Source organism: Pseudoalteromonas sp. 2CM37A, from assembly GCF_023161885.1.
Taxonomy (GTDB): Bacteria; Pseudomonadota; Gammaproteobacteria; order Enterobacterales; family Alteromonadaceae; genus Pseudoalteromonas; species Pseudoalteromonas atlantica.
Genome location: NZ_JALNTJ010000001.1, coordinates 44,078 through 274,763, shown reverse-complemented (window position 1 = coordinate 274,763; position 230,686 = coordinate 44,078). Strand labels below are relative to the sequence as shown.

Annotated in this window: 194 protein-coding genes and 2 tRNA genes (1 of these 196 only partly in view); 72 read left to right on the top strand and 124 right to left on the bottom strand. The window is 40.2% G+C overall.

What is annotated here, in order from left to right:
- Positions 1-736: the 3' portion of an S-formylglutathione hydrolase gene (gene fghA, locus MTF68_RS01180; RefSeq protein WP_248461410.1), read on the top strand. Its footprint begins 107 nt before the window's first position; only the last 736 of its 843 coding nucleotides appear in the window; its start codon lies off the left edge, out of view; its stop codon occupies positions 734-736.
- On the opposite strand, the gene MTF68_RS01175 is transcribed toward fghA, so the two are convergent.
- A complete protein-coding gene (locus tag MTF68_RS01175; RefSeq protein ID WP_029774425.1) occupies positions 690-1,064 on the bottom strand; it encodes a hypothetical protein in 375 nt (124 codons plus the stop codon). The two genes, fghA and MTF68_RS01175, sit on opposite strands and share 47 nt — an antisense overlap.
- A 158-nt stretch (positions 1,065-1,222) precedes the next feature.
- Positions 1,223-2,716, bottom strand: coding sequence for a BCCT family transporter (locus MTF68_RS01170; protein ID WP_248461409.1), 1,494 nt, complete (start codon positions 2,714-2,716; stop codon positions 1,223-1,225).
- 228 nt (positions 2,717-2,944) lie between these two features.
- On the opposite strand from MTF68_RS01170, the gene MTF68_RS01165 reads away from it, so the two are divergent.
- Both MTF68_RS01165 and MTF68_RS01160 read left to right on the top strand, forming a co-directional pair.
- The gene (locus MTF68_RS01165; RefSeq protein ID WP_004587826.1) at positions 2,945-3,361 is read left to right on the top strand and encodes an MgtC/SapB family protein; all 417 of its coding nucleotides are present in this window, start codon (positions 2,945-2,947) and stop codon (positions 3,359-3,361) included.
- 169 nt (positions 3,362-3,530) lie between these two features.
- Positions 3,531-4,715: an acyltransferase family protein gene (locus MTF68_RS01160; RefSeq protein WP_248461695.1), complete on the top strand. Its 1,185-nt coding sequence runs from the start codon at positions 3,531-3,533 to the stop codon at positions 4,713-4,715.
- Between the two features lie 59 nt (positions 4,716-4,774).
- Here the strand turns inward: MTF68_RS01160 and MTF68_RS01155 are convergent, their stop codons facing one another.
- The 3 genes from MTF68_RS01155 to MTF68_RS01145 form a co-directional block, all read right to left on the bottom strand.
- Positions 4,775-5,800 carry an energy transducer TonB gene (locus MTF68_RS01155; RefSeq protein WP_248461408.1) on the bottom strand — a complete coding sequence of 342 codons (1,026 nt, stop codon included), beginning with the start codon at positions 5,798-5,800 and terminating at the stop codon, positions 4,775-4,777.
- A gap of 395 nt (positions 5,801-6,195) precedes the next feature.
- Complete coding sequence (locus MTF68_RS01150; protein ID WP_248461407.1) at positions 6,196-7,944, bottom strand: DNRLRE domain-containing protein; 1,749 nt, start codon at positions 7,942-7,944, stop codon at positions 6,196-6,198.
- Positions 7,945-8,592: 648 nt separating this feature from the next.
- A complete protein-coding gene (locus tag MTF68_RS01145; protein WP_248461406.1) occupies positions 8,593-10,500 on the bottom strand; it encodes a beta-ketoacyl synthase in 1,908 nt (635 codons plus the stop codon).
- 124 nt (positions 10,501-10,624) lie between these two features.
- Between MTF68_RS01145 and MTF68_RS01140 the strand changes: the two genes are divergently transcribed.
- Positions 10,625-11,635 carry a helix-turn-helix domain-containing protein gene (locus tag MTF68_RS01140; protein ID WP_248461405.1) on the top strand — a complete coding sequence of 337 codons (1,011 nt, stop codon included), beginning with the start codon at positions 10,625-10,627 and terminating at the stop codon, positions 11,633-11,635.
- A gap of 36 nt (positions 11,636-11,671) precedes the next feature.
- Here MTF68_RS01140 and MTF68_RS01135 read toward each other — a convergent pair whose 3' ends face one another.
- The 3 genes from MTF68_RS01135 to MTF68_RS01125 are packed head-to-tail and all read right to left on the bottom strand — an operon-like array spanning position 11,672 to position 14,710.
- Positions 11,672-12,184, bottom strand: a complete 513-nt coding sequence (locus tag MTF68_RS01135; protein ID WP_029774420.1) for an MgtC/SapB family protein — start codon at positions 12,182-12,184, stop codon at positions 11,672-11,674.
- Positions 12,185-12,201: 17 nt separating this feature from the next.
- Positions 12,202-13,311: a GNAT family N-acetyltransferase/peptidase C39 family protein gene (locus MTF68_RS01130; protein WP_248461404.1), complete on the bottom strand. Its 1,110-nt coding sequence runs from the start codon at positions 13,309-13,311 to the stop codon at positions 12,202-12,204.
- 4 nt (positions 13,312-13,315) lie between these two features.
- Positions 13,316-14,710, bottom strand: coding sequence for a RimK family protein (locus MTF68_RS01125; protein WP_055253303.1), 1,395 nt, complete (start codon positions 14,708-14,710; stop codon positions 13,316-13,318).
- A 305-nt stretch (positions 14,711-15,015) separates the two neighbouring features.
- Between MTF68_RS01125 and MTF68_RS01120 the strand changes: the two genes are divergently transcribed.
- A complete protein-coding gene (locus MTF68_RS01120) occupies positions 15,016-15,357 on the top strand; it encodes a zinc ribbon domain-containing protein YjdM (RefSeq protein ID WP_248461403.1) in 342 nt (113 codons plus the stop codon).
- A 156-nt stretch (positions 15,358-15,513) separates the two neighbouring features.
- On the opposite strand, the gene MTF68_RS01115 is transcribed toward MTF68_RS01120, so the two are convergent.
- The 5 genes from MTF68_RS01115 to MTF68_RS01095 form a co-directional block, all read right to left on the bottom strand.
- Positions 15,514-16,008: a transposase gene (locus MTF68_RS01115; protein WP_004587815.1), complete on the bottom strand. Its 495-nt coding sequence runs from the start codon at positions 16,006-16,008 to the stop codon at positions 15,514-15,516.
- 198 nt (positions 16,009-16,206) lie between these two features.
- Complete coding sequence (locus MTF68_RS01110) at positions 16,207-16,683, bottom strand: GreA/GreB family elongation factor (protein WP_248461402.1); 477 nt, start codon at positions 16,681-16,683, stop codon at positions 16,207-16,209.
- Between the two features lie 116 nt (positions 16,684-16,799).
- On the bottom strand, positions 16,800-17,732 hold the full coding sequence (secF, locus tag MTF68_RS01105) for a protein translocase subunit SecF (RefSeq protein WP_248461400.1): 933 nt from the start codon (positions 17,730-17,732) through the stop codon (positions 16,800-16,802).
- Positions 17,725-19,563 carry a protein translocase subunit SecD gene (secD, locus tag MTF68_RS01100; protein WP_248461399.1) on the bottom strand — a complete coding sequence of 613 codons (1,839 nt, stop codon included), beginning with the start codon at positions 19,561-19,563 and terminating at the stop codon, positions 17,725-17,727. Before secD ends, secF begins: the two co-directional genes overlap by 8 nt.
- A 105-nt stretch (positions 19,564-19,668) precedes the next feature.
- Positions 19,669-20,130 (bottom strand): hypothetical protein, encoded by a 462-nt coding sequence (locus MTF68_RS01095; RefSeq protein ID WP_248461398.1) that lies wholly within the window; start codon positions 20,128-20,130, stop codon positions 19,669-19,671.
- A 98-nt stretch (positions 20,131-20,228) separates the two neighbouring features.
- Here MTF68_RS01095 and MTF68_RS01090 point away from each other — a divergent pair, with 98 nt between their 5' ends.
- From MTF68_RS01090 to MTF68_RS01080, 3 genes are all read left to right on the top strand, one after another.
- Complete coding sequence (locus MTF68_RS01090; protein ID WP_248461397.1) at positions 20,229-22,010, top strand: ABC transporter ATP-binding protein/permease; 1,782 nt, start codon at positions 20,229-20,231, stop codon at positions 22,008-22,010.
- Between the two features lie 94 nt (positions 22,011-22,104).
- A complete protein-coding gene (locus MTF68_RS01085) occupies positions 22,105-22,818 on the top strand; it encodes a YebC/PmpR family DNA-binding transcriptional regulator (RefSeq protein ID WP_004587809.1) in 714 nt (237 codons plus the stop codon).
- Positions 22,819-22,891: 73 nt separating this feature from the next.
- Complete coding sequence (locus MTF68_RS01080; RefSeq protein ID WP_248461396.1) at positions 22,892-24,205, top strand: leucine-rich repeat-containing protein kinase family protein; 1,314 nt, start codon at positions 22,892-22,894, stop codon at positions 24,203-24,205.
- Positions 24,206-24,274: 69 nt separating this feature from the next.
- Here MTF68_RS01080 and gap read toward each other — a convergent pair whose 3' ends face one another.
- The 5 genes from gap to glk form a co-directional block, all read right to left on the bottom strand.
- Positions 24,275-25,279 carry a type I glyceraldehyde-3-phosphate dehydrogenase gene (gene gap, locus MTF68_RS01075; protein WP_029773117.1) on the bottom strand — a complete coding sequence of 335 codons (1,005 nt, stop codon included), beginning with the start codon at positions 25,277-25,279 and terminating at the stop codon, positions 24,275-24,277.
- 10 nt (positions 25,280-25,289) lie between these two features.
- The gene (gene eda, locus MTF68_RS01070) at positions 25,290-25,910 is read right to left on the bottom strand and encodes a bifunctional 4-hydroxy-2-oxoglutarate aldolase/2-dehydro-3-deoxy-phosphogluconate aldolase (protein WP_004587806.1); all 621 of its coding nucleotides are present in this window, start codon (positions 25,908-25,910) and stop codon (positions 25,290-25,292) included.
- Positions 25,911-25,944: 34 nt separating this feature from the next.
- A complete protein-coding gene (gene edd, locus MTF68_RS01065; RefSeq protein WP_029773525.1) occupies positions 25,945-27,795 on the bottom strand; it encodes a phosphogluconate dehydratase in 1,851 nt (616 codons plus the stop codon).
- 325 nt (positions 27,796-28,120) lie between these two features.
- Positions 28,121-29,134: a LacI family DNA-binding transcriptional regulator gene (locus MTF68_RS01060; RefSeq protein WP_024034047.1), complete on the bottom strand. Its 1,014-nt coding sequence runs from the start codon at positions 29,132-29,134 to the stop codon at positions 28,121-28,123.
- A 34-nt stretch (positions 29,135-29,168) separates the two neighbouring features.
- Positions 29,169-30,161, bottom strand: a complete 993-nt coding sequence (glk, locus tag MTF68_RS01055) for a glucokinase (RefSeq protein WP_024034046.1) — start codon at positions 30,159-30,161, stop codon at positions 29,169-29,171.
- Between the two features lie 279 nt (positions 30,162-30,440).
- On the opposite strand from glk, the gene MTF68_RS01050 reads away from it, so the two are divergent.
- Positions 30,441-31,457, top strand: a complete 1,017-nt coding sequence (locus MTF68_RS01050; RefSeq protein ID WP_248461395.1) for a LacI family DNA-binding transcriptional regulator — start codon at positions 30,441-30,443, stop codon at positions 31,455-31,457.
- A gap of 108 nt (positions 31,458-31,565) precedes the next feature.
- On the opposite strand, the gene MTF68_RS01045 is transcribed toward MTF68_RS01050, so the two are convergent.
- From MTF68_RS01045 to MTF68_RS01020, 6 genes are all read right to left on the bottom strand, one after another.
- Positions 31,566-33,977 carry a glycoside hydrolase family 15 protein gene (locus MTF68_RS01045; RefSeq protein ID WP_248461394.1) on the bottom strand — a complete coding sequence of 804 codons (2,412 nt, stop codon included), beginning with the start codon at positions 33,975-33,977 and terminating at the stop codon, positions 31,566-31,568.
- Between the two features lie 9 nt (positions 33,978-33,986).
- A complete protein-coding gene (locus MTF68_RS01040; RefSeq protein WP_248461393.1) occupies positions 33,987-35,486 on the bottom strand; it encodes an MFS transporter in 1,500 nt (499 codons plus the stop codon).
- Positions 35,479-37,338, bottom strand: coding sequence for an alpha-amylase family glycosyl hydrolase (locus tag MTF68_RS01035; protein ID WP_248461392.1), 1,860 nt, complete (start codon positions 37,336-37,338; stop codon positions 35,479-35,481). The genes MTF68_RS01040 and MTF68_RS01035 overlap by 8 nt, the downstream gene beginning before the upstream one ends.
- Before the next feature lie 88 nt (positions 37,339-37,426).
- Entirely contained in the window at positions 37,427-39,283 is a 1,857-nt protein-coding gene (locus MTF68_RS01030; protein WP_248461391.1) for a glycoside hydrolase family 13 protein, read from the bottom strand.
- Entirely contained in the window at positions 39,283-40,776 is a 1,494-nt protein-coding gene (locus tag MTF68_RS01025; RefSeq protein ID WP_138578200.1) for a tryptophan halogenase family protein, read from the bottom strand. Before MTF68_RS01025 ends, MTF68_RS01030 begins: the two co-directional genes overlap by 1 nt.
- Before the next feature lie 115 nt (positions 40,777-40,891).
- A complete protein-coding gene (locus MTF68_RS01020) occupies positions 40,892-43,678 on the bottom strand; it encodes a TonB-dependent receptor (RefSeq protein ID WP_248461389.1) in 2,787 nt (928 codons plus the stop codon).
- Positions 43,679-44,331: 653 nt separating this feature from the next.
- On the opposite strand from MTF68_RS01020, the gene MTF68_RS01015 reads away from it, so the two are divergent.
- A complete protein-coding gene (locus MTF68_RS01015) occupies positions 44,332-45,957 on the top strand; it encodes an alpha-glucosidase family protein (protein ID WP_248461388.1) in 1,626 nt (541 codons plus the stop codon).
- A gap of 126 nt (positions 45,958-46,083) precedes the next feature.
- On the opposite strand, the gene MTF68_RS01010 is transcribed toward MTF68_RS01015, so the two are convergent.
- On the bottom strand, positions 46,084-46,635 hold the full coding sequence (locus MTF68_RS01010) for a TIGR00645 family protein (protein WP_055253277.1): 552 nt from the start codon (positions 46,633-46,635) through the stop codon (positions 46,084-46,086).
- Positions 46,636-46,870: 235 nt separating this feature from the next.
- On the opposite strand from MTF68_RS01010, the gene MTF68_RS01005 reads away from it, so the two are divergent.
- Complete coding sequence (locus MTF68_RS01005) at positions 46,871-47,113, top strand: hypothetical protein (RefSeq protein WP_004587793.1); 243 nt, start codon at positions 46,871-46,873, stop codon at positions 47,111-47,113.
- A 119-nt stretch (positions 47,114-47,232) separates the two neighbouring features.
- On the opposite strand, the gene topA is transcribed toward MTF68_RS01005, so the two are convergent.
- Entirely contained in the window at positions 47,233-49,929 is a 2,697-nt protein-coding gene (gene topA / locus MTF68_RS01000) for a type I DNA topoisomerase (protein WP_055253275.1), read from the bottom strand.
- Positions 49,930-50,188: 259 nt separating this feature from the next.
- Positions 50,189-53,614, bottom strand: coding sequence for a hypothetical protein (locus MTF68_RS00995; protein ID WP_248461387.1), 3,426 nt, complete (start codon positions 53,612-53,614; stop codon positions 50,189-50,191).
- A gap of 189 nt (positions 53,615-53,803) precedes the next feature.
- On the opposite strand from MTF68_RS00995, the gene MTF68_RS00990 reads away from it, so the two are divergent.
- Positions 53,804-55,135 carry a dicarboxylate/amino acid:cation symporter gene (locus MTF68_RS00990; protein ID WP_004587790.1) on the top strand — a complete coding sequence of 444 codons (1,332 nt, stop codon included), beginning with the start codon at positions 53,804-53,806 and terminating at the stop codon, positions 55,133-55,135.
- 62 nt (positions 55,136-55,197) lie between these two features.
- On the opposite strand, the gene sohB is transcribed toward MTF68_RS00990, so the two are convergent.
- Both sohB and MTF68_RS00980 read right to left on the bottom strand, forming a co-directional pair.
- Positions 55,198-56,214: a protease SohB gene (sohB, locus tag MTF68_RS00985; protein WP_004587789.1), complete on the bottom strand. Its 1,017-nt coding sequence runs from the start codon at positions 56,212-56,214 to the stop codon at positions 55,198-55,200.
- 100 nt (positions 56,215-56,314) lie between these two features.
- Entirely contained in the window at positions 56,315-58,744 is a 2,430-nt protein-coding gene (locus tag MTF68_RS00980) for a VolA/Pla-1 family phospholipase (protein ID WP_024034033.1), read from the bottom strand.
- Between the two features lie 227 nt (positions 58,745-58,971).
- Here MTF68_RS00980 and MTF68_RS00975 point away from each other — a divergent pair, with 227 nt between their 5' ends.
- The gene (locus MTF68_RS00975) at positions 58,972-59,718 is read left to right on the top strand and encodes a YciK family oxidoreductase (protein ID WP_004587787.1); all 747 of its coding nucleotides are present in this window, start codon (positions 58,972-58,974) and stop codon (positions 59,716-59,718) included.
- Positions 59,719-59,946: 228 nt separating this feature from the next.
- Here the strand turns inward: MTF68_RS00975 and rluB are convergent, their stop codons facing one another.
- The 4 genes from rluB to MTF68_RS00955 all read right to left on the bottom strand — a co-directional run bounded on the left by rluB (position 59,947) and on the right by MTF68_RS00955 (position 62,729).
- Entirely contained in the window at positions 59,947-60,816 is an 870-nt protein-coding gene (gene rluB, locus MTF68_RS00970) for a 23S rRNA pseudouridine(2605) synthase RluB (protein ID WP_004587786.1), read from the bottom strand.
- Positions 60,813-61,403 (bottom strand): SMC-Scp complex subunit ScpB, encoded by a 591-nt coding sequence (gene scpB, locus MTF68_RS00965; RefSeq protein ID WP_024034031.1) that lies wholly within the window; start codon positions 61,401-61,403, stop codon positions 60,813-60,815. The genes rluB and scpB overlap by 4 nt, the downstream gene beginning before the upstream one ends.
- A gap of 151 nt (positions 61,404-61,554) precedes the next feature.
- Positions 61,555-62,076: an EF-hand domain-containing protein gene (locus MTF68_RS00960; protein WP_248461386.1), complete on the bottom strand. Its 522-nt coding sequence runs from the start codon at positions 62,074-62,076 to the stop codon at positions 61,555-61,557.
- A gap of 221 nt (positions 62,077-62,297) precedes the next feature.
- The gene (locus MTF68_RS00955; protein WP_004587783.1) at positions 62,298-62,729 is read right to left on the bottom strand and encodes a hypothetical protein; all 432 of its coding nucleotides are present in this window, start codon (positions 62,727-62,729) and stop codon (positions 62,298-62,300) included.
- Positions 62,730-62,970: 241 nt separating this feature from the next.
- Here MTF68_RS00955 and xthA point away from each other — a divergent pair, with 241 nt between their 5' ends.
- The 3 genes from xthA to MTF68_RS00940 are packed head-to-tail and all read left to right on the top strand — an operon-like array spanning position 62,971 to position 65,227.
- Positions 62,971-63,777 (top strand): exodeoxyribonuclease III, encoded by an 807-nt coding sequence (gene xthA / locus MTF68_RS00950; RefSeq protein ID WP_248461385.1) that lies wholly within the window; start codon positions 62,971-62,973, stop codon positions 63,775-63,777.
- 5 nt (positions 63,778-63,782) lie between these two features.
- Positions 63,783-64,430, top strand: a complete 648-nt coding sequence (locus tag MTF68_RS00945; RefSeq protein ID WP_024034028.1) for an energy-coupling factor ABC transporter permease — start codon at positions 63,783-63,785, stop codon at positions 64,428-64,430.
- Entirely contained in the window at positions 64,427-65,227 is an 801-nt protein-coding gene (locus MTF68_RS00940) for a putative RNA methyltransferase (protein WP_248461384.1), read from the top strand. The genes MTF68_RS00945 and MTF68_RS00940 overlap by 4 nt, the downstream gene beginning before the upstream one ends.
- Before the next feature lie 132 nt (positions 65,228-65,359).
- Here MTF68_RS00940 and yfbV read toward each other — a convergent pair whose 3' ends face one another.
- Positions 65,360-65,806, bottom strand: a complete 447-nt coding sequence (yfbV, locus tag MTF68_RS00935) for a terminus macrodomain insulation protein YfbV (protein WP_024034026.1) — start codon at positions 65,804-65,806, stop codon at positions 65,360-65,362.
- 300 nt (positions 65,807-66,106) lie between these two features.
- Here yfbV and MTF68_RS00930 point away from each other — a divergent pair, with 300 nt between their 5' ends.
- From MTF68_RS00930 to MTF68_RS00900, 7 genes are all read left to right on the top strand, one after another.
- A complete protein-coding gene (locus MTF68_RS00930) occupies positions 66,107-67,321 on the top strand; it encodes an acetate kinase (RefSeq protein ID WP_248461694.1) in 1,215 nt (404 codons plus the stop codon).
- A 2-nt stretch (positions 67,322-67,323) separates the two neighbouring features.
- Positions 67,324-69,483 (top strand): phosphate acetyltransferase, encoded by a 2,160-nt coding sequence (gene pta, locus MTF68_RS00925; protein ID WP_004587777.1) that lies wholly within the window; start codon positions 67,324-67,326, stop codon positions 69,481-69,483.
- A gap of 226 nt (positions 69,484-69,709) precedes the next feature.
- Positions 69,710-70,099, top strand: a complete 390-nt coding sequence (locus MTF68_RS00920) for an ACT domain-containing protein (RefSeq protein WP_029772079.1) — start codon at positions 69,710-69,712, stop codon at positions 70,097-70,099.
- Positions 70,100-70,597: a PTS glucose transporter subunit IIA gene (locus MTF68_RS00915; RefSeq protein ID WP_121637383.1), complete on the top strand. Its 498-nt coding sequence runs from the start codon at positions 70,100-70,102 to the stop codon at positions 70,595-70,597.
- Positions 70,598-70,601: 4 nt separating this feature from the next.
- Positions 70,602-70,946, top strand: coding sequence for an ArsC family reductase (locus tag MTF68_RS00910; protein ID WP_096739706.1), 345 nt, complete (start codon positions 70,602-70,604; stop codon positions 70,944-70,946).
- On the top strand, positions 70,946-72,076 hold the full coding sequence (gene dapE, locus MTF68_RS00905) for a succinyl-diaminopimelate desuccinylase (RefSeq protein WP_248461383.1): 1,131 nt from the start codon (positions 70,946-70,948) through the stop codon (positions 72,074-72,076). Before MTF68_RS00910 ends, dapE begins: the two co-directional genes overlap by 1 nt.
- Positions 72,076-72,762 carry a M15 family metallopeptidase gene (locus tag MTF68_RS00900; protein ID WP_248461382.1) on the top strand — a complete coding sequence of 229 codons (687 nt, stop codon included), beginning with the start codon at positions 72,076-72,078 and terminating at the stop codon, positions 72,760-72,762. Before dapE ends, MTF68_RS00900 begins: the two co-directional genes overlap by 1 nt.
- 19 nt (positions 72,763-72,781) lie before the next feature.
- On the opposite strand, the gene MTF68_RS00895 is transcribed toward MTF68_RS00900, so the two are convergent.
- Complete coding sequence (locus tag MTF68_RS00895; protein WP_248461381.1) at positions 72,782-73,654, bottom strand: DMT family transporter; 873 nt, start codon at positions 73,652-73,654, stop codon at positions 72,782-72,784.
- Between the two features lie 383 nt (positions 73,655-74,037).
- Between MTF68_RS00895 and MTF68_RS00890 the strand changes: the two genes are divergently transcribed.
- From MTF68_RS00890 to MTF68_RS00875, 4 genes are all read left to right on the top strand, one after another.
- On the top strand, positions 74,038-75,402 hold the full coding sequence (locus tag MTF68_RS00890) for an adenine DNA methylase (RefSeq protein WP_248461380.1): 1,365 nt from the start codon (positions 74,038-74,040) through the stop codon (positions 75,400-75,402).
- A gap of 8 nt (positions 75,403-75,410) precedes the next feature.
- Positions 75,411-75,836, top strand: a complete 426-nt coding sequence (locus tag MTF68_RS00885) for a YcfL family protein (RefSeq protein ID WP_024032667.1) — start codon at positions 75,411-75,413, stop codon at positions 75,834-75,836.
- A gap of 11 nt (positions 75,837-75,847) precedes the next feature.
- Complete coding sequence (gene lpoB / locus MTF68_RS00880; protein WP_024032666.1) at positions 75,848-76,465, top strand: penicillin-binding protein activator LpoB; 618 nt, start codon at positions 75,848-75,850, stop codon at positions 76,463-76,465.
- A 214-nt stretch (positions 76,466-76,679) separates the two neighbouring features.
- Positions 76,680-77,147 carry a glycine zipper 2TM domain-containing protein gene (locus MTF68_RS00875; RefSeq protein ID WP_248461378.1) on the top strand — a complete coding sequence of 156 codons (468 nt, stop codon included), beginning with the start codon at positions 76,680-76,682 and terminating at the stop codon, positions 77,145-77,147.
- Positions 77,148-77,231: 84 nt separating this feature from the next.
- Here the strand turns inward: MTF68_RS00875 and MTF68_RS00870 are convergent, their stop codons facing one another.
- Positions 77,232-78,449 carry a pyridoxal phosphate-dependent aminotransferase gene (locus tag MTF68_RS00870; RefSeq protein ID WP_004587766.1) on the bottom strand — a complete coding sequence of 406 codons (1,218 nt, stop codon included), beginning with the start codon at positions 78,447-78,449 and terminating at the stop codon, positions 77,232-77,234.
- A gap of 263 nt (positions 78,450-78,712) precedes the next feature.
- Positions 78,713-79,057 (bottom strand): Hpt domain-containing protein, encoded by a 345-nt coding sequence (locus MTF68_RS00865; protein ID WP_004587765.1) that lies wholly within the window; start codon positions 79,055-79,057, stop codon positions 78,713-78,715.
- 137 nt (positions 79,058-79,194) lie between these two features.
- On the opposite strand from MTF68_RS00865, the gene MTF68_RS00860 reads away from it, so the two are divergent.
- The 3 genes from MTF68_RS00860 (at position 79,195) to MTF68_RS00850 (ending at position 81,347) form a co-directional block, all read left to right on the top strand.
- On the top strand, positions 79,195-79,791 hold the full coding sequence (locus MTF68_RS00860) for a tRNA-uridine aminocarboxypropyltransferase (RefSeq protein WP_248461377.1): 597 nt from the start codon (positions 79,195-79,197) through the stop codon (positions 79,789-79,791).
- Positions 79,792-79,807: 16 nt separating this feature from the next.
- On the top strand, positions 79,808-80,590 hold the full coding sequence (locus tag MTF68_RS00855; RefSeq protein WP_248461376.1) for a CLCA_X family protein: 783 nt from the start codon (positions 79,808-79,810) through the stop codon (positions 80,588-80,590).
- 97 nt (positions 80,591-80,687) lie between these two features.
- On the top strand, positions 80,688-81,347 hold the full coding sequence (locus MTF68_RS00850) for a type IV pili methyl-accepting chemotaxis transducer N-terminal domain-containing protein (protein ID WP_248461375.1): 660 nt from the start codon (positions 80,688-80,690) through the stop codon (positions 81,345-81,347).
- A gap of 93 nt (positions 81,348-81,440) precedes the next feature.
- On the opposite strand, the gene dcd is transcribed toward MTF68_RS00850, so the two are convergent.
- Together dcd and apbC are read right to left on the bottom strand one after the other, a co-directional pair.
- Complete coding sequence (gene dcd / locus MTF68_RS00845) at positions 81,441-82,028, bottom strand: dCTP deaminase (RefSeq protein ID WP_004587761.1); 588 nt, start codon at positions 82,026-82,028, stop codon at positions 81,441-81,443.
- 7 nt (positions 82,029-82,035) lie between these two features.
- Positions 82,036-83,112, bottom strand: coding sequence for an iron-sulfur cluster carrier protein ApbC (apbC, locus tag MTF68_RS00840; RefSeq protein WP_248461374.1), 1,077 nt, complete (start codon positions 83,110-83,112; stop codon positions 82,036-82,038).
- A gap of 187 nt (positions 83,113-83,299) precedes the next feature.
- Here apbC and metG point away from each other — a divergent pair, with 187 nt between their 5' ends.
- Both metG and MTF68_RS00830 read left to right on the top strand, forming a co-directional pair.
- The gene (gene metG, locus MTF68_RS00835) at positions 83,300-85,321 is read left to right on the top strand and encodes a methionine--tRNA ligase (RefSeq protein ID WP_064385641.1); all 2,022 of its coding nucleotides are present in this window, start codon (positions 83,300-83,302) and stop codon (positions 85,319-85,321) included.
- 256 nt (positions 85,322-85,577) lie between these two features.
- On the top strand, positions 85,578-86,234 hold the full coding sequence (locus MTF68_RS00830) for a bifunctional 4-hydroxy-2-oxoglutarate aldolase/2-dehydro-3-deoxy-phosphogluconate aldolase (RefSeq protein ID WP_248461373.1): 657 nt from the start codon (positions 85,578-85,580) through the stop codon (positions 86,232-86,234).
- Positions 86,235-86,291: 57 nt separating this feature from the next.
- Here MTF68_RS00830 and MTF68_RS00825 read toward each other — a convergent pair whose 3' ends face one another.
- The 13 genes from MTF68_RS00825 to MTF68_RS00765 form a co-directional block, all read right to left on the bottom strand.
- Positions 86,292-86,936, bottom strand: a complete 645-nt coding sequence (locus tag MTF68_RS00825; protein ID WP_248461372.1) for an MOSC domain-containing protein — start codon at positions 86,934-86,936, stop codon at positions 86,292-86,294.
- Positions 86,937-87,012: 76 nt separating this feature from the next.
- Positions 87,013-87,378: a hypothetical protein gene (locus tag MTF68_RS00820; RefSeq protein ID WP_248461371.1), complete on the bottom strand. Its 366-nt coding sequence runs from the start codon at positions 87,376-87,378 to the stop codon at positions 87,013-87,015.
- A gap of 39 nt (positions 87,379-87,417) precedes the next feature.
- A complete protein-coding gene (moaE, locus tag MTF68_RS00815) occupies positions 87,418-87,876 on the bottom strand; it encodes a molybdopterin synthase catalytic subunit MoaE (protein ID WP_096041863.1) in 459 nt (152 codons plus the stop codon).
- Positions 87,876-88,169 carry a MoaD/ThiS family protein gene (locus MTF68_RS00810; protein WP_248461370.1) on the bottom strand — a complete coding sequence of 98 codons (294 nt, stop codon included), beginning with the start codon at positions 88,167-88,169 and terminating at the stop codon, positions 87,876-87,878. The genes moaE and MTF68_RS00810 overlap by 1 nt, the downstream gene beginning before the upstream one ends.
- Positions 88,147-88,617, bottom strand: a complete 471-nt coding sequence (gene moaC / locus MTF68_RS00805) for a cyclic pyranopterin monophosphate synthase MoaC (RefSeq protein ID WP_004587754.1) — start codon at positions 88,615-88,617, stop codon at positions 88,147-88,149. Before moaC ends, MTF68_RS00810 begins: the two co-directional genes overlap by 23 nt.
- 1 nt (position 88,618) lies before the next feature.
- Positions 88,619-89,158 carry a molybdenum cofactor biosynthesis protein B gene (moaB, locus tag MTF68_RS00800; RefSeq protein ID WP_004587753.1) on the bottom strand — a complete coding sequence of 180 codons (540 nt, stop codon included), beginning with the start codon at positions 89,156-89,158 and terminating at the stop codon, positions 88,619-88,621.
- Entirely contained in the window at positions 89,155-89,781 is a 627-nt protein-coding gene (locus MTF68_RS00795) for a molybdenum cofactor guanylyltransferase (protein WP_248461368.1), read from the bottom strand. Before MTF68_RS00795 ends, moaB begins: the two co-directional genes overlap by 4 nt.
- A 1-nt stretch (position 89,782) precedes the next feature.
- Positions 89,783-90,754, bottom strand: coding sequence for a GTP 3',8-cyclase MoaA (gene moaA, locus MTF68_RS00790; RefSeq protein WP_248461367.1), 972 nt, complete (start codon positions 90,752-90,754; stop codon positions 89,783-89,785).
- Positions 90,755-90,770: 16 nt separating this feature from the next.
- Positions 90,771-93,461 carry a nitrate reductase gene (locus MTF68_RS00785; RefSeq protein ID WP_248461366.1) on the bottom strand — a complete coding sequence of 897 codons (2,691 nt, stop codon included), beginning with the start codon at positions 93,459-93,461 and terminating at the stop codon, positions 90,771-90,773.
- Positions 93,462-93,482: 21 nt separating this feature from the next.
- Positions 93,483-95,009, bottom strand: a complete 1,527-nt coding sequence (locus MTF68_RS00780) for an FAD-dependent oxidoreductase (RefSeq protein ID WP_248461365.1) — start codon at positions 95,007-95,009, stop codon at positions 93,483-93,485.
- A 228-nt stretch (positions 95,010-95,237) separates the two neighbouring features.
- On the bottom strand, positions 95,238-96,431 hold the full coding sequence (locus MTF68_RS00775; RefSeq protein WP_248461364.1) for an alginate export family protein: 1,194 nt from the start codon (positions 96,429-96,431) through the stop codon (positions 95,238-95,240).
- A 9-nt stretch (positions 96,432-96,440) separates the two neighbouring features.
- Positions 96,441-98,180, bottom strand: coding sequence for a bifunctional protein-serine/threonine kinase/phosphatase (locus MTF68_RS00770; protein WP_248461363.1), 1,740 nt, complete (start codon positions 98,178-98,180; stop codon positions 96,441-96,443).
- 13 nt (positions 98,181-98,193) lie between these two features.
- Positions 98,194-99,663: a NarK family nitrate/nitrite MFS transporter gene (locus MTF68_RS00765; protein WP_096041872.1), complete on the bottom strand. Its 1,470-nt coding sequence runs from the start codon at positions 99,661-99,663 to the stop codon at positions 98,194-98,196.
- A gap of 286 nt (positions 99,664-99,949) precedes the next feature.
- Between MTF68_RS00765 and moeB the strand changes: the two genes are divergently transcribed.
- The gene (moeB, locus tag MTF68_RS00760; RefSeq protein ID WP_248461362.1) at positions 99,950-100,708 is read left to right on the top strand and encodes a molybdopterin-synthase adenylyltransferase MoeB; all 759 of its coding nucleotides are present in this window, start codon (positions 99,950-99,952) and stop codon (positions 100,706-100,708) included.
- Positions 100,709-100,745: 37 nt separating this feature from the next.
- Here moeB and MTF68_RS00755 read toward each other — a convergent pair whose 3' ends face one another.
- The 3 genes from MTF68_RS00755 to modA are packed head-to-tail and all read right to left on the bottom strand — an operon-like array spanning position 100,746 to position 103,201.
- Positions 100,746-101,783, bottom strand: a complete 1,038-nt coding sequence (locus MTF68_RS00755; protein ID WP_248461361.1) for an ATP-binding cassette domain-containing protein — start codon at positions 101,781-101,783, stop codon at positions 100,746-100,748.
- The gene (modB, locus tag MTF68_RS00750; protein WP_004587743.1) at positions 101,776-102,462 is read right to left on the bottom strand and encodes a molybdate ABC transporter permease subunit; all 687 of its coding nucleotides are present in this window, start codon (positions 102,460-102,462) and stop codon (positions 101,776-101,778) included. Before modB ends, MTF68_RS00755 begins: the two co-directional genes overlap by 8 nt.
- Positions 102,449-103,201: a molybdate ABC transporter substrate-binding protein gene (gene modA, locus MTF68_RS00745; protein ID WP_248461360.1), complete on the bottom strand. Its 753-nt coding sequence runs from the start codon at positions 103,199-103,201 to the stop codon at positions 102,449-102,451. The genes modB and modA overlap by 14 nt, the downstream gene beginning before the upstream one ends.
- Positions 103,202-103,248: 47 nt before the next feature.
- Here modA and glp point away from each other — a divergent pair, with 47 nt between their 5' ends.
- Positions 103,249-104,463, top strand: coding sequence for a gephyrin-like molybdotransferase Glp (gene glp / locus MTF68_RS00740; RefSeq protein WP_248461359.1), 1,215 nt, complete (start codon positions 103,249-103,251; stop codon positions 104,461-104,463).
- Positions 104,464-104,517: 54 nt separating this feature from the next.
- On the opposite strand, the gene MTF68_RS00735 is transcribed toward glp, so the two are convergent.
- The 6 genes from MTF68_RS00735 to MTF68_RS00710 form a co-directional block, all read right to left on the bottom strand.
- A complete protein-coding gene (locus MTF68_RS00735; protein WP_248461357.1) occupies positions 104,518-104,970 on the bottom strand; it encodes a hypothetical protein in 453 nt (150 codons plus the stop codon).
- A gap of 278 nt (positions 104,971-105,248) precedes the next feature.
- On the bottom strand, positions 105,249-106,415 hold the full coding sequence (gene prpF, locus MTF68_RS00730) for a 2-methylaconitate cis-trans isomerase PrpF (RefSeq protein WP_248461356.1): 1,167 nt from the start codon (positions 106,413-106,415) through the stop codon (positions 105,249-105,251).
- Positions 106,416-106,427: 12 nt separating this feature from the next.
- Positions 106,428-109,037: a Fe/S-dependent 2-methylisocitrate dehydratase AcnD gene (gene acnD / locus MTF68_RS00725; protein ID WP_248461355.1), complete on the bottom strand. Its 2,610-nt coding sequence runs from the start codon at positions 109,035-109,037 to the stop codon at positions 106,428-106,430.
- A gap of 116 nt (positions 109,038-109,153) precedes the next feature.
- Positions 109,154-110,281: a 2-methylcitrate synthase gene (prpC, locus tag MTF68_RS00720; protein WP_248461354.1), complete on the bottom strand. Its 1,128-nt coding sequence runs from the start codon at positions 110,279-110,281 to the stop codon at positions 109,154-109,156.
- A 47-nt stretch (positions 110,282-110,328) separates the two neighbouring features.
- A complete protein-coding gene (gene prpB / locus MTF68_RS00715; RefSeq protein WP_248461353.1) occupies positions 110,329-111,207 on the bottom strand; it encodes a methylisocitrate lyase in 879 nt (292 codons plus the stop codon).
- A gap of 269 nt (positions 111,208-111,476) precedes the next feature.
- Positions 111,477-112,163, bottom strand: a complete 687-nt coding sequence (locus tag MTF68_RS00710; protein ID WP_024032638.1) for a GntR family transcriptional regulator — start codon at positions 112,161-112,163, stop codon at positions 111,477-111,479.
- A 264-nt stretch (positions 112,164-112,427) separates the two neighbouring features.
- Between MTF68_RS00710 and rsmF the strand changes: the two genes are divergently transcribed.
- Complete coding sequence (gene rsmF / locus MTF68_RS00705) at positions 112,428-113,879, top strand: 16S rRNA (cytosine(1407)-C(5))-methyltransferase RsmF (protein WP_248461352.1); 1,452 nt, start codon at positions 112,428-112,430, stop codon at positions 113,877-113,879.
- Positions 113,880-114,351: 472 nt separating this feature from the next.
- Positions 114,352-115,440, top strand: a complete 1,089-nt coding sequence (locus MTF68_RS00700) for an acyltransferase (RefSeq protein ID WP_248461351.1) — start codon at positions 114,352-114,354, stop codon at positions 115,438-115,440.
- 102 nt (positions 115,441-115,542) lie between these two features.
- On the opposite strand, the gene MTF68_RS00695 is transcribed toward MTF68_RS00700, so the two are convergent.
- From MTF68_RS00695 to galU, 18 genes are all read right to left on the bottom strand, one after another.
- Positions 115,543-116,238, bottom strand: coding sequence for a VpsP family polysaccharide biosynthesis protein (locus MTF68_RS00695; RefSeq protein WP_248461350.1), 696 nt, complete (start codon positions 116,236-116,238; stop codon positions 115,543-115,545).
- Positions 116,231-116,959, bottom strand: a complete 729-nt coding sequence (locus tag MTF68_RS00690; protein WP_248461349.1) for a CpsB/CapC family capsule biosynthesis tyrosine phosphatase — start codon at positions 116,957-116,959, stop codon at positions 116,231-116,233. The genes MTF68_RS00695 and MTF68_RS00690 overlap by 8 nt, the downstream gene beginning before the upstream one ends.
- Before the next feature lie 13 nt (positions 116,960-116,972).
- Complete coding sequence (locus tag MTF68_RS00685; RefSeq protein WP_248461348.1) at positions 116,973-119,195, bottom strand: polysaccharide biosynthesis tyrosine autokinase; 2,223 nt, start codon at positions 119,193-119,195, stop codon at positions 116,973-116,975.
- A gap of 23 nt (positions 119,196-119,218) precedes the next feature.
- A complete protein-coding gene (locus MTF68_RS00680) occupies positions 119,219-119,737 on the bottom strand; it encodes a polysaccharide biosynthesis/export family protein (protein WP_096739743.1) in 519 nt (172 codons plus the stop codon).
- On the bottom strand, positions 119,734-120,951 hold the full coding sequence (locus MTF68_RS00675) for an outer membrane beta-barrel protein (protein ID WP_248461347.1): 1,218 nt from the start codon (positions 120,949-120,951) through the stop codon (positions 119,734-119,736). The genes MTF68_RS00680 and MTF68_RS00675 overlap by 4 nt, the downstream gene beginning before the upstream one ends.
- Positions 120,935-122,338: an undecaprenyl-phosphate glucose phosphotransferase gene (locus tag MTF68_RS00670; RefSeq protein WP_248461346.1), complete on the bottom strand. Its 1,404-nt coding sequence runs from the start codon at positions 122,336-122,338 to the stop codon at positions 120,935-120,937. The genes MTF68_RS00675 and MTF68_RS00670 overlap by 17 nt, the downstream gene beginning before the upstream one ends.
- Positions 122,339-122,641: 303 nt before the next feature.
- A complete protein-coding gene (locus MTF68_RS00665) occupies positions 122,642-123,634 on the bottom strand; it encodes a glycosyltransferase family A protein (RefSeq protein ID WP_248461345.1) in 993 nt (330 codons plus the stop codon).
- Positions 123,635-123,685: 51 nt separating this feature from the next.
- Complete coding sequence (locus tag MTF68_RS00660) at positions 123,686-124,567, bottom strand: polysaccharide pyruvyl transferase family protein (protein WP_248461343.1); 882 nt, start codon at positions 124,565-124,567, stop codon at positions 123,686-123,688.
- A 1-nt stretch (position 124,568) separates the two neighbouring features.
- Positions 124,569-126,044, bottom strand: a complete 1,476-nt coding sequence (locus tag MTF68_RS00655; RefSeq protein ID WP_248461342.1) for an oligosaccharide flippase family protein — start codon at positions 126,042-126,044, stop codon at positions 124,569-124,571.
- Positions 126,041-126,997, bottom strand: coding sequence for a glycosyltransferase family 2 protein (locus MTF68_RS00650; RefSeq protein WP_248451178.1), 957 nt, complete (start codon positions 126,995-126,997; stop codon positions 126,041-126,043). The genes MTF68_RS00655 and MTF68_RS00650 overlap by 4 nt, the downstream gene beginning before the upstream one ends.
- Positions 126,998-127,047: 50 nt before the next feature.
- Positions 127,048-128,217, bottom strand: a complete 1,170-nt coding sequence (locus MTF68_RS00645; protein WP_248451177.1) for a glycosyltransferase — start codon at positions 128,215-128,217, stop codon at positions 127,048-127,050.
- A 69-nt stretch (positions 128,218-128,286) separates the two neighbouring features.
- The gene (locus MTF68_RS00640; RefSeq protein WP_248461341.1) at positions 128,287-129,099 is read right to left on the bottom strand and encodes a glycoside hydrolase family 16 protein; all 813 of its coding nucleotides are present in this window, start codon (positions 129,097-129,099) and stop codon (positions 128,287-128,289) included.
- Positions 129,096-130,007 (bottom strand): glycosyltransferase family A protein, encoded by a 912-nt coding sequence (locus MTF68_RS00635; RefSeq protein WP_248461340.1) that lies wholly within the window; start codon positions 130,005-130,007, stop codon positions 129,096-129,098. The genes MTF68_RS00640 and MTF68_RS00635 overlap by 4 nt, the downstream gene beginning before the upstream one ends.
- 18 nt (positions 130,008-130,025) lie before the next feature.
- Positions 130,026-130,940, bottom strand: a complete 915-nt coding sequence (locus MTF68_RS00630; RefSeq protein WP_004587718.1) for a glycosyltransferase — start codon at positions 130,938-130,940, stop codon at positions 130,026-130,028.
- Between the two features lie 51 nt (positions 130,941-130,991).
- Complete coding sequence (locus MTF68_RS00625) at positions 130,992-131,885, bottom strand: glycosyltransferase family 2 protein (RefSeq protein ID WP_248461339.1); 894 nt, start codon at positions 131,883-131,885, stop codon at positions 130,992-130,994.
- Positions 131,886-131,897: 12 nt separating this feature from the next.
- Entirely contained in the window at positions 131,898-132,875 is a 978-nt protein-coding gene (locus MTF68_RS00620) for an NAD(P)-dependent oxidoreductase (protein ID WP_248461338.1), read from the bottom strand.
- Entirely contained in the window at positions 132,868-134,073 is a 1,206-nt protein-coding gene (locus MTF68_RS00615) for an O-antigen ligase family protein (protein ID WP_248461337.1), read from the bottom strand. The genes MTF68_RS00620 and MTF68_RS00615 overlap by 8 nt, the downstream gene beginning before the upstream one ends.
- A 47-nt stretch (positions 134,074-134,120) precedes the next feature.
- The gene (gene galU / locus MTF68_RS00610; RefSeq protein WP_248461336.1) at positions 134,121-135,008 is read right to left on the bottom strand and encodes a UTP--glucose-1-phosphate uridylyltransferase GalU; all 888 of its coding nucleotides are present in this window, start codon (positions 135,006-135,008) and stop codon (positions 134,121-134,123) included.
- Between the two features lie 283 nt (positions 135,009-135,291).
- Here galU and MTF68_RS00605 point away from each other — a divergent pair, with 283 nt between their 5' ends.
- From MTF68_RS00605 to MTF68_RS00590, 4 genes are all read left to right on the top strand, one after another.
- Positions 135,292-135,948, top strand: coding sequence for a transglutaminase-like cysteine peptidase (locus MTF68_RS00605; protein ID WP_096739758.1), 657 nt, complete (start codon positions 135,292-135,294; stop codon positions 135,946-135,948).
- Positions 135,949-135,973: 25 nt separating this feature from the next.
- The gene (locus tag MTF68_RS00600; protein WP_248461335.1) at positions 135,974-137,977 is read left to right on the top strand and encodes an EAL domain-containing protein; all 2,004 of its coding nucleotides are present in this window, start codon (positions 135,974-135,976) and stop codon (positions 137,975-137,977) included.
- Positions 137,978-137,999: 22 nt separating this feature from the next.
- Complete coding sequence (locus MTF68_RS00595; protein WP_248461333.1) at positions 138,000-138,551, top strand: hypothetical protein; 552 nt, start codon at positions 138,000-138,002, stop codon at positions 138,549-138,551.
- Positions 138,552-138,647: 96 nt separating this feature from the next.
- Positions 138,648-139,955: an O-antigen ligase family protein gene (locus MTF68_RS00590; protein WP_248461332.1), complete on the top strand. Its 1,308-nt coding sequence runs from the start codon at positions 138,648-138,650 to the stop codon at positions 139,953-139,955.
- 130 nt (positions 139,956-140,085) lie between these two features.
- Here the strand turns inward: MTF68_RS00590 and MTF68_RS00585 are convergent, their stop codons facing one another.
- The 14 genes from MTF68_RS00585 to yceD form a co-directional block, all read right to left on the bottom strand.
- Positions 140,086-141,945 carry an alkaline phosphatase D family protein gene (locus MTF68_RS00585; protein WP_248461331.1) on the bottom strand — a complete coding sequence of 620 codons (1,860 nt, stop codon included), beginning with the start codon at positions 141,943-141,945 and terminating at the stop codon, positions 140,086-140,088.
- 3 nt (positions 141,946-141,948) lie between these two features.
- A complete protein-coding gene (locus MTF68_RS00580) occupies positions 141,949-142,728 on the bottom strand; it encodes a YchF/TatD family DNA exonuclease (protein ID WP_248461330.1) in 780 nt (259 codons plus the stop codon).
- 363 nt (positions 142,729-143,091) lie between these two features.
- A complete protein-coding gene (locus MTF68_RS00575) occupies positions 143,092-143,418 on the bottom strand; it encodes a PilZ domain-containing protein (RefSeq protein ID WP_004587696.1) in 327 nt (108 codons plus the stop codon).
- 8 nt (positions 143,419-143,426) lie between these two features.
- Positions 143,427-144,344 carry a DNA polymerase III subunit gene (locus MTF68_RS00570; protein ID WP_248451166.1) on the bottom strand — a complete coding sequence of 306 codons (918 nt, stop codon included), beginning with the start codon at positions 144,342-144,344 and terminating at the stop codon, positions 143,427-143,429.
- 1 nt (position 144,345) lies between these two features.
- On the bottom strand, positions 144,346-144,972 hold the full coding sequence (tmk, locus tag MTF68_RS00565; RefSeq protein WP_004587694.1) for a dTMP kinase: 627 nt from the start codon (positions 144,970-144,972) through the stop codon (positions 144,346-144,348).
- Positions 144,973-144,979: 7 nt separating this feature from the next.
- The gene (gene mltG, locus MTF68_RS00560) at positions 144,980-145,966 is read right to left on the bottom strand and encodes an endolytic transglycosylase MltG (protein ID WP_248461329.1); all 987 of its coding nucleotides are present in this window, start codon (positions 145,964-145,966) and stop codon (positions 144,980-144,982) included.
- Positions 145,960-146,763, bottom strand: coding sequence for an aminodeoxychorismate lyase (pabC, locus tag MTF68_RS00555; protein WP_248461328.1), 804 nt, complete (start codon positions 146,761-146,763; stop codon positions 145,960-145,962). The genes mltG and pabC overlap by 7 nt, the downstream gene beginning before the upstream one ends.
- 73 nt (positions 146,764-146,836) lie before the next feature.
- Positions 146,837-148,075, bottom strand: coding sequence for a beta-ketoacyl-ACP synthase II (gene fabF / locus MTF68_RS00550; RefSeq protein ID WP_248461327.1), 1,239 nt, complete (start codon positions 148,073-148,075; stop codon positions 146,837-146,839).
- 272 nt (positions 148,076-148,347) lie between these two features.
- Positions 148,348-148,584, bottom strand: a complete 237-nt coding sequence (gene acpP / locus MTF68_RS00545) for an acyl carrier protein (protein ID WP_004587690.1) — start codon at positions 148,582-148,584, stop codon at positions 148,348-148,350.
- A 250-nt stretch (positions 148,585-148,834) separates the two neighbouring features.
- Positions 148,835-149,581: a 3-oxoacyl-ACP reductase FabG gene (gene fabG / locus MTF68_RS00540; protein ID WP_004587689.1), complete on the bottom strand. Its 747-nt coding sequence runs from the start codon at positions 149,579-149,581 to the stop codon at positions 148,835-148,837.
- A gap of 11 nt (positions 149,582-149,592) precedes the next feature.
- The gene (fabD, locus tag MTF68_RS00535) at positions 149,593-150,519 is read right to left on the bottom strand and encodes an ACP S-malonyltransferase (protein WP_004587688.1); all 927 of its coding nucleotides are present in this window, start codon (positions 150,517-150,519) and stop codon (positions 149,593-149,595) included.
- A gap of 53 nt (positions 150,520-150,572) precedes the next feature.
- Positions 150,573-151,610, bottom strand: coding sequence for a phosphate acyltransferase PlsX (gene plsX / locus MTF68_RS00530; RefSeq protein ID WP_248461326.1), 1,038 nt, complete (start codon positions 151,608-151,610; stop codon positions 150,573-150,575).
- An 11-nt stretch (positions 151,611-151,621) separates the two neighbouring features.
- The gene (rpmF, locus tag MTF68_RS00525) at positions 151,622-151,792 is read right to left on the bottom strand and encodes a 50S ribosomal protein L32 (protein WP_004587686.1); all 171 of its coding nucleotides are present in this window, start codon (positions 151,790-151,792) and stop codon (positions 151,622-151,624) included.
- A gap of 10 nt (positions 151,793-151,802) precedes the next feature.
- The gene (yceD, locus tag MTF68_RS00520; protein WP_004587685.1) at positions 151,803-152,327 is read right to left on the bottom strand and encodes a 23S rRNA accumulation protein YceD; all 525 of its coding nucleotides are present in this window, start codon (positions 152,325-152,327) and stop codon (positions 151,803-151,805) included.
- A gap of 131 nt (positions 152,328-152,458) precedes the next feature.
- Between yceD and MTF68_RS00515 the strand changes: the two genes are divergently transcribed.
- Entirely contained in the window at positions 152,459-153,052 is a 594-nt protein-coding gene (locus MTF68_RS00515) for a Maf family protein (protein WP_121637324.1), read from the top strand.
- Here the strand turns inward: MTF68_RS00515 and MTF68_RS00510 are convergent.
- Both MTF68_RS00510 and rluC read right to left on the bottom strand, forming a co-directional pair.
- Positions 153,049-153,708 carry an HAD-IA family hydrolase gene (locus MTF68_RS00510; protein ID WP_248461324.1) on the bottom strand — a complete coding sequence of 220 codons (660 nt, stop codon included), beginning with the start codon at positions 153,706-153,708 and terminating at the stop codon, positions 153,049-153,051. The two genes, MTF68_RS00515 and MTF68_RS00510, sit on opposite strands and share 4 nt — an antisense overlap.
- Positions 153,708-154,667 (bottom strand): 23S rRNA pseudouridine(955/2504/2580) synthase RluC, encoded by a 960-nt coding sequence (rluC, locus tag MTF68_RS00505; RefSeq protein ID WP_004587682.1) that lies wholly within the window; start codon positions 154,665-154,667, stop codon positions 153,708-153,710. The genes MTF68_RS00510 and rluC overlap by 1 nt, the downstream gene beginning before the upstream one ends.
- Positions 154,668-155,423: 756 nt before the next feature.
- On the opposite strand from rluC, the gene rne reads away from it, so the two are divergent.
- On the top strand, positions 155,424-158,609 hold the full coding sequence (gene rne, locus MTF68_RS00500; RefSeq protein ID WP_248461323.1) for a ribonuclease E: 3,186 nt from the start codon (positions 155,424-155,426) through the stop codon (positions 158,607-158,609).
- Between the two features lie 505 nt (positions 158,610-159,114).
- Here rne and yejK read toward each other — a convergent pair.
- Positions 159,115-160,131 carry a nucleoid-associated protein YejK gene (yejK, locus tag MTF68_RS00495; RefSeq protein WP_248461321.1) on the bottom strand — a complete coding sequence of 339 codons (1,017 nt, stop codon included), beginning with the start codon at positions 160,129-160,131 and terminating at the stop codon, positions 159,115-159,117.
- A gap of 62 nt (positions 160,132-160,193) precedes the next feature.
- On the opposite strand from yejK, the gene MTF68_RS00490 reads away from it, so the two are divergent.
- The 6 genes from MTF68_RS00490 to MTF68_RS00465 all read left to right on the top strand — a co-directional run bounded on the left by MTF68_RS00490 (position 160,194) and on the right by MTF68_RS00465 (position 165,962).
- On the top strand, positions 160,194-160,406 hold the full coding sequence (locus tag MTF68_RS00490; RefSeq protein WP_004588923.1) for a DUF1414 domain-containing protein: 213 nt from the start codon (positions 160,194-160,196) through the stop codon (positions 160,404-160,406).
- A gap of 5 nt (positions 160,407-160,411) precedes the next feature.
- A complete protein-coding gene (locus MTF68_RS00485) occupies positions 160,412-161,908 on the top strand; it encodes a DUF3413 domain-containing protein (protein WP_121637321.1) in 1,497 nt (498 codons plus the stop codon).
- 82 nt (positions 161,909-161,990) lie between these two features.
- A complete protein-coding gene (locus MTF68_RS00480) occupies positions 161,991-162,470 on the top strand; it encodes a DUF4124 domain-containing protein (protein WP_121638203.1) in 480 nt (159 codons plus the stop codon).
- Between the two features lie 200 nt (positions 162,471-162,670).
- The gene (aceK, locus tag MTF68_RS00475) at positions 162,671-164,389 is read left to right on the top strand and encodes a bifunctional isocitrate dehydrogenase kinase/phosphatase (protein ID WP_248461320.1); all 1,719 of its coding nucleotides are present in this window, start codon (positions 162,671-162,673) and stop codon (positions 164,387-164,389) included.
- Between the two features lie 17 nt (positions 164,390-164,406).
- A complete protein-coding gene (locus MTF68_RS00470; RefSeq protein WP_024032602.1) occupies positions 164,407-165,345 on the top strand; it encodes a LysR family transcriptional regulator in 939 nt (312 codons plus the stop codon).
- 173 nt (positions 165,346-165,518) lie between these two features.
- Positions 165,519-165,962, top strand: coding sequence for a PA2169 family four-helix-bundle protein (locus tag MTF68_RS00465; RefSeq protein ID WP_004588918.1), 444 nt, complete (start codon positions 165,519-165,521; stop codon positions 165,960-165,962).
- Positions 165,963-166,291: 329 nt separating this feature from the next.
- Here the strand turns inward: MTF68_RS00465 and MTF68_RS00460 are convergent, their stop codons facing one another.
- The 3 genes from MTF68_RS00460 to MTF68_RS00450 are packed head-to-tail and all read right to left on the bottom strand — an operon-like array spanning position 166,292 to position 170,987.
- Positions 166,292-169,327 carry a TonB-dependent receptor gene (locus MTF68_RS00460; RefSeq protein ID WP_248461319.1) on the bottom strand — a complete coding sequence of 1,012 codons (3,036 nt, stop codon included), beginning with the start codon at positions 169,325-169,327 and terminating at the stop codon, positions 166,292-166,294.
- Positions 169,328-169,335: 8 nt separating this feature from the next.
- Complete coding sequence (locus tag MTF68_RS00455; RefSeq protein WP_004588916.1) at positions 169,336-170,415, bottom strand: FecR domain-containing protein; 1,080 nt, start codon at positions 170,413-170,415, stop codon at positions 169,336-169,338.
- Entirely contained in the window at positions 170,412-170,987 is a 576-nt protein-coding gene (locus tag MTF68_RS00450; RefSeq protein ID WP_004588915.1) for an RNA polymerase sigma factor, read from the bottom strand. The genes MTF68_RS00455 and MTF68_RS00450 overlap by 4 nt, the downstream gene beginning before the upstream one ends.
- 119 nt (positions 170,988-171,106) lie before the next feature.
- Between MTF68_RS00450 and MTF68_RS00445 the strand changes: the two genes are divergently transcribed.
- On the top strand, positions 171,107-171,622 hold the full coding sequence (locus MTF68_RS00445) for a DUF2937 family protein (RefSeq protein ID WP_054982352.1): 516 nt from the start codon (positions 171,107-171,109) through the stop codon (positions 171,620-171,622).
- Here MTF68_RS00445 and MTF68_RS00440 read toward each other — a convergent pair.
- On the bottom strand, positions 171,602-172,489 hold the full coding sequence (locus tag MTF68_RS00440; protein WP_024032599.1) for a LysR family transcriptional regulator: 888 nt from the start codon (positions 172,487-172,489) through the stop codon (positions 171,602-171,604). The two genes, MTF68_RS00445 and MTF68_RS00440, sit on opposite strands and share 21 nt — an antisense overlap.
- Before the next feature lie 120 nt (positions 172,490-172,609).
- Here MTF68_RS00440 and MTF68_RS00435 point away from each other — a divergent pair, with 120 nt between their 5' ends.
- The 8 genes from MTF68_RS00435 (at position 172,610) to MTF68_RS00400 (ending at position 181,650) form a co-directional block, all read left to right on the top strand.
- Positions 172,610-173,260 carry a peroxiredoxin-like family protein gene (locus tag MTF68_RS00435; RefSeq protein ID WP_248461317.1) on the top strand — a complete coding sequence of 217 codons (651 nt, stop codon included), beginning with the start codon at positions 172,610-172,612 and terminating at the stop codon, positions 173,258-173,260.
- Positions 173,260-174,027 carry a haloacid dehalogenase type II gene (locus MTF68_RS00430; RefSeq protein WP_248461316.1) on the top strand — a complete coding sequence of 256 codons (768 nt, stop codon included), beginning with the start codon at positions 173,260-173,262 and terminating at the stop codon, positions 174,025-174,027. The genes MTF68_RS00435 and MTF68_RS00430 overlap by 1 nt, the downstream gene beginning before the upstream one ends.
- Positions 174,028-174,408: 381 nt before the next feature.
- Positions 174,409-175,017: a PilZ domain-containing protein gene (locus tag MTF68_RS00425; protein WP_248461315.1), complete on the top strand. Its 609-nt coding sequence runs from the start codon at positions 174,409-174,411 to the stop codon at positions 175,015-175,017.
- A gap of 57 nt (positions 175,018-175,074) precedes the next feature.
- Complete coding sequence (locus MTF68_RS00420) at positions 175,075-176,130, top strand: agmatine deiminase family protein (protein ID WP_248451151.1); 1,056 nt, start codon at positions 175,075-175,077, stop codon at positions 176,128-176,130.
- Positions 176,127-177,020 carry a carbon-nitrogen hydrolase gene (locus tag MTF68_RS00415; RefSeq protein ID WP_248461314.1) on the top strand — a complete coding sequence of 298 codons (894 nt, stop codon included), beginning with the start codon at positions 176,127-176,129 and terminating at the stop codon, positions 177,018-177,020. The genes MTF68_RS00420 and MTF68_RS00415 overlap by 4 nt, the downstream gene beginning before the upstream one ends.
- A 51-nt stretch (positions 177,021-177,071) precedes the next feature.
- Positions 177,072-180,545: a transcription-repair coupling factor gene (gene mfd / locus MTF68_RS00410; protein WP_054982347.1), complete on the top strand. Its 3,474-nt coding sequence runs from the start codon at positions 177,072-177,074 to the stop codon at positions 180,543-180,545.
- Positions 180,545-181,381, top strand: coding sequence for a peptidoglycan binding protein CsiV (locus MTF68_RS00405; RefSeq protein WP_248461313.1), 837 nt, complete (start codon positions 180,545-180,547; stop codon positions 181,379-181,381). Before mfd ends, MTF68_RS00405 begins: the two co-directional genes overlap by 1 nt.
- Before the next feature lie 17 nt (positions 181,382-181,398).
- A complete protein-coding gene (locus MTF68_RS00400) occupies positions 181,399-181,650 on the top strand; it encodes a hypothetical protein (RefSeq protein WP_004588905.1) in 252 nt (83 codons plus the stop codon).
- A gap of 67 nt (positions 181,651-181,717) precedes the next feature.
- Here the strand turns inward: MTF68_RS00400 and MTF68_RS00395 are convergent, their stop codons facing one another.
- From MTF68_RS00395 to MTF68_RS00385, 3 genes are all read right to left on the bottom strand, one after another.
- Complete coding sequence (locus tag MTF68_RS00395) at positions 181,718-183,070, bottom strand: hypothetical protein (RefSeq protein ID WP_024032591.1); 1,353 nt, start codon at positions 183,068-183,070, stop codon at positions 181,718-181,720.
- Positions 183,071-183,173: 103 nt separating this feature from the next.
- On the bottom strand, positions 183,174-185,876 hold the full coding sequence (locus tag MTF68_RS00390) for a TonB-dependent receptor (RefSeq protein WP_248461312.1): 2,703 nt from the start codon (positions 185,874-185,876) through the stop codon (positions 183,174-183,176).
- 895 nt (positions 185,877-186,771) lie between these two features.
- The gene (locus MTF68_RS00385; protein ID WP_054982344.1) at positions 186,772-187,197 is read right to left on the bottom strand and encodes a hypothetical protein; all 426 of its coding nucleotides are present in this window, start codon (positions 187,195-187,197) and stop codon (positions 186,772-186,774) included.
- Between the two features lie 339 nt (positions 187,198-187,536).
- Here MTF68_RS00385 and ccoN point away from each other — a divergent pair, with 339 nt between their 5' ends.
- The 11 genes from ccoN to ttcA all read left to right on the top strand — a co-directional run bounded on the left by ccoN (position 187,537) and on the right by ttcA (position 197,584).
- Positions 187,537-188,970 (top strand): cytochrome-c oxidase, cbb3-type subunit I, encoded by a 1,434-nt coding sequence (gene ccoN, locus MTF68_RS00380; RefSeq protein WP_004588826.1) that lies wholly within the window; start codon positions 187,537-187,539, stop codon positions 188,968-188,970.
- A gap of 12 nt (positions 188,971-188,982) precedes the next feature.
- Positions 188,983-189,657 carry a cytochrome-c oxidase, cbb3-type subunit II gene (gene ccoO / locus MTF68_RS00375; RefSeq protein ID WP_004588825.1) on the top strand — a complete coding sequence of 225 codons (675 nt, stop codon included), beginning with the start codon at positions 188,983-188,985 and terminating at the stop codon, positions 189,655-189,657.
- Between the two features lie 5 nt (positions 189,658-189,662).
- Positions 189,663-189,848 (top strand): CcoQ/FixQ family Cbb3-type cytochrome c oxidase assembly chaperone, encoded by a 186-nt coding sequence (locus tag MTF68_RS00370; protein ID WP_004588824.1) that lies wholly within the window; start codon positions 189,663-189,665, stop codon positions 189,846-189,848.
- Positions 189,845-190,879, top strand: coding sequence for a cytochrome-c oxidase, cbb3-type subunit III (ccoP, locus tag MTF68_RS00365; protein ID WP_054982343.1), 1,035 nt, complete (start codon positions 189,845-189,847; stop codon positions 190,877-190,879). Before MTF68_RS00370 ends, ccoP begins: the two co-directional genes overlap by 4 nt.
- A gap of 141 nt (positions 190,880-191,020) precedes the next feature.
- Positions 191,021-191,512, top strand: coding sequence for a FixH family protein (locus MTF68_RS00360; RefSeq protein ID WP_138579714.1), 492 nt, complete (start codon positions 191,021-191,023; stop codon positions 191,510-191,512).
- A gap of 8 nt (positions 191,513-191,520) precedes the next feature.
- The gene (locus tag MTF68_RS00355) at positions 191,521-193,896 is read left to right on the top strand and encodes a heavy metal translocating P-type ATPase (RefSeq protein ID WP_248461310.1); all 2,376 of its coding nucleotides are present in this window, start codon (positions 191,521-191,523) and stop codon (positions 193,894-193,896) included.
- Positions 193,893-194,060, top strand: coding sequence for a cbb3-type cytochrome oxidase assembly protein CcoS (gene ccoS / locus MTF68_RS00350; RefSeq protein ID WP_002963071.1), 168 nt, complete (start codon positions 193,893-193,895; stop codon positions 194,058-194,060). The genes MTF68_RS00355 and ccoS overlap by 4 nt, the downstream gene beginning before the upstream one ends.
- Positions 194,053-194,724, top strand: a complete 672-nt coding sequence (locus MTF68_RS00345) for a sulfite exporter TauE/SafE family protein (protein ID WP_024032586.1) — start codon at positions 194,053-194,055, stop codon at positions 194,722-194,724. Before ccoS ends, MTF68_RS00345 begins: the two co-directional genes overlap by 8 nt.
- Positions 194,725-194,792: 68 nt before the next feature.
- Entirely contained in the window at positions 194,793-195,530 is a 738-nt protein-coding gene (locus MTF68_RS00340) for an FNR family transcription factor (protein WP_096041903.1), read from the top strand.
- A gap of 106 nt (positions 195,531-195,636) precedes the next feature.
- On the top strand, positions 195,637-196,563 hold the full coding sequence (gene uspE, locus MTF68_RS00335) for a universal stress protein UspE (RefSeq protein WP_024032584.1): 927 nt from the start codon (positions 195,637-195,639) through the stop codon (positions 196,561-196,563).
- A gap of 103 nt (positions 196,564-196,666) precedes the next feature.
- Positions 196,667-197,584, top strand: a complete 918-nt coding sequence (ttcA, locus tag MTF68_RS00330) for a tRNA 2-thiocytidine(32) synthetase TtcA (RefSeq protein WP_029774533.1) — start codon at positions 196,667-196,669, stop codon at positions 197,582-197,584.
- 64 nt (positions 197,585-197,648) lie between these two features.
- Here the strand turns inward: ttcA and MTF68_RS00325 are convergent, their stop codons facing one another.
- The 10 genes from MTF68_RS00325 to MTF68_RS00280 form a co-directional block, all read right to left on the bottom strand.
- Entirely contained in the window at positions 197,649-198,716 is a 1,068-nt protein-coding gene (locus tag MTF68_RS00325) for a hypothetical protein (protein WP_248461309.1), read from the bottom strand.
- Between the two features lie 87 nt (positions 198,717-198,803).
- Complete coding sequence (locus MTF68_RS00320; protein WP_248461308.1) at positions 198,804-199,865, bottom strand: hypothetical protein; 1,062 nt, start codon at positions 199,863-199,865, stop codon at positions 198,804-198,806.
- A gap of 466 nt (positions 199,866-200,331) precedes the next feature.
- Entirely contained in the window at positions 200,332-200,730 is a 399-nt protein-coding gene (locus MTF68_RS00315; RefSeq protein WP_096042570.1) for a hypothetical protein, read from the bottom strand.
- Between the two features lie 695 nt (positions 200,731-201,425).
- Positions 201,426-203,384: an exodeoxyribonuclease V subunit alpha gene (gene recD / locus MTF68_RS00310; protein WP_248461306.1), complete on the bottom strand. Its 1,959-nt coding sequence runs from the start codon at positions 203,382-203,384 to the stop codon at positions 201,426-201,428.
- Positions 203,381-206,944 carry an exodeoxyribonuclease V subunit beta gene (gene recB, locus MTF68_RS00305; RefSeq protein ID WP_248461304.1) on the bottom strand — a complete coding sequence of 1,188 codons (3,564 nt, stop codon included), beginning with the start codon at positions 206,942-206,944 and terminating at the stop codon, positions 203,381-203,383. The genes recD and recB overlap by 4 nt, the downstream gene beginning before the upstream one ends.
- Positions 206,931-210,233, bottom strand: a complete 3,303-nt coding sequence (recC, locus tag MTF68_RS00300; RefSeq protein ID WP_248461303.1) for an exodeoxyribonuclease V subunit gamma — start codon at positions 210,231-210,233, stop codon at positions 206,931-206,933. The genes recB and recC overlap by 14 nt, the downstream gene beginning before the upstream one ends.
- Positions 210,234-210,393: 160 nt before the next feature.
- Positions 210,394-211,455 (bottom strand): alkaline phosphatase D family protein, encoded by a 1,062-nt coding sequence (locus MTF68_RS00295; protein WP_248461301.1) that lies wholly within the window; start codon positions 211,453-211,455, stop codon positions 210,394-210,396.
- A complete protein-coding gene (locus tag MTF68_RS00290) occupies positions 211,452-212,579 on the bottom strand; it encodes an alkaline phosphatase family protein (RefSeq protein ID WP_248461300.1) in 1,128 nt (375 codons plus the stop codon). The genes MTF68_RS00295 and MTF68_RS00290 overlap by 4 nt, the downstream gene beginning before the upstream one ends.
- 86 nt (positions 212,580-212,665) lie before the next feature.
- The gene (locus tag MTF68_RS00285) at positions 212,666-214,939 is read right to left on the bottom strand and encodes a TonB-dependent receptor (RefSeq protein ID WP_248461299.1); all 2,274 of its coding nucleotides are present in this window, start codon (positions 214,937-214,939) and stop codon (positions 212,666-212,668) included.
- Between the two features lie 462 nt (positions 214,940-215,401).
- Positions 215,402-216,445, bottom strand: coding sequence for an alkene reductase (locus MTF68_RS00280; RefSeq protein ID WP_248461298.1), 1,044 nt, complete (start codon positions 216,443-216,445; stop codon positions 215,402-215,404).
- A 370-nt stretch (positions 216,446-216,815) separates the two neighbouring features.
- On the opposite strand from MTF68_RS00280, the gene MTF68_RS00275 reads away from it, so the two are divergent.
- Entirely contained in the window at positions 216,816-217,208 is a 393-nt protein-coding gene (locus MTF68_RS00275; protein ID WP_004588808.1) for a DUF2750 domain-containing protein, read from the top strand.
- Between the two features lie 55 nt (positions 217,209-217,263).
- Here MTF68_RS00275 and MTF68_RS00270 read toward each other — a convergent pair whose 3' ends face one another.
- The 8 genes from MTF68_RS00270 to MTF68_RS00235 form a co-directional block, all read right to left on the bottom strand.
- Entirely contained in the window at positions 217,264-218,133 is an 870-nt protein-coding gene (locus tag MTF68_RS00270; RefSeq protein ID WP_248461297.1) for an alpha/beta hydrolase, read from the bottom strand.
- 125 nt (positions 218,134-218,258) lie between these two features.
- Positions 218,259-218,783 (bottom strand): universal stress protein, encoded by a 525-nt coding sequence (locus MTF68_RS19745; protein WP_248461296.1) that lies wholly within the window; start codon positions 218,781-218,783, stop codon positions 218,259-218,261.
- Between the two features lie 96 nt (positions 218,784-218,879).
- The gene (locus MTF68_RS00260) at positions 218,880-219,122 is read right to left on the bottom strand and encodes a hypothetical protein (RefSeq protein WP_248461295.1); all 243 of its coding nucleotides are present in this window, start codon (positions 219,120-219,122) and stop codon (positions 218,880-218,882) included.
- A gap of 84 nt (positions 219,123-219,206) precedes the next feature.
- Positions 219,207-221,195 carry a tripartite tricarboxylate transporter permease gene (locus MTF68_RS00255; protein WP_248461294.1) on the bottom strand — a complete coding sequence of 663 codons (1,989 nt, stop codon included), beginning with the start codon at positions 221,193-221,195 and terminating at the stop codon, positions 219,207-219,209.
- 74 nt (positions 221,196-221,269) lie between these two features.
- Complete coding sequence (locus MTF68_RS00250; RefSeq protein WP_248461292.1) at positions 221,270-222,382, bottom strand: tripartite tricarboxylate transporter substrate-binding protein; 1,113 nt, start codon at positions 222,380-222,382, stop codon at positions 221,270-221,272.
- A gap of 332 nt (positions 222,383-222,714) precedes the next feature.
- On the bottom strand, positions 222,715-223,818 hold the full coding sequence (locus MTF68_RS00245; RefSeq protein WP_248461291.1) for a 4-oxalomesaconate tautomerase: 1,104 nt from the start codon (positions 223,816-223,818) through the stop codon (positions 222,715-222,717).
- 42 nt (positions 223,819-223,860) lie between these two features.
- A complete protein-coding gene (locus MTF68_RS00240) occupies positions 223,861-224,043 on the bottom strand; it encodes a hypothetical protein (protein WP_054983681.1) in 183 nt (60 codons plus the stop codon).
- A gap of 189 nt (positions 224,044-224,232) precedes the next feature.
- Complete coding sequence (locus MTF68_RS00235) at positions 224,233-225,558, bottom strand: OprD family outer membrane porin (RefSeq protein ID WP_248461290.1); 1,326 nt, start codon at positions 225,556-225,558, stop codon at positions 224,233-224,235.
- 272 nt (positions 225,559-225,830) lie between these two features.
- Here MTF68_RS00235 and MTF68_RS00230 point away from each other — a divergent pair, with 272 nt between their 5' ends.
- Genes MTF68_RS00230 through MTF68_RS00220 form a run of 3 tightly spaced genes read left to right on the top strand, consistent with a single transcriptional unit; the run spans position 225,831 to position 229,004 of the window.
- Positions 225,831-226,502 carry a response regulator transcription factor gene (locus tag MTF68_RS00230; RefSeq protein WP_029774040.1) on the top strand — a complete coding sequence of 224 codons (672 nt, stop codon included), beginning with the start codon at positions 225,831-225,833 and terminating at the stop codon, positions 226,500-226,502.
- A complete protein-coding gene (locus tag MTF68_RS00225) occupies positions 226,495-227,940 on the top strand; it encodes a sensor histidine kinase (protein WP_029774041.1) in 1,446 nt (481 codons plus the stop codon). Before MTF68_RS00230 ends, MTF68_RS00225 begins: the two co-directional genes overlap by 8 nt.
- Entirely contained in the window at positions 227,937-229,004 is a 1,068-nt protein-coding gene (locus MTF68_RS00220) for an ABC transporter substrate-binding protein (protein ID WP_121637294.1), read from the top strand. The genes MTF68_RS00225 and MTF68_RS00220 overlap by 4 nt, the downstream gene beginning before the upstream one ends.
- 158 nt (positions 229,005-229,162) lie before the next feature.
- On the opposite strand, the gene MTF68_RS00215 is transcribed toward MTF68_RS00220, so the two are convergent.
- From MTF68_RS00215 to MTF68_RS00205, 3 genes are all read right to left on the bottom strand, one after another.
- A tRNA-Ser gene (locus MTF68_RS00215) sits at positions 229,163-229,252 on the bottom strand.
- Between the two features lie 166 nt (positions 229,253-229,418).
- Complete coding sequence (gene nadA, locus MTF68_RS00210) at positions 229,419-230,459, bottom strand: quinolinate synthase NadA (protein ID WP_004589501.1); 1,041 nt, start codon at positions 230,457-230,459, stop codon at positions 229,419-229,421.
- A gap of 150 nt (positions 230,460-230,609) precedes the next feature.
- A tRNA-Lys gene (locus MTF68_RS00205) sits at positions 230,610-230,685 on the bottom strand.
- Position 230,686 lies beyond the last annotated feature (1 nt).

Genomic DNA, 230,686 nt, shown 5'->3' with positions numbered 1-230,686 from the left:
CCCAGGCGCAAGCGAAACAAATAAAGTGCCAGTGCTTTATTGGCTATCGGGTTTAACCTGTACAGACGAAAACTTTATGCAAAAAGCCGGCGCATTTAAAAAAGCGGCTGAGCTGGGTATTGCAATTGTAGCGCCTGATACAAGCCCGCGTGGTGATAATGTCCCTGATGATGACAGCTACGACTTTGGCCAAGGCGCAGGCTTTTACGTAAACGCAACACAAGCACCGTTCAATACACATTTTAATATGTATGACTATGTAGTTGATGAACTACCTATGCTTATTGAACAACACTTCCCAGTAACCAGTACTAAAGCAATTAGTGGTCACTCTATGGGCGGGCACGGCGCTTTAATGGTGGCACTTAAAAACCCTAAAGCGTTTGTTAGCGCTTCGGCCTTTAGCCCTATTGTTAATCCAATTGACTGCCCATGGGGCGTGAAAGCATTTACGGGTTACTTAGGCACTGACAAAGAGCTCTGGGCTCAATACGATTCGTGCGAATTGATGAAAAAAGCGCAGCAGGCTGATTTTATCCCTATGCTTGTTACACAGGGCGAAGCCGATGGGTTTTTAGAGGAGCAACTTAAGCCACAAAATTTAGCGGCTGTTGCTAAAAATAAAGGTTACCCGCTTAGCATTGAAATGCAAGCTGGCTACGATCATAGTTACTTTTTTATAAGCAGCTTTATTGACCAACACTTATCATTTCATAGTCAGTTTTTAACTGCGTAATCTCATTAGTGTGTAGATCAGATTTATCTACTTCTACACACTCTTTCAATACTTTACTCACTTGCCTACACACTTGTACCGTATTGCCCTCACCTTTTACTAAATTGATCAGCAATGAATCTATTTTTAACCCTATATCGGTAAAACTAAACCCGTTTTTGTCTTTCGGTACAGGTTCGAGTGGATTTTTATAAGGCTCAGAGCGAGCTGGGCTATTACTATATTTATTGGCGCGTGCATTTGACTGTGCCTGCCCATCAATTATAACACCAGCGACTGTGCAGCCACTTAGGTAAATAACACATAAACATAAAGTTAGCGCTCTCATAACTCATCCTGATCAAAAATATTACCTAAATTATAAACATCTTTAAAAATAGTATTGTAAAAATATGTATACCTGTTCTATATACTTAATTTTGAACGGCCTAAGCGTACAATTTAATACAGTGCATCATCATTTTATTAATAAAATGGGTTTAAGCCCTAATACTTAAATTCACTTATACACTCTTTTATAAAGCCCACCAGCTGCAAAATAAAAATAACTAAAAACGGTAAAGCGCCAATAATAGCAATGGTTCTGTTTACTGGCTCATTATTTTGTACCAGTAATATAAAGGCACAAAGCCCAAGCGCGAGTGACCAACCATAAATACTCCATGCTTTTGCCTTTTTGCTATTTGTTAGATCACGTATTACTAATATGGCCGAATCGGCTGAGGTAACCACAAAAATAAGTAACAATAACAAGCTTGACCAAATAAGTACGGCGCCTTGCCAGCCTAACTGCTGAAAAAATATAAATAGCCCTTGGGTATAGTCGGCTTTAATAGCATCTAAAATACCGGCATTGTAAGTTTTATCCCATGCGATAGCTGAGCCCGAAAACACACTAAACCACACAATAGTCACAAGCGTAGGTAGCAAAACTACGCCCAATATATATTGCCACACTGGCCGGCCTTGGCTAATTTTAGCTAAAAACACGCCAACAAAAGGTCCCCACGCTAACCACCAAAAATAATAATTGTAGGTCCAGCCATTTGCCCACTCGGGGTTATTAAGTTGGCTTTGTAATTGCCATGCCCCTGTAAAAATAAGCCGTAGGTAATCCCTTGTGCCCTCAATGGCAATAGCCATTATAGGCTGTATGGGCATTAACAAAAGCAGCCACAATAAAAGTAAAAAAGCTAGCCAAACATTAAACTTACTCAGCGTTTGAATACCTTTTTTAAGCCCAAGCTTGGCCGATATTGTATATAGCAATACAATTAAGCTGATTATGATAAAACCAGATACAAGCGCGGACTCTATCCCTAAGTTTATTTCAATTCCCTTGCGTAGCAATAACGTAGAGTTTGCAATTGTCCCAACCACACCAAAAAAAATGGCGAGCACGGCCACTAATTTAACAATAAAGGTAAGCCTGTTTTGGTATTTTATATTTATTGCGCCTTTTAATGCACTGATTACCGGTGCGCTAATATCACCACTGCAATGACTGTTTTTTGTTAAGCCACCTAACACAAGCCCAAATACAGCATAAAGAGCCCACGCATGCGCCCCCCAGTTAACCAACGTCAGCGCTAAAGCACTACTTACTTTGTCAGGGTAAAGTGTATGTTTTAAAGGAGAGTTGACTACATTCAACGCAGGCTCTGCAACTCCCCAAAAAATTAAACCCGACCCCATCCCTGCGGCAAAAAGCATAGAAAGCCAGCCAAATAAGCCAAATTCAATACGGGCATTGTCACCGCCTACTTTTCGCCTCCCAAGCGGGCTTATGGCAATAACGATAACTGCAAGTAATAAAAAATTTACTAACAAAAAAAACGGCGCCCCTAAAAAACTTAAAGCGTTATTTATAAGCGGTTGCAAATGATTAGTAAGTAATTGAGGGGCCAAAAAAGCAATAGCACAAAGAGTAAGGCAAAGTAATAACGCTGTTTTTTCAAGCTTGGTTGTATGTAAAGGCAAGTGAAATACTGTTTATTAATGTTTAATAATAAAATAATACGCACTTTGCATAATTAATTAAACGCATAGGCAGCGTTTATCTGTAAAAGCGTAAATTAACTATGTAAATGTTACCAATTAATCAATTAACGCCTCTCATATTTAAATTTAACACATTGAATTTATATAATAAAATAAGCTGGCCTATAGGTTGCTATTAGTTTACACCCTTAACCAATAGAGACCATTATGGAAATTGATTTACAGTGGAACGAAATCATCGATAATTTAGTACATCTTGGCATTGCCTACATACTCGCACTGCCTATGGCTTACGACAGGGAGCGAAGCCACCATGGCGCAGGGTTAAGGACTTTTCCACTTGTGGCAGTTGCCTCATGTGGCTATGCGGTAATTGCTATGTCAGTGCTAGAAGGTGCAGAAGCGCAATCTAAAATGTTACAAGGGATTATTACCGGCATAGGCTTTATTGGCGGTGGTGCAATTTTAAAAAATAATAAATCTACATCGGGTACCGCAACAGCAGCAAGCATATGGAATATGGGTTTAATTGGTATAGCGGTTGCCTACAGCCGTTACGAAATTGCTATTTTATTAGCTATCATTAATTTTATAACACTGAGGTACATTAAAAAGTTTAAGTAATGCTAAGGTGTACCATTATGAAATTACTAAAAAGAAGATAAATTGTGAGTAACTACTGCAACCTAAATTAATGTAATAAATCAAGGCGCTTAAAAGCGCTCAAGCTCGCATGACGATACTATATAACATATAATATCGGCAAATTTATACAACGTATTTGAGCTTAATGATGTCGTCTCACTCTACAGCCCCTCGGTTACATCATATTGATTTATTGCGTGGCATTATCATTATATTTATGGTGATTGACCATGGTATGTATTATTGTCTTAATTACTCAGTAACCGATCCTATGGCGGTTCCGGGTACCAGCCCTGTTACTTTTTTCACCCGCTTTATTTCGCACTTTTGCGCCCCTTTATTTGTTTTTTTAGCAGGCCTTTCAGCAGCTGTTACCGAGCATAAATACGCTTCAACTAAGGCATTTTCTTACAATTTAATTGTCCGTGGGTTGGTGCTAATCATTTTTGAATTTACCATTGTTTCGTGGTCATGGAGCTTTAACCCCGCTTTTCCAATGTTATACGCACAGGTCATTTGGGCGATAGGCTGGGGATTTGTCATATTAGGCTTATTACGTTTATTAGGCATTTATGCAGTGCTAATAAGTGCTTTATTGTTGGTGTTTGGCCATAATCTATTTGATGGCGTAAGCTTTGAGCCAAATACGTTTGCACATACTCTTTGGTCTATTGCACATCAAAAAAATGTACTTGAACTACCTTTGGGCATAAAAATGAGAACAACTTACCCAGTTGCGCCCATTGTAGGTTTAATGGCTTTAGCTTACTGCGCGGGGGTATATTATAAAAAACACCAGTACAAAGCCCAGGTGATGAATTATGCAGCTATATTAGGTGCAAGCTGCCTTGCTTTATATACTGTGCTGCGCGGTTTTAATTTATACGGCGACACTTCAGTATTTACTATTCATACCAATACTATTAATACTGTTATGTCGTTTTTAAACCCGACTAAATACCCACTCTCATTACAATTTATGTTGCTAACCGTGGGCCTTGGGCTAATTGCGCTTAAACTTTTAAGCCATGTTAAAGCCGACTTTTCTCGCAACTTTTTACAAGTGCTTGGTAAAACCAGTATGTTCTCATACCTTGCACATTTGTATTTATTGCACGCTGTCGCTTGGTTGCTTATCCCTGTTTTAGGGCTTAGTTTTAGAGATATGACTTACGGCGACACATTAGTAGGCCTTCCACCGGGTTACGGTATGAGTTATGGCGCAACTTTGTTATTTATAGCTGTGGTTATAGGCTTAACCACTTTACTTGCAAAACGCTATTTAGGCTGGAAGCGCAATAATAAGCACACTCTAATTGCTAAATATATATAACAAAAACCCCACATAATAACGTGGGGTTTTATTTAAGTGTTTATTACCAATAAAATACTTTATAAAAAGCTTTCACCAGTTTGTTTTAAAGTAACCGTTTGCGCCTGTGCACTTTTAATTAATAGCCCACAACGAATATCATTTTTTGAAATTAATATTTTATCAATCTCGTTGGTATTATAATCAACGACTTTGTTTTCACAGCGAAGTTGTACTTTAGATAACGGTTTACTCGCACTAAGTTCAACCGTACCTTTAGAAAGTAAAGGTAAAACCGCTTTTTCAGACTCAAGCGTTATTTGTTGATTTATAGCGCCAGAGTTTTTATAAATGTCATTCACTTGTGCAAGTAATTGCGCTCTATTTTCCTCGCTAAACGTTATTGATTCAATATCGCCTAATGCATCAATTGCATCGTAAGCACGTACGTAGTCTTGTTTTGAAATAAACCACTGTAAGGCATTTTTAATAACACGTTTTTTTATTTGATCCGGTAAGTTATCTCTAAACAAAAAGGCTTCATAAATAGACTTATCAAAGCTTTTCCAATCTTGCACAAAGTAGCTATGTTGGCTTTTAAGCCAAGCCAGTAAAACTATTTCGACTGTGTTTTTAGTGTGTTCGTTTTCAAGCTCAGTAATATACGTTTTAGCTTCATCGTACTTTTTATCATCAATAAGCTGGCTGGCTTTCTCATAATCGTCAAAAAACGCCGGGGATGCCTGATCGTTCGAAAAACTAGCATGTATATTTTGCGAGCTTACCGTAATAGTTTTCGCCGTAGGCACGGCACTGCCATTTATCTGTGCACTTTTATAATTAAGCTTAGAAACATAATCGAGAACTTCTCGTTGATATTTTTTTTGACCAAGCGAAGCCACAATTTCGATATCACTCACTTGGCCGTTTTCATCAACCACGTAGCTACTTAAATTAATCCCTTCTAACCTCGATGCACGCGGCGAGGTATTAGTGAGCTGGTCGTAATTTTTATTAATAATTTCAGCAGCTACAAAATCATCTGCTGATACTGATAGGTGAGTAAAGGTTGAAGCGAGAGAAAGTGCTAGTAAAAGTTTTTTCATCGATATATCCATCCTAGATTATGTTTCTATTATAAAAACAAAGGTACTCCATAAATGCAAGTTAATCCATAAAAAAACACGTCATTTTTTAATCAACTTTGTACCAATCCGCTTCATTAAGTGAGCTATTATGAGGCTGGAAAACGTGTTTGTAGCTAGGAAAAAAGTTGGCTATTTAATTATTCTAATTGAGAATTTTAACGCTTGTAGCGACATGTTTAGCCGCGCAAATTGATTGAGTATTACGGATTGGTATTATCATGGCTTTTATAATAAAAAATCATAGGCATAAAAAAGGCGCTTTAAACAGCGCCTTTGCTACACGTTGCTAAGTAAATAGTTTAAATCAGTATTCCTTCTTATGTAGCCAGTTACCCTAAATTTTAATACTAATTTTACTCTTGGTTTTTCCATACTTTGACATAATCAACAAGCATTGTGGCCACAAAATCATCATCAATATTACGAGTATTACCGTCCCACCCACCGACTTGTAATGATAAGATCACATATGAGGGTAAGCTGCCAATCCGCTCGCTTTCATGTTCCCATACTTTTTCACCATCGATATACATTCCAACGTAATTAGGGGCCCAATGCATACCAAATAGATGAAAGTCATCATCTGTTTCATTAAGGTAAAGTTTATCTGACTCTACTGATGCATGTTTACTACCGTATCCATCCCAATGTAGAGCAGCCCAACTGACACCGCCGCCCCACACGCCTAAATACTCCATAATATCGAACTCCATACCCCTACCAAAAGTGGTTGATGTATCGCCCCACACATCTTTAACCAATAAAATAGGCTTCTCGCCATAGTTTTCTTTAGCATACTCACCACCACGAACTGTTGCATCATCAGTTATTCCTATATTTGTGTCATTAACAACAAGTACAGGCCTATCAGCTGAGTTTTCTGCTTCATTACTGAATATTTCTAAAAGCTGTTTTCTCATATAGTTATCGACTAAGGCAAAGCTGGCATCACTTCCCGCATTTTTCTGCTTTTGAATATAATCAGTAACATCAACCTCAATAATATCACCAGATGAAGCACCATAACGGTGAGTAAACCAAATGGGGTCAATCTTCGGCTTTGTATCCCACGTTACTGTACTCTGAGACCAATCACTCGAAAGTGTTTTATGTACTGCAACACTGCTTTTATTTGTTGCTTTAGAGACCTTGAGCTTTAGAAGTGCTGAGTCAACCGTATCTGATATATCATCAAGACTAAATTTTAATAAAGCTTGGCGTCTATAAGTATCACTCCCATAAATTCCTTTATCAGCTAACAGCCAAAAAGCAGGCCACGTACCATGTATTGAGTCATACTTTATCTTGGCTTCGAAGTATCCATATTGCTGTCTAAACTGGCCAAAAGTACTGATCTCAGCCCCTTTATAATGATGCGTTTTATCTCCTTGACTAAAGAGTTCTCGTTCGGCTTTGAACATCAGCATACCGTTTTCAACACTAATATTTTCACTTCCTGCATTAGCAGCAATGCCACTCATACCTAAGTATTGCTTGCCAACTTTCCACTTATCAGGGTTGAGGGTGTTTTGGTTAAAGTCATCTTCAAAAGTAAGTACCCAATTCCCTGGCGCCGGAGGGTTAGTAGTTACAATCGATTTATTCTCTTTAAAGTAGACTGAATCCATATAAAATATACCTGTACCGTAAGGGCCCTGAATACCTACTGCGAGTACCTTCTCTCCTTCGTTTAAGTTAAAGTGTTTAAGGTGTATTTGAATTGTATGCCAAGTGTCATCTGAGTAGTCATTATGTCCTGGCTCGCCATTAATGGTCCAAAACTCGCTATTAGAATCATCTAGATTTATCTTTAAAGGGTTTTCCCCCCTACGAAACATAAGGGTCCCTTTACTACCTGACTTTCGGTATATTTTTGCTTCGAGGATAGTATCTTCGTATGGCGGTACTTGTGCAATGCGCAAACCCGATTGGGTCCAATGATGGGCTGACATTACGATTGCTTTATCGCCATCAGCTACTGGTTCATCTATCTGCGTTAAGCTTGATTCACTAGATGAAGTAGACCACAAAGAGGTGCCATTTTGGGGGTAATCATCAAATAAAACGGTTTCAGCAATACTAATATGCGGTAGAACCAACAAAATATAAAAGCTAAGTAAAAACTTACCTTTTATCCGACGAATTTTTAAGGTTAATTTCATTGCTATTCCTAAACTAATTAATAATTTGAATATTTACCTAAGCAGAAATTAATCATTAACTGTTCAGGCGTACGTTAAATTTACAAAGGGTTGTAAATAAAGTTCATAGCCAAATTAGTAATTATTTAATTGTAGGAGTAGTTTTGATATGGCTTATCTATTAAAAATAGTATGGAACATCGCTAGTGTTTTTCAATTATTTTTATTGTTTAATACTAATTATAACTTGTTAGTTTTATCTTTTTTAAACTTGATATCATAGAGTTAAAAATATAATTAAATTTTTATTAAAGTGTGTTTTTACCGCAAGAAAATACTTACTATTTATTCATCAATCGAATCGTTGCTTTAACGGTTATGAGCTATAAAGCACTTCTTAAGCTCATATAAATGATCACATCTGTTAGTAAGTAGAAAAAACTAAACCAGCGTGATTCGCTATTATTTACAATAAACATTGTCAACATCTAGGTAAAAATTCACAGCAGTATATTTTAATTGCAAAACAGAACACGCCGTAGGTTTAGCTGATTGAAAAGATGAAAAAAAGGCGCTTTAAACAGCGCCTTTGGATTCAAGTATGTGTGCTTAAAACATATCTTGATAGGAGTTGGTTGTATTAAACGAAATTGCTTTATCAAAACCAGGAAGCTCTATTCCGTCTTCGCCAATTACAATATTGTTATCGTCAATGGCGCCATCACCAAAACGATATACTAATTCGTACTTACCAAGGTCAGCTTGCGCTTTATAGGTGTTTTGCGCAGCAACAACGGATGTGTTTTTATCAGCGTAATCACTCATCGCTTTTTCACCATGACGCTTAGCAAGCATTTGAAGTGTTACTTTAGCGCTTAGTACAGTAGCAGTGGCGTTATTACCGCCAAAACCTTTTGAGTTTATAAAGGCTATGTCCATGTCGCCACAATCGTAGTGGCTGTTACGTATATCTAAGTGTTCAGCATAAACATCGTCGGCAACTTTATCTATGGTAGTAATACCCGGCATAATATTATGGCTAAATACACCCAGCGAAATAGCGAGCTGATCGCCACTGGCGGGGGCAATTGTATGCCCTACATAAGCTTTTGGCGCCGTCACTTTCCAGCTATCAATGGCAAACGTTTGTGCCACTTTATGGTAAATAAGTGACTCTGTTACTCTATTTTGCGGCGTGCTAGAACCATGCGCTAAAATAAAGCTGCGCTTTTGTAACGCCTCTTTACCTAATAAGCTTGTTGCAAGCGCTGCAGATTTAGCCATCGTAATGTAGTTACCTGGGCCCGGTGAAGTGATTGATTTTTTAATACCATCGGCATTTACAAATACATCCGGTACTGAGCCCATAATGTCTGCACCTAGTTCAAGTGCTAACGCATCGTCCATTAAAATGGCCACTTGTGCACCTTCACCTAATGTAAAGCCACAGTTTTCACCGAATGGGCGGCTGCTCTTACGGTAATTAGGCTCTTGTTCACTGCTTAAATTATCTAAACGGCGCAGACCTTCAACATTGGCAAGGGCGCTCATATTACCAAAGCCTTCTACTACTTCAGGCGTAATAGCGCATTCAACACTAGCTACCACCGCAACACGGGTGCGCCCTGCTTGAATATCGTTTACTGCAGCGCGTAAGTTATATAAAAATGTGGCACATGCACCCGAGGTAGAAAACGTAGTACCTACATTACCTGTAACGTATGCGTTTATAAAATCAGTCGACATCGTGTTTAGGCCAAGTGCTAATTGCTTTGTACTAACACGATCGCCCTGCTGGCGTGCTTTAACTAAACCGCCTAATCCTTTGTCGTCCATTTGGCCAATAACCGAGGCTGAATAAGTACCAATTTTATCTGGCTCTACGCTATTCATTATGCGCTGCCAATCAAGGCCAGTTGACTTAATAGCATCGTTTGCTGCAAATATAGTGGCTTGTAAACCGCGAGGCTGGTAACGGCTGTTATACATTATTGACGGATCAAACCCGGTAGGAAACTGCCCTGCCGATTTAATTGGGTTATCACGTGTAGAATCTAATTTTACATCTAGCTCTGCCGCTATAGTCACTTTTACTTTTTTGCCTTCAAGCTCTTGTACTTTCCAACTGGCAGGCACTGGGGTTGGTAAATCGCGTGCGCGCGTTTCAAACACAATTGCGTTTTCATCAGAGGACTTTAACGTCATCTTTTGCTGCCAAGGCGTGGCATCTGCGTCAAAATGTTCTTTTTCAATTTTACGAATAAGTGTGCCAGCAATAATTTGCTCACCAAAGCGTGCTTCTATGTCGCTTTGCTCAACATTATTACCGTTTGTGTCTTGTAATTGACCATCAACAACGCGTACTAAGTTCATTAATGTGGCGAGGCCTAAAAATGTTTCACTACGAGCTTGTGCGTTTAATGCGTCTAACACGATACGGCGGTAACCTTGATGAAAAGAAGTACGGCCAGCGGCGTTAATACCACCCATGCCTACTATTACGGGTAATGCTGTCATAATTAACCTTTAAAACGTGTTATAGGAGAAGCAAACAGTTTAATTGGATTAACCACAACACTTTGTGCTTTAATAGCCAAATATTCAGCATTAAAGGCCAAAAAGTACTGGTCGGAGCATTCACATGCATAAAAAATCAGTAAACCCAGCGTTAAATATTGCCATAGCAGTGTACCCGCATTTACTTATTACCAGTTTAACACTGCCTATTGAAATGCTAAGAGCCGGTGAGGCTTATGCAAAAGGCCATTTAAGCAACACGGACTTTAGACCCCTTAGTATAAATTTGATTGCTAAAAATAATGAGCCAATACAAAACCGTACTGGGCTTGCCATAGTCCCCGACTGCACCACACATAACGCGCCCTACAACGACTTAATTATTGTGCCTGGGATTTGGCGAAACCCTCGTCCGGTCGTACGTACTAATAAAGAAGTGGTGGAATGGCTACAAGAAAGCTTTGAAACAGGCAGTCATATAATTGGTGTAGGCACGGGTAATTGTCTAGTTGCAGAGGCAGGCTTACTTGATGGGCACCCTGCAACAACCCATTGGCATTACGCCAAACAATTTAGCCACGACTACCCATTAGTGCGCTTAAAGCCCGACTTTTTTATCACCCAGTCAGAGCGCATGTATACGGTGGCAAGTTTAAATGCCCTTGCCGATGTGATCGTTCATATTATTAGCCAATACTATGGCAAAGCAGCAGCTCAACATGTAGAGCGTAACTTTTCGCACGAAGTACGTAAACCATACGAAGATCAGCGCTATCTTGAAGGCGCAGTTGACCGCCATCCAGATGAACTCATAGCGCAAATTCAGTTTTGGCTTAAAACTAATTTAGCCAGCGAGTTAAACTTACAAGAAGTAGCTGCCCAATTTAGTTTGAGCTACCGTACATTTACCCGCCGCTTTAAGCTTGCAACTAATCAAAGCCCTATAGAGTATTGGCAACAATTACGGGTAGAAGGCGCTAAAGAGTTATTAGCTTCATCTAATTTAACGATTCAAGAAGTAGCACTTGAGGTCGGCTATAATGACCAAGGACATTTAACCCGCGTGTTTAAAAAAGTGCTTAGCCAAACGCCAAGCGAGTACAGAAAAGTAGTACGAAGAAAACTATTTGGCTAATGCAAATAATAACGCCACTAAATTAGTGGCGTTAAATCAGTGGCTTTCTGGGTCGTTAAAGTCTTTTCGGTAGTAACGTTTTTGATAATTTTTTACTTTAGTGTGTACGCCTTTGCTTAGGCTTTTAAATTTTGCCTCCAGTACATCTACACCGTATAAAATACCAACCACCAGCACCGAAAGTTTAATGGCTGCACCTAAATTGTCGGTGGCTATCATTACGCCAATTGAGGCAAGCACCCAAATGGTTGCAGCAGAGGTTACCCCTACTACAGCGCCGTCTTTTGCAAGCATGACCCCTGCACCTAAAAAGCCAATGCCTGTAATTATTTGCCCCACTACACGCGAATGATCAATCACATCGCCTTGTAAGTTAAACGCGGTCGATAAAAACAAATACGTGCCCAGCGTTATTAAAGCTGAGGTACGAATACCCACAGGCTTACCGCGCAATTGCCGTTCTAACCCAATTATTGCACCGCAAAAAGCGGCGGTGCCAATGGCTGCCCACGAATAAGGGGCTACATCAATTAAATCTAAAAAAGTCACTCTTTACTTAAAACCTATTAATTATTAGCAATGGCCACCGCGGTTCTTAAACGTTGGCTACCAAATGCTGACATTTTACTAAAATCACTGCGCGCTATAGGCACGTACTGGCAATCTATTGCGAGTTGTTTATCGCTTCCTGGCTCACAAAATGGGTCGTGAACATACACGCAGTGCTCATCAAGGTGGGTAACACACACCCAATGGGGGGATTTTTTACCATCAAAACTGTATGTGCTAATTAGTAGCAGCACACTAAAGCCTTGGCTTAACCACTGTTCAATATGCTCAAGCTCTACATCTTTATAGCTAAGTGGTATATTTGCCTGCGCTATACCCTCTACAAATTGTTGGTGTACTGTTGAAAGCACCACTTTTTTGTTTTCACTGCGTACACCATCCAAAAACAAAGGCTCTGTGGTATTTACCATTACCTCGCTTTTAAAGCCGCGTTTATTAGCCGCCAACGCTAAACCAAACGGATGGCAACCACCGTGGCCCGATGTCATAAAAATGGTGGTGCCTTCGCGCCAAAGTGCCAGCTCATGTGATTGGCTAAGCTTAGTTGTTGGCTTAAGTGCCCCCATTGCCATTAATAGCGCAGCAGGCCCACAGGTAAACTCGGTAGTTTGTTGGTACCACGGCGTTAACCGCGCTACTTTTAGCTCACTCGTTTGGCGAATATTTTTTTGCATTCGCAGTGCATCACTATGATCGTCATAATAATCGCTATATTGGCCAAACACTCTGTAACCCAAACTTTTATAAAGCCCTATCGCACTTTCGTTATTTACGGCCACTTCTAAACGTAAGTAAAGCCGGCCACGCTCACTGGTTTGTTTTTCAAGCGCAGCTAATAACATTTTAGCAATGCCTTTACCTTGCATTGTGGGTATTACAGCAAGCGAATATAAACGCGCTAAACGCGTGCCTTTATGGCACCACACCAGCCCATAGCCGCATACTTGCTCGCCGTTATCTGCAACGAGCAAAATACCGTGCTTAGCATTTAACCAGCGCTTTAAGCTACGCGGGCTCAATTTATCGTTATTAAAGCAAGTATTTTCAACGTCAATCAATGCGTTTAAATCACTGCTAAGTGCCTGTCGAATAACAAGGTTACGCATGTTATTACCCACGGCCTCGTGCTTCTAAACGTTGTTTAAATTCGTCCATAATGATCATGTATAGCTCGTCGCCTAAATAGCCGTCTTCTACTTTGTGATCAATACTTGGATTGTCATTTACTTCAAGCACATATGCTTTGCCTTGATGTTCTTTAACATCTACGCCATATAAGCCTTTGCCCACAGTTTTACATGCTTTTAAAGCGGCATCTAAAACAACTTTTGGTAACTCAAAGGTAGGTAGCGTTTCAAAGCCTCCAGAGAAAAACCGTTTAGCATCGTGATTATAAATTTGCCAATGATTACGCGCCATTAAGTAGCGGCACGCATAAATAGCGCGGCCATTTAATACCCCTACTCGCCAATCGTATTCTGTGTACATGTATTCTTGTGCAAGTACCAATGCGCTATATTCAAACAGCTCGGTTAGTTTAGCTTCAAGCTCACTGCGGTTTGCAACTTTAAACACCCCTTTAGAAAACGACCCTTCAGGCATTTTTAAAACCAGCGGATAGGTAAACGCCTCTTCTAATTGCTCAAGCGTTTGCGCTGATTGATCAGCCACTACCACCGTTTTTAAGCTCGGCACCTTTTGATAATTAAACGCATCGTGTAAATACACTTTATTACAACAGCGTAAAATAGACTCTGCATCGTCAATAACCACTAAACCTAGGCTTTGCGCTTTGCTTGCAAGGCGGTACGTTGGGTGGTCAATCGCTGTAGTTTGGCGAATAAATAACGCATCAAACTGGGCTATGTTGTCTATTTCTTCAAAGCTTAATGCTTGAGCATTAATACCATGTTTAGCCGCTGCTTTTATAAAACGGGCAATGGCGTCTTTATCACTCGGTGGTACTTTTTCGTTATGATCAACAAGGATTGCCATATCCCATCTAAAACGGCGCTGCACAGTACCAATGCGCCATTGGGTTTGAGTAAACGTATTTAGTTTTGCTACAAAATTGCTGTATTGCTCATCGTTTAAAGTGCTAAGCGAACCTTGCTGTAACAAGCCTTGTTCATCTACATATAAAATAGGCGCTGGGTATTGCTTAAATACCGATTTAGCCGCTTTGCTTTGTAGCTCGTTTAAGGCATTACCAAAGTAAATTTCGCCATCAATCGAGCCAATATTTAACATAGGAGCTTGACCGCTTCGAAGCGCGTTTATTGTTTTAACACTGGGTAACACCTGGTGTTTGCGGGCCTCTGCAAGCAAAGAGCAATAGTAACCCTTACTCAAGTATTGGCTTGAGTCGCATAAATTAATAATGCGGGTTTTAGGTTCATTATGTTTTGGGTAATCACGTAAGTAACTATTAAACGAAATCACATTGTCGAACGATTGAGCAAGTGTTTGCTCGTTGTTATCAACCACTATTAAGGTTTTAAACACGACTTTTCCTAGTTAAGTCAGAAATATAAAAAGCATGCCTAATAAAATACTCAGCACTATAAATAGAAACACCCATCGTACTAAGTGGGCATTGCGCGTATCACTTAATACGATGGGTGCTTTAACAAATACCTACTGTAAGTGTTAGCGCTTAAATTGCTTAAGCGACATCTGCTTTATATGCTCTTTTTAAAAACCACACAAACGAGATATTTTTAGCGTGAAGATAAAAAATATTGATTAACTATATTTTCCTATTAATGCAGATTAAAATACGCAAAATTACTATTTTATGAGCGTTATAAATGTCACATCCTGCCTGCCCACAGTGCAAATCTGAATATGTTTACGAAGACCAGCAACTGCTTATATGCCCTGAATGCGCCTACGAATGGAACCCAAAGAGTACAAACGATGAAGACGCAATTTTAGTTAAAGATGCCAATGGCACTATGCTAAGTGATGGCGATAAAGTAACCGTAGCCAAAGATTTAAAAATTAAAGGCAGCTCACAAGTTATTAAAATTGGCACAAAAGCGATTGTTAGGCATGTGCTTGATAAAAAAGATCACGAGCTAGATTGTAAAGTAGATGGCATTGGCGAAATGATGGTAACAGCAAAGTTTGTGAAAAAGGCTAATTCGTAGATCGGATAAAGGGCGAAGCCATGCCATCCGACGCGTAATAAAGGCCGAAATTATTTCATTTAACAAAAACTTTTGTACAAAACTAAAGTGTATTATGAAGCTATAGCTTTGTCGGATGGCGCTTCGCTTATCCGACCTACGAAATATTTATATTTTTTATCCGCACCAATTATTTGCATAAATACCTTGTTTCACGGCTCTATGAAAACTTGAATAAGGCCAATCAGCTACTTGACTAACTAGGCCATGTTTTAACGGATTAAAATGAACATAGTTAACATGATGCCAATAATCATTATCATCCCTAATAGTATGTTCCCAAAAACGGCGCTGCCAAATTCCACGTTCATTTTTACGTTTCCGTGTTTGAGTTAAAAACTCTGTCTTTGGGAGTGATTTTGAAAATCGCTTTTTAATTTCTCGCCAGCGACTCGAATAATCCACATCATCATCTGGTAAAGTTAAAACTGCATGAAGGTGATCGGGCAGCACAACCCATGCATCTATATAAAATGGCCTTTGAGATTTAACAAAACGGATAGACTCTCTTAATAAATCGATATGCTCAACCAACAACGATTTATTCCTATCGAGCAAATTAACTGTAAAAAAGTACGTCCCACCTTTTACATAATTACGACGATATTGCATTGCATATCCATTGTATTATTTGTTACGCATTAGACAAATAAAGCGCAAATTTAGGATATATACAACATTGACGTAGGTCGGATAAATGGCGAAGCCATGCCATCCGACAATTAATTTATAAGTATAAGCGTTTATTGTATTGATATGGTTTTGTCGGATGGCGCTTCGCTTATCCGACCTACATATAAAACTAATGCTTTATAAAATTTCTACCACATCATATTCGTGGTTTTTGCCTGCAATGGTTAAGATTACTTCATCATCAAGCTGTTTGCCTAAAAGTTGTTTACCTAGTGGTGCTTCGGGTGTAACAACTTGAATATTTAGCCCTTTAACTTCAACCGTTAAGCCGCCTGCGGCTGGGCCTAAATAAAACCATTTTTGTAAGGCGCTTTCATCTTCTAAGCAAACGAGTGAGCTTATAATCACTTTTTTGTGAGTGGGCTCTTTAAAAATGGCTTCAAACTGTTTAATGCTTTTGTAGCAATCGTTTACACGCTCGGCTTGGCCTTGTGCTAAATAAGCGGCTTCGAGCCCTAGGGTATCGTACTGCGTTTCTGCAACGCTTTCTTCGTGAGTGGCGGCGTCGTGCGCGGCTTTTGCTGCTTGTTTTGCACTGTTTAATTGTGCTTCGAGTGCAAATTTAAGGTGTTCTATTACGTGGGATTTATTCATGAAAGGCGCTAATAACCAATACGGTAAACTATGTGATTAATTTTAACGTTATAAGGCGCTTAAAACCATTATTTTAAGCGCCTGTATTTTAATGCTGATTTTAAAAGTATTTATTGCTAGGGCATATCGAGCAACGCTTGCGTTTCTGCATCTTGTTTTTCTTCGTAATTTTTAGCACTTAACCCTAAAAGCTCAGGTAAAGTAGCCGCAATACAAATAGATGAGAACGTACCTACTACGATGCCAGTAAATAGCGCGATGGCAAAGCCTTGTAATGGCGCACCAGCGAGGAGCCAAACACTTGCAACTGTAGCAAGCGTGGTACCCGATGTAATAAGTGTGCGCGTTAAGGTACTTTTTATGGCGTTGTTAATAATACTTGCGGGGCTAAGCGTGTTATTAGATTTAACACGTAAAAGCTCGCGTACTCTATCGCCTACTATTATAGAGTCGTTAAGTGAGTAGCCTATAATCGCCAGCAAACTGGCAAGTACGGTTAAATTAAACTCAATACTTAATAGCGAAAATAGCCCCAGTACCAGTAATAAATCATGCACTAGCGCAACCACAGAGCCAACAGCTAAACGCCATTCAAACCGTACAGCTAAATAAAGCATTACTGCAACCATGGCTGAAAATAGCGCTAAACAACCTTGTTCAAACAGTTCATCACCCACTTGCGAGCCAATATACGCTGATGATAAAACCTCGGCGTTAATATCTGCATTTTGTGTAATGGCGCTTTGCCAATCACTACTATTTGCTGTTGAACCGCTGGGCGCTTCGCGTAGTTGAAAGTGATTATTCCCTTGTGCGGTTAGTTCAAACTCGCCATTGTGATTTTTAGTAATAAATTGCTCAAGTTGTTTTAGCTCAACACCTTGGCTGGTGGTAAATTCTGTTAGGTAACCACCGGTAAAGTCGAGCCCAAAATTAAGCCCTTTTTGACTAAGCGTAAATACCGATAGCAGTACAAGTATGGCGCTCAAAAGCATGCCCGAAAAACGCAGACGTGTACCCGCCTCGCCCTTTAAAAAAGTGTTAAGCATGTGCATTTACTCCTGCTTTTTTAGCCATTTTTAAATATACCGTTTGGCTTAGTACTTTTGATACGTACACGCCAGTAAATACCGAGGTTATTAAGCCAAGTGCCAATGTTATAGCAAAGCCTTTAACTGGGCCGTAACCTATTCCATATAAAATAAGTGCGGTGATCATGGTGGTTATATTGGCATCAAATATGGTGTTAGCGGCTTGCTTGTAACCTTCTTGAATAGCTTGATAAGCAGAGCGGCCTTTTCTACGCTCTTCTTTTATTCGCTCAAATATAATAACGTTGGTATCTACCGCCATACCAATGGTGAGTACCAGCCCGGCAATACCCGGAAGTGTTAACACAACCCCTGGTAATAACGACATTAGCCCCACAAGCGACGTTAAGTTTAATAATAGCGCTACGTTTGCAATAAGCCCTAAGCGGCGATACCACATTGCCATAAAGGCAAGTGTAATACCCACTCCCAGCATCAATGCGGCCAAGCCGTTAGTTATATTTTCTTGACCTAGGCTTGGGCCAATTGTTTGCTCGTGCACAATAGTAACCGGTGCAGTTAGCGAGCCTGCGCGTAATAATAGCGCTAGGTCGGCCGCTGCTTGTTGGCTTTTCATATTGGTAATACTAAAACGTGAACTTAAATGCTGCGCAATATTCGCCACATTTATAACTTCGCTTTTTTTAACCGTTTCACCTTTAGCATTTTGAGAGTACTCAGAGTAAACCGTGGCCATAGGCTTACCAATATTCGCTTTTGAAAACGACGACATGGCATCGCCGCCTTGCCCATCAAGGCTAAGTTGCACAAGGGGTTTACCCCAATCGTCGCGCCCTATGGTGGCATTATTAATATGCTCACCGGTAAAAATTGGCACAGGATCAAGTTTGATGGTCCCGCCAGATTGCATATCAAATGTTTGCCCGCCGATTTCTTTTAACTGATAAAAGCCAAGTGATGCAGTTGCACCAATAATGCGCTTTGCCTCTGTTGGGTCTTGCACGCCAGGTAGCTCTATGCGTATACGGTTTTTACCTTGGCGCTGAGTGACGGCTTCGGTAATGCCTAATTCTTCTATACGTGAGCGAAGCGTTGTGAGCGTTTGACTCATTACTTCTTTATCAAAGTTGCTTCGCCCTTGCTCTGAATAGGTGAATTTTGCATTTTTAATATCACCATTACTGGTTGTTGAAACTGCTAAATTAGCAAAGCGACTTTGTAGCTCATTGATTACCGGGGTAAGCTTTTTCGCTCCATTTGGGTGTGCATTTATTTCAAAGCCGTGCCCTGTTTGCAGTACTTTAAGGCCATGCGCTTTTTGCTTAATAATAATTGATTTTGCTTGCTGGTACGCACTGACTAATTGCTCATCAATTGCTTTATCTAAATCTACGTCGAGTACAAATAACACACCGCCGTTTAAATCTAGTCCCAATTTGATTGGCGATAAACCAAACTCTTGCAGCCAAAGTGGGCTCGTTGCATGTTCTACAATTTTAACTTGCGTGTTTGGATACTGCGCCTTTATAGCCGCTTGCGCTTGTGCGCTTTTAGTTGGCTCGTTTAACAAAATATTTATAGATGTTTGATTATTTAGCCCTTGCTCAACTTTTAAACCTTGGTTATTTAAAAAAGTTACTAATGCATTAGTGCTTGGCACAGCTTGTGTTTCGCTATGAGGTGCATTGCTTACATGTAACCACGATTTATTAGGGTATAAGTTGGGTAATGCGCTAATGGCTAATAAAACCAGCACAATAAGCATGGCTATATAGCTTAATTTAAATTTAGCCATAAACGGCTTGTGATCTTTTTTTACACTTAACATGGTGTTTCCTTATTACCAGAACCGGTAACGTACTTTTTAAAAGCACAATTAATCTCAAGGCCTAAACGTAAAACGTTAAAACCTAATAAAAATTAAATAAGAAAATTAAGCGTGATAGGTGCTTGCAGCGGTATAGAGCAAATTAGCGTCTTTCCAGCCGCTGAGTCGCGACTTTTTGCTATGCGTTACAAGTGTATACCATGGCCGTTGGGCAATAAACGCGTTGGGGCTTAGGTATATTTCTCTAAAAAGGGTGTGTGCAAAAAATTCAAATACAACGTCGTATTCAGGCTCACTTTGCGCGACATGTAAAAATAACGAAGAATTACTAGCCGTTAACCTAGGTTGATGAGCGTCAAACCCTGTTTGATGAGTTTTTTTGTGCTCATTTCCCTTTACCGATTTTGATATAGGCAGCGTTTTAGCTAACTCAACGCTATCAGCAAACACACTCAATGAGGTGGTTACAGTGTTTAATTTATGTGTCGCGCACTGCGCACTACTTTGAACACTAAAAAGCGCACAAAACAGTAAAAAAGCAGATATAAACACACGAACGTTAAACATGGTTGCGTCAAACTAAAATAAGGGATGCGTAGTATATATGGGCAAGTATTTAAAATACAATGCATATTAATTAAGTATTTATTTGACTGAGATCCGTAATGCGCTCTAAACACAGTACTATAAAACGCGCCGATGCAATGACCTTAAAACATAGCATTAAAACGCTGTGGCCATACATTACTAAATTTAAAGGGCGCGTACTTTTAGCCCTTTTAGCGCTTATAGGAGCTAAAGGCGCGACTCTTTTAATGCCTTGGGCATTAAAAGAAATTATCGACTCGGTTGATAAATCAATCAATCCAGTTTTAGTTATCCCTGCATTACTATTGCTTTTGTATGGTGGGCTTAGGTTTGCCAGCGTGTTTTTAGGCGAAGTAAGAGATGCGGTGTTCTCTCGTGTGACAGAGCACGCGATGCGCGATATTGGGTTAAAAGTATTTAAACATTTACACTCGCTAGAGCTTGCTTTTCATCTCGATAGGCAAACCGGTGGAATAAGCCGTGATATAGAGCGTGGTACTAGTGGGCTGAGCTTTTTAATGCGTTTTTTAATGTTTAATATTGTCCCCACCCTTTTTGAAATACTGACCGTTGCTATTATTTTTGGCTCACTATTTTCTATTTGGTTTGCGTTAATAACCTTATTAGCGGTTGCTATTTATATTACCTTTACTGTAACAGTAACGCAGTGGCGAAACCGTTTTATACGCGAGGCAAACGCCGCCGATAACCTTAGTAATACACGCGCCATAGACAGCCTGCTTAACTACGAAACTGTAAAATATTTTAATAACGAAGAATTTGAAGCCAAAACATACGACTCTTTTTTAGCAAATTGGGAAACCGCCCGTTTAAAAAATAGAATGTCGTTGCTTGCGCTTAATTCAGGCCAAGCGTTAATAATTGCAAGCGCTATTACAGCGCTAATGTGGTTAGGTGCCAAAGAAGTGGTAACGGGCGCTCTAACAATTGGCGAACTTGTAATGATAAACGCCTACATGATCCAATTATTTTTGCCACTTAACTTTTTAGGATTTGTTTATCGAGAAATAAGGCGCGCCCTAACCGATTTAGAAAACATGCTGGGCTTACTTAATAAAAAACCACAGGTAACGCAGCGCCCCCATGCTCAACACCTTTGTATTAGTAAAGGTAATATAGCCTTTAATAATGTGAGTTTTAGTTACGATGCCAACCGCCCTATTCTTAGTAATATTAGCTTTAAAGTTAAAGCTGGCAGTAAGGTTGCCGTTGTAGGTGCAAGTGGTGCAGGTAAAAGCTCGTTGGCGCGGTTACTTTATCGCTTTTACGATATTAGCGCGGGCAGTATAACCATAGATAACCAAGCTATAGACTCCGTCACCCTCGATAGCCTGCGTAAAGCCATTGCTATAGTGCCACAAGACACCGTGCTATTTAACACCAGCATACGCGAGAACATTGCCTATGGCAGACCCACAGCAAGCGATAGTGAAATAGATAAAGCAATAGAAATGGCCCATTTAAAGGACTTTATTTCAACTTTAGCGCAAGGCGGTAAAACGTTAGTGGGCGAGCGCGGTTTAAAAGTATCTGGCGGCGAAAAACAGCGTATTGCAATTGCACGTGCAATTTTAAAGCAATCTCCTATTTTAATTTTTGATGAGGCAACCTCGGCGCTCGACTCGCACGCAGAGCAAGCCATTTTAAAAGCAATGCGCGATGTAACTCAAAACCACACCAGTATTGTGATTGCACACCGGCTATCAACTATAGTTGATGCCGATAACATATTAGTATTTAAAAAGGGCGAACTGGTTGAGCAAGGCACACATTCAGCGCTTTTATTACAAAATGGTCAATACGCTCAAATGTGGCAATTACAACAGCAGGAAGATTAATTAACGCCATTTACTGGCGATACTGCGGCTTTACCTTTAGAATACGGCCTTGCAATTTTATTCAATAATTTACATATATTAAGGCGAAACGCAGATGGGAAGAGCTTACCAAAACAAAAAAGATTCAATGGCTAAAACTGCGGGTGCTAAAACTAAAGTTTATTCTAAGTACGGTAAAGAAATTTACATATGCGCTAAAAATGGTGGCGTAGATCCAGATGGTAACCTTGCGCTGCGCCGTTTAATCGAGCGCGCTAAAAAAGACCAGGTACCCGCACACGTTATTGAGCGCGCAATAGACAAAGCCAAAGGCGGCGGCGGTGAAGATTACGCAGCCACACGTTATGAGGGATACGGGCCTGGTAACTGTATGATTATTGTTGACTGTTTAACCGACAACAACAAACGTACGTTTGCTGATGTGCGTATTTGTTTTACCAAAGCAAACGCTAAAATAGGCGCACAAAATTCGGTATCACATTTATTCGATCACCTCGCTATTTTTGTTTTTGATGGCGATGACGATGAAGCTGTACTAGAAGCCCTTATGATGGCTGATGTTGATGTAACAGATGTAGAAGTAGAAAACGGTAAAGTGACGGTTTTTGCACCACATACAGAATACAACAACACCCGTACAGCGCTTGAAGAAATGGGTATTACAGATTTTGACGTAGATTTAATTTCGTTTGTACCACAAGTTGAAGCCCCTATTGAAGGTGAAGACGTAGAAGTAATGGAGCGCTTTTTAGCCATGCTTGAAGATTGTGACGACGTGCAAAACGTTTACCATAACGCGCAATTTTAAACTTTACTAAACGTATTTATTTTAAGCCAACAGCAATGTTGGCTTTTTTATTTTAAAAGGCTTGTGAAAATTTATGAATACCCTTGCAGAGCTTAAGTCTGGTAGGTTGAATGGTGTTACTCGCTTACAACTCGTTGAAGGCTTAACTGAGTTTCCTTTAGAAATTTTAACCCTTGCAGATACCTTAGAAGTACTCGATTTATCAAACAATAATCTCACTACACTGCCAGATGAGTTTGCGTGCTTAACAAAGCTTAAGCGGGTGTTTTTATCGTTTAACCAATTTAAACATATACCTGAAGTACTCGCTAAGTGCCCTGCTTTAATTATGGTGGCATTTAAAGGCAATCAAATAACAGAGTTTGCACTAAACAGCTTACCTAAAAATATTGAATGGTTAATACTGACCGATAACAAATTAAGCGCATTGCCAAGTGACTTTGGTAATTACACACAGCTTAAAAAGCTCGCCCTTGCAGGAAATAACCTAAAACAACTACCCGCGAGTATGGCCTCTTGTACTAATTTAGAGCTAGTTAGGCTCTCTGCTAATAACCTAACAAAACTTGATAATTGGCTATTAGAACTCCCCAAACTTGCTTGGCTTGCCTTTGCGGGTAATGCATTTAATAAAGCTCAATGCTTAACTAACAGTCGTTTGCAAAACACCCCACTTGAAAATTTTCAGCTTAAAAAAGTAATTGGCCAAGGTGCATCGGGCGTTATTCATTTAGCTAAAACAGCACAGCACAATGTGGCGGTAAAATTATTTAAAGGGGCAATAACAAGCGATGGCTACCCACTTGATGAAGTAAACTGCTGTTTACAAGCAGGCTATCATAAAAACTTAATTAACGTATTAAGCTACATAGAGCAAAGCACACAGCTTGGTTTAGTTATGGAGCTAATAGATACACGCTTTACTAATTTAGGTTTGCCGCCAAGTTTAGAAACCTGTACGCGCGATACATTTAATGACGGTTGTAATTACCCTATTGAAGCTGTTTATAAAATAGCAAAACAGATGGCAAATACGCTAACTCACCTACATGATAATTACGTAAGCCATGGCGATATTTACGCACACAACACCATGATAAATGAACAATATGACGTTTTATTTGGTGATTTTGGTGCAGCTACAAATTTAGCCATGCTTAGTGAATTTCAGCAACAGCAAATACTGTTAGTAGAAGTACGTGCTTTTGGTTGCTTAATTGAGGACTTATTAAGCACTGTTAGCACTGTTAGCACTGTTAGCACTGCAGATAAGCAAAACGAACTGTTTAATAAAATGTCCGATATAGCAGCGCGTGCTATAAATACGGATATTGCATCGCGGCCTAGTTTTAAAGAGCTAAGCGCTTTATTAAACGAGCGGGTATAAATTAATCAAAATAAAAAAGCCTGCATAATGCAGGCTTGGTTGGATAAAGCTAAACTTTTACAGGGTCAATTATAAGTACTGACCTAATGCTTTAACTTGGTCTAACATGCGGTTTGAGAAACCCCACTCGTTGTCGTACCAAGCCATTACTTTAACTAGTTTGCCATCAGCTTTAGTTTGCGTTGCATCAAAAATTGATGACGCAGGGTTGTGATTAAAATCAATAGATACAAGCGGAAGCTCGTTGTACTCTAAAATTTCTTTCATTGAACCTGTTGCTGCGGCTTTCATTACTTCGTTGATTTCTTCAGCAGTTGTTTCGCGCTTAGTGATAAACGTAAAATCAACTAAAGAAACATTGATAGTAGGTACACGTACCGACATACCGTCTAATTTACCCGCAAGCTCAGGAAGTACTAAGCCAACAGCTGCAGCAGCACCTGTTTTAGTTGGGATCATAGACTGTGTTGCACTACGTGCACGGTATAGATCTGGGTGATAAACGTCAGATAAGTTTTGATCGTTTGTATAAGCATGAATTGTAGTCATGCTACCTTGCTCAATACCTACTGTGTCGTTAATTGCTTTTGCAATTGGCGCTAAACAGTTAGTCGTACATGATGCGTTAGAGATAATGTTGCTATCAGCGTTAATTACATCGCTGTTAACGCCGTGTACTACCGTTGCATCTAAATCTTTACCAGGAGCAGACACAATTACTTTTTTAGCACCTGCTGTAATGTGCTTAGCTGCGTCTTCACGCTTAGTGAAAAAACCAGTACATTCTAAAACGATATCTACGTTTAACTCTTTCCACGGTAAGTTTGCAGGGTCACGCTCTTGAGTCAAAGTAATTACGTCATCACCAATCAGCATAGTGTTATCTGATAACGTTACTTTTTGAGAAAATTGACCGTGAACTGAGTCAAATTGTGTTAAATGCGCATTTACGTTAGCCGGTGCTAAATCGTTAATTGCTACAATTTTAATTTCACTGTTTTGTGCTGACTCGTAAAGTGCACGTAATACGTTGCGACCGATACGGCCATAGCCATTAATTGCTACATTAATCATTTTTAGACTCCTATTTAACTTCACTTGCTTGTCGAGCAAGCGCTTCAATGGCTTGCCAGTCTTTGTTTTCAATTAGTTGCTTATCTAGCATCCACGTACCACCAACACAAATAACGTTATTAAGCGCTAAGTAATTAGGGGCTGTTGCTAGGCTAATACCACCGGTTGGGCAAAAAGTAATGTGCGGCAATGGCCCGCCAATCGACTTAAGCATTGCCGTTCCACCTGCAGCCTCTGCAGGGAAGAATTTTAAGTACTTAAAGCCATGGCTTGCTAACTGCATTACTTCGCTTGCAGTTGCTGCACCCGGTAAAAAAGGGATGTCTGAATCTTTAGCTAATGCTAATAATTCATCACTTACACCTGGGCTTACCATAAAATCAGCGCCTGCTTCTACTGAAGCGTCAAAGCTTGCTTTATCAACCACTGTACCTGTACCAACGTAAGCTTCTGGAACTTCTGCTTTCATTAGTTTTACAGCTTCCACTGCAACAGGCGTGCGTAGCGTAATTTCAAGGGCTTTTAAGCCACCGTTGTATAACGCTCTAGCGAGTGGTGCTGCATCTTCTAGTTTTTCGATTACAACCACTGGCACCACAGGTGCCGACGCTAAGATTTTTTCAATACTCATTACTTGTTCCTCATTACCCAGTGTGTGGCAATTATTATTCAAGTCCAAAAGCACTCGCACCTAAATCGGCGCTGCTTACAATATTTCTAAATCCAGTAAATAACTCTCGGCCGGTACCAAAGGTTAAGCTTGGTTGGCTAAGTTGTAGTTCACGCTTAGCAAGCTCTTCGTCGCTAACATGTACTTTTAATATTCCGTTTGGCGCATCCAGTGTTACTAAATCGCCCTCAAGAATTTTTGCAATAATGCCACCTTCAACAGCTTCTGGCGCTAAGTGAATAGCAGCAGGCACTTTACCTGATGCGCCCGACATACGGCCATCAGTCACAATAGCTACTTTAAAGCCTTCGTCTTGAAGTGTTGCCATTACAGGCGTTAATTTATGCAGCTCTGGCATACCTTTCGCTTTAGGGCCTTGCTCTTTAAGCACGGCAATAAAGTCTTGGTTTAACTCGCCACGGCTGTATGCCTCTTGCAGTTCGCCTTGTGAGCTAAATACTTTAGCTGGGGCTGTTACTACTTGGTGCTCAGTGGCTACAGCAGAGACTTTAATGACTGCTTTACCTAGGTTACCCGTAAGTAGTTGTAGGCCGCCTTGCTTGCTAAATGGATTGCTAATTGGACGCAGTACTTCTTCATCGAGTGAGTTTTCTGGGCAATCTACCCATTTAACTTTTGAAGGGCCTGTTGAGTTGCTCATAATTAAGCTGTCGTCTTTATCTAAACGCGGCTCCATCATGTAAGGCGCTAAACCTTCACCAAGCATTGTTTTAACATCAGTATGCAAGTAACCTGCGCCGGCTAATTCACGCATTAAGAAGCCCATACCGCCTGCGGCTTGGAAATGGTTTACATCGGCTGAGCCGTTAGGGTAAATACGCGTAAGTAGTGGCACAACTTCTGATAAATCAGACATGTCTTTCCACGTAACTTGAATACCCGCCGCTTTTGCGATAGCAACAATATGAATAGCGTGGTTAGTTGAGCCACCTGTAGATAGCAAGCCAACTAAACCATTAATAATAGTTTTTTCGCTGATTACATCTGCTAAACACGGGCTTTCTTTATCATCTGTAAGCTGCTTAAGCATGGTTTCTACAGCATTACCTGTTAGACCATCGCGAAGCTCAGTGTATGGGTTAATAAACGAGCTACCTGGAAGGTGTAAGCCCATTATTTCCATTAACATTTGGTTTGAGTTAGCAGTACCGTAAAACGTACACGTACCTGCACTGTGGTACGAGGCACTTTCAGCTTCAAGCAAGTCTTCACGGCTTACTAAACCTTGTGCAAATTTTTGGCGAATACGTGCTTTTTCTTTGTTAGGAATACCAGATTGCATTGGCCCAGCAGGTAAAAAGAATACCGGTAAGTGACCAAAAGATAAGGCACCAATTAATAAACCTGGGACAATTTTGTCACATACGCCTAAACAAAAAACGCCGTCAAATACGTCATGCGATAGTGATACCGCAGTAGACATAGCAATTACGTCGCGAGAAAAAAGCGATAATTCCATGCCGTCACGCCCTTGCGTAACGCCATCACACATTGCTGGCACACCGCCTGCAACTTGGGCAGTTGCGTCGTACTTAGTAGCAAGGTCTTTAATTAAATCTGGGAAATCTTTGTATGGCACATGGGCCGAAAGCATATCGTTATATGAATTGATAATAGCAAGATTTGGCTGCTCATCAGCCTTTAAGCGCGCTTTGTCGTCGCTGCTACACGCAGCCATAACGTGAGCGATGTTTCCGCAGCCTAGTCCGGCACGGACTCTTGTTTGTTTTTTTGCGTGCGAAATACGATCTAAATAATCTTGACGGGTTTGTTTACTGCGTTCAATAACGCGTTGGGTGACTTCTTCAATGCGAGGGTGCAACATAATTTAGCTCATCTCTATTAGTTAGAGGAAAAAGGCTCAGTAGCAATTACAGACTCCACGTAAATAACTGCACTGAGCATCTTTGATTTACCCGTTCAAAGGTACGCTACCAGGGAGCCTCTCACAACAACCCTGACACCGGTGTCACTGTATTAACGCATAGCATTGACACCGGTGTCAACCCTGAGTAACAAAAATAGTGTAAAATTTTAACGTGACCAATTAATGACCATGCTAATTTTAGTTTATTTGCTAAAATCCGCACAAAAAAAACCCGAATAAGCGTCACTCAAATTCGGGTTACTGTGAAAAACAAAAAAGGGGGTTATTTTATTGCAGCAGTAGACTCGCGGGTAATTAATCGTGATTCTAGCGTTACCTGATACGGCTGCTCTTGTGGCTGCGAAATATGCGATATAAGCTGCGTAACAGCTTGTTTAGTCATTTCTTCTACAGGTTGTGCAATAGTCGTTAAGCCCGGCCATATATGGCGAGCAATTGGTGCGTTATCAAACCCTGCAATAGAAATATCATCGGGTACGCGTAATTGGCGCTGTGTGGCAAGCTTTAATACCGCCGCCGCCATGTAATCGTTTGATGCAAATACCGCGGTAGGGCGTGGCGATAAATCTAAAATGCTGCGCGCACTGTCTACACCTGAGTGATAACTAAAGTTACCCTCTTCTACTAGGCGCTCGTCAAATTCTATACCGTGGCTTGCCAACGCTCGTCTGTAACCTTTAAAGCGCTGTTGCGTAGCACTGTGATCAGGGTGGCCTTTAATAAAAGCAATCGACTTATGACCAAGCGAAATTAAGTGCTCGGTTATTTCATAAGCGCCCTGCTCGTCATTACTGCGCACTGAAATTGAATCATCTTCTAGCAGTGCCGATGCAACCCGTGCGTAGGGTATTTTTTTAGCTTTTAAAAAATTAGCAAGTTTTTCAAAATCACCAAATGGCGGGGTCAGTACTACGCCGTCTAAACGCGAGGTTTGTAATAACTGCTCTATATCGTTAATTAAATCATCGCCACGTAATTCGCACGGGTGTATTAGTAAGTTGTAGTTATTTTCTTTACAGGCAGCAAGCGCACCCGTTTGTACGCGAGTTATATAACTTTTACTGGGGTTGTCATATAAGCAGCCAATAATAAAGCTGCGATTTTGCGCAAGTCCGCGTGCTATTGGGTTAGGCGTGTAATCAAGCTCTTTAAATACTTTAAGTACTTTTTCGCGCGTAGCTGCACTCACGTTAGGCTCATTATTTAAAACCCGCGACACGGTTTTTTTAGAAACGCCTGCATGGCTTGCTACGCTATTTATGGTTACTTTTTTCATTTGTTCATTATCCAAATACAACCATTAAGCAAATTTACTTGCTGTTATATAAACACGCACCCGCCCCAATTAGCGGTATGTTATCTTGTGTTACTAAAGTGACTGGAATTTGCCCTGCATATTGCGACATAACACCTTTTTGCGAAAAACGCTCTACAAAACGGCTTTCAAGTAATCGCGTTTGCATACGCGGTAAAATACCGCCGCCTATAAATAGGCCACCTAATGCGCCGTATACTACCGCTAAATCGCCTGCCACACTGCCTATCCAGTCACAAAACTGATTAAGCGTTGCATCGCACACTTCACACTCGCCACTGTTTGCAAGGCTACTAATTTGGGCTGCATCTAAATTTTTAGCTGTAACCCCTTTCACGGCTGCCATTGCTTTGTATAAATGGGCAATACCTGGGCCTGAAAAAACAGTCTCTATAGATACATGAGGGTGCTCTTTTCGAAGCTCGTTAATTAATAAAGCGTCTAGCTCGTTTACAGGAGCAAGCGACATATGCCCGCCCTCAGAGCTTAATACTGCAGTTGACTGCGCTGTACGCACTAAACACGCAGCACCAAAGCCAGTACCTGGTCCCATAACACCAATATTTGCATTTGCATCGGCTTGACCAGGCTTAATAGTAATATTTTGCGTTGAGTCTAAATAAGGCGCTGCATAAGCAAATGCAGCAAAGTCATTAATTACTTCTAATTGTGTTAAATTAAAATGTGCTTTAAATTCACTAACACTAAAGTGCCAACCTAAATTGGTTAAATGCACTTGGCCTGCTTTTATAGGGCCTGCAACAGCTAAACATGCCTGAGTTGGCGTAACATGAGGAATCGTTGTTAGGTATTGTTCAAGTGCGCTTTCTAAAGAGCCAAAATTAGCACTGGGAAATATGTTAATATGCTCAATAACAAATTGGTTAGTTTGCTCATTAAAGTCGGTAATTAATGCAAAGCGCGCATTAGTGCCACCAATATCGGCAACTAAGATAGGGTTAAACTGGGCAGAAGAATTTTGGCTCATGGTATTATCTCTTTTGTGTAAGCGGCTTATGCTTATTATTTTACAACGACTATGCGTTGTTATTTATACACTTTGAGCTATCACCTCAAAGTAGCTATCACAGTAAAAAAGGCTGCTATATAAAATAGCAGCTAATACGTTTTGACAACAAAATGATAAAACATTGGCATTATGACACCGGTGTCAGGATTAGATCAATAATAAATCGCAAAAAGCTTGAAATAATTCACTAATAGTCGAAAATGACACAATTATTTAGCATTTAATTAAGTTGTAACAATGAAAGGTAAAGCCACCTCATTTGACATCGCCCATTATGCAGGGGTTTCACAATCAACTGTATCTCGCGCTTTACGTAACAGCCCCCTTGTTAATGAAGAAACACGCAAACGCGTCCACGACATAGCAAAACAACTTAACTATAAAGTTGATAAAAATGCCAGCAACTTGCGTACTCAGCAAAGTAGTACCCTTGCGCTATTGTTGTTTGAAGACCCAACATCAGATGAATCACAAATAAACCCATTCTTTTTATCAATGCTGGGCAGTATTACCCGTGCGTGTGCAAAAGAAGGTTACGACTTATTAGTGTCGTTTCAATCAGCTAGCGCCGATTGGCAAGCCGACTACGAAGACAGCCACAGAGCCGATGGCATTATTTTGCTCGGCTATGGTGATTACATAGACTTTCAACCAAAATTTAAAACCTTGCTTGACCAAAACACTAAGTTTGTATGCTGGGGCGCCACAGTAGATAACCGCCCAGATCTTACTGTATGCTGCGACAACTACGGCGGGGGCAAACTAGCCGCTGGCCATTTAATTGCCCATAACCGCACCGATTGCGCGTTTATCGGTGATGCATCTGATCACAGCCCAGAATTTTTTGCCCGCTTTCAGGGGTTTAAAGATGAGCTACTTACTAATGGTATAACCATTAATGAGCGAAAAATGGCCAATGCTATTTCAACTGAAGAGTCTGGTTATCATGCTACACGCTCACTTATTGCTAATAACATAAAATTTAACGCCTTATTTGCCGCCAGTGATTTAATTGCTATTGGTGCAATTCGCGCTTTAAAAGAAGCCAATATTAATGTTCCTAACGAAGTGGCCGTGATCGGTTTTGATAACATAGCCATTGCAAGCTACATAAACCCACCGCTTACAACCATAGCGCAAGACACCACCGTTGCAGGGCAAATGTTAGTAGAGAACTTACTTAAATTAATACGTGAAGAAGAAGTGCAAAGCACCCTTTTACCGCCGGTATTAATTGCCAGAGGGTCTAGTTAAGAATTTATAACTCAACGTCATTGTGCTTATTAAACATTAAACCCCCACTTAGATACAAAAAAGCCACGGCTGTTAACCGTGGCTTTAATTTTACATTTTGAACTAGCCTTATTTTAAAGCTTTCTCAACAACTGGGTAATGATCCCAAACTTTTTTGTCGCTCAGTGAACGAACTAATTTAATATACTCGGCATGAGTCCATGCCAATGGTGTTGCTGAATTAGTCCCCTCGCCTAGCTCATAACCTGCTTTATTAACCCCTACACCATCCCATACTTGCTCTGGTAACATAAGGCCGTTATTAGCAAATTGCTCTAAGCCTTTTACATAGCTGTTTTTAATTTGCGCCTGTTTAGCATCATCCAGAGCGTTGTTTGCATTAGCTGCTGCGATTTCGTAATGCCCGCGTTCACCGGTGAAAAATGGCCATACACGCCCACGTTGGCCTGGTGTATTACTACCACCCTCAGCATAGTTTGTGCCTTTAACTTCATCTTCACCGTAGCCATCATTGCCATAGCGGCGGTAGCCTGCAAAAGTGCCGCTGCCATCGTCAAAGCTAAAGCTGTATTTTACTTGTAGGTTATCTTCAAGTGTTTCATCGTCATACTCAGGTAGTGTCTTAACGATGCTTTCATCATTTGCACCGCGTACGCCATAGCGTACTAACTCTAAAAAGCCGCCATCTAAAATTTGCTTTTTATTAAACCCTTCGCGGCCATTATTAGCGTTAATTTTAGTGTTTGAGTTTGCATCGGTATCTTGGCCTATACGAATAAAGTATTCGCCATCGCTATTCTCGCCTTTTAAGTTACCTTCGGTAGTAAACATTTGCGATTCAATATCGCTGCTGTATTTTTTAGCCGTGGCAAGGTAGCGCTGCGCGTTTTTATCATCGCCACTAAGCGTTGCGATATCGCTTGCGGTAATAAGGCCTGCTACTATTGCCGCAGTTGTAGATGGCGAATAACCACTTTGCTCTTCCCAGCGCTCTTGTTGTGTTGCCGGTGGTGTAATTTGTGTGTCGTTCCACAAAATTTTAGCAAGTCCCCCCTCGACTAAAAAATCGGCCGCTGGTTTTAACATTTTGCCGTACCAGCTTTTTAGCTCTTCATCGCTAAGTACGTTGGCTTTATGTAACTTCCATGCCAGCATGATAGGCATAGCAGTTTGATCAAGCTGTACGCCTACCCATTCTAATTCACCATCGACGTGTGTTTTTTGTAAAAACCAGCCGGTATCGCCTTTATTACCTGGTGTTTTGCTGTTTACTTGCACTTTTTCAAGGTATTCGAACGCTGTTTTTGCTGTGGCAGTATCGCCAAGCGCCATAAATGCCATGGCTACTTGATAAAAATCGCGCACCCATACCGCTTTATAACCCGTAGAACCTTCTTTGGCTGAAACAGTTTCGCCCCATGGGTTAGATAAAGAAGCAATTAATGCCCCTGCGTGTGTTTTATCTTCTTGTGCTTTTAATACCATGGCGCTGGTGTATAAAAGCTTACCGTTATCGGCTGTTTGTTCAACCATGGCATTAAGCGGTTTTAGGCTTTGTAGGTAATCTTCCCAGCCTAGCGCTTCATCCTTGCCGTTGTAGTGATCGAGCACCGCTTGGTACCCTTTAGCTAAACTTTGTTCACCTTGCTGAATACTTTGCTGCTGCGTTTTACCAAAGCTCAGTGCTAAATCAAAAGTGGTATTTGCAGTTATCCCGCCAAGCTCTGCAAGCATGCTTACATTACCAGCAGTTTCGCCGGTATTTGTGTATTGGGTATTTATAGATTGCGTAGTTTTAAGTGCATTAATGCCGTCACTTTCTCCTGTAAACCCTACCGTTTTTGCTTTAAATGGTGATGCGGATTGAAGTGATAGATAGTTATCATCTTCCCATGCTACAAGCCCTTTCTCTGTTGTTTTAGCAAAGTCACCTAAGCCGTTATTATTAATGTACGGATTAACAGACACATACGCTTTTAGCCCTTCAAGCTCAGTATTAAATACGCTGCGTACAAACAGGGTTTGCCCATCTGGGTCAGTAAATATGTGTTTTTCTAGGCTAAAGCGGCCTTGTTTATCAGTGCTTGTTACTTTATAAGCCAGCGATAACGGGCGACCTTGTTCATCTTTATGTAAGTAATCAATGGTGACATTTAAATCATCCGCTTCACTAACGGTAAAATCTTTACCTGTTACTATAAATTGCATGTCTTTTATTTGTGCTTGGTGAATAAGCCCAAACATGGTTTCGGTGATCATACCTTTAGCTATTGAAAACCATACTTTAGACACATGCCCCGTTGCAGCTGCATTAGTGTATTGGCCGTTTTGGTATTGCTCGTATGATGTACCAATACCTGTTTTACCCGCATAAGCCCAAAAAGGCTCTGCACCTGGAGCGCCTGGTGCCGATGTAACTTGTGCTGTGGTACTTTCGTTAGTTGTACTTGTGTTTTGAGCGCCGCAAGCCGTTAAACCTAACGTTAAAAGAGAGGCGGTTATAAGGTTATATTTTTTCATTGTGTGTCCTTAATGAGAATTTTTAACGCGCATTACTGCAACAGCAGCAACAACAAACGAAGCTGCACCAATTAATAATGCGTAAATAGGCTGATTAGAAAATACGTGGCGTAAAATAAGCCCTAAAACACTGGCGGCAAGTAACTGAGGTATAACTATAAAAAAGTTAAAAATCCCCATATAAACGCCCATTTTGTTACTCGGTAGTGCGTTACTTAACATGGCATACGGGAGTGATAAAATAGATGCCCAAGCAAACCCTACGCCTATCATAGGTATAAGTAGCATTTTAGGGTCTTGAATAAACATAAAGCTTGCAAGACCTAACGCGCCAAGCAATAAATTAAAGCAATGCGCGCCTTTTAACCCCAATTTTTTAACTAAAAATGGAATACACATAGCGGCAATTGCGGCAAATCCATTGTAAGCGGCAAATAAAATACCCACCCAGTCAGCGCCATCGTTAAATGCTTTAGAGGTTGCATCGCTACTACCATAATGAAAGCTTGTTACTGCAGCGGTGGTATAAATCCACATAGCAAATAAAGTAAACCAGCTAAAAAACTGCACCCAGGCAAGCTGCTTCATGGCCTCTGGCATAGTAAATACATCTTGTACTACTTGGTAAAAACCACCTTGGGTTTTATTCGCACTTTTAAGCGCCGCTGCAATCCACTGCACAATACCAAAGGCTAATAAACCACCAGCAAGTAGGTATAATTCTTTTTCAAGGGATAAGCCCATGACTAATGCAAGAGTTGCTAAACCCAGTACCACAAAAATAATGGCACCTTTATTAAAGTTAATATCAACCACTTTGCTTGTTGTAGGTTGAGCACTTTGCTTTTCAAAAGCCGCTAATTGCTCAGGGCTGTATTCTTTAGTACGTGCCACGGTCCAAAGCACCGCAACAAGTAACACCACCCCGCCCCAATAAAATGAGTATTTAACAGATTCAGGAATTTGCCCTGGGGCTGCGGTATTACTTACATCAAACCAGTTGGTCATCATCCATGGTAGCGCCGAGGCTAACACCGCCCCAATACCAATAAAAAAACTTTGTAAACCGTAGCCTGTCGCGCGTTGCTTTTCTGGCAAGTTATCACCAACAAGTGCTCTAAACGGTTCCATGGTTACGTTGATTGACGCATCCATGATCCATAACATACCCGCGGCAATCCAAAGCGTTGGTGAATGCGGCATAATAAATAGTGAAAGCGTTGTTAACACTGCACCTATAAAAAAGAACGGACGACGACGGCCAAAGCGCCCCCACGTTTTATCACTCCAATAGCCTATAATAGGCTGAACAATTAAGCCTGTAAGCGGGGCTGCAACCCATAAAATGGGAATATCATCAACTTGTGCGCCTAATGTTTGAAATATTCGGCTCACATTGCCGTTTTGCAGGGCAAAACCAAATTGTATGCCTAAAAAGCCAAAGCACATGTTCCATATTTGCCAAAAACTTAAATTTGGCTTATCGGTATTATTATTTTGATTATTCATTATTAGCCTTATTTGTTAATACTGCGCTGCTAAATGCATCAAGTGTGAGGTTAAATGTAGCGCCTTGCGGGTGAGCTTTAAGCTCGGTGGTGTGATTTTCAAGTAAATCATTTAATAGCGTATTTTCACTCATTGCACCTAATTGTGCCTTTGATAAATTAACCGTAACTGTTTGTGGCTGCTCACTAAAGTTACTTAACACATACACACTTTGCTGGCCTAAAGAGCGGGTAAAACCAACTACACGTTCACTTCCTACAAGGTTAAGTGCCGACATTTCTCCGCCTACTACAGCAGGTAAACTATTCAGTGACATAACCGCTTTGTAGTAATCACGAAGTGCTACTTGCTCTGCGGTTAAATTAGCGCCATCAAATTTTCCGTTATTCATCCATGCTTGGTGCGCTGGAACGCCAATGTAGTCAAAAATACTGGTACGTGTCGGCGCTCCAAACCCCGCGTTTTCAGAGCCATCTTCTCCCACATCTTGAGCAAAATATAAAAGTGTTGGCGCGCGGCTAATTAAATTAGAAACAACTAAAGCAGGTTTACCCCACTGGGCATTACCTGCAAAGTCTGGGCTTGCAATTCGTTGCTCGTCGTGATTTTCTAAAAAATGCAGCATATGTTGCTCTATATCGAGCACACTTTGATGCGCATCAAAAATACTATTGGCAGGTTGTTTAAGTTGCATTATCGCTTTTAAGGTATCGTAAAAGCCGACTTTATCGTAAAGGTAATCCATTTTACCTTGCTGAATATAGGCACGGTACATTAACGGGTTATATACTTCGGCCAATAAAAACGCATCGCTTTTTTGCATTTTTATTGACGAATTTAAAAAGCTCCAAAATTCAACCGGTACCATTTCGGCCATGTCGTATCTAAAGCCATCAACGCCTTTGTCTAACCAAAAAAGTGCAATGTCTCTAAATTTGTACCAGCTATCTGGTAGCTCTTTATCTTGCCAAAACGCATAATGAGCACGGTAATCTTTGTCTTTATAGTCGTTTGGCAGCTGAGCAAAATCGTAGCTACCATCAGGCTTTACGCCATAATTTACTTTTACTGTTTCGTACCAATCGTTAATGTCGGGTTTTGGTGCACGGGCACCGTTTCCTGTCCATTTAGCAGGTGTTTCATCAAAAAAGCCATCCGCAAGTGGGTGAGCCTTTCCCCCTAACACGATATAAGTTGTAGAGGTAGGCACTTGAAATGACTGCCCAGGCACATAGTAAAAGTTGTTATTTTTATCGTACGTTTTACTGGTGTCGTCTTGTGCGCCGAAATCCTCTACGCCTTTAGGCTTTCCAAGTGATTGATAATTACGGGCAACATGGTTAGGCACTATATCAATAATGACTTTCATACCGTGGCTATGTGTACGTTCAATAAGCTGGCTAAACTCTCCCATGCGGTTTGTTACATTAACGGCTAAATCGGGATTAACATCGTAGTAATCTTTAATTGCGTACGGTGACCCTGCGCGGCCTTTTACTACATCGGGGTCATCTTGTGAAATGCCGTAGTCGGTATAATCGCCCACTAACGCGTGGTGTAATACACCGGTATACCAAACGTGCGTGGTACCTAGCTCTTTAATGCCTTTGAGGGCTGCATCGTTAAAGTCGGCAAATTTACCTACGCCGTTTTGCTCTTTAGTGCCCCATGGCACATTGGCTGTTTCGGTATTACCAAACAAACGCGTAAATACTTGATATACAACCGGCTTGGTAAGCTCATTTTGCGTGTGGGCAGGTGCTTGCTGTTGTACAGGTTTGTTATTTTCTGAACACCCTGTAGCAATAAGTGCACTACACAGTACTGCGGGTACATAAACTGATTTTTTCATTGTGTGTCTTTTTTGTCAGTATTGTTATTAACTTTATACTAAAGATTACTGCAGCAACCATACAGTTGCTGCATACGTATTCAGGTCACTATTGTGGCGTATTTATAACGAGTACCGTTGCGCTCATCGCTGGTAATTCAATGGTTTTGCCAAGCTTTTGTGTTTTTTGAGTAAATAAATTAAATGCTGTTGTGCTGTTAGGCATTACCTCTTGCATATACTCAATATTTTTTTGTAGCGTTTGTGTGTTTTTATTCATAAATACCAACACTGTTTGCTCATCGCTAATACGCGCATAACTATAAACCCCTTGTTGAGGCGTAAAATGTACAAGCTTTCCTTTATCTAATGCTGAGCTGTTTTTTCTAAAGTTAAGCAGCGTACTGATGGTGTTATGCATCTCTTTTTGCTGTTTTGTTAAGCCCTCTTTGGTAAAGGCATTACGAGTTTGGCCTTCAAACCCGCCGGGGAAGTCGATTCTAATATCACCATGGTCTTTACTTGGGGTGTTATCTAATAGTACTTCCGTACCGTAATACATTTGCGCTATGCCACGTGTGGTTAAAAACAAGGTCATCGCCATTTTTGTTTTGGCTACATCTTGACCAAGCTCAGTGTAAACACGGCTCATATCGTGGTTATCGGCAAATACCATAATGTTATTTGTATCAGGGTATAAAAAGTCATTAGCTAACGATTCATATACTTTAACCCAACCCGTGTTCCAGCTTTCATCTTCATTTAGCGCTTGAATTACCGACTCTTGCAACGAAAAGTCCATCACGCTTGGTAAGCTTGATATATAGCCATCTTGGTTATGCTTGCCACGTTGCCAGTAAGAGGCAATAGCAGGGTTAGACGTCCACTCTTCTCCAACAATATTAAAGTCTGGGTACTCTTGCATTATGGCTTTTGTCCAATCACTCAAAAATGCTTTATCTGAGTAAGAGTAGGTATCAACACGTATGCCGCTTAAATCGGCGTATTCTATCCACCAAATCGCATTTTGAATTAAGTATTCACTTAACAGTGGTTGGCGCTGATTTAAATCAGGCATGGTTTCTACAAACCAACCATCGTTAAACTGGCGCTTATCGTATTCACTGGCGTGTGGGTCTTGTATGGTTTGGCGCGCATGGCTGGTGGCATTTTTGCCTTTATTAAACTCACCATTAAAGTTAATCCAATCTTTAGTTGGCTTATCGTTAACCCAAGTATGCTCAGAGCCAAAATGGTTAAGGACCATATCCATTACAAGGCCTATACCCTGCTCTTTTGCTTTTACTGATAACGTTTTGTATAGCTGGTTTGAGCCCATTCGTGGGTCAACCTTATAAAAGTCTGTAATTGCATAACCATGATAAGAATAGTTAGGCATGTTGTTTTCAAGCACTGGGGTTAACCAAAGCTGTGTTACGCCTAAATCGTTTAAATAGGGAAGCGCGTTTATAACGCCCTGAATATCACCACCATGGCGCCCACCTTTTATACTCGGGTTTGCCGCTTCTAACATGCTTGGGACGGTATCGTTTTGTTTATCACCATTAGCAAAGCGATCAGGGTTAATTAAATAAAGCGTATCAGCTGATGTAAACCCTTGACGCTGAGCGCTGTTTTTATCTCGCTCAAGAAGTGGAAACTCAAAGTTAATGCTCGTTTCGCTGCTATTAAATTCAAGCGTTCCGGCTTTAGCGGCGTCGGTAATGGTAATATTTAAAAATACATAATTTGGATTGTCGGTACGGGTTACTTTATTTAACTTAACGCCGTTGTATTTAGCTAATTTAATTTGCTCGTTTGCAATGTTTTGCTCATGAACCATGATGGTAATCGTGTTTTTGTTCATGCCAACCCACCAATTAGCTGGCTCAACGTCAAGTGCGAAGCTAATGGTTGGTAAAGTACAGGCACTTACAAGTAAAAGTTTTTTTAAAAGTTGCATCATCAGGCCTTTTTAATTTTTGCTAAAAAATCTTTATGAGTGGGTAATTGATCTACCGTTGAGGTAATAAGCGTTTTTAGTGTTGAGAATAAATCGTTTAGTTGTTCACTACTGAGTGAGTCAACAATGCTGTTGTAATCTTCGGGGATAAGTCCTTGGCCAATAAATACCTGTTGCCAGGCAACTTCGGCAAATAATTCGTCGTTTTCGCGCACTACTTTGCCGGTTTGCTTAAATAATTTGAGCTTATGGGCCAATGAGTCAGGAATGTCCATTTGCTTACATTGTCGCCAAAATGGGGAGTCTTCTCGCGCTGTTAGTGTGTAATGCAATATTATAAAATCACGAATGTGCTCTATTTCTATCACGCTTTGCTTATTAAATTCAGTAACTAAAGCTTCGCTTATGCCATTGTGTGGAAACAGCTTTATTAAACGGGTTACGGCACTTTGTATTAAATGAATACTGGTAGACTCTAACGGCTCTAAAAAGCCACTGGCAAGGCCAACCGATACCACATTTTTATGCCATTGCTTTAACCGCCGCCCTGTTTTAAATTTAATCACCCGCGGCTCAGTCATTGGCTCAGCGGGTAAATTATCTATTAATAACTGCGTTGCCGCATCGTCAGATAAATAACGACTACAATACACCAAGCCATTACCTATTCGGCTTTGCAGCGGTATTTGCCACTGCCAGCCTGCGCTGTGTGCAATTGAACGCGTATAAGGTTTTAGCTCGCTAGTACCTTGAGACTGCACCGCCACGGCACTATCACACGGTAAATAATGAGACCAATCGACAAAGCCGGTGTTAAGGGTTTGCTCTATGAGTAAGGCACGCTGCCCTGTAGCGTCTATAAAAAGGTCGCCATTTATCTGCTGTGTGTTACCAAGGGTTAATGATTTTATATTCCCTGATAGAGGGCATTGTTCAACCTGCTCTATTTTGGCATCAATATGCTCAACACCGCGTGATGTTGCGAGTTTTTTTAAAAACTCAGCATATAACGTTGCGTCAAAGTGATACGCATAACTCAAACCAGGCAATTGTGTATTAGGTAGGGTATTTAAGGGTGCAAATTTATGCTGTTTAGCCGCTTGGTAGTTAAGAGAAAAGTCCCATAAGCTTTCTTCTGCACCGCTAATATGTCCTTTTACCCAAAAATTGTAAAAATCGCAAAAGGGGAAGTCTTTTCCAAATGAGCCAAAAGCATGCATGTAGCTATGAGAGGGGGTTTTCCAATTTTCGAATTCAATTCCTAATTTTATAGATGCATTTGTAGCGTTTATAAAATCTTGCTCGTTTATACCCAGTGCATTGTTAAGTTGAATAATAGGCGGAATTGTTGCTTCACCCACGCCTATAGTGCCAATAGTACTTGACTCAATAAGGGTTATTTTAATTACTTTACCTAACACTTTGTTAAGCAAGGCGGCTGTTATCCACCCTGCCGTGCCCCCGCCTGCGATTACGACGTGTTTTATTGGTTTCATATTATTGTCCACGTTTACAGTTTAAAGCTTTGTTAAGTTTGATAAAATTTAGATAAAGTAGCTATAAAAAAGCCCTTGTAAAACAAATTACAAGGGCTCCTACACACAACCTTTATTATAGCTTGTAGCTAAAGCCTAACAAGTAAGTACGACCGTAATCTTGGTAGTCACGAACTTGTAGCGCGTTATCACCAGAAAGCGATGTAAACGGCTCTTCTGTTAAGTTTTGTACTTGGAACTGAATTGATAACCCTTCAAGGCTTTCAATACCAGCTTCAGAAAAGTCATAACCCGCTTGAACATCCCAAATTGTTTCACCTAGGATATCTACTTGCTCGGTGTTAAAACCTAAACCGTATACATCACCTTTAAAGGCACTACGTTTACGCATGCTGGTACGTAGTTGAATACCATTCATTTCGTAGTAAACCGTTAAGCTCTGAATTTTGTCAGACAGACCCGGTAACTCGTACTCATTACCGTTTTGATCTTCTATGTCAGACTCAATACCGGTATGGCTTGCAATTAAACCAAAACCTTCAAGTGACGGGTGGAAAATTTTAAATGGCAATGCAAGAGATAGCTCGTAACCGTATAGGTCGCCGCCACCGCCATTTACTTTACCACTGCCAGTACCTTCAGAAGTAGCTGGGATTTCACCTGTTGAAGGGTCAGCAACGCCCGACATATCAATTTCGTAAGTACCGTCAAAAATCCACTGGGTTAAGTCTTTATAGAAAAACGCAGCAGAGAAGTAACCTTCATCGCTAAAGTAGTTTTCGTACGTTAAATCGTAACCAGTTGCTTCTTTAGGCTCTAGGTTAGGGTTACCACCCGATACAGACCAAAAGTTACCATTTTCATCAGGCGTTGTGTTGTATGATGCATCAATAGATGAGTTCATTTCATCCAAGCGGGCGCGTGAGATTGTTTTAGCTGCACCAAAACGCACTGTTTGCTGCTCATCAATCGCAAGTGATAAGTTCAAACTTGGTAAAACGTGTGAATAATCGTGGCTAATATTGGTAGGTGATGCCACAACAATGCCATCTACAGTACTAAATGCATTACCTTGCGATGACTGATCAGTGTGAACGTAACGTACACCTATATTACCTGTTAACGCTAAGCCGCTTACTTCTGCATTAATATTAGCTTGTGCAAACGCTGAGGTAATTTCTTCTTTTACGGTCCACGATTTAGTTAAGTGGCTCGTATTTGTTAAGCTTTCATCTAGTAAGTCGTAGTAGCCGTCATTAACAAGACCATTTACATCGTAGGCAATCATATCGCCCATGCCAATAAAGTCTAAATCAACGCTGCCCATTCGATACTGCTCTGGCACGGTAACTAAACCCGGGTTATCAAGTGAAAATCCAGATAACGTCATAAAGAAGCCCTGCGAATCTTTGGTTTTTTCGCGCTCTTTATAAGACATACCAAATTCAATTGAGCTGAAGTATTCGTTTTCTAATACTTTAGATGCCGCTAGTTTTAACGTAGATAACTCATCTTCAATTGTAGGTGCATTAATGAAACCATCTTGCGCTTGGTTTTCATACTCGGTGCCGGTTAAGCCATATTTATCATTTAAAGCAGAGCTTGCACCCCATGATAAAGGGCCACCTAATTGCATTAAGCTGTAATCGCTGTAATCTAAATCGTGAGTAAACGTAGCACCTGTATTACCACCGTTAAATGTGTAACCTAGGTTATCTGCAACACCGCGAGCATCGCCTCGGCCTGTTCCAGAGTAACTCTCAAGGCTCCAAATTTTACGGTCTACTTGAGAGTAACTTGCGTCAAACTCTACTGACCACGAGTCATCAATATCGTATTTAGTGTTAAAGCCAAACGCGGTTAGTTCTGCTTCACGCTCTTCGTAGTCGTTACGAACAACCACACGTTGGCCATTTGTTACCGCACTGGTAATAAAGCCACTTGCGTCATCTACAGCTACGCTTGCAGGGTCAATCGAACCTTGACCCCATGCGAATGGGATTTCGATACCACGTAAGATTTTTTCATCTGTAAAATCAACATATAACGCATCAAACGTCATGTTTAATTTGTCTGTAGGCGCGGCCTCTAGTACGAGCATCGCTGAGTCACGTTCAAGGGTTGATGAACGTACAAATGGTTTTGCACCCCCTAATATAGAGTACGTTTGACTATCATCAGCAGTAAATTCAGGGTAACCCCAAGAGTTCCAACGTTTTTCTTGATTTGGAGAGCTCATGGTATTTAGTGCAAACGCAACACCTATGGTGTCATCTGCAAATTGATCAATGTATGAAATAGTACCGCGGTAACCATCGTCGTTACCGTCTGGGTTTAGTTTATCAAAGCTAGTTTGCTCGTACTGGCCATTAACTTGAAATACACGCTCGCCTTTACTTAAAGGACGTACGGTTTGCATGTTAATAACACCGGCAATACCTTCTGCTTCAATACTTGCATTAGGTGTTTTATAAACGGTAACGCCGCTCATAATTTCTGATGGGTAAAGGTCAAACTCTACGCCGCGGTTATCGCCAATAGATACTTGCTCGCGGCCATTAAATGTAGTGCCACTTTCGTTTTCACCAAAACCACGAATTGATACTCTACTTGCGCGACCATCTAGGCGCTGCGCCGTTAAACCTGGTAAGCGTGCAATAGACTCAGCAATAGATGAATCAGGAAGTTTACCTATATCTTCAGCTGAAATTGACTCAACGACTTGAGTAGAAAAACGCTTTGTGTTGATTGATTCTACAACACTGCCACGAAAGCCTTTTACTTCGATAACCTCAACGTCATCATTTTTAACTGTATCTTCTTGTGCTGCTACAGAGGCAAAGCTTGCTAATCCTGCAGTAGCCATTGCCAACGTTAATATACTTGGTTTGAACATAGACATGATGTTTTTCCCGTTACCCATATTGTGATACTCGCTTCTTTATTTGAGTGATAGTCAAACAGGCGAGCTAATTTTGTTGTCAGCATCAATATTAACGCTCGAATTATTTTATTAACAACTTTATGCATACGTATTCAGTACTATGCAAAAGGCTAAAAGTTAACAATGAGTTCACAAATAAAAACTTTAACCCACTGTTTTAAATAGTTTTATATTGGTGCAACCTAGTGATTTATTATCATTATAAAATACATCAATTATTTAACTGAAATCCCTTTGTCATCGTTTGTAAATAGCGTTAATTAAAGGTTTTTTATAAATTTACACGCATATCTTTTGTAAATATTACCAGGTTAAATTGGTCTGACCATTAAGTGAAATCACCAAAGCTGTGCAGCCCTTTAAAAATAAGCACCAAAATAGCCAGTTGTTTTAGTTACACATAAATAAACATGATTGGTAAAAGTGCTGCAGCGGTTTTTATGGGTAACTTTCCGCTTAGCTAAAACCGCTTTTATGTAAGTAAATTAGCTGCATACGTATGCAGACTTTTTACAGAGCAGCACCCTTCACGTATGCTTTTTGAAAATTTAGTGATTGTTTCAATCAAACTAATAACAATATAAATACTGTGTGGAACGACGGAGAAAAGCATGACCCAACAGCAGTGGTATAAAGGTGCGGTTATTTATCAGGTTTACCCGCGAAGCTTTCAAGACAGCAATAACGATGGTATTGGTGATCTTAAAGGGATAATTAATCGCATTGATTACATTAAAAGCTTAGGCGTTGACGCTATTTGGATTTCTCCTTTTTTCAAATCTCCAATGAAAGATTTTGGCTACGACATAAGTGACTATCGCGATATAGACCCCATATTTGGTGACCTAAACGACTTTGATGAGTTAATAGATCAAGCACATAAACGCGACATTAAAATTATTATTGACCAAGTGTTAAGCCATACATCAGATCAACATCAATGGTTTTTAGATAGCCGCGAAAACCAAAACAATGATAAAGCTGACTGGTACGTATGGGCAGATGCTAAAGAAGATGGCACAGCGCCTAATAACTGGTTATCTATTTTTGGTGGCGGTGCTTGGCAATGGGAGCCTCGTCGCGGTCAATACTATTTACATAACTTTTTAACCGAACAGCCTGATTTAAACTTTCATAATCCAGATGTAAGAAAAGCTGTTTTAGAAAATGTAGAGTTTTGGCTTAAAAAAGGTGTAGATGGTTTTAGATTAGACGCTATTAACTTTTGCTACCACGATGCACAATTACGTGACAATCCAGCAAAGCCTAAAGATAAACGCCAAGGCCGTGGCTTTAGTGAAGATAACCCATATGCTTTTCAGTACCATTATTATAATAATACCCAGCCAGAAAACATTGAGTTTATGCAAGACATACGTGCATTACTTAATAAATACCCGGGTACTGTATCACTTGGCGAAATTTCATCGGAAGATTCATTGGCAACAATGGCAGAATATACCCAAGGCGGTGATAAGCTGCATATGGGCTACAGTTTTGAACTACTCACGGATGATTATTCAAGTGAATACATAAGAGAAACCGTACAGACTCTAGAGCAACGCATGACTGAAGGTTGGCCGTGCTGGGCGTTTAGCAACCATGATGTAGAGCGTGTTGCGAGCCGCTGGAGCCAAAATGGTGAAATAAACCCAGCACAATGCAAAATGCTTACAGCTTTATTAGCTTCTTTGCGTGGTAGCGTATGTATGTACCAAGGTGAAGAGCTGGGGCTAGGTGAAGCCTCTGTAGCATTTGAAGACCTACAAGACCCATATGGCATTACCTTTTGGCCAAACTTTAAAGGTCGCGACGGCTGTAGAACGCCAATGCCATGGGAAGGTAACAACACACAAAACGCAGGATTTAGTGCTGCTAAACCCTGGTTACCGGTTGATAGCGCGCATACGCAGCAGGCTGTGTCTATACAAGATAAAGATGCAAACTCTATACTTAATGCCTATCGTGAGTTTATGGCATGGCGTAAACAGCATACTGTGTTATTAGCAGGCGATATTAAGTTTATTGATACTGCTGAGCCTATCCTCGCTTTTTACAGAACGCTAAACGAGCAAACTATGTTATGTGTGTTTAACTTAGCTGATACCAATCAAACATTTGAGTTGACTAAAACAGTGACTGAGGCGCATGACTCACTATCTCATTGTAATGCTACTTTAGATGGTAATAAGCTAAACATGAATGGTTTTGACTGTTACTTTGCTTTTGTAAAATAAGAATGCCCTGACGTATGATGCTCAAAAGCCCGATTTTATCGGGCTTTTTTGTGCGCTCAAATAGTGGGGCTGCTATAGCCGGTATTAAGACGAAATACCGACCTCCAAACCACTAACTTAACCTTTCTAATGTGATTGTGTTTTACTATTTAAATAATCAGTGAGCGCAAATAACACGCCAGAGCTTACAAAGGTGACATGGATAATCACTTTCCAAAATAGCTCCTCACTTGAATGAATATTAGAATTAATAAATACCTTTAAAAGCTCAACTGCAGATATGGCAACAATTGCGCTAATAAGCTTCATTTTTAAGCCAGAGAAACCTACTTTTCCCATCCATGACGGCCTATCTTCGTGGCCCTCAATATTAAGCTTTGACACAAAGTTCTCATAACCACTAAAAATAATAATAAGTAATAAACCAGCCAGTAAAGCGGTATCAACGAGGGTAAGTATACCCACTAATAACTCTTGGTTTGTTGCACTAAAAGTGGCAATACCCATTAAATAAAGTTGCTTAAAAAACTTTATTAATAGCAATATTACAGCAAATAGTAGGCCTACAAAAAACGGGGCTAATAACCAGCGCCCTTTAAATATAAACGACTCTAAGCCCTGCTCTACTTTGTGTATTTTACGAGGCGTACTGGTTGGTTTTGCTTGGTGTTCTGACATTAACTTATCTTTTTATAAAAAAGCGACCTTAGCTTATAATTTATTACAACACAATTACTTATATAATTATTTAAGCGTAATTTACTCATCTTGACGATAAAAATTTTTCGTTATCTTTTATTTTAATTTCGATTAAAAATCACTACACCAACAGAGTTGTTCTGCATTGGGCACTATTTAAATACAGCTTTAAAATGTATTTAAATCGTAAAACCATTTATTTAGGAATCAACAAATGAATAAAGCATTGCTAGCATTAATAGTTGCACCACTTTTTGCTGTATCTGCAACGGTTGCAATCGCAGACGATGCACCAGTAGCTTCTGCACAAACAATTAAAGAATACACAGATATGTGTGTAAATTGGGCTAAAGATGATGATGTAAGTAACGACGATCTATTTGGCTATGTTCTTCAATGCGTTAATGATGAATTAGAGTCTGAAGGCTACAAAAAAGTATCTACTGTACAAATCTAAACAATAAAAAATATGCGGCTAATAAAGCCATTGCGACGCATATAATCATAAAAAAACCGGAATGACACAGGCTGTGCATTCCGGTTTTTGTTTGTCTTAGGCTAAATAAATTTTAACGTTTATTCAGCTTCTTTTTTTGCTTTAGGTTTAGCTGGCGATTTTTTTGCAGCCGCTTTCTTTTTAGGCGCTGCTTTTTTCTTCGCTTCTTCTACCCATTTACCCGCTTCATAGTGAGCAGTCCAGCCTGTGGCTTTTCCGTCAACTTCCGTCATCACGTATTGCGCTTTATTTTTACGGCTATAACGTACTACGGCTAAATTACCATCAGGATCTTTTTCTGGCGCATCAGCTAAGTAATAAAACTTAGGTGAAATACGCTCTCTAAAACGCTTTAGCTCAGCCACTTTAGGCGCTCGCGTCTCGCGTGATTTAGGGAAAGTGTTAGCCGCCAAGAAAATACCTGCAGCCCCGTCACGTAAAACAAAATAAGCTTCTGACTTTTCACATTCAAGTTCAGGTATGTGTACAGGATCTTCTTTTGGTGGTGCAGCTTCGCCGTTTTTAAGTAACTTACGCGTATTTTTACACTCTTCGTTGTTACAGCCAAAATACTTACCAAAACGGCCCGATTTAAGCTCCATGTCTGAACCACATTTATCACATTCGATAATAGGCCCATCGTATCCTTTAATTTTAAAGGTACCTTGCTCAACGATATACCCTTCACATGCAGGGTTATTACCACAAACATGTAATTTACGGGTTTCGTCTATTAGGTAAGAGTCCATAGCCGTTTCACAGATTGGACAGCGCTTCATTTGCATTAATGTTTCAGTTTCAATGTCTTCAACATCTGCCGCAACCGCTTCATCCCCTGATACTAAGTTCATAGTGGTTGTACAACGCTCTTTAGGCGGTAAGTTATAACCTGTACAGCCTAAGAAAACACCCGTTGATGCTGTTCGAATACCCATTTTTCTGCCACACGTAGGGCAGTCAATGTCGGTTTCTACCATTTGATTAAGGCGCATTCCGCCTTGCTCTGGCTCATCTTTGGCTATGTTTAATTGCGTAGAAAAATCAGCATAAAACTTATCAAGCACTTGGGTCCATACACGCTCGCCTTCGGCGATATCATCTAAACGACCTTCCATTTTTGCTGTAAAGTCAAAGTTCATTAAATCAGTGAAGTTTTCAACCAAACGGTCGGTTACTATTTCGCCCATTTTTTCAGCGAAGAAACGACGGTTTTCTACCCGTACATAACCACGGTCTTGAATTGTTGAAATAATTGATGCGTACGTAGATGGACGACCAATACCACGTTTTTCAAGCTCTTTTACTAAACTTGCTTCACTAAAGCGCGCTGGCGGTTTAGTAAAGTGCTGCTTAGGGTCAAGCTCAATTAAACTAAGTACTTCGCCTTCTTTTACTGCTGGCAGAGATTGATCTTCTTCATTCTTTTTGCGTACCGCAGGTTGCACTTTTGTCCAACCATCAAAGCGAAGTACTCGCCCTTTTGCTTTTAATTGAAACTCATCAGCGGCCACAGTAAGCGTTGTTAAATCGTACTCTGCAGGCACCATTTGACAGGCAACAAACTGACGCCAAATTAATTCGTACAGTTTTTTGGCATCGGCATCAACACCTTCAACATGCCCAGAAAGTACAGTTACACTTGAAGGACGGATCGCTTCGTGCGCTTCTTGTGCGTTGCCTTTAGAGCTGTAGCTAATTGGGTCTTTAGGTAAGTACTTTGCGCCAAACTCTTGGGTTACATAATCACGACACATTTCAACTGCATCTTTTGACAGATTAGTTGAATCGGTACGCATATAAGTAATGTAACCGCCTTCGTAGAGGCGCTGTGCAAGCATCATTGTTTTTTTAACGCCATAGCCTAAACGTGTACTGGCGGCTTGTTGCATGGTTGAAGTAATAAAAGGCGCACTTGGGCGGCTTTTGCTTGGTTTTTCTTCAACACTTATTACTTTATATTCGGCTGTCTCAAGGCTTTTAACTGCGGCTGTAGCCTGAGCCTCATTTACCGGCTTAAATGGCTTGTCTGCTTGTTTTGTGACTTCTAAGCGTAATTGTGACTCAGTATTTTTAACATCGGCGTGTATATCCCAAAACTCTTCTGGAATAAACGCTTTAATTTCACGTTCGCGCTCTACTAATAAACGTACCGCAACCGATTGCACACGCCCAGCAGAAAGCCCGCGCGCTACTTTAGCCCATAATAATGGCGATACCATAAAGCCAACTACACGGTCTAAGAAGCGGCGTGTTTGTTGTGCATATACCATGTCGGTATTTAGTTCACCTGGTGTTTCAAACGCTTGTTGAATCGCATTTTTTGTAATTTCGTTAAATACAACGCGTTTATATTTTTCAGGCTCACCACCAATAATTTCTTGAAGGTGCCAAGCAATTGCTTCCCCTTCTCTATCCAAATCCGTTGCGAGATAAACTTGGTCTGCATTTTCGGCCAGCTTTTTTAACTCTTGAACTACTTTCTCTTTACCTGGCAAAATTTCGTAATGTGGCTCCCACCCTTTTTCAGGATCAATACCCATACGTGCAACTAAGTTAGTGTAATCTCGTTGCTGTTTATACGCTGCCTTTTCTTCAGGCTCCATTTTACGAACTTCAGCTGGCGTTTTAGTCGCCGGTACTTTAGCTTTGTTCGAACCTGAAGTAGGTAAATCACGCACATGTCCAATACTGGACTTTACGATGAAGTCTTTACCTAAGTATTTATTAATTGTTTTAGCCTTAGCAGGTGACTCTACAATTACTAGCGATTTGCCCATAGTTGCCTATTTCTAACCAAATATTTAAATGTGTTTTGCCGACATAAACGGCGCGAATATTTATAGGTATATCTACAAACACCTATTGTTACAAGCTTTTAATACAAACTTTTCAGTATTTACTGAATAAACAAACAATTTTTGTTGTTAAATTATACAAACCGGTGTTTTTAAAATAATTGCTGTGGAATATATAGAACACAAATAAAAAAGCCAACCTTAAGGTTGGCTTTTTTTTAATTAAACAATTGACTACATATTAACCATCATCACTTATTGCAATTTGAGCTGTTGAAATATTGCCTTTACCAGTCGTAAACTCAACGGTTAAGAATCCTTCCGTTTTATCATTTCCTTCTGCTTCACGGCTAATTGATAGAGCTTCACCAAATGCAAAAGTTGCACTTGAATTGCGAATATCAAAACCGTCTGTACCGCTGTACTCACCATTATCAGCAGATATAGCCACATTGGTACCTGCAGGCATGGGGTTATTATATATATCAGAGTAGTAAACAGCGAAAGTTAATGCTGATAGCTGATTCCCCAAATCAGTACTAGTAATGTTGATAGAACCTACATCGCAGTAATCTGTGTTATCGGTTGCTTCTAAGCTCAAGATAATAGCGCCAGACTGAGTGTCAGCTTGACGATAGATATTATTACACTCTTCGATATCCTGTGCGAGCTGCATAGCATTATCAGTAAATACTGTAGGATCATCTATAACTGTTTCTTCTAATGCTTCAGCAAAGCGATTACGTAACTCACTTTTTGTGACCACAAATCTACTGTATGCGGTACTACCCGACATAATGATTTCAAAAGAATCACGAATATCAACTAGTTCTTTAGTACAAAGGCTTTCAAATGTGTCACCTTCTGTTGGTGTTGTTGCTTCTGCTTTACATACTAAACCATTGTATTTTTCATCAGCTAGCGTGTGCATGCCATTGAGATCAATATCCCAGTTTTCTTCAAAATGGCCAGCATTTGTGTTCTCTGGGCTACATGGATCATCACTATCGCCTTCTTGACAGTTATTAGCGGCTTTTATCACTGTCGCTGTAACAGGATCATAAATACCCGCTAAGCCATCATAAACACCATTTTCATTGTGATCGATAAATGCCTCAGTTAGATCATAACCACTATAATATTCGTTGGTATCAAAACGCCCATTTCCGTTAATGTCAATGAACGATTCTTGACCTTTAGCGGTAACAAGCACTGTTGCACGACCACCAAGAGGAACGCCATTTTCATTGAAAGCAGCATTTAAAATACCGGCCATACAAGGTGCTGCAGAACCAAAGTAAAGATCACAGTTAATTTCATTAGTTTTAGGGTTAATACTGTTAATTGTATTACCCCATTTTGCATCTGTAAATGGTTTTGGGTTTTGTGAACGCCATTGAGCAACGCACTGACCGTCGACTGTATTACACTCTAACTGCGCATTAAATTCTGTACCATCAATGGTACCAATAGCACCCCCTTCAGTTGTTAAGTATACCGAAGTCCCATCAGGAACAGGGTTGTTAAAATGATCAGCTAAATAAACATTAACGTCTTCAATATCACCGGTATAATTTAACGCTTCAATATTGAAGTTAGTTGGTGCAGCGGTGAAACTATTGCCATCAGGTAAACCTGAACTAATCGAAACTAAATCAGATACTGTTATTACTTGCTCATCTAATGAAACTAGTGAGAGTTTTCCGGTTGGGCATGAAACATTGGCATCACGCTCTGCGTCATCAAGAAGACACTCATCATAAAGTTCTTTCCAGCATGTAACATTGTCGTTTTGGTCAGCTGGAATAAGTTCATCTGGGATGTAGCAAGCTTGCACACGCACAGCCTGAGGAACAAAACCAGAGTTCACTTGAATACGTGCTAAGCCTTCAGAATCTGTTGAAACACTAGCATGCGAATAACCGGTCGAATCTGTAACTTCAGAAAGTGATATGCCACCATTAGTCGAGCTTAAACGAAAATCTAAACGCTTTTGCTTTGCAGTATTACCTATTTCATCTGTTAATTTGAATGTAAGTTGGCTGATTTCTTTACGAGAAACTCCACCAGTTCCTTTTAGTGCAAGTACATTTTCTGACGCTTCAACAAATTCAATCGAGCTTACTGCGGCAGCCGATACAGGTACATTAACTGTAACAACTTTTGGTGTACCACCAGTAAGCACTGTCGCTGTAACCGTATCGCCTTGTGATGTGTTACAGCCATTACTTCGGTATGTCGCTGTTGCAATACCACTAATACTCGTTGCAGTATCATCCATTACCGCAAGATCAGATTCAACACAACCAGATGTAAATTCAACATCTAGTGGAGTTACAAACAAATCTCCATCTGTATCATAAATATTTACTGAAATAACCGTTGTAGCTCCAGCTGCTAGTGGCACAAATTCGTTATCAATCACATTGCCAGCTTCATCTAATTTATTATATAAACCATTTGAAATTTCAACACTTAATTCTGCTGTAGCGATTTCAAATGCTTTTGAAGCAGTAACTGATTTAGCAGTAACAGATACTTCTCCAGCACCACTGTTTGCCCCTGGCTGTAATTTTAAAATTGCAAAACCAAAGTTATCTGTTAGTGCTTTACCTGATTCTGGTAACAAGGCACCAAGGTCTGTAGATAACTCCGCTATAATGCCATCAATACCATCACCAGAACTTGTATCTGTGACTTTAATCATAACGTCAATAAGTTCATCAGAAGAGAATTGATTTACAACATTACAACCAGATGCTAGATAGGTGCCTTCGAGGGATGTTGTGTTGCGATTAGCATCCCAATCACTTGCACAGCCTTGTAATAACTTGATATCAAGCTCTGCTTCAGCACTTTCCACAGGTGCATCATCACCATTTGAAATAAAGCCTGCAACTTTAGTGATGCTATTACCGCTTTCATCCGTATAGATAGCAACGACTTGACCCGCACCTTTTGAATCACCGCTACTGAGCGTTACGGAAGCTTGACCACTCGCGTCTGTTAATGCAGTACCTAACACAGGTGTGATTTTACCAGTGTAATTAGTTGTAAAAGAAATTAGCTGGCCTTGCAAAGGTTCATCTTCTTCTAACAAGGTAGCAGTAACTGTACCTTTATTATCTTTGCTAACGGGGTTATCAGTTGTAAATGGTGAACCAGTACTATCTAAAATTGAAACATCAAGTTCAATAGTACCATTCACACTGGAGTCATCGCTCTCAGAGCCATCAGATGTGAAACCAAAGGAGTCACTGTAAGTATCTTCACCATTAATATAGGTGGCGGTAATAATACCAGCCCCCGCAGTGTCGCCAGCCGTCAGAGTAATTGATGCAACTCCATCAGTGTTGGTTAAAACCGTGCCTGAAACTGGATCTAGCGATCCGATGTCACCATTAAGACTAAAATTGACTACTTCGCCAACAACAACTGCCCCACTATTAGTGAGCATTGCCGAAATAGTTAACGGTTCATCAGCTGTAACAGAATTCGCTTCATCTGTACTTGATTGACTATAGCCTTGAACAGACACTACATAATTTAGCTCTTCTGTTTCGTCACTTCCGCCAGTGGATGTATCTTTATCTAACGACCCACCGCCGCCACAAGCGGCTACCAATGAGCTTATAAACAAGATACTTAGCCATCGTAATAAAGGCATCGCCCTCTCCCTAGTTAGCTATTTATTATTCATATAATTGTTTACCTAATATTAACCTATAACTTAGTCTAATATCACAGTTTTTTGTCACTTTTTTATGTAAATAATTCCGCAAAGGCTATTTTTTTCTGTAGTAAATATTTCCTTGCTGGTAGTCTATGGCAAATTTGAAAAAATAGATTAGGGAATATGTCTAAAATACGTTCAATGAGTTTAACTACCCGTATCATGATTGGCATGGCACTGGGTATTGCAGTAGGCTTTTTATTTCAGGCTATATTAGCTGGTGAAGACGATTATCTAATTCCTCTTGGGTTATTCTCTTTGCCAATTAAAGCTTTTTTTGTAGATGGCCTTTTCCATGTTGGCGGACAAATTTTTATTGCCAGCTTAAAAATGTTGGTTGTGCCGCTGGTATTTGTATCGCTTGTGTGTGGTACGTGTAGCTTAAGCGATCCTAAAAAATTAGGCCGTTTAGGTGGTAAATCAATTGGCTTATATTTAGTTACAACTGCTGTGGCAATTACCGTAGCTATTTCACTAGCGTTATTATTTAACCCAGGTCAAGGCATTGCACTGCCATCAGATGCAAGCTTTAATGCTAAAGAAGCCCCTACCTTAGCGCGAGTGATTATCGATATGTTCCCTACTAACCCATTCGAAGCAATGGCTAAAGGGAACATGCTGCAAGTTATTGTGTTTGCGCTTTTATTTGGTGTTTCAATGGCGCTAAGTGGCAAAGCAGGTAAACGTGTAGCCGCAGTATTTGAAGATTTAAACACGGTTATTTTAAAACTAGTAACGCTACTAATGAACATAGCACCTTACGGTGTGTTCTTTTTAATGGCTAAACTTTTTACCACTATCGAAATGGGATTAATACTCAGCCTAGCTAAGTACTTCCTTGTAGTAGTGGCGGCGTTATTAATTCACGCATTTATTAATTACAGTATTATTTTAAAAGTATTAACAGGCCTTAACCCGCTTACCTTTTTAGCTAAAATGAAACATGCGTGTTTATTTGGTTTTAGCACTTCAAGCTCAAGCGCAACTATGCCTATTACACTTGAAACTGCGACCAAAAAACTCGGCGCTAATAACTCGGTTGCCTCTTTTACTATTCCGCTAGGCGCTACCATTAACATGGATGGCACAGCCATTATGCAAGGCGTGGCAACAGTATTTATTGCACAAGTGTTTGCTGTTGATTTAACGATTTCTGATTACTTAATGGTTATTCTAACCGCAACGCTTGCCTCGGTAGGCACTGCGGGCGTGCCTGGTGTGGGTTTAATCATGCTTGCAATGGTACTTAACCAAGTAGGTTTACCAGTAGAAGGGATTGCAATTATTATTGGTGTTGACAGATTACTCGATATGACGCGCACAGCCGTTAATATAACGGGTGACTGTATGGTAACTTGTGTGGTTGCTAAATCAGAAGGTCAATTAGATGAAACAATATTTAACGACCCGAACGCAGCTAAAGACTTAGAAGATTACCACAAATCTACTGAGTAATTATTAAAGCCCATAAAAAAACCCTTGCTATGCAAGGGTTTTTTATTACCTTTAATAACGTTTTATGGGTTCATTGCTTTAAAACGCGACATTAAATTAACGCCTGCTTTATTTACAGAGCTACTTAGCCCAATTGCTAACTTATCACTTAATCCTTTCTTAATTTTGTATTTTACTTTGTATATTTGACGCTCAGCTTGTTGCTCTAATAACGCATCATCACTGGTTTTAATTACATCAACTAAGCCCTTTTCAATTGCTTGTGTTGCAAACCAATGCTCACCCGTTGCCACATTATCAATATTAAGTGTTGGCCGTTGGCTGCTTACAAACTCTTTAAACAAACCATGTGTTTGCTCTATTTCATCACGAAACTTTTCGCGGGCTTTATCTGTGTTTTCGCCGAACAAGGTTAACGTACGCTTAAATTCGCCAGCTGTAATTTGCTCAAACTCTACATCGTTTTTCTTTAAAATTTTATTAAAGTTAGGTATTTGTGCAATTACACCAATAGAGCCAACAATAGCAAAAGGAGCCGCTAATATTTCATCGGCCACACAGGCCATCATGTAACCGCCACTCGCTGCTACTTTATCAATAGAAACCGAAAGCTTAATACCTGCAGTTTTAAAACGCTGTAATTGCGATGCAGCTAAACCATAGCCATGCACCACGCCGCCCCCACTTTCTAAGCGAACTAATACTTTATCTTTCTCAGGATTAGCAATGGCAATAATGGCGGTCACTTCTTCGCGTAGGCTTTCAACTTCATGAGCGTCCATACTACCTATAAAATCTATAACATATAGGCGTGGCTTCGGCTCATCATTTGCCGCTTTTTTAGACTCGACTTTTTGCACTTTATGATGCGCCTTTAACTCTTTTTTAGTTAAAGTATTTTCTAAAAAGCTGTGTTTTAAGTCATCTAGTTGCTCAGACAAATCGTCTATTTCTATGGCTCCTTTTTTAGCTTTAGGCTTTACTGCTGAACCCACAATGAGGGTTAAAATAATTGCAATAGCAATAACAAAGGTAACCGTTTTAGCAAAAAACAAACCGTATTCGTATAAAAATTCCAACTGGTCTCTCCATTTATAAATTTAAGCTAATTTATCATGCTTTATAACAAAAAAAAGCCACTAAACAGTGGCTTTTCAAGGTTAATAAGGTATTTGCTGATTAATCAGTCACAACCTCTGGGTTACTGACTAATAACATACGCCCGCGTGCAGCTAAATAAGTAGCTACTTGGAGCTGCATTTCAGCGTTTGCTGCTGCACTGCCCTCAACAGTTGCCGCTTGGGCATCGTCTTGTGCTGGCGTTAAAATTGAGCCATGGTGCCCTTTTGTAAATTTCACCAAATAACTCGCCGGGGTTTCACTAAGTGCTTGTGAAGTGCTTACTGTTTCAAGCCCCATAAATGTTGCTAATGGAATTGTGCCCGATATAGGGTTATTTGCTGCCGCTGGCGGAATAACTTGGTCTGGTTTGTTATCTGCGCCATCGCCTACAACTACATTAGTGTATACAGGGGTACCTAAAGCATTTACCGCTGCTGCGTAATTTGTTGGGTCTCCGCTATCAAGTGCTGTTTGCGCTGCAAAAGCAAACTCGGTCATTACCGCTTGGATGTTGGCAAGTTTTGTAGTTTCCCCTGCCGTAGTAAGTGAGGTTACATACGCCTGATAGCCACAAGTTAAAAACGCTTCCATATCTGGTAATAATGTACCACAGTTTGAAATAGCATCCGCTTGTAAAAACTCGTTAAACTCTTGTGATTCTGCTGTACCAGCTTGCGATAATACAGAGCCTTGAATAAATGGCCCAAACGCAGCCGATTCAAGTAAAAAGCTTGCTATACCGCCACCGCCACTGGCAAGTGCTACCGTGTTTACCTTAAATAATGGGTCAACTGTATCTGCAAGCGGAGTATTAGCCTGAGCTATAAATGCAGGTGCAACAATAGATCCTAAAGAATGCCCTACATAGGTTACATCTTGTGCGTTAATTGTCGCATCATTAATAAAGTTTAAACCTAAGCGTAAGCCTAATAAATCTGCTGATGATTGACGCAAGCTATCACGAGCCACTAACAACGAGTTTAAGTTCATGTAACTTAGTACTGAACCTGTTGTTGCATTAAAGTCATCTGTCCCATCAGCATCAACATCTACACCACGCTCACCATGGCGAGGATGGTCAATCGCCGCTGTGGCAAAACCTTGAATTGAAAGTTGTGCAGTGAGTGCCAACATGCTTTCTTTGTCTGTTGTTATACCGTGTTGCATAATAACAACTGGCCAGCCAGTTTCTGGCATTTCAATTGGATCAAGACCTTGTGAATCACGAATAAAATTAATAACCGGTAAAATAGGTTTGGTTATTTGCACTGGCACATTCGCCATGCTTTGCACTTTAGGAATAGAGTTATACTTAGTTAAATGACGCGTAGTGTCTAAACCTAAATCACGCAACTGTCCGTCACTTAACGCAGCACAAAGCCCATCATTATCGCTAATTGGCTCTGCAGGGAAAGCTTCGCCTGCTGCAGCTTTGTAACCTAAAACAGCTACCGCGTTGTCACACATACCTTGCCAATATGTATCATTTAAATCACTTATTTCAGTGCCTGTTGGGGTGCCTAAATACATAGGTAACATAACGCTACCTTTTAAATATTGCACACCAGAGAACGCATCCGATACGCTAACACCCGCAGCTGCAAATACTTGCTGCACATTTACCATTGCTTGTTCAGGTACACTTACCATTGGTGTTGGTAATGCATCATTTTGTAAGCTAGCTGCCAGTAAGTTTTTAATTGTGCCAAGCACAGGACCTGCTGATTGAATGGTCATAGCAGCAGAAAATATAATATCATCTTTAGTAATATCACCTGAGCTTACAACCACATTCTCATAGCTATTTACTGCCGCTTGAAGACCAAGCTGAGCATCAGTAATCAATGGCGCTTCTTCACTTACAGAAGCGTAAGTAGAAGAAGGCTGAATAGAACGCCCTTGAGAGTCTTTTAATCCAGTGGTTAATACATTTATGTATGAACTTCCTGGTGTGAAAGGTTTTAATGGGATAATAGCAACTGCATCGCCAGAGGCTTGAGAAATAAAGTCTACGCCGTAGGTTAATTCACCTACCAATTTACACGCTGAACCAGCTGTAACAACAGCACATTCTGCATCAGTTAAGCTTGCGCCCATAACCACTTCAAAAATTCTTACTGTACCAGGCGACGCTGCAGAGGTTTCATCAAGCGATACACCTGTAGGGAAAGTTAAATCAATTTTGTAAGGCACTTGCGATGACCAGCCATCTAACGCACCTAGCGCTAATTGCGGATCTGCATAAGCAGTGCGAGGCACAGAGACGTTATCATCGTCTAATTCACCTGGAATATTAATTGTGCCGTCTTGAGTGCCGCTCATTAATAAATCGTTAGGGACAGATAAAACCCCATTCGCAGGGTCAAAGGTCACCGTGGCATTAGGTATTATGGTTGCAGTATCGTTTTTAACATCTTCTAATGTTTCTCCGCCGCCACAACCTGCTAACGCAGCTGTAACCGAGAGTGAGAGTAGCATTTTTTTCATATTGTTGGCTCCGCACATATCTTTATTTTTATAGTGTGTTCGTTCAAAGTAAGTGTGTTTAATCAGTGTAGTAAAGTTAAAACAATGTAATCAGTTTATTAATGAGACATTAGACCAGTTAAACTTAACGTAAAGTTTATAATTCCGCCACCTAAATTTTCAATAAATTCGATTACTTGACGATTTGCTATGTTAAAATCAAAAAAATTTTATAAATTGGTATTTATATGCAAACTTATCAAGCAACTCCAAATGCACTTCAAAATAAAGTAATTTTAATTACAGGTGCCGGCGATGGTATTGGCCGCGTAGCAGCAATTACCTACGCAAAGCATGGCGCAACAGTTATTTTACTTGGTAAAACAACAAATAAGCTCGAATGCGTTTACGATGAGATTGTCAATGCTGGTTACCCTCAGCCTGCTATTGTGCCAATGGACTTAAAAGGCGCGACAAAACAAAACTACCGTGATTTAGCAGCTACAATCGAAAGTCAATTTGGCCGATTAGACGGCTTATTAAATAATGCCGGTATTTTAGGGTCGCTAGGGCCACTTGAGCACTTTTGCTCTTCTACGTTTGAAAACATCATGAAAGTGAATGTTACTGCGCAAGCAATGATCACCAAAGCGCTATTCCCTGTGCTGCGTAAATCAGAGAATGCCTCTATTGTTTTCACTTCATCAAGCGTTGGCCGTAAAGGGCGCGAATTTTGGGGGCCTTATGCAATATCTAAATTTGCAGTTGAAGGCATGATGCAAACATGGGCCTGCGAAGTAGGTAAAACCAATATCCGTGTAAATTGTATAAACCCTGGCGCAACGCGTACCTCTATGCGCGCATCAGCCTACCCAGGGGAGGATCGCGATAAGCTTGCTACCCCAGAAGATTTAATGCCAACGTATTTATATTTAATGAGTGATGACTCGAGCGATGTAAACGGTGAATCTCTCGATGCGCAACAAAAAAAGTAAACTACATTTTTAATTATAAAAAAAGCCGCATACATTGCGGCTTTTTTGTCGGTAATTTTTGGTAATTATACCAATTAGCTTAATTAAATTATCTATTTTAAGGCTAGAAAAACGTGTTGTTCGCTTGGCAAAAAATTCGCTATTTAGCTGTGCTAAATGAGCATTTTTTTACCTCGGTAGCGACACGTTTAGCCCCGCAAAATGATTAAGTATTACTACGGATTGGTATTACTTACGCTTAGTTTGTTTAACACGCTGGTTATGCTTTTTAACCGCTTTACGAATTTGGTTAATTTTAGCACGCTTGTCTTTGCGTTTTTCAGGCATAACCGACAGTTTAGTTTGTGTTTCGCGGCCTAATTTAACGGTTTTACGTAAATAGTTGACGGTTTCTAAATCAAGTTCAGCCCAGCCACCTTGAGGAAGGCGCTTATCTAGCTCTAATTTTCCGTAACGAATACGAATAAGTCGCGATACTTCTACATCCTGCGATTGCCATAAGCGGCGAACTTCGCGGTTACGTCCTTCGTTTAGCGTTACATTGTACCAACGGTTAATCCCTTCACCACCCAAAGATTTAACCGTTAAAAACTTAGCCGGCCCATCTTCAAGCTCTACGCCACGCGTTAGGTTTTTAATGGTTTCATTGGTCACTTCACCAAATACACGGGCTGAATATTCACGCTCAACTTCATAACTTGGGTGCATTAAGCGGTTCGCTAACTCACCATCGTTGGTAAATAACATTAAACCTGCCGTGTTAATATCTAGTCGACCAACAGCAATCCAACGCTCACCGTCTATGCGTGGTAAACGGTCAAAAACGGTACGACGTCCTTCAGGGTCTTTACGTGTACTTAACTCCCCTTCTGGCTTGTTGTACATAATTACACGACAAATACGGTCGGCTTTTTCTTCAATTTTTACGCTGTGGCCATCAACACGTATTAAGTCTGTTTCCTCAACACGGTCACCTAATTTAGCCACTTTACCATTAACACTAACGCGGTTTGCATCAATGTATTTTTCCATTTCACGTCGTGAGCCTACCCCTGCACGGGCTAGGACTTTTTGTAACTTTTCACCTTGAATACTCATTCGGATGGTTCTCTCACAGAAGGATCACTTAATAACTGGTTTATTTTACTTTCCTGTTGCGCTGGCAATGCAGGGAGTTCATCTAGACCGGTTAACGAAAAATAATCTAAAAATAATTTTGTTGTTGCATAAAGCGCTGGTTTACCAGGTACTTCTTTATGCCCTACTACTTTAACCCACTCTCGCTCAAGGAGGGTTTTAATAATTGCTGATCCGGTTGTTACACCTCGTACTTGCTCTATTTCACCACGCGTTATTGGTTGCCTGTAGGCAATTAACGACAATGTTTCTAGTAGTGCGCGAGAGTACTTAGGTGCCCGTTCTTGCCATAAATTACTAAGCCAAGGGCTTAAACTACTACACGCTTGAAAGCGATAGCCACTGCCTACTTCAACTAGCTTAATGCCACGTGTTTGATAGTGGGTGTGTATAGCGTCTATTGCAGTGTTAATTCGTGACATAGAAATAGCTAAATCAGCAAGTACAGTATCTTTTAAGTGGCGTTTGCTAACAGGTTTGTCTGCGACAAATATAGCCGCTTCAATGATCTCAATTAATTGTTCATCACTAATTCGACGACCCGCCATAATAATTTGCTTTGCCCTTTAAAATACGTAGCCATCTATTATGACAGAACATCGCAAAAGGGGGAAAATATATCTGCTTTTAAAACAAATTAAATGCACAAAAAAGCCAGCAATTAATGCTGGCTCTTATGTGTAGCGTATTTAGCTAATATTAGCTGTTTTTATAATGCTTTAGCGCATCATCTTCAGCAACGGCTTTACCGTATTTGCTAATGTAGCCTTTAAACTCACCTTTACTGATGCGCTTATCATTGTTGCCATCCATGTAACCAAAATGGTTTGAAATATCATCATCGTCAGCTTCTTCTACTGAGATGTAACCATTTCTGTCGTTATCTAAACTTCTAAAATCATTTTCGATTTTATCAAATTTAGCTATTTTAGCTTTAAATGCCGACTCACTTACTTCGCTATCAGTAGCTACCTTACCGGTATTTAATTGCATGTAAGTGTTAAATTCTTTACGACTGATCTCGTTATCCATATTGGTATCAATATTTGAAAAGTGGCCCCAGATGCTATTGTCATCTGCTTCTACTTTTGAAATATAACCATCACTGTCGTTATCTAAACTTGCAAAATCGCTATCGATTTTTTCAAGGCCTTGGTTTGAGGCACATGCGGCTAAACTTAACGAAGCTAAAATAGTTGTTGCGAGTGTTAACTTTTTCATAAGACGTATCCTTGTAGTTAGTAAATGTCACTTTAACTAATACAAGTCCAATGCCAAAGTGCACAAGCCGCCAACAATCAATAAGTTACGTGTATTTAGCTTATTTTATATACATTAATCAATTACTTAGCTTTGCAATGATTGCTGAATACCTTGTAATTTTTGCAAAAAAATACCCAGTACAAACTGGGCATTATTTTAATCTACATATTACCGCGCAATTAGATTGCTGCGTTTTGGTAACGCTTTACAAATTCAGTTACGTTTTGTCCGTTACACTTTAACGAGTTTAAGTTACCAATTTTTTGGCGAACAGGCGCAAGGCCTTGCTTTAACGCTGTGATACATAACTGTGTTTCTTGGTGTGCATCTTTTGCAAACACTTCAACTTTTGATTCAGCAGCTTGGTTAGACGTTACTTTTTTAGCAATGTCGCGAATATCTTGACCATTACATAAAACACTTTTAGAAAAACGCGATAAGTATACACCGTGTTGTGCTGCTTCTTTACGCGCTGCGCTAAAGCCTTCATTTGCACTTAATACACATAATTTAGATTCAAGTTTATTATCTTGGCTAAAGTAAGTGTTGCTTTTTGCTGATACAGACGCAGAGGCTAATAAAGCAGTAGCTAAAAGTAATTGTGTTTTCATGAGAGAGATCCTATTTGAACGACTAAACAAGTAATTTTTGCGCATTATATATTCAATAATTACGAGATCAATTGAATTTTTTATTTATTTAAATAATTAATAAAGCATTTACAATGTTTAAACTTTACGCACCAATTGATCAACATTTGCGCAGCTATTTTCTCATTTCGATCATGTTATGTAGGCTTATTTACTGATACAATTTAGTTATAAAAACAGAGTCTAATTAAAGGTAAATTTTATGAAGGTTATTTCTTTCAATATCAATGGTCTGCGAGCTCGCTTACACCAGTTACAAGCAATTATAGATAAACACCAGCCAGACATTATTGGTTTGCAAGAAATTAAAGTTCATGATGAGGCGTTCCCTCTCGAGGACGTACAAAAAATGGGTTACCACGTTTATTTTCATGGTCAAAAAGCGCACTACGGTGTGGCAATGTTATGCAAAAATGAGCCTAAATCGGTCTTAAAAGGTTTTGCCAGCGACACTGAAGAAGCACAAAAACGCATGATAAGTGTGACAGTTGAGCAAGAAAATGGCCGCGACCTAACGGTAATGAATGGTTATTTCCCACAAGGCGATAATATAAATCACGAAACAAAATTCCCTTATAAGCGCCAGTTTTACAAAGATTTAATGACCCATTTAGAAACAAACCACACGCCCGATGAAGATGTTATCGTTATGGGCGATATCAATATTTCGCCTACCGATTTAGATATTGGTATTGGTGAAGTAAACGCTAAACGCTGGCTTAAAACAGGTAAGTGCTCGTTTCAACCAGAGGAGCGCGAATGGCTTGCTAAATTATTAAATTGGGGCTTTAAAGATACCTTTAGAGAGCACAACCCTGATACAAGCGACAAATACTCGTGGTTTGATTATCGCTCTAAAGGGTTTGTAGATAATCGTGGCCTACGCATTGATGTTGTACTTGCTACCCATGCCCTTGCCGAGCGATGTATTGATACCGGCATAGATTACGAATTACGCGGCATAGAAAAGCCCTCTGACCATGCGCCAATTTGGTCAACCTTTAAATAATTGCTATGTTAACGCTTAAAATGCAAGGGCTACTTTGGGCCCTTGTTTTAATTATTACCTTTATAAGCGTAGAAAAAAATACCTATAAAGCACTTTATAAAACGCCTGCACGGCAAATAGGGGTACTTGCGTGTGCGTTAGTGTTTGCCATGTTATGGCAAATTAAAGCGGGTATTTTAAGCGGTCTTGATTTACACATTTTAGGTGTAACTGCCGCAACGCTAATTTTAGGGTGGCGCCTTGCTATTTTAAGTAGCCTGCTGGCTAGTGCCCTATTGGCGGCTTTTGCAAACATTGATCTTAATCTTTTGCCCATGCAAATACTGTTTGGTGCATTTATTCCTACATTATTAAGCTACCTTGGCTTTATAATGAGTTATCAGTATTTACCGCGTCACTTTTTTGTTTATATTTTTGTGTGCTCTTTTATATTGGCAGGCTTTATTGCATGTCTAAAAATAAGCTTAGGGGCTTTGTTTTATTTGCTTATAGGGCAATATAATTGGCAAGAATTGGCAGATAATTACGTATACCTAAGTGCTATCATTTGGTTTCCTGAGGCAATGCTTAACGGTATGGCCATTACGCTTTTGATCACTTACCGGCCACACTGGGTCAAAACTTTTTATGATAAGGACTACCTAGACTCATGAGTCTGCAATACCAATGCCCTTTATGTAACCACGCACTTTTAAAACATAATTCATCACTTCGATGTGACAATAATCACACCTTCGACTTTGCCAAAGAAGGCTATGTAAATTTACTACCGGTGCAACACAAAAACTCAAAGCAACCGGGTGATTCGCTCGAAATGGTACAAGCAAGGCGTGCTTTTTTAGAGCAAGGCTTTTACGCATTTTTACAGCACGCATTAAGTAATATAATTAGTGAGCGTAAACCAAACGTGCTAATAGATTTAGGCTGCGGCGAAGGATTTTATACTCATGCCATTGCCGATAAAATAGAGGCGCAGGTATACGGCGTCGATATTTCTAAATCAGCCGTAAAATATGCAGCAAAGCGATACCCACAATGTCATTTTAGCGTTGCATCAATTAGCCAGGCGCCTTTTAAGTCAGGCTCTGCTGACGTATTACTTAGTGTTTTTGCGCCTTTGTTTGAGCAAGAGCTGGCGCGTTTAGCAGCGCCAAATGCCACATTAGTAGTTGCAAGCCCAGGGCCGTGGCATTTAAAAGAGCTTAAAGAATATATTTATGCAGATGTAGCAAAACACACTGAAATTGACACGCCAAGCGGCTTTATAAAAGCAGATCAAAAGCTCATTACAGAGCAGGTTACGCTTAATTTTTCAGATATTAAAAATTTAATAATGATGACACCATTTGCGTGGAAATTTAGACCTGAACATTGGCAAACTCTTGAAGAAAAAGGCGCCCAAAGCGTCACCCTATCGTTTTACATTACCGAGTTTAGTAAAGCCGATTGATATTTTAATAACGAGTGTTTGTGAGGAAGTTACTGCCCGGCTATATTGAGTTAACTCATATGCTAGGGGGAGTGTTATAAATAAATGGAGCAAAGCGTGCGCTCTGCTCATACACTTATAGATAAACGCGCTCTAAAATTGTTCTTTAGTAAACGCTTTATCCATTTTATCAAACATGTCTTTTAATAAGTGTGCAAGCTCCATATAACGGGGCTTGTTTTCGCTTATTTGGGCTTGGTAGCCATTTGCCACCATTTTGGTATATAACTCGTTGTACCATTTTTGCATGCTCGGTTCTAATGGTGTTTCGGCTCGCTTACCTAACCAAAACAAACCTTGCAACGGCAACGACAAAAAAAACAATGCACTGGCAATCGCTTGGGGTAAAAAATCGGGGCCTAAATAGTTAAGCTGAAAAAATAACGTAAGCATGGCTAATATTGGCATTACAGTAATTGCCAGCTCGGTTGCCTTAATTACTTTAAATTCGTTAAACAACGGTGCTAACTCTTTACGCATAGGCCATTTTTTTGCATATGCCCTACCCGTTTGTAATTGTGACATCACACTTTTTTGCATCATGACTCCTCACATCTAAACTTTTAAACCCGTAGCGCCTGCTTGCCACTGCCTGTAAGTGTAACACAAATAAATAGCTTCACACTTTAGCAGTAAAAGTTATTGTTTTTGTATATATAAGCAACTAAACACTAAACTAAATTTATTAACTGGGTTAAAATACGCATCTTATAAATTAGACTTTAGTCGCTTTTTTATCACCTATATGGTGGCTAAGTTTACCTTTAATTTGCACCTTAAGTGTATTGTTCATATCTTAACGTACACTTACTAAATTTATTGTTTATGGAAACTGTATCTATGCCAACTACGCCCTCTAAATCACAACACGTTTTAGTATTAAACTGTGGTAGTTCGAGTTTAAAATTTGCCATTATTGATGCTGATAACGGGCATGAAATTATTTCGGGCTTAGCTGAACGCCTAGGTTCAGAAAATCCATCTATCAAATATAAATACCAAGGTAATAAAACCGTTATCACCTTAGCTGCTAATCAAGCGCATGGTGAAGCAATTAATACGCTTGTGAGCCTAATTAAAGATCACCACTTAGATGAGCATTTAATTGCCGTAGGCCATCGTGTTGTTCACGGTGGTGAACACTTTACTCAATCTGCATTAGTAGATGAAAAAGTCATTGCGGGTATTTCAGATGCTTCAAGCCTTGCCCCTTTACATGGTCATGCAAACTTACTGGGTATTTCATCAGCGCAGGCTTCGTTTGCTGGTTTGCCACAGGTTGCTGTTTTTGACACTGCATTTCATCAAACCATGGATAAAGTAGCCTACTTATATGCACTCCCTTACAAGCTATACACAGAGCACGGTGTTCGCCGTTACGGTATGCACGGCACAAGCCACTATTATGTAGCAGGCCAAACCGCTAAATTAATTAATAAGCCTGTTGAGCAAAGCAACTTTATTAGTGCGCATTTAGGTAATGGTTGTTCTGTGTGTGCAATTAAAGGCGGTAAAAGTGTAGATACTAGCATGGGCTTAACCCCGCTTGCTGGGTTAGTAATGGGCACCCGCAGTGGTGATATCGACCCTGGTTTATTTAACTTTTTAACGACACAACTTAATTATGATGCAAAACAAATCGACAACTTACTGAATAAAGAAAGTGGTTTGTTAGGTATTAGTGAACTGTCTAACGACTGCAGAACCATAGAAGAAGCCGCTGTAGCTGGCCATGAAAAAGCCGCCCTTGCGCTTGACATTTTTTGCTACCGCCTTGCTAAACAAATTGCCGCCTACATGGTGCCATTACAGCAGTTAGATGCGCTTATTTTTACCGGTGGTATAGGCGAAAACTCAGATATTATCCGCGAAAAAGTAATCACACAACTGGCGTTTTTAGGCTTAGATTGCGATAAACAAGCCAACTTAGATGCGCGATTTGGTAATGAAGGCATTATTAGCTCTGACAACGCGATCACTAAAGCGGTTGTAATGCCAACTAATGAAGAATGGGTAATAGCCCTTGATGCCGCTAACATTGTGAAGGAGCTTTAATTATGGCACGTCGTATTATGTTAATTCCGGTTTCTACGGGTGTTGGTTTAACATCTGTTTCTGTCGGGTTAGTGCGTGCGCTTGAGCAAAAAACCGTAAAAGTTAACTTTTTCAAGCCAATTGCCCAACCACGTACGGGTGAAACAGGCCCTGAAAAGTCGACTCAAATTATTATGCAAGGCTCATCAATTACCCCACCAACTCCCTTTGCATTAAGTTATGCAGAGCAAATGATTGGCGATGGTAAAGGCGATGATTTACTTGAAGAAATAGTAGAGCGCTTTGAAAGTAAAATTAACGATGACGAAGTGGCTATTATTGAAGGCATGGTGCCTACTCGTCGCCAACCTTATGCAGGGCGTGTAAACCGCGAAATAGCCCAAACTCTGGGTGCCGATATTGTATTTGTATTAACCCCTGGTAATTACACCATTACGCAAATTGAAGACCGTTTAGAAATTGCTGCTGGGTATTATGGTGGTATCGATCACCCGCGTGTTTTAGGCTGTATTTTTAACAAAGTGAATGCCCCGCTTGATGAAGAAGGCCGCGCCCGCGCTGATTTGGTCGATTCATACAAAGCTGAAGAGCTCGATAACGAATTAAACCGTTTAGCTTCTTTACCTATTTTTAGAAAAAACCCATTTATGCTGTTAGGCGCCATCCCGTGGGACTTTGATTTAGTTGCCCCGCGCGTTAAAGATTTAAGCGCGTATTTAAAAGCCACCATTATTAACGAAGGCGACATGCTACACCGTCGCTTACGCCGTATTACATTTTGTGCGCGTACCGTATCAAACATTTTGAACCACTTTACACCGGGCGCATTATTAGTCACCCCAGGCGATCGTTCAGATATTTTAGTCGCTGCGTGTTTGTCGGCCATGAACGGCACTAAAATTGGTGCTATTTTACTTACCGGTGGTTTTGAACCAGAGCCGCGTATAATGGCGCTGTGTGAACAAGCAATGCAAACAGGCTTGCCTATTTTAGCCACAGAGGCCGATACTTGGCGTACATCATTACTACTACATAATTTTAATATGGAAGTACCAAGCGATGATGACCAACGTATTGAAAAAGTAAAAGATCACAACGCAGAATATATCGATTCTGATTGGCTTGATACGCTTGCAAAAAATGTTGGCAAAACACGTAAGCTCTCTCCTCCTGCGTTTCGTTACTTACTTACAGATAAAGCCCGTAAAGCGGCTAAAACAGTGGTACTTCCTGAAGGAAATGAGCCGCGTACTATTAAAGCCGCGGCTATTTGTGGACAACGTGGTATTGCAAAAACAGTATTACTTGGCGATCGCGATGAAATAATGCGTATTGCCGAGCAACAAGGTATTGAGCTTAACGAACATGTAAGTATTGTTGAGCCAAAATCGGTGATTAACGACTATGTTGCACCTATGGTCGAAATTCGTAAAAGCAAAGGCTTAACAGAAGTCGTAGCACAAGAGCAATTACAAGATAATGTTGTACTGGGCACTATGATGCTTGAGCAAGGTAAAGTCGATGGCTTAGTATCTGGCGCTGTTAACACAACAGCTAATACAATTCGCCCACCGCTGCAGTTAATTAAAACCGCTCCAGGGTCATCACTTGTATCGTCTGTGTTTTTTATGCTGCTGCCCGACCAAGTACTGGTATACGGCGATTGTGCAATTAACCCCGACCCTAATGCAGAACAATTAGCAGATATCGCTATTCAGTCAGCCGACTCTGCAGCCGCGTTTGGCATAGAGCCACGTGTTGCCATGATAAGCTACAGCACAGGTACTTCTGGCTCTGGCGCCGATGTTGAAAAAGTGCGTGAAGCCACGCAAATTGCTCAACAAAAACGTCCTGATTTAATTATTGATGGGCCATTGCAATACGACGCTGCGATTATGGAAAATGTTGCTCTTAAAAAAGCACCAAATAGCCCAGTAGCCGGTAAAGCTACGGTATTTATTTTCCCAGACCTTAATACCGGTAACACAACCTACAAAGCCGTACAACGTAGTGCCGATCTAATCAGCATAGGGCCTATGCTACAAGGTATGCGAAAGCCCGTTAACGATTTAAGCCGTGGCGCATTAGTCGATGACATAGTGTACACCATTGCACTTACGGCTATTCAAGCAGCTCAAGTTGAAGCGCTCGAAAACGCCTAAATCAAACTAGTGCTTTTTATAGCCTAGCTAATATTTACTTATTAATTAGTTAGTTAGGCTATTTATACCTACCAATTCCCATACTTATCCACAGAAATTGTGGGTAAGTTTTAAATCCTTATTACCCACAGTCACACAGCCTTTATTTTAGTGGCTGTTACACCTTTAATTTAAAGCCAATAATCTATACTATTAACTGACTCTATACGCTGTTTGCAGGTTATTAATGTCAAAACAAACATTACAATTACACAGCACGCTGTTGTCAATTCATAGTTTAGAAGTGGATGCAGACATTCCTGTAGCGCTATTAAAATTACCCCTATTTTTTATTTCTAAAACTCACGATGAGCTTTCTATTGTTTGCCCTAGTCATTTTGCTATTGAGTGTTTAGATACAGAGCCTGATTGGCAAGCACTTGAAGTAGTTGGCCCGTTGGGGTTTTCTTTAACGGGGATTATGGCCAATATATCTGGCGTGCTTGCAAAGGCTAATATTTCTATTTTTTCTATCTCAACCTACGACACAGATTATATTTTGGTAAAAAAACACACTGCGCAGCAAGCCATCACTGCACTTAAAAAAGATGGCTACAATTTAGTAGTAGATCAATAAATGAGAGCAGCCTCTATCGAGTTTTTAGCGCAAAATAAGCTCCCCGCCAGCGCATTAAAAATTACCAGCCCCTTTAGCGGCAAAGTCATTGATTTGAACCTGCACCCTGAGCCCTTTTTTAAATTTTCTACCCTTGGGCCAACTATGTTGGTTGCATTAAGTAATCATAAAATTTTAGCGCCCTTTGATGGCACTTTAGTGCAGGTTAAAAATGCAGGATGTGAATTTATTCTCCAAGCAAATAACGGTTTAAAGGTTCTCATTAACTTGTCACTACCGGCGCAGCAGCCTATTACACACACACATATTGCACAGCTAAATGGCAGCAAAATAAGCAAAGGGCAGCGCTTAGCTTACTTTGATTTACGCGAACTTAAATCGCCCTTACTGGCCAGCTTAGTGCTATTAAATGGCCATAACTTAGGCACTTTTCATTATTCACACACGCACGTAAATGCGGGTGTAGACCCCCTTTTAACTATTATTAAGAAGAACTAAACCTATGATCACTCTTTACGGCATTAGTAATTGCGACACCATTAAAAAAGCCAAAAAATACCTCGCCGACAACAACATAGATTTTACCTTTCACGATTACCGAAAAGACGGTGTAAACGAGCAGCTTGTAAGCGAATTTGCTGAGCATATTGACTGGGAACAGTTAGTTAATAAGCGTGGTACAACCTATCGCGCACTCGCTGATGAGCAAAAGCAAAACCTAAACAAAGACACGGCTATTACATTACTTGTAGAGCAACCAGCTATGATCAAGCGCCCAGTGCTTGTAAATAACAACAGCTACCACTTAGGCTTTAAAGCTGCGCAATACGATGAGATATTTAAATAATGACACATGAAGTAATTGCACTTGCACAAGCGCTTATTCAGCGCGAGTCGGTAACCCCTGAAGATGCGGGTTGCCAATCAATGATGAACGAGCGTTTAAAAGCCCTAGGCTTTAATATCGAGTCGTTGTTTTTTACCGATACACTCAATACATGGGCCCGAAAAGGAAACGAGTCGCCACACTTTTGTTTTGCAGGCCATACCGATGTAGTCCCTACAGGACCTGCACAAAACTGGCAGCACCCGCCATTTTCAGGCTTAATTGAAGATGGTTTGCTGCATGGCCGAGGCGCAGCTGATATGAAGGGCTCTCTGGCGGCAATGCTTGTTGCTACTGAGCGCTTTGTGGCTAAAAACCCTGATCACAAAGGCTCTATCTCATTTTTAATTACCTCCGATGAAGAAGGCCCCTTTATCAACGGCACAACCAAAGTAATAGACACGCTTGAAGCACGCGGCGAAAAAATTGATATGTGCTTAGTGGGTGAGCCTTCATCGCGAGATGTACTCGGTGATGTAGTAAAAAATGGCCGTCGTGGCTCCCTTACTGGCTTTTTAAAAGTAAAAGGTGTGCAAGGCCATGTAGCCTACCCCCACTTAGCACAAAACCCAATTCATTTGGCTGCCCCCGCTATTACTGAACTTAGCCAAACCGTGTGGGACAACGGCAATGAATTTTTCCCTGCAACCAGCTTTCAGGTATCAAATATAAAGGGTGGCACGGGAGCCGGTAATGTCATACCGGGCGAGCTTGAGGTGCAATTTAATTTTAGATTTAGTACCGAAGTAACTCATCAGCAACTACAAGAACGGGTTAATGCTATTTTACAAACGCATGACTTAAACTACGAATTAAGCTGGATAGTAAACGGCTTGCCGTTTATAACCGAGCATGGCCCGTTAGTTGATGCCACCGTAAATGCGATTAAATCTGTCACGGGCTTAACCACTAACCTCGAAACCACCGGGGGTACGTCAGATGGGCGCTTTATAGCGCAAACAGGCGCAAAAGTGATTGAACTAGGCCCCCGCAACGCCACTATTCATAAAGTAGATGAATGTGTAAGCACCGATGATTTAATCGCTTTAGCTGATATTTACGAGCAAATTTTAGAGCAACTGTTAATCTAATGGCACTCGATACCAATACATTAGCAATGTGTATCACTGGACAAAGTGATACACACCTCACTGAGATTCAATCGCATCGGTTACATACTGATATTATTGATGACTTTTTAGCCCTGCAAAATGGCGCTAAAAATGCTGGCTTTGAGTTGACTATTGCCTCAAGTTTTCGCGATTTTAATCGCCAAGCTATGATTTGGAATAACAAGTTTTTAGGTATACGCCCTGTTTTTAATAAACAGCAACAGATAGTGGATTTAAGCCAACTAAATGAGCTGGAAAAATGCACGGCTATTATGCTCTACTCTGCCTTGCCAGGAGCTAGTCGGCATCATTTAGGAACCGACCTTGATGTGTATGATACCGCCGCAATTAACGATGACTATAAGCTGCAACTTACCCCTGATGAATATCAACATGGGGGACCATTTGCGCCACTCAGTCAGTGGCTTGATAAAAATCTAGCTAAATATGGTTTTTATCGCCCCTACAAACAGGATTTAGGCGGCGTAGCACCTGAACTTTGGCATATTAGCCATACTAAGCAATCTCAGCGGTTAGTAAGCACATTAAGCGAAGCGATGCTTTACGAATGTATAAGCAACAGCGATTTAGAGGGTAAGTCAGCTATTTTAGATAATTTACCCGCGCTATATAAACGTTTTATAACAAATGTAAGCCCGCCTTAATAGCGGGCTTTTCTTGGCATTACCGCGCTGTATGCTTATTTAATATAAACACCAATACCGAGCCAAGTATTAGTGAGCTTGCAATAATAAACTCCACTGTTACCTGCTCAGATAAAAACAACATACCTGCAATAGCAGCCAGTACAGGCACACATAACTGTAAGACCGCCGCTTGCGTGCTTTTTAGTAGTGGCATGGCCACATACCAAATACTGTAACCAATGCCTGATGCAATGGCGCCCGAAGCGCACGCTAGCAGCACCCCTTGCATACTTACTGTTTTTAAATAGCCTATTGCTACAAGTAATAAAACAGGAATAGCCACTAAGCTCCTAATAAAGTTAAAGGCGGTGGTACGCAGCGGCGATACACACGCTTTACCGCGTATACTGTAAACGCCCCATGCAACACCACTTAACGCCATAAGCGAGGCCCCTAACAAAGAAGGCACAGCGGCAGAGGGCAACATTAAATACACAAATCCAGCTAACGCGACAAAAAAAGCCCCCCACTGCAATTTACTCAGCTGCTCTTTTTTATATATGCCCCAACCAATCATGGTAAGTTGTACCGCCGAAAATAAAATAAGCGCACCGGTGCCTGTATCTAGCTCTATATAAGCAATTGAAAAACAAAGTGCATATACCAATAAACTAATACTGCTTCGCCAACTTCCGGTATCACTTAAAATAGCGTCATTAAGCGCGCCCTTACGCTTAAGGTTATACGTATATATAGCCATAATTAAGCCTAAACACACGGCACCACTTACGAGCCTGATAATTGTAAAATTCCACGCATCAATATAACCTTGCGCTAACGCCATACGACAAAGTAAAGAATTTGCCGCAAAGGCTATTAATGCAACGAGGGTGTATAAAGTGGCTTTCAAAATCGCTCCTTAACTAAAACCTTATAATGAGATGCTTTAAATTGACTTGCTCAGCCAGCGCTGTATTTAAACAGCTGAGCCATTTAGCTGTAAAGCGGCATTGTTGTAATTACTTTAACTTTATTCTCAGCATTATAACTTTATATACTGCTAAATTACTGTAATTACGCATCTACCCTCTGGTATTCACAAGCTATTCATGATGATTTGCCTACCTTAAATACACGTAATTTAACTAACTCGCGCTGACCTTAGGGAGAATAGTTTTTAAATCCTCACAGGTCTATATGCCCTAAAGTAGGCTACGCTTTTTTACACTATTTCACACAAATCCAAAACCAGAGTATGTTAATCTTTAAAACCTAACTATATAGGAGTGCTCAGTGCGCCAAAGTATAATTTTAAGTGTTTGTTTTATATTAAGTGGATGCAGCACCATAGGCTTTAATGATTTATTTAACGACTATGCAAGCCAAATGACGCCTGTAAGAAACGCAATTAAAAATAACAATATTGAACAGGCTCAATCACTTATTGCCAACAATAGTAAGTTACACAGTAGCTATTTACTTAACCAATTAGAGCAAGCCCGTTTAAAAGACCTTGCTAACGAGCAAAGTCTTTCACAACAACAATTTGAAAATGTATACGCCCAGGTACAAACAAAACGAGAAGCAGCAAAAATTCAATTAAGTGCAGGGCTTGAACAAAGTAACGCCTTATTCACTAACGACTCTGCTATTACCTATGTACCACCGGCATATGAAATGAGCATGCTACATAGCTACAAAGCACTTAATTATGTATACAACAGTGATTTAGAAGGCGCCTTGGTTGAAATACGTCGCGCTAACAAAGTACAAGTCGATGCACTTGCAGATAATAAAACACAAATAAACGACACAATAGAGCAAGCACAACAGCATTACCCAAGTATGAGTAATGTGACACGCGGTATTAAAAATGGTTTTCAAAATGCCTTTACGTTTTATTTATCTGCACTGTTGTACCAAAGTGATAAACAATACGATGATGCCTACATTGATTATAAAAAAGCATTAGAGATTCAACCTGATAATCACTACTTACAGCAAGATGTAATTCGATTAGCTAAAAAGCAAGGTTTTAACCAAGATTTAGAAGAGTTTGAGCGCCGCTTTAGCCCATTAAAGCCCCTTCATGCTAATCACGGTGAAGTGGTTATATTGGTTGAACAAGGCTTAGTGCCTAAACAAGATGAATTTAAATTACGCTTGCCTATTTATACATCAGGTGGCGATGCGCGTTTTTACAGTTTAGCAATGCCGGTTTATAAAGATAATGCGTTTATAGCTAATATTAATGGCGTAAATATAGGTTCGCAAAATTTAGAGCTCAACCCGTTAGTGCATATAGAAGCATTAGCGGCTAAAACATTAGAGCAACAAATACCGGCTCGCGTATCTAGGCAAGTATTACGCTTAGTAGCCAAAGAAAAAGTGCGCGCAGAGCTTGCACGTAGCACAGGCGATGTAGGCAATATTATTGCTAATATTTATAATTTGGCGTCTGAGCAGGCTGATACACGCAGTTGGCTTACTTTACCTAATCAAATAAGCATGGCTCGTAGCAGTTTAAATGCAGGGTCGCATACACTTTTAATAGGCAACCATGCGCCTATTAATTTTACCGTTAGTAAGCAAGGGTTAACCTTAATTTACCTAACCTCTATTAATAACTATTTTAACTACCATGTGGTTCAACTCTAGGAGTCATCATGAAATATACTTTGCCATTAGTGGCTGCATTAATGCTTGGGGCATGTGCAAGCCAACCTGATACATCAGGCATTTCGGTTGAGCAAAGCAAAAATACATTTAACGAGCAGTTACATGTTGATAATCCAGCTCTAGGTGAAAAGCTTGCCATTACCGATGTTAAAACACGCCAAACAAACCAGTTAACCGACGTGGTAGTAACACTAAGCAGCCAATATAAAAAGTCGCAATATTTACAGTATCAGTTTAATTGGTACGACAAAGACGGGTTTGTAATTAAAGGAAACCACTCACCTTGGCAAGCCTTAACACTGTTTGGTTTTTCTAAAACACAATTACCCGGCTTAGCGCCAACACCGGATGCAGTTACATTTTCGCTCGCTGTAAGAGAAGTGTCTACCGACGCACAAGAATTTAAAGAATAAGGGTTATAAAAATGATCACTACACAATTTAAAACGTTATCGAGTTATGCAGTTATTGGCCTCAGCGCACTCATTTTAAGCGGTTGTGCCAATAAAGCCGTAGTTAGTTATGGCGACGCGCAAGCAGTAGAAACCACCGATATAAACTTTGGCTCTACCGATTTACAAAAAGTAGCCAGCCAAATGACCGACTCACTACTTAGCTCGCCGGTTATTGGCACAATGACCCAAAACAAACGCCCTGTGGTATTTGTTGAGCGCATTAAAAATAAAACCAGTGAACACATAGACACTGAATCTATTACCGACTCAATCTCTACGCAACTATTGCGCAGCGGTAAGTTTCGTTTTGTTGACATGACCCGTGTTGAATCAGTACGTGAGCAGCTTAACTTTCAAAACGAAGATGCCCTTGTAAACCCTGCCACCGCAGTTGCCTTTGGTAAACAAATTGGTGCGCAATACATGCTGTACGGCAACTTATCGAGCATTGTTAAATCAAATGCTGATAAATCAGATGTGTATTACAAATTTACAATGCGCTTAATGGATATGCAAAGCGGTCTAGTCGAGTGGGCAGACGAAACTGAAATTCGTAAAACGAAAGAAAAATCGACATTTGGTTGGTAATAATACCAATTAGCTTAATTAACTGATCTATTTTGAGGCTGGATAAACGCGTTGATACCTAGGGAAAATTGCTATTTATTTGTTTTAAATGAGAATCTTTAACGCAAGTAGCGACACGTTTAGCCGCAAAATGATTAAGTATTTTTCACATTGGTATACATTTCCACGCAAAGGCAAAAATATTGCCTTTGCGTAACACCATCAGGAGACACCTATGAAAGCCTTAACCATAGCAATGTGTGCATTGCTTACACTCAGTGCACCAAGTTTTGCTAACTATGAGCGAAACATAGCCGTGCCTGTACAACAGGTTTTATTTGGCGATGTAAAATCTGTACGTAAAATTACCGAACAAGAGCTTGTTCAAGACAAAAACAATGGCTGGAAAACCTTTGGCGGCGCCCTACTCGGGGGTGTTGTCGGTAATCAATTTGGTGGTGGGAGCGGTCGTACCGTCGCCACTATTTTAGGCTCAGTCATTGGCGGAAGCGTGGCGCATAATAATCAGCAAAAAAGCTATTATAAGCAAACGCACCTAGTAGAATTATTGATTCAGGTAGAAAACGGCGATCAATACATGGTGGTACAAGACCAAGACCAGTCAATGCGCTTTAGTAAAGGTGATAACGTACGGTTGGTCTATTTAAGTGATAATACCGTAAGAGTTGACCGCGCGTACTAATAAACCCGTATCAGCGGTATCGCGTAAATAAAAAACGAGCTATTTAAGCTCGTTTTTTATTTACAGCGCGTTAGTTCGAATTAACTAAACTTGGCGATAGTCTTTAAAAAAGCGCTGCATTTTAAGCATCGCACTCGATAAATCGTCTTTATTAGGTAAAAACACTAACCTAAAGTGATCAGGCTCTGGCCAATTAAATGCACGCCCATGCACTAATAATATTTTTTCTGCTTTTAGTAAATCAAACATCATTTTTTCATCATCAGTGACATTAAAATGAGCCGTGTCTACTTTAGCAAACGCGTAAAGCGCCCCTTTTGGCTTTTTACAGCTTATCCCTTCAATAGCATTAAGCCCACGCCAAGCAATATCGCGCTGAACATATAATCGCCCGCCTGGGTCGATTAAGCTATCTATTGATTGCACGCCCCCTAGCGCTTGTTGTATCGCATACTGGGCGGGTACATTGGCACACAAACGCATAGACGATAAAATATCTAGCCCTTTGCGTAAATCTTCCATTGCAGAAGTACGCCCGCTTAGTACCATCCAGCCCATTCGAATACCCGCTGCACGGTAGGTTTTAGCTAAGCCATTAAAGGTAATAATGGGCACATCGTCGCATAGCGCACCAATTGAGGTGTGGGTGATGCCATCGTATAAAATCTTTTCGTAAATTTCATCGCTAAGCAATAACAGCTTATGCTCGCGCGCCACATTAATTAGCTCTAAAAGTAAATCGTCACTATAAACCGCGCCGGTTGGGTTATTAGGGTTAATTAGTACGAGCGCTTTTGTTTTAGACGTAATTTTACTTTTTATATCAGCAATATCCGGAAACCAATCTTGCTCTTCATCACATAAATAATGAACAGGGTTGCCCCCTGCTAATTTAACTGACGCGGTCCACAGTGGGTAATCAGGCGCAGGAATAAGCACTTCATCATCGTTATTTAATAACGCTTGGGTGATCATTTGGATAAGCTCGCTCACCCCATTACCAATATAAATATTATCTACATCTAGGTTATGCAAACCTCGTTGCTGGTAATGCTGATAAACCGCTACACGGGCTGAATATAGCCCCTTAGAGTCGCAGTAGCCTTGGGCCGAATACAAATTACGAATAATATCGCGGTGCATGTCCTCTGGCATATCAAAACCAAACGCCGCAGGGTTACCAATATTAAGCTTTAGTACCTTTTGACCTTCGTCTTCCATTTTTTTGGCTTGCGCTAAAACCGGTCCACGAATGTCATAACATACACCTTCTAATTTGTGACTCTTTTTAATATCTGACATTTTTACCTCTTTGGGGCGAACTGGCTTTATGGAAAAAAATAATTAACTAGGAGTGGGTTTGTTCAATGCGAGGGTTATAACCTAATGGGCTCGGTAAAATTGTGTTACTAGCCCAAGGGTGGCCCTTGGGCAATGCGTGATCAAATTTATTATCGAGAGGCCAAACACGCCCTAGTAAAGTCTAAGACTACCCTAGTACAGGCGTAAAATGCCAGCGTAATTAGTTGCTTAATACTGAAATAAATTCACGTTAACAAATAATGTTAATTAGACTCTACCCACGCTCTTAATTGGGCCTGCGAACCACTTACTTGCGCCAATAAATCTGTAGATGCCGTAACAGCTTGCGCTAAGTTATCTTGATTTAGATTAAGCTCAATATCACGGGCTACATCAGATAAACTCGTGGCACCAAACTGAGCCGCGTTCGATTTTAAACTATGGGCATGACGAATCGCCGCTTCTTTATCGTTACCAATGGTTGCAATTACTTCATTACCAAGGCGCTCAAATTCACTGCAGCAAAATTCAAGTGTATCTTTAAACTGCTCACCAAGTAACGACTGCATACTTTCTAAAGCAGCCTCATCTATTTGTACTTCTGTCATATTTTAAGCCCTTCTAAACATTCCGTGTCATTTTATAATTAATAGTATTACTCTATATCTATGCGTAAAAAAATCCAACTTTATTACTTTATAAATGTATAATTATCAAAATACACTCGCAATAAAAAGTTTAATTAATGACTCGCCAAGTTTGTGAACGCTGTTTGTTTACGCCCTCTACCTGTATATGCGGGGCCATTAAACGTTTAACAAATAAAGTTAGCGTGGTTATTCTACAACACCCCAGTGAAGAAAAAATAGCGAAAAACACGGCAAAATTGCTTAATTTGAGCCTAACTGACTGCAAAATAATCAAAGGGGAAAATAACACAGACTTTGCCATGCTCAACTCTTTACCTGTGGAGTCTACGGTACTGCTTTACCCTAATGAGCACGCCACCAACTTAGATGATACAAACCCAAAGCCAGCCTTAAGTAAAATTACGCACTTAATCGTGATTGATGGCACCTGGAAAAAAGCCTATAAAATTTTGCAGCTGACCCCGCTACTCACTAAATTTAAAACAGTGAGCTTTAAGCAGTTACCGCAAAACCGTTACGCTATTAGAAAAGCCCCTAGAGCCGATAGCCTTTCAACACTTGAGGCCGTTGCACATAGTTTGTTGTTAATAGAGCAGCTAAACCCTGCCCCGCTTTACAATTTATTAGACGAATTAATACAAAAACAAACCCAACACATGCCCGAACACGTAAAAGCACGTTACTTAAATTAGCCACGATTAAACGTAAATGCGTAATTACCCAAACAGATTAAAACGCGGATTCACTCGTAAAGGGCCAGACTACCGCTTTGACGACCAAGTTGACTTTAGTGATATTAGAGACACCTTTGGCTTTAGATCTATGGTTGTAGGAAAATGGGTAACCAAAGAAGAGCATTTTATTAGTGCAAACTTAATTTACGATGCCCTCGCCGACCTTGCTCAAATATTACATTTACCGCCCAAAGCTATTGGCCTGCGCGGCAAACTAAATTTTGACTTTGGGCATGGCGGTCAAAAAGGCGTACAAGCGCATTATAACGCAGCTTCACAAACCCTTGCTTTAGCTAAAAATGCGGGCGGTGGCGCATTGGCTCACGAATGGTTTCATGCGTTTGATCATCATATAAGCGAGCATTTATTTAATGCAAAACCTCGCTTTGGGTTTGCCTCAAAGCTGTGGCTTGCAAATACGCCAAATTTATCGCACCCACTTAATAGTGCGCTAAACGATTTTTACAAAAACGTGTTTTTAGATTTAAATGGGGAAGATGCGAATGAATTTGTACAAACGTGCATAAAACACGACCAAGCGCATAACATGAACTACATGAGTATGCCTGAGGAGCTTGCAGCACGCTGCTTTGAAGCCTGCATAGAGGCGAACAGCACAATAAAAAATAGCTTTTTGGTTAGTGGCTTAAAAAGCAGTAATTTAATTTACCCTGATAATGAGCATATTAATAAAGCAAACAAAGCCCTTAATAAGTATTTTGAACTACTAGGCTATGCACTTCATAACTCAAAATAACCCACAAGCTACCTTGTAAACTTTATTTACGTGAAAAATCTTATATTTAATCTATCCTATTCTTAAGCATTAATAATTTAAAAATAAGTAGAATTACATGGTGAATACAGATTTGAAACATAAAAAGTGCAGCGCTATTTCTTTTATTTATATTGTCCCCTTAACTGTAATTGCAATTTTATCTATCTGTATTCACTTTATGCTTGATGAAGTAATAGACGCGCAAACCGATACTGGAAAACTCGTAAATGTAAGTGGTCAACAAAGAATGCTTTCGCAACGGGTGAGCATGTTTACTTTAGAGTACTTAATGTATGGCTCGCAGGATTCTAAATTACTGGCCATTAATGCTTTAAACTCTTTAAAAAATAATCATAAATACTTATTAAGTGAGCATTATGGGGCGCAAGTATTAGGCGATGAAAGCCCGCTATCTAACGAGTTATTAGCAATGTATTTTAAAGAGCCTGTTAATGTCGATAAAAAATTAAGTATGTTTTCAGATAGAGTTGAAGAAGTATTAAAGTTAAAAACACAAACACTTAATTTAGATACAGTGCAAGAAAGCTTTTTTTCTTTAGCAAAAGAGCCGCTTTTAAAAGCGTTTAATACGGTAGTTATGCAGTACGAAAAAGAGAGTGTTGACAGGGTTAAAAGGCTACACACTATTCAAGGCATTGTAATTATAGTTATTTTATTATCTATATTAGTCGAGTTTTTACTCGTTTATAAAGCCAGAAATAAAAAACACATTTAATATCAGTGTAAGCAATAATGCACATTGGTATAAATTATTAAGCGTTTAAGCTAGCAAAACAAAGCCATTTAAACGCTTAATAGTTTTATATTGTTATAGGTTATCGTCGCTAATGCGGCTTGCTACCGCACTACTTTGATCTTTATATTTTGCGTCTTTACGAATGTTGTATGGGTTTTCGCAGGGTCCTGAAAGCATTTCAAAGCTCATTGCACCAATTTTCATCATTGGGCGCAGCGCTAGTGGCAACTTACCTGAATTGTAAAATTCTAAAACAATATTACCACTCCAACCTGGGTCGATTCTGTGCGCTGTTACATGCACCATTAAACCTAAGCGGGCAAGTGATGAACGACCATCTAACCAGCCTACTATGTCGGCAGGAAGTGTTACTTTTTCATGGGTAATGGCCAATGCCAGTTCACCTGGGTGTAAAAAGAAAGCTTCGCCATCGGCAAGCTCAATCTCTTCACTCATTATTGATTCCATAGCCTTATTTAACTGATCTTTAGGGCCACTTAAATCTACGTACGCTGCGTTATGTGCGTTAAAGGTTCTAAATTTGTTCCCTAAACGCAAATCGGCTGTCACACCCGAAATCATTTCATTAGTCGGCGCAGGCTCAATCACTATGCGGCCATCGCTTAAATATTCTTTAATATGGGTATCTGAGAGTCTCATTTTTTTCTTAGTCCTGCGTTATCACTATCTCAACACCGTGTTGGTGCTGCTGATAAAAAAGCGTGCTGGCAATCAGTCTTGCCGTTGCGCTGTATGTGTTGCTAATAGCCGCGCTGGTATCACTGGCGATTAATTTACCTTGCTCTGAGTATTCACGAATATCTATGGCAAGTGGAATATGGCTTAACACCGGTACGCCGTGTTTATGGGCAAGTTTTTCTGCGCCATCTTTGCCAAATACATGGTTGGCTTCACCGCAGTGGCTACAAATGTAGTGACTCATATTTTCTATAAGCCCAAGCACAGGTACGTTAACTTTATTAAACATTGCAATGCCTTTTTGCGCATCGGCAAGGGCTAAATCTTGTGGCGTAGTCACAATAACAGTGCCGCTGGCAGGCACTTTTTGACTCATTGTTAGCTGTATATCGCCCGTACCCGGTGGCATATCAACAATTAAGTAATCTAGTTCGCCCCAATCAGTTTCGTTTAATAATTGGTTGAGCGCTCCCGATGCCATTGGGCCCCGCCATACCGTTGCGTCATCACTTGGCACTAAAAAGCCGATTGATTGCGCTTTAATGCCGTTGGCATCAAATGGCTGAAGCAGTTTGTTATCTTTGGTTTGTGGCTCTGCACCTACAAGCCCCAATAACATAGGAATAGATGGCCCATAAATATCAGCATCTAAAATCCCTACTTTTGCGCCTTCGCTTTTAAGCGCCCCGGCTAAATTTACAGCAGTAGTTGATTTTCCTACCCCCCCTTTACCTGAGGCAATCAGCACAATGTGTTTAATGGCTTTAAATTTTGCAGGCTCTTTTATACTCACCACAGAGTCTATGGTAACCGGTGTATTTATACTTTCACTTACGTGCTGCTCAACTAACGGCATTTCTGATTGAGCCGCAAATGGCAGCGTTATTTTAATGTGTATTGATTTATCGTCATTTTGCGAAATGGTATCAATAAAACTTTCATCAATACCTACGGCAAATGCCGCGCTTCGATACGCCGCTAAGGCAGTAATAATCGGTTGTTTTTGCACCGATTTAGAGGAGAATAGTTTCGACAGTCCAAACATAGCAATTAAATAGCGTTTCTTTGATGAAAAGTGCCACAGAATTATGTAACATTCAGGGCATTAACACCAGTCAATTAACAAAAATCCATAAGCTGCGCGTACCGTTAGTCCAAAGCTTATGGATAAATTAATGATAACCGCCTTTTTTGTAGTAAAAATGGTGATTTATCCTCAATTCGGAATAATTATGACGCAGCGAAAGATCCTCATTACCAGCGCATTACCTTATGCAAATGGCCCTACTCACTTAGGCCATTTATTGGAATATATTCAAACTGATATTTGGTCACGTTTTCAAAAGCTACAAGGCCACGAAGCTTATTATGTTTGCGCCGACGATGCTCACGGCACGCCAATTATGCTTAATGCGCAAAAGCAAGGGATCACGCCTGAAGAAATGGTTAAAAATGTAAGCATTGAACGCCAGCGCGACTTTGCCGACTTTAACATCAAGTTTGATAAATACCACAGCACCCACAGCTCAGAAAATAAAGAGCTGAGTGAGCTTATTTATAACCGCCTTAATGATGCGGGTCATATTAAAAAGCACACTATTTCACAGTTATTCGACCCTGAAAAAGGCATATTTTTACCAGATCGCTTTGTAACAGGCACTTGCCCAACGTGTAAGTCTGAAAACCAAAATGGCGATAGCTGTGACTCGTGTGGCGCAACTTACAGCCCAACCGAATTAATAAACCCGCGCTCAGTAATGTCAGGTGCAGAGCCAATTTTAAAAGATTCAGAGCATTACTTTTTTGACCTGCCAGCATTTGAAGGCATGCTTAAAGAGTGGCTACACTCGGGCTCTATTCAGCAAGAAATGGCGAATAAGTTAGATGAGTGGTTTACCGATGGCCTGCAACAGTGGGATATTAGCCGCGATGCGCCTTACTTTGGTTTTGAAATTCCAAATGCACCGGGCAAATACTTTTACGTATGGCTAGATGCGCCAATTGGCTACATGGCAAGCTTTAAAAATCTATGTGACGAAAAAGGCCTCGACTTTGATGCATTTTGGGCTGAAGGCTCTGATGCTGAGCTTTATCACTTTATTGGTAAAGACATTATTTACTTCCACAGCTTATTTTGGCCAGCCATGCTAGAGGGCGCTAATTTTAGAAAGCCAACTAACGTGTTTGCACATGGCTTTGTAACCGTCAATGGCGAAAAAATGTCTAAATCAAAGGGTACGTTTATAAAAGCACGTACTTACCTTGATAACCTAGACCCAGAGTACTTACGTTATTACTACGCAGCTAAATTAAACAGCGGTATTATTGACCTTGATTTAAACCTAGAAGACTTTGCACAACGTGTAAATTCAGACCTAGTAGGTAAAGTAGTAAACATAGCAAGCCGCTGTGCAGGCTTTATTACTAAAAAGTTTGACGGTAAATTAAGTAGCACAATTATGCAGCCTGAACTACTTGAAGAATTTCAAGCTGCCGCACCGAGCATTACTGCCCACTATGAAAACCGTGAATACAGCCGCGCAATTCGTGAAATTATGGCCCTAGCCGACAAAGCAAACCAATTTATTGATGCCGCAGCGCCATGGGTACTCATTAAAGATGAAGCAAAACAGCAAGAAGCGCACGAAGTGTGCTCGCTTGGCCTTAACTTGTTCCGTGTTTTAATTACCTATTTAAAACCTGTATTACCAGGTATGGCTGCAAACGTAGAAGCCTTTTTAAATGACGACTTAGCATGGGATGGCGTTCAAAATGCACTTGTTGCACACCCTATCAATAAATTTAAGCCGCTCATGCAACGTGTAGAAATGGATAAAGTGAATAAAATGGTTGAAGAATCAAAAGAAAGCCTAGAATCAAAAGTAACAATTGACCCTAATAGCCCACTTGCAAAAGAGCCAATTGCGGATGAAATTGAATTTGATGACTTTGCAAAAGTAGACTTACGCGTTGCTAAAATTGCTAAAGCAGAGCATGTTGAAGGCGCCGATAAGCTACTTAAACTTACGCTGGATTTAGGCGGCGAAACACGCCAAGTGTTTGCTGGTATTAAATCGGCTTACGCACCAGAAGACATTGAAGGCAAACTTACTGTAATGGTTGCAAACCTTAAACCTCGTAAAATGCGCTTTGGTATGTCAGAGGGTATGGTATTAGCTGCAGGCCCTGGCGGTAAAGAAATTTACATTCTTAACCCAGACGATGGCTCAGAGCCAGGCATGCGTGTAATGTAATTTATTACTTATAAAAAACCGCTGAAATATCAGCGGTTTTTTTATGAGAAAAAAACGTTTATACCAATCCATTTAATTAAGTGTGCTATTTTGAGGGTGCAAAAGCGTGTTGATAACTAGACAAAAACTCGCTATTTAGTTATTCAAAATGATCAAAGTGAGAGCTTTGTAACGCGTTTAGCCCCAAAATAATTAAGTATTATTGCCGATTGCTGTTACACGTGTGACTCTGGATTAAATAAAGTGAAGTGACATTATGAGCCAAATTTTAAATGCCAACAGAATAAAAATAAGCAACCAAATAAAGCAACATAAGTTAGTTGTTATACTTCGCTTAAAGCAACAAAGCGATGTAGCCCCTTTAATTAATTGCTTAGTTAATGCAGGCATTAACGCGCTAGAAATCACCTCAAATACACCTGGCTTTGAGCAAGAAATAGCAAAAGCACGCGCTGCTTATAAAAATACACTCATTGGCGCTGGCACAATAATTAACACCGCCCTTGCGCAACAAGCGATTGATGCCGGTGCGCAATTTATAGTTACACCAAATACTAATCAAGCAGTGGTAGAGCTTGCCCACCGCCATGGTTTACCTGTATTAATGGGCGCACTCACCCCTACCGATGTTGCCAATGCAATAGAGTATAACGCCGATATTATTAAGGTTTTTCCTGCAGGCAGTGTGGGGGTTAATTACTTTAAAGCGCTAACGGGGCCTTTTTCTGATGTGCCATTAATGCCCGTAGGCGGCATTAATTTAGACAACCTAACACATTGGTTTGCAGCGGGGGCATGCGCAGTGGCGGTAAGTAGTGATTTTAGTAAGCCGATAAATAACAAACAGCAATACGACACATTAAGCCAATTGGTGTGCAAATACATATCAGCGGTCGCTCACTTAACAAACTAAATAATACAGCTAAAAGTGAGCTTTTATTAAAAGTAATACAGCTTTAATAACGCTCTTTTAACTCCCCAATTTCTTTTGGATTTTAGTTTGCCACTCAAGTGCAAGCTCGGGTAGTTCAAGTGCTGCTAATAATACGTTTTCATAATCTGGGTAGTGTTTATCAAAAAAGGCCTGAAACAACGTTTTAACCGAAATGTTATGCTCAGCTTTATGTTCAATAGTCACGGCATCGCCCGTTTTAGCAACACCTTGCTCAAGCACTCTAAAATAAACACCCGTGTGGTAATACTGAGTAAACAGTTTTAGGCTTTGTTTATTATTAAGTGCGATAGCCAATTTAAAGCACGGCACACGGGGCTGGCTTACTTCAAGCAGTGCAGTACCTATACGAATACGATCCCCTATACGAATATTTTGCTCATCAAGCTCTGAAATTGTGAAGTTTTCGCCAAAGGCACCGACTGCTAAATCATCATTTTTAAGGGTGCGCTTCCAATAATCGTAATGATTGTGCGAAAACGCATAAACCGCTTTATCCACCCCGCCATGATTGACTAAATCGGCTTGTTCATCACCTATTATATTCAGCTTTTCAATAACAACCGGCTCAGTGGTTGGCGTTTTAAATATGCCCGTTTTAACCTTCTTGCCGTTATGCTCAACCGTTTTTATTTTAGAGATATTGGTAGAGATTATTTTCATCTTAAACCTTTGATTATAGCTAAAAGTAAGAGTGCGTAAGTTTCATCATTCATCCTTGAAGATCAACAAAGTAAGATTATAAGTCAAAAATATATAACAAAGTTAAAATCAGAAACACTACAAATACAGGCGTAAGTACATAGAAAAGGATATTTGCTACGGTTTTGTGTTTTTCTCTAAAGCGAAGCATGCCATTGTAAGTCGCTCTAAAAAGTGGGAATGTAATAAAAGCTCTAAAAATTGCCCAAGAAACTAAGCTGCAGTGAAGTTTTATTTCAAACCAAAACTGTTCCGGATTAATGTTTAAAGATTGACTCGGTGAGCTTTTGGACCCCACTGACCAGCCAGTTAATAGCTCTAACATAATTATAAAAATAAGTAGAGCCGCTACCCATAGGTAAGCTGACTCTATTGATTCTCTTTTTGAGATAAGCTTTTTCATTAATATTTTATAAACGCATTTAAATAGGCTTACACAGGCCTACTTTTCCCACTTGTTTAATGCTTGCTTGTCGCTTTGTTTAAACTCAACCCAGTTTGAGGAGTCTTTAAAATGCTCTTTTTTCCAAAACGTAGCGTGGTTTTTTAAGTAATCCATAATAAACTGTGCGCCTTCAAACGCGGCTTGGCGATGGCGGCTAGTTACGCCAACAAATACAATTTGCTCACCAAGCGCTAAATAGCCTACTCGATGAATAATACTTATGCGGGCAAGTTGCCAGCGTGTTTGGGCTTGCTCGGCTATCGATTGCAGTAGTTGCTCAGTCATCCCTGGGTAGTGTTCAAGCTCAAGGGCAATTACGTTATCGCCGCTGCTAAATTCTCGCACCAGCCCTGTAAACGTCACTACGGCACCATCACTTTTGTTATTACTGCAAAGTGCGTCATGTTGCTCGCCTACTGAAAAATCCTGCGTTTGTACGTTAATGCTTATACTCATTAGCCACCTGTCACTGGTGGGAAAAAAGCAAGTTCATCCCCTGCTTTTACAAGCTCATCGCTTGATGACATAGTTTGATTAAGCGCACACAATACATCACGCTCTTCAAGCCATGACTGCCAATGCGGGTTTTGCTCAACCAGCATGTGTTTAAACGCTTTAACGCTAAGGGTATGCGCTATATCAACGGTTAACTTATCGCACTTTAGGCGCTCTTTAAGTTGGCCAAAAAACAGCACGTTTACATGCCCTGCATCAGTATTATTTAAATTAGTCTCGCTGCCAGCTGCCATGCTTGCCTCCTGCTTTTTGCGTTACACGCATACCGTGTATTTCCATAAGCGGGTCGGCGGCTTTGCACATATCAAATAATGTAAGGGTCGCCACAGATACAGCGGTGAGCGCTTCCATTTCAACGCCCGTTTTACCCGCCAATTTACAGTAGCTAGTGACTTTAATTTGGCTATTTGCTTCATCAAGTTCAAAATCAACGGCTACTTTACTCAGTGCCAGCGGGTGACAAAGCGGAATTAAATCAGCGCACTTTTTAGCGCCCTGAATACCCGCAATTCGGGCTACGCCTAGCACGTCACCTTTTTTATTTTGATTAAGCAACACTTGCTCAAAAGCCTGTTTGCTCATTTTAATGTAGGCCTCGGCAGATGCATCGCGCAGAGTGACCTCTTTTAGCGATACATCAACCATGTTTGCTTGGCCGTTTTCATCTACGTGGCTCAGCATATTATTGCTCTCGCGATTCGCATTTTTTACCAATAGTAATATGCGGTGCAAAGTTACATGGCTTGTGCATTGAGTCTAACTGATCTTTTATAATACCTGTCCAGGCTGTTTTACATGCGCCCGTAGAGCCAGGCATACAAAAAATAACGGTGTTATTGGCAAGACCCGCCAACGCACGCGATTGAATAGTTGAGTTACCAATTTCACCGTAAGAAATATGCCTAAATAGCTCTCCAAATCCATCTACGCTTTTATCAAACAGCGGTGCAAATGCCTCTGGTGTTGAGTCGCGCTCGGTAAAGCCCGTACCTCCGGTTACTAAAATGGCGTGAATGGTGTCATCGGCAATCCACTGCGATGCAACTGCTCGCATTTGGTAAACATCATCTTTAACTATGTCTTTATCCGCTAAGTGATGGCCTGCTTCAGTAAGGGCTTTAATTAAATAATGGCCTGAAGTATCCGTAATTTCATCGCGTGTATCGCTTACTGTCATTACGGCAATGTTTAATGCAATTTGTGACTCAGTTGTGTGGCTCATAGGGTTCTTCTCAATAAATTAGGTTTGTGTTGGTCAAATTGCTCGTTAACAGCTTTAAATTGCGCCGGTGTATTGGTATTAACAAGTGCGTGCGCTTTATTACATTTTAGCGTTTGCACACCAATACTACGGGTAAACTGTTTAATTGATTTATGACTATTTGCGTTTATGAGTAATTGTTTTAAATGACGTTTAACGCTTTGGGTGTTACGAATATACAGGGGTAACGGTTCATTTTCAAAGTGCCACGCATGTATTTGTGGCTGATTTGTTTGAAAGTGGGAATTATCGCTTGCTGCAGATGCAATTTGCGATAATAAAGTGCAAGTAAGCAACGGCATATCAACAGCGGTTACAAGTATATCTTGCTCTGTTGCCATTAAGGTTGAATAAATCCCCCCAAGCGGGCCCGAACCTGGGTATATATCTGCGATGTATTGCGCAGTAGCACTTTGTACATTACGGCTTATAAGTACATCACTTGCTCCTGCTGCTGTTAATAACTCACATGCATTTTGCAGTAATGTTTTATTTTTTAAAATAAGGTTGGCTTTATCGCTGCCCATTCTGGATGATTGCCCACCCGCGAGTACAACCCCCGTAAACACGGCTTTATTACTCATTTTAGCCGCCCAACATAGCTAAATGTGTTGTGGCGCCGGTTAAGCGCTTATCAAGCTCATGGCTAATGGTTTTATTGCCCATAGCCGCTTGAATCGCATTTACAGTGGCTGGCATATCTTGCGCATTTAAATGCGGGCGTAAGTCTATTCCTTGCTCGGCAAACAGGCACAAATGTAATTTGCCTAATGACGATACTCTTAATCTGTTGCAGCTTTTACAAAAATCTTTACTGTAGGGCATAATTAAGCCAATGCGACCCTCAAAATCGGGATGACAAAACTCCTCTGCAGGGCCGTTTAATTTACCTCTCACTACCTGTAACCAACCTTGTGATAAAAGCTGCGCTTTAACACTTTGCCCGCTTACATGGTTTTGTTCAAAAAAGGTGGCACCATTGCCTGTTTCCATTAATTCGATAAAGCGTACCGTTACTTTTTTATGTTTTACCCAGTCTAAAAAATCACTCAATTGGTTTTTATTAAATTGCTTAGCCAGCACTGCATTTATTTTTATATCTTTTATACCCAGCTCAATTGCCCGGTCTATCCCTTTTAAAATATGATTTAGCTTGTCGTGTCCTGTAATTAATTTAAACATGCTCGGGTTTAAGCTATCTATACTAATGTTTAGCGCATCTAAGCCAGCGCTGTAATACTCATCAATTTTATTAAATAAGTTAAATCCATTGGTTGTTATGGCGACTTTTTCTATGCCTGGGGTGTTTTTACATTGCTTTATAATGTCGGTTACGTCACTGCGTAAACACGGCTCACCGCCCGTAATACGCACTTTTTTTGTGCCTAATTGCGCAAACGCATTTAATAAGGTGTTTATTTCGTTTTTATTTAAAAAGTTACGCGGGGTATCGCACTGATACCCATTTGGTAAACAATAGGTGCAACTAAAGTTACACACATCGGTAATTGAGAGGCGCAAATAGTTAAACTGCCGACCAAATTGATCATTAAGCATATGCTTCCTTGTTTATTTACATTTCAACTGCAACATCAATACTGTTAGCGTTTTGCGTAGTATGCTGCTTTATTAATTGGCTTAACTGGGTTTTACACGACCCACAGTTAGTGCCGCATTTTAGTTTAGACCCCAATTGCTCTACTGTATTTTCACCACTTTTAATGGCGTTTATAATGGGCTGCTCACGTACTTTAAAGCAACTACATACTTGCGCGCCTTGAGTAAACTCTTCATCGGGCGTGGCATACAACAATGACTGTAATTGGCTAAAGGTTATTAAAGGCTCTGCAAATAAGTGATTTATCCACTCAAGTGATATGTCTTTTTGAGCCGACGAAATAACCGCAACAAACACTAACTGCTCGTTTTTAATACATTGAACATGCATTGCTTTTGCACTGCCCATTGCCGACCACTGCCCTTGTAACCCTGTCAGTGTTTGGCAATAATAAAGCAAATCATTTTGCGGCTCCTTGAGTGCTAACTGATAGTTAACACAATTACTTGCGTTAACTTTAAGCCAAAAATCACTGGTTATTTTAAGCTCTGTTTTGCTAAAAATTTGCATGTACTGAGCAAACTGCGCTTTAACTAAATCAACAGCACCATGCTTACACTCAGCTTGGCCCGAAATAGGGTCAACAACCGATTGATAGAGCCCACTTACCGTAGCGGATGAGGCAAATTGCTTGTTCCAGTGAATAGGCATAAAACATTCGCCTTTTCGCACGGCCTCTGTCACTTTTGCATGAGCCGTAACTTGCCCCGTTTTAGCATTGGCGGTTATTAAATCGTTTGCTTTTATGTTTAATTTGCAGGCATCTATGGGGTTTATTTCAATATATGGGCGCGTTATATGAGTAGAAAGGGCTGTACTTTTCCCAGTGCGGCTCATTGTATGCCACTGATCGCGTATTCGTCCTGAGTTCATTACAAAAGGGTAATCGCTTGATGTTTGCTGCACAGGAAGTTTGGGCGTTATAGGTATAAAGCGGGCTTTTTTATCTGCGGTGCTAAATTGTTTATTAACAAAAACCTGCCCGTTTTTATATGGCTCATTTTTTAGTACCGGCCACATAACGGGTTTTAAGTTATCGTATTGCTGCTGCGAAAGCCCTACTAAGGCTGATAAATTTAATAGCCTATCACCGTTATTTTCAAAATCAGTAAGTTGTGCCCATTCTTCAAAAATGCCACTGGGGTCTGTAAAGTCAAATCCTTCAAAACCCATTTTTTGGGCAACTAAACACATTATTTGCCAATCGTTTTTAGCCCCCGAAAATGGCTCAACTAGCGGGCGCTGCCTCGATATTCTGCGTTCTGAATTAGTCACTGTGCCGTTTTTTTCGCCCCATCCGGTTGATGGGAATGCCACATTAGCAAATTTTAGCGTATCACTTTTAGCAATACAGTCAGACACAACCACCAGCTCACATTGCTCAAGTGCATGTTGTATGGCTGCGTTATTAGGTAGGCTCACCATCGGGTTGGTTGCCATTATCCAAATAGCTTTTATTTTCCCTTTGGCGATTTCATCAAACATATCAATCGCATTACACCCTGCTTTTTTAGCTATTGTTGGCGATTGCCAAAAACGCTGCACTAACTGTTGGTGCGCGTCGTTTTCAATGTCTAAATGTGCTGCTAATTGATTTGCCAAGCCCCCTACTTCACGCCCACCCATAGCATTAGGCTGCCCCGTTATTGAAAACGGGCCACATCCAGGTTTTAGCAATTTGCCCGACGCTAAATGCGCATTTATAATGGCATTACACTTATCAACCCCTGAGCTTGATTGGTTAATACCCATTGAATAAAAACTAATAGCGGTTGGGCTTTGGGCAAATAAGGCGTAAAAGTCACTGACTAGCTGCGCGTCAATATCACAAAAGTCACTTACCGCTTTTACACTCCACTTTTTCGCCTCTACAAGCGCTGTTTCAAAGCCATTTGTATGCGCGTTTATAAATTGCGTATCTAAATAGTTATGTTCACTTAAATAAGTAAGTAAACCGTTATAAAGAGCCCCGTCGCTGCCTGGTTTTATATTTAAAAAGGTATCGGCAAGTTCGGCTGTATCGGTTTTTCGCGGGTCGATAACCACTACTTTCATGTTTGGATTAAGCTTTTTTGCGCGCTCCATACGCTGGTATAGTACCGGGTGAGTCCACGCTGCATTTGAGCCAATTAAAATAAGTAGCTCAGTGTGCTCTAAATCTTCGTAGGTACATGGTACTACGTCCTCACCAAATGCACGTTTATAACCGGCAACCGCCGATGACATACACAGCCTTGAGTTTGTATCTATATTGCCTGAGCCTATGTAGCCTTTCATTAATTTATTGGCAACGTAGTAATCTTCAGTCAGTAACTGCCCCGATACATAAAACGCAACCGACTCCGGTCCATGCTCTTTAATAATGGCGTTAAATTTGTTGGCAACGTAATCAGTTGCCGTATCCCAGCTGGCGGGTTCGTTATCAATAAGAGGCGATGTTAAGCGATTATCAGTGCCTGTGGTGTCAAGCAAGTGCGTGCCTTTAACACACAAGCGGCCAAAATTAGCGGGGTGCTCGCGCGTGCCTTCAAGTTTTGTTGGGGTATTATTTAATAATGAAATATCAACCCCACAGCCTACACCACAATAAGCGCAGGTGGTTTGTTTAAGCAAAGGTGTGTTTGAACATGTGTTTAATGTTTCCATACTGCTCTCTTATTCTTTGTGTTAAGCGCTCTGTGATACTGGCTCATCTACTGGGGTTAGCGTAGCTATTTTATTATTAAGCGCACTGCTAATAACGCTTTGCACTAGTTTTTCACAGCCTCCACAACCCGTACTTGCTTTAGTGGCTTGCTGCACTTTATTTAAATCGCTACAACCTTGTATAACCGCTTGTTCAATAGTGTGTTTTGTCACTTTGTGGCACGCACAAATAATGGCATCACGTGGCAAATCATCAGCGTTTAGCTCGCCCGCGTCACCTGCAAGCGGCATTATTAATGACTCTGCGGGCACACTAAGCTCAATGCCATTTAAGTGATACTGCAATAAATTATCGTAATCACTGGTATCGCCAACCAGTACAGCACCTATGAGCTTATTGCCTTGCTCATTAGTGACTACTTTTTTGTAAATACCGTTTGGCTGATCTTCAAAGTAATAGCTAATTGCGCCTTCACTGCGTGCATGAGCATCACCAATTGAGCCTACTTCAACACCCATTAATTTAAGCTTGGTGCTCATATCGGCACCGCTAAATTCATCAGCACTATTTGAGGAATTGTTTGAGGTAGTGTGTAAAGCTTTGTTTGAAGACAGCTGTTGTAAAACATGCCCCGCCGCTACTTTTGCCATCGCGTAGCCCGGTGCTACAAGGCCAAAAATAAAGTTATTCCAAAGGGCGCATTCGCCTATGGCGTATATGTTTTTATCACTCGTTTGGCAATGGTTGTTTATTACGATGCCGCCGCGCTCACCTATTTCTAAATTAAACTCACGAGCTAGGTTGTCGTATGGGCGAATACCGGCCGAGAATACAATCATGTCGGTTTCTAGGGTTTGCCCCCCTTTAAAGCACATTTTATAACGACTGTTTTCACCCTCTATAATTTGCTCTGTCGCCACTGATGTATGCACTGTAACGCCCAGCTCGATAATTTTATTTTTAAGCAATCGACCACCAGCACCATCTATTTGTACGCCCATAAGTTGTGGTGCAAATTCTATTACATGGGTTTGCAAGCCAAGTTGCTTTAACGCGTTGGCAGCTTCTAGCCCTAATAAACCGCCGCCAATTACTACGCCCACTTTGCTGGCATGTGCAGATTTTTTTATGGCGTGTAAATCGTTAATGGTTCTGTAAACTAGGCAATGCTCACGGTCTTTTCCTGGAATGGGGGGTACAAATGCAAATGAACCGGTAGCCAATATTAACTTGTCGTATTCAAATGTTTTGCCTTTTGCAGTAGTGACTGTTTTTGCATCGCGGTTTATATCAACCACTTTAGAATGAGTATGAAAGCACACTTGCCAATCTTGATAGGTTTTACTGCAGGTAAGTGCTAAATCGTCTTCGGTTTTACCTTTAAAAAAAGACGAAAGCTGTACGCGGTCATAAGCGAGTCGGTCTTCACCGCTGAGTACGGTAATCTCCATATTTTGAGTATCACCTTGTTGTGATACTAGCTGTTGTACAAAATGATGGCCAACCATTCCATTTCCGACAACTACAACACGCTGCTTGCTTGGCATTAAAATCACCTGTTTGATTTAAAATACACTTAACTTTAGATGGGTACTTTAAATGTATAATTTATTATGTGTTGGTTATAGCAATATGCAAGCCAGATATATAAACAATATATTTCAACAACTTAACTGAGTTAACACAGTAAAAAAGAAGTGAAAGCACCACAAGCTGGCGCTATTGCACCAACTTGTAACGCTTTAAATTAAATAACGAGGGTTTAGGTTAAATACTTAAAATTTAGCGCTTACCCATACCCACAGTTTTTGGGTATCAACTTTGCCTGCAGCGCTATCACCTGCTGAATAATCGGCATATTTTGCGCCTACAGCATAGGTTTTATTAATAGGCTTTACGTATTGTACGTTTAGCTCTGTGCCTAAATCATCAACGCCATTGGCGCTATCGTTGGCATCAAAGCTGTGATACGCAAACAGCCATTTACCGCCGTAAGCTTTACCATTTAAACTTACATAAGTGTCATCAAGCCCTTGTGCTGGGGTTGCTAAAAACGTATCGGCCCAGCCATTAAATTTATGCATTGTGGCAAGCGGCGTGGCAAAACCATAATCACCGTTATCAGAACCCAGTGACTCAATACCAGCTTTTAATGTAACGGTTTCAATGCCTAAACCGCCTAAATCTATCCCTCCTTCAAATGCATAATAATCAGCGTCAAAATCACTCATGCTCGTTGATGCAGATTGCGTGGCGTACTGTGCTTTATAGTAAAATTTAATATCGCTGAGCGTTTTATTACCATTAAAAGAAACGCCATAAGTATCTAAGCTGTCATTATCTATTGCGTCGTCACTTAATAAATAGCTGTATAAAACCACCTTACCTAGGCTTGTTTTAAAGCTTGCATTGATAAGATGATCGGATGCATCAATATCTTTGCTATCGGCAAATATACGGTTGCGCTTACTTATGTAGCTATAGTGCAAGTTAATATCATTAAAGGTGTAATTTACTGTTGCAGCATCAAAGGTTTGCCTGTCTTGCCTAAAGCCAACGTGACCTACAAAACGCTGTCCATCAAGCGCTATTACTTGCCTACCTACATTAATTGATAAAGCATCTTTTGCGTATTTAACAAAAGCCTGATCTATCTCTGTGGTTTCAGGGTCGGCTATTACTGAGTAATTAGTATTTTTACCCAGCGTATTGTTGTAATCGTCTACACCGAATAGGCTTCGGCTATCTTCGACCTCTAATAAAGCAGAAAAGCTATTCACTTCATCGGTTTTATGAGTAAGGCGTGTACGCAGCGTTAAGCTACTGGCATCTTTTAGTGCGTTATCTTGCTCTGCACTTTCATAACGCAGCCTAAAATTAAGGTCGGTTTGCGCTGCAACACTAATTGAAGGCGCAGCAATGCACCATATCATTAAAATAATAGGTAAGTTATTTTTATAATTTAACATGTTGGTCTCTTAGTTTTTAATTATGAGCACGCACAATAAAATGATAAATAAACACAGCGAAATGCTCTTCCAGAGTAATACTGGATCGCGTTTCATTATTGAAATTTTGTTGGCTGAGCTCTGTAAATGTGGATTAGGTTTACTAATATCTGTTAAAAACTCAGAAAATGCGTGGTATCTGAGCTCTGGTTTTGGCGCAAGTGCTTTCATTAAAGCCTGATCTAACCAAAAGGGTATATCGGCTCGGTACTTGCGAATACTTGTGTATTGCCAGTGGCTGTAATCAATAGGGGTATGACTTGCCGGTAATGTTTTATAAGGCAGCTTCGAGCACAATAACTCATAAGCAATCACCCCAAGCGAAAACATATCGCTTTTAAAATCGGCGTGCAGCGAAATAAGTGTTTCAGGAGCCGTATAATCTATAGTTCCTTGCGGGCAGTCATCGGCTATTTGCTTAACCGACTCATCCATAGCCGCAACACTGACAGTACCGTAATCAATTAACGTAACTTTACCGTGAGCATCTATCATCACGTTATCGAGTTTTAAATCACGATGTACCATATCTAATCGCTGAAAAGCCCTTAGCGCATGCACTATTTGCTCTACAATAGTGCGCACTTGAGCTATTTCTAAATAAGGGACGTCGTGCTTATAGTCACTGAGGGTTTGTCCGTCCATGTACTCGCAAATATGATATAAAAATCGGCTTTGCGATTGCGTATTTAAAACCTTCATTACATTAGGATGATTTATACGTTGCCCTACCCACCCTTCGCGTATAAAGCCTTGAAGGTAGTGTATATCGTCTTCAAAATTAACCGAAGGTGCCTTTAATACAACGGGAGGTGCATCAGGTGCTTGCTGTACCAAATAAATGTGCGATCGGCTGCTTTCGTTGATTTTACGAATAACCGTATAACCATCAATTATTTGGCCAACTTCTAATGCGGGTGGTATTTTTCGCTGCGTTAACGATTGATAAAGCTCATCTAGATTTTGCTGCGCAATGCTATTTACCTTCACTAATAAACAACTCACATTATCATCACTGCCTTGTGCTATAGCGCGTGAGGTAATGGCACTTGCTGCCTGCTCTAAGTTGTTATGGGCGTTTATTTCGTTGGCAATTTCACTATAGGGCAATACATCATGCACACCATCGCAAGTCAGTATGTAAATATCGCCGGCTTTTAGGTCAACTTCGTAAACATCAATTTCTTGATGTGACTGCGCGCCTAAAGCACGAGTGAGCGTATCATTTACTTTATGATCCCGCGTTATCGCTTCCATTTGATTATCGCGTAAACGCGTAATGCGAGTATCGCCTAAATGAAATATATACCCCGTAGCTGATTTTAATATAAGCGCCGTAAAGGTGGTCATCCAATCAGCTTGGCGTTGCCCTAAGTGGTTATAGTTAACTGATTGCGAATATAACCACTGATTTAAGCTAGCTAAAACCTTAGAAACCGATTTTTTGACCGCCCAACTGTCGGGTGTATTTAAATACTCATTTATAAAATGAGTAACACTGAGCTGCGATGCTTGTTTGGCATTTTTAGCCGATGAACACCCATCTGCTAAGCACGCAATAGCGCCTTTTGTTTCTTGTTGTTCGTGCTCAGTATTTAAAGCAGCAAACGCATCTTGATTTTCATCTTTTATGCCCGCGGCACTGTGCCCACCAAAAGAAACATCTAGCGTATTATTACGAACTTGAGCGTGTTGGGTTTCATCAAACATGGTTAACGCTGCCTTAAGTCACTGAAATAAGTTCAACAGAGCCATCTTCGTTTACTTCTGTGATGTGCCCATCTGGCTCTTTCATGAAAAATAACGCCCCTAAACCTAACAATGCACTGGCAGCAATAATCATAAAGAAAGTTTGGTAATCCACTAATGAGAGCGCCGTTAAATACACCACGGCGCCTACGTTACCGTAAGCGCCAGTCATACCTGCAATCTGCCCTGTTAAGCGGCGTTTAATAAGTGGCACAGCAGCAAAAACCGCTCCCTCACCAGCTTGCACAAAGAACGAACACGCCATGGCAGCAGCTACTGCAAGCCAAAGTGGCCAGCTAGCGTCAACTAAGCCCATAACAAAGTAGCCAACAGCTAACCCTGAGGTAAGGACAATAAGTGTTTTACGACGACCCATTCTATCTGAGATCCAACCACCACCCGGGCGCGAGGCTAAATTCATAAACGCATAAGCAGAGGCCAGTAAACCTGCGTACACCATATCTAGGCCAAACACTTCCATAAAAAATAATGGCAACATAGATACAACGGCCAGCTCTGAGCCAAAGGTAGTAAAATATAAAATATTAAGTACAGCTACTTGTTTAAATTCGTAGCGGTGTGATTCTGGCACGGGTTGTTTAAATATATGTCCGTTTATATCAAAGGTTTTATATACCTCGTAGGCGTATAACAGCACTAAAAATGCATAAACGGCTAAAACAAAATTGGCAGAAATTAAATTAGCGCCTGTAGGAGACAACTTCCAAGTAAGTAAAGCCAGTGCGCCATACATAGGTAATTTCATAATAAGCAATAATACAAAGTCACCTTTACTGGTTACTTCCATTGCGCCTACTTTTTTAGGCTTAAAGTACGTCCCCCCTTTTGGTGTATCGGTTACGTTTATGTACCAGATAACACCAAAAATAACGCTAAGTACGCCCGTTAAACCAACGGCATAGCGCCAGCCATCGTCGCCGCCAAACATAAGCGCTAATACAGGTAGTAACATGGCAGCGGCAGCCGAGCCAAAATTACCCCAGCCACCATAAATACCTTCTGCCGTACCAAGCTCATTAGCCGGGAACCACTCGCTCACCATACGAATGCCCACTACAAAGCCTGCACCAATAAAGCCTAGTGCAAAACGCGCGATAGCGGCTTGCTCAAACGTGGTAGCCATAGCAAACATAAAACACGGTATGCTACATAAAATAAGTAAAGCGGCATAAACAATACGCGGACCAAACTTATCTGTCAGCATGCCAACAACAACACGTGCGGGAATGGTTAAGGCCACATTTAAAATGAGCAGCGTTTTTACCTGTGCCATAGTTATACCTAGCGAGCCCGCTATTGCCCCTAGTAATGGAGCATGGTTAAACCATACAAAAAAAGAGATAAAAAACACCATCCAGCTTAAATGTAGTATTTTCATTTTTCCGCTAAACGATATGAGATTAAACCCAGAACTCGGTTGCATGTTTTTTTCCTTGTAACGATTATTATTTTAAGCAGTGAGTACGACTTTGGTAGTAATAACACTGCGACGATTGTTAAATTAACGTTAACCGCTTTCAGCAATTACTAAGCCAACAATTAATAGGTAGGTTTTTCAGTTACTTATATTTTTGGGAATTAATATTTATTTCGCTTTGCACTATTTAAGCAGCTTTGTTGGGCGTAAACAGTGCAAAGAATTTTTAAGCTTTACTTGCTCTAGGTTTTAACTAATTGGTATTGTTAAAAAAAATTATGAGAACTCATTAATGCAAAAACCCCCTTTAACGTATCAGCAGCAATTACGCTATTCTCGCCATATTATGCTTCCTCAGCTAGATATAGATGGACAAGAAAAAATATGGCAAAGTCATGCTCTTATTGTGGGGTTAGGTGGATTAGGCTGCCCAGTTGCGCAGTACTTAGCGGCATCTGGTGTAGGTACGTTAACGCTTGTAGATAACGATGTGGTTGATGCAACTAACTTGCAAAGGCAGGTGATCTATAAACAAAGTGATGTTGGGTGCTTAAAAACCCACAGTGCAAAAAAACAGTTAACTCAGTTAAATGATGAAATAGAGATCCACACTATTGATGAATTTTTAAATGAAAATTCGCACCTTGAACAATTACTTAGCAAAGTGGATGTAGTTATTGACTGCACTGATAACTTAGCAACACGTAATTTGCTCAACAGCGCCTGCTATAACACCCGTACGCCCTTGGTTTCGGGCTCTGCCATAAGGTTAGAGGGACAAGTAGCTTGCTTTACAATGGCGCCTAATAGCCATTGCTACGGCTGTGTGTCACAGCTCTTTGGCGAACAAACTCAAAGCTGTTCAGAGTCAGGCGTGCTCTCGCCTATTGTAGGGCTTATTGGCAGTATTCAAGCGACTGAAGCACTTAAAATTATTGCAGGACTGCCTAGTAAACTCACCGAGCAGCTATTACTTGTAGATGGTTTGATTATGGAGTTTAACCGTTTTAACATTGTTAAAAATAAGCACTGCCCTGTTTGCAGTGCTTAATTTAGTACATTGTAAATACATGACTGCTTTTAAAAGCCTAATTTAGCGTTTCTAGGTTATTTATTGTCAAATAAATCTGCTCGCCTGGGCTTACGGCACTTTGCTGCCATTGCCTTTTAGACACCGTGCAATACAGTAATTGCGTATCTACGTTAACAGTTAGCAGCCATTGCTCATCAAGCTGCTGGGCATTTTCAAGCATACCTTTTAGCACGTTTGCACTGCTCTCGTTAATTGGTTTTACTTTGCTGTAGGTTATTTGGCTGCTTTCTATAATTAACTTATGGTTTTGTTTTACCAGCGAAGGCACTGCATATAAATGCTGTTGGCTATTACTAAGAGTAAGCTGGTATAGACCAAAAGCATCATTAAATTCAGGCTTACTATAACTAAGTATACTAAGTGGCGTTTGGCTCTTATTTGTATAAATACTTTGCACCACTTCTTGTGTTGCACCGCACTGAAGCACGTTGCCTTTCGCTATATGAAGTAATGTATCGCTGCAATAAAGTAGCTCTTTTAAAGAGTGGCTAACAATAATAAATTTAATACCATGGGATTTATTAAGTTGTTGAACAGCCCCCAACATAGTAAAACGCGTTGACCAATCTAAGGCGCTAAATGGCTCATCAAGTAAAACAACAGATTGCCCACTTAGTAGTGTTCTTGCAAAAATTACGCGCTGGCTCTCCCCGCCCGAAAGCCCCGACACATCACGATTTAGTAATGGGTTTAGTGCTAATAAATCAATTACCTGATCAGGCGTTAGGTTATTACTTTTATTTTTACAATGCTTGTGAGTAAACAGTAAATTACCCATCACATTTAAATGTGGAAATAACGGGCACGACTGCAGCTGTAAAGTAAGTAGGCGTTTATCGGGCTTTAAATGGGTAATATTATGATTATTTATACACACATTTTGCGCCGTCGTAAGCCCTGCTATCGCCTGTAATAAGCTCGATTTGCCCGAGCCCGAAGGGCCAAACACCCCTAAAATATCAAATTGATTTATAGCTAAATCAACATGTAATTCAAAATCGTCCAAACGTTGATGACATTGTATTTTAAGCACGATTAGCAGCTCCGTTTATCACGGTTTTATTAAATTTAAACAACAACACTAAACACGCAAACGAGATTGCTAGCAATACCAACGACAATTGGTGCGCTGCCCCATAATTAAGCGACTCTACATGGTCGTACAACGCAATAGACACCACTTGTGTTTCGCCTTGTATATTGCCACCAATCATTAGTACTAAACCAAATTCTCCCAATGTATGGGCAAAGCCCAGTGCAAAGGCACTGCCTATGCTTGGCTTTAATAGCGGTAACGTTAAATACATAAAACGCTTAAATGGACTGATCCCTAAGGCAATAGCAGCTTGATTGTAAGTAGTATTTATTTGTTTAAAGCCCGCCAGTAACGGCTGCATCACAAAAGGGAGAGAGTAAAATAACGAACCAATAACCACCCCTTGAAAACTAAACGCGAGCTGCGTACCCGTGAGCCAAAACCAAAACTGGCCAAATGCATGAGTAGGTGAAAACAATACCAATAAATAAAAGCCCATTAGCGTAGGCGGCAGCACCAAAGGCATTGCTATAAGTGCTTCTAATATAGGCTTTAACTTACCTTTATAACTGGCTAGCTGCCATGCAAGCGGAATGCATATAATCAACAAAATAGCAGCCGTTATAAAGGCAAGTTTAATTGTAAGCCACAGCGCTGTTACATCACTTGCTAACATCACTTTCCTTTGCTTTATAACCAAGCTCTAATAATGTTTTTGCGGTTGAAGGGGCATTTAAAAAAGCCATAAATTGTTTAGCTGCCGTTAAATGCTTAGTAGCGCTTATGATAACGCCTTGCTGCGTTATTTCAGGGTATTTTTCAGGTTCGATAAGCGTGTAATTTAAATATTTTTTATTTTTAGTTTTGCGATACGCCGACTTTAACGTAGATAACGCGACCAAGCCTTTAGCGGCATTGCCTGTTTCTACAAATTGAAACGCATGGGTAATATTATTTGCATACACAAATTCATACGGTGTTTTTATATAGTTTTTAGCATAATGCGCCGATGATTGCCCATATGGCGAAAACCGCGGATTAGCAATGGCTAATTTATTATTAATAACTGAGCTGCTTGGCTGCCACAGGGCTAATAAACCTATCGCATAGGTGGTTAAGCTATTTTTGAGTGCAAAGCCGTCTTTGATCAGTGCGTGTGGGCGTGCAGCGTCGGCTGATAAAAAAATATCGTACGGTGCACCGTGCATAATTTGAGAGTGTAATACGCCGCTAGAAGCAGCTGATATTTTAATATTAATATTTTTCAGGGCTGGGTTAGTCACCAGCGTTTGCAGCACAGGTTTAAAATTGCTCGCAACGGCTATGTGCAGCGTTTCTTTTGCGTTAAGAGGATTGCTAAATACCACTAACAGTAATAACAAATAACCACACCATGTATTGTAAAGCTTTAACATTATAAGTATTGTTTTAAAAATCAGACACATTATAAAAAACAATATATATGAACGATGTATGCAATGCACCTGGTTTATTACCAGTAGAAACCGCAATTAGTAACATGCTAAGCGCTATTAACGTTGATAAAGCCGCAGAAACCATTTCAATAATGCACAGTGTTGGCCGTGTTTTAGCAAACGATATTAAATCCAATATAAATGTGCCTGCTCACGATAATTCGGCAATGGATGGCTATGCACTTTGCCTAAGCGAAGGGCTAACAACTTATCAGCAAGTAGGCAGTGTATTTGCTGGGCAAACCTTTAAAAACACCTTAACACCTGGGCAATGCGTTAGAATTATGACCGGCGCTGCCCTGCCCCCTGGCGCTAATGCGGTAGTTATGCAAGAAAACGCCAGCGTAGATAATGATAAAATAACATTTACTGGTCATATTGAGCTCAATAATAATGTGCGCTTTGCAGGTGAAGACATTGCAAAAAATAGTGTTGTTTTTAAAGCAGGCAGAAAACTAAAAGCAGTCGATGTAGGCTTACTTGCCTCTATTGGTATTAACCAAGTAAGTGTATATGAAACACTAAAGGTCGCGGTTTTTTCTACAGGGGATGAACTTATAGAGCCTGGCAATGCGCTTCCAGCAGGAGCTATTTATGAAAGTAATCGCGCTGTTATATTAAGCGAGCTTAATGATAACAATATAGAAGTGATTGATTTTGGCATAATTGCCGATGATAAAACGCTCATTAAAAACACATTTTTAAAAGCAAACGAGCAAGCCGATGCCGTAATAAGCTCTGGTGGTGTATCGGTTGGCGAAGCCGATTTTACTAAAGAAGTATTAAATGAAATTGGCGATATTCATTTTTGGAAAATTGCCATGAAGCCGGGCAAACCCTTTGCTTTTGGTAAATTACCTAACAGCTACTTTTTTGGTTTACCAGGTAACCCCGTATCGGCAGCCGTTACGCTTGACCGACTTGTAAAGCCAGCCCTTACAAAGCTTTCAGGAAATGAACATACTGCTAAGTTACGTTTAAAAGCAACCACCACAGCGCTGATTAAAAAGCGCCCCGGCCGTACCGACTTTCAACGTGGTATTGCCAGTACCGACGAAAACAATAACCTACTGGTAACGCCTATAAATAAGCAAGGTTCGGGGGTACTCTCATCGCTTAGCCACGCAAATTGCCTTATTGTGGTGCCCGCCGAAAGTGGCAATATTGGAAAAGACGACACCGTAGAAATAGAGTTTTTGTAAAGCTAAAAATGCTACAGCTAACTGTATAATATAGCTGTAGCACTGCTGTTACTCTTAAAATATTTTTATATTTAGTGTTTGAATTAAACAATTTAGCTTTTCGCTACGTCCTACAAAATCTGCTTCGCTCAGTTTATTAACACACTTTAGCGCATTTTTAGTTGCAAAGTATCTATCATAACTGAGGCTTCGCTCGCATTTAACGCTATACGTTGAAGGCCAACTCCCACCTGCGCTAGTTGCTATGCCAACAACATTACATGTTGCATCTATATAGTGCTCCCATGCTTTTATTTGCGCTTTAACTGCATCTACTTGGTAGTCGTCATTTAGTTGCGGGTAGATTTCATTCATCATTTTACTGATTTTAGTTTTGTATCTGTTGCCCTCTAAATTATAAATATTGCCTGTGTGCATTACACCGCCTTCTGGCCAGCCATCAGCGCTTTCTCCAAGTGCACCAAACGATGAAACTGTAAAAGCTAACCCGATAACCATTTTATTCATTTTAAATCCCTTTATTTTTTTGAAACTAAGTCCTTAAATTAAAAATAAGGGCTTATTCATATTCTACAAAAATAATAAATAGATTAAAAACATTATGTTTTAGCTTTGCTAATTAATCTGAACTCTGGCTAAGATATTTACTAACATATTGAATCATGGTGATATTTAAATTTATTTTCTCTAACCAGAAATTTTAAGTAAATCCAACGCAGTTAGCGCTTAAAATAGCTGATAGAGATAGGTTTATTATCCAGAATTCAGGTTAATTTTGTTAAATACTATTGAGGTACTCTTACAACTCCCTCCATAAGCACACGAGCACTGCGGCTCATACTTGCTTTTGTTACTTGCCAATCTCCAGCTATTTTTTTAGCTTCTGCGCCTACTTTTAGCGTGCCAGAGGGGTGGCCAAAGTTAACTTCGTTCAATGTCCCGCCACCAGCGGCCACATTAACAAGCGTACCGTCAATAGCGGCGGCTGCGCCAATAGCGACTGCGGCTGTGCCCATCATAGCGTGATGAAGCTTGCCCATAGACATAGCACGTACTAATAGATCAATTGTTGTAGCTTCAATAAACTTACCACTTGACGCGTTATAATCTAATGGCGCTGCCACAAAGGCTACTTTAGGTGTATGTTGGCGTGTTTGCGCTTCGTTAATATTCGCTATTAATCCCATTTTGACTGCGCCATAGGCACGAATAGTTTCGAGCTTTTTAAGTGCGTCAGTATCGTTATTAATATCGCTTTGCAGCTCAGTGCCACTATAGCCAATATCCGCGGCATTAATAAATACAGTAGGAATACCCGCGTTTATCATGGTGGCTTTTAAAGTACCAACACCTGGTACTTCTAAGTCATCTACTACATTGCCTGTTGGGAATAACGCCCCTTCACCATCGGCGGGGTTTAAAAACTCTAGCTTTACCTCGGCAGCAGCAAAAGTCACGCCATCAAGTTCAAAATCGCCAGTTTCTTGCACTTCGCCATTGGTGATAGGCACATGAACTAAAATGCTTTTTTTAATATTGGCCTGCCATACACGCACCACGGCTACACCGTTATCGGGTACTGTGCTTTTATCAACTAAGCCGTTCGTTATAGCAAACGCACCTACTGCGCTGGTTAAATTACCGCAATTGCCGCTCCAATCTATAAAAGGTTTATCTATTGCCACTTGGCCAAATAAATAATCCACATCGTGGTTAGGTTGCTCGCTTTTACTTAAAATAACCGTTTTACTAGTACTTGATGTTGCTCCGCCCATACCATCGGTTTGTTTGCCATATGGGTCGGGGCTACCAATTATGCGTAACAGTAAATTGTCGCGCGCCTCACCTGCCACTTGGGCAGGTTTGGGTAAGTCGGTTAACTTAAAAAATACACCTTTACTGGTGCCGCCGCGCATATAAGTTGCTGGCACTTTAATTTGTGGTTTAAACATAATGCACGCCCCTTATGCTGATTGCGTAGCTTCTAAAAAGTCTTGCGCAAAGCGCTGTAATACACCACCAGCGGCATAAATAGAAAGTTCTTCTTGGGTATCCAGTCTGCATTTCATAGGTACTGTTAGAACCTCACCATTTTTACGTGTAATCACTAAATCAAGCGTTGCACCTGGTGTTGGCTCACCTTTTACATCAAAGCTTTCGCTGCCATCAATGTTAAGCGTTTTACGGGTAGTGCCCGGTTTAAATTCAAGCGGTAAAACACCCATACCAATTAAGTTAGTACGGTGAATACGCTCAAAGCCCTCTGCAGCTATAACCTCAACGCCTGCAAGCCTTACCCCTTTTGCAGCCCAATCACGCGATGAGCCTTGACCATAATCGGCGCCGGCTACAATAATGAGTGGTTGTTTACGCTGCATATAAGCTTCGATTGCTTCCCACATACGTGTGTTAGTACCTTGTGGCTCTAATCGTGCGTATGAACCTTGTTTAACTTCGCCGTTTTCATCACGCACCATTTCGTTTAACAATTTAGGGTTTGCAAATGTAGCGCGCTGCGCTGTTAAGTGATCGCCTCGGTGCGTTGCGTACGAGTTAAAGTCCTCTTCAGGGACGTTCATTTTAGTTAAGTATTCACCCGCGGCACTGCTTGCCATAATTGCGTTTGATGGCGATAAATGATCCGTTGTAATGTTATCGCCAAGTACAGCAAGTGCGCGCATGCCGGTCATGGTTCGCTCACCTGCAAGGGCACCTTCCCAGTATGGCGGGCGGCGAATATAGGTACTTTGCTCGCGCCAGTTGTATAGCGGGTCGTTGTCTTCACCGTAATCTACGGTTAAATCAAACATAGGTTCGTACACTTTTTTAAATTGCTCTGGCTTTACACTTTGCTTTATTACTTCATCTATTTCTTCATCGCTTGGCCATAAATCTTTTAGCGTTATGTCGTTACCATTTTGATCTTTCCTTAGTACACCTTTTTCAATATCAAAACGAATAGTACCGGCAATAGCGTAAGCCACCACTAATGGCGGTGACGCTAAAAACGCTTGCTTAGCATACGGATGTATACGCCCATCAAAGTTACGGTTGCCCGAGAGTACCGCTGTTGCGTATAAGTCGCGATCTATCACTTCTTGTTGAATTACAGAGTCAAGCGCGCCACTCATGCCGTTACAGGTAGTACAGGCAAAGCCCACAATACCAAAGCCAAGTTTTTCAAGTTCAGGAAGTAATTTTGCTTCTTCTAGGTATGATTGCACCGCTTTTGAACCCGGTGCTAATGACGTTTTAACCCAGGGTTTACGCATTAACCCTTTGGCATTTGCGTTACGTGCAAGTAAGCCGGCAGCAATTACGTTGCGCGGGTTACTAGTGTTAGTACAACTGGTAATAGCAGCAATAATACAGGCGCCATCTGGCATTAAGCCTTCTTCGTTTTCAACAACGCCAGATATACCTTCTTTTGCTAAATCGCTGGTGGATACACGACGATGTGGGTTTGAAGGCCCAGCAATATTGCGTCCAACACTAGATAAATCAAATTTAAGCACTCGCTCATACTTTGCGGTTTTTAAACTATCGCTCCAAAGGCCAGCCGTTTTAGCGTAGTTTTCTACAAGCGCTATTTGCTCTTCATCACGCCCTGTTAAACGCAAATAATCGATTGTTTTATCGTCTATATAAAACATGGCTGCAGTGGCACCAAATTCTGGCGTCATGTTTGAAATAGTTGCTCTGTCGCCAAGGGTTAGTGCATCAGCGCCTTCGCCGTAAAATTCTAAATAGGTCGATACAACACGCTGAGCGCGTAAAAACTCGGTAATAGCCAGCACTATGTCGGTTGCAGTAATGCCTGGCTGACGAGTACCTGTAAGCTCAACTCCTACTATATCGGGCAGGCGCATGTAAGAGGCGCGGCCAAGCATTACGCTTTCGGCTTCAAGCCCACCAACACCTACAGCAATTACACCAAGTGCATCCACATGCGGTGTGTGGCTGTCGGTACCAACTAAGGTATCGGGGAATGCAATGCCATCGCGGTTTTGAATAACAGGCGACATTTTTTCAAGGTTAATTTGATGCATAATGCCGTTACCAGGCGGAATAACATCAATATTTTTAAAAGCGGTTTTAGTCCAGTTTATAAAATGAAAACGGTCATCGTTACGTCTATCTTCTATTGCACGGTTTTTTTCAAACGCTTCAGGGTCAAAGCCTGCATGCTCAACCGCTAATGAGTGATCAACAATTAGCTGGGTAGGCACAACCGGATTCACTTTTGCCGGATCCCCACCTTTTGCAGCAATGGCATCGCGCAGGCCTGCTAAATCAACTAATGCAGTTTGGCCTAAAATATCGTGGCACACTACGCGCGCCGGATACCACGGAAAGTCTAAATCTTGCTTACGCTCAATAAGCTGATTAAGCGCATCGGTTAGCATATCAGGCTCACAGCGGCGCACTAAGTTTTCGGCAAGTACGCGTGATGTGTAAGGCAATGTGGCATAAGCACCAGGCTTTATTGCATCAACGGCTTCTTGCGTATCGTAGTAATCCACATTTGAGCCGGGCAATGGTTTTCGGTATTGGGTGTTATTAATTATGGTCATAATATCTGTTCGCTAATAGGTGACGGGAGATAAAAGGCAAGAGGTGAGCGTATTGCTCACCCTATACCAATCCGCTTAATTAAGTATTGTTACGGATTGGTATTATGTGTAACTAATTAGCCTCTTGATTCAATTGGCGTGTAGCTGCGCGCCTCTGGTCCTGTGTAATCTGCACTTGGGCGAATAATACGGTTATTAGCACGCTGCTCTTTAACATGTGCAGTCCAGCCGGTAACCCGGCTCATCACAAATATTGGCGTAAATAACTTAGTTGGGATCCCTATAAAGTGATACGCCGATGCATGGAAAAAATCAGCATTACAAAACAGTTTTTTCTCGCGCCACATTACTTCTTCACACCTAACCGACACAGGGTAAAGCACATCATCGCCCACCTCTTTAGCTAGTTTTTCAGAGAACTTTTTAATAATAACGTTACGTGGGTCTGACTCACGGTAAATAGCGTGTCCAAAGCCCATTATTTTATCTTTGCGCTCTAGCATACCCATAATTTCTTGCTCAGCGTGATCTGCACTTGTAAAACCCTGAATCATATCCATAGCGGCTTCGTTTGCACCACCATGCAGTGGCCCACGTAGCGTACCAATAGCGCCCGTTACACAAGAATGAATATCAGAAAGCGTTGATGCACACACTCTCCCAGTAAATGTAGAGGCATTAAATTCATGCTCTGCGTATAAAATTAGTGACACATTCATTACTTGCGCAAAAAGCTCGCTCGGTGCTTTGTCGTGTAATAGAGTTAAAAAGTGCGCGCCCACTGAGTCGTCATCAGTTTGTGTTTCAATGCGTACGCCATCGTGAGTAAATCGGTACCAGTAACAAATAATACTTGGAAACACTGCAACCATACGGTCAATCGCATCGTTTGCTTGGCTAAAATCAAGCTCCATTTCTAGGTTACCCAGCATTGAGCAACCGGTACGCATAACATCCATTGGATGCGCGTCTTTAGGAATATTTTCAAGCACGGTTTTTAGTGCATCTGGCAGGCCGCGTAAGCTTTTTAATTTAGCTTTATACTCGGCTAGTTCATTTGCTGTTGGTAGCTCGCCGCGTGAAAGTAAAAAAGACACTTCTTCAAACTGTGCTTTTTCGGCAAGTTCGCTAATATCGTACCCACAATACGTTAAACCTGAGCCTGTTTGCCCTACTGTACATAATGCGGTTTGCCCTGCAACTTGCCCGCGTAAACCTGCTCCGCCTAATGCTTTATCTACCATGATCTTCTCCTATCTAAATTTGTGTGTGTTATCTATTTTAATAGTTATTATTTGTCAGATTTTGATGAAAAAAGGTTATCGAGTGTGTTTTCGTATGTGTGGTAATCTAAAAATTCGTAAAGCTCGGCGCGTGTTTGCATATTCTCAATTTCGCTTTGCTGCGAGCCTTCATTTAAAATGGCGGAGTACACATTAAGCGCGGCTTTATTCATTGCTCTAAAGGCACTAAGAGGATAAAGCACCATTTCTACACCTACTTCACTTAACTGCTCTTTGGTGTAAATAGGCGTTTGGCCAAACTCTGTAATATTAGCTAAAATTGGTACATTAATCGCTTTTGAAAATGCTTGGTAATCGGCAAGGTCGTGCACGGCTTCTGCAAAAATAGCGTCTGCGCCCGCTTCTACACAGGCAGCTGCGCGGTCAATCGCGGCGCTTAAACCTTCTTTTTGAAACGCATCGGTACGCGCCATAATGTAAAAATCACTATCGGTTTTTGCATCAACTGCGGCTTTAATGCGGTCAACCATTTCACCTTGGCTTACAATTTCTTTATTAGGGCGATGACCGCAACGCTTTTGTGCCACTTGGTCTTCAATATGAAAACCCGCTGCGCCTGCTTTGGTCATTTCTTTAACGGTACGCGCAATATTAAACGCCCCGCCCCAGCCTGTATCGGCATCTACCAGTAGTGGCAAATCGCTGGCACCGGTAATACGGCGAATATCTTCAAGTACATTATCAAGGCTGGTCATGCCTAAATCGGGCATACCAAAAGAGGCGTTCGCAACACCAGCACCTGAGAGATAAATAGCTTGGTGGCCCATTTTTTCAGCCATCATGGCTGTGTATGCATTAATAGTACCCACCACTTGTAATGGGCGGTTATTCGCAATGGCCTGTTTAAATTTTAATCCTGCTGACATTATTTTCTCCTCACTTTGAACGGTTGCTACATGGAGTAACTTATATTTTTAATCTGACATTGTGACTGTTTAACTGTTACTAGCTTTTAGCTTTTAGCTTTTATAAAGTTTTTGTTTATGACAAATACCAATCTGTATGTGTATGAGGTCTATTTAACGCTAAGAAAATCGTTCTGTAACTAGGCAATAATTTTTATGTTTAGTGGTTCTAAATAAAAAATTCTTAACAACGTTATAGAGCGATTTAATCAGTTAAATTGTTCGAATACTCATATTGATTGGTATACATCAAATTTGGTTTGAATATTTGCTTGCGATGCACTGATATGTCGTTTCATCAGCATTTCGGCAAGTTCACCATCGTGGTTTTCTATCGCGTTAATAATGGCTAAGTGCTCGTCAAACGCTTTTGATACGCGCGGCCCTACCATGCCCATTTGTACACGGTACATACGTATTAATTGGTAAAGCTCGTTACATAACAAATGGATTAAATGAGCGTTTTTGCTGCCTTTAATAATGCGATAATGAAAGTCTAAATCGCCCGCTTCTTGATAGTACGACTCACCCTCTTTAACACGTTGCGTTTGCAAATGTTGGTTAAGTAATTGCTTTAAGCCTTTAACCTCATCGGCTGCCATATTGTCGGCAGCAAGCCTACATGCTAAGCCTTCAAGCGAGCTGCGTACTTGGTATACTTCAATTAAACGCTCTGCGGTTAGCGCCACTACTCGGCAACCTACATTGGCTTTACGCTCCACTAAGTAACAGCTTTCTAAGCGATTAAGCGCTTCTCTAAGCGTCGCACGGCTTACACCGTAGCGCTTTGCAAGCTCAGGCTCCGATATTTTGCTGCCCTGCTGTATGCTGCCTTCTACTATTTCACGGCGCATATCAACAAACACTTGATCAGATGCTGTAGTAATAGGTGTATCGTTTAAAAAAGGTTGCGTCATGGCTTTATAAATAAATTGTCGACAATTGATGTGTTAACTATGTGCTTAATAAAAAAACATGTCAACCCCACCTGAGGTGAAAATGAGTAAAAAACACACTCATTGTCGACACTGTTAATCTAAAGTCGTATAAATTTGCTTTTAAATTAAACTAAAAACACAATATGTCGACATACCAACAAATTATAAAGCCGCTATTTAACACTGAAATAGTGCGTTAAAAGTGCTAATATCGCGCTTTATTTTTAATGTACGAGCCAACGCGTGAACGCCAACACTTTTATTCCTGAGCATTTTATTGACGACGTAAAAACCTATTTACCTGCGCACCTCAATTTAGACGACTTTATAAACGCGTGCCGTCGCCCTCTCAGAAAATCTATTCGTGTAAATACATTAAAAATTAGCGTTGCCGAATTTAAACACCGTGCAGAGAAAAAAAACTGGCAACTTACACCAATACCTTGGTGTAGTGAGGGTTTTTGGCTAGAACGCCCAAGCGATGAAGAACAAAACTTAGCATTAGGCAATACCGACTTACATTTAAGCGGCGCCATGTACGTACAAGAGGCAAGCTCAATGCTGCCACCTATGGCACTAAAACAAAGTATTGAAAACTCAGATTTACAAGATAATTACGTACTTGATATGGCATCAGCGCCTGGCTCTAAAACTTCGCAACTTGCCGCAATAATGAATAATCAAGGCGTACTTGTTGCCAACGAGCTTTCGTCATCACGCTTAAAAGTACTTAGCGCTACGCTTAAACGTATGGGCGTTGGTAACTGTGCGCTTTCGCACTTTGATGGCGTCATATTTGGTAACTATATGTTTGAATGCTTTGATAGCATTTTGCTTGATGCACCCTGCTCTGGCGAAGGTACCGTACGTAAAGACGCCGATGCACTTAAAAACTGGTCAATAGAATCAAATATAGAAATTGCTCAAGTTCAAAAAGATTTAATTAAAAGCGCTTTTTACGCATTGAAACCAGGCGGTACACTGGTGTATTCAACCTGTACGCTTACCCCGCTCGAAAACCAACAAGTATGCAACTACCTACTGAATGAATTTGGCGACTATATTGAGCCGCAATCGCTAAGTGATTTATTTGAAAGGGCAGAAAAAGCAACAACCGCCGAGGGCTATTTACATGTGTGGCCGCAAACATTCGACAGTGAAGGCTTTTTTATCGCTAAGTTTAAAAAACTCGCAAGCTGCAATAATCCAACCCAAAGCGTTAAAAAAGGTGCGTTTCCGTTTAACGAGTTTGATAAAAAACAAACCACTTCTTTTATGAGCGAGCTTAAAAAACAGTTTGGCTTAAAAGCGCTGCCAGGTAAGTTAATGCAGCGCGATAAAGAGCTGTGGTTATTCCCTGATGGGTTTGAAGCCGTTCAAAACAAAATAAAATACGCACGTTTAGGTATTCAACTAGGTATTATTCATAAAAATGGCGTAAGGCTTACTCACGAGTTTGCTACCGTGTTTGGTAATGAATGCAAAAGCAATACGTATGCTTTAACAAACGAGCAAGCAAACGACTACTTTACTGGTAAAGATATACGCCTAGAAGACGTTACAAAAGCCACCGGCGAAGTAGTACTAACCTTATGTGGCTGCCCGATAGGACTAGGTAAATGGCAAAAGAATAAGATCAAAAACTCTTTGCCACGCGATCTTGTGCAAAATACCCAGTTAATAAGCTGGGCATAAAGCACTCAACACAAAGGGTAACCTGTGAACAACATTATTAAGTCTTTGTTATCATTTATGGTTAATAAACAAACAAAATTTAGAGTTTTGAAAATTAGTTAACTACACTTACAGGTACTTTCTTCTTCTCCCTAAGAATTGCGAAAGTGTATTTAGTTAGCGCAAGGCTCAACTAAGAGCCATTTGTAGCCCAGAGCTAATAGTGGCTCTGGGCGTTTTCTCAAGAGTGGTTTATATTAATTTGACTTAGTTTAATATTAATCATAAGCCCTCTTGATTAATTCAACCTAACCCACTCCCTTCAAGATGTTAACCCGACCTTAATTAATAATTGTTAAGTATTAACTTATAATTTAGAAATATTTTCAATATGCTTAAAGATAAGTTTTATATAATCTTTTTAAAATTAGTTATATAGTAACTTTAAATAGGGTTTTATTCCGTAGGCGAAATCACTTTAAAGGACTAAGTTTTGAAAAAAAGATTTGAAGCACTTGATTCATTTAGGGGCATTTGTGCTATCTCAGTCGTGATTTTTCACATGCACTTTGTTAACTCAATAACTGAATTGGATTTTTTTAGAGGTAGTGCAATATTTGTAGAGTTCTTTTTTATTTTAAGTGGCTTTGTTTTGGCACATGGCTACGGCGAAAAGAAAGATCTAAATTTTAACGCATTCATTAAAGCCCGTTTTTTCCGCATATATCCACTACATATATTTATGTTAGCTATATTTATCCTTCTAGAGCTTGGGAAGTTATTTGCCTATAAACTAGGAGGAATTTCATTTAATAATTTACCTTTTACAAATGACACATCAGTTGAACAAATTCTCCCTAACCTACTATTGATACACTCTTGGACTCCTTTTAGTGACCCTCTAAGCTTTAACTACCCATCATGGAGTATAAGTATAGAATTCTATAGTTATGTTTTGCTCTTTTTTACTATAGCCTTTTTTAAAACCAGTAAGTCCATTGTTTGGTTCTGTATATCAGCTATCGCTTTCAGCCTTATATATTTTAAATCGGATATATTAGTAGAGAGTGTTTTGAAAGGGTTATCTTGCTTTTTTGGTGGTACTGTAATTTATTTACTTTTCAAAAAATCTTCACATTTTAAATTCCCCCCTGCATTAGCTACAGTAATAGAACTATTACTCTTATTTCTGATAGTCCAAGTCGTGATTGTTAACTTTAAATTTAAATCCTTAATTGCTCCAATACTATTCTTATTAACTGTATTATTTTTTGCATATGAAGCAGGCTTACTATCAAAACTTTTAAAACTTAATGCTTTTCAAACTATAGGCAAGCTATCTTACTCAATATATATGACCCATGCGGCAATATTATTCATTTTGACTTCGATAGGTATAATTATTCAAAAAATAACAGGGATAAATGTAGCGCCAACTATAAGCTCACAACGGTACTTAGACTTAGGAGGAGCGGAAGTTAACAATGTATTTATTTTACTTACATTGGCTGTAATTATTTATATTTCGAAAATAACTTACAATACCATAGAAAAAAAAGGCCTAGCTTTAAATAAAAAGTAATTTTTTATAATACAAAATAATATCTTAGACACAGTTCTATATGATTTTAGAAATTAATAACTCTTGTTAAAATTGATAAGCTTATCTTGAAATTATTAGTACTCATTTACAATACATTCCAAATGTGGAACTTTTTCTCACAGATTTGAATTCACTTCCAAACTGTAGTGACATGCACAATAATGTTACTTTATTAATTTGGTTCGCAATATCAAAAGTTTGTTCGAGCTTCTCATCATATTGCGCAGCTAAATTTAACTCATTCATATATTGAGCTTTGAAATTAGGAGGAAGTTGAGGCCAATTAATTAATGCTATCTGAATGATGCCTGATCTTACTTCAAACTTATAAGGGCCCGTTTTTTTTGCTTGATCTATATACCTTAATACCCGCTGAGAAAGCCCTTCTTGACTACCTACTACTTTTGCAAGTTCCATCCACGTTTCGGACCAAGCCCGTCTATTTTGAAGGGAAGTTAAAAGCGCTTGTTCAATAGCTTTGTAAGCAAGTAACGAATCTTCACTTGTCATATCCTTTAAAGTCAATCCAAGCATTTTTACATAAGCGCTGAGCTGCCAATAATGTGCCTGAGTAGGCTCAAGCTTTAAAGCTAAAGTAATTGCATCATCAGCAAGCTTTAGCTCTGCAGGAGTCATTAATGCTTTAGGCTGCTTTAGAGTATTGACAGCCTTAAAATACCACACATTAGCGCGCATGCTATTTACGCTCTCAATGCTAATAACAAGTATTATAATACCAAGGAAAAAAATATTAACTAACTGCTTGGTCTTAGCCATTAAACAACGTGCTCGTTAAGTGTTTTGGATTATTTACGAATAAATCTTCCGCTTTGTCCTCACCCAATAATTGTTTCACTATTTTTTTTGCATTGCTTAATATGGGTGGACGTCTTTTGATTGAGTGTGCATCGGATGCTATATACCGTACTAAGTTATTTTCGAGCATATTAATACTAATCGCTTTTGCACTTTCGCCCCAGGCCCCCTCTAAACTTGAAGCGGTTAACTGAAAGTCGCATCCTAATTGATTTAATCGTTCAATATAAAAGGGGTTTGCTTGAATCTCTCTATTGCGCTCTGGGTGAGGAATAATGACTCTAATTCCTTGCTTTGCAAGCCAATTAATGAACTTATCATAACCTTGCGGTACATGTGAATGAGGTAGTTCCAATAATATATAATTATCAGAACCAAGAGAGCCAATAAACGGTAGCTTATTTGATAAAACCAATGCCATTAGCTCAATATCAAGCCTAACCTCTGCAGCAACTGCCAGCTGCATTTTGATACCTGCTGCCAAAGCCCCTGCCTTTAATTTTGCAATATCAGTATAAAGGTGGGAAACCGAATTATCAAAACGCCCAATATGAATATGCGGTGTGGCCACCATGTGCGTTATGCCGTCATCTTGAGCCACTTTCAAAAGAGCTAAAGACTCTTGTAAATCTTTAGCGCCGTCATCTAGACCAGGCAAAATATGTGAATGAATATCAAACATACGCGATCACCTACTAAGAACTTGATTGAGCAGGCTTTTGCGAATAATCGTAATAATCGTAATAATCGTAATACCCATGGCTGTGCTCATCTTTTCTTTTACTAATATCAACTTGGTTTAATACTATTCCAGCAACATGGGCCTTAGCTTCAAATAAACGCTCAACCCCAGCCTTAATTGGTTTGATGCGTGTAACATCAGATTTAACAACGTAAATAACGGAGTCAGAACTTTTAGCAATTACTAAAGCATCACTTACCGCTTGTGTTGGTGGAGTATCAATTATTATGTGGTCATATTTTGTTTTTAATACCTCAAGCACTTCATTAAAACGTTGGCTAGATAAAAGCTCAAGCGGATTAGCTGGAATTTGTCCGCTCGGCATAATAGCCACACCAGACTGCCCATCTACATGAACGCACTCGCTAAAATGCTCTGTACCTACTATTAAGTTACTCAAGCCGGGGTGGAATACAGGGATATCAAAGCGCTTCGCGATACTTGGTTTACGTAAATCCGCATCAATTAATAACACTTTACCCATCTGCGCTAATGACATTGCTAAATTAGCTGAGGTCGTGGTTTTACCTTCACCGGGAGTGCTTGACGTGATTGCAATTACTTTAAGTTCACGATCAAGCTGAGTTAACAGTAAGCTTGTACGAAAAGTACGAACTGATTCAGCAAAAAGTCTGTATTTTTCATCTAAATATGCATGAATAGGGAAAGTACTTTTCCTAGGTGTTTTCACATGAGGTAGTAAGCCTAACATGCGCTGAGCAATTTTATCTTCTACATCACTTTTTGTTTTTACAGTATCGTTTAACGCATCAAATACAAAACTCATTACAGCAGCAAAACAAAAGCTACCAACAAAAGATAAAATAATAATTAATTTTTTATTCGGTTTTGATGGACTGTTCGGAGCGTATGCTTTATCTGTAAAGCGAGCGGCAGCCGAGCTAAAATCGCTTGTAACTTCAGTTTCTTTCGAACGAGATAAAAACGTGTTAAATATATTGCGGTTAGTCTCTACCTCACGTTTTAATTGATTATATTTTGTTTCTTTACGAGTGATGTCTTGGTATTCAGCGCGTATTTTTATCAAATCACGCTCAAGTGCGCTTACTGTACGCGTTATACGATTGAGTTCCTTTTCAATACCAGTAACAAGCCCTTTAATTTGCTTATTGAGGTTACTCTTAACGGTAGCAAGTTCTGCTTTTGCGGAGATTATTTTAGGGTGCTTTGGCCCATACACTTCACCTAATTCACTTAGCTTTCTCTCAACAATAACAACGTCTCGTTTTACATTTTGTATGACTTGGTGCGAAGTAATTTCAGGCATACTTCCTAATAACTCTAAATTATTATTGCCATATTCACTAATTACTCGATTGATACTTTGTAAATTATTTTTTTCATTACGAGCAACTATTAATTGCTGTGATATTTGTTCTAGCTCTTGTGTTGCAAGCCCAGCTATACCTTCAATATCCACTAGCTCTTGCTGCTCACGGTAAGCTTGCAGACGTACTTCAGAGTCATCTAACTGAATACGTAATTGAGATAATCGGGTGTTCAACCAACTGGAAGCCTGCTGTGTGATTCCCATTTTAGCTCGCATTTGACTATCTATATACACTTGCCCAACAGTATTGGCCACCAGTGCTGCTAACTTAGGGTCGCTCGATTCAAAGCTGACACGTACCAACTGTGTATTTCGAATTGGAGATACTGACAAGCGTGATTTAAAAGCCCCTAATAAGCTTAGCATTTCACGTTCGGCTTGCTCATCAGGCGAGTAAATAGTGGCTTCTTTTTTATTAATGGGTAAATATGGTTTTAACTCTTGTTTTATTAGTGTCTTTAATTGATTGAAAGCGCTAGGCTTAGCTATAAAGTCTGGATGGCTTTTTAACTCAAGCTTGCGGATAACTTCGCGAGCGATACTATCTGACTTTATTACTTCAAATTGTGTGAGGTAGTATTCTTTTTGATTAGAGTCGAGTCCATATATTTCTTCAAAGCTAACTGCCTTAGCTTGTTCAGCCTCAATAAGTAGCGTAGCTGTTGCAATATATTTTGGTACTAAAGTGAAAGTTATCATGATCGTGAGCAAAGTAATCACACTAGCAAAACTCATAATGCGCCATTTTGCACGCATAACTACTTTTAAATAGGAGCCTAAATCAATAATATCTTCATTATTATTTTTTTCATTTATTTCGTTCATTCATTACTGCCTTGTAAACTGCTTTAAAACAAGCGTTGTTCTATTTTAATTGTATCGCCCGCTGCAATTTGGCTGTTTAAATTTCCCTTTTGTTGCTGCTGTTTTGTTTGCTCTTTAAATATAAAAATTTTATCGACAGATGCTCGCTCAGTTAAGCCGCCAGCAAGCGCTATAGCTTGATTCACAGTCATAGCAGGTTGATAAGGGTAAGCACCAGGATTTTTAACTTCACCATGAATATAGAAGGGTCTGTACTGAATTACTTGTACATAAACATTGGGGTTAACTAGATAATCTGGGCGTAAACCTTTAGCAATTACATGTTCAACCTCTGAGGTATTAAGTCCTGAAAGCGTTACTTTTCCTAAAAACGGATAATTAACCTCCCCGCTATTGCCAAGGAGTGCTGTCACCGTTAAGTCAGGTTCGCCGAATACCTTAATTTCTACTTTATCACCAGCACCTAAGACATAATTTTTGTCACTTTGGGCAAAGCAAACATTACAAACTAGAGATAGTACTAAAAAAAAAACAAACTTCATTTATTAGCCTTTAATGCAAATGTAAAATTAATTCCTACAGTTACTCTGTCATATTCAATTAAATATTGACTAGAGTTTTTATCAACAAAGTCTACGTATGTGGAAACCATACCAAATTTATTTGCCATATAACTTATACCCAAGCGAAGATTTTTAGTTTTATCTTCTCGGCCAATGTTTCCTGTATACTGTTCATTCATATAACTAACTCTAGCAAGTGAGCTTAGTTTATTGCTCCAATCATGACTCCAGTCCACACCATATAGACTTTCTTTAATATAATCCCCTTGCACAAGAGGATCCTTTGCTGAACGACTGGTTCTTAATTGCAGCGTAGAATAACTAAGCGGTTTCCAACTGACAGAAGCCTCCCAGCTTAAACCACTAAAACTCTCACGCTCATTAGCTTCAAAGTCTTTATTCTGATAACCTAACTTGAATGTTCCTGAAGTTATTGCTGAAGCGTCCCACTGTATGCCTCCAAGAATTTTCAGGTCGTTGCTATCTCTCGTTACACCACTACTGGCTAATACGTCATAACGATAGTTTTCTTGTTTAGCCTCTATAAACATTCGAGTAGCTGCTTGAGTATTATAATAACCAGTAATACCAACTAAATATTTATCGTAGTCGCGATATTGTGAGAGCTCTTTAAAATTTTGATATTCTTTACTGAAATACCCCCCCTCAAATGCAATTAACGCTTTGGCGCTTTGCGCACCATATTCGTAACGAGCAGAAGCATTTTTCAATTGATACTTTACTAACTCATCAATATCATCACCAAGACCTTCTGTTAAACCACGACCCCTCTTTTCATATAGCCAATCTATATTACCTTTCATATCAAGACGCTGTTTACTGGTAAACTCTTTATGGATAGCTGTTCCAATATTTACTTGAGTATAATTATCGAGCGAATCTTTATTATGTAATGCGCTATGCGTGCCGATATCTAATTTATAGCTATCAGGTCCGTCTTCAATTGCAGCTTTTAAATTTGGCTCAAAAGTCCAAATTAGGCGTGACTTTTCATCTTCTGGCGTACTGAAAAAGTTATTATTACTGCTGAAGCCGGTCTGAATGGTCGGTGTTATTTTGACTCCACTTTCAGTTATAATACTACCATGTGAAAAGCTAGCAATTGCTGGCAAAGCTAAAAACAGGTTGAAAAAGGTAACTACAAATAAAAGTGTTTTAATATGCATTTGCATTTTTGAACCCTTTAAAAATTGTCATAAAAATAATTTTTATATCTAACCAAAGCGACCAATGTTTAATATAGTGCAGGTCAAATTCAACACGTTTTTCCATTTTATTTAGGGTATCAGTTTCGCCTCGCCAGCCATTTATTTGTGCCCAACCTGTAATACCAGGCTTAGCTTTGTGACGTAACATATAAAACTCTACTTTTTTACGATATTCCTCATTATGCGCAACAGCGTGAGGCCGAGGCCCCACGATAGACATATCGCCTTTTAATACATTTATAAATTGGGGAAGCTCATCTAAACTAGTACGACGTAAAAAGCTGCCCAGTGGCGTGATACGAGCATCATTTTTTTTAGCTTGAGTAACCACATCACTGTTTTCTGTAACACTCATAGAGCGAAACTTCCATACCTTTATCTTTCTGCCATCGAGGCCATAGCGATCTTGTTTAAAAATAACAGGTCCTTGAGATGTTAGTTTTACTGCTAGTGCTAGAGCAATTAGCAAAGGAGAAATAAGCATCAAAATCAACACCGCAACTACTATGTCTTCAGTACGCTTGATAAACTCTCGTGCTCCTATAAAGGGAGATTCAAACACACTTAGTGTATCAAGCTCTCCAACATGTTCAATTCGCGCGTGTATCAAGTTAGAAACTAAAAAATCTGGAATAATATGTACATCAACCGTAGTGTCGCCCAACTGTAACAATATATCAGCAATTCGCTTATCTGCTTTCATTGGTAGTGCAATATATAAAACACCTATATCTCCATTGCGGGCAGCACTTACAGCATCTTGCACTTTCCCTGACACTTCGTATTTAATCGAGTTCTCAAATAAACGTTCTGGTTTTCGGTCGTCGTAAAAGCCTAAGAACCTGAATCCTAATTCATCATTTTTGTTGATCTCATTATATAGGTGAACGGCTGACTCAGTAGCCCCAACAATTGCAACGTTACGTAAATTGATCCCTAACTTTCTCCTATTTCTTTTAAATAAATATGCTGCCAGCCGCCAACCATACATAAATGTTACACTTAGAAGAAACCATAACCCGAGGCCTATTCTAGAAAGCGAGTCGGAGAATTTAAATATAAAAGAAACTAAAAGTAGAAATGAGAATGAGATAAATAAAGCCCCACAAGCACACATTACCATGGTTCTAAACTTCCCTGCACGCCATGACCTGTATGCAGATAAAATTTCAGCGAAATATAAAAAACTCAATGCTACTGTTAATGCAGTAACCATGTATATAGGAGTAAGGTCAATTCCGTAGAATAAAACAGAGAATTGAAAAGCAATAAATAATGCAAAAATGTCGAATAATCGATAAAAATTAGCATCTGAAGAGCCAGTTGGTTTAAATGTCCTTGAAGATGTCATACTATTAATCCTTATAGATATCTTGAAGTGAGAATGCTTACAAAAGCGTAAATTATGTTATATGAGTATATTCAAAGATTCAATAATACAATCCAGTTATACGTGAATTAAAAAAATAAATCAGCATACATACAAAATAAAAATAAATATAAACTAAGCTAAACAAAGTTAAACAAAGTTAAACAAATCTTTCATTCAAAATTCTATTTAGCTTAAAATAAACTAATATTTATAAACGTTTTACAAACAAAACTTCTTCACCTTACCCAGAGCCTGCCACATATTATATTAAAAATCACATTTTCATTTTAATATAAAGTTAAATAACCTTAGGGGTAATAAAATTAAGGTAGCTGGACTCGTCATAAATATTTTAATCAACAACCCTTTATTTAAACCTTTACCAGTAATTACATGCTTTACTAATAAATATGAATATTGTTCTTCAAGTCGAGAAACATTAGATTTAACAATTTTTTTCTGGTTACAATTTAAATTAAAGTGCGTATAGATTTTTCTATAAAATAAAGCTTCGTATCCGATCCTGCTTGCAGCTTCTTTCTTTGACCAGTCAAATGAATCAAAAAATATGTTCACTCCTCTACCACAATAAACACCTTTTTTAAAAGAAAATACAACCTTATTAGAGCTATTTACCAGCTGTAACCAAAGAAAATAATCCTCTCCTGCACTAAGTAATGACTCATCAAAACGGTGATCTTTGAGGTTATCAAATTTATACACTACACTTGAAGTTTGGCTTATATAATATTTTAGAAACAAGCTAAAACAATCCTCACCACTGAGTATTGCAAGCTCTTTTTCTTTATGAATATTGTATTCTTTGCAAGCTCTATCAAAATCATTAAAACAGCCAACTTCTTTAAATAAAGAATGCTCGGAGTCAAAGCGACTATGATCTGAAAAATAAAAATCAGCATTGTCTGCACACAATGCTTTGATTGCAGTCTCTATATGAAAGTCTAACCAACAATCATCTGAATCTAAAAATGAAACCACTGATATATTCTGTTCACTTAGATAATCAAGGGCTCGGTTCCTAGCCGCAGCAGGACCTTGGTTATGTTGCTCGATAACCTTTAGAGTACAGTTTTGAGGTAATATTAACTCATTAACTTCACTTAGTGCTTTAATAGGTGAACCATCATCTACGATAGTAATTATGAATTTTACACCGACAACTTTTTGCTTAAAAATTGAATTCAGCGCATTGAATAAAAGTCCATTTTCTTTTTGATAAAAAGGAATAACAACTCCTACATTTACTATATCCATTATATATTCCTTTATATTACAGCCCATATTAATTCTATTTTAATACTAATTTTATATTATTAAATCACAATACTGTGATAATTTATTCAAAGCCATATCAGCTTTTAACTCAAATATTTTATCATCACTTAACTGGCCACCCGTTTTAGCTAACTTCAACAATTTATCGCTGGCATTATCAATGTAATATTTGTCTGTAAAACTCAAAACTTTAGCGAATTGTCTACTTCGTTTACCAGCCCCTAGCTTACCGGTCATTTGAGACCATGAGTCCTTGATAGATGAACTTGGCATTTGGCTAAACTCTAAATTTATATCCAGTGATTCAGCCCAGTCGAACCATTTATTATGGTGTATCGGAAGTATTGGCTTTAGTGCAACCCAAGGTACCCTTAATGTGTCAGCTAAAATAGTCCCATGCATTGCTTCAGTAATAAGTAATTCAGTTTTGTCTATTTCACTTAAGGAAAATAAAACATCAGGGTTTGTAGGATCTATAAAATTTATGCCCGCATGTGTACAAACTTCCTGCCAATTTCCACGGGTTATGCTTTCATAATGCGGCATAAAACTAACCTTATACTTTTTACTCTGTTTAGGTAGCTGCATAAAGTGCGTTAATATTGCGGCATCGGTAATTGCTAAAGAAGGGTTTATATTTAAAGCTGCAGCAGTCCTTGGCCCTCTTACAAACGCAATATCCCAACTGCTATCATGGACGTCTGGTTTTGGGGTATAACCACCATAACCTGAGCCCATCACTATTTTTTTTGGTTTCTTAGGTAAGTAATCCCACAAAATAGAGCCAATACCTAAAAATAGCTTTGAGTCGTCTTCATCAAAAAAGCTAGGTGAAACTAGCGAATCCCACATATATTTATTTAGCTCATCACCGAAGTTAGGTACGTGACCTGAAAAATAGGTTAATTTCACTTCAAATTTCCTTATAATTTTGTTTATGTGCTAATTTTAAAATAATTTTGTTTTTTGGAAAAATACTTAAGGCGCTTGACGTCAGTTTACCTCCGTCAAAGAGGTACATTAATGTGAAATAGATAACTATAAAGAATAACCCTTCTATAACTATTTCTAAAATTGTTGTCCCTAAATAAAAGATGTTACTTAAACTTAGTGTTAGTAATATACTTATGACAGCACAGATAACAGGTGATGTAAGACTTGTAAGATATTCACTAATAGTTATATTTAATAATTTACAAGAACGCGCCATTGATGCACTGCAATAGGTTAACTTTCCAAGTATCAAAGCGGCTAAAAAGTAATTAAGCCCCCAAAATAAACTTATTGTGGTTAACGGCACTATGATTAAAGACAACTTTAGCTGTAATTTAAACCACCATTTAGCATTGTTGGTTAATAAAATAATATTTTTCTGTGGGATACCTAATATCACAATCATGTAAACGATACAAAACGCTTTAAATATTAATACAGATTCAATCCATTTCTCTGTAAATAAGACAACAAAAATATCAGTTGAATATGCAAGTAAAAAAATAAAAATAGGATATAGAAGCAAAACTGAAAAATAAACAGAGTTTAAAAAACCTTTTTTAAGGTTGCCATTATGTGCTTGCGTTTTCGCCAATATGGGGAAGCTAACTTCTGAGACTGTACCAATAAAAACCTCATTCATTATAGTAGATAACCTTTTTGCCACACTGTAAAAACCAAGCTGTCTATTACCTAATATACTACCAATAATTAGTGACTCATAATGACTTAAAGCAAAAGTAAGGCCATTTGTTAAAGTGGTATATATAGCAAATGAATTAAGCTTAATAATACAATTAAACTTGAATATAAATTTCACTTTATCTCTGGTTGGAATGTACACTACTAAAAAGTTGAAAATGGACAGCACCACCTGTGACCAAATTAATGCCCATATACCATAATCTAAAACAAGTAATGTTATTATTATAGTAGCTGATAAAACTCCTGAAAAAAATGTTCTTAAAGCTAAATGTGCATACTTTTGTTCCTTCAAAAGCACTATATTTAATGTAGCATAAAGCCCATCAAAAATTAGTTTTAGGCAAAATATTGATAAAGCGATATTGAATATTTCTGTCTGGAAGTCGAAGAATGAAACTAAACAAAAAGCGAGTATTAGTAGCACCAATATTATTGAAACAAAAAAGTGGAGCCAAAAAATACTACTAATCGTTAAGGTATCATCTATTTGGTATTTTATTATCGATTCACGCCAGCCAACAGGCATAAAACTACTAGATATATAAATAATTGACAGTGAGAATGCGATTAGACCGAAATCTTCTGGAGCTAAAATACGTGCTGAATACGTAAATACAGCAAAATTAATTATTGGCGGAAAAAACTTACTGACAAATAGCCAAAGAATTCCATAAGATTTATTTATGCTCACTTATTTAATCTTCTTTTAACTACGCGAATGAAAAACTGAGTCCTTAAATTTTTTAAAATAAAAATAAAAGCTGAAAAGGAATTAGTAATAGATTTAATTGTTGTTTTATAGCGCTTATTTTTTATAGATGAATAAAAGCAAATCCATTGAATTTTCATATTAATACTTTTAGCGTGACGTAGTAGTAACTTTCTTTCTTTGCTCGATAAACTTTTTATTTTTGCAAGTGCGTAGTCACAATCTCTTAAATGAATTAAATCAGTTTTACTATGGTTGCCAGAGAGGGAATTTTCTCTAACAACAGCTACATAGCCAGATGCTTCAATTAACTTCAGTTTTGCGCCCAAAATTAAGCAGCGGCAATAGAACTCATAATCTTCACCAAGACGCATATTTTCTTGGTAGCTTAAATTGTATTTTTCTAAAAACTGACGCTTTATGATTGGTTTTATAAACCCGAGCTCTTTTCTAAACTCACCTTTTTTAGTAATGTTTGATTCAATAAAATCTGATAAAGATATTATTGCCGGAAAGTCCTGCCTGTCTCCAAGCATCTTTGTTTTACGTGCTAGCGGGTCAGTTTCATTTATACGAAACTTATCATCAGCAATTAAGTCTTCGCCTTCACTATAAGCTAATAGTTTTTCATAACGACCAGTTTCAATGTAATCATCAGAATCTAACACAGTAACCCATTTTGAAGTCGCCCTAGAAAGGGCAATATTACGTGCCTTCCCGGGACCACTATTCACTTCAGTAGAAAAGATACTTACTTTAGAGAACTTAGCATTTAAACAGGTTAAAACTTGCATTGTGTTATCTGTAGAGCAATCATCAACAACTATCACTTGGTTAACAAATTTATCATTGACTACTGATTCTACTGCTCTAGTAATTGTTTTTTCTGCATTATAAGCAGCAATAATAACTGCTATAGTATCGTTCTCAGACAAAATATATCCCTATTGTTAACTTTTACACTGTTAGCCTTTACAACGTATATTCACCTTGTAGAATTTGCTTTTTTCCAAGTAACCGTTTTTTTACCTGTAATTGACTGTAATATACCAATACCCGCAGCAATATTCGCCATAGTAAAGTATTCTGCAATGGCAGCTATTTTTGAAACAACAGGCACTTTAGGAAATTTTTCAAACCAAGATAATACAGCCATTATATAAAACGAGACTTGCGCTATTAAGATTACTTTAAATAAATAACCACTCTCAAAAATCGCTAAATACACATTAGAAACTAATGCCAACACCATAAATAATAAACTATACCAACGTAATACTTTATGTGAGTAAAGCTTCCATAAATTAAAAAGCGACAAAGTATTTAAACATTCTGATCGTAAATGCTTATAGCTATTATAAGAGCGATTACTAATTCTGATTTTTCTCGGGAATTCTTCTGCGGTACTTTCAGCACCTTTTTCATAAGCAACTATAGTATCATCAAACTTTAGCTTATAACCCTGATTGATAACGCCCATAGACGAGCAGAAGTCATCAAGCACATGCACTGGAAGCTCTCTTAATAAGCTTGTTCTTATAGAAAAAATAGAACCATCTGCACCCATCATTGAGCCAGATAAAGACTCTGATTTTTTAATCATTTCTTCGTATTTCCAATACAAGCCATTACTTTGTGCTGCTCCTTCAAGATCATCGTTTGTATAAATTAATTGACCTGCAACCCCACCTACTTCGTCGTCTTTATAGCACTTTGAAATTTGCAATAATGCATCTTTTTTCAAATAAACATTAGCGTCGGAAAAAACTAAAAAATCACATTCAACACCAGCTAAAGCTTTATTGATTGCGTTAGTTTTCCCCAAGCCATCACTTACTTCAAATAATTCGACTCTTCCAGGATATTTATCTACATAACTTTTGGTTATTGAAACAGTTTGATCTGTTGACGTATCTGATATTACTAGTACTTTATAGCTCGCTTTATCGTAATCTAAAGCCAAGTGGTTTTCGATTTTTTTGCTGATCACTGATTCTTCGTTATGAGCTGGTACGACAATAACGATACTCTTATCATTAGCTGTAAATGTGGTATTTACATACTCTTTTTTAACAGCACCAAAAATGTATATGATTAAAGGAAAAAAAACATATATATATAATAAAATAAATACCGAAATAAAAAATATCACCATCACTCATTACCATCCATTGCTTTGCTTTTATATAAAAGCATCAAAGTTAAAACTTTATCAATTACATTCCTACTGATAAACCCTGACATAATCTATTAAAAACTGCTGAGGAAATATAGAATCATCAATTCCATGTTTTCCTCCCCAAGAACCACCAATTGCTAAGTTAATTATTAAATACATCGGCTCATCAAAAGGCCATGATTCGGTATTATCATCTTCTTTTTCATAACTAAAAACTAGCTTATCATCTATAAAAAACTTAATAACATTAGAATATTTTTCAACAGCATATATATGATATTCAGATAAGAGATTTTTTAATGTAAACCCCTTATTTATCGCTTTTTTATTCTGGTGATTTCTTATCTTAGTATGCAGAGCTATATGCACTTTATCTTTTTGGTAACCAACATATTCCATCATGTCTATTTCGCCTTTAGCTGGCCAGCCTTTGCCTTGTTTATCGATTCCAAGTAGCCATATTGCAGGCCAAACTCCAATGCCATGGGGTAATTTAGCACGTACTTCAATTTTTGCATTCGTCCATGAATGCAAATTACGTGTAGTTAAACTAGCAGATGTATACATAGGTTTTGGAGAGTCAAATAATTCATCCCATAGACTAGTTTCTACACTCTCCAACTTCCTTGCCTCAATTATTAAAATTCCATCTTTAACTCTTGCGTTATGAAGGTTGTTTGCTACATACAACTGTTTTTCACCATTTCGTACATAGCCTTGTTCGTACCCCCACTTTTCACTAGCAGGTAGGCCATCGCTGTTAAACTCATCACTCCACACTAACTGATTGTACTCTTGTGCATAGAGTGGCCAAGAGAAAGCCTGTAAGCAAAAGAAGTAAAATAAGTGTATTTTCACGCGTAGCTCCTAACATTACCACCGGAGAAGAGCCCATAAAAAAAACCAACACCGTGGGATAAGTCACATAAACTATCTAAACATGTATGCTTCGAACTAATAAAGTACGGCAAAAATGAAAGTAAACCTTTTGCCAAATAAGCAGCCCCTTTAAAGCAGCAAGTAAAAAGTGCTCCTAAGAAAGTCTTATTACAGCTTTCAATTTTAAAGCCTGTAGCACCCATTCTAAAGCAGCGACGTAAAGCCCATTTAGTTGTTAAGCGTTCAATAACGATATGTTCTTGAACTATTGCATTATTAACCCACTTAATTTTGCCACCACATGCTGTTAACCTCAAAAAGAGCTCTTTATCTTCTCCACCGTGAATAAGCGACTCGTTGAAGCTAAGATTCAGTTTTTTAAGTGTATTAACATTAATCAAGATATTATTGGTAGCAGCCCATTTCACCATCACACCATCCCTTAATTTACGCTCGTGGTACAAACGGGCTAAGTTAAAATATTTATGAGTGCCTTTGGGAAATATGGCTTTTTGGGGGCCTGCAACTACATCATAGCCCTTCGCTTTATCACACAGTAAGTTCAGCCAGTTTTTATCTGCATAAGCATCGTCATCAATAAACGCCAAGTAGTCGTACTGGTTATTTTGTGCATAATTTAGTGCATTATTCCTTGCAAACGGTATCCCTTGTTTAGTTTCTAAAACGTGTATTAGATTAATTTTTTTATTGTTAGTAAACTTACTCACGCTGCTATTAACTACTTGAGTCAATTCGGAATTATTTTCAACAATTAATATACTTAGCTCTATGCTGCTAATGTAGCTTTGTTCAAGGATACTTAAAATACATTGCTCGAAAGTCGCGCTTCTACTTCCTGTTGTTAACACGGCTACTAATACTCTCAAATTACTCTCCCTGTTTTCTTAACTTAATAAGCGTTTACGTATTGGTAACCATAGCAGCCTGCAAGCTGTTGGGTTTATAACTGCAATAGAAAGTGATTTTAAAATCTTTTTACGCTTTATTGATTTTACAAGCAAAATATAAGCTTTAGTGTTTGATAAGTTTCTATTTCTTATTTTAAGAGCTGCATTTTCACTTTTATTAAGTTCATACATCTCTACAAATTTTCTATCGCCCCACTGAAACCTTGAAATATGCCCTTCCGTTAACTGGCCAGAAATGGAGTCGCCTCTAATGGTGTATACATACCCGAAAAAGTCTAAAACTTTTGCTACTGCATTAGCCGCTAAACACGATGCTAAAAAGTAGTAATCCTCACCAATTCGAACTTCAGGCCAGTATTCCACTTTTGTTTTTACTAAAAACGATTTTAAAAAAAGAGGCTTTACGTAACCTGTGGTTTTTTTACCCATGAAATCTGCATTCCCGCTTATAAATTCTGCTAAGGATAAGTTGCCTGTTTTGAGTTCATCATTAGTGTAAAAGGGAGATAGCGCCTGCTCTCCCTCACGGCACATATAAAAATTATCTATAAGAATATCTGTAGCATCATCCTCAGAATTAAGCATTTCGCTCAATCTATTAGGTAAGAAATAATCATCAGAGTCTAAAATTGCGATCCACTTACCTTTTGCAGCTTCAAATCCAATATTACGTGCATAACCTGGCCCCCCATTGCTATTCGATTTGATTAACCTAACCCGCTCATCGCGATAATTCTCAACAACCTCACAGGTGTTATCGCTTGAAAAATCATCAACAACGATAACCTCAAGAGAAACCTTTTGTTGAAGCGCCGAATCTATTGCTTTGCTAATAAATTTTTCTGAATTCCAAGCAGCAATAACAACTGATACTTTTAAATCAGCTTTCATCAAGTAACCTATTGCAGTTATCCATTGAATACATACTCCCTTTATCACTATCTAATACTGAATTATTTCTTTTTTACCAAACAGTTTTGCAAGCACCCCAACATGAAGCGTGCCTCTAAGGAGCCAATGATATTTTTTGTTTTTACCTAGTATTGAAAGTAGGCACATTAGTATACAAAATGAAAATTTACAGCTAGCTAAAGTGCTGTATTTTATTTTATCTAGTACACTGATATTTTTAGTTATTAGACGTGCGCCGCATGTTTGTCCAAACCTGAACTTCCTTTTTAATAACCACATCAGGTTGGCACGTTCAGGCGGTACATCTTCAGTAACCAATGCATCTTTTGCGAATGCAAAGCATCCACCATTAGAATAAACATAAGAAAAAAAGCTACTATCTTCTCCGCCTGATTTACCTAAAGCAAGATCAAACCTCAACCCCTTACAAGCTTGGTGCTTTAAGTTAATCAGAGCATTTGCTGTCGAAGTTGTTTTTATTACCCCTTTAACAAAAACTGGTTGTTGAGAATGAAAATCACATATTTTCATCCAGCTAGGCGCACTGTCGTCATATATCGCTTTAACAGGTCCACATACTACCGCTACTTTTTCCTGCTGCGCTTTTTTATATAAGTTTGAGAGCCAATTAATGGAAGCCACTTCATCATCATCTATACATGCCAACCAATTACTATCTGCATTGTCTAAACACGCATTTCTTGCAATAGAGATATTTTGATAAGGGGCATGGATATAAATTAAGCGCAACCCAAACTCTTCTGCCCACCCCTCTATTTTAGCTCTTGCTTTATCGGTCTTATCATTATCGGCTATAAGCACTTTTAGCGTTATTTCTCTTGGCAAGCATTGCTTTGAGATAGAATATAGAGTCTCTTTAAGGCTATCTCGTTTATAAGTACAAATTGCTACGCAAATATCCATAGAGAGATCCTATTAATTAAACTTTCCATCTGTAGAGGATGACCACTTGCTTAAAGCGACCTCTACACCACCATCGAACTTTTTACCTTTAGATACTAACCACCCAGGGTAAACGTCTGTTGATTTAACTAACTTCATTACCCGCTCGGGGTGAATTCCAATGTTAAACGCATTAAATAAACGCAAAGCTTTAGCCACCCCGAGCACAATAAATTTTGGTAGCATTACTGTTTTTACGTCTGAAAAGTGGTTAGCCTGAAAAATATCTATTATATCTTCAAGTGTATAACCTTGATGGTATGCTCCATTAAATGTTATTAATGTCTGTCTTTGATCTTCAGCAAAGCTAATGGCTTCAATTAAATCATCTACATAAATGCATGCTTTTATTGTATTTTTCCTGCCCGGATAAATAAAAAAACCCTTACTAAGTAAAGTCGCTAGGCGCGTAAAGTTTCCCCCTTCTCCAGGCCCAAAGACTACTGCAGGCCGCACTATCACTAACTTATTAATTGCAGAGTTTTTATTAAGCCATTCTTTATGAACTTTCTCTGCTATCATTTTCGAGTATCCGTAAGATGACATAGGCTGTAATTCGGTTTCTTCTGTTTTTTGATCTTCGCCCGGACCATAAACTGAAATTGAGCTAGTAAAAATTATATTTTTGATACCCGCTCTTTCAGCATACTTACATACTTCAAGTGCGCCACAGATGTTTGTTTCATAGTATTCATGATGTTCATGGCCTGGTGTCGTGTGGATCGCCGCAAAGTTATAAATTTTATCGATGTTATTGAATAGCTCTAATGATGATAAGTCCCTCACATCAGCTACAATATAATTCACCCCTTTGCGTGGGGATTTTGGCTCTTTTATGTCCACAGAGATAATAGTTGTACAACCTTGTATAAGAAGCTTATCAATAAGGTGTGTGCCTATAAAACCTGAGCCACCAAATATAATTACACCTTTAGGTATTTCTTTATTCATAACGCTCATCTTCCTTTAAATAAACCCAAGATACACACATAAAAAAATGAATAACTGTGAACTGCTCAAACCAAACCGCTTCTAAAAAAGTTTGTAAAAACATATAGCTTAAAACTAAAATGGCAAAAAAATGTGAACTCCCAAAAGCGATAGTTCGCAAGTCAAATATCCTACTTATGAATAGCTTTATTAAATATAAGTAAAGAAACAAACCAATTAGGCCAAGTTCAACGCCCATATCTACATACATATTATGGAAATTAAACCCTGCTCCAGAGGGGACATGGTGGAGTGCCCATATATCTTCGGCTATATTATTTCCAACATAAAATAAACTCTGGAAACCCACTCCAAGTAATGGGTTTTCCTGTATAAGTGCCATTCCTCTTGCCCATAAGTGTGTGCGGCCTGTTAAAGTTGGATCTTTACCAATGCTATACATCAAGTCATTAAAACTGCCATTGACAAGTGAATAGACCAAAAGAAACATGCCGATTAAAAAAACAAACAAGATACCCCAGTTCAGTTTTCCTCTAGTGAACTTATGCAAAGCTAAATTTTGGTAATAAATAATTACAATACTAATTAATATACTACCGATCACAAACACTATTGCACCCAATGACTTAGCTTTAATTAAAACTAAAGTCGAAGTAATTAATAGCACAACCCCTAAAATACGACTGGACATATCAATCGTTTTATTAAGCGATAAGGTAAGTCCAACTACAATGCACATAGAAGTATTTGCAGCTAAATAGTTTTTACTTCCAAAAATACCAATTAAACTTATTTCACCTGTCATACCATTTAGAGCAGTGCGAGATGAAACTAAACTCATCACCATAGCAATTAACATAATAAACGCGCCAGCCCTTAAAAATAAGTTTAGCCCTAAGCGACTAGCTATGACGACTGAAAAAATTGTAGTGAGTAAAAGCTGTATATTTGCCCGCAAAGCCGTTGCTGGAATATCAGACCAAATAACAGATAATAAGCATAAAGCTGGTATTAAAAACAACTCCCAATTTTTTTTACATACTCTCAGAGTAAAGTTAATACCTGATGCAGCATAAGCAGTTCCAGCTATTAAAAAAGTTAAAGCCGCTAACGCACCAAACATCGTATTAAATAACAATGCACCAACCGCTAAAACCGCCCATAATGAAGCATATAAATGATCTTTTTTTATAAACATAAAAACTTAAAATGATAAACTGGCTAAGTAGTTCTACTGATTACATTTTATATGAGTGCTTTAATTTCCTTTGTAAATGCTTCTCCAAATTGACTTGATTTCATCGCATATTCAACGTTTGCCAGCATATAACCTAACTTAGAACCACAATCGTGTGATTTTCCTTTTAGGTGATAAGCCTCTAATGTTTCTAAGTGACGAAGTTGAAGAAGTGCGTCCGTTAGCTGTATTTCTCCACCTGCACCGGGTGGTGTATATTCAAGTAAATCCCATATGGTTGGTGAAACAACATAACGCCCAGTAATCGCAAGATTACTTGGTGCTTCATCATTATTTGGTTTTTCTACCATGTTTTTTATGGCGGCATTTTCGCCTGCTTTTATTTTTTTACCTGCTAAATCAGCCACACCATATTGGTGCACTTGCTCTTGCGGTACTGGCTCTACCATGACTTGGTTATGGCTTGTTTTGTCAAAGCGGTCGATCATTTGGCTTAAGTTGTCAGTTTTTGGATTAGATTTATATTTATCAATAATTACATCGGGGAGCATCACTGCAAAGGGGCTATTTCCTACGATTGGACGCGCAGCAAGCACGGCATGGCCTAACCCTAAAGGGGCAGATTGACGAACAGAAATTACCGTTACATCTTTTGGTACTATTGAGCGTACTTCCTCTAAAAGACTACGCTTCACACGTGCTTCTAGAGTGGCTTCAAGCTCAAAACTCGTATCAAAGTGATTTTCAATTGAATTTTTGGAGGCGTGGGTGACTAAAACGATTTCTTTTATACCGGCAGCAACTGCCTCATTTACCACATATTGAATGAGTGGTTTGTCTACCAAGGGGAGCATTTCCTTAGGAATAGCTTTAGTGGCTGGTAGCATACGTGTACCAAGGCCAGCAACAGGTAGAACAGCTTTTAAAACTTTCACATTAATTCCTTTTATCTTATATAGAACAAAAAAGATCTCGCAAAGCAAAGCCCATTAACGTTCTCACATACCCTATGTGTCTTACAGTATACACGCCCAAACAATCTACTCAACCAAAAAAACATCCTTTTTGACTGTTTTTTTGTTAAATTTATGTTGCACCAAATTAAACTTTTACGCACTAAATTAGTGCTTCCAATACTTTTATACTATCTACCTTTTTAATGTTAATGCAACTATACTAAAGCTCATTTTTAAAGGAATGCTTCAAAAGGGAATAGTAGTGCGCTTCATTTTTTGTGTTTTATTCGTATTATCTTTTATTGTGCACTCCCAAGATATGCTTACGAATTTGCGTAATAACGATATAATTTCATTTGCCCAGCAACAGTATGGTAGCCAAGGACACGCACGTATTAAAAGCTGGTTAAGTTTTATAGATGAAGCTATCAACAAAAATGAATGGAAAAAAATACATCTTGTTAATGACTTTTTTAATGAAAAAATTAAATACAAGTCTGATCAAGCTCTTTGGCAGAAAGCTGATTATTGGGCAACACCACTTGAAAGCCTTGGCACTGGCATGGGTGATTGTGAAGACTATGTAATTGCGAAATACTTTACGTTACTCGCTTTAGGTATTCCTGAAGATAAAATTCGGTTAATGTACGTTCGTCATAAGGAGCTTAACCAACCCCATATGGTTTTAATTTATATTGAGCAGCCAAAGCAAATTCCTTATGTGCTAGGAAACTTCAATACAAAATTACTACCAGCAACTCAACGTACCGACTTAACGCCAATATACAGCTTTAATGGCCAAGGTTTATGGTTAGCTAAATCGAAGGGGTTAGGTAACAAAGTAAAAAACAGCCGTGGTGTATCTGCTTGGAATACAATGCTAGAGCGAATTGAACAAGGTGAGCTTGCTCCCATATAGAATAACGTTAAAGGAACTATTAGTTATGTCGTCTTTTTTTAAAAATGGCTTGAGTTTAAAAACGCAAGTTTATGGATTGATTATAGTCATTTCATTAATTTCTTTTTGTATTCGGGTAGTTACCGATGTAGATACCACTCGCCAGTATTTGCAAACCCAAATGGGCAGCCACGCTCAAGATACCGCCACAAGTTTAGGGCTTTCTATTTCGCCCTACCTTGAAGAAGACAGCATAATGATTGCTCAAACAATGGCAACGGCCATTTTTGACTCAGGTTATTATAAACAAATAAAATTTACTAATGCCCAGACTGAGGTGGTTTTTGAACTTGTAAACCCTAAGCGTGTTGAATCAGTACCTAATTGGTTTATAAGCGCAGTTAAGCTAAACGCACCAACTAGGCTGTCTGAACTAAACAATGGCTGGATTATGGCAGGTACGCTTGAAGTAACAAGCCATGTTGGGCAGTCGTATCTAACCCTTTGGGAACATACTAAACGCAGCTTTTATGGATCGTTTTTATTATTAGTAGCGTCACTGGCTGTTGCATTTTTAATACTGCGTGCTGTTTTTAAACCACTTAGAGCTGTAGAGAACCAAGCCCACCTAGTTACACGTAAGCGCTTTACACTCAACGATGAAATACCTGTTGCGCGCGAGCTGCGCACTGTAACTAAAGCCATTAACAATATGGTTATGAACCTGCAAAGTACGTTTGACTCGCTTACTAGGCAAACACAAGCCCTTACCGAAGAAGTATATATAGACCCTTTAACTGGTTTAGGTAACCGAAAGTCGTTTGATAACCATTTTAACTCGGTAGTTGACTCTATAAGTGACGAGACACCTATTACTGCAATGATGATTACCCTGCCCTCGCTTGCAAACATTAATAAAACGGTAAGTTATCAAGACGGTGATGAACACGTAAACGAAGTGGCAAACATACTCAAAACCACGTTTGGCGAGCTTACTAATGCAAAAGTGTTTAGGTTAAATGGCAGTACTTTTATTGCCCTTGCGCCCTACGATAATGATTTTTTAAATAGAACTCGCCTTGAAATTACTGATGCATTTAGCCAGCAAAAAAATAGTTTGCATGTTAGTGGCTTTGCTAACTTTGCGTTAGTAAGTGTAGAAAAAGGAATGCCTGTAGGTCGCGTATTATCAGCGTTAGACACGGGCTGTACAATTGGTGACACAAACAATAATAAAATAGATAAAGACACTTTATTTAGTGTTAATCAGTGGCGCACACTTATTCAGTCAATTTTAGCATCTGGTGAAGTGAGTTTTTCAGTGCAACCTGTAAAACGTGCTAACTCACAAAATAAGCAATGCTATTTTGAGGTATTTGCTCACTTTATTCATGAAAACGAGAAAGTGAGTAACGGGCATTTGTTTGCTATGGCAGAAAAACTCAACTTAACTGAAGAGCTTGATAAAAAAATAATTCGTAATTTTGTTAATGTTAAAGAGCAATATCCAAACGATGTATTTGCACTCAACTTGAGTAAGGCATCTTTGTATTCAACTGATTTTATTGAATGGCTAACGCTTTATTCACACACAAAGCCTGTTATAAAAACTAACTTGTTATTTGAACTACACGAGATCAGCTTGCTTTATAATGTTCATATTGCCTCGCAACATATAGACATAATAAAAGACATAGGCATTAATGTATGTATTGAGCATTTTGGTACTAGCCTCACCTCCTTTAAATACTTACAAGGCTTAGATATTGAGTATGTAAAAATAGACGGTAGTTACATACAAGACTTACTAGATAACAGCCAAAGCCAATTTTTTATTCAAACAGTTAATAATATTTGTCATGGTTTTGGTATAAAGGTGCTAGCTTGTTTAATTGAAAAACCTGAAACATTACATATACTTGAAAACCTAGGGTGTGACGGTATACAAGGTAACTTAATTATACCACCGTCAAAAGTTATAGAAACTAAATGTAGTGGTATGAATAAACAGTTTACTTTTTGTACCAATACGCTAAGGTTCTGTAATTAGTAACCTCTAAAAGAGGCTCAAAATGAGATCACTTATACTTGCTAGCTTGATTGTTGGCACCTCAAGTTTTGTTACACTTCCAGTTTATGCTCAAGCAGACAACGATGTATTTGTGCAAACTGGTAACCTAGATACTTTAATTAGTATTTTGAACAACGCCACAGCAGAAACTCCATCGGATGAGTTGCAACAAAACTTAGTAACTGCAATTGAGCAACTTTGCCAAAATACCGGACCAATTGATTTAGATTCTCCTATCGCTAATGGAACGTGTTCTGCTGAGCAGCTTGATATAATTATGAATGCAGTTATTGCAGCCATTGGCGCAGATAGCCCGTTTATTTCTGATTTTTTAGCGGCCTTAGTTACTGCAGGCGTTAATAGCGATGCAGTAACGCTTGCTGCAATTACTGCTGGGGTTGATGCAACTATTGCTTCAGAAGCAACAGCAGCTGGTCCTACAGAGCCTACCGCCCCAGCTGGCCCTGTAATTGTAACCTTGCCTACAACAACCGTTCCTCAAGGCGCAGGTGGTACCGGTGGTGACGCTGGTATTTCTGAAGTTGGCAACTAAATTATAATTAGTTTTATAATACAAACGCAGCCTAATGGCTGCGTTTTTACTTTAAACACTATTGCTTAACTATTAGCTCGTTTTTTTGAGAAAGCTGTGAATCGTTTTATATTTTTTTTGCTGTGTGCAATTGTTTTTTTGCTGCCCCTTCCTTTAGGTAGCTACCGACCCTGGGCCATTATGGCAATGGGTATTTTAATTTGTATAACCTTTGTTTTTCACTTGGTTAATAGCGCTGTAAATAACCAAACGTTGTACCCTCCTCGCTATTCTTTACCCATTATTTCTGCTTTATTATTAGTATGCGCTATGTGTACTTTGCAATTTTTTACTGTGAGTTTAGACCCCTTTCAAACAAAACAAATGCTGTTAAAAACGAGCTTTATGGTTTGCTTTTGTTGGCTTATATTTATTTACTGCAATAATAGTGAGCGTATAAAAAAGCTTATTTATACCATTATTGCAGCGGGTGTTTTCCAAGCTTTGTATGCAACTTACCTAAATCTTTCGCCTGATATGCTTAGCCCTATTTTTGGATATAGGCACACGCAACGCGCCATAGGTACGTTTACTTACTCTAACTTTTTAGCTAACTATTTAGCGCTATGCTTATGTTTGGGTATTGGTGTATTAGTAAGTGAATTAAAGCGAGGTAGTCATGCAAGTGACCTTACATTTAAACAAACTTTGCGCGCCTGGACTGGGATTTTATTAAGCTCAAAAATAATTTTGCGTATATCGTTAATTATTATAATTATTGCGCTAATTTTAACGCGCAGTCGAATGGGTAATTCAGCCTTTTTTATAGCACTGATGGCTGTTAGCTTGTTGGCTTTGTTTGTTTACAATAAAAAACCTAAAGCGTTTAAGTTACTTATTATTAGTTTTTTTATAATTGATTTGATCATTATTGGTGCAATATTTGATGTAGAAAAAGTCAAGCAACGCATTAGCGAAACCAGTATTCAATCAGAAACTCGTGATGAAGTTGTTCGTGATTCAATCCCGTTAATACTCGATAAGCCTTTATTAGGCTCTGGTGGTGGTACGTTTTATACTGCTTTCCCAGCGTATCAGTCAGAGCCGTATTCGGGCTATTACGATAATGCTCATAACGACTATATTCAATTTGCTGTAGAGCTAGGCATACCCGTAACATCAGCTTTAGGGGCGCTTATTTTATATTGCTTATGGTTATGTATTCAAACCATGCGAAAACGCAAAACAGCGTTATTTCAGGGCGTGGCTTTTGGGTGTGCTATCGCTATTGTAGATATGCTGTTGCATTCTTCGGTAGATTATTCACTGCAAGCAGGCGCTAACTCAATGTTGTTTATGGCTATATTATGCTTGGCGATTTTAAGTAATAAGCTACCAGCGCCTAAACGAAACAAAAACAATTAATGAGTTTAATAAGCGGGGAATGAATAAGTAAAAGCGATGCTTTTAAACGCCAGCAAGCTGTGCGTCTACAAGAAAGCATCAACTCTAGCTATGCTTTAAAAACGCCCTTAGACTGCGCATATAGAAAGCTTTACTGCTCTTCTAAATCAAACTCGGTGGTGTGGCCGTCGCCGTGGATGAGTTGGTAGCGGGATAGGTCGCCATTATCTAACATTATTAGGCTTATTGCTGAGTCGCTTACTAGGTACTTTTGGCCTTCACCTTTGGTTTGGTGTTTATCTACTTCCATATGCCAGCGTTTGGTGAAAAAGTTAAGCGGGCTTTTGGGGCCGTACAATATTGAGTCGAGCTTATCGAGTACATTAATTAGCTTACGCGGAAATTCATTTTTAATACCACTGGCGGTGAGTTGCCATATTCTATTTGGGTGATCGCCAAAGCGTTTTTGCACCGAAAAACAAAAAGAATAATGCACATCACCCGATAAAATAAGCGTTTCGTTAGGTGTATCTGTACGCCTAAAGGTATCAAGCAGTTTTTTGGCCGAGCCTTCGTGTGCCATCCAGTTTTCTACATCAACCATAAGCGGCTGGCCGCACATATTAAACGCGGCTTGAATTGCTTCTATTGATTTAACGCCAAACACAGGCGCTGGCGATACAATAATTACTTTGCTGTGGCTCAGCAGGCTTTCTTCAAGCTCTGTTAAGCGCTCCCAATCAAGTAAGCCTGAGGGTTCATTAAAGTTACTTTCGTTACGCCAGCGGTGCGTGCGGGTATCAAGCACAACTACTTTAGGCGTGGTGGTAAGCTCATAATGCCAATAGTTAAATTCATTCAGAGGCTTATCAAAGGCTTTAAACTGCCAACTATTGTTGGCGCTACGGCTTTGTTTAAAATCATCTATAAGCGCGCCGGTTTTACGTAGCGCATCATTGCCCAGCCCTTGAAATAGCCAATAGCTTATTAGCCCATTATTAATGATGCGTTTACTACTTGGGTTTTGATTTATAGCTTGCTCCCACCCTGCTGTTAGGTTCCAATCATCGGTAACATCGTGATCGTCAAACATCATCAAGGTAGATACATTAGCAAATAAACGCTCTACGCTATTTAAGCCTTTTGCGTAGTCAATTAACGCCTTTTTTTCGGCGTTAAAAATGGTGTTATTTTTTTCATTGCCTTGTGTGTAATGGCTATTTTTAATATCAACGCATTGCCACGCGGCGGCACTAAAGTTAAGTAAATACAGCGCTATAAATTCTTCAAAGTGAATTAAGTGATTATGCGCTTTTACGCTAGAAAAATGAGGCTCGTCTTTTTTTAGCCAGTACCCAACGCCCAATTTTGAACGTTTTTGCCATGGCGTTTTTGGTAAGTAATGATGGCGGTTAAAAAGCTGCTCATTTATATCTGCTGGTAAATTGAGCTTAAGCGGTTGCTCTTTATAAATACCCAATACATCTATTAGCTGATGAATAGCCAGTAGCATAGGGCCGGCAACATCATCGGCGTAAACTTGGTCTCCGCTAAGCAGTAAAAGCTGTGCGCCCTGCAGTTTATTACTGCGCTGGGTATTTTGCCATTCACTTGCTGATACTAAGCTGTCTTTTGCGGGGTGATGTGCGTTGCGACACGAGCCATGTAAAATATGCGTAAGCTTATTGGCAATTGCAAACGAAGGCGCTGTTTGCCCTTCAAAGCACCATGGAGTTAAGTCAATTTTTTGCTCGTTAATATGCAATGTATAAGCTAATAATGTGTCGAGAGGAAACTGGCTATCAACAGGTTTTATAATTATAAAATGCAGGTAAAGGTGTTTACCTAATGCAATGCTTTGCTGCTCGCTGTAGCTTTGTTGGTTTTCAAGTGTGATTTGGCAATTGCCAGGGCGTGAAGTAGCAAACTGTATACATATACCACTTTGCTCAGCTCGGCGCACCATAGGCCCCATTAATAAAAGTGGGAGTTGCGCCGATTGAGTAGTCATGTGTTAGCCTTTTGCTGCTAATTTAAAAAGTGAATAAAAGTTATCCGTTGTTGCTTTCGCAAGCTCGTTAAAGCTTATGCCTTTGAGCTCACTAATATAGTAGGCAACATCTTCTACATACGCAGGCTGATTTGTCTTTCCACGGTACGGCACAGGTGCTAAATAAGGCGAGTCTGTTTCGATGAGTAATCTATCAAGTGGGATTTGTTTTACAACTTCTTTAAGCTCTACGGCATTTTTAAAGGTAACAATGCCTGAAATAGAGATATAAAATCCCATATCAATCGCTTTTTTGGCCATATCCCAATCTTCGGTAAAACAATGCAGTACGCCACCGCAGTTTTCTGCTTTGTGCTCACGCATCAAGTTAATGGTATCGGCTCTGGCATCACGGGTATGAATAATCAGTGGCTTTTGTAGTTCGTTTGCTACTTCAATATGGCCAACAAAACTGGCTTGTTGTACTGCGTGCGTGTCTTTTGAATAATAGTAATCTAGGCCGGTCTCGCCAATCGCGACTACTTTTTCATGCGATGCTAAATCAATGAGTTGCTGTTTATTAAGGGCATCTTTTTGATCAAGCGGATGCACGCCACACGATGCCGATACATCGTCGTAATGTTTAATTTTTTCAAGCATGCTTGGGAATTGTTCAAGCGTTACACTTACACATAAAAAGTGCTCTACTTGCTTTGCGCGGGCGTTGTCGAGTACTTGATCTAGGTTTAAATCTAATTTGTCAAAATCAAGACGATCTAAATGGCAATGAGAATCTACAATCACTATACGGCCTGTATGGTTTTGGGTGTTAAATTATACTAACCTGCAAAAATACCTAGTTGTACCAATTTGCAATAATACCTAATCATTTTGCGGGGCTAAACGTGTCGCTACCTGCGTTAAACAATGCTTATTCACGACTGCATGGATGCAGAGCAATGCAGGAGCAATTGCCGAGCATAACTAAATAGCGAATTTTTTACCTAGCTATCAACACGTTTTTCCAGCCTCAAAGTAAATCACTTAATTAAGCGAATGGGTATTAAACGAATTGATATAAGCAAGTTAGTATTGCAGTTAACGAGAGCTAAGCGCTCGCTAACCGGCTGCTTTATGCATATCACTATTAAGCAAATGCGTTTAAAACTACATGGTATATGTAGGATTACCAGAGTTTAACATAGTGCCTAATAGCTTTTCGATTTTAGCGTTTAAATTTGTTTTATCATCTAAAAAACTAATACCTATACCTGGTGGGTTAGAGCTTTGTGCGCCTTGTGGTGTGATCCAGGCAACTTTACCCGTTACCACGTCATCTTCTAGCGCATCAGGTAAAGTCACTCTAAGCGCTAAAGAGTAGCCGATTTCGTAACGCATATTGGTACGTACAAATAGGCCGCCTTTTTTTAAATAAGGCATGTAGCAGCGATAAAGTTCGTCAAGGTTATCTACATCAACTAAAAGCTCTTGCATATGTATTCCTATTTAATGTTACGCAGGGCATGCGCTAAACGCGACACTGCTAGAGGTAAATTTAGCCCGAGTACCTCTGTGCTATTTTGTAAAAATTCATTCAACGCTTGCTGAGCACTTTGGTACGCGTCAAAGCTTAAACCCATTATAAGCTGCTGTTTTAATTGCTCGCTTAAAAATAATGTAAAAATGCGTATTAGCTCAGGTTGTTTGTTTATAATATTTACAAGCGGACTAAAATTATGGCTTTGTTTAAACTCAGTTGCAAATTTATATAAAGTATCAATGTGTTGCAGCTGCTCTTGCGCTTGCCACTGTTTAATTAAAAGTGGTTGCGTATAAAACAAAGGCAGCCACACATAGTCACTAATATTTAAATCGGCTAACCAGGTTTTAGCCGCTTCTGGGTTTGCCACTTTTATGTCTGTTTTGGCACAGCGGCTTAAAATGGTGGCAGGTAACTGCGCAGTGTGGCTTGTGGTTAAAATTAAAAAGCGGCTATTGCTAGGCTCTTCTAAGGTTTTTAATAACGCGTTTGCTGCTGCCGTGGTCATTTTTTCGCAGTTTTCAATAATGGCCACTTTATTGCCATTTTGCGCAGCGGAGTGGTTCATAAAATCGCTTATCGCACGAATATCGTCAACACCAATGCTTTGCCCTTCAACTTGCGTTAGCCGTTTATCAGGGTGGTTACCCGCAAGTGTCAATGAGCAACTTTTACACTGCCCGCACGGGGCTAACTTGCTACCTTCGTTTTGCATGTGGGTATTAATATTTTGACATAATAAGCTATTAGCTAATTGCTCGCTTAGCTCAAACTTACCAACGCCTTTGGGCCCGCATAACAACTGTGCATGATGAAAACGCTGCGCTTTATAACTTTGCGCAAGCTGTTGTTCTACGTTATTAAGCCATGGCAATGCCATGTTATTTTAACCCTTCAAAAAAAGTGCGTAGTACATTGGTTATATCGCGGTGTACTTTATCAATACTTTGGTTGGCATCTACGGTTTTTATTGAGCTATCGTCATTTGCCAGCTCAACATAACGCATGCGCGTGCGCTGAAAAAACTCAATGGCTTCTTGCTCAATTCTATCAAGCTCTCCACGGCCTTTAGCACGCTCAAGGCCTATTACGGGGTCTATGTCTAGGTATATGGTTAAATCAGGTTTTAACCCTTTTAATACCATAGACGACAAAGACGATAAGGTATTAGCGCTAATGCCGCGCCCGCCACCTTGATACGCTTGAGATGATAAATCGTGGCGATCTGCTAATACCCACTGCCCTTTATCAAGCGCCGGATTAATTACATTATGCATAAGCTGCGAGCGAGCTGCGTACATAATAAGTAGTTCGGTTTCAAAGGCTATGTCTTCTTCATGCTCGGCTTTTACTAAAGTACGTAAAGACTCGGCAAGGGGTGTCCCACCGGGCTCGCGTACGTTAATAAAGTCTATTTGTTTTTTATTTAAAAAGTCTTGGCATAACGAAATAGCCGTTGATTTACCTGCGCCTTCAAGGCCTTCAATAACAATAAATTTTGGTTTCATATAAAGTTTAATTCGTTTTATTTAATATATACGTTTTAACTGCCGCGTTGTGTTGCTTTAACGTGGTTGAAAATTGGTGACTGCCATCGCCCTTCGCCACAAAATAAACATACTGTGTTTTAGGCGGATTAAGCGCTGCTAAAATAGCCGCTTTTGAGGGCATGGCAATGGGTGTTGGCGGCAGCCCTTTAATGCGATACGTATTATAGGGTGTGTAATCGCGTAAATCTTTTCGTTTAATGTCACCGTCAAAACTCTCTCCTAGGCCATATATTACGGTGGGATCGGTTTGTAGGCGCATATTTGCGTTTAATCTATTTATAAAAACGGCGGCTATTAATGGGCGCTCGCTGGCAAGGCCTGTTTCTTTTTCGATAATAGAGGCCATGATCAGTGCATCATATGCGTTTTTATACGGTAGGTTTTCTGCACGTTGTGGCCATGCTTGCTCAAGTGTTTGCTGCATTTTAACGGCCGCACGTTTTAATAAACTACTGGCAGTATCACCGCTGTGATAATGATATGTATCTGGAAACAGCCACCCTTCTAAATGGCCTTTTTCACCTACTATTTGCTGCGCCAGTTGCTCTGTATTTAAGTTATTAGTTAAATGCGGCGCACTACTAATGGCTGCTATCACTTCGCGTAAGTTTTGCCCTTCGATAATAGTAAAGCTAAAACTGATTTGCTCACCGTTGTTTATTTTTTTTATATTATTAATAACGCTTGTATTCGTTAGCTCGTACAAGCCGGCTTTTAAGTCGGTTAGTGTTGGGTCAAGCTTTGCAATTACTTGGTAACGCCAGCAGCTTTTTAACCAATTATTAGCTTGCCATTGTTTACATAGCTGGTTAAAGCCCATGCCTTTTTTAACTTCAAACTGGGTAGGCGTTGTTATATTTAGCGGGCTAGTTATTGTTGCTTGTAATTGCTGATACCCTACTAGCGTTGTAACTAAAGCTAACAATAATAGCGATAAAATAACTTTTAACACTTAGCCTCCTTGGCTAATAATTCATTTAATAAACAGATGCTTTGCTCAACATTAAATGTATGTTGTTCTATACGATTAACGGGCACAGCGCCCATTAAGCTATTACAAATAAATACAGCACTAGCTTGGGTTAATTCATTTAGGCTTACTTGCTTAAATTCAACCGCTAATTTATCACATAACGATTGCAGATAAACCCCTTTAATACCGCATTGCTCAAGGCTTGGCGTATATACCTTATTATCACTAATAGCAAAAATATTAGCTGCCGAAGCTTCAATCACATTGTTTTGATGATCGAGTACTAAAACATCGTCACATTGCTGTTTTGCCATGGCGTTTTTAATCAGCACTTGTTCTAGTCGGTTAAGTGTTTTTAAACCGGCTAATAAAGGTTGGGCTGCTAATTTTATTGGGCTTAGGGCTAAACTCACCCCTGTTTTAGCTAATGCTGGGTAGCTTTGTGGAAACCCTAACACGGTAATTAAAATGGTTAAATGGGTGTGTTGCGGCAATCCATAGCCTCGCCCACCTTCTCCGCGGGTGATCACTATTTTAAGCACATTTAATTGGCAGCCAGTAATCGCCTTTGCAATATGTTGCTCAAGCTCAGTAAAGTTAATTGCAGGAAACGCTAAGCGTTCTGCGCATTCTACCAAACGTGCTTTATGGTACTGCCAATGCTCTACCTGCCCTGCAATTACTTTGGCTGTGGTAAAAAAACCATCACCGTAGTTAAGGCCTCTATCCCGTGTATTAATCGCACTTGTATCATCGGTTGTTATTATTGTTTGCATATTGAATGGCTTGCATAAAAAAAGCCCAGTTAAACAACTGAGCTCTTATAATGTGGTTCGTTGTTAAAAAGGATTATACCTTTTTAAATAGCAACGAGCCATTAGTCCCACCAAAACCGAATGAGTTACACAGTGCAAAGTCGAGTTTTGCATCACGTGCAGTGTGGGCTATGTAATCTAAGTCACAGCCTTCATCTGGGTTGTCTAGGTTAATGGTGGGCGATACTTTTTGATCGGCCAGCGATAAAATAGAAATAATAGACTCTACAGAACCCGCAGCTCCTAATAGGTGTCCCATCATCGATTTAGACGAGCCTACCATTACATCTTGCGCTGCACTGCCAAAAATAGTTTTAACAGCTTGCGTTTCGGCTTTGTCGCCTGCATTAGTAGATGTACCGTGTGCGTTAATGTAACCAACTTGGTCTGCATTTACTTGTGCATCGTTTAATGCATTTTGCATAGCAAGTGCCGCACCTGCACCGTCTTCCGGTGGCGAGGTCATGTGATACGCATCACCGCTCATACCAAAGCCAACAAGCTCAGCATAAATTTTAGCGCCACGGGCTTTAGCGTGTTCATACTCTTCTACTACAACAACCCCTGCACCATCAGATAGTACAAAACCATCGCGGTCTTTGTCCCACGGACGCGACGCAGCTTGCGGGTCGTCGTTACGGGTAGAAAGCGCACGTGCAGCATTAAAGCCACCCATGCCAATAGGTGTACAGGCTTTTTCTGCGCCACCGGCAACCATCGCATCGGCATCGCCGTAAGCAATCATACGCGCTGCATGGCCAATATTGTGCAGGCCTGTAGTACACGCCGTCACAATAGAAATATTAGGACCACGTAAACCATGCATCATTGATAAATGGCCTGAGATCATATTAATAATTGTTGATGGCACATAAAATGGAGAAAGCTTACGTGGGCCACTGTTAAGTAGCTTTATGTGGTTTTCTTCAATTAGGGTCAATCCACCAATGCCTGAGCCTACAGCAACACCAATACGTGTTGCGTTTTGTTCAGTAACTTCAAGGCCTGAGTCTTGAAAGGCTTGAACACCCGCTGCAATGCCGTACTGAATAAATAAGTCCATTTTTTTAGTCTCTTTCGCCGACATGTATGCAGTTGCATCAAAGTCATTTATGAGTCCAGCGAATTTAGTACCAAATTTTGATGTATCAAAGTGGGTTATATTTTGTATACCACTTTTACCATCTAATAAGCCTTGCCAGGTAGATTGCACATCATTACCTAGCGGCGTCAACATTCCTAAGCCAGTTACGACGACTCGACGTTTAGCCACGGTTTGCCTCCAATAAGGGATATTTAAACCAATTGATTAAAATAGTATTACTTTAGTCAGCCGTTTAACTCACTAAGTTTAAATCTATTGGCATTACAAAGGGAATTCATACCCAAGCGACCTCAAAGTGCGAGTCTCAAATTCAACTAAAGATGTGCTATTACAAATGAATGCAGTAGAGAGTAAAAGCGGGTGAATTTGAATCATGAACTTTGAGGTGGTTTGGATATATAGATTAAAGGCAGCGAATGCTGCCTTTAATATGCGATTAATTACTCAGCGTGAGCTGATACGTAATCGATTGCAGATTGTACTGTAGTGATCTTTTCAGCTTCTTCATCTGGGATCTCAGTATCAAACTCTTCTTCAAGAGCCATAACTAGTTCAACAGTATCAAGAGAATCTGCACCTAGGTCGTCTACGAAAGAAGCTTCGTTTTTAACTTCTTCTTCTTTAACACCTAGCTGTTCGATGATAATTTTTTTTACGCGTTCTTGGATATCGCTCATTCTTCTTTCCTTTATTAAAAACGCCAATGCGTTATTTTCAGATTGCGGCGTAGTTTACGCCGCATAATTCTCTGATTCAATGATTTGACCATAAATAATTGTCTGGTCAAACCTCTGAGTGTTTGTTTTGTCTTTTATCGCTTATTTTCACAGCGATTTCAAGTATGTTTAAAGCAAGATCATAAAAATTTCAATGTTTTTGAGGTCACTTACTTAAGTTATTTTTAGCATTTACTTTTAACAATGGCGATTAAACCATGTACATCGCGCCATTTACATGCAAAGTCTCGCCAGATACATACGCAGCCGCGTCAGATGCTAAATAACACACTGCCGCTGCTATTTCATCAGGCTGACCTAACCGACCTGCTGGTACATTAGCAAGGGTGGCCGCTTTTTGATCTTCTGTTAGCTCATCGGTCATATCAGTTTGAATAAAACCAGGGGCTACTACATTTACTGTAATGCCGCGTGATGCAACTTCGCGTGCAAGCGATTTAGAAAAGCCAATGACACCCGCTTTAGCCGCCGCGTAGTTAGCTTGCCCTGCATTACCCATAGTGCCCACAACTGAGCCAATATTAATAATACGGCCGTTCTTTTTCTTCATCATTGGGCGTAATACCGCTTTAGATAAACGGAAGATAGAGCTTAAGTTGGTGTCGATAATATCGTCCCACTCACCGTCTTTCATACGCATTAATAAATTATCACGGGTAATACCTGCGTTATTTACAAGTACGTCAACATCGCCTAAGTCGGCTTTTATTGCCGCTAAAGTAGCCTCTATCGATGCAGGATCGGTTACGTTTAAAGCATAACCCTTACCGTTATCACCTAAGTAATCGCTAATTTTAGCTGCGCCTGACTCACTCGTAGCAGTACCTGCTACTTTTGCGCCTTGCGCTACTAAAGTGTTTGCAATTGCTTTACCAATACCACGGCTTGCGCCAGTAATTAGGACAACTTTGCCCTCTAATGAAAATAAATTAGTCATTTTATATTCTCTTATTTTGCAGCGTCGATAGCAGCAGCGTCATTTACTGAGCCACATACCATTGCTTTATCAATTCGTTTTGCAAGGCCAGTTAATACTTTACCTGGGCCAAATTCGTAGCTTTGCGTAATACCTTGAGCAACTAAAGCCTGTACTGTTTCTGTCCAACGAACTGGGCTGTATAGTTGACGTACCAATGCATCTTTAATTGCATCAGCCGAGCTTTGTGCTTTTACATCAACATTATTAATTACATCACACTTAGGTGTATTAAATGTTAAAGCGGCTAAATCGTTGGCAAGTTTTTCAGCCGCAGGTTTCATTAGTTCACAATGTGAAGGCACGCTTACACTCAATGGTAAGGCACGTTTTGCGCCGGCATCTTTACACGCTTGTGAAGCTCTATCAACAGCAGCTTTATGCCCTGCAATAACCACTTGCCCTGGTGAGTTATAATTTACCGGTGAAACAACCTCGCCTTGTGCAGACTCTTCACATGCTGTTTTTATTTGCTCATCGCCTAAACCAATAATGGCAGCCATAGAGCCTACGCCCGCAGGCACAGCTTCTTGCATGTATAAGCCACGGTTTTCAACAAGTTTTACCGCTTCACCTAGGCTAATAACGTCACTACATACCAATGCAGAGTATTCACCTAAGCTGTGACCAGCCATAACCACATCCACATCTGGGTTTGCAGCTAACCAGTGGCGGTAAATTGCCACGCTTGCTGTTAATAAAGCAGGTTGAGTGCGGTGAGTTTGATTAAGTTCTTCTTCTGGGCCATTTAGTACAAGCGCTGCTAAATCGTAGCCAAGTGCGCTTGACGCTTCGCTAAAGGTTGCTTTTACAATGTCAGAGCTCTCTAGTAGCTCGCTTAACATGCCAACGCTTTGTGAGCCCTGACCAGGAAATAGAAGTGCAATTTTTTGTGCCATACTTTGCTCTTTTTAATTAAACAAAAATTTAGTGTAACTACGGCACCTAAACGTTATTCGGCCGCCGAGTTTTTAGAATGTGTTTTTTCAAAAATAGCGGCTATTTTATCTGGAAGTTGACGTTCAACCTCTTTTACCGCTTCATCGATTGCTGCTTGAAATGCTTTTGCTGATGCATTTCCATGGCTTTTAACGACAATACCGCGCAATCCTACCAGAGAAGCGCCGTTATACTGGTCGGGGTTCACCCGATTATAGAGTTTTTTTATGATAGGACTTAAAATAAACGCCATGCATTTGTAAATTAAGTGCTTTTCTAGGGCGGTTGTAAACTTTTTCATGATCAGTTTAGCAATGCCTTCGCAGGTTTTTAATGCAACGTTTCCGACAAACCCTTCACACACAATAACATCGGCTTTACCCGAAAAAATATCACTGCCTTCACTGTAACCCGTGTAATTAATATAAGGGCTTTGCTGCATAAGCTGCGCTGCTTGCTTTATGCCTTCATGGCCTTTTATGTCTTCAGAGCCAATATTAAGTAAACTCACTTTAGGGTTATCGCAGCCAAGAGCTTGGCCTGCTACTACCGAGCCCATAATGCCAAATTGATAAAGTATTTCTGAATCACAATGCACATTAGCGCCTAAATCAAGTAGATAAACTGGATTTTTTCGCTCTGTAGGAACGGCCGATATTAATGCGGGGCGTTTAACGCCAGGCAGCATTTTTAATACGTAATGAGCCATAAAAAATAAAGCGCCGGTGTTACCCGAGCTTACACAGGCTTGTGCTTCACCCGATTTAACTAAATCAAGGGCGACACGCATAGAGGAGTCTTTTTTTGAACGCACAGCTAAAGCGGGTTCGCAAGCATTAGTGACAACTTCGCTGCAATGGCGAATAATTAAACGAGGGTGTGAAAGTGAATCGAGGGATTCTAATTGATTAGTAATTACTTGCTCGTTGCCACATAAAATGAGTGTTAAATTGGCATGAGCATTTACTGCGCAAACGGCAGCGGGGATAGATGAACGGGGGCCATAATCGCCCCCCATCATATCTAACGCTATGGTTAGATTAGTCAGCATAAAGCAATCTCTTAGTTAGAAATTACTTGAACGCCTTTGTAGTAACCGTCAGCAGTTACATGGTGACGACGATGAGTCTCACCTGAAGTTTGGTCAACTGTTAAAGTTGGACCGTTGATCGCATCGTGTGAACGGCGCATGCCGCGTCTTGCACGAGACTTTTTGCTTTTTTGTACAGCCATTAGTCTTCTCCTAAGAATCTTTCTTAAGTTGTTTCAAAATATCAAATGGATTTGGTTTATCATCTTCCGCCTTTAGTACACCAAAGCTAGCAGGCTTTGATGAGTAATTGCACGAAGCTTCGTTGTGTGTAGGCACTAATGGCACTGCTAAAATTAGCTCGTCTTCGATTAACTCAAACACGTTAATTTCACCGTTTTCATCAAGCGCTACTTCATCGTAGACTTCAGGAAGATCATCTGACTCAGCATCCAAACCAACAGGCGAATACATAAAGTCTTGATCCAAATCCAACCCTAAATCATCATTACAACGCTGACAAGTTACAGTTACGTGTGTAGACAAATTGCCACTAATCACAACTAAACCTTGCTCATCGGTTTTGCACTGAATTTTTACCGCTATTTCACCTACTTCTTCCTGTACAACACCTCGTAAACGAGCAAGTTTTTCAAGCGGTACAATACCATCGTAAGTTAAACGGTGTTGCGCTGCTTTCCCAGGATGAAGAGTGATGGGAATTTTTACCTTTTGCATAGGGGCTGCATCATATAGATAGTTAATTGGTTAGTCAAAGCAAAAAAGCATTTTTACATGGTTTTTCACGTGTTTTCATTACGGATCTGATTTATCCTAACTCAAACTAATTTTAATTAGGATAATAATTTATGAAGCACCCGCTTATATTAGCGTCAAGCTCGCCATTTAGGCAGTCTTTATTGCAAAAATTTAATCTGCCATTTAGTACTTTTTCGCCTGATATTGACGAAACAGCCATACCAAACGAAACCCCTGAGCAACTTGTTAAGCGCCTAAGCGAGCGTAAAGCGCGTGCCGCTTGCGATCATTTTGTTAAAGGCCTTGCAATCGGCTCCGACCAAGTGGCCGTATTTGATGGGCAAATACTTGGTAAACCTCATAATAAAGAAAACGCCATAAAGCAGCTTTCTTTGTTTAGCGGCCAAACTGTTACGTTTTTAACTGGCCTATGTGTTTACGATATTGCTAACGATAAAGCAAAAACGTTAATAGAGCCTTTTGAAGTAGTATTTAGAACACTCACCAAAGAGCAAATTGAAGCCTACTGCGACGCAGAGCAGCCATATAACTGTGCTGGGAGCTTTAAAAGTGAAGGATTAGGGATTTGCTTATTTGAAAAATTAAACGGAGACGATCCTAATAGCTTAATAGGCTTGCCTCTTATTAAACTCAGCCAGCTATTGGCTGAGTTTAATCTCGACATACTCGCCGCTCAACCTTAGCCAAGTAGTATGCGTTGCAGCTGCTGGTAATTATTAACGGTTGCAACGGGGCTAAACTCACTTAACTGCGCTGCACTGTGTACGCCCATGGTAACGCCAATTCTATCTATGTTGGCTGCCTGTGCCATGGCCATATCTATTTTGGTATCCCCAATCATGAGTGCTTCGTCGGCATTTATCGCTAATTCAGCTAATAGTTGTTCAAGCATATCGGGAGAAGGTTTAGAGCGTGCTTCATCACTTGTGCGCGTGGCACTAAAATAATGCCCTAACTGAGTTTGCTCTAATAAACGCATTAAACCAGCACGCCCTTTACCGGTGGCAATCGCTAAAATAACCCCTTGTGCTTTTAACGCACTTAGTACATTTTCTACATTATCAAATACAGGGGTGGCAGTCGTATCAACACGGTATTGCTGTTTATAGCCGTTAACTAATGCGGGATGCTGCGCTACATCGTCAGGAAATAGCACCTCAATAGCAAGTTCAAGCGACATACCAATAATATTTTTAATTGCAGTGTCGCTCGGCGGCTCAATATTAAGCGCCAGCGCACTGTGACGAATACAATTAACAATTTTGCTAATTGAGTCCATTACAGTGCCATCCCAATCAAAAATAACCAGTTTATATTTTTTTAATACAGCGGTGGTCATTACGCTTTAGCATCTCTTAATTTTAAAATACAACTTTTAAGTGCGTTATCAAGCGGCGCCTCTACGCGCATGGTAGTTTCGTTTTTAGGGTGATAAAAGCTTAAATCGTGAGCGTGTAAAAATAAGCGATTTAAGCCTATTTTGCGCATTGATACATCAAACCCTTGGTCGCCGTATTTATCATCGCATGCAATAGGGTGGCCTTTACACTGTGTATGAACACGAATTTGGTGAGTACGCCCAGTCACAGGTGAGGCTTGTACTAACGAGCACTCGTTAAAACGCTCAAGTACTCTAAAGCGAGTATGTGAAGGTTTACCTTCGTTATTGTCTACACGCACCACGCGCTCGCCCGACTTAAGGGTGTTTTTACGTAGCCCTTCGGTTACATTTTTAACCGACGAATCCCACTGCCCTGTTACCAACGCCCAGTAATTTTTTTCCATTGTTTTTTCACGCAGCTGCTCATGCAATGCGGTAAGTACCGAGCGACGCTTTGAAATTAATAAACAACCCGATGTGTCTCTATCAAGCCTGTGTACTAGCTCTAAACTGCGTTCATCTGGGCGTAATACGCGTAGTGCTTCTATTAAACCGTAGCTTAAGCCACTGCCGCCATGTACAGCCATGCCCGAGGGCTTGTTAATTACAATAAGGTATTTATCTTCAAAGAGTATTGCGTCTTCTAATTGCTTTACTTTATCAAGCTTTTTAGGCACAAACTCTTCGCGCTCTGCTACTTTAATTGGCGGAATACGCACTACATCATCAAGCTGTAATTTGTAAACTGGCTTAATACGCTTTTTATTAACGCGGACCTCGCCTTTGCGTAAAATTTTATAAACAGCGCTTTTAGGCACCCCTTTTAAATGGGTAATAAGAAAGTTATCAATACGCTGACCTAAATGGTCTTCGTTGATTGTGACAAAAGTTACTTGTAAGCCGGTTTTTTCTGACATTGCCTAATCACTGATTTAAGTAAAATAATTTAGTTGCTAACACGGTTATAATAGTGGGATAATCAGCAGCGCAAATATTTAGTATTTGCAAATAACAACGGTGCTTTTTAACACATTAAAACATTCGTGATGCACATTCTGGGTAGCCGATCATACAGATCCGAGTTAAGTTTTCCAAAGCTTTTATGCCTACTCAGTTAACACGTGCGATCAACTAACAGTAATGCGCGTAATATATTACTGGTTAAGTTTGAACATGAATTTACATTTAATGCAAAAATAAAAGCAATGAACAAATAATTTGTTTGATAGTGACGACGTAAAAACGTTGTTCAGCATTTGCTCACACGTAGTACCGTATAGCAGCTTATTTAGAACTAAAAATCTAGCAAATAAGCGTTTATTAACATTCGGCAGCGAACTTTGCTCGCAAGTACTTAGAAAATACTCATCGTATTTAAGTTACTTAACGAGCCCTACGCGCCTAACATAAACGTACTAAAAAGATTGATATGACAGGCCAACTTCTGGGTAAAACTTGTAAAGAGCGTAAGAGCCGACAGTTTTAACACCATAAAGAATTTAATAACGTAAGCGTACGTTATTGTTAGCCAGCATTTAAAAAATACTGCATACACATTACAGAGCGTTCCGTTACAGACCCAGTCGTGAGGCTGCACATTCTAAAAAAAGGAACAACTGAACAGGCGAACACGTTTCGTCATGTCAGCGACAAAAAATAAGTAGAGTAACAATATGAAACGTATGCTAATCAATGCAACGCAGCAAGAAGAAATGCGCGTAGCACTGGTTGACGGCCAGCGCCTATATGATTTAGATATAGAAAGCCCAGGTCACGAACAGAAAAAAGCCAATATTTATAAAGGCAAAATCACACGCATTGAACCCTCTTTAGAAGCGGCTTTCGTAGATTACGGCGCCGATCGTCATGGTTTCCTTCCTTTAAAAGAAATTGCCCGTACTTACTTCCCACAAGGTTACACTTTTCATGGACGCCCAAATATTCGCGACGTGATTAAAGAAGGCCAAGAAGTAATTGTACAAGTTGATAAAGAAGAGCGCGGCCAAAAAGGCGCAGCACTTACTACCTTTATCAGCGTAGCGGGTAGCTACTTAGTGCTAATGCCAAACAACCCTCGTGCAGGCGGTATTTCTCGTCGTATTGAAGGCGATGAGCGTACAGACCTTAAAGAAGCACTTAGCCGTTTAGAACTTCCTAAAGGTATGGGCTTAATTGTACGCACAGCAGGTGTTGGCAAATCGTTTGAAGAGTTAAACTACGATTTAAAAGCACTTTTAGTCCATTGGGATGCAATTCAACAAGCAGCCGACAGTGCTAAAGCGCCGTTTTTGATTCACCAAGAAAGCAATGTAATTTTCCGCGCTATTCGCGATTATTTACGTCGTGATATTGGTGAAATATTAATTGATAAACCACGTGTATTTGAAGAAGCTAAAGCGCACATTGAGCGTTTTCGCCCTGACTTTATGAGCCGCGTAAAGCTTTATCAAGGCGACACGCCATTATTTACGCATTACCAAATTGAAAGCCAAATTGAGTCTGCGTTCCAACGTGAAGTACGTTTGCCTTCAGGTGGTTCAATTGTAATTGACCCAACAGAAGCGCTCACCTCTATTGATATCAACTCGTCTAAAGCAACAAAAGGCGGAGATATCGAAGAAACAGCACTGAATACTAACTTAGAAGCGGCTGATGAAATTGCGCGTCAATTACGTCTTCGCGACTTAGGTGGCTTAATTGTTATCGACTTTATCGATATGACACCGCCACGCCATCAGCGTGAAGTAGAAAACCGCTTAAAAGATGCCGCTCGTCCAGATCGTGCGCGTGTACAAATTGGTAAAATTTCGCGCTTTGGTTTACTTGAAATGTCGCGCCAGCGTTTGCGACCTTCACTAGGTGAAGCAAGCCAAGGCCCATGTCCGCGTTGTAGCGGCCAAGGTACTATTCGTTCTAACGAGTCTATCGCCTTGTCTATTTTGCGTTTAATTGAAGAAGAAGCAATTAAAGACAACACAGCACAAGTAAATGCACAAGTGCCTGTAGCGGTTGCCGCTTATTTATTAAACGAGCAGCGCAGAAGCGTTCATCGTATTGAAAAACATCATAAATGTGATGTGGTTATTATTCCTAATCAACATATGGAAACACCACACTACGAAGTGATGCGTTTACGTAAAGACGAAACACTAGAAACAGTAAGTTACGAGCAAGTTGTTGCACCTGAGCCAGAATCGTTCGAAATGGCTAAACCAGCAGCTGCGCCTGTTCGTGAAGAGCCGATGCTTAAAGGTGTTGTTATGCCTTCAACGCCAGCGCCACAAGCTAAAGTAGACAAACCAGCAGCGCCTGTTGCTGTACCTAAGGTTGAAGGTGGCCTATTGGCTGCTATTGGTAATTGGTTTAAGTCGTTATTTGCTGGTGAAAGCGAAGAAGAAAAGCAAGCAAAAGAAAAAGCTGAGCAAGAAAAGCAACAGCAAACACGTAATAACAATCGCCGTGGTAACAGTGACAACCGTCGCCGCAATAACAACCAGCGTCGTCGTAATAACTCTCGCTCTAAACCTCGTGGTGAACGTCCTGCTGAAGAAGTGAAAACTGAATCTACCGCGAACGAAAGCCAAGAGAAAAACGAGAACCGCAATAAGCGCCGTCGTAATCCTAACTCGCGTAAGCGTAACGATAACCGTAATAACGACAATCGTACTGCAGACAAAGAGCAAGTAAAAACAGACGCAAAAGCGAATGAAACTGAGGCTAAGCAAAGCACTGAGCCTAAAGAGCAGAAGCCAAAAGTTCGCCGTCAACGTCGTAATGTTCGCAAAAAAGTACGTATCCAAGATGAAAATACTGAGCAAGTAAAAGCATCTGATACGACTGAGCAACCACAGCAAAGCACTGAAACAGCTAAAATAGAGCAGCCTAAAGCGCAAGAGCAAGCGCCAGCAGCAAAGCAAACTGCAAATGAGCAAAAGTCAGAGCAAACAAAACCTGCACCTGTGAAAGAGCAAGCGCCTAAGGCACAACCTGAGCAAGAAGAAAAGCCAGTAGCTGCAGCGTCAACTGACGAAGCAAACTCTGAAGATGAGCAAGGGCAAACACGTACGCGTTCACGCCGTTCTCCTCGTCACCTTCGCGCTTCGGGCCAGCGTCGCCGTCGTCCTGAGCAAGGTGAAGCTACAGAAGAAAAAGCAGATGAAGCTCCGGCATTTGTGCCAGTAGCAGATCAAGCTGCCGCTGAGTATGAGGCAGAGCTAAAAGCAAAAGCTGAACAGCCAACCTCAAACGATGCATCAGAAAATGTTGAGCAAGCGTTAGCTGTAGAAGACTTAGCTAAAGTTGAAGCTGCTCCTAAAGCAGAGCAACCAACAGCCAATGACGATGCAGTACAAACTGTTGATCCTGAAACAGCTGAAGAGCCAGTTGTTGTTACTGAGCAACCAATAACAACATCTGAGCCTGTGAAATCAGAGCCTGAAGTAGCTGAGCAACCAGCAACACCAGAGCCTGTTAAAGCTGAGCCTGAAGTAGCTGAACAACCAGCAACACCAGAGCCTGTTAAAGCGGAGCCTGAAGCAGCTGAGCAACCAGCAACACCAGAACCTGTTAAAGCAGAGCCTGAAGTAGTTGAGCAACCAGCGAAACCTGAGCCTGTTAAAGCAGAGACTGAAGTAGCTGAGCAAAAAGATGCCAATGCAAAAACGGTTATTAGCAAAGGGGCTGCAAGCGCACCTATGGCTCAACCGACACCAGTTGCTGATAGCGACGTAAAGCATACATCAGTTGCCATGGCACACGATAAACGTGAGTTAGTTCCTGATAGTGGCTTACGCGCAGGGTCAATTAAACCTGCAGGTCGTGCTAGTTCAGACATGACTAAAACAATGAGCGCTGAGTAACCCTTAGCCTCATTAAAAAGCCGCGCTATGTAAAATAGCGCGGCTTTTTTGTTTTAATACCTGTCTTGTCCTGAAAGGTATTTTCTCATTTGCTCCTCTTTCGCTTCTCTTTGTGCAATAGATCTTCATTTTTTTTATTAGTAAAAAATTAAAAAAACCAAAACGCTGATTCTCGCGTGAGCAAGCTTCACGCCTACGGGCGAAATTTCATACAGTGAATTTTAAATTGTACACTCAGCTTGTTGGCGTGATGGGCAAAGCCCGTAATAAACGCATATTCACAAAGAGGATAAGAGACGCTTCACTTTTAGAGTGAGTAATAAAGCTAAACAAGCTAATATGAAAGAGCTCAGCTATTAAACAATAGCTTGTATTTTCTCACTTACTCCTCTTTCACTACTCTTTGTGCAATAGACTTTTAAGTGGCTTTATTACCTGGCAAAAATAAAAAAGCGCGATATAAATATCGCGCTCTTAAATCGGCTTTTAACTAGATCAAATGAGTTTATTCGCTTTCATTTTCCATAAAGCGCTGTAACTGATCTTTTAAGTTTGGTGGAATGCCTTTAATAACCAGTGTATCGGTCGCTTCATTGTAAGTTACGCGCTCACCTAAATGTTTACGCTCAAAACTAACACTAACACCACCCCCTAAACCCGAAAACTTAACCATACTGGTCACCGTTTTTTTATCGACCGGGAAAGAGTCTTCTAAGTCGTAACTTTGTTCTTTGCAAAAGTTATCAAACGGACTGTCGTCACCTTTGGTTAGCGTAGCCGAGAGCTCAGTAACGCTTGCATCTTCACCCGTGGTCACACAATCGTTACAGTAGTCAAATACTTGCTTACGTAATTCGTCTTTTTCTGATTTATCGAATGATTGCTCCGATAAATAGTCTTCAACGGCATTAAGCATCACTTGGCTTTGCTGTTTAGGGTCTATGCCCTCTTCACAACCTAAAAAGTCTAAGAAAAAGTCTGCTACTTTTCGCCCTGCTCGACCTTTAATAAAAGAGATATAGCGATTGTCGTCAGCTTGAGTATCCCACGCGGTTAAATCGATACGTGCAGCTAGTTGCATGCGCGATATATCTAAGTGGCGCGACGCTGCTAAATCAAGTTCAGAGGTCATGCTGTAGTGCTCTTTAATATTGATCATAGCTATTAGCATGTAATCAGTAGCCACATACTGATAATGACAAAATACTAAGTAGCCTGTTTCGCTAAAGGCATATTTATCTAACTCTTCTTTTAAAACAGTGGATGCCTGCTCGGTCATGTGCCAAAAGCCTAACTCGTCATTACGATAGCTTTGCATTGCCGAGGCTACAACACTGTTTTTATCGCCACTAAATGCACAGTAACCTTTACCTGGCTTTGAGTTGTATGCATGATGAAGTTGTTCGATAAAAACAGCGACTTTATCGTTTATCACCATTTCATCGTTTCGTAGGTGAATTTGCGTATCGTCGTCTTTTTTGTCTACATAATGAACGACTAATTTTTTAACGTCTGTTGTCATCTTTGTTTTTCACGCCTCTGGTGTTAAAATACGAGAATATAACTCTTTTATTGAACCAACTGATGCCAATCTTATCAAAATACTCTAATGAAGAAGTAGAACAAATCGTCGATCAGCTCATTGATGTGCTAACGCAACACAATGCGCCGGTTGATTTAAGCCTTATGTGTTTAGGAAATTCTATCACGCATATCCTAAAAGAGCATGTACCTGCAGGGAAAAGACAAGCCGTAACTGAGAACTTTGCAAAAGCACTTGCTCAGTCGGTTAAATAAATTATATGAATTTATCGCAGCACAATCAGTTTTCGTCAAAAGCGAGTCAGTTATTAAGTTGGGGCCACTGGTTCACTTTTGCAAATATTGGTTTAGCGCTTTTTATTAGCCTAAGCTTTTTATTTGCAGATTCACCGCCAACTAGCTTTATAGGTATTACCTATATGTTAGTGACGTGGTTAAGCCATACGAGCTTTATCGCTTTTTTAGCATTTGTGCTGACGGTATTTCCTTTAAGCTTAGTGTTTCCCTACCCTCGACATATTCGAGGTATGGCTGCCGTTATTGCTACGCTTGGGGCGTCTATTTTAACGCTTGATGCGTATGTATACGTTAATTTGGGCTATCATTTAAGCTCTTCTGCGCTACCGGAAATCATTTCCTTACTGTGGCATCGTCTAACTAGCTCGCCTGCCCTTACTACCTTGTTAGCCGGGGGGATTGTTTTACTCATTTTAGGCTTCCAGTTAGTTGTAAGTAACTATACATGGCAGCACTTAGCGCGTTTAAAACAACTTAAGTTTGCCCGTTTTGCCAGCTCTTTTTTAGTGTTGTGTTTTGCACTTAGCCACAGTATTCACATTTGGGCAGATGCAAATTTAAAGTTTGATATAACGAAGCAAGATAACGTTTTACCGCTGTCGTACCCTACGACCGCTAAAAGTTTATTAGCAAAAAATGATTTGCTCGACATTGAAAGCTATAAACAAGCTCACAATGTAAGAATTAATAACCAAAATATTAATTACCAAATACCTGCGCCAATGCAAAAATGTGAAGATTACACTGCGCAGCAAGTCGATATTTTTGTATTTGATACCAACGAGCAGTTAAAACGCTTTGTTGCCAAGCATAAAAACCTACATAAAACTGATCAGTTTTTACAGCCAACACACCATGGCGATAGCTTGTTTAGTTTAGTGTATGGCTTACCTTCTTTTTATAAAATGGCTATTTTATCAGAGCAAACCTTGCCCGCGTGGCAAAGTCAGCGCAGAAGCATAGAGCTTGCTGGAATTGAAAAGCTAAACTTTATAAACGATCAAGCGCATTCAAACAGCGCAATTAAAATCATTAAAGGTGAAGATAATCCGTCTCCTCGCAGTGACGACACCCATATTTTTGCGTTTAGCTTAGCTAATAATAGCTCGGAAGTAGTTACATCATCGGTGTTATACAGCTCAGATAAGCGAATAGCCAAGGTAGATGGACTTATTCAACCCAGTGATATTATTGCAACCAGTGTAGGCCAATACTTAAACTGTAAGTCTGTGGTTAAACAAACCATGCTAGGTGAAAACCTGTATAAGAAAAAAACGGACACTGGCGTTAATTACTCGCAAGGCGTAGTTATTGCTTACAAAAAAGATAGAATTACGCTAATAGATTCAGACGGTAACTATAAAAATATATCTGCCGCTGAAGGTTTTTCTATTGAGCAAAGCCTCGATATCCCGTTTTTAGTACAAAGTATTAAAAAGCTAAAAACCTACACACAATAGCCCTATCCCTTAACCTAGCTTGCTATAACACCAAGCTAGGTTATATTTACTAAATCATAGTAAACGCTCAGGGATGAACTTAATGCAAAAACACACACTTTTTTTATGCGCAGTAATGGTATGCCCACTTTCTCTGCATGCGCAAAATGCCACAACTTACTATAAATGCGTGACAAAAAACGGCACTATCTTTTCGCAATTCCCTTGTAACGATAACGCTACCTCCTACACAATAAATACTGTATCGGGAATTAATACTGCACCAGCGCAAGACTACACAAAAGAGCTAAACGCATTAGAGCGCGAACGGATTGTGCTTGACCTGCAAGCAGAGCTGAGAAGTAATACTAATAAATTAGCGATTATAAAACGTAAAAAAGACCGCGCAGAGTACAACCAACAACAGCGCCTCAATCGTATTTTAGATGACGAGGACAAAAAGTTAATTAGCAAAGATATTACCAATCAATTAAAAATAATAAATAAAGATCATAAAAAGCAAACCACCGAAATTGAAAAGCGCATTAAAAAGTTAGAGAAAAAAATAGCTTCCTACCAATAACTTAGCTTTTGCCATCACACTCAATTATGCTTTAAGCTAAAAGTATAAAAACTGAGAATATTTATCTTGGTTTTAAACTTAAAATAACATAACCTTAACAACTATAGAGTTAAAGCTCTAACGTGTATAACACTACAGCACCACTAACATTTATAAATGCTGTACTAAAATCGTTATATACACTTTTTTAAGGAGTGTTTATGCAGCCACGCCACATAGCTGAATTAATTTTAACGGGTTTTAAAAAGCATTATCAGCTGTTTCAAAAAACCACCGCCCAAGCCCCGCTTGCCTTTGCAAAGCGCGATTGGCAGCAAATTAATGAAATTAGTAAACTGCGTATTAGTTACTACGATGACAGAGTAAACGAGACCACTAAAGCATTAAAACAAGCACAGTTAACTGAGCAATTAAATGAGCAGCTTTGGCTTGAAGTAAAAATACTGTACCAACGCTTTTTATGCTTTCATCCTCAAGCTGAACTTGCCGAAACATTTTATAACTCAGTATTTTGCCGTTTGTACCACAGACGCTATTTTCATAACGACTTTATATTTGTACAAGCCACATTAAAAGATGCCCCAGCCATTCCTGTTGAGGCAGAGTACCGCAGCTACTTTCCAGTGGTTGATGGTTTAAAGCCCACAATAAAGCGCATTATTGAGCATTTTGATTTTAAAGCCCCGTTTGTAAATTTAGAGCGGGATATACGTTTGCTGGTAAAGGCATTTTACAAACAAGCACCCGACACTCACCACCAGCCTTGGCAAATGCGCTTTGATATTTTGCACGCGCCTTTTTATCGTAATAAAGCTGCTTACATAGTCGGCCGAGTGGTCTCTCAAAGCGGTGTACAGCCTTTTATTATTGCGGTACTACACCATGAAGATAAAGGCTTATACCTCGATGCGCTATTAACCAAATCATCGCAAATGCGGGTGATTTTTGGCTTTGCACGGGCTTATTTTATGGTTGAAACCCATGCGCCCTCAGCCATGGTGCGTTTCTTAAATCAACTTATGCCTAATAAAACACTCGCTGAGCTTTATAATGCCATTGGGTTTCATAAACAAGGTAAGACTGAGTTTTACCGTGAATTTTTACATCACTTGTCTCACTCAGACGATAACTTTATTATAGCGCCAGGCACACCAGGCATGGTGATGATGGTATTTACGCTGCCCTCTTTTGGCTATGTATTTAAAGTAATTAAAGATAAGTTTGGCGAAAGCAAACCGTTTGGCCGTGATACCGTGCTTAAACGCTATCAACTGGTAAAAAGCCATGATCGGGTTGGTCGCATGGCCGACACCATAGAATACTCTAACGTCGTATTTCCTTTGGCACGCTTTGATCGTAATTTACTGGCGCAGCTACATAAAACCATTGGCTCATCTATGGTAATTGAAGGCCCGTGGCTTATTATCAAGCATTTATATATTGAAAGGCGCATGACACCGCTTAATTTATTTTTAGAAAACGCCAGCGAAGAAAGTGCTGCCGATGCAATAGAAGAGTACGGCCAAGCACTTAAAGAAATGATTGCGGTAAATATATTCCCAGGAGATATGCTGCTTAAAAACTTTGGTGTAAGCAAACACAAGCGCATTATTTTTTACGACTACGATGAGGTTCAATACTTAACAAATATGAACTTTAGGGCCTTACCTAAGGCCAAAAGCTATGATGATTACTTAACTGATGAACAAAGCTACTCGGTTGCGCCGCAAGATGTTTTTCCTGAGCAACTTTGTACCTTTGTTATGCCAAACCCAAAGTACAAACAGTTTTTGCTCAGTACACACCCCGAGCTTGTTGATGTTAGTTTTTGGAAGCAAGCTCAGCAAAATATAAAAAAGGGTCATGTTAGTCACATATACCCATACCCGACAGCACAACGCTTTATTCATCACTGGTAAGCGTTAAAGGACACACAATGAACATAAGTAAAATAGATTTAAATTTGCTGGTTTACCTCGACACCCTATTACGTGAGTGTAACGTAACCCGCGCAGCTAACCAGTTAAGTATTACTCAACCAGCCATGAGTAACGGCCTTAAGCGTTTAAGAAACTTGTTTAACGATCCAATTTTGGTACGTACCAGTGAAGGTATGGTCCCCACAGAGCGTGCTATAGAGCTGCAACCGGTTATTCGCGGTATATTAATGACCCTAGAAGAAACTCTCGCACCTAATCGCGAATTTGAAGCCAGCCAAAGTAAACGTGTATTTAGAATAATGGCCAGTGACTATGCAGCCAGTACATTAGCGCCAAAGCTTTTAAGTAAACTTCATGAAGAAGCGCCCGATACAACCTTAGATATACTTACGCCTAGTGATGTAACGTTTCATGATGTTGAAAATGGTAAAGTGGATATGGCAATTAACCGCTTTGAAAACCTTCCGCAATCTTTTCATCATAAACGTATATGGAAAGACAGCTTTTGCTGCTTAGTAAAAGCCGACAACCCAATTATTGAAAACTTTAGCCTAGACAGCTATTTAAAAGCCCGCCACATATGGGTAAGTAAAACCGGCTTTGGGGTTGGCGTAGGAATGGACCCTAAAGATGTACAAAAGCTAGGTTGGGTAGATGAAGCACTTGCCCATTTTGGTAAACACCGAAATATTGCTACGTTTACCCGTAATTACCACGTAGCCATTCATTTAGCAAAAGAGCAAAATTTAGTGGCGACCTTACCTTCAAAGGCTGCCAATATTTACTTAGATGATGCAGGCCTTAAAATTTTAGAGCCGCCATTTCCTATTCCGCCTTTTGAACTAGATATGATTTGGAGTCCTTTACTGCATCGTGATGCAAGTCATATTTGGTTACGCCAAAAAGTAGCCGAAGTGGCGGATGAGCTTAAATAACCTTATTACAAAAGCCATGTAAAATTTGCGAGGCTATTTTATTTTAAATAGCCTTGCAGCTTGCTGAATAAATACATAATCAATAATTACAATAGCTTAAAAATTAAAATGAAATTGGAATGGCCTTTGCTTTAGTTACTATGAAACTTAAATTCATGTAAAGAGAGGTCATTATGAATACCCATCAAGGAACAGAAGCAACTCATATTACTGACATCATCCAAGTAATGAACAGTGGCATTGATTTTTATCAAAAAGCGCAAGAGAAAGTTGAAGACCCAGCCATTGGCGCATTATTTCAACGCATGATTGACGCACGAAAAGTAAGTGTTGAGCGCTTGCAACCTTATGCTGTTAACGAAAAAGGTGAGCGTGAAGACGGCTCTTCTTTTGCTGTAGAAGCACGCAGAGCTTACACAGCCCTACTCACTTCGTTTAGTTCTCATAACGATAAAACATACGTTAAAGAGCTTGAAGAGGTAGAAGATAAAACACTTGAAGAAATTAAAGCAGCGATGGATAAACCACAGCCAGCCGACTGTGAAGCAGCCTTAGCGAAAACCTTGCTAACGATGCAAAGCTGCCACACCGAAATGAGTCGTATGCAAAAGCATTAATTTTCAATTGTATATATTTAAAACCCAGCCTAGCCGCTGGGTTTTTTATTATTACAAGGTTTAAGGCTATAAGCCAATAATTGCAACACCCAGTTTAAACCCTGCTATGTATAGCCAAGTCCAAAATGCCACATTTAGTATTATCAAAGCCATACAGGGGTTAAACCAATCCGTTATAATGTTTAATTAAGCGAATTGGTATAATTTAACGCTGAGGTAAGGCGCAACACAATAAAATCGCGGTTGAGAAATAAATACTAAAAAGGCTAAATACAAAAAAAGGGCCTTACGGCCCTTTGAACTTAAATAACATAAGGGAGTGTTATTTATTAAAAACGGTATTCTGCGCCTACATAGTAATAAGCACCATTAAAGCCAAATGGCGCTGAACGGCGAGAGTATTCAAATACCCCATCGCTGCTTACAATCGTATTGCCATTTGAATCTACAATTGTGCCCGAGCGTGAGTTACCAATGGTGTTTTTATCTGGGTACACGTCAAATAAGTTATTTGCACCAATATTTACAGATAAATCTTCAGTCACGAAGTAATTAACTTTAACGTCAGTTAAAATTTCTGCACCGTAGGTTTGGCGTCCGCCATCTTCTACTGTGTATTCACCAAAGCGGTTGAGTGAAAGGTTTACAGTCCAATCACCACGTTGGTAAAGCGCACTTAAGTTGATGCGATCTTCTGGTTGCCACTCTTCAATAATTGAAATTTCTTGATCAGAGAAAACATCTTCAACCGGTACGGTTTCAAGCCCTGAGCCCGATGGCGTAAATAACGATACCACCTCAGTTTCAGTAAAGTTAGCTGCTAAAGTAAAATCAAGCGTGCCACCTAATCCCTCGGTATTCCAAGTAGCTACAAAATCAATACCCGAAGTTTCGGTATCTGCACCATTTAAGAAAAACTGGCCTGCACCTGCGCCTGAGCTGATTAATGCAGCATCTAGGCTTGAAGAAAGCCCTTTGCCTAAACGATTACTAATTACTATGCGGTCGTCAATATCAATTGAGTAGTAATCTACAGTAACATTAATGTTATCCGTTACGTTGTAGACAATACCTAAGCTGCGGTTTTGCGATTTTTCTTCTTTAAGCTTTGGAATACCTAAACTTTGTGCAAGGGTTGAATCGTTTCTGAATGTACCTACTTCTTCAGCAACTAATGAGCCGTCTTCAGCCACAACAAATTGTGTGCTGATATTGTTAAAATACAATTGCTGCATTGATGGCGCTCTAAAGCCAGAGCTTAATGCACCACGCAGTGACACATCATCAGTAATTGCCCAGTTACCCGCAAGCTTAAAGTTTACCGTGTCGCCAAAGCCTTTGTAATTATCGTAACGCAGTGCGCCTGATAAAATGACATCTTCAATTAGGTAGGTTTCTGCATCAAGGTAAAACGAAATTACATCGCGTGACTCATCAACCGATGATGCCGGCGAAGAACCACCAAAACCTTGCGTACCGCCAGAGGCATCTTCAGAGCCTACACCGCCACTTAAACCACTATAAATACTTACCCCATCAAGGGTGTCGTAATCACGATAAGCATATTCGCTACCCTCTAAAATACGGTATTCATCGGTACGAATTTCTGCACCCATAGCCAGTGAGTAGTCATCAAAGTTTTGCGTAAAATCTATATTAATGGTTTGCAGTGATAACTCCATGCCATAGGCATAGGCTTCACGTGGAATAGTACTGCGAATATCAGCGGCACTTAAACCTTGCTCGTAACGTAAAAAGTTAGCGTACGAGGCATTAATTGTGTCACTTGTTGTGTAATCAATGCTGTTTTCACCGTAGGTGTACGATACATCTAAACTTGCATCGTTATCAAAATCGGTTTTGTAACCAAAGTTGTAAGAAATATCATCAATTGTGGTATTAATTTTAGGTAAAAAGCCTAACGGGATAGTTGCATCGTTATCTTGCAAAACAGGGTTACCGCCCGCATTCGCATTATGACGGAAAAACGCTGCTGATTCGTTATCGCGCGTTGAATAAGTAATAAAGCCATACAGCTCACCATCACCTAACTCATATCCTGTATTAACGGTTAAGCCAAATTGTTGTGAGTCGGCATCACCAATACGAAAAGTGTCTCTGTCGGCGGTCAATTCACGCGGATCGCCTGCCAGTAAAGTACCGTCGCTAAGCTCTGTACAGCCATAAAACTGACACGAGCCGTGCAAACCTGCGCGGTTAGTAGGCGAGCGGTCGCGGTAATTAAGTGTTGCATTTAAGTAGCCGCTATCACCTAGGGCAAACCCTTTATTAAAATCAACGTTTACTGTTTCGCCATCACCCTCTGAGTATTGGCCGTAATTAACCGCTGCTTTGCCGCCTTCGCTACCATCTTTTAGTACAATATTAATTACACCGGCAATTGCATCTGAGCCGTATTGCGCTGCTGCGCCGTCTCGTAAAACTTCTATACGTTTAATAGCTGAGGCTGGAATAGCATTCATATCGGTACCTGCGGTACCACGCCCTACTGAGGTATTGATATGAATAATACTTGCCTGATGGCGGCGCTTACCATTAATAAGCACAAGTGTTTGGTCAGGCCCTAAACCACGCAGTGTTGCAGGTCGTAAGGCGTCAGTGCCGTCACTGATTGACGAGCTTGAAAAGTTAAATGAAGGTGCAATAGATTGCAACATACGGCCAACTTCGGTTTGGCCTGTGTTTTCAAGTGCTTCAGCACTTAAAATATCAACGGGTACGGGTAAATCTTCTACTGAGCGCCCTGCTACGCGGCTACCTACAATAGCAATTTTTTCTATTTTCTCTTGTGCAACATCCTCTGCTGCATTCACACCGTGTGAATTTGCTGCAAGCAATGCTGGTAATACAGCTGCACTAACCCCTGAAAGCTTCATCATGTTGTTATCTTTCCTATTGATTTGTTTGAGTTTTATACTCAGTAAACCATTTTGTTCAACAACCGCATCGAGCTCAGTCCCACTTAATAATGCTTGCAGTGCATCTAATTGGGTATAAAAACCATAAACCGAATTTGCTTGGTAATTTTTTGCCAACTCATAAGAAAACACCACGGTTTGCTCTGTTTGTTTAGCAAATTCTATTAAGGCTTTGTCTGCTCGCTGCGCTTGTATATCAAATTGCACCATTTGCCCAGTGGTCTGTGTTGCCCCTTGCACACTCAAGCTAAAAATAGCCGGAGCAAGTACACTTAAACCACTAAATAAATGCGTTTGGTTACTGCGCAATTTATATAAACAGCTGACAAACAAAATTCCTCTATAGTTTTTTATCTTTTTTTTAAACTTTTTTTTACTAATAACATTTAAAGATGCAACTTCACCTAACATTTGTTTGATATGCATAACATTTCTTATGATTTAGTTTGCTGTGTTAGGCTCACCATATGTTCACCTAAACGCTCATGCTCAATTGCAAAGTTAGTCTGTAAACTCTCAAGTAGCCCCTCAACATCGCCAGCTTTAAATACACCCGCCACTTTTATATTGGCAAGCTCATCGCTTGAAAGCTCAAAACGCGTAGAGGTGTAACGGCTCACTTCATTTAATGCATCGCTTAAATGCTCGCCATTAAAAATTAACATGCCATTTTGCCACGCTAAATCACGCTGTACGTCATCCACAGAAAGCTGCGTGATAGGTTTAGTAATGCTTTGCTCTATAATTGCTTTTTCGCCAGAAATAACAATATTGGCATTGATTTTACGTACTTTTTTAGCGTTATTATCAGCCAGTTGGTAGTCTTTAAAATCGTTGGCACTTACAGCAACACTTGGGTCGGTGATCATCACTTTACCTTCGGTTACAACCAGCTCTAAATCAGAAGAGGTATTGCGTTGTACATTAAATACAGTACCAAGTGCCGTAAAGCTCTTATCGCCAGCCATCACACTAAATGGGCGCGATGCATCTTTTGCTACATTAAAACGCCCTTCACCCTTGCTCAGTAATAACTGACGACGCCCTTTGCTATAAGCTACCTCTAATAGGCTATTCGTGTTTAATTGCACTATGGTGCCGTCGGGTAAAACATACGTGGCTTGTTCGCCCACCTTCGTTGTATAAATTTTGGTGTAATTTATTTTAGCCAGCTCTTCGTTGTAGCCGTTTTCAAGGTTAATTAATAAGTAACTACACACCATTAATGCTGCAAATAAGCTCGCGGCAATGGCACTAGAAAACGCCCATCTTTTTTTCTGGGGTTGTTTTACACTTCTATGCGGAAATAAACTGCTTAACTCGTTTAATACGGCCAATTCATCCCATAGCTGCGCAAGTTCGTAGACGGCATCTTGATGGGCGGTACTTTGCATCATCCACAGTTTAAATTGCTCTTTTTCAATTTCGCTTAAGCCCCTATCAATTGCGCTGATCCATTGGCAGGCTTTTTCTAAAATTAAATCTTTTGATGTGAATTGATGAACATTACTCATTTTGCTGCCCTCTCAATTGATAGAGCCGAATTACAAGCAGAATTATGTGCCGCAGATTGGTTATGATTTTGTTCATGTTCTTTCATGTATAACATGGTTTGTAATAAACCTTTGGCAATGTGTTTTTCTACTGTGCTTTCACTTAATTGCATGTGCTGGGCGATTTCTTTTTGGCTCATACCGTACACTTTTTTAAATATAAAACATTTACGGATAGAAGAATTTAGTTGATCCGTTGCTCTGCAAAAAAGTAAAAAACGCTCTTTTGAGGTGTACTCATCCTCAAGTTGTGAGGATTTAAGCAGCGGGGGTAATTCTGCGTCGTGCTCTAACGAGTCATTAAACTTGTTATCCCACTTGGCTATATGATTAAGCGCTAAGTGCTTTGCAGTTTTAAGCATGTAACTGCGTCTAAACTGAATATCTTGTTTTAAATCAGCTTCGTAGCTTTTAATAAAGGTTTCTTGCACAATGTCTTCTACGTCATCGGGCTGTACAATACGCGACACAAAGCGTTTTAACTGCTTAGTGATATCAACAAACGTTGATGTCATATTTACTTTGGTAGTCATCCTTAACATAGGCCTATTGTTATTTTTATTACCGATAGATTACGAGTTTTTGGCATAAAAACAAGCGCAAATGTTAATTTAGCGTTGTTTAGGTAGGTTTTGAGTAAACAGGAGATCAAATGAGTAAATTATTAGATTACATAAGGCTCAGTTTTTTTGCAGCAGGTTTACTATTAGGGGTACAAATACCAGCCTTTGTAAGCGACTTTGGGCACGCTTTAGATGCACATTTAATTGAAGCGAATAACGCATTAGCCCCGTTTAAAAAAGATGCTCAAAACTACTTTAACAACGATTTAAACAAGTTAATTGCCCATTATGAAAATATTGGGGATGATATTGTGGGTAAGGGGGCTACCCATATTAAAAACCTCAATAATCGCCAGCACTCTTTACAAGTGGCAGTTAATAACTTTAACCAATCGCCCTATTTATTTACTTTAACCAGCGACTTTCTCACTATTAAAAAGCAAGTATGGCAACGCTTTGAAGGGCAAATAGTGTTAAAAAAAGACTCCATAATAGCAGCGCTTGTTAGCGCCATTATTATTGCTATTTTTGCTGAGTTTATTGGCTTTGTAACCTTATTCATTATTAAGCGCGGGTATTACCGCTTATTCATAGCTGGCAAATAAAGACTTCATAAACTCATAAAACACCTCGGTTTTACGGGTTGTTAAGCTATTTTGAGGCCGTAAAAACCACACCGGCGCGTCGCTTTGGGCCATTACATTGGGCATCACCTCTACTAAGTTTCCGGCACTTAGCTCATCGTTAATCGCTATTTTAGATTTAATGGCTATGCCATGTCCGGCAAGCGCTGCTTGCGTCATGTTATCGGAATTAGAAATAGTAAAGCGCGTTTTGGCATTAAAGGTGTGTATTTTATTATTTTCATCATACAGTTTTAACTGCCTTTGCCAGGGCAAACACACCCAATAGTGCGTGCTCAGTTCGCTAAGTGTGCAAGGCATACCATGCTTTTTTATATAACTTGGCGCTGCACATAAAATACGGGAGTTGTTGACAATTTTACGAGAGAGCAGGCCAGAATCGGTTAATTGCCCTACTCTAATTGCCACATCTTGTGCATCATCGACCACATTGACAAAATGATCAGTAATTAAAAAGTCGAGCTTTAGTTGCGGATATTGGGTTTCAAACTCGGTCAACTTAGGCATAACATACTTTGAAAAAACCCACGGTGGCATAGTCACACGCAATAACCCGCTCACTGAAGAGCTTCGTGCGCCAATGCTGTGCTCTGCATCGTGCAAGGCTTCTATAATAGCCCCTACACGATGATAAAATAGCTCACCGGCGGGCGATAACCTCACTCGTCTGCTGTCTCTAAACACTAACACGGTTGAAAGCTCGCGCTCGAGCTTGCTTAGCCTGTGGCTTACTGTTGCCGGCGACAAACGTTGCTCACGCGCAGCTGCAAGCACCCCTTTATTTTCTACGACGGCAATAAATGTTTCTAGGTCACTTAAATTATACATACATTTGGCTAGGCAGTTTTTAATGTTTAATATTTTCGAATGAAGCTTTCAGTTTTGCAATATATATTTAAATAACTAAAACACCCATAATCGCCATATAGTTATATTCGAGATTTAATAATGAGTTTAAAATCACAGATTGATGCCTATAACGTGCAAAAAGAAGCGCAGCTACCTGGCGATGTATTAGCCCTTATGGCGCAGACAAATGAAGAGCTCATTGCTCAGCATATAAAAGATAATGCGCTACAGGTAGGCGCTAAAGTAAGCAATTTCAGCTTAAACAATCATAGCGCTGAGCAAGTTGAGCTCGCTGATTTATTAAATAATGGCCCGGTAATAATTAGCTTTTATCGTGGTAACTGGTGTCCATATTGTAATTTAGAGCTAAAAGCACTTAACGATCACTTACCAGAATTTAAAACACACAATGCGCAGTTAGTTGCGATATCACCACAATTACCCGACGAAACGTTATCTAGCGCACAAAAGAATGCCCTTGAATTCGATGTGCTTTCAGATATTAATAACAAGGTGGCCGAGCAATTTGGTTTACTGTTTACTTTAGACGAGCGTATTGTGGCGCTTTATAGCCAGTTTGGAATTGATTTTGAAAAGTACTACGGCAATAAAAGTTATAAATTACCTTTACCTGCAACCTATGTAATTAACCAAAAAGGCATAATTACGTATGCCTTTTTAAACGAAGACTATACCCTACGCGCAGAGCCTACTGATGTATTGGCCGCCCTTGAATCGGAGCAACACTAATGTCTATTTTAAAATCGTTAAAAACCCTTACCCTATCACTACTTGTTGGTTCTAGCCTTGCCTCTGGCTACGCTATGGCTGAGGAGCCACAGGCACAAGTGAAACCTAAAGTACTTATTTTTGATGTAAACGAAACCTTGTTAGATTTAACCTCCATGCGCACCTCTATTGGTAAAGCGCTTGGCGGGCGTGAGGATTTATTACCGCTTTGGTTTTCGACCATGTTGCATCATTCACTCGTTGATACCGTAAGTGGCAATTATCACGATTTTGGTCAAATTGGCGTTGCGTCGCTGCGCATGGTTGCCAAAAATAACAACATAGCCATTACGAATGAACAAGCAAAAACAGCCATTGTCACCCCGCTTTTAACCCTACCTCCTCACAAAGATGTGAAAGAAGGACTGGCAAAACTCAAAGCACAGGGCTATAAGTTAGTAAGTCTGACAAATTCTTCAAACAAAGGTGTTAAAGCCCAGTTTGAGAGCGCTGGATTAATGTCGTTCTTTGATGCGCGTTACAGCATTGAAGATATTAAAATTTATAAACCAGACTTACGTGCCTATGAGTGGGTGTTAACAAAATTAAATGTAAAAGCAAATGAAGCAATGATGGTAGCGGCGCACGGTTGGGATGTAGCAGGTGCTAAAGAAGCCGGGTTACAAACAACCTTTATCGCCCGCCCAGGTAAAACACTTTACCCACTGGCAAAAAAACCAGACCACGTTGTGAAAGATTTACATGAATTAGCCGCTCTACTTAAATAAGCACTCCCAGCGCTAATTAATCAATACCCAAGCGGCCGATGTTAGGATGACATTGGCCGCTTTTTTATTAGGGCGTGTTGATTTTTGATAGTTGAATTTGCAGCAGTGTGGTTGGTTTTTAGGCAAGGCAGAGCCTATCAAGTGTAGTTATTCCATATAAATAGGCGAAACGCAGGAGCAGTTATCGAGCCCACGAGGTTACAAACCTCTCGCCGCAATTTAACCGCCCCTAGATTGAACAAATTTCAATCCGCAAAGTTCAACACACCCTAATTAACATTCTTAAAAACTGGCTTATAAACAAACCATTTAGCATTTTTATCTGCTAGCAATTTACTCCCCACAACGCTACTATTTAATGAATACGCAGTGGAGATAATTATGAACAGTCAAAGATTAAGCGAATTTGAAGAATACTTTCAAATAAATGAAAGCATTCGAGTAAACTTATTTGCTGTAGAAAATCAGTTAGTGCCGCAATCTCAACTCGCGCTTGAAGACGACATACCTCCTCTATTTAAGCTAGCTAACGAAGTCAGTGAGCTTGAACAGGCCTCTTTAAGACCCCTTAGAAACCTAGGCGATTTAGCACAAGAGCTGGCGGCTTTTTTACAAGCACAGTCGCGTAAAATCGATTTAATAATGAGCCACATTTTAGCATCAGAGCAAGCTCAAGATAACGCCATACAGTGCGATAGCTACGGCGGAGGCGGTATTCGCTTTACTTCGCCTGATGTATACGCAATAGGCCAAGCATTTAGAACAAAGCTATTTTTGCACCACGAAGCCTCAGCCGTTTACTGCTATACAGAAGTTGTGGCCGTTGAAAAACAAGACAGCGATCACTACCAATACACATTACTGTTTACTGCAATAAGAACCACAGACCAAGAATTAGTTGTCAGAGCCAGCTTACATGCACAAACACGCCAGCTAAAAAAACGCCAAGAACTCGAGCAAATTGACGATGATTCTAGCAGCGATAAATAGCTGACATATGCATGTAAAATGCTAAACTAGCGCCACCCTAATTTGTATCAAAACTTCATGAACTTTAGACTTTTACCTGAATGGGCTGAGCAAGACGCCGTTATGCTTACCTGGCCCCATGCACAGACCGACTGGGCTGATACGCTTGAACGCGTAGAGCCTGTTTATGTTGAGCTTGCAACGCATATCACAGCCGTGCAGCAGCTTGTTATTGTTGCCCATAACACGGCACTTAAAAGCCACATTACTGCCTTGCTAACAAAAGCGAATATAAACTTAAGCCACGTGCACTTTGTTGTTACACCAACAAACGATACTTGGGCTCGGGATCACGGCCCTATTACCTGCGCAAATATTGACGACGCTCGCCAACTTAAAATTTACGACTTTATCTTTAATGGCTGGGGTAATAAGTTCGAAAGTGCCCTCGATAATAAAATTAACGCCGTACTGGTAAACCAGCTAAGTAATCCAAACACTGATTACCAAGCCCTAAATGTGGTACTTGAAGGTGGCGGCATTGAAATTAACGAACACGGTGTGTTGCTTACAACCAGCGAATGTTTACTGAATAAAAACCGCAACCCCGATTTATCATCAGGCGATATAGAGTCAATTTTAACAACGCATTTAGGCGCAACTGACTTTTTATGGGTAGATCATGGCTACCTAGCCGGTGACGATACCGACAGCCATATCGACACACTGGTCCGTTTTGCCCCCAATAATACACTTGTGTATGTTAAGTGCGATGCTAAAGAAGATGAGCACTTTAACGCATTAGATGCGATGGAAAAACAGCTGCAAAACTTTAAAACGCAAAATAATACCCCATATACGTTAATTGATTTGCCGTGGCCAAAACCTGTGTTTGATGATGACAACACCCGTTTACCGGCAACGTACGCAAACTACTTGATTATCAATAATACGGTTTTAGTCCCGACGTATAACGATGACAACGACGCACTGGCGCTAGCGCAAGTTCAAAAAGCGTACCCAGCGCACACTATTATTGGCGTTAATTGCCTACCTATTATTGAACAATTTGGTAGTTTACATTGCATTACCATGCAATTACCTCGTGGATTTTTAGCTGGAGCAGCACAATGACAAGCCCTGCAAAATTAACCGTTGCCTTAGTGCAACAAACTAACAGTGATAACGCCTGCCAAAATATGGCAAAGTCGATTGCTGGCATTCGTGATGCTGCTAAGCAAGGCGCACAGCTTGTGGTTTTGCAAGAGCTGCATCGTAGTCTGTATTTTTGCCAAACAGAAGATGTTGATGTATTTGACCTAGCCGAAACAATTCCGGGTCCAAGCACAAATACACTGGGCGAGCTTGCTAAAGAGCTCGGCATCGTTATTGTGGCTTCACTGTTTGAAAAACGTGCCACTGGGCTTTATCACAATACCGCGGTGGTACTTGAAAAAGACGGCTCCATTGCGGGTAAATACCGTAAAATGCACATTCCTGATGACCCTGGCTTTTACGAAAAATTTTACTTTACCCCAGGTGATTTAGGCTTTGAGCCAATTCAAACCTCAGTGGGTAAATTAGGTGTTTTAGTATGCTGGGATCAATGGTTCCCTGAAGCGGCCCGTTTAATGGCGATGGCTGGCGCAGAGGTATTAATTTACCCAACTGCAATTGGCTGGGACCCACGTGATGATAACGCAGAGCAAACACGCCAAAAAGACGCGTGGGTAATAAGCCAACGTGCGCATGCGGTTGCGAACGGCGTCCCCGTTATTAGCTGTAACCGTGTAGGGCACGAAAACGACCCTAGCAGACAAAGCGAAGGTATACAATTTTGGGGTAACTCATTTATTGCAGGCCCTCAAGGTGAAATGCTCTCAGAGGCGAGCAATACCGATGAGCAAATTTTAGTAGTAGAACTTGATCAAAAAGCCTCTGAAAACGTAAGACGTATATGGCCGTACTTACGCGACCGCAGAATTGATCACTATCAAGACTTAACAAAAATTTACCGAGACTAAATAACTGCATGGCGTTTGTGAGCAAACGCCAACTAAAAAATGGAGCACTAAATGGCGTTTGAGCAATGGGCAGCCTTGCCGTGGGTAAAATCTCAAAAAGATAAAATTCAATGGGGGCAGCTAACTGGCAGTGCACTAAGTATAGCCATTGCAGAAGGTGTAAAACAGCAAAACGATTTAGTGCTTATAGTTACGCCAGATACGCCAAGCGCATTACGGCTTGAAACCGAGCTCGAATACTTATTGCCAGATAACCCGGTAATGGTATTTCCTGATTGGGAAACCTTGCCGTATGACCATTTTTCTCCGCACCAAGATATTATTTCAGCGCGCTTAGCCACTTTAAACACTTTAAAAAACGAGCAGCAAAGCGTACTTATAGTGCCTGTATCTACGTTAATGCTACGTACTGCGCCTGCTTCGTTTATTTATGGCTCTACCCTTAATTTTAAAGTAGGCGATAAGCTCGACACCCATAACCTGCGCAGTAATTTAGAACAAGCAGGGTATTTAAACGTACAACAGGTAATGGAGCACGGCGAATACGCAATACGCGGCTCTATTGTTGATTTGTACCCAATGGGCAGTGTGCACCCATTTAGGCTCGACTTTTTTGACGATGAACTCGACTCTATTCGTTTATTTGACGTAGAAACCCAGCGCTCAGATGAAAAAGTAGAGAAAATTGAGTTACTTCCCGCGCATGAATTTCCAACCAACGAAGCAGACGTTGAGCGTTTTAGAATAAATTATCGCGATAAATTTGGTGCCAGCTCAGAGCAAGACTCAGTTTACATGCAAGTAAGCAAAGGTACTTGGCCTGCCGGTATTGAATACTACATGCCGCTGTTTTTTGAAAAGCTTGCCACCATTTTTGATTACTTGCCAAACACCACTACGGTTATGCAACTAGGTGATTTAGAACACGCCGCAGATACCTTTTGGCACGATGTAAACGTACGCTACGAAAACCGTAAAGTAGATCCCCTGCGTCCATTACTGGCGCCCAGCGAGTTGTATCAACCTATTAATGAGTTGTTTTCTAATTTAGGTGAGTTTTCACGAATACGCTTATCGCAAGCTAAATTACCCACTAAAGCAGGCAATAAAAACTTAAATGTGAGCGAGCTGCCCGCAGTAAGAATCGATCATAAACAACACGAACCCTACGGCGCATTTATTAACTATGTGGCAGAACAAAAAAAGAAAAAAAGCCGTATTCTATTAAGTGTTGAGTCTGATGGTCGCCGCGAGTCTTTATTAAGCGTGCTTAAGCCAAGCGGCTTAAAGTTTAAAGAATTTGAAAGCTTACAGCAGTTTACACAAAGCCAAAGCGATGTAGGCTTAATTGTAAGCCCTCTTGAGCAAAGTGTTGTACTGGGTACAAAACCGAGCCTTTCTATTATTACCGAGCAAGAGCTGTTAGGTATTAAGGTGTCGCAACGCAGGCGCCGTAAACATAAATACGAAGCAAGCCAAGATGCGTTAATTCGTAACTTAGCCGAGCTTAAAGAGGGCCAGCCAATTGTTCACCTTGATCACGGTGTTGGTCGCTATCAAGGCCTGCAAACAATTGACGCGGCAGGGGTAATCACTGAGTTTGTTACCATTACCTATGCCGGTGAAGCAAAACTGTATGTGCCGGTATCGGCACTGCATATGCTAAGCCGTTATTCAGGCGGTGAAGAAGCAAGCGCCCCGCTTCATAAACTTGGCTCAGATGCCTGGGAGAAAGCCAAAAAGCGGGCCGCCGAAAAAGTACGCGACGTAGCCGCGGAGCTGTTAGATATTTACGCACAGCGCCAAGCAAAACCAGGTAACAAATTTGCACTCGATGGGCAAAGCTATCGCCAATTTAGCGACAGCTTTCCATTTGAAGAAACCGACGATCAGCGTAATGCCATTGAAGCCGTACTTGGTGATATGCAATCAAAACTTGCTATGGACCGATTAGTGTGTGGTGATGTAGGCTTTGGTAAAACAGAAGTGGCTATGCGCGCCGCGTTTGTAGCAGTTAACGATAACAAACAAGTAGCCGTATTAGTACCAACCACCCTGCTGGCTCAGCAACATTATGAAAACTTTAAAGACCGCTTTGCCGATTTCCCTATCGAAGTGGGAGTGTTGTCGCGCTTTAATTCGACTAAAGAGCAAAAAGACACGCTTGAAAAAATGGCCGACGGTAAACTTGATATCGTTATTGGAACACATAAGTTAATTCAGCAAGATATTAAATTTAACGACTTAGGTTTACTAATTGTTGATGAAGAGCACCGCTTTGGTGTGCGCCAAAAAGAAAAAATAAAGTCATTACGTGCTGATGTAGATATATTAACGCTTACAGCAACGCCTATTCCGCGTACTTTAAATATGGCGATGAGCGGCATGCGTGATTTATCAATTATTGCCACCCCACCTGCTAAGCGTTTAGCAGTTAAAACCTTTGTACGCCAACGCGACAGCGACTTAATACGCGAAGCCATACTGCGTGAAATTAAACGCGGCGGTCAAGTGTACTTTTTGCATAACAATGTTGAGACTATTGAGCGAGTCTCGCAAGAGATCAGCGAATGGGTGCCAGAGGCTAGTGTCACCTCTGCTCATGGGCAAATGCGCGAGCAAGAGCTTGAGCAAATAATGACTGACTTTTATCATCAAAAATACAATGTACTGGTATGTACCACCATTATCGAAACCGGTATTGATGTGCCTACTGCTAATACTATTATTATGGACAGAGCCGATAAACTTGGCCTTGCGCAATTACACCAATTACGCGGTCGTGTTGGGCGAAGCCACCACCAAGCGTATGCTTATTTATTAACCGGCGATGCTAAAGCACTTTCTAAAGATGCCACCAAACGCTTACAAGCAATTGAGTCGTTGGAAGATTTAGGCGCAGGTTTTGCCCTTGCCACACATGATTTAGAAATACGTGGTGCGGGTGAGCTATTAGGCGACGATCAATCAGGGCAAATGCAAACTATTGGCTTTAGCTTGTATATGGAAATGCTAGAGCAAGCGGTTAATGCCCTTAAAAATGGTAAAGAGCCAACGCTTGAAAACCTGCTTCAGCAGCAAACTGAAGTTGATTTAAAACTCCCTGCCTTACTACCTGATGATTACATACACGATGTTAATGCGCGTTTAGGTATGTACAAGCGCATTGCAAGTTGTGCTAACCTTGCCGATATGGACGAATTACAAGTAGAGCTAATAGACCGCTTTGGTTTATTACCTGATGCCACTAAAAACCTATTTAGTATGCAGCAACTCAAAATGCGTGCCAGCGATTTAGGAATTACAAAAATAGAGGCAAACCCTAAAGGGGGCTACTTTGAATTTAGCCAAAATACGAAGGTTAATCCTAGCTTCATCATAGGCTTGATACAAAGTGCACCCCATGTGTACAAAATGGATGGCGCAAATAAATTGCGCTTTGCGATTAATGAGGTAAACCCTCGTGAACGCTTAAAAATGGTCACTGCAATGATTGCAGATTTCGAAAAAAAGGTTAGCCATTAATGTTGCTAAAAAAATCGCTTATCGTGTTATGTTGCTTATTTAGCAGCACCGCATTTGCAGAACGTTGGTTTGAAGTAGAAGTGCTGGTATTTAAACAGCGCCCTGCCCCCTATTTACAAGAAGACTTTAGCTTAAAGCACGAGCCCATTAAGGCGAAAAATACGTTAGAGTTACTCACCCCTTTATACACAGAGCAAGCTATGCAGGCATGTATAGATGGCGATAGTCGCTTTCAAAAACGCTCGTTTACCGATTCTTTAGTTAATGCCAATCCACAATCGGGTGTGTGTGATAACAGTATCGACTTTATGCAAAGTTACGACGAGTTGCCCGTTACGCCATTAGCACCGGCACAAGATACAATGGATGAGCCCTATTTACTCGCACCAGAGCAATTACAATTTACTGCCCAGCGCCGCGCTTTAGACAGAAAAGGTTTAGCCCCGCTACTACATACCGGCTGGCGCTTTGAAGGGGCAAGTAAATCGCGTGCGCCTAGCATACATTTAATTTCTGGGGATCATATAAAACGCGACGTTAACACTACGCCTAATTATTCAAATCCCGACTTTATTAGCTTAGTACAAAGTAAGCCACAGCTATTTGATACCTCAGAGCAGCCCCTAAGCTATTGGGAGCTAGATGGTTTATTTAAAATACATTTACGCCACTACCTTTACATAACCGCTGATTTTGACGTAAACGAAAAACTACCTAATGGGGATATAGAATCGGCCCGCTTTTCACAATTTAAACGTGTAATTAGTGGTGAAATCCATTACTTTGATCATCCTCGTATGGGCATGATTGTACAAATACGAAAGTATAAACACTAAATCAATAGGACATAACAATGAAAAAACTCCTGATCATCGCAGCAACGCTAAGCCTGGCAGCTTGTTCAAAAGTAAGCCTAGAAAACTACGAAAAAATTGAAGTTGGCATGGATAAAGCCGAAGTAGAAGCTATTTTAGGCTCAGCTGATAACTGCGTAGAAAAAACCCTACATACTAATTGTGTATGGGGTGATGAGTCTAAAAACATAGAAATAACACTCGTTTCAGACAAGGTAACTATTTATTCGAAGCACGGTATAACACAGTAATACTGCGCTAAATTAGGTAAATTTACATGACACTAAGGGATAGCCGTTGCTATCCCTTTTTTATTTTCTATTTTTTAGAGTAAATAAGTTCAATATTAACTATTTTACTGCGATTAAGGGTTATTTTGTAACGCTGGTATAAAGTTCTTTCCTCGTCTTTTAATACCATTACTAAATTTAACTGGTAGCGCCTTTCAACCGCTTGCTTTGATATTTTATTACCATCTAAATGATACAGCTTGCCCTCGCCGCGTTTTAAATACCGTGCAAAGGGCGCCAAATTAAAACGCATACTTTGCTGTAGAGTATCGTAGCCTGGTAAAAACTCTTTAGCTGAAACACGTGTTTCACTGGCAAAATGCAGCCACTGCGCGGCTAGCTTGTTTTGCTGACGCCTTTTTGAAAATATTGTTTTTACTTCACTAGGGATTTTTTTAAAACGCATATATTCAAGCCACACAAACTGACTTGCAACGCGGTCTTTAGTGATACTGTTTTTAAATACAAACCGCCATTTAGGCCGCCCGCGCACAATAGCGCGCCAAATTACCCGTGTAATGTCTTCTTTAAATATTTCTCGCAAGCCGTAAATAACCCCTAATATTAAAATAAGGGTAGCGGTCACTTCGGTAAAGGTTGAGCGCGCGTTAAGTATAACCACCATTACAAATGCCATAATGACAGCTGTAACCGTGCCTTTTACTAAACGCTTTAGGTAACTATTTAAATAACGCGTATTGCGATGCAAAATAACGCCGTGCTCTATTAGGCGCTGCAGTAAACGCATTTTATTTGTTATGCGGTTACCATCTTGCAACGTGGTTTCTGAGTTGTAATTTTGCTCAAACCGGTATGTATTTTCGTTTTTACAAAATTGCAGTAAGTCGTTGCGCTCTTTCGCAAAGTCACTGCTGCGCGGGCCTTCATCTAATAGCTTTAAAAACGACTGCTCAACATGCCAACTTAAATAGTTATCGGCATTGGTGTAAAACGGCACCAGCTTTTCATCATCGGGGGTATATCTGCGCAGCTTTTTTAGCAGCCCTTCACTTTGCTCAAACAGCTCTTGTGCACGGGCATAAAAAGCATCCACTTCTTGAATTTTTAATGCATCTTTAATATCAGCGTCGAGCGCTAAACGCACCTGATAACAGTACAAATTAAGGTTCTGGCGGTAATCTTGTTGCTCACCTTTGTTTTTACTAACAAAGCGGCTACGCACTAAGGGTAAGTGTATGTTTTTAGCGTTATAAGCTAAGTGCGATTTAAAGTGGTTATTAAAATAAGATTCTTCACTGAGGGTTTGCACGTTTATACCCATTTCATTGGGTATAGAAAAATACAGGTCGATACGCTGCTCAGAGCGCGGGGATAACTCTGGTTCTATGACAAAAGATAAATTTTCGTCTTGTTTTATCAAACAACTCTCCTTTTATTGAGTGTATAAGTGTACTGGTCTCCTTAATTTTGTTCAATAAAAAAGGCCCAGTAAACACTGAGCCTTAATACGATTAATGTGCTAATTAAAACTTAACGTTTACACCAGCAAAGAAACGACGGCCTAGTACATCGTATGTGTACGGGTCAGTGTTAGAATCGTTGTTACCTGTGTAGTAAGGAGGTTGCTTATCAAATAAGTTGTTGATACCCGCAGATAGAGACAGGCTATCATTAACTAAGAAGCTACCGCTAATATCGTGATAAACGACAGAAGGAGTCGTAGGTGCATAACAGCTGTCAGCATCATCTAAACAAGAGTAGCTATCCATACCAGCAATATAACGCGCTTGATACTGTGCATCCCAACGATCGCCTGATACATTTAGTGTTAAATTAGATTTAATATCTGCATACCCACCAGAACCTGATGTAATAAGACCCGCATAATCTACTGTCTCATCAAGTACAGTAACTACATATTCATCTAAATAAGTTGTATCTAAACCGGCTTTCCAATTTAAGCCAGCTGCTTCGAAGCTATACGCTAAGTTTAAATCGATGCCAGATGTTTCCTCTGCACCAATATTTTGTAGCTGGTTATTAAACTTAACTCGACCAGTCGCATCCATTGACACATTAGAAGATTGGCATAAAGCAGAGCTTGAATTACCAGCATTATTTAAACATTGATCAACAATGTATTGATTATCAACAGACGCAATTGCATTCTCAATTTCGATTTTGTAATAATCCAATGTCATCGAGAAGCCATCAAGCCACTGCGGCTCATAAACAATACCTGCCGTTAGTGTATCTGCTTCTTCAGGTGTTAATTGGTCATTACCACCTACAGTTACTTCTGCCTGCTCCTGAGCGCCAGGGTAACTAATTTGCTCGAAAGAAGGTGAATTACCAGAATAAAGTTCAGATACTGTTGGAGCACGGAAAGCTGTAGAAACTACACTACGCAACATTAATTCGTCATTTACTTTCCATGTAAGACCTAGTTTCCATGTTTCATCAGAACCAAAAGTACTGTAATCAAAAGCACGAATTGCAGCACTTAGCTCTACATTTTGAGCAAAAGGCGCATCTGCAAGTAATGGGATAGCAAATTCCACATAAGCTTCATTTACATCAAAACCACCTGATGTTGGTTCTACCATAGGATCATTAGCTAAGCCTTGAGCTGTAAGCGAGTCAGGCGTATACCACGCCTTTTCTTGGCGACGTTCAACACCTGCTGCAAACGCTGCATAACCAGCTGGCATTTCAAACATTTCACCTGAAACAGATGCTGCTAAGATAAATAACTGACTACCACCATTGTTTACTTCAGTGTAAACATTTTTACGGAAATCTTCAGATGTCCATGCATTTTGATCAAGTGGGTTGAAAGTTCCCTCTAAGATCTGATCTTGAATGGCACCCATATTATGAAGATTACTTAGCTTATCAACTGAATCGTTACGACCAAAGTTAGCTGATATGTCCCAAGAGTAATCACTAATGAAACCCTGAGCACCAACAACAGCTCTTACTGTATCAACTGACTGTTCAAAATAACGTGCACCTGTATCAGACATGCGACGTCCGTAAGAAATTTTATCACCGTATTGGTAGTTAGTTTCTTGCGTGACGTAATTTCCATTTGCATCTTTATCTAAGTAGCCATCGCCATCTAAGTCAACACGATTATCATAGCTTTGACTTAGAAGTGAATCACCCATATCTTCTGTATATTCAAAATCAAACCATACTGGCTGAGGCGCCATTTGCTGCTCTGACCAACGTTTAGTATAAGTAAACTCAGCAAATAAACTTGTGTCATCAGATAGCTCGTAAGTAGCAAGACCAGTTAAGTTTAAGCGCTCCATTGGCGTGTAAAGATAGCTTGAAGGAGAATAGTTGTAAGCGTCTTCATTAGTGTAACGATGATAATCGCCACCACGACCAGTAACACCAGAGTCATCAATTAATGAAACACTAATATCTTCGCCACTACCATCAACGGTGGTACCTTTTTCACCATTACCGTTCCAAATGTGACCGCCTTCGTTATATGAAGACCCTGTACAGTAAAGTCCGTTAGAGCCTTCAGCAAGTGGGCAGTTAGAAAAGCTACGATCAGCCTGCGATGCTTTACCACGGTCAGTGTACTGCATACCGATAACAATATTACCTTTATCGAATGAAGTACCTACAGTGAAGTCAACTGAATTTTCTGTAGCATCGCCTTCGCCAGTGATTGCTGTGTTAGCATTCATGTCTAGGCCTTCGAAATCATCTTTTAAAATGATATTAACAACACCAGCAACCGCATCAGTACCATAAACAGCAGATGCCCCATCTTTAAGTACTTCAACCGATTTAATCATAGAAACAGGGATAGTATTTAAATCGACAGTTGAAGCAGCGCCTGTGCCTGAGTTGATCATACGACGGCCATTTACAAGTACTAATGTACGTTGTGAACCTAAACCACGTAAATCAATAGAAGCATTACCACCCGAACCATTGTTAATACCTGGGTTGGTCATTGCACCGCCAGTGGCAGTCATTTTTTGTAATACGCTATCGATGCTTGTTGCACCCATTGCTTTAATATCGTCTGCACCAATTAATGTAACTGGACTGGCGTTTTCCATATCCGAACGCTTAATGCGAGAACCCGTTACTTGAATTTTTTCAATAGCGTTTGCGCCATCTTCAGCCGCTACTACTTGCATACTTGAGAACATTGGGATTGCTGCGATTACAGCTAAACCAAGAGTTGATTTTTTCATGAATAAACCCTACTTGTTGGAAATTTACCTTGATTGGTAATGCTCACTTTTTATAAGAATTGTGAGTCAGGGGGGCAACTTAGGCTGAGTTAACTGAACAAAAACTTAACGAAAGATCGTTATATATACAGCGCCAAAAAAGAATAACCAAAAGAGGTACAAAGGTTATAACTTGTTGCAGTGTTAACTAAAAAAAACAATTAAAAATCATAAATATACAATCAAAAGAAAGTAATTAAAACACACCTGAAATCAAAGTTATGCAGATTGTAATCAAATGTAATTAATGGATAAATATACCCTTTTTAGAAAAATTAACATATTAATCACAGCGCATTAGTAAAACCGTAAAGCTGTAATAAAATTAATAACCATAAATATGCAGATTTACCGCTTAAATAGTCTTATTAAGCTATTTATTTAGTTTTTTTGGTAATATTTTTTGTTCAGCGAGACTTCAACGTTTGCTCGGATCGGGAGGAGTTATTTGATTTAGCAAATCATTAGAGGGTCTTAATTTGAGGGCGTTTAACTTTATTAAAATAGTTATCATGAAACTAAGCAGGATTTACTTTTTTACATGCTCAGTAATGCAAGTAATATGCTTTTACTATAAACATGACGGAGCCCCCTATTGGCGTAAGGCAATTCACTCCATAACAAGAACGAGTAAGCACACCAACATAAAGCAGGTGAGAATGAAAAAAAAGGTTACAGCATACAAGGCAGCAAAGAGGTTTAAATGGTTAGTGCTTTAAATACAATTTTATACACCTGCTATTGCCATATATAAGACGTACCGCTAAATAGTAATGCCTTATTATAGTAATACCTTATTAATAGCTGACTTTTGTTATGCGCCAGCTAAAAAAATGATTAGCAGGAAAAAGGTACCTTAATACGTTACATAAAAATTATAAAAGTGAGTGATTTGCTCACCAGTTTGAACATTGCTTAAATTAAGCACCAGTTGCCACAGCATATTTTTCTCAGAGCATATGCCCACCATAGTGTCACTTTTATAAATAGTTGCTTCTTTAGTGAACTTTTGCGGAATAAAACCCATATACATGGTTATACTTTCAAGCTTAGCGTTATCTATTTTTAGGTGGGCGGGTAAATCAAGGTAAATACTAAAGGGGGTTTCGGGGGTAATATTTTTATCACTTAACCATACTTTAACACCGGTATTATAAATACAGCGCTGATTCGTGTCGCAATTTGTTTTTAACAGTGCTTTTTGATCTTTTTGGTTGGCATTGTCACAGCCTGTTAATACAAAAAACAGCATTAAAAACAAAGATAATCTATATATATGCATAACAAATCCGCGCTAAATAAAAACAAATCTTAATTAGCATGCTTTGAAATAACAATAGCCAGTGTGATGTTTGGTTAATATAGGTACAATCTGTATCAAAAAATAAACAACAAACTCACAAACTTTGATTGATGTCATAATTTTATGTAATTGACCTATCTTTTTTAGGCCAAAAAATTTATCATTTCACCCGCAAAAAATAAGGGTTTCTCGAGTTTGTTTTCTGAAGCATTCAGGCTTTGAACGTTTTAGGTAATACGCTTGGGGAAAATAGTAGGCCCCACTTTAAACGGTGGGTAATTCATTTCTAAACGCATTTATTGCAGCGGAAGCCAGAAAATGAGCCAAACAGTAGCATCACAAACTGAGTATAACTATAAAGTTGTACGCCAATTCGCTATTATGACAGTGATTTGGGGCATCGTTGGCATGAGTATTGGGGTTCTGATTGCTGCCCAATTAGCTTGGCCAGCACTTAACTTTGATACACCATGGTTAACATACTCTCGACTACGTCCGTTACACACGAACGCAGTAATTTTCGCATTTGGTACCAGTGCACTTTTTGCGACGTCTTATTACGTCGTTCAACGTACTTGTCAAACGCGCCTTTTCTCAGACAAACTCGCCGCTTTTTCTTTTTGGGGTTGGCAGCTTGTTATTGTATTAGCCGTAATTACATTACCACTGGGTATTACTAGCTCTAAAGAATATGCAGAGCTTGAGTGGCCAATCGATATTTTAATCGCGGTAGTATGGATAGTTTACGCAGTGGTATTTTTTGGTACGCTGATCAAACGTAAAGTATCGCACATCTACGTTGCTAACTGGTTCTACGCTGGCTTTATTATTACTGTTGCAGTGCTACACATTGTAAACAGCATGGCAGTGCCTGTGTCGTTAACTAAATCATACTCAATCTACGCAGGTGCGGTAGATGCAATGGTTCAGTGGTGGTACGGTCACAACGCTGTAGGTTTCCTACTAACGGCTGGTTTCTTAGGTATGATGTACTACTTTGTACCAAAGCAAGCAGGTCGCCCAGTTTACTCTTACCGTTTATCGGTAGTTCACTTTTGGGCACTTATTTCACTTTACATTTGGGCAGGTCCTCACCACCTTCACTACACTGCGCTTCCTGATTGGACGCAAAGTTTAGGTATGGTTATGTCTATTATCCTATTTGTACCGTCTTGGGGTGGTATGATTAACGGTATAATGACGCTTTCTGGCGCTTGGCATAAGCTACGTACCGACCCAGTACTGCGTTTCTTAGTTGTTTCATTGTCTTTCTACGGTATGTCTACGTTTGAAGGCCCAATGATGGCAATTAAATCTGTAAATGCATTATCTCACTACACAGATTGGACTATCGGCCACGTACACTCAGGTGCACTAGGTTGGGTTGCGATGATTTCAATTGGTGCTATTTACCACCTTATCCCTGCGTTATTCGCACAAGGTCGTATGTACAGCGTTAAATTGGTTAACACGCACTTTTGGTTACACACAGTAGGTGTTGTACTTTACATTGTTGCAATGTGGATCTCAGGTGTTATGCAAGGTCTAATGTGGCGCGCAGTTAACTCTGACGGTACATTAATGTACAGCTTTGTTCAGTCTTTAGAAGCATCACATCCTTTCTATATCATGCGCTTTGTAGGCGGTGTATTCATCGTTACAGGTATGTTAGTTATGGCTTACAACGTTCTGCGTACAATTTCAGCTGAGAAAGAATCACTGAAGTTAGACGCGCAAGCACAATTAGCATAACGGAGTGAGATGATGAGCAATAAAAATTCACAAAACAAACATGAAATAGTAGAAAAGAACGTTGGCCTAATGGCTATTCTGACTGTTTTTGCTATTAGTTTTGGTGCATTAGTTGAAATTACTCCGCTAATGTTCCAAGACGATACAACAAAACCTGTAGAAGGTTTGCGCCCACTTAACGCGCTTGAAATGGAAGGTCGTGACATTTATGTACGTGAAGGTTGTTATAACTGTCACTCACAAATGATTCGTCCTTTTCGTGATGAAGTTGAGCGTTACGGTCACTACTCTGTAGCGGGCGAATCAGTATGGGATCACCCTTTCCAATGGGGTTCTAAACGTACTGGTCCTGACCTTGCACGTGTAGGTAACCGTTACTCGGACGATTGGCATTATGCACACTTAGTTGACCCACGCGCCGTGGTTCCTGAGTCGAACATGCCAGGTTTTCCTTGGTTAGCAGAGACAAAGGTTGATACCAGCCTGACTCTGAAAAAACTACAAATTTTCCGTGATACTTTTGCTATTAACCCAGAAAACCCTAAACACCCGGGTTTAGGTTATGGCAGCGACGAAGAGCTACAAGCAGATGTTGATAAAGTTAACGCTATGAATAACGGCGAAGGCGCAACAGAAATGCAAGCCCTAATCGCGTATTTACAGCAACTTGGCACCCACTTGAAGTAATTATTATGGATTACGGAACATACAGAGGCATTTTGACTCTGGTAATTTTAGTATTGTTTATTGTGATTGTTGTATGGGCATACAGCAAGCGTAGCAAAAATCGTTTTGATGACGCTGCTAATGCCATTTTCGAAGATGAAAAAAAACATAACAACACACTCTCTAACGAGGAAAAGGAGTCTGAAAAATGACTAGCTTTTGGAGTATTTGGGTTATTGTATTAACCCTAGCCTGCTTAATCATCATTTTTAGCTTATTAGTTTGGAACCTTAAAAACTATGCTGGCGTAAAAGAAGGTGAAGACTGCGGACATGAATATGACGGCATTACCGAACTAAATAATCCACTACCAAAATGGTGGACGTACATGTTCTTCGCAACATTTATTTGGTCGGTATATTACTTAGCAGCTTATCCAGGTTTAGGTAACTGGGAAGGCTTAGGTAAATGGACAAGCTCTAACCAAGGTATTACCTCTTTAGCTGAATCTAAAGAAGCTACGGCTAAAGCAAAAGAAGAAGGCCGCTATGTAAAGCTTGATAAAGAATACGAAGCAGCACAAGAGCGCTTTGGTCCTATTTTTAACAAGCTTGCACAAGTACCAGTATTAGATTTAGTTAACTCTAAATTTGAAGGTGATGCAGCGCAGCAAGTAGCCCTTGAAAATGGCGAAAAGCATGAACAAACAGACGGCCAGTTAGCACTTGAAATTGGTCAGCGTTTATTCTCGCAAAACTGTGCGCAATGTCATGGTTCAGATGCACGTGGTGCAACTGGCTTCCCTAACCTAACTGATAAAGATTGGTTATACGGTGGTTCACCAGACAAAATTAAAGAAACACTTCTTTATGGTCGTGTAGCAGCAATGCCTTCTTGGAGTGCAGCACTTGGTGAGCAAGGCGTTAAAGAAATGACAGCGCACGTACTTAGCTTGTCTGGTCGTACTGTTAACCAAAAAGATGCCGCTGCAGGTGCCGCTAAGTTTGCGATGTGTGCCGCGTGTCACGGTGCAGATGGTAAAGGCTCTGTTGCACATAACTTACCGTTTGGTGCACCAAATCTTACAGATAACATTTGGTTATACGGTGGCTCTCAACGCGCTGTTGAAGAAACCCTTAACCATGGCCGCGCCGGTGTAATGCCAGCATGGAAAGACATTTTAGGTGAAGATAAAATTCACCTGTTAACTGCTTATGTTTACAGTTTATCGCAAGATAAATAAACACCGAGTTAACTATTAATTAATCTTTTTATTTCAACAGATTAATCCAGATCAAAAAAGCCTCCAGTCGGAGGCTTTTTTTTAGTCTTTTACAAATATTTGCTATAAAATAGCCCTACCTAAACTAATTTTAGAGCAACTATGCAACCTACTCCGTGGTATAAAAATTTTTGGCCTTGGTTTTTAATCTTTTTTCCGCTAGCGGCCATTATTGGGTGCATAACCTTAATTATTACTGCTGTGGGCAACGGCCCAGATATGGTGGTTGATGATTACTATAAAAAAGGCAAAGCAATAAACTTAGAACTTACTAAGTTTGAAAAAGCCAAAGCTCTGTTTTTACATGGCAAGCTTAATGTTACAAACGAGCGTGCCAGTTTTGCCTTTACCAAAGGCGATTATAGTAACGTACACGCTTTAAAGCTGTCTTTTTATCATCGCACCATCAAAGCGCATGACTTTGAAGCAACGCTTACCCCTAATGCAAATAAAGAATTTACTGCCCTTTTAGATAACTACACACCAGGTGCTTACTCTGTATTTATAGAGCCGGTGGATGATAGTTGGAAGTTAAAAGAAAACATTACTCTTCCTACAGAGCAGCCTTTGTTAGTTACCCCAAATTATAAGTAGCCACCACTATGAGCGTTTCTTGCTTTCATTGCCTTGAAAGTGTGCCAAATGGATTTCGCGCAACCGTAACAATAGATAACACGCCACAGCCTATGTGCTGTATTGGTTGCCAAGCAGTTGCGCAAAACATTGTTGACCAAGGCATGACCGACTATTACAAATACCGCACCGTACGCGCTGGTAAAGTAGAGCAGTTAGTCCCTGAGCAACTCGCGTTTATTAAAAGCTACGACAACGAAGACATACAAGATGAGTTTATAGCCACAACCGATAACTTATCCCAAGTACTTTTAAGTGTTGAAGGCATTACCTGCGCCGCGTGTGCATGGCTTATCGAAAAGCAATTACTTAGCTTAAAAACGGTAAAGCGCGTTGATGTTAATACCTCAACTAACCGTGCCATGATCCAATGGGATAAAACCCAAACCCCGCTGAGCGAAATTATTACTTCCTTAGCCAAAATTGGCTATAAAGCTTACCCGTTTCAAGCTGATGACGAAGCCCAACAAAAGCAACAAACAGCAAAAGCCTATATACGCCGCTTAGGTGTTGCAGGGCTGATGACCATGCAAGTGATGATGTTTGCCTTTGCCATGTACTTTGGCATGTTCTCGGGTATGGATAATAACTTTGAGCAATACTTTAGGTGGATAAGCCTAGTGCTTGCCTCCCCCGTTATTTTATACAGCGCATTACCCTTTTTAACTAATGCTATAAATGGCTTAAAAGCAAAACAGTTAAATATGGACTTACCTGTTTCGTTGGCTATTTTTGGTGCGTATAGCGCCAGCTGTTATGCCACATTTATGCAAGTAGGCGAAGTGTATTTTGAATCGGTATGTATGTTCACCTTTTTATTATTATTAGGTAAATACCTCGAATTTAGAGCCCGATTAAAAGCCAGCGAGTTTACCGCCAACTTACAAAAGCTGCTGCCTTTAACCGCCCGCACCCTTGATGATAACGGCCAAGAGCATATTATTGCTGCAAAAAAACTTAAGCTGAATGATGTTGTACTCATAAAAGCTGGCGAAACTATTCCCGCTGACGGAGAGCTTATCAAGGGGCAAACAAGCGTTGATGAGTCGATGATGACCGGTGAGCATCAGCCCGTTAATAAGTTTATTGGCCACAATGTGTATGCCGGGTGTGTTAATCATGATGGCGTAATAGAAATAAAAATAAATAAAATTGGCCAAAACACCCTACTAAACCAAATTATACACTTACAACACACTGCGCTTACCAAGCGCCCTAAACTGGTAGAAATTACCGATAAAGTTGCCCAGTGGTTTATTGCCTGCTTGCTAGTTTTTGCCTCTATAACGGCCATTGGTTGGTACCAAATTGACCCAGAGCACGCGTTTTGGATCACTATTTCTGTATTGGTTGCCACTTGCCCTTGCGCACTTAGCCTTGCTATACCTACCGCATTAACATGCGCTGTAGCCACGCTCACCCGCAAAGGGGTGCTAATTAAACAAGCACATGTGCTCGAAACCCTCTCGCAATTAACGCTGTTTGCCTTTGATAAAACAGGCACCCTCACACAGGGTAAATTTAGCTTAGATGCCATTGATATACTCGATGATACAATCTCTAAAGAGCAAGCGCTTAATATTGCAGCCCAGTTAGAGCGTTATTCTGAGCATCCCATAGCCAGTGCATTTAATAAATACGCCACCACCGAGCTTGCCCTTACAAACATTACTGTACACCCAGGTATGGGCATTAGTGCACAAAGCGCGGATGAACATTACGCTATTGGTAAAAGCGGCTGGTTTGACAGTAAAAAAACAAATGCCCAAGCAAGCCTATTTATAAATAAACGCGTAGTTGCTCGTTTTTACTTTATAGATAAAGTAAAACCCGGTGCCAGTGAGCTTATAAGTACCTTACAAGCACAAAACTTGAGCTGTCATATGCTCACAGGCGATGCATCAGATGCTGGGCAGAAAATAGCAAAACAATTAAAGCTCAACAGCAGCCAAAGCGCCCTGTCGCCTAAAGATAAACAAACCGCCGTGGAGCAATGGTCATCACAAAACGAAGTAGTTGCCATGGTAGGCGATGGCATTAACGACAGCCCAGTATTTGCCAGTGCCCATTTATCCATTGCAATGGAAACCGGAGCCGACATTTCTAAAAACAGTGCCGATGTAGTGCTGTTAAACAGTGATTTAGCCTCAATTGCGCACTTACTCAATGTTGCTAAGCAAACCAGGCGAATCATTAAGCAAAACTTGGCGCTGTCTTTGTTGTATAATGCTTCTATTTTACCGCTTGCAGCGCTTGGGCTTGTTGCCCCGTGGATGGCCGTTATTGGTATGTCTGCCAGCTCAATTATTGTGATTAGTAATTCACTAAGGCTTTTAAAGTTATGAGCATAATTTATATTTTAATCCCGATTGCCATATTATTTGTGATTATTGCCATTGGCGTGTTTTTTTGGGCCGTTAAAAGCGAGCAATTCTCTGATTTAAACAAACAAGGTCATAGTATTTTGTTTGAAGATGATAAAGAACAGCACAACAAAAGTAATGATTGACCCACTTTACACCAGCGCCTTTTTAATGGGCTTAATTGGTAGCGGGCATTGCCTTGCCATGTGCGGTGGTATTGCCAGCTCATTGCAATTGGCCAGTAACAAGCGCCAATCTGTTATTTATTCATTTGCTTATAACATTGGCCGAGCGTGTAGTTACATGCTGGCTGGCGCACTCGTTGCGGGTATAAGTAGCCAATTTGCAAAACAAAATACGTTTTTTTCTGTAACCCTTTCATTCATTGCGGCTATTTTTATGCTGCTGGTAGGCGTGTATATAATGCGCTTAGGCCCCACTTTGCAATGGCTTGAAAAAATAGGCAAAACACTTATTTGGCAACATATAGTTAAGCTGAATAAATATTTAATGCCAGTAGATTCAACAGCTAAAGCATTGGGTTACGGCGCATTGTGGGGGTGGCTACCCTGTGGTTTGGTTTATTCAGCGCTCACATGGGCAATGACCAGCCCTAGCGCATTTGATGGTGCCTTAGTGATGCTTTGTTTTGCGCTTGGCACCTTTCCGGCCATGATCACCTTAGGCCTAGCCGCCCAAAAACTTAATAGTGTTATTAACCACCCATGGACGCGAATTGTGTTAGGCAGTATTATAATTTGGTATGGTATGTACCTGTTGATCATTGCCACCGACAAATTAGTACATTAATCGTCAGCTGTATTAAGACACTCGGCTTATTTTCATTGCTGTGTATAAAAATTAAAACGGATTAAATTATGGATTTCTCTCAAAGTCGCGCTAAAAGTAATTGTGCAATTAGCTGTAACAACTGCAGCATCAGCCAATTGTGTTTGCCGTTTTCGTTAAATGGCCAAGAAATGGATAAACTTGACGAAATCATTGAGCGCAAAAAGCCCCTGCACAAAGGCGACTACTTGTTTGAATCCGGTGCTGCGCTTAATGCAATTTATGCAGTACGCTCAGGCTCATTTAAATCGTACACATTGTCTGAACAAGGTGATGAGCAAATTACCGGTTTTCACTTAGCCGGCGATTTAGTCGGCTTTGATGCTATTAGTAAAATGGCTCATCAGAGCTTTTCGCAAGCACTTGAAACATCAATGGTCTGCGAAATCCCGTTTGATACACTCGATGAGTTAGCAGGTAAATTACCCAAACTTCGCCAACAAATTATGCGTTTAATGAGTAGCGAAATTACCTACGATCAAGAAATGCTGCTACTTCTTAATAAAAAATCGGCAGAAGAGCGCCTAGCGAGCTTTATTTATAACCTTTCGGAGCGCTTTGGCGAGCGCGGATTTTCGCGTAAAGAGTTTAGATTTACCATGACTCGTGGTGAAATAGGTAACTACTTAGGCCTAACCGTTGAGACCATCAGCCGCTTATTAAGTCGTTTTCAAAAAGCCGATTTAATAAAGGTAGAAGGTAAATTTATTACTATTTTAGACAATGACGCACTTGCCAAAACGGCAGCAATAATTAAGCCTTGCTAAGCTAATAGTTGTTGTAACTTTGATTTAGAACAACAATTTGTGTGCTACCCCTTTAACTGCTGTGTATTTACGTTACACTGAAAGTAAGTTAAAAAGGGAGTAGCATATGAACACTATTAAACGTATTTTAGCCGTTATTGATCCCACTAAGGATGACCATCACGGTTTAGCTCGCTCGATTGATTTAGCCAAAAAGTCAGGCGCCAGTATTACCGCCTTTATGACTGTTTACGACTTTTCTTACGAAATGACCACCATGTTATCGTTTGAAGAGCGCGAAGCAATGCGAAAAGCCGTTATAAACGATAGAGAATTATGGCTTAAGGATATAATTTCTACCTACCCAGATGTAAATATCACCACCCAGGTGGTCTGGCATAACCGCCCTTTTGAAGCCATTATTAATACCGTTATTGAACAAGAATACGATTTAGTTGTTAAAAGTACCCATCAGCATGGTGCGCTAAAATCGGTTATTTTTACCCCTACCGACTGGCACTTAGTACGTAAATGCCCCACACCTGTGTTATTTGTAAAAGAAATGGCCTGGCCTGAGCAAGGTAATATTTTAGCCGCAGTCAATGCGGTTAGTGAAAACGATGAGCATGTAGCCCTTAATAAACGCATTATTAAAGATGCACAATTTTTATGTGAACTTGCCAACGCTAAACTTAACTTAGTTAATGCCTACCCCGCTACACCCATTAATATTGCCATAGAGATACCAGAATTTAACCCTGGGCTTTATAACGAATCTGTAAAAAAACATCATATAGAATCCACCAACGAGCTTGCTAAAACTTTTAGTTTAACTAATGAGCAATGCTTTATAGAAGAAGGCCTACCGGAGGATGTGATCCCCGATGTGGCAAATCGCTTAAATAGCGAACTGGTGGTGATTGGCACCGTAGGGCGTACGGGGCTAAGTGCCGCATTGGTTGGCAACACTGCCGAGCACGTAATTGATAGCCTAGATTGCGATGTCTTGGCATTAAAACCTGATGGCTACGTAAGCCCGCTTGCCAAAAGTTAAACAAAGCCTTAACTAGCGCTTTAATACCCATAGTACTTGGGTATATAATACGCCCCTTTATTTTCAGCAAATAATTTGCCGCATTGTTTTATAAGGGGGCGTAGTGTCTCACTCAGCTCAAGCCAAAGCTCAATACAACTTAAATAAGCTACAAAAGCGTTTACGCCGTCTTACAGGCCAAGCCGTCATGGACTTTAACATGATAGAAGAAGGCGACCGTATAATGGTATGCCTATCGGGTGGTAAAGACAGTTACACCATGCTTGATATGCTTAAACATTTAAAGCGTGTGGCGCCCATTAAATTTGATTTATTTGTTGTTAATCTCGATCAAAAACAACCAGGCTTTCCTGAACACGTTTTACCTGAGTACCTTGATAAACAAGATATTGAATACAAAATTGTAGAAGAAGACACCTACAGCATTGTTACCGATATCATCCCAGAGGGCAAAACCACGTGTTCGCTTTGCTCACGCTTACGTCGTGGTATTTTGTACCGTACAGCCAAAGAAATGGGCGCAACTAAAATTGCCCTTGGCCATCATCGCGATGACATGATCGAAACACTCTTTTTAAACATGTTTTACGGCGGTAAACTTAAAAGCATGCCGGCTAAGCTAATGAGCGATAACGGCGAGCATATGGTTATTCGTCCGCTCGCTTATTGCAAAGAAGCCGATATAAGTAAATACGCATTTAGCCAAGGCTACCCTATTATTCCGTGTAACTTATGTGGCTCACAAGAAAACCTGCAACGTAAACACACTAAAAACATGCTAGCGCAATGGAATAAAGACCACCCTGGGCGTATTGAGAGTATTTTTACTGCAATGCAAAATGTGGTGCCTTCGCATTTAGCCGATACAGAACTATTTGACTTTGAAAACCTAAAAACCGGCGACGTTATTGATGGCGGCGATATAGCACTCGATAAACCAGATATACCTAACGCGCCTGTCAGCGATGAAGATGAAAACCAACAGCAACAAGCTGATGTGGTTACTATTAACCTAAGCTAAGCTAACGGTTTTAAAAATACAGTTAAGGGGCTACTCGCCCCTTTTTTTATACTCATTAATCCTGCTAAGCGCCTTTATCAGCTAACCCTTTTAAAAACTCTAAACTCATTCTCTCTTGCTCGTTTGCTTGATAAGGCAACTGTTGCAAACTATCGTAGGCAAAATCTGTAATTTCAAACTCAGTAATCTCACTGCTACCAAAACTATTACGCTCACCTGGGCTTGGCGACATGCGCTCTATCACAAAGTCACTTAAACGCATGTTAACCACCCCTTGTGGTAATACCGACCAATGCGCCTTTAAATCCACCGTTTGACTGCCTTGTGAAAGTTTCTTTTTAGTCACCAAATGTGCAAGTGGGGTCGTATCACTGTATAAATTAGCTCTAATTCTATATAAGCCACTTTTAAGCACTTTTAAATGAGCTGTGGCTATCATGTTTTCGTTTTGTGCATAGGCATTATCAAAATCAATAAGCGTCGCACTGGGCGGCATATACTGTATTTGCGCTACTGCAGGTACCTTTTTACCTGCAACATTTGCCTCTACGAATAGCTGTAAATTTCGCGGGTAGTCTTCACTGGCTTTAAATTTAACCGTAGCTTCACCCTGCCGAGCTGTGGTGGTTTTTGAACTGATTGACGCTTTGGTATCGGTATTGCTTAGCGCTACATTTACCTCTGCTAGGTTTTGCGCAGCAATATTAACGGTTATTTCTTGCGGGTATACAAACCGATATTTATCTAAACTAACAACGAGAGCATTTCCCGCATCGTCAATGGGGCTTGTAACTGGGTAAAACTGATTAGGCTTTAAACGGTCTTCATCAAGTGCGCTTAAAGGCTGCGAATAAGGCGGGTATTTTAGTGCGCTTTGGTATTGCATTGCCACATGCTCAGCAGCACTGGCTAAGTGCTGATCATAATGTATTTTGGGTGGGCTTTTTGCCTGTTTTTGTTTTGGCACATCAATGGTTATTACCGTGTTTTTATCTGGGCTTGCTGGATCTGTCTTGTTTTTTATTGCCAGCGCAGCGGGAGGCTCAAGCGTTTTAACTTCATTTTTATTTGTAAACCACAGTAAAAACATCGCAATACTGACTACAGCGGCACCAATGTAAAACTTTTTCATGTTGCATCAATCCTTTAAAAGCGTGCAGCAAATAACTACACGCTCTAGCGTTTAATACCTAACGCGTTTATAAAATTTAGGTACTTATTAAGGGATCACGTTATAAATAAGTGCCGAGGCACTTTGTGTGTTTGAATCCTTAATATAGCGGTAGTGTTTTTTCCAAAACCAAGTACCCGTTGTTTTATCAAATGTGTTAAAGCCAACATTTTGACCATCTACATTTATATTGTTCATGGCAATTGTGACATTCCCTTTGCGCTGCGCATTATGGATCTCGTTGTGGCTGTAACTGTCGCTCATCATCATTGGATAATGGTGCGGCATAAAGCTATTAACGGCATCGCCTTGTGATTTTAACTGGCCATTAGTATCAATACTGCTACTGCAACTGCCAAACGATTTAGCTGCGCTTGCTCCACACGATGAATGCGATGCCACCACCGAATCATCATTACCTTTTAAAAATCCGCCCGTTAAACCTAGGTACTCATTACCATCGGCTACAAAACGTAAACGCGGCGTACGCGCATCTGGAAACGGCGAAATTTTGCGTGCGTTATTTACTTTTAAATCGTGTAATACGCCCACCGCTTCTGTCACATCGCTGCCTAACCACCATTTGAGTGCAGCATCCACTGCAAAGTTCCATGCTGCGCCAGTTAAAGCACTTACGGCAATATCGGCAAGCTCGCTGCCGCCCCCTGCTCCCGCTAAATCAAAGGTCGCCACAATATTAAGTGGTGTAAGGCCTGCATTTTCAAGCCAATTAGCTTGGTTATCAATAATATGACGAGCAACTAAATCGCCTGTTGAATGCGTTACTAGCACACAGCCATCAGCACATAAGTTAGAACGCGATATTTGCTTTAATTTAGGCCATACCCAATCGGTCGCAATTTTATCTTCAATGCGCTCATAGGCAGGCCAATCAATACGTTCATCAGCACGGTTATTCCAATAGGTTTGCCAATAGGTTTCACCGTCGTGTATTACATCGCTGCCCGACTTATTGGTTATTTGCGATACCTGCAAGCCGTGGATCAGTATAATTTTGTGATCTTTACTCAGTGCAGAAAAGCTCATTAAAAACGCAGCGCTGGCAAAAAGTAGATATTTAAGTGTGTGTGTTCGTTTAGAGTTGTTCATATAAATCCTTAATGTGTTCAGTGTTTTATTTTTATGCCTATGTACTTAAGGTATTCATTTACACATGTGCAGGCGCACATGCATTGACCAGTATTAGGAACAACGCTCAAAAATACAACAATTTATTATCATTTAAATTCTGTTAAATCTATATTGACTGTATATTCAATTACTTAAATTTAAATAATTGCAATATTTAGGACTGTAACGATTCTATAACAATAGAATTACCATCTATTTTTAACACTTTGGTGAATGAATTAATGTATACTTAAATATATTTTTCTTTTTTAAAATGACTAATATTTACTAGTAATCTAAGTCACTAATAAATCTACTCTTTTAAGAGAAGCTTACATTAATAAAAGCTATCTAAATTGTATTTTGAAGGAAATATCGAAGTGGAAATGCTAAGTTGAGAGATCAAGCAGAACACTTGATCTAAGATGATGATTCTTAAGCTGAACTAAAAATATAGGCTTTCTATTGTTTCACCACCGATTTTAATATCACACTTATCGCCAGACTTTGAGTTTGATGACTGAATTGCACCAGCCACTGCACCAAAAACCCCTCCTTTGCTACTCAAAACTGAGCCAAAGTAACAATAACTAGAAATATGTACATCTTGATAGTCACTTGCTAAGTTTAGTGTAGGAGTATATGGGGGAAAGCGCCCTTTCAATAAAGGATCTCCATTTACAGTAAGTTGTAATTCGTTGCGATTCTCATCATACTGACCACCAAACACATAAGTTTGTCCTTGATATGCAATAGTTTTTTCTTGTGCTTGAATCGGCGGTGTTGACCCACAACCAGCTAGAGCAAGTACGGGTAAAACACTGATAATAATTTTTTTTAGCATAACTGAATAAATTTCCATATAAATTAAATGAGCGAAAAATATACCCTAATGAATATTAACTTTCAATAGAGTCTTTTCTTATTATTTATTATATATAAACATAACAATAAAAAACCTTGAGAACCATTAATAAAATAATTTTCTCTCTGCTTTAAACTTACAGCAGTATAAAACTAACTTTTCTTAAAAATTTTATAAATAAGCCGGCTTTATAAAAAGAGTAAGTTCAGTATAAACTTATACTAATTTGCTAATTAAGTAAGCTATGCAGGGCTAGGGTGATTGCGTTAATAGTCAGACAAAAATTTGTTCTAAATAAGAGTTTTACACAGCTAGAGATGCCTCCAATGAGTGCTGCGGGTTAGTTATACATATTGCCGTAGATGTTTCCCTATACAGCTTATTAGATGCAACTCATATTTCGCTTTTAAAAATCACCAAAGTTATAATTTATCGTAACCCCTTTTTTCTAAGTTAATTATAATTCGTTAGTAGCTGCGCTTATAACCAAACCAATCATTACTACAGTATTTTTGAATGATTTTAAGCCCATCAAACTGTTATGAAGATTAAAGTACAGAAGTCGCTATTTTTCTGATTCCGAGAAACATTAAATTTACTACTACATTTTTTAAAGCATTAACCCACATTATAAAAGGTAATTAGAATAAATAATCATCAGTAAAGTAGGTTAACTACTTTAGTCTTTCATACAATCCTGAGGCTCTTGATACGCTTTTGCTCATGGCCAATTGCAGTACTTTTTTATCGGCCACCAGCTCAAAGGTGTTTTTAGCACGTGTTATGCCTGTGTACACCAGCTGCCTATTTACGCCCATACTGGCGTGTTTAAGCGGCGGTAAAACCATAGCAGTATAACTAAACTCCGAGCCCTGCGATTTATGTATGGTCATTACATACACTTTATCGTGAGCAGGCAGGCGCGCGGGTGAAAACGCCCGAACCGTGTTTTGCTCATCAATAAATAACGCTTTTAACTGCCCGCTTTCATCGGGCATTAAAATACCAATATCCCCATTAAACAACTTAAGTTGATAATCGTTTTGGCTCACCATAATGGGCATACCACTGTAATGGCGCTGGTTTGGGCTTACCGATATTAACCCTTGCTGCACAAGTGCGCGCTCAATGCGGCTGTTTAAGCTATTTACGCCGTAATCACCCTCACGCACGGCCGCTAATAATTGATATTGAGAAAACGCCGCGTGAACATCTGCAACACTTGCCCCCTGTGCGATTAAATTTAAATAATGAGCGTAATGCTTAGCAGCACTGTTTATTAATTTTTCTATGGGTTTTGCAACAAAGTCATAATCTAAAATAACATCGTTAAATTGCCCTTGTGTGCTTTGTTGCTCTACGTATTTTAAAATACCGTTATGGTTAGTATTAACCGCCAGCGCAAGCTGGCCAATGCCACTTTGTGCATCAAACCGGTAGCTGTGTTGTAAAAACGCAATGCAATCGGCTAGTTTAAATTCGCTATGCCCAGGCGACGCTAATTTAGCCTCTCCTTTAAAACATAAAGTATTGAGCTCATCACATCGTGCTTGCGAGTAATTAGGCGTTTCACCCAATGCTAACCCTTGGCATAAATCACTCATTACACTGCCGGTATCTACCGAGGCAAGTTGGTCTTTATCGCCAAGCAATATTAAACGCGCATGCGCAGGCAGTGCTTCTATTAATTTAGCCATGAGTGATAAATCAACCATGCTGGCTTCATCAATAATAAGTACATCTAAATGCAGCGGGTTGGTGCTGTTATGCTTAAATTTATTAGTAAAGGGTTTAACCCCTAAAAGCCGGTGAATGGTTTGCGCGCTATCGGGAATTAAGGCCTTTATATCCTCAGGAATAATTTTAAGTTGCTCTTTTGCCCCTAAAATTGATTCACTTAAACGTGCTGCAGCTTTACCTGTAGGCGCCACCAGCTTAATGCTTAAAGGTGCACTTTTATAAAGCGACTGTAAAATAGCTAATAGCTTAGTCACGGTGGTGGTTTTACCAGTTCCTGGCCCGCCCGTAATAACGCTAAAGCCTTTTGTTGCTGCAATAGCACAAGCTACTTTTTGCCAATCAATCGCAAGCGCTGAATTATCAACAAAGTAGTCATTTAATAATTGGCTGAGTAACTGGGTATTTATATTTAAATGGCGCTCACTCATCGCAAGTAAACGTGTAGCTAAGGTGTGCTCATAATCAGCTAGGCGCGCAAAATAAAGCCGTTCGTTGAATAACTGTAAGGGTTTGGCCTCGCCCACACTGTTATGGGCACTTAAACAGCTAAGCGCATCGAGGTAGTTAAAGGCTTCGTTAAAAGGCGATGTAATATTTGGTACATTGCCCTCGGCTTTAGTAAAGTCGCTTTGGCGTAAATTAAACGGGTTTTGCCAGTCGACTTCTTTTAATGTTAAACAGCTATGCTGGCTTTGCTGTGCTAAACACAGCAATAACACTATATAAAACACGTCGTTTTGCTGGTTATCGCACAGCATTAAGGCAAGCTTTACATCTACCATTCTTATGCGTTTTTCATCTAATAAGTAGTCAAGCAGCTCCACCGTATTTAACGGTTGGGCAGGTGCTGGCGGCTCATCAAACAGGCTTTGCTGCATAGGGTAGTCACTCATAACATGGCTCCTTGGCTAAATAAGCCATCTAATAGTGTGATTTGCTCTGCGCTAAGCTTATTAAAATACACCCCTTTGCCCGCCGGCATGCCGCGTAAAAACGTATAATAAACCCCGCCTAAGTGGGTTTCTATTGCATAATCACTAATGCGTTGTTTGAGTAATCGGTGCAGCGCAACGCTATAAATTAAATACTGTAAATGATACTGATGGCTATTCATGGCTTGCTCTAGCAGGTCGCTTTCATAATCAGCGGGCGTATTGCCTAAGTAATTAGACTTATAATCTAAAATATAATACTTCCCTTGATAGCAAAAAATTAAATCTATAAATCCCTTTAACAGGCCTTTTACATGAGCAAACTCGAGTTTGCTTTGGGTAAAACCAAAATGCTTAACCAGTATTTCGTTTAATTTGGGCGCGCTTAAACTATCTAAAGGTAAATTAAATTCCATTTCGACTAGGCAATCTGTCGGGGCTAATTGACTTAAGCTTAACCTCTCATTGTTTAAGGGGCAGGTTAACGAATCAAGCACCCATTGCTCGGTCACGTGTTGCCAGCTTTCGCTAATATGGTATTTATCCAGCGCATGTTTTACTACCTCTGCTAAATTTTGCTCTGGATTTGTAGGGTGTACTTGCGCACTGGTAAAGTCTATTTGCTCAAATATTTCATGCAAACAGCTTCCGGGCTTTGCCCCCTTTGGGAAACTGTAAGGCGATGGTATTTCATCTTGGCTGTTAGCAAATTCATCTTTTTCATGATCTTCATCGCTGCGTCCAGGCTCAATATGATCGGTGTGCTTTTTAAAGCTCAGCGCGCTAAAGCTGGTTGCTCGCCAATCTCGCTCTATGTTGGCTGTAACCGTATTAACTCTTAACGCTTGGCTTTGCTGCACTGCGCTATTAAGTGTTAATTGGCCTTGTTCGGCCAATTGCTCAGCCGTAAATTGCTGATAATGCATTTCGGTGTGAGCGTCGCAAAATTCATTTAAGTGGGTGCGCCACGTTTGGCTACTTGTAAGCTCAAGCCCTGCAAATAACACATGCCCTAATGCACTACTTTGTATAGCCAAGCGACTACTTTGCCCTTGCCCTATGTTATACACCCCAAGTGCACAAAAATGTACCGCACGGGTAAGGGCAACATAAAGTAAGCGTAAGTCTTCAGCTAGGCGTTCTTGCTCGGCTTGTGCTAAGGCGTCTTCGTTTTTACTTAAATCGTAAACTAGCTGGCCGTTTTGATGATAAAGCGCTTCTTTAGTTTCGCGATAGCCACTGGCAAAAGGCATAAATACCAGCGGATACTCGAGCCCTTTTGAGGCATGCATAGTCACAATTTTAACTAAGTTGGCGTCACTCTCTAGGCGTACTTGCACGGTTTCGCCATCTTGCTGGCTAACCTTTTGTGCAAACCAACGCAGCAAGCGCAAAGTGCCTTCTAACTCTATTTGCTTTTGCTGCAGTATTTCACCTAAGTGTCTAAAGTCGGTTAACCAGCGCTCAACGTTATAGCCAAGGCCTTGCCACTTAGCGCTCAGCTGATTATGACTTAACAAACGCTCAAGCATCGCCATTGCGCCTTGCTTGTTCCAAATATGGCTAAGTTGAGCAAAAAAGTTTAAGTGCTCTTGCCATTTATTTTCATCATCAGCAAGGGCGTAAATTTCGTTGTAGCTTAAACAAAATAACGGCCCAGCTAATACGCCGCGCAGTAATGACTCGTTGTATTGGCCATGCAATGCCGTTAAAAAATTAAGTAAATGGTGGCTAAGCTCTTGGCTAAAAACACTGTCGCGCGATAAATACACGCTAGCAATATTGGCATTGCTCAGTGCTTTTTTCATTATTTGCGCTTCTACACGGTCGCGCACCAATATACAAATATCGGCAGCGGTCACCTTATGTTTACCAATGCACGCTCGCCCTTGCTCGGCTTGCTCAAGCAATGTCACTATTTTATTAGCAAAATAGCTGGCCAAATGCCCTTGCCCAACGCCTTTGCTGGTGGGTTTGTTTTTTTCATCTGCAGCTTCATCTACAAATACATTAAATTCAAACGCGGTGGCAGGTTTGCCATCTATTGTAAATGTTTCATCGGCTTTTTTGCCTTTTGCTGCTACTGCGTTAAACGGTATGGCATCGTTATAAATAAAGCTATTGGCATGTTTAGAAAACAAGCTGTTTACACTGCTTACTATATCGGTGCTTGAGCGAAAATTAGTACCTAAAGTAAATTGCTGCTCAGGCTCTACCGACTCTTTTGCGCCAATATAGGTAAAAATATCAGCGCCCCTAAAGCCATAAATAGCCTGTTTTGGGTCGCCTATCATGGCAAGCGTCGTTTTTTCTTGGCCGTATATTTTGCTAAAAATTCCGTACTGAATCGGATCGGTATCTTGAAACTCATCAATCATGGCAACAGGAAATAGCTGCGCTATTTTTTGCGATAAAGCCTCGCCCTGCTCGGCATTTAAAGCACTGTGTAAATTAGTCAGTAAATCATCTGGGGTGATCACACTTTGCTCTTGCTTGCGTTTTACAATTGCCTGTTTAACCCACCGAGCTGCGGTTTGTACAACGGCAATTTTAAGGCCCTGATTAATTTTAGTATTAAGTGCACTGAGCTCATCAAACAAGCTAAGCAGAGGGTGGCTAAATAATGGCTGATTTTTTTTATAATTACTGGCATCACTTAAGTTTTCGCTGCTCCACACCTCAAACGAGTATTTATTGGTGCCAAATTCAAAAAATAACTCATCACCTAAACAAAATCCTTCAAGGGCCGTTAAACTGCCTTTTCGCCCAGGTGTTTTAGAGCCACTTAAACCCGAGCCCTTTATTGCAGCTATAAACTCTTGCTCCAGCACTGCTTTTTTAAAAGCGGGTACTTTAGCAATGTACTCATCGCGAGCTTTAAATACGTCATCTAAGTTTATTTGCGGCACTATGTTCGCATTGGCTTTATTTAGCACACTACTAACTTGGCTAAATAGCGACTCAGGGGCTGCAAACACCTCTAAAATAGCATCAGTGCGTTCTTTATTAAGTGGGTATACAAAGGCGCGCCAAAAATCCTTAATTGTGTCGAGCAGTATGTCGCGCTCATCTAAAATAAATTCAAGATTAAAAGCAACGCCCGATTCAAACGCATGCTGCTTTAACATGCGTTGGCAAAAACCATGAATGGTAAATATAGCGGCTTCGTCCATAGATTTAGCGGCGGCATCGAGTAAATCAAAGGCGCGATGTTTATCATCTACTGCGGCTATCACACCTTCTATTAATTCATCATTTGGGTTTTGGCCAAGTAATGCATCGCGCGCAGCAATAATACGGCTGCGTACGCGGTCTTTAATTTCTTGCGTAGCGGCATCGGTAAAGGTAACCACAAGTATTTGCTCAACGCTTAACGGGGTGTTTATCTCCCCTGGTATTTGCAAGCCTAATAAATAACGTAAATAAAGCCCGGTAATGGTGTAGGTTTTACCTGTACCCGCACTGGCTTCTATTAAACTTTGCCCTTTTAATGGCATTGTTAGCGGATTAAGCGCTTGCATGGTCACTCTCCTTTGCATGTGCATGTAATGGGGAGAGTAATTTTTCGCTCCACTTAATAAATTCTTCTTGGCAGTCATTGAGCGATTGCACCGTTAAACGAATATACGGGTTTTCGCCCTCGCCGCGCCCTATGTATTGTGGGTTAAACTTGCTAATGGCTTTACCAATATCGCCACCACTTTTAACGTATTCATAGCCACTTACCGGATAAAATGCCACAGGCTCTTTGCGCAAGGCTTGGTATAACGAAAACCAATCACCGAGCAAGGCATCGGCCTCATTTTTACTCAGTGGTGCAAAGCTAATTTGCTTATCAAGCCCCAGTAATAGGGTTTCTACATTTTGCTCCATACTTTGTGCAACAAGATGATATATAAAGCCCTTAATTAAATCTTTGGCCTTTATACTGGCACTTCGGTAAAACACTTGTTTTTGAAGGTAAATATGATTAAGCCAGCCCTCAATGGTGGTGTTTTCTATTCGCAAAGACACCTCAAGCGGGTCGGTTTTGCCGCTTTTAATATGCTCTTTTACTTGCCCGGCTAGTGCATCTACTCGGTGCGCCATGCTCTCATACACTAAATTGCCCACATTGGCTTGTGGCAGCTCCCCCCGTTGCAATATTTGCTCTGTACTTAAAGGTTGCTCATTAATGTTGGCTTGCAGTATTTCGTCTAAATAAAAGTAGCGGCGCAGCGCATCTAGGCTAAAAGGCTCTTCATCTTTTGCTACTTCGTTAAATTCAGGTAGGCGTAAACCTAATGTTTGCTGGTAAAAGCTCTCTTGTGCGTTGCACACACTGCGAATAAATACATCAAGCTCTAATTGCGCGGGCGCTGTTACATCAATGGCTGTTAGCGGCTGCGCGTCTATGCGCTCACTAGGTAGCCAAATAGGATTAAAACTGTGATTACTCAGCTTATCCTCAGCTTCACTGTCTGCTGTGTAATACGCACGATTAAAAGGCTGTAAGTGCTGTTGATTAATTAAACACTCAGGCAGCGTTTTTTCGCTGTTATTTGCTAACGTAAAGCTGCGGCCTATGTACTCTAAAAGCTCGCTTACTAAGGTCGAGGGCATACGTGGTTGATTGTCAAAACACGAGCGGCCAATGTAACTTATGTATAAATTTTCGCGGGCACTCAGGAGGGCTTCTAAAAATAAGTAGCGGTCATCTAATTTACGTGAACGGTCACCTTTTTGTTTTTTAGAATACGGCACTAAGTCAAACCCTATTGGCTGCACCGTACGTGGGTAATCGGCATCGTTTAAGCCAAGCATACAGACCACTTTAAACGGCACGGCGCGCATAGGCATTAGTGTACAAAAGTTAACTTGCCCCACTAAAAAGCGCTGCCCTACGCCTTTTTCTTGAATGCCTTGTTTTATCAGGTAGCTTACAATTCGTTGCGATACATGTTTATCGTAATCGCCATTATCATAGTGCTTTTTAAGCTCCTCTAAAACATTTTGCAGTACCAGTAAATCCCAGCTGTCTTCGCCCTCATTGTAATAAATAGCATTTATTAGCTCAGATAAAATATCCGCTTTATTGCTAAGAGTATCATCAGGGGTTAGCTCATCTTTAAAGCGCTGCAGTACATCAATAAAATGCACCAATTTATTAAGGGTATCAAGCGCCATGCCCTCTACTTCATCGGCACTATAAATGCCGTTAAACGGGCATTGCTCATCGCGCTGGGCTATGCCTAGCAGTAAACGGTTTAAACCATGCTGCCAGGTATTTAAATCTATTGCGGGTAAATCAAAGCTACTTTTGTGCTCAGCATTTATACCCCATTTAACCCCTACACGCTCAAGCCAATATTGAATTTGTTCGTACTCGTGCGCCTCTAGCGCAAATTTTTCGGCAATTTGTGTTACTTGCAGTAAATCAAGAATATCCGAAACACCAAAACGCGAAAACGGCAAATTGGCTAAGCTGGCAAACGAGCTCAGCACCGGTTTTTCTTGCTCTATGGCTAAATCGGCCAATGCATAAGGAATAAATCGACTGGTGTTTTGCGCGCCGCCAAATACCGCTTCAATATACGGGCTGTACGTACCTACATCAGGCATCATTACAATAATGTCTTTAGGAGTGAGCGACGGGTTTTGATTAAACAAAGTAAGTAAATAGTCGTGCAGGCGCTCAACCTCTCTAAGCGGTGTGTGGCAATCGCTTAAAGTAATGCTGGTGTCGGTGTCGCTAATGGGCAGTTTACCCTCATCATTAATAAACCATTGTTTATTATCGGTAAGCGACTCACCTTTAAATGCCAGTTGGTAAATCTCGCTTTGAATTTGGCCCAGTAAGCTATCGTCAAACGCATCTATAAAACCATCAATCCAACGCGCATCAAGTTGTACGAGTTGCTCAAAGTAGTCGCGCCCTAGTTTTCCCCATGACGATAAAAGCGGGTTACCTATAAAGTAGTATTCTTCATCAGGGTTAGTTTGTTTTTTTTGCTGCGCTTCTAAAAGCGGCATTTTGGCGTATTTGGCATTTATTTTGGCTGCTGTTTTTTCATCAACCACATCGCCCCAATAATGCTCGCTAGGATTAAAAAAGAATAAAAAAACCTCTGTTTTTTTGCTCAGGGCTTCAAACACCTCAAGCTGCGAGCTCGCAATCGCCGATATACCAAATAAACTAATGCGCTTAGGTAGTAAGCTATTATCCATATTCTCAAGCGCAGCGAGTAACTGCCCTTGCATATTGGCACGATGAAATTGGCTTTGCCCAAGCGCTTTACTGTGCGCCACCAGCTTTCGCCATAAATCGCTTTGCCACGGGGCAATGCTTACATCAACATCGTCAAGTTCGTCTTTGCCGCTATCCCAAGTGGCAATCCAATGCGGGCGGTACATTAAATATTGGTCGTACACATCGGCAATTTTTTCACACAGGGCAAAGGTTTTTTGCCCGTCTAGGTCGCCCTCTAAATAGGTTTTTAACGGCAAATAAAGCGGTTCATCAATACAACTGGGTAGTATTGCAAATAATTTCCAAGCAAGGTTAGGCTTATTAAATGCCGACTCTTTAGGTACATTGGGCAATAACTGCTGATACAACTGCCATATAAAGCTCGATGGCAGCGGAAAATCGACCTGCGCGGCTAACCCTAGGTTTTCGCTTAAACCAATTTTAAGCCACTGCGACATACCCGGCGACTGCACTAATACCACTTCTTTATCGAATGGGCTTTGCAGCGGGTTTACTTTTAATAGCTGATTAAACTGAGCCTGCAGTGCTTCCATACGGTTTGATTGAATAATATTGAGCATACAACTGGAGTCCTTACTTGAAGTAAAACCAGTTTAAGATATTTTCATTTATAGGGGTAGCGCAATCAGCAAATTGGCACTAATAAATCAGCGAGTTAGCAGGGAATTTAAACGCACAGCGTTAATTTTAATCACTGTGCGTTTTATTTGTCAGGTCATTTTATTTATAAGGGCTAATGCTTGATAAGCTAAATGCGCTTTGCATAATCACTTTACCATCTATCCCTTTAAGCTTAAGTGAGATGGCTGGATCTGCTTGTTGCCAATCTATGCTTAAATCGCCGTAATTTACATTATGGGTAAAATTACCTACACGGTGTTTATTTGGGCTTACGTCTTTCCACTTTTCAGTGAGGCCTGAGCTGGTCATTTCTATTAAAGGGTAATCAAGGTTTTGTTGATACTTTGATATTTCGCCCCAGTGCGTATCGCCACTGATGATAATAACCCCATTCACTTGATGTTTTTTAATTAACGCAAATAAACGGTTACGATCCTCTGGGAAATTAGCCCACGACTCCCACCCTGTAAAATCGGGTAATAACTGCAAGCTTGAGGCAATTAGCTTTATAGCCGCAGGCTTTTTAAGCTCTTGCTCAAGCCATTGCCACTGCGCCTCACCTAGCATAGAGGCGCCTTTCACCTCAGTTGGGCTATACGGGCCTTGGTTATTAAGCTTACGCTTAGTGTAATATTCAAGCTCGCTTACGTGGTTAAGCGCATCACGGTTCCAGCGTAAATCGGGCATTATTACGTGTACGGTTTGCTCATCCTCACCATACATATACGACGTGTAAATGCCATCCGTGCGGGTGCGTCTGGTTGAGCTTTTAGGCTCGCCCCAAAAATCGAGCATAATTTGGCGAGATTGCTCTTTATGTGGGTAGTCTTTACCAATATCGTTTTGACCAAAGTCGTGATCGTCCCACATCGCTATGATTGGCGTATTCGCTTTTAGCGTTTTAAAACCTGGTTTTGCACCTAATTTTTGGTATTTATTAGCAAGTACCGTCATATCGTTGGTGTCGCCGTAAATATTGTCACCTAAAAATATAAATAAATCGCCCTGCTCTTTATTAATGGTGTCAAATATTGGGATGTCTTTATCTTGATGCCCACACGAGCCAAATAAAATTTTTGAAGGGGCTGCCATAGTATTTGCGCTAAACGCTAACCCTAATGCTAATACGGCGTGTGTAATAGGTTTTACTAACTGCTTCATTTTAAGATCTCACTTATTGGCGATGCCATGTTTGAATTTAGGTGTTTAGGGTTTATACCCAATGCGCTTAAAACAGTGGCTGCAACCTGCGCTTGTTTAAGCTCATTTTGTGTTGTAATTAAGCCGTGCCCATTTATTGCAGGGCCAATGGCAGCAAGCCAAATATGCTCAGAGCCGACAATGCCCTCAGGAAATTTATTACCCGCTAAATGCAGCTCAGCCAACGCACGTTTAGAGCTATGATGTTGCCAGTCACTTGCACTGCCCCCGCGGCCGTGGTCGGTGGTAACAATAAGCGTTGTATTGTTTTTATAGCCCGGTGTAGTTTGAATTGTGTTCCATAAGTCTTTTAAAAACGCATCGCTTTGCCTTGCGGATTTTAAATATTGGTCGTAATGGCCATCGTGCGCAAAGTCGTCGGTTTCACCTAAGCTAATAACTAACAAGCGCGGCGTTTTTGCCAGCATATACGCTTTAGCAAATCGGTAAGTAAAACTGTCTAAGCGTACGTTTTCCCATGGGCTTGGAATTTCATTTTGCAACGCGTTTAAAAGCTTAGCATCAGCAAATAAATCGTTTTCTATAGGCATAAAACCCGCATTCACATACACGTTACTACGCTGTGTATTCACAATGTAAGGAAATACATCCCAACTCCCAAACAAAGCGGTTTTACCTTTAAAGTCTGCACGCTCATCTAGGCGCTCTAAAATGGTTTTATTCGCGTTTAATACTTTATTGTTGCTATTAATTTTTTCATCTACTTCGCCGGTGAGAATTTCGTTATACCCAGGGTATGAAAAATACCAAGGGTTGCTCACCGACATATTAGAGCCCTTTGCTCTATCACCTACAATTACGCCCTTTTTAGCCACATGCTGAGTTAAAAATGGCATGAGTAATTGCTGGCGCTTATTGGCGGTAGGCGCCCAAAATTGCTTATTTAATTGCGTTGGGTTTTTAACAAAATCGGCATTATTAATGAGGTTTTTATCTGCGCCGCCAAACACCTCTTGCCAGCGCACACCATCAAGGGTCACTAGCACTACATTTTGCGCTGCGCTTGCGGTATTGCTGATTAATACAATGATGCTAAATACCGTGGCTTTTATAATTGAGTTCATAATTACTGTGTACCTAATTACTGTGTACATTTAACAAAAAGCCCATCAAAGATGGGCTTTTAATTGTTTACTGTACATTATGGCTATTAAAACGTAGCCGATAACGTCAGTGCTGCTGTGCGTGGTGCACCAATAAAGTAAGTGCTGCCATTGCCCGTACCACCCGCTAAATAGCTTTTATCGGTAACGTTATAAACAACAAAGGCAACATCAATAGCTTTAAATGGTCCTGCGTTTATATCGGTTGCGTAACCTGCGTTTAAATCAACCACGGTATAGCCATCAACTTCGCCACGCTCACCGGTGTATTTAGCCGATAAACCAAAGCGGAAATCACCGCTAAAGTAATCGGTCGATAGCACAAATAAGTCATCTACTGAGTCTATTACTTTTTCACCGGCTTCAAACCCGGGTGCATCGCCTTTGTACTCTGAATCATTATTCGTGTACGAGCTATATACACTCCATTGTGGGCTTAGCATGTAACTTGCCGACAGCTCTAAACCTTGCGATTCAATACCCCCTACGTTTAAGTAAGAGCCATTTGTACCTATGGTGTAATCAATACCGCCGGTGTCACTACCTGGGGCAATGAACGTAATACGGTTATCAAATTCAATTGAATACGCTGTTGCGGTCAGGTTTAGCGCGTTATTTTGATAACGTACACCTAAATCGATGTTTTCAGCGGTTTCAGCTTCAATGGCTGATAAATCAGAGCTGTCGCGCTCAAGCACCCCGTCTTTAATAGCAGCAAAGTTTTCGCTGTAGCTGGTAAATAGCTCGGTTGAGTTATTTAGCTGATACAAAATACCACCACTAAATAACACATCAGAGTCACTATTAACTTTAGCGGTTGTGGCATTTTGATAATGGTCGTACTTTTCAATATCAACAAGGTACTTTTTAACACCTACGTTAAGCGTGAAATCGCCAAGGGCCATTGAATCCTGCGCGTACCATTTAAGGGTGTCGGTCTCAAAGGTGTTTTTATACTGGGTCCAGTATGGCGTGCTATCAAAGTGGTGGTAAATGCTGGCATTAATTACTTTGTGCCAATCGCGAGACTCGTCACGGTCGCTTTGCTCATACCAAAAACCGGCTTCTATGTCGTGCATGCCAAACGTAGCTTGGTAGTTGGCAGTAACCCCTAAGCGGTCTTTTTTGTAATGCGTATGACGATACGACATTACAGGTATTGCCGTATCATCGTAACATGCAGGGTTTAAACCAGGGCCCGACTCCCACGGCCAGCTTAAACTTGCCGTACAACCTTCGTTTGGTGCCAGTGCGTTACCTGCGCTATCTACAAAACCGTAAGAGCCTGCGTTAGTGCCGCCCTCTGTAGTTGGGTTGCCGTTTTCATCTACTGGAGTTGTTAAATACGGTGGGATCCAATCGCCACGGCCCGAGTTTTTATGATAATAAGGGCTTACTGTAAGAAGCGATGTTGGCGAAAGTGCATACTCAAACTTTAAATACGCTAGTGTATTTTCGCGCAGTGTACCCCAGCCCTCAGCAAACATTTGGTCGTAATGTGGAACGCCTGTCCAGTTCCACGTTAACTGATCCCACTCTGGCGTTTGTTCAAATTGCGCAAGACTTACACTGTTGTAGTTAGTCTCGCTTACATCATCGTAAGATAAACGCCCTGTAACTGTTAAATCAGCAAGCGTTGTTACAAATTTAAGCTCTGCGTGTTGGTTATCTTTTCCGCCATTGCTACCCGAGCCAATCCAGCGGCTAGTATCAGTTTGCGAGTAACTTACATACGCTTGTGTATTATCAAATAAAGTACCCGTTTCGTGCTTAACGTAAAAGCGGGTCGCATCGTGGCTACCCGAGGTGTAAGCAAAGGTGGTGCTGCTATCAAGACTTGGCGCTTTACTTACAAAGTTAAATGTACCGCCTAGTGCCTCAAGCGATGCCGATTTAATATCTGAGGTGCCTTGGCCTACTTCTACAGTGGCTAAATTTTCAGTGTCTAGGTAACGGTTTGCTTTAGCGCCACCACCATAGTTTGAGCCACCGTTAGGAATACCATCAACGGTCATCCCTAATTGCTGCTGGTTTGAGTCAATACTAAAACCACGCATAGTGATTGTGGTAGACCAGTCATCGCCACCAAATGCATCGCCTTCGTTTATGCTAATGCCAGGTAAGTTATCGATAACCGATAACACACTCGAAACTGTTGTTTGTTGATCAAGCATTGCAGGCTCAATCACATTATTTGCGTAACTGGTTGGTTTTGCAGTAACGGTTATTTCTTCTATTTCGTTGTCATTTGCATAAGCTGACGTTGATACAGCCATAGCAATTGCCATGCTCAAAATCGATTTATTAGTTAAAGCGTACATTGTGATCCCGTTTGGTTTTAATTATCTAAAGTAATTATGAAAGCGGGCACAGTATGATTTCGAATTATGACAACAAAAATGAAGTTTATTTACAGGGGTGTTAAAAAAATGTGGGGTTTTTATGGCTTTGTTATGTCATTTGTAAGTCAGCCTAAGCACAAAAACCTAGGCTGATTTATATATAAATACTAGGGCGTGTTGATCTTTGCGGATTGAAATTTGTTCAATCTAGGGGTGATTAAATCGCGGCACGAGGTTTGTAACCTAGTGGGCTAAGTAAAAACCGAGTAACAAAGAGTTTATCGCCCCTAGGCAGAACCCGAAGGGCAGCGCATGTTTGGCATTTATGCTGCGTTATCGCCTATTTATGGGGAGTAACCACACTTCATAGGCTCTGCCTTGCCTAAAAACCAAACATACTGCTGCAAATTCAAACGCCAAAGGTCAACACGCCCTAATTAATTAGAATAGTTTAGCTAACATCTCGTCACTATAAGCAACAAGTTCTTCATTATTAGCCACTTTACTAATGTAATCTGGGTTAGCAATAAATGGACGACCAATCGCAATTAAATCAAACTGGTCATTGTTTATTGCTTGTTTTGCATCATCAAAACTATAACTACCTACCCCTACAAGGCTGGTTTTAGTGTTAGCGCGCAAATACTGCGAGGTTGTTTTACCTTCTAAAGAGTCAAATTGAGTGCTGTCATCAAAAATACCGCCATGAATGTAAGCCAGTTTTTTGTCATCTAGCTGCGCTAATAAATAATCAAATACCGCTTTATCACGCTTATCTTCTTCCATATTAAAATAAGCACCTGGCGATAACCTAATTGCCGTACGCTCATTACCTACTGCAGTAACAACCGCATCGGTCACTTCTATTGCAAAACGCGCCATATTTTCAGGTGTTTGGCCATATTCATCTGTGCGCTCATTTGCAGCGTAATGTAAAAACTGATCAATTAAATAACCATTTGCGCCATGAATTTCTACACCATCAAAACCAGCTTCAATGGCGTTTTCGGCCGCTTTAGCAAAGTCGGCTATCAGTGAATTAATATCCTCTTTAGTGGCCGCTTTTGGCGTAATGTACGTCAGTTCACGCATACGTGGTACAGAGCCTTCAACACCAATTGCCGATGGCGCTAATACTTCGCCGTCAAAAAAGTGAGGGTGAGCAACACGGCCAACATGCCAAAGCTGTGCAAACATTTTACCGCCGTTTGCATGTACGGCGTCGGTTACTTTTTTCCAACCTTGAATTTGCTCGCTGGTAAATAACCCCGGTGTATTTGGGTAGCCCTGTGCATCTGGGCGAATAATAGTGGCTTCGCTAATAATTAAACCGGCATCGGCACGGCGCGCATAATATTCGACCATATCTTGCGTAGGTACTAAATTATCATCAGCCATACAACGGGTTAAAGGCGCCATAAAAACGCGATTTTTAAGTTCAAGTGAGTCGTTTAATGTATACGGAGCCAGTAAATCTGTGGTCATTGTTAAATCCTTCATTAAGAGTATGCATATGAGATGCGGCCTTTTTAACAACATTCAAGGGTAATTTTGAATGCTCGCTCAAAATATACTTAGGGAGTACCAAAACAGATCTGAATTACAAAATTAAATAACCTGAACTCTGGTTAAGAGATTTACTAACATATTTTATCATGATGATAGTTAAGCTTATTTTGTCTCTAGCCAGAGATTTTCAGTAAATTCAACGCAGTTAGCGCTTAAAATAGCTGCTAGAGATAGATTTATTATCCAGAGTTCAGGTTAAATAATAATTTTTCAACACACTGTCACATAACTCGATATACTTGTAACAGTAAAATTCAAATTTGAAGCAATAAAGAGTGAGCCAATTATGACAACTGCAAATGCGACTGAAGAACAAACCGTAATTTTAGGGCTAGGGGCAAAAAAACGACTCGCTTTTATGTTTGAAACCGTACAACAGTACAAACAAGTATGGATTTTAAACGACGATGATGGCTGCGTAATGCTTGCCAACGAAGATGACGACTGTGTACCAGTGTGGCCAACCCGCGATTTTGCACAAGCTTGGGCCACGGGCGAATGGGAAGGCTGTACACCAAAAGCCATTCCGACTAAAGATTGGTTTAGCCGCTGGACACCCGGCCTTGAAGAAGACGACTTACTGATTGCGGTGTTCCCTACCGAAGAGGACGACGGCACGGTGCTTTTTCCTGATGAATTTGAAAGCCAGTTAAAAATTCCTAAAAAAAGAAAGTACTAAGTAGCCAGCATCACGTTATTTAGTTTATAAACGCGGCCTAAAATAGCCGCGTTTTTTATATCTGCTTTCTAAAATTTAAATAAGCCTCAGTTATAGCCTTGGCATCTTCTATTTGTGGATAGTGCCCAAGTTCAACAAACCCTTGTACGCGCGCATTAGGTATTGTTTTTTTATAGTGCTCAAGCATGTGTTTACCCGATATTGGGTCTTGCTCACCTGCAATAAACGTAAGCGGTATATCGCTATTAATCATTGCCCCAACCCAGCGCTGCTCGTTTTGTTTTCGCTGTGTAATATATTTAATTAGCTTGGGCATCACACGTAAACCCTTGTTGTAAATTAACAACGCCCAAAGGGTATCAATTACCATAGGGGCTGGTGGCGTGTTTTTACCAAAAATAGTGATTAAATTTTTAGCAAACTTTTGTTTACTCATTAACTTAGGTACTAGCCAACCAAGTCTTGAAAGTAGCAGCTTTTGGATAAATAAAGGTTTATGTATGTGTGGAAATAACCCGCCATTTAAAAAGCATACACTGTGTATGCGTATGTCGCTTTGAGCAGCAACTTGCCTTGCTAATAGCTCTTGAGCCACGGTATCACCATAATCATGGGCTAATAGGTGTACATTGGTAATATCTAAACGCTTTAAAAATTGCGTGTATAAATCAGCTTGCTCTGTAATGTTATAAGCCGCATTTATTGGTTTATCCGAAAGGCCAAACCCCAGCATATCAAGTGTAATTAAAAAGTAGTGTTGTTTGAGCTCATCCCACATACCTTCCCAGTCCCAGCTTGCACTAGGAAAGCCGTGTACCAAAAGGAGCGCGGGGTTATTAGCATCCCCCGCTGTTTGAGTAAAAATTTGCTGGGCATTTATATCAATAAACTGCCCGTTTGATTGCCACTGTGAAAGCGTATACATAGGCTGCTACCCATTAACTTTTATTATTGTAATGGTTAGTTTTATCACATTGAGCTTTAATAAAAAGCCGATATTGAACGTAAATATCGGCTTTTGGGTAAAATTTAGTTTTTAAGCTTTAAGTGTTATCGCGCCATAAGTATTGGCAAGGTGGTGTTTGCTAGCATGTAGTTAGTCATACCACCAAAAATTTGCTCATGGATTCGCCTGTGAGTAAATGCGCCCATCACCACTAAATCTGCATTATGCATTTGCGCTACCGACATAAACGCTTTAGCGGTCGATTGCCTGCCATTATTAAATGTTACAAACTCACTTTTAATATCGTGCTGGGCTAAATATTTAACCACTTCATGGCCGTTTGGCATTTTATCGGCGCTACTTGCGCTGGTGCAAATAACAACCTTTTTAGCCTGTTTTAAAAGCGGTAAACTGTAAGTGAGCGCGCGCGATACCTCGGTGCTGGCGTTCCAACCAATCACCACTGTTTTTATATCAAAGTGGGTCATTTGCCGTGGTACCAATAATATAGGTTTACCACTTCGCATTACCGATGCCTCAAAGGTCGAGGTTGATTTACCACTTTTAGACTGCGGAATAATAATTAAATCAGCAACTTTGCCTTGCTCTGCAATTATTTCGCTGCGCACACCTAGATTAATATGCCATGAAGCGCTTGGGTGCGTGGGATGCTCTGCGCTGTCGTCAGTGTATTTAACTTGCTGCTGGGCACATAAACTAACAAATTAGGTTTTTAAATTTGCCGATTCGGTTGTTGCAAAGCGCCCTGCTACAGAGTCTAACTCTTTTACCAATTTAGTTGGTAAGCCAAGCTGCCCTGTTGGCAAAAAGCGTTTTGGGTCTAAGTGCGTGTGATAAACATCAAGGTGCGCATTAAAATACTTAGCAACGGCTAAGCCCCCTTTTAAGCGCTCTGTTACATGCCCACTTGTAGAAAGCGGCATTAAAATAAGCTTAGGTGAAATCATAATTATACCCTTCTTAAGCCAGTGCCTTTTAGAGCGAATGTAAACCGTGCTAAGCGCTGCTTGTTTTGCTTAGCACGGCGGCGTTTACAGCTGCGTAAAGCTTGCCACTTCTTGTAGGTAACCGCTTGGTAAATCCAATACCATAAAGTGCGATAAAGTAAGTAAAAATGCTAACGCACACACTGTCAGTGTTAATGTTCTAGCAATTGATATACGTGCTTTTACAAGTAAAAATATTATGAAAAACAACGCTATAGAAATCACATAGCCCAGTAAAAAACACCCAGCTAATAAGCCACACAGCCAAAATACATAATGCCAAAGGCCAGTCACGCTTGAGTCGTTTACATATCCCGCAGAGACCTCATTATCGTAATTTACAGCATCATCTACTTTATTAAGTAGCAGCTTGATCAGCACAACCGCAGAGAGTATTAACATGAACGAGCACACCACACCAGGAAATACCCCACCTAAGAATGTGCGTTGGAACGAGTCATACAAACCGTATGCAAACACTAAACAAACAAAGCCAGAAAACGCGATTTGTGGTTTAAGGTTAGTTGGTTTTAGCTCAGCATTAGCTTTGTTTTTATTGGCTTTTTCTTTTTTAGCTGCCTTAATAGAGTGGCGTGCTGCAAAGAAAATAGAAAGCGCGGTTAATGCACCAATAATCATCACGCCCGGTTTTAATAAAAACTCTATGCCGTCAAACTGAATAGCTTGATAAAGGTAAGTTTCCATGCCGCTTGCCAGTACAAAACCAATTAAAAATGCTGGTCGTGGCCATCCAAAGCGCTTCATTAATACGCCTAAAATACCAATGCCAATAAGTGCGACTAAATCACCTAAATCACGGGTTGCCTGAAACGCCGCAAAAAAGATCACCATAACCATAAATGGTGCCATGAGCGTGTAAGGAATAGTTGTTACTTTTGCTACCCATTTAGAAATAAGTAAACACGCGCCCGCGCCAATTACATTAGCAAGTGCCAGTGACCATACAATGGTATAAGTAACATCAAGGTCGGTGGTGATCATCGCAGGGCCTGGCTCTAAGCCAATTAATACCATACCACCTAAAAATACAGCCATGCTGCCAGAACCTGGAATACCAAATAATAAGGTCGGAATTAAGCCACCGCCTTCTTTGGCATTATTTGATGACTCAGGGGCAATAACACCGCGTATGTCGCCTTTACCAAAGTTTTCGGTGTCTTTAGAGGTTTGTACCGCATGACCATAAGAGATCCAATCAACTACGCTGCCACCAAGGCCAGGTAGTGCGCCAACAACACAACCAATGGCAGCACAGCGCGTAGCTAGCCATTTATTTTTAACAACATCTTTTACGCCTTCAAACCACCCACTACCCAGCTCAGAAGCTTCTGAAATAGAGCGGTTTTGACGCAGTAAATCGATAATTTCTGGTAATGCAAATATACCTAAGCCAACAACCACTAACGGAATACCATCCATAAGGTAACCGTTATCAAATACCATGCGGTATTCACCGGTTGCAGGAGCACCGCCAAGTGAGCCTAAACATAAACCTAAGCCACATGCGCTTAAGCCTTTTACTAGGCTATTACCGGCCAATACACCCACCATGCTTAAACCTAGCAAAGTAAGCATAAATAATTCGGCCGAGCCAAACGCTAAAATAACGGGGCGGGCAATCAGTACAAACAGCGTTAAAATAATGGCGCCAAAAAGGCCGCCAAATAATGACGAAGCAAACGCTGCTGAAAGCGCACGCGCTGCTTGACCCTTTTTAGACAGTGGGAAGCCGTCAAGCACTGTGGCTTGTGAGCCACTGGAGCCTGGAATACCCATTAATACAGAGGTGAAGGTGTCAGAGGTTGGAATAACCGCCACTAGGCCAATAAGCATAGCAAGCGCTGAAATTGGGTCCATACCATATAAAAATGGCAGTAATAACGATAAACCCGCTATGCCGCCTAAACCCGGAAAAATACCAATCAGCAAGCCTAAAAAAACGCCGCCGCATAAATACATTAAGTGTGTGGGGGTAAGAATAGTTTGTAGCGCAATTAAAAATGCATCTAACATACTGCTCTCCTTAGGTTAAAAAAGTGGCTCACTAAATGCGAGCCACTGTGTGTACAACAAATCAACATGGGTTTTTAAAAACGCGCGTTGTAGTTTTCGGTTAGGTAATTTCTTACCCATTGTTTGTCAGTTTCAGAAATTGTCAGTGCTGAGCTCAGTGTGTTTACTGCATCTTCGTTTACAAGTTGTGGGTATTGGCCAAGTACTAATTCAGACTCTTCTTTAAAGTTGTCTTGATCAATGACGCGTTGTGCTGCATTGCGCCACTCTGCAATAACGTCATCAGGGGTGCCTTTAGGTAAAAACAGTCCTTTTTGCGCGGCAAAACCGGCTACAAAAAAGGTTTTCCATACGTTGTATTCAACGCCTGTTGGCTTTTTACCGTGGATCATTTCGTATACTTCGCCTACGTGTGGTAAGTCAGGAAACGTTGGGTCGCGTACAATTTTGCCTTCTTTATTAAGTACGCCAAACGACATAAGCGGAATCGCTTTACCTTCACCAACTAGCGGCTGTACTTTTTTTAAGTAGGCAGAGGTAGTTTGAAAGTCGATATCCACCTCGCCACGCTCAAACGATAAACGCGCACTGCCACGGCCTTTCATACCAAAAATGGCGTGAATGTCTAAATCAAGCATGTCGAAGGCTAATAACCCAACCAAGTCCATTGACGCGGCGCGTTGGCTACCAAATTTAAGTTTTTGACCCTGCAATTTGGCAAGCTCTGATGCGTTTTTAATACCCAGCTCTGGGCGCACATATACCACCGCACCTGTCGGTGTGGCCATAATCACGTTCCAACGTTTTACTTCGTATCTAACGCGTGAGTCGCCAAGTAAGTAAGGGATTTGTGTAGAGGCAGAAGTACTAAATACATTTAAACCATTTGCTTTAGCGCGGCGCTCAAAGCGGTTAGCACCTTTGGTAGAGCCACCACCTGGAATGTTTTTAACCACAACCACAGGTTTACCATTTAAATGCTGAGAAAAACGCGGACCAAAAAAACGTGCCCATGTGTCAGAGCCGCCACCCTCTTTAAAAGGCACAACCCACTCTACTCGCTCACCATCAAAGCTTACTTCGTCGTTATTGTTTGCATAAGCTGAGCTGATACAAGTGCTTGCTGCTAACACAACAAGCATTGCTTTTAGTCGATTAGGTGCAAAAGTACTTAATTTAATCTTCATAATTTGACCTCTGTTATTCGCTGCAATTATTTAAATAGGTCCTAATAACGTCATTGCATCTATTACGTAGATGAAAGTATTTCGTTAAAAGAAGTTAACAACAGCTAGACTAATAGCCGAAACTGTCATCTACCTGTCATCGATGCCAAACTATCCATTAATTTAAAATTATTTATAAGCAATTGTTTTTAAATAAAAATAAATTTAGTTTTATTTATTTAAAGCATAAAAAAAGCGATAACAGACTATCTGCTATCGCATTTTCGGTTGGTTTACTAAGGCTTAACACCAATTCGCTTAATTAAGTGAGCTATTATGCGCATTGGTATGAGTTAAGCTATTTTGCTTTCATCCCATACTTTTGCAGGTATGTGTACTTCACCTTTAAATAACATTCTGGCTGTGCGCATTAACCCTGCCGATTTTATATCTAGCGTGTCGTTTTCAAAGCGCCCCTCAAGTAGTAAATCTATTTTACCGCTGGGGTGTTCAACCACTATATTTTGCTGCTCTGAGCTTTGTGGCGTAATTAAGTCGTACGCCACACTACCTGGCAACATGCAACTAACACTCACGCAAATTGCCCCCGTTACAGAATGGCTGGTATGGCAGTTTTGCGGCACAAAGTAGCGCGAAGTTATCGTACCGCCAAATTGCGGCACCGACAGTAAACCGACTTTAGGAATGACTTTTCCGGTTGCATCGCCAAGGCCCATTTTTAGTGATGCCTGCAGGCGAATGCTTTCTATTTTTTGCAGTAACTCTGTATTTGCATCAAGCTCTTGTTTAGTTTCAGAGCCTTTTACACCCAGTGATGGTGCAGGTATTAGGACCATTGGCATGGCAGCATCGACACAACTTACTTCTACGCCATCAAAGGTATCGCGTACAGAGCCAGTAGGCAGTAATTCACCGGTTTTAGTGCCACACACATCAAAAAACTTAAGTAAAATAGGCGCTCCAGAGCCTGGTACGCCATCAATGGTGGCATCGCCTTCGTACTCTACAAAGCCGTTAGGCGTTTGTACCACAACTTCAATCAGGGTATTGGTATTTACATTTTTAACCCGTACCGTTGTTTCACCGTCATTTGCAGTAACCAATCCGTATTCAATTGCCAGTGGTGCTGCACCAGATAAAATATTGCCACACGAAGGTGTTATATCGACTTCATTTTGCTCAATAGCAACTTGCGCAAATAAGTAATCAATGTCTGCATCGGGGTCGGTTGAGCGTGAAATAATGGCCGCTTTACTGGTTAGTGAGTTTCCTCCACCAACGCCGTTTACTTGCAGCGGATCGCCTGAGCCCATTGCTGCAGTTAAAACTTCTTTGCGTTTATCCCACTCTCTCGGTAAATCGTTGGCTAAAAAATAAGTCCCGCGAGACGTTCCGCCGCGCATAATGACACAAGGTATTTTTTTTTGAATAGTCATAATAATCCAGCTTCTAAATCAATTTAAATGAGCAGTAACGGGTTAGTTATTACTTAAAATAACCACGCACTCTTGCACTTGCTCTTGCTTACTTTGCAAAGATTGAGGGGCAAAATTAGTATTACTTGTTGCACTAGCAGCCGTGGCTGTTTGTTGGCTATTTGCACGAAAGTGAATGGCTCTCGGCGTAGGTTTTAACTGAGGTGTAGCGTGTGTTGAGTTCATCGTTTCGCCCTTTCAATGCAATTAAAAACAAGTAACGTCGATATCAAAACGTTGCCCTTTTTTTAAGAGTAAGGAGCCAAACTGTCACTAACCTGTCACGAAATAAAAATTGATTAAAAAATAACTTTTAAAAATTAAAAAACGCGCAGCATTTTCATGCTGCGCGTTAAAAGCCAATCGAAGGGGCGTTTAAAACTTAATAGTGTAATCTACATATACACGGTGATCTGCTCTGTCTCCTTTTACACCATCAACACTGCCAGTTTCATCTGTGGTGTAATCTAAAAATAACCAACGTAGGCTTAAGCCTTTTACAGCCGCTACTTTGTAGCGTGTATCAATGGCCCAATATTTTTCATCGGCTGTGCCACCTGCTTTACCTAAGCTTGAATTTTCTGCATCGCTGCCGCTGGTGTAATAAAACTTTGTGGTTAAACCCGGTGCCACTGCTTTTAGGTCAACACCTAAGCGAGCCTGCCAAGTTGACTCATTTTGGTTTGTTAAATCGGCACCAATTAATGAGCGCGTGGGAAACGGGTTAGTCCCGTGATCGCCACTAAAATTATCTTCAATCCAAGCATCGTTCACTTTGGTAAATGCGGCGCCTAGTGTCCAAATATCTTTTTTCCAATTAGCATCTAGGTAATAGGCAAAACCATCGTTTTCACTTTTAGTAACGCCTGAAACCGCATCGAGTGCATCTTCATCATCTAAATCGCCACCCTCTGCGCCGGTTACAAATAAATCGCCATCGTCTTGTGAGGTAAATACGCCGCTTGAAAGGGTTAACTTACTTTGATCGAGCTTTATAGCGTAACTTCCTTTAAACCCAAGCTTTGATAAGTAGTCATGAGAATTTAAATACTCTGCGTCTATTTTTAGCGCGTCTTTTTTGTAGCTTGCGCCCACACCCCAAATAACACTAATCGCGCCGTTATCTGACTGGTCGGTAGAAAAATCTTCCCACTTGTCGTCGTGGCGGCGGCTCCATTTATCGTAGGCGTAACCATATACTTTGGTATTGCCAAACTTGTAGTCACCAAATACGCCTCTAAAAGTATTGGGAATTGCGCGGCTACCTGAGCTTTTTAACAGCATGCTTTTGGTTTTTTGCCCGCCTATTTTTACATGGCCATTGTCGCCAAGTTTAACGTCGATAAAATATTGACCAAATTTAGAAAAACTATCGTCAACGCCGCCTTTTTCATCCCCTGCGGGTAAAATGTTATTTTGTGCGCTGCCGGTTGAGTTGTAATTAAGTACCGTATAAGTAGAGACACCCATGCTGATTAAGTCATTAAAATAGCCCGATTGATAATTGAGCTCTATGCCTTGTGCAAACGTTGAGTCGTCGCTGGCGTCGTTATCGTAATCGCGGTCAAAGTAAATTGACCTTAGCTTAATATTAAATTCGTCTTGCTCTGTAAGCCCATTAAAAGAAGCATACGAAGGAATAGAAACACAAGTTAATACTGCGCCTGTTACTGCAAATATTTTAGAGAACCGTTGAGCCATAGTTGTCTCCGCTACCTTGTTTAATTAAATTTATAGTTGTGTGTAGTGTGTATCAGTTTATTCATGTTGCAATTTACACGGCAAACCTGTCACAAACCTGTCACAAGATAATTACATTTTAGGCAATTGTATTTTTTAGCTATTAAATTAAAACTATAGCTTATCTTGCTATAAACGAAGGCATTTGCGTATTGTAAACGTTGCAGTAATTGTTTAGTGTCTTGCACAACTTAAAATTATATTTTTTAATTGCGACTTTGCGGGTGTGCTTAATGAGAATTTTAGCAGTTGAAGACGACGAAGTGTTAGGAGAAGCAATTTGCCAACGCTTCACCAAAATGGGCCAAGGTATAGACCTTGTAACCAGTGGAGATGTGGCTAATTCGCTGTTAAAACGCCATGAGTACGACCTTATTTTACTTGATTTAAACTTGCCCAATTTAAACGGTGAGCAAATATTAAAAAAGCTCAGGGCTCGCTCATCAAATACGCCTGTATTAATTTTAACGGCACGTGCCCAAGTAGAGCACCGCATAGAATTACTCGACTTAGGCGCCGACGATTACCTCACTAAACCCTTTGATTTTGGCGAATTAGAAGCCCGTTGCCGCGCCCTACTTAGGCGTAACCAAGGCCTAGGTAAAGACATTATAAGTTATGGCAATCTCGATTTTGACCGAAAATCATGCACGGTCACTATTGCTAAAGAACTTATTGATTTAAAGCAACGAGAATTTAGGTTACTAGAAATATTTTTAACGCATCAAGGCAAAGTGCTTAATAAAGATGAGTTACTCGATCACTTATATTCGTTTGACGACTCCCCCAGCCCCAACGCCATAGAAACCTACGTAGCAAGGCTTCGTAAAAAGCTGGTAAATAGCAGTGTTGATATAAAAACACTGCGTGGTTTAGGCTATCTTTTAGCAGAGCCTAATGAGTAGCAAAACCCTCCCCTCAATTCGCCGGCAGCTGCTTACAATAACCATTGCTTTAATGGTTATAATTACACTTATAACCTATTTTATGGCTAATAATTACAGTAAAAACGCCGCCCAAATTTCATACGATAGGCTACTTGCCAGTGCAGCTTTACAAATTTTTGAAAATACCCACATTGATTACCACGAAATTATTGTTGATTTACCCAGCGCTACATTCGAAACTCTCTCGATGGCCTCAAATGACAGATTGGTGTATCAAATAACGCAAAATCAAGGGGAACACTTAACCGGTTACAATGGCTTATATCAACACATTTTGCAAAAAGCCGACACCCAGTGGCAACGTGCAGAATATGACCCGCGAGATAACCTACTGATACAATTTTGGGAAGGTGATTACAAAGGCGAAAACTACCGCTTTATTTTACTCTCAGATAAGCTTTATGAAGTGGGCGAATCGTTTGATGTAAATATTTTAATAGGCCAAACCACCCAAGCTCGCGATCAGCTCGCCTATGAAATGAATTTAAATGTAATACAAATGGTTATTTTAACGTTTGTAATAGCTATTGTGCTTATATTACTGGGAGTAAATCAAATTTTGCGCCCTATTTACAGCATAAATAAAAAAATACGTCGGCGCTCCCCCACTGATTTACGCCCTATTGATATGTCGGTCCCCAAAGAAATGGCCGATTTAATTTCAACTATTAACCATTTTATATCGCAATTAGAAGTCTCGCTTAATCATTTAAAGCGCTTTACTGGCGAAGTGGCTCATCAAATAAGAACGCCCCTTGCAGGCCTTAAAAGCCAAGCGCAAAATGCCATTGAAGAAAGCGATGAAAAAATAAGAACAGAGCAGTTAAATCGTGTTTTATATTCAACAGATTTACTCGACAGCACCGTTACGCAACTGTTAAACCAAGCCACTCTTGCGCACCGCTTTCATAGCCAGCCTTTAATAACGCTTTCATTGCCGGAGCTGGTAAAGTCTGTGTGTAGAGATGTTGCGGTATCGGCGATTCAACGCGGCGTGATCATCACATATCAAGGTGACGATAATTTAATGATCAATGGCGATTCGTTTGCACTTAGCCAAATGCTACGCAACATTTTAGAAAACGCGATTAAATTTAGCCCGCAAAATAAAGAAGTAAATGTGTCTACCGAGCTTCACAGTACAGACAGTGGTTACATAGCCCGTTTATGCGTGGCTGATCAAGGCGTAGGTGTACCCGATGCGCAAAAACAACATGTGTTTGAGCGGTTTTACAAAAGTAAAGGCGACCCACGTGCCGGCAGTGGCTTAGGCTTAAGCATTGCTAAAGAGGTAGCAGAGCATCATAACGCTGCTATTAAGCTGCTTGATAACAGCCCGTCGGGGCTTATTTTTGAAATAAACTTCCCGTTAATGCTGACCGAGGACGAACATTGAAACTTTTATCGCTGATTTATATTGCCGTTGTTTTTACGTGCTTTGTAGGCTCGCCATTCGTTGCTGCAAAAAACCCTTTAGTATTTCCGGCACAAAGCGAAAATAAATCTGTGCTTAAAATATATGGCGGCGCTGATAAAATGGAAATTGCCCCTTTTTTATCGGCCTTTCAAAAAAAATACCCTTTTGTACAAATTGACTACTACGAGCTGAGTACTTTCGAAGTGTATAGCGAATTTTTAGCCGACGTTAAAAACCCGCCCGACGTATTATTAAGTTCAGCAATGAATTTGCAGGTAAAGTTAGTTAACGATGGTTACGCACAGCCTTACAGCTCTGAGCAAACAAATAAGCTTCCTGCATGGGCTAAATGGCGAAATGAAGTATTTGGCTTTACCTATGAAACAGCGGTAATTGCATTTAATAAAGAATTTTTAGGCGAAGAGGTCGCACCAAGTAGCCGCAACGAATTATTAGAGCTAATTCGTAGGCGCAGTGAGCAAATTAAAGGCCGCATTGGCATTTACGATATTACTCAAGTGGGCATAGGCTATTTGCTGTGGGCTCATGACCGCGAGCAAAGCTCAAGCTATGGTCGAATGCTTGAATCGTTTGGCTATCACAGCACGCGTGTATTTAGACGCAGCGCCGACATACTCAAGGCACTTTCAACGGGCGAGCTCACTGTTGGCTATAACATATTAAGCTCTTATGCGCGCACATGGGCGGCGCAGCACCCTAATATTATTGTGGTGCAACCTAAAGACTACACCTCGGTTATTATGCGCAGTGCCATTATTCCTAAACATGCTAAAAATGTAATTGGCGCACAGCTGTTTATTGATTACTTAGTATCTGTACAAGGGCAAACAGACATGGCCAACTTTACTAATTTTGAGCCAATAAATAACGAAGTAAGAATTAAGCAAAAACATTTACTTGATATATCAGAGGGTCAGCTGCGCCCCGTCCCCCTTGGCATAGAAATATTAGTGATAGACGATCAGATGAAGCGTCAAATAATCATTCAAGAATGGGAAAACGCGTTATTTGAGTACCAATAAATTCGGGACTTATACCATGTCATGTATTTAATGGAGCGACTTTAAGGGCCGATTGAGATTACCCACTAAATACATGCCTATTAGCGTATAACTAAGGTTTGGGCAGCAGGCATTAAAAAACCCAGTTATTGATATTCAATAACTGGGTTCAAGAATGATGGTGGAGGAAGAGGGATTCGAACCCTCGTTAGGGATTAACCTAAACACACTTTCCAGGCGTGCGCCTTCAGCCACTCAGCCATTCCTCCACGGTGTTGCTTAGCAACAGCGCGTTATAGTATGAAATAGGTTACACAGGTGCAAGGTCTTTTTAAATTTGTGCTGTTAAGTGTCTAATAATCAATCAGCAATTTACTTTAGTTATAAAAAAACGGCTAAACCTTAAGGTTTAACCGTTTTTATGCATTAGGCTAATTACTTAGCCATGCTAGCTGTAAAGTCTAACATGCGATTAAGTGACTTGAGCGCGCCTTCGCGTAAGTCCATATCTACAAACACTTCTTTACCACGAGGGTCTATCAGGGCTTCTTCAATCGCTTTTAAGCCGTTCATTGCCATCCACGGGCAATGTGCACAACTTTTACATGACGCGCCTTCACCCGCTGTGGGGGCTGCAAAAAACTCTTTTTCTGGGCATAGCTGCTGCATTTTGTAAAAAATACCGCGGTCTGTCGCTACAATAAACTTATCGTTATCCATTGTTTGCGCAGCTTTTATTAGTTGACTGGTTGAGCCAACCGCATCTGCCAGTGCCACTATTTCTGCAGGTGACTCTGGGTGCACCAATACACCCGCGTCTGGGTGAAGGGCTTTCATATCTTTAAGCGCTTTTGTTTTAAATTCATCGTGCACGATACATGCGCCGTTCCACATGATCATATCGGCGCCAGTATTTTTTTGAATGTAGCTACCAAGGTGTTTATCTGGGCCCCAAATAATTTTTTCACCTTGCTCATCTAGGTGCTCTACAATTTCAAGCGCGCACGATGAGGTTACAATCCAATCTGCACGGGCTTTAACCGCTGTAGAGGTATTTGCATAAACTACAACTTTACGATCAGGGTGCTGATCGCAAAACGCTGAAAACTCATCAATAGGACAACCAATATCTAACGAACACGTTGCTTCTAGCGTTGGCATAACAACTGTTTTGTTTGGCGTTAAAATTTTAGCGGTTTCACCCATAAAACGTACGCCTGCAACGATGATCATGTCTGCATCGTGGCGAGCACCAAAACGTGCCATTTCTAATGAGTCGGCAACACAGCCCCCTGTTTCTTCGGCAAGTGCCTGAATTTCAGGATCTGTGTAGTAATGGGCTACCAGCACTGCATTTTTATCTTGCAGTAGTTGTTTAATACGTGCTTTATATTCGCCTTGCTCGTCTTTAGTCAACGGCGCTGGCTTAGGAGGAAAGATATAACCTTCAGGCATAATAGTTTGAGCTAGACTCATGTTCTCGACCACTTCATCTACAGTGCATTAATTACGGCAAATTATACGAGAATACACGGGCAAATAACAGCTATCTGGGCATGCTGTTTATAAATAAAAATAAGAAACTGATTTAAATAAAATAAGGGAAGAGTTGAGATTTTTTAGAAGTGGTGGGTCATGATGGACTTGAACCATCGACCAATGGATTAAAAGTCCACTGCTCTACCAACTGAGCTAATGACCCG

Bases quoted from the DNA above. Each gene is read 5' to 3' on its own strand.
- MTF68_RS00820 (WP_248461371.1), bottom strand. From the start codon at position 87,378: ATGAAAAAGCTTATCTCAAAAAGAGAATCAATAGAGTCAGCTTACCTA.
- MTF68_RS00345 (WP_024032586.1), top strand. From the start codon at position 194,053: ATGATTGACCCACTTTACACCAGCGCCTTTTTAATGGGCTTAATTGGT.
- MTF68_RS00665 (WP_248461345.1), bottom strand. From the start codon at position 123,634: ATGGATATAGTAAATGTAGGAGTTGTTATTCCTTTTTATCAAAAAGAA.
- MTF68_RS00900 (WP_248461382.1), top strand. From the start codon at position 72,076: ATGGCACTCGATACCAATACATTAGCAATGTGTATCACTGGACAAAGT.
- MTF68_RS00290 (WP_248461300.1), bottom strand. From the start codon at position 212,579: ATGAACTCAATTATAAAAGCCACGGTATTTAGCATCATTGTATTAATC.
- MTF68_RS00940 (WP_248461384.1), top strand. From the start codon at position 64,427: ATGAGTCTGCAATACCAATGCCCTTTATGTAACCACGCACTTTTAAAA.
- MTF68_RS01175 (WP_029774425.1), bottom strand. From the start codon at position 1,064: ATGAGAGCGCTAACTTTATGTTTATGTGTTATTTACCTAAGTGGCTGC.
- MTF68_RS00780 (WP_248461365.1), bottom strand. From the start codon at position 95,009: ATGCCAAGCAAGCAGCGTGTTGTAGTTGTCGGAAATGGAATGGTTGGC.
- recD (WP_248461306.1), bottom strand. From the start codon at position 203,384: ATGAGTGACTACCCTATGCAGCAAAGCCTGTTTGATGAGCCGCCAGCA.
- modA (WP_248461360.1), bottom strand. From the start codon at position 103,201: ATGTTAAAGCTTTACAATACATGGTGTGGTTATTTGTTATTACTGTTA.
- MTF68_RS01085 (WP_004587809.1), top strand. From the start codon at position 22,105: ATGGGAAGAGCTTACCAAAACAAAAAAGATTCAATGGCTAAAACTGCG.
- MTF68_RS00865 (WP_004587765.1), bottom strand. From the start codon at position 79,057: ATGACAGAAGTACAAATAGATGAGGCTGCTTTAGAAAGTATGCAGTCG.
- MTF68_RS00685 (WP_248461348.1), bottom strand. From the start codon at position 119,195: ATGAACGAAATAAATGAAAAAAATAATAATGAAGATATTATTGATTTA.
- MTF68_RS00995 (WP_248461387.1), bottom strand. From the start codon at position 53,614: ATGCCTTTATTACGATGGCTAAGTATCTTGTTTATAAGCTCATTGGTA.
- MTF68_RS00645 (WP_248451177.1), bottom strand. From the start codon at position 128,217: ATGGTGATATTTTTTATTTCGGTATTTATTTTATTATATATATATGTT.
- edd (WP_029773525.1), bottom strand. From the start codon at position 27,795: ATGTTGCACCCTCGCATTGAAGAAGTCACCCAACGCGTTATTGAACGC.
- MTF68_RS00735 (WP_248461357.1), bottom strand. From the start codon at position 104,970: ATGAATAAAATGGTTATCGGGTTAGCTTTTACAGTTTCATCGTTTGGT.
- MTF68_RS00430 (WP_248461316.1), top strand. From the start codon at position 173,260: ATGTCTATTTTAAAATCGTTAAAAACCCTTACCCTATCACTACTTGTT.
- MTF68_RS00695 (WP_248461350.1), bottom strand. From the start codon at position 116,238: ATGGCTAAGACCAAGCAGTTAGTTAATATTTTTTTCCTTGGTATTATA.
- scpB (WP_024034031.1), bottom strand. From the start codon at position 61,403: ATGGCGGGTCGTCGAATTAGTGATGAACAATTAATTGAGATCATTGAA.
- rluC (WP_004587682.1), bottom strand. From the start codon at position 154,667: ATGTCAGAAAAAACCGGCTTACAAGTAACTTTTGTCACAATCAACGAA.
- MTF68_RS01140 (WP_248461405.1), top strand. From the start codon at position 10,625: ATGCATAAAAAATCAGTAAACCCAGCGTTAAATATTGCCATAGCAGTG.
- MTF68_RS00440 (WP_024032599.1), bottom strand. From the start codon at position 172,489: ATGTATAATTTAAGTGACCTAGAAACATTTATTGCCGTCGTAGAAAAT.
- MTF68_RS00370 (WP_004588824.1), top strand. From the start codon at position 189,663: ATGGATTACGGAACATACAGAGGCATTTTGACTCTGGTAATTTTAGTA.
- glk (WP_024034046.1), bottom strand. From the start codon at position 30,161: ATGAGCCAAAATTCTTCTGCCCAGTTTAACCCTATCTTAGTTGCCGAT.
- MTF68_RS00595 (WP_248461333.1), top strand. From the start codon at position 138,000: ATGAGATCACTTATACTTGCTAGCTTGATTGTTGGCACCTCAAGTTTT.
- MTF68_RS00870 (WP_004587766.1), bottom strand. From the start codon at position 78,449: ATGTCAGATATTAAAAAGAGTCACAAATTAGAAGGTGTATGTTATGAC.
- MTF68_RS00600 (WP_248461335.1), top strand. From the start codon at position 135,974: ATGTCGTCTTTTTTTAAAAATGGCTTGAGTTTAAAAACGCAAGTTTAT.
- MTF68_RS00355 (WP_248461310.1), top strand. From the start codon at position 191,521: ATGAGCGTTTCTTGCTTTCATTGCCTTGAAAGTGTGCCAAATGGATTT.
- MTF68_RS00515 (WP_121637324.1), top strand. From the start codon at position 152,459: ATGAAGCACCCGCTTATATTAGCGTCAAGCTCGCCATTTAGGCAGTCT.
- topA (WP_055253275.1), bottom strand. From the start codon at position 49,929: ATGGGCAAATCGCTAGTAATTGTAGAGTCACCTGCTAAGGCTAAAACA.
- prpC (WP_248461354.1), bottom strand. From the start codon at position 110,281: ATGGTAGATAAAGCATTAGGCGGAGCAGGTTTACGCGGGCAAGTTGCA.
- MTF68_RS00235 (WP_248461290.1), bottom strand. From the start codon at position 225,558: ATGGCTCAACGGTTCTCTAAAATATTTGCAGTAACAGGCGCAGTATTA.
- MTF68_RS01120 (WP_248461403.1), top strand. From the start codon at position 15,016: ATGTCACATCCTGCCTGCCCACAGTGCAAATCTGAATATGTTTACGAA.
- tmk (WP_004587694.1), bottom strand. From the start codon at position 144,972: ATGAAACCAAAATTTATTGTTATTGAAGGCCTTGAAGGCGCAGGTAAA.
- MTF68_RS00360 (WP_138579714.1), top strand. From the start codon at position 191,021: ATGCAACCTACTCCGTGGTATAAAAATTTTTGGCCTTGGTTTTTAATC.
- MTF68_RS00280 (WP_248461298.1), bottom strand. From the start codon at position 216,445: ATGACCACAGATTTACTGGCTCCGTATACATTAAACGACTCACTTGAA.
- xthA (WP_248461385.1), top strand. From the start codon at position 62,971: ATGAAGGTTATTTCTTTCAATATCAATGGTCTGCGAGCTCGCTTACAC.
- MTF68_RS00830 (WP_248461373.1), top strand. From the start codon at position 85,578: ATGAGCCAAATTTTAAATGCCAACAGAATAAAAATAAGCAACCAAATA.
- MTF68_RS00450 (WP_004588915.1), bottom strand. From the start codon at position 170,987: ATGACTACCAAAGTAAATATGACATCAACGTTTGTTGATATCACTAAG.
- MTF68_RS00630 (WP_004587718.1), bottom strand. From the start codon at position 130,940: ATGAAAGCTGATTTAAAAGTATCAGTTGTTATTGCTGCTTGGAATTCA.
- gap (WP_029773117.1), bottom strand. From the start codon at position 25,279: ATGATTAATGTAGCAATTAATGGCTATGGCCGTATCGGTCGCAACGTA.
- apbC (WP_248461374.1), bottom strand. From the start codon at position 83,112: ATGTTTGGACTGTCGAAACTATTCTCCTCTAAATCGGTGCAAAAACAA.
- MTF68_RS00325 (WP_248461309.1), bottom strand. From the start codon at position 198,716: ATGAAAAAGTTTTACATTGGTGCCGCTGTAGTCAGTATTGCGATGTTT.
- MTF68_RS01045 (WP_248461394.1), bottom strand. From the start codon at position 33,977: ATGAAAAAATATAACCTTATAACCGCCTCTCTTTTAACGTTAGGTTTA.
- yfbV (WP_024034026.1), bottom strand. From the start codon at position 65,806: ATGCAAAAAAGTGTGATGTCACAATTACAAACGGGTAGGGCATATGCA.
- MTF68_RS01110 (WP_248461402.1), bottom strand. From the start codon at position 16,683: ATGAATAAATCCCACGTAATAGAACACCTTAAATTTGCACTCGAAGCA.
- MTF68_RS01005 (WP_004587793.1), top strand. From the start codon at position 46,871: ATGAATAAAGCATTGCTAGCATTAATAGTTGCACCACTTTTTGCTGTA.
- MTF68_RS00570 (WP_248451166.1), bottom strand. From the start codon at position 144,344: ATGGCATTGCCATGGCTTAATAACGTAGAACAACAGCTTGCGCAAAGT.
- metG (WP_064385641.1), top strand. From the start codon at position 83,300: ATGACGCAGCGAAAGATCCTCATTACCAGCGCATTACCTTATGCAAAT.
- fabD (WP_004587688.1), bottom strand. From the start codon at position 150,519: ATGGCACAAAAAATTGCACTTCTATTTCCTGGTCAGGGCTCACAAAGC.
- MTF68_RS00680 (WP_096739743.1), bottom strand. From the start codon at position 119,737: ATGAAGTTTGTTTTTTTTTTAGTACTATCTCTAGTTTGTAATGTTTGC.
- MTF68_RS01145 (WP_248461406.1), bottom strand. From the start codon at position 10,500: ATGACAGCATTACCCGTAATAGTAGGCATGGGTGGTATTAACGCCGCT.
- MTF68_RS01015 (WP_248461388.1), top strand. From the start codon at position 44,332: ATGACCCAACAGCAGTGGTATAAAGGTGCGGTTATTTATCAGGTTTAC.
- MTF68_RS00270 (WP_248461297.1), bottom strand. From the start codon at position 218,133: ATGTATACGCTTTCACAGTGGCAATCAAACGGGCAGTTTATTGATATA.
- prpF (WP_248461356.1), bottom strand. From the start codon at position 106,415: ATGTTTAAACCACAAATTAAAGTGCCAGCAACTTATATGCGCGGCGGC.
- secF (WP_248461400.1), bottom strand. From the start codon at position 17,732: ATGCTTAACACTTTTTTAAAGGGCGAGGCGGGTACACGTCTGCGTTTT.
- MTF68_RS00785 (WP_248461366.1), bottom strand. From the start codon at position 93,461: ATGGAAACATTAAACACATGTTCAAACACACCTTTGCTTAAACAAACC.
- eda (WP_004587806.1), bottom strand. From the start codon at position 25,910: ATGAGTATTGAAAAAATCTTAGCGTCGGCACCTGTGGTGCCAGTGGTT.
- mfd (WP_054982347.1), top strand. From the start codon at position 177,072: ATGGCGTTTGAGCAATGGGCAGCCTTGCCGTGGGTAAAATCTCAAAAA.
- MTF68_RS00620 (WP_248461338.1), bottom strand. From the start codon at position 132,875: ATGAATAAAGAAATACCTAAAGGTGTAATTATATTTGGTGGCTCAGGT.
- MTF68_RS00490 (WP_004588923.1), top strand. From the start codon at position 160,194: ATGCCAATCTTATCAAAATACTCTAATGAAGAAGTAGAACAAATCGTC.
- MTF68_RS00465 (WP_004588918.1), top strand. From the start codon at position 165,519: ATGAATACCCATCAAGGAACAGAAGCAACTCATATTACTGACATCATC.
- MTF68_RS00765 (WP_096041872.1), bottom strand. From the start codon at position 99,663: ATGCAACCGAGTTCTGGGTTTAATCTCATATCGTTTAGCGGAAAAATG.
- plsX (WP_248461326.1), bottom strand. From the start codon at position 151,610: ATGCTGACTAATCTAACCATAGCGTTAGATATGATGGGGGGCGATTAT.
- MTF68_RS00510 (WP_248461324.1), bottom strand. From the start codon at position 153,708: ATGACCACCGCTGTATTAAAAAAATATAAACTGGTTATTTTTGATTGG.
- MTF68_RS00955 (WP_004587783.1), bottom strand. From the start codon at position 62,729: ATGAAAACACAATTACTTTTAGCTACTGCTTTATTAGCCTCTGCGTCT.
- MTF68_RS00455 (WP_004588916.1), bottom strand. From the start codon at position 170,415: ATGAGTAATGTTCATCAATTCACATCAAAAGATTTAATTTTAGAAAAA.
- MTF68_RS00425 (WP_248461315.1), top strand. From the start codon at position 174,409: ATGAACAGTCAAAGATTAAGCGAATTTGAAGAATACTTTCAAATAAAT.
- MTF68_RS00670 (WP_248461346.1), bottom strand. From the start codon at position 122,338: ATGACATCTTCAAGGACATTTAAACCAACTGGCTCTTCAGATGCTAAT.
- MTF68_RS00295 (WP_248461301.1), bottom strand. From the start codon at position 211,455: ATGAAGCAGTTAGTAAAACCTATTACACACGCCGTATTAGCATTAGGG.
- MTF68_RS00480 (WP_121638203.1), top strand. From the start codon at position 161,991: ATGCAAAAACACACACTTTTTTTATGCGCAGTAATGGTATGCCCACTT.
- MTF68_RS01095 (WP_248461398.1), bottom strand. From the start codon at position 20,130: ATGTTTAACGTTCGTGTGTTTATATCTGCTTTTTTACTGTTTTGTGCG.
- secD (WP_248461399.1), bottom strand. From the start codon at position 19,563: ATGTTAAGTGTAAAAAAAGATCACAAGCCGTTTATGGCTAAATTTAAA.
- MTF68_RS00770 (WP_248461363.1), bottom strand. From the start codon at position 98,180: ATGTTTGATGAAACCCAACACGCTCAAGTTCGTAATAATACGCTAGAT.
- recB (WP_248461304.1), bottom strand. From the start codon at position 206,944: ATGCAAGCGCTTAATCCGCTAACAATGCCATTAAAAGGGCAAAGTTTA.
- MTF68_RS01060 (WP_024034047.1), bottom strand. From the start codon at position 29,134: ATGAAAAAAGTAACCATAAATAGCGTAGCAAGCCATGCAGGCGTTTCT.
- MTF68_RS01020 (WP_248461389.1), bottom strand. From the start codon at position 43,678: ATGTCTATGTTCAAACCAAGTATATTAACGTTGGCAATGGCTACTGCA.
- nadA (WP_004589501.1), bottom strand. From the start codon at position 230,459: ATGAGTCTAGCTCAAACTATTATGCCTGAAGGTTATATCTTTCCTCCT.
- MTF68_RS00240 (WP_054983681.1), bottom strand. From the start codon at position 224,043: ATGAACTCAACACACGCTACACCTCAGTTAAAACCTACGCCGAGAGCC.
- MTF68_RS00990 (WP_004587790.1), top strand. From the start codon at position 53,804: ATGTCTAAAATACGTTCAATGAGTTTAACTACCCGTATCATGATTGGC.
- MTF68_RS00320 (WP_248461308.1), bottom strand. From the start codon at position 199,865: ATGAACAACTCTAAACGAACACACACACTTAAATATCTACTTTTTGCC.
- MTF68_RS00420 (WP_248451151.1), top strand. From the start codon at position 175,075: ATGAACTTTAGACTTTTACCTGAATGGGCTGAGCAAGACGCCGTTATG.
- MTF68_RS00875 (WP_248461378.1), top strand. From the start codon at position 76,680: ATGAAAGCCTTAACCATAGCAATGTGTGCATTGCTTACACTCAGTGCA.
- MTF68_RS01080 (WP_248461396.1), top strand. From the start codon at position 22,892: ATGAATACCCTTGCAGAGCTTAAGTCTGGTAGGTTGAATGGTGTTACT.
- modB (WP_004587743.1), bottom strand. From the start codon at position 102,462: ATGTTAGCAAGTGATGTAACAGCGCTGTGGCTTACAATTAAACTTGCC.
- ccoS (WP_002963071.1), top strand. From the start codon at position 193,893: ATGAGCATAATTTATATTTTAATCCCGATTGCCATATTATTTGTGATT.
- rne (WP_248461323.1), top strand. From the start codon at position 155,424: ATGAAACGTATGCTAATCAATGCAACGCAGCAAGAAGAAATGCGCGTA.
- MTF68_RS00415 (WP_248461314.1), top strand. From the start codon at position 176,127: ATGACAAGCCCTGCAAAATTAACCGTTGCCTTAGTGCAACAAACTAAC.
- MTF68_RS00485 (WP_121637321.1), top strand. From the start codon at position 160,412: ATGAATTTATCGCAGCACAATCAGTTTTCGTCAAAAGCGAGTCAGTTA.
- MTF68_RS01160 (WP_248461695.1), top strand. From the start codon at position 3,531: ATGTCGTCTCACTCTACAGCCCCTCGGTTACATCATATTGATTTATTG.
- MTF68_RS00775 (WP_248461364.1), bottom strand. From the start codon at position 96,431: ATGTTAAATTATAAAAATAACTTACCTATTATTTTAATGATATGGTGC.
- MTF68_RS00460 (WP_248461319.1), bottom strand. From the start codon at position 169,327: ATGCATATCAAACAAATGTTAGGTGAAGTTGCATCTTTAAATGTTATT.
- MTF68_RS01030 (WP_248461391.1), bottom strand. From the start codon at position 39,283: ATGATGCAACTTTTAAAAAAACTTTTACTTGTAAGTGCCTGTACTTTA.
- glp (WP_248461359.1), top strand. From the start codon at position 103,249: ATGAACGATGTATGCAATGCACCTGGTTTATTACCAGTAGAAACCGCA.
- MTF68_RS00575 (WP_004587696.1), bottom strand. From the start codon at position 143,418: ATGCAAGAGCTTTTAGTTGATGTAGATAACCTTGACGAACTTTATCGC.
- ccoO (WP_004588825.1), top strand. From the start codon at position 188,983: ATGAGCAATAAAAATTCACAAAACAAACATGAAATAGTAGAAAAGAAC.
- recC (WP_248461303.1), bottom strand. From the start codon at position 210,233: ATGCTCAATATTATTCAATCAAACCGTATGGAAGCACTGCAGGCTCAG.
- MTF68_RS00825 (WP_248461372.1), bottom strand. From the start codon at position 86,936: ATGAAAATAATCTCTACCAATATCTCTAAAATAAAAACGGTTGAGCAT.
- MTF68_RS00260 (WP_248461295.1), bottom strand. From the start codon at position 219,122: ATGATTTCACCTAAGCTTATTTTAATGCCGCTTTCTACAAGTGGGCAT.
- MTF68_RS00885 (WP_024032667.1), top strand. From the start codon at position 75,411: ATGAAATATACTTTGCCATTAGTGGCTGCATTAATGCTTGGGGCATGT.
- uspE (WP_024032584.1), top strand. From the start codon at position 195,637: ATGAACACTATTAAACGTATTTTAGCCGTTATTGATCCCACTAAGGAT.
- MTF68_RS00615 (WP_248461337.1), bottom strand. From the start codon at position 134,073: ATGTTTATAAAAAAAGATCATTTATATGCTTCATTATGGGCGGTTTTA.
- MTF68_RS00920 (WP_029772079.1), top strand. From the start codon at position 69,710: ATGTCAAAACAAACATTACAATTACACAGCACGCTGTTGTCAATTCAT.
- MTF68_RS00225 (WP_029774041.1), top strand. From the start codon at position 226,495: ATGAGTAGCAAAACCCTCCCCTCAATTCGCCGGCAGCTGCTTACAATA.
- MTF68_RS00795 (WP_248461368.1), bottom strand. From the start codon at position 89,781: ATGAGTAATAAAGCCGTGTTTACGGGGGTTGTACTCGCGGGTGGGCAA.
- lpoB (WP_024032666.1), top strand. From the start codon at position 75,848: ATGATCACTACACAATTTAAAACGTTATCGAGTTATGCAGTTATTGGC.
- MTF68_RS00470 (WP_024032602.1), top strand. From the start codon at position 164,407: ATGAACATAAGTAAAATAGATTTAAATTTGCTGGTTTACCTCGACACC.
- rpmF (WP_004587686.1), bottom strand. From the start codon at position 151,792: ATGGCTGTACAAAAAAGCAAAAAGTCTCGTGCAAGACGCGGCATGCGC.
- MTF68_RS01040 (WP_248461393.1), bottom strand. From the start codon at position 35,486: ATGAATAATCAAAATAATAATACCGATAAGCCAAATTTAAGTTTTTGG.
- MTF68_RS00945 (WP_024034028.1), top strand. From the start codon at position 63,783: ATGTTAACGCTTAAAATGCAAGGGCTACTTTGGGCCCTTGTTTTAATT.
- MTF68_RS01090 (WP_248461397.1), top strand. From the start codon at position 20,229: ATGCGCTCTAAACACAGTACTATAAAACGCGCCGATGCAATGACCTTA.
- MTF68_RS00910 (WP_096739706.1), top strand. From the start codon at position 70,602: ATGATCACTCTTTACGGCATTAGTAATTGCGACACCATTAAAAAAGCC.
- moeB (WP_248461362.1), top strand. From the start codon at position 99,950: ATGCAAAAACCCCCTTTAACGTATCAGCAGCAATTACGCTATTCTCGC.
- prpB (WP_248461353.1), bottom strand. From the start codon at position 111,207: ATGTCAGCAGGATTAAAATTTAAACAGGCCATTGCGAATAACCGCCCA.
- yejK (WP_248461321.1), bottom strand. From the start codon at position 160,131: ATGACAACAGACGTTAAAAAATTAGTCGTTCATTATGTAGACAAAAAA.
- acpP (WP_004587690.1), bottom strand. From the start codon at position 148,584: ATGAGCGATATCCAAGAACGCGTAAAAAAAATTATCATCGAACAGCTA.
- MTF68_RS00860 (WP_248461377.1), top strand. From the start codon at position 79,195: ATGACTCGCCAAGTTTGTGAACGCTGTTTGTTTACGCCCTCTACCTGT.
- acnD (WP_248461355.1), bottom strand. From the start codon at position 109,037: ATGACCATAATTAATAACACCCAATACCGAAAACCATTGCCCGGCTCA.
- MTF68_RS00245 (WP_248461291.1), bottom strand. From the start codon at position 223,818: ATGACTATTCAAAAAAAAATACCTTGTGTCATTATGCGCGGCGGAACG.
- MTF68_RS00930 (WP_248461694.1), top strand. From the start codon at position 66,107: ATGCCAACTACGCCCTCTAAATCACAACACGTTTTAGTATTAAACTGT.
- MTF68_RS01165 (WP_004587826.1), top strand. From the start codon at position 2,945: ATGGAAATTGATTTACAGTGGAACGAAATCATCGATAATTTAGTACAT.
- MTF68_RS01050 (WP_248461395.1), top strand. From the start codon at position 30,441: ATGAAAGGTAAAGCCACCTCATTTGACATCGCCCATTATGCAGGGGTT.
- ccoP (WP_054982343.1), top strand. From the start codon at position 189,845: ATGACTAGCTTTTGGAGTATTTGGGTTATTGTATTAACCCTAGCCTGC.
- MTF68_RS00975 (WP_004587787.1), top strand. From the start codon at position 58,972: ATGCAAACTTATCAAGCAACTCCAAATGCACTTCAAAATAAAGTAATT.
- MTF68_RS00275 (WP_004588808.1), top strand. From the start codon at position 216,816: ATGACAACTGCAAATGCGACTGAAGAACAAACCGTAATTTTAGGGCTA.
- fabG (WP_004587689.1), bottom strand. From the start codon at position 149,581: ATGACTAATTTATTTTCATTAGAGGGCAAAGTTGTCCTAATTACTGGC.
- MTF68_RS01025 (WP_138578200.1), bottom strand. From the start codon at position 40,776: ATGAAACCAATAAAACACGTCGTAATCGCAGGCGGGGGCACGGCAGGG.
- MTF68_RS01155 (WP_248461408.1), bottom strand. From the start codon at position 5,800: ATGAAAAAACTTTTACTAGCACTTTCTCTCGCTTCAACCTTTACTCAC.
- MTF68_RS00285 (WP_248461299.1), bottom strand. From the start codon at position 214,939: ATGTACGCTTTAACTAATAAATCGATTTTGAGCATGGCAATTGCTATG.
- MTF68_RS00385 (WP_054982344.1), bottom strand. From the start codon at position 187,197: ATGCATATATATAGATTATCTTTGTTTTTAATGCTGTTTTTTGTATTA.
- MTF68_RS00980 (WP_024034033.1), bottom strand. From the start codon at position 58,744: ATGAAAAAAATGCTACTCTCACTCTCGGTTACAGCTGCGTTAGCAGGT.
- MTF68_RS00960 (WP_248461386.1), bottom strand. From the start codon at position 62,076: ATGAAAAAGTTAACACTCGCAACAACTATTTTAGCTTCGTTAAGTTTA.
- rluB (WP_004587786.1), bottom strand. From the start codon at position 60,816: ATGAGTATTCAAGGTGAAAAGTTACAAAAAGTCCTAGCCCGTGCAGGG.
- MTF68_RS00250 (WP_248461292.1), bottom strand. From the start codon at position 222,382: ATGAAGATTAAATTAAGTACTTTTGCACCTAATCGACTAAAAGCAATG.
- pabC (WP_248461328.1), bottom strand. From the start codon at position 146,763: ATGCAAACAATAATAACAACCGATGATACAAGTGCGATTAATACACGG.
- MTF68_RS00230 (WP_029774040.1), top strand. From the start codon at position 225,831: ATGAGAATTTTAGCAGTTGAAGACGACGAAGTGTTAGGAGAAGCAATT.
- MTF68_RS00400 (WP_004588905.1), top strand. From the start codon at position 181,399: ATGAAAAAACTCCTGATCATCGCAGCAACGCTAAGCCTGGCAGCTTGT.
- MTF68_RS01130 (WP_248461404.1), bottom strand. From the start codon at position 13,311: ATGCGTAACCTTGTTATTCGACAGGCACTTAGCAGTGATTTAAACGCA.
- MTF68_RS00445 (WP_054982352.1), top strand. From the start codon at position 171,107: ATGAGTAAATTATTAGATTACATAAGGCTCAGTTTTTTTGCAGCAGGT.
- yceD (WP_004587685.1), bottom strand. From the start codon at position 152,327: ATGCAAAAGGTAAAAATTCCCATCACTCTTCATCCTGGGAAAGCAGCG.
- MTF68_RS00390 (WP_248461312.1), bottom strand. From the start codon at position 185,876: ATGAAAAAATCAACTCTTGGTTTAGCTGTAATCGCAGCAATCCCAATG.
- MTF68_RS00675 (WP_248461347.1), bottom strand. From the start codon at position 120,951: ATGCAAATGCATATTAAAACACTTTTATTTGTAGTTACCTTTTTCAAC.
- MTF68_RS00405 (WP_248461313.1), top strand. From the start codon at position 180,545: ATGTTGCTAAAAAAATCGCTTATCGTGTTATGTTGCTTATTTAGCAGC.
- moaB (WP_004587753.1), bottom strand. From the start codon at position 89,158: ATGAGCCACACAACTGAGTCACAAATTGCATTAAACATTGCCGTAATG.
- ccoN (WP_004588826.1), top strand. From the start codon at position 187,537: ATGAGCCAAACAGTAGCATCACAAACTGAGTATAACTATAAAGTTGTA.
- MTF68_RS00255 (WP_248461294.1), bottom strand. From the start codon at position 221,195: ATGTTAGATGCATTTTTAATTGCGCTACAAACTATTCTTACCCCCACA.
- MTF68_RS00585 (WP_248461331.1), bottom strand. From the start codon at position 141,945: ATGACTACTCAATCGGCGCAACTCCCACTTTTATTAATGGGGCCTATG.
- MTF68_RS01115 (WP_004587815.1), bottom strand. From the start codon at position 16,008: ATGCAATATCGTCGTAATTATGTAAAAGGTGGGACGTACTTTTTTACA.
- aceK (WP_248461320.1), top strand. From the start codon at position 162,671: ATGCAGCCACGCCACATAGCTGAATTAATTTTAACGGGTTTTAAAAAG.
- dcd (WP_004587761.1), bottom strand. From the start codon at position 82,028: ATGAGACTCTCAGATACCCATATTAAAGAATATTTAAGCGATGGCCGC.
- MTF68_RS01035 (WP_248461392.1), bottom strand. From the start codon at position 37,338: ATGAAAAAATCAGTTTATGTACCCGCAGTACTGTGTAGTGCACTTATT.
- MTF68_RS01010 (WP_055253277.1), bottom strand. From the start codon at position 46,635: ATGTCAGAACACCAAGCAAAACCAACCAGTACGCCTCGTAAAATACAC.
- MTF68_RS00710 (WP_024032638.1), bottom strand. From the start codon at position 112,163: ATGACGCAACCTTTTTTAAACGATACACCTATTACTACAGCATCTGAT.
- MTF68_RS00915 (WP_121637383.1), top strand. From the start codon at position 70,100: ATGAGAGCAGCCTCTATCGAGTTTTTAGCGCAAAATAAGCTCCCCGCC.
- moaE (WP_096041863.1), bottom strand. From the start codon at position 87,876: ATGAGTATAAGCATTAACGTACAAACGCAGGATTTTTCAGTAGGCGAG.
- MTF68_RS00690 (WP_248461349.1), bottom strand. From the start codon at position 116,959: ATGTTTGATATTCATTCACATATTTTGCCTGGTCTAGATGACGGCGCT.
- MTF68_RS00340 (WP_096041903.1), top strand. From the start codon at position 194,793: ATGGATTTCTCTCAAAGTCGCGCTAAAAGTAATTGTGCAATTAGCTGT.
- MTF68_RS00850 (WP_248461375.1), top strand. From the start codon at position 80,688: ATGGTGAATACAGATTTGAAACATAAAAAGTGCAGCGCTATTTCTTTT.
- MTF68_RS00810 (WP_248461370.1), bottom strand. From the start codon at position 88,169: ATGGCAGCTGGCAGCGAGACTAATTTAAATAATACTGATGCAGGGCAT.
- MTF68_RS00315 (WP_096042570.1), bottom strand. From the start codon at position 200,730: ATGCTAAAAAAAATTATTATCAGTGTTTTACCCGTACTTGCTCTAGCT.
- MTF68_RS00625 (WP_248461339.1), bottom strand. From the start codon at position 131,885: ATGGATATTTGCGTAGCAATTTGTACTTATAAACGAGATAGCCTTAAA.
- pta (WP_004587777.1), top strand. From the start codon at position 67,324: ATGGCACGTCGTATTATGTTAATTCCGGTTTCTACGGGTGTTGGTTTA.
- MTF68_RS00435 (WP_248461317.1), top strand. From the start codon at position 172,610: ATGAGTTTAAAATCACAGATTGATGCCTATAACGTGCAAAAAGAAGCG.
- moaC (WP_004587754.1), bottom strand. From the start codon at position 88,617: ATGCTGAGCCACGTAGATGAAAACGGCCAAGCAAACATGGTTGATGTA.
- dapE (WP_248461383.1), top strand. From the start codon at position 70,946: ATGACACATGAAGTAATTGCACTTGCACAAGCGCTTATTCAGCGCGAG.
- moaA (WP_248461367.1), bottom strand. From the start codon at position 90,754: ATGCTTAATGATCAATTTGGTCGGCAGTTTAACTATTTGCGCCTCTCA.
- MTF68_RS00855 (WP_248461376.1), top strand. From the start codon at position 79,808: ATGCGTAATTACCCAAACAGATTAAAACGCGGATTCACTCGTAAAGGG.